This is a genomic window from Billgrantia pellis (assembly GCF_008297955.1).
Taxonomy (GTDB): Bacteria; Pseudomonadota; Gammaproteobacteria; order Pseudomonadales; family Halomonadaceae; genus Halomonas; species Halomonas pellis.
This window is the reverse complement of sequence record NZ_VTPY01000003.1, coordinates 567,704-791,258: the sequence shown is the minus strand read 5'-3', so window position 1 is coordinate 791,258 and position 223,555 is coordinate 567,704. Positions and strand designations below refer to the sequence as shown.

Sequence of the window (223,555 nt, the reverse complement as noted above, 5' to 3'; positions counted from 1 at the left end):
CGTCGTCCTGCCACTGCTTGAGGTTGTCCCAGTGGCGGGCGACATGTTCGTTGTCGAACACGAACTCGGTTTCGGGGCCACCGAAGCCGTTCTCCAGGGTGCCCAGCGGCAGGTCATGCATGGCGGAGAAGTTCTCCAGCATCACCCAGCTTGGCCAAGAGGTGGTGAAACCGCAATCGGCGGCACCGCTATCGACGATCCGCTGCGAAGCTTCGACCATCTCGCCCCAGGTGCGCGGGACTTCCTCTACGCCCGCCGCGTCGAAGATCTCGCGGTTGTAGTACATGATCGGCGTGGAGGAGTTGAACGGGAACGACAGCATGTTGCCGTTGGTGTCGGTGTAGTAACCCACCACCGCCGGCAGGAAGGCTTCGCGATCGAAGGCGCGGCCATGGTCTTCCATCAGTTGGTAGATCGGGTAGATGGCGCCTTCGGCGGCCATCATGGTGCCGGTGCCGACCTCGAACACCTGCAGGATGTGCGGCTGCTCCCCGGCACGGAAGGCCGCGATGGCGCCGGTCATGGTCTCGGTGTAGTTGCCTCGGTAGCTGGGCACCACGCGATAGTCATCCTGGGATGCGTTGAAGCCGCTCGTGATGCCTTCGAGAATCTCACTCAGCTCACCGGACATGGCGTGCCACCACTGCACCTCGGTAGCGGCGTGGGCGGAAAGCGACAAGGTGGCGGTGAGCGTGCCTGTTATGAGCGCGGTAGTGCGAGGCGACATGAGACTCTCCTTGAATAGATGTCGCCGATAACGCTAAGCGTTTCATGTTTCAATTCGATATAGCTGATATGACAGGGGGCATGTCAGGTGGTGTCATGTCGCTGTCACAGCGATGACGCACTGTGACTCATCTCGGGGGGAACAGAGGGCACGACATGGCCGGCGGGGAGGAGCAAGAGCTTAGGGCGATCATCGAGGGCGAGCGGCTGATGCCCTGCTTTCAACCGATCGTCGACGTGGAGCGGCAGCGGGTGCACGGTTATGAGGCGTTGATTCGCGGGCCGGAGGGCTCGAGGCTGTATTCGCCGCTGGTGCTGTTCGATGCGGCGATGCGACAGGGCCTGCTGGTAGAACTGGACCTGATGTGTCGGCGCCTGGCGATCGCAGCCTTCGTTCGGCTCGGCCTGCCCGGAAGCCTCTTTCTCAACGTCATGCCCTCGACGATCGTCGAGCGCGATTTTCGCGAGGGGCTTACCCTAGGCTACCTGCGTGAGCATGGGCTGGCGCCCAACCGGGTGGTAATCGAGCTGACCGAACACGTGCCGATTCACGACTATGCCCTGATGCGGCAGGCCGTCTCCCATTACCGGGACATGGGCTTCCAGGTGGCACTGGATGACCTGGGGGCGGGGCATTCAAGCCTGCGTCACTGGGCCGAGCTACGCCCCGATTTCGTCAAGTTGGATCGTCACTTCATCGCGGGCATCGACCGCGAGCCCGGCAAGCAGGAATTCCTGCGTTCGATTCTCGATGTGTCTCGCAGCCTGGGCTGCCTGCTGATCGCCGAGGGGGTTGAGACCGCCGAAGAGTACCGCTGTCTGTGGGAGCTCGACCGCAGCCTCTCGCTGCTGCAGGGGTATTATTTCGCCCGGCCTAGCCTGGCGCCACCGCAAGAGATCGAACGTTTTCTTCCCGGCGGTGCACCGCTGCGTCAGGATACGATGCGCAGTGCCCGCGCTGTGCTCAGACCTCTGGAGCCCATCACGCCATGCTGGCCGGTACTCAACTTGGCGGAGCGCTTTCGTGCCGACCCTCACCTACGCTGCGTGGCGGTTGTCGACGAGGGGCGCCCAGTGGGCGTGATTCGGCGAAACGAGTTCCTGACGCTGTTCACCAACCCCTATAGTCATGCCCTGTTCACCAAGCGGCAGGTGAAGGAGCTGATCGATCCGCGTGTACCGATCGCTATCGACGAGACGCCATTGACCTTGCTCAGCCAACAGATCACCGGCAGCAAGGATGTCCCTCAGGAGGATTTCGTGATCGTCGATGCCCAGGGGGGGTACCTGGGCATGGGAAACATCGTCGACCTGTTGCGCGAGATCACCGCGATCCAAATACGCCAGGCGCGTCATGCCAATCCCCTGACGGGGCTGCCGGGCAATCTGCTGATCAACGAGACGCTCGGCGAATGGTTGGAGAGCGGTGCGGCCTTCACCGCCGTCTATTGCGACCTGGACAATTTCAAGGCGTTTAACGATGCCTATGGCTACGCCCGAGGCGACCGCATGATCGTGGTCTTGGCGCAACTGCTCGGGGAAGAGGCGGGACGGGAGGATTTCGTCGGCCACATTGGCGGCGACGACTTCATGCTACTGCTTGCCGGGAACGGCTGGGAGCGGCGTTGCCACGCGATACTCGAGGCGTTTGGTGGCTTGGTGCCGGGGTTCTACGATGCCGAGGATCGGCGGGCCGGTGGCGTGCGGGTCAAGAGCCGGCAAGGGCAGATGGCTTTCTACCCATTCGTCAGTCTGTCACTTGCCGCTCGCCCGGTCCGGGATGGACGCGGTTGCGACCCACTCGCCATTGCCACGGAACTCGCCGAACTCAAGCAACAGGCCAAGCGTCGCCCCGGCAACAGCCTATTCATCGATCGCCGGCAGCGACGCGATTGAATCCGTTCCCGCGACACCATGCGGGAACGGGCGCTTTCCCGCCTGGTGTCGGAGACCTATGCGCTGCTCAGGCTCAGCGTGTAGGCACCGCCGTCGCCACCGCCGTAGGAGCGCGCGGTGGCCCGGTAGGCGCCGGGTTCCAAGTGGGTGCTGATGCGTGCATTCAGATCGCCGGCGCCGTCGTCATCACTGAGGAAGACCCCCTCACCCTCGAGCTCCAGATAGGCATCGAAGTCATTCGAGCGCATTTCCAGGTGATATTCACCCGCCCGGTCGATCTGAAATTCGTAGACTGACCTGCCGCCCGGCAGCAGACTGGCGCTGATGGGATGGTTCACCTCCAGTCGATCATTTCCCGGCATCTCGTCGATCTCGACGGCACTGGCCCTCAGCTCGAACAGGCCACTGCCGCCGGTGCCGTGACGGCGCGCCGTCACGGTATAGCTACCGGGCTCCAAGGGGTAGTAAAGCCGCGCGTTGAGCCCTTCACCGCCGTCGTCGTCGCTGGCGAAAACGTGATTGCCTTGCAGTTCGAGTACGGAATCGAAATCGTCGGAGAGCATCTCCAAAGTGACCGCCGAACGGGTCTCGAGTTCGAGCTGATACACCAGCGCGTCACCGCTCAGCCAGCCCTGCAGCGGCTCGTCGAGGCGCAGCTCGCCGCTGTTGCGTAGCGCGTTGGCATCGGCGAATGCATGCGGCGCGAGTTCGAGGGTATACAGGCCGTTGCCTTCACCGTAGGCGGTGCGCGCCGTCAGTCGGTATTCGCCGGGCTCGAGGAAGTCGGCAATGCGCGCATCCAGGTTGCCTGCGCTGTCATCGTCCTCGCGCCGGTAGCCATTGGGCCCGTCCAGCACCAGGAAGGCGTCCACATCGCTCGAGCGCATCTCGACCTGGTAGAGACCGCTTTCCTCGATGGTGAACGTGTAATGGTCTGCGCCCCCTTGCAGCCAGCCGTCGGCCTGCATGGGCATGGCCAAGGTATCGCTTTCGATCAGCTCCATTTCACGGCTGGTCAGTGTGAAGGGACCATAGCTATGCAGGTCATGGCCGCTGACGACCAGCGTATAGTCGCCGCTTTCATCGATGCGCCGGCGCAGCGCCGAAGCACTGGACGCGTCGTAATAGGCCGGATCGCTGCTGGTTGCCAACATCTGTGCATGGTCGTCGTACAGGGTCAGCGTACCTTTCAGCGGGCCATCGAGTTCGATCTCGATCAGGGTGCCCTCTTCGAGCGGCAGACTGAAGCGCTCGAAGCGACTCCCGTCCTTGCCGTTCAGCTCACTGTCGGAGGTGATCTCGCCGCGCAGGCGCTCGCCCAGGCTCAGTGTGGGCAGCGCCGGGGCGTCGGCAGCGGCGCTTTCGGTCGGCGCGGCGTCGGCGGTCATGGCGGCGGGCAGCTGCCAGCCGATAACGAAGCCGACGATAACGCCGCCCAGGGTGACGAGAGCGAAGGTAGGGGCGCGATTGGCCATTACAGCATCCTTTTCGATGGCAGGCATCGGTGGGAAGAGCCCGGCGAGGCGGGCGTTTACATTGAGTAACCATTATAAGCCGAACGCTGCGTTGATGAATATGTGCCGAATCAGTACTTGAACTCGCTCCGACGAGCGCCAAACTGGTCGTAATCTTAGCGACAACACGACCAACGGAGAGGAGCCAGCCATGTCTTCCAGCGTACTGATCACGGGCGCCAATCGTGGGATCGGCCAGGCCTTGGCCCGTCACTATCGCGACGCGGGCTGGCGGGTGATCGGCGTTTGTCGCGAGGCCTCCCCCGAACTCGCCGAAGTTGCCGAGCGGGTGATCGAAGGTATCGACGTGACGCGGCCCGAGGATATCGCCCGGCTCGTCGCGCAACTCGAGGGGCAGCGTCTCGACCTGTTGATCAACAATGCCGGCCTGCTGCGCGACGAATCGTTGGGCTCCCTGGACTTCGATTCGATTCGCGAGCAGATGGAGATTAACGCCTACGGCCCGCTGCGGGTGACCGAGGCGCTGCTGGACAACCTCGGGGCGGGCAGCAAGGTCGCCAACGTCACCAGTCGCATGGGATCCATCGCCGACAACGATTCCGGCGGGCGCTACGGCTACCGGGCATCGAAGGCGGCGCTGAACGCCTTCGGCAGATCGCTGGCCATGGACCTCAAACCCAAGGGCGTTGCCGTGGCTCAGTTGCACCCGGGATACGTGCAGACCCGCATGGTCAATTTCGGTGGGCTGATCCCGCCCGAAGAAGCCGCTGCCGGCATCGCTGCGCGTATCGCGGCGCTGACGCTGGAGAACAGCGGCGGCTTCTGGCATAGCAATGGAGAGCCGCTGCCCTGGTAGCGCTTTCCCTGATACCGTCCGGCATGACGCAGGCGGCCTTCGCCAATGGCGCTGGTGACGCCGGAAAATTTATGTGTAGGCTAACGGTTTCGTCACCGTGACCGGAGTCTGCCATGACGGCCTCGTCCCCTACGCCTTCGTCTTCATCAACCAGTGCGGAAGGCTGGTGGGTCCTGGCAGCGACCACTTGGGTGCAGGTCCTGTGCAGTGGCGCCATGCTGCTGGTGCCGACTCTCGCGCCTCAGGTGGCGGCGGCCTTCGGTATGCCCACCGGTTGGGTGGGGCTGCAGGTCAGCCTGCTCTACGGCGTGGCGATGCTCTCCTCGCTGCAGTCGGCAGTGGTGGCGCGACGCCTGGGCGGTTGCCGGGCTAGCCAACTGGCCATGGCCTTGGTGCTGGCCGGCTGCATGCTGGCCTTGCTCGGCACACCCTTGGCGCTGCTTGGCACCACCGTAATGCTGGGTCTGGCCTATGGCTTGACCAGTCCGGCAGCAGCGGAGTTACTGACCCGCTACACGCCCGCCGGGCGGCGCAACCTGATGTTTTCCATCAAGCAGACCGGTGTGCCCCTGGGCGGGGTCCTGGCCGGTCTGCTGGCGCCGACCCTGACGGCCTATTGGAGCTGGCACGCGGCGTTCCTGGCGGTGGGGTTGGCCTGCCTGGGTATGCTGCTGTTATTGCAAGGCCGGCGCCTGCTCTGGGACCAGACCCGCCAGCCCACCGCCCCCATGCGCGGCAGCGGCAGCCTGGCCGTGTTGCGCGAGCAACCCTCGATGCGCTGGCTGGGGGCCGTCGGTTTCTGCCTCTCGGCAGCCCAGCTTTCGCTACTCAGCTTTGCGGTGGCTTTCATGGTCGAGGAGCGACTCCTCGCCCTGGTCACCGCCGGGGTCGTCGTCTCGGTGGTGCATGTGGCGGGGGTGACGGGGCGCATCGGCTGGGGAGTGCTGGCCGACTACCTGGGCCGCAGCCTGCCGGTTCTGATCGGCCTGGCTGTCGCCATCACGCTCGTGTTTCTGGTCCTGGCCCTTCTCGGGGCGTTGCTACCCACCTGGACGGTAGTGGCGCTGCTCGTACTGGCGGGTGCTACCTCGGTCGGTTGGAACGGGGTCTATCTAGCGGAAGTGACCCGGCGCTGCCGGCCCGGCGAAGTGGGCGAAGCCACCGCCGCCGTACTGGTGCTCACTTACATGGGGGTGCTGGTGGGACCCGCGTTATTCAGCTTGATCGTCTGGGTTACCGCAAGCTATGCCATAGGCTTCTTGCTGCCCGCCGCCACCGGCGGGCTGGCGATCTTCTGTCTGCAGCGATACCGCGGGGCCGGTCACGGAGCCATCAGATGATGGCATGACGCACCCGGGCCGAGATCCACTCCGAGACCAGCACCGTGGCGAAGATCATCAGAAAGATCACGCTGACCTGGCTCCAGGCCAGGCTGTTGATCGCCGCGTTGAGCTGCAACCCGATGCCGCCGGCCCCCACCAGCCCCAGTACCGTGGATTCGCGGATGTTGATATCCCAGCGGTAGACGCTGATCCCCGCGAAGGCGGGCAGCACCTGGGGCAGCACGCCGTAGTTCAACACCTGCATGCGGCTGGCGCCGGTGGCGCTGATCGCTTCCACCGGCGTGGGGTGGATCTCCTCGATGGCCTCGTAGAGCAGCTTGCCGACGAAACCGATCGAGCGTAGGGCGATGGCGATGATGCCGGCCAGTACGCCAGGGCCAAGAATCGTGACCAGCAGCATGGCCCAGATCAGCGAATTGATGGAGCGAGAGGAGACGATGATGACCAATGCGGCGCTGCGCACCAGCGGATGAGGCGAGGTATTGCGTGCCGCGAGGAAGGCCACCGGAAAGGCCATGGCGATGCCCAGCAGGGTGCCGAGCGTGGCGATATTGAGGGTATCCCACATCGGCTTCCACAGCCGCTGGGCGTAGCTCCACTGCGGCGGCAGCATGCGGCTGACCAAGTCGCTGCCCTGGCGGCCGGCGTCTTCGACGAACACCCACATGGTATTGTCCGAGATCACTTTCCAGCACAGCAGGAACAGCGAGATGCCCCCCAGCCAGGCGAGATAGCCGAGCCACTGGGCGCGGGTGGTGCGCAGGCGCCAGATCGGCGTACCCTGCGGAGTGGTCGTAACGGGCATGGATCATTCCTTTCAGGCAAAGGCAATGAGCGAGCGTAATGAAGCGCAAGGCGCTCGAAGCGCAAGAACCGGAGCATATGAGGGATATGTGAGGATTCTGAGCCTTCGAGCAACACAGCGATTCTGACGCGCAGCCATTGCATTACTGGGTCCAGCGGCGGACATGACTCGAGCTGTACTCGCACAGCAGCACGATGGCGATGATGATCAGCAGGATCGCTGCCGAGGTGTCGTACTCGTAGCGGCCGATCGAGGTGTTCAGGGTGGCGCCGATGCCGCCGGCGCCGACGATGCCGATCACCGCCGACTCACGGAAGTTGATGTCCAGGCGGTACATGGAGAGCCCGATCAGGCGCGGCATCACCTGGGGCTGCACGGCGTGGTTCATGACCTGCCACCAGTTGGCCCCGGTAGCGCGAACCGCCTCGACCTGGCGCCAGTCGAGATCCTCGATGTCCTCTGCCAGCAGCTTGGCCATGAAGCCGATGGTGGCAAAGGCCAGGGTGATCATGCCGGCCAACGGGCCGAAGCCGAACATCACCACGAACAGGATGGCGATGATCACCTCCTGAAAGGTGCGCGAAACGGTAATGATGCCGCGACAGACCAAGTAGACCGACAACGGTGCGATGTTGCGTGCCGCTCCGAGCCCCACTGGGATGGCCAGTGCCACGCCGATCACGGTGGAGGTCAGCGTCATGGTCAAGCTCTCGAGAAGACCGTCGAGAATGTCACCGCGGCGGCTGACGAAGTCGGGCTGGGCGAAGGCAGCAAGAAAGTTGAGTCCTCGCCCCATGCCCTCGGCGACCCTGGCCCAGTTGACTTGAACGCTGGCCAGCGCCAGCACCAGGTAGATCACGGCGCCGCCGATCAGCAGCCAGCGCAGCCTGGCATCGGCAATACGCGGCAAGCGCTGCCAGCGGCCCACTCGGGCGAGCTGTTCGCGGGTCATCGCACCCCTCCCGCGGCGACAGCGGTCAGCGGCTGATGAAGTGGGCGAGCCGGGGATTCCGGCTCCTGGCTCGACGCGGCCTCGCTCTGGGTGTCCCACTCTTCCTCACCGTAGATGGTGGTCAGGATATCGGCGTCGAGCTCCTCGGGGCGGCCGTCGAAAACGATTCGACCCGCGCGCAGGCCGACGATACGGTCGGCAAACTGGCGGGCGAGGAGCACGTCATGAATGTTGATGATGGCGGCCAATTCGTGTTCGGCGCACAGCTCGCGAATCAGGCGCATGATCTGGCGCGAGGTCTTCGGGTCGAGGCTCGCCGTGGGCTCGTCCACCAGTAGCAGCTCGGGGCGCTGCAGGAGGGCGCGGGCAATACCGACGCGCTGGCGCTGCCCCCCGGAGAGGGCGTCGGCACGCTTGTCGATGGCATGCGGCAGACCGACGCGCTCGAGCAGGTGAAACGCCTCTGCCACCACTTCCTGCGGATATCGGCGCAGGAAGCTGCGCCAGAAGCCGACGTAGCCCAGGCGCCCCGAGAGCACGTTCTCCATCACAGTGAGGCGATCGACCAGGGCATATTCCTGAAAGATCATTGCCATGGCACGCCGGGCCTCGCGCAGGCGCCGGCCCGAGAGGCGCGTCAGCTCCACGCCGCCGAGGGTAACGCTGCCCGAGGTGGGCTCTACCAAGCGATTGACGCAGCGGATCAGCGTGCTCTTGCCGGCACCCGAGGGGCCGATCAATGCCAGTACCTGCCCGCGGGGCAGGGTCAGATCGATATCGGTCAGCGCAAGATCCCCGGTGGGGTAGCGCTTGCAGAGGTTGGAAAGGGTCAGCATGGAAAATTTCCCTCTTCATGCATGTCGCAGCCGGGGCGGAGCCCCGGCTGCGCTAGCTGCCTGGCCGCACCAAGCGTCGCCGGTCCGCGACATCAGTCGCAGTCGTAGGTGACGCCGTTGGCTTCGTCGATGGTGCGGATCACTTCCCAATGCTCCTGGTAGGTGATCGGGATGAACTGCGCCTCGCCGGAATTGGCGAACTCAGCCTGGAGGGCGCTGCCTTCCCAGTCGAAGCTGAAGAAGGCTTCCTTCACTTGCTCGGCCAGCTCGGGATGCAAGTTGTAGACGTGCCCATAGCCGGTGGTGGGGAAGGTCTGCGAGGTGTAGAGAACCTCGTAGTCGCCTTCATTCACGACGCCACGGGAGACCATACGATGTGCCACCGAATTGGCGATGGCAGCGGCATCGTAATCGCGGTTGACCACCCCGAGGATGGAATTATCGTGAGAACCGGAGAAATCAGTCGCGAAATCCTCGTCCGGCACCAGGCCGAATTCGCTAGTCAGCAGTGCCGAGGGCGCCTTGAAGCCCGAGTTGGAGGTGGGGGAGGTGAACGCCATGCTGCGACCGGCCAGGTCCTCCATGGTCTCGATACCGCTGCCCGGGTAGGTGATGATTTCCATCTCGTAGCCGAAGCTGCCGTCCTCGGCGGCCATCATGGCGAAGGGCACGAAGCCCGAGCAGTTCACCGCCATGGGGTTGGAGCCGGTATTGAAGCCGGCCACATGCAGACGGCCGGCACGCATCGCCTCGAGCTGGGCGGCGTTGGACTGTACCGGGAAGAACTGGACGCGCTTGCCGGTGGTCTCCTCCATATGTTCGAGAAAACCGGCCCAGACCTCGGCATAGACGGCCGGATCCTCCACCGGGGTATAGGCGAACACCAGGGTATCGGGGTCGACCCACTGGGACTCGTCGGTGGGGGCGTCGGCCACCAGATCGCCGTTGACATCGGTGAAGCGCGGCGCGAGATGGGCACTGGCCTGCAGAGCGGTGGCGGCGAGTACGCCAGCGATCGTGGCGCGAAGCAGAAGAGGAGTGGAACGCTTGGGTTGCATGTCGGTCACCTGTGTTGCGGACTGTAGCGAACGGTTACGGATGCCATCCTGCTGTTCGGACATGACGACTTCCGGTCGATCGCGTGACCGTTGCATGACGGCACCATGAAGGCGCCGTCAGCCCGCCAGGTAAAGGCTGGTCAGGCCGAAGGCGTAACCGATGGCGGCACCGGCGGCGACGTCACTGACATAGTGCAGCCCGAGGCCGACCCGCGAGAGCGCGATAAGCGCGGCCAACGGTACCAGCAGCGGCAGCAGCCAGGGCGCATGAGCCGCCGTCAGCACGCAAAACATCACGGCGTGCATGGTGTGGCCGCTGGGAAAGCTATAACGGTCGCGGGCCGGCTCGCCGCACTGGATGAGGTTGCCGAAGGTAATGAAAGGGCGCTCTCGACACAGTCGGGTCTTGATCAAGCGATAGAAGCCGATGGCGACCAACCCCGTCACGGCATACTGCACCAGGTAGGCAAGGCCGGCGCCGGGCTGCAGCAGCGGCTGGGCGGCGATCAGCAGTACCCACACCGGCCAGTCGCCCAGGCGGCTGGCCAGGCGAAGGGTTGCCAGCCATGGCGAGTAGAGGCTGAGATTGGCGAAGCGTTGACACAATCGCCTCTCCAGCAGATCCAATCGATCAAATACCACAAGTGCGCGTGGACGCATGATCCACCTCCCGGGCCTGTTCGAGTACGGAAAGGAACGTATCGGCGATGGCCGGCCAACGGCAGGCCTGGGCACGCTGACGCGCGGCCCGGCCCATCTGGGCGTAGCGGGCGGGCTGCTGGCATAGCGCGACTGCGGCTTCACGAAAGGCGTCGGCATCCCCGGCAGGAACGGTCACGCCGTTGACGCCGCTGTCGATCAATTCGGCGGCGGCGGCATGGCGATAGGCGATCACGGCAAGGCCGCTGGCCATGGCTTCCGGTACCACGTTGCCCCAGGTTTCGGAAAGCGAGGGAAAGACGAACAGGTCGGCGCTGGCATAGTGCTGAGCCAGCGCTTGGGGCGAAATGAAACCGGTGAAGTGCACATCGGGCAGGGCCTTCTCCAAGGTACGACGCGCCGGCCCATCACCGACAATCACCTGGGCCATGTCGGGCCTGGCGTCGCGCATGGCGTGCAGGGTTTCGCGCAGCAGCGAGAGGTTCTTCTCCGCCGCCAGCCGCCCGACATGGAGCGCCACCGGACGATGCTCGTCGACTCCCCAACTGCGGCGCAGCTCGGCACTGCGAAGCCGAGGGTCGAGCCGCTGCTGGTCAATGCCGCGGCCCATCACCTCGAGCCGCTGAAAACCCTGGCGTGAAAGCTCGGCCGCCTGCTGCCGGGTGGGCACCAGCGTGGTCCGGCAGCCGTTGTGGAAGTGTCGCAGACCACGCATCAGGGCTGGCGCCAGCCAAGGAACGCCGTAGTCGCGGCAGTAATGATCGAAGTTGGTATGCCAGCCGGTCACTACCGGGATCGACATACGTTGCGCCGCGCGCCGTGCCGACCAGCCCAGCGGCCCCTGGGTCGCGATGTAGATCACGTCGGGACGCTGCCTGTGCCATAAACGTTGGATGCGACGCGTAGCGGGCATGCCGATACGCACCTCGCGATAGCCGGGCATCGCGAAGCCGGGCACGCGCAGCTCGGCCTGGAGGCTCGGAGTGCGCGCTGCGGTCGGCGCCGTCCTGGCGGGCGTGGGGCGGACGAGCTGCAGCGCCACGCCGCGCGCCGACAGTTCCCGGCTCAATTGGTCGAGCGTATGGGCGACGCCGTTGATATCGGGTGACCAGGTTTCGCTGACCAGACAGACTCGCATGGCATCCTCGTTTCGATGGGTCCTTGCAACGAAGATGCCAGTCTGGCATGACGGCCAGACGACAGCGCGATGATGAAAGCATGACGGCCGATACACCGAGGGATTTCGCGTTTCTGCCTTAGAGGGGCGCTAACAAGGGGGCACACGGGTTACCTAACCGGCAATCGGCAGCCGCTTGCGGCTGAACATCGCCAGGGCCACCAGCAGCGCTGTGGTGGTAAACACCGCTACGGCGCTCATGGCCATGCCGATCCCGGGGGAGCCCTGTTCGAACTGGCCGAACACGAAGGTCGAGACCGTGCGCATGCCGGCCGGTGCCACCATTAGCGAGGCCACCAGTTCCCGGGAGGCGATCGCGAAGACCAGTAGCATGGAGACGAGCAAGCTCGGGGCCAGGGTCGGCAGTAGGATGCGCTGAAAGGTGGTGAAGAAGCCGGCGCCGCAGACCCGCGCCGCGGCTTCCAGGTTCTCGTTCATTTGGCGGAAGGCCGCCGAGGCGTAGCGCACCGGGTAGGGTAGCAGCAGGCAGGCGTAGGCGAGCAGCAGCATGGCGCCAGTGTTGTAAACCTGAATTGGCCACCAGGTCTGGTTCCAGGCCAGGATCAGTCCCACCGCCACCACGATACCGGGCATGGCGTTCGGCAGGAGCGAGAGAAAGTCGAGTAGCCCTTTGCCTCGCAGGTGGGCGCGCACCACCAGATAACCCACCAGGGCCCCCAGCACACCGGTGACCAGCGCGGCGCCGATGGCCAGTCCCAGGCTGGTGGAGAGTGCTTGTAGCGCGCCGCCGCGGTTGGCCAGCAGCGCTTCGAAGTGGCGCAGGGAGAGATTCTCCAGGGTCAATCCGCCAGAAAGGGTACCGGTGAAGGCGGTGGCCAGCACGGCGAGGATTGGCACCGCGACGGAGGCCATCGCCACCAGGCCGAAGAGCCCCAGCACCGGCCAGCGCCAAAGGCCGAGTTCGGTGCGCTCCACCGGCGCCGGCTTGCCGGTCTGGCTGACGAAAGAGCGCCGTGTGACCAGCCAATGCTGCAAGTAGAAGGCTGCCATGGCCAGCATCACCAGCAAGAGCGACAGCACCGCCGCACCGGGAATATCGATTGGCCAGTCGGCGAAGCGCTCGTGGATACCTGTGACCAGTACCTTATATCCCGCCTGCGCACCCAGGGTGGCAGGCGTGCCGAACTCCTCGGTAGTGAGGGCGAAAACCAGCAGCAGGCTAGCGGCGATGCCGGGGGTGGAGAGCGGCAGGGTGATGCGCCAGAAGGTGCGCCAGCCGCCAGCGCCGCTGACCCGGGCGGCGGCGGCATAGCGCCCGCCGACGCTCATCATGGTGCGCGACACCGCGAAGTAGACCACTGGGAAGACGTTGAGCACCATCACGAAGACGATGCCCGGGAAAGAAAAGAGGAAAGCGTTGGCGGAGAGCCCGCTGAGCTGTTCGGCGTAGCCCCGCGGCTGCAGCGTCAGCATCCAGGAGAGCGCGGCGATATAAGGCGGAATCATGAAAGGGATCAGGAAGATCACATCCCAGGCGATGCCGCCGGGTACCCGGGTCAAGGCGCGCAGCGCACCGAGCGGGATGGCCAGCAGGGCACAGACTACCACCACGGCAATGCCCAAGCGCAGGGTATTGCCGAGCAGTCCCAGCAGCGCTGGGTCGGAGAGCAGCGGTACGAACAGTCCGAAGGCGCCGGTCAGTTGGCCCCGTGACCAGCCGGGAAAAATTGCCTGCAGCACCACGTAGAGCAGCGGTAACCCCACCAGCAGAAGTAGGGCAGCCCCCGTCAGCAACATGACGATGCCCGCCCCGTTTGCCTGGGGCAGGTCTCGGATTAGGCGCGTTAGCATCAGCGATCCGTAGCCTCGCGGAAGCGGCCGAGGATGACCTCGCGCTGGGCGTTCATGGCCTCGCTATCCACCTCGATCAGGGTCAACTCCTCGAGGGTCGGGCGCAGCGCTTCGATATCGGTGCGTGACGGCATCAAGTAGCGCTCGGCGACCCGCGCCTGGCCCTGCTCGGAAAGCACGAAGTCGATGAACTGTTCGGCCTCGCTGGGCATGTTGGTGGAGGCGAGGATCATCATCGGCCGCGGCGCGATCACGGTACCGCTCTCGGGGAAAATGACCTCGATGGCCTCGCCCTCGGCCTGTTGGCCCAGGGAGATATAGTCCACCGCACCGAAGACTACCGATTTGGCACCTTGCAGCACTGGGTTCAGCGCGCGGGCGTTGGGGCCGGGCACGATCATGTCGTTCTCTATCAGGGCATCGATCAGTGACCAGGTGGCGTCCTCGCCCTTGGCGGTGAGCAGGCCTGTCAGCAGTTCGAAGGCAGCGCCGGACTGGGCCGGGTCGGGCATGGTGACCTGGTTGCGGTAGGCCGCATCGGTGAGGTCGCTCCAGTCGGCCGGCTGGGAGACGTCGCTGTCGCGATTCCACACCAAGGCCAGGGCCGAGACGCCTTGGGCCACATAGTGATCGCTCTTGAGGAAATCGGGCACCGTCGCGGCGTTGGGTGAGCGGTACTCGTGCAACAGGCCCTGATCATGCAGCGACACGGCGCTCTCCCAAGAGGCGGAGATCACCACGTCGGCCAGCGGGTTGGCCCGCTCGGACTCCAGGCGGGCCATTACCTGGCCGGTCGTGCTCTGGAAGACGTTGACCTCGATGCCGGTTACCTGGGTGAAATCGGCGGCGAGGTTTTCGATCAGTGCGCCTGGGCCGGCGGAGTAGACGGTGAGCGCGCTCGCGGTGGCCAGGCCTGGCAGAGCGAACAGGCTGACGCCGAGGGCAAGGGGTTTCAAGACTTGCATGGCAAACTCCCGGTCATGGGTATGGAAGGGCTAGGGTGGGTCAGCCGCTGGTGGCGGCGGACACGTCAGCGCGGGGTATCATATCGAGCAGCCGCGCCTCGGCGTTCCAAGCGCGCAGCGCACCGATGTCGATGTCGATACCCACCAGGCAGCCGCGCTCCGGCGCATGAGGAGCGTGTAGCTTGAGAAGGCGGCCATCGGCCAAGCTGAGCTGGAGCGACAGGTGCTCCCCCTGGAACAGGCGGCCGGTGATGCGTGCTCGCAGCAGGCCGTCGTCGGGAGCGCAGAGTCGCAGGGCCCGGCGCGGCAGCAGCAGGCGAACCTCGCCGCTGTGACCGCAGGCGGCAACCAGCGGCAGGCAAGCATCGGCGATCGCCAGACCCCGGTCGTCGAGGCGGCCGTCGAGCAGGGTGCCGGCGTCCATGAAGTCGGCGATGCCCGGTGTGGCCGGGGTGTGAAAGAGCGCCTCCGGAGAGTCGATCTGCTGTAGCCGACCCTGCTGCAGCACGGCGATCCGGTCGGCCAGGGCGAAGGCCTCGTGCTGGTCATGGGTGACGAACACCGCGGTCAAGTTAAGCTTCTCGACCAGGCCACGGATCTCTAGGGCCAGAGTCTCGCGTAGGCCCTTGTCGAGGTTGGAGAGGGGCTCATCCATCAGCAGCAGCCGTGGCTTGCCGACGATGGCCCGGGCCAGAGCGACCCGCTGCTGCTGGCCGCCTGAGAGGGCGCCGGGGGCGCGTGCGGCGTAGTCGGCAAGTCCCACTAGCGAGAGCGCCCACTCCACCTGGGGGCGCCGAGCGTTGGGCTTCACGCCCTGCATTTCCAGGGGGAAGGCCACGTTCTGGTAGACGCTCATGTGAGGCCAGAGAGCATAGTCCTGAAAGACCATGCCCAGGCGGCGATCATCGGGACTCAGATGGCGGCCGGGGGCGGCGACGCATTGTCCGTCGAGGTGAATCTCGCCGGCATCGCCCTCGGCCAGGCCGGCAATGCAGCGCAGCAGGGTGGTCTTGCCGCAGCCGGAAGGGCCCAGCAGGGCCAGCACCTGGCCACGGGCCAGGGCGAGATCGATACCGTCGAGGGCCACGGTCTCACCGAAGCGTTTGTACAGGCGATCGATCTTGAGCGCATGAGTGGACATGACGCGGTGCCTTTTTGCATGAGAAACCCGTTCAGATCACCCGCTTGCGAATCCAGGCGCTGACTTGCTCGACGCCGATCACCACCATCAGTATGGCGAGAATCACGGTGAGTGCCTGGTCGTAACGGAACAGATTCATGGCGGCGGAGAGCTCCACGCCGATGCCGCCGGCACCGACCAGGCCCAGCACCACGGCGCTGCGCACGGCCTTTTCCACCGAGAACAGGCTGGTGGCCACGAAGGAGGGCGCGCATTCGGGCAGGATGGCGCCGCATACCACCCCGCTGCGCGAGGCGCCGGTGGCGGCTAGCGCCTGGCCGGGGCCGGGGTCTACCTCCTCGATGCGCTCCGAGAAGAAGCGTGCGCAGAAGCCGATGGTATCCATGATGATGGCGAGGATGCCGGCCAGCGGCCCGAGACCCACCGCGACCACGAAGATCAGTGCCCATACGAGGTCCGGCACGGTTCGCAGGGTGGCGACGATGTGACGAGCGACCCCCCGGACCAGCGGGTGCGGGCTGGTATTGCGCGCGCACAGCAGGGCCATGGGCAGGCTCAGGATCACCCCGAACACCACGCCGACGATAGCCATCTGGAAGGTCTCCAGCATGGCGATGGCGATCACATCCCAGCGATCAAAGTTCGGTGGCATCGCTTCACCGAAGAAAGTGCCGAGGTGAATGACACCGTTCAGTAGCCGGTCGGGGTGAATGTTGGCACGGGTGAAGCCGCTGATGAAGAAGGCGGCAAACACCAGCAGCAGGATGAAGGCGATGGGGGAGGGGCGCTCAAGCCTGGGCGGCGTGCTGTAGCGGTGAGACAACTCGCTCATCTGAGTCAGCTTCCTGGGGCGTGTCGATGTGGTAGAGCGCCGTGATATCGGCATCACTGATGGCATCGGTCGGGCGGTCGAAGGCGAGGGAGCCTGCCTTGAGCCCGATCAGCCGCTCGCCGAATGCCCGGGCCAGCTCGATTTGATGCAGCACGCAGAGCACCGTCATGCCGCGCTCACGCACGACCGACCACAGCAGCTCCATGACCTCCTGTCCGGCTCTGGGATCGAGGCTGGCCACCGGCTCGTCGGCCAGTACGATCTCGGCGTCCTGCATTAGCATGCGGGCGATGGCCACGCGCTGCTGCTGGCCGCCGGAAAGGGTGTCGGTGCGACGCGCCGCCACATGGGCGAGGCCTACCCGGTCGAGAGCGTCCATGGCCGCCAGGCGGGACTCGCGGCTGGCGGTGAGGGCGTGGCTGGCCAGGAGGCCGCGGCGTCCCATCAGACCGAACAGCACGTTTTGCAGCACTGAGACGTTGCCGACCAGATTGAACTTTTGGAAGACGCAGCCGATGCGTTGACGTAGCGGCCGCAGTTCGCGGCGTGTGGCGCGGTTCAGGTCGACGCCATCCATTACCAGGCGCCCCGAGGTGGGGCGCTCCAAGCCTGTGAGGCACTTCATCAGCGTCGACTTGCCGCAGCCGTTGTGGCCGAGAATCACCACTCCCTCGCCCGGGGTCACCGAGAAGGAGAGGCCGCCGAGGGCTTGTGTGCCGTCGGGATAGACCTTCGCCAAGTCCTGGATGGTCAGTTGCATGGCAAACCTTCAGTCGAAAAGGCCGAGCAGGGCGTAGGAGTCGCGTACCACGTCGTACTCGGAATCATTCACTCGCACCATCTCGGCGCCGAGGTACTTGTCACGCTCGCCGGGGGCCAGGATCGCCTGCAGCAGACCGTCCGGATCGGCCAGGAAGGCCTCGCGGATCTCTGCCACGCAGTCGGCGGTGAGATGCGAGCCGGCCACCAGGGGATCGCCGGGCATGTCCTGGCCGCGGGCGATGATGCGATAGTTCTCCTCTCCGTGCTGGGTGACGAAGGGGGCGAAGTCGCGCACACCTGTGCCCACCGCATCCACCTCGCCCGAAGCCAGGGCTTGCATGCGGGCGCCATCGAGCAGCGAGATCTTCAGGTCGCGATCGATGTCCAGGCCCGCCTGGTGGAGCATGTAGCTCGGCATGATGTGGCCGGTGGTGGAGCCGTGGTCCTTCATGGCAACATGCTTGCCACGCAGGTCTTCCAGGCTCTCGATGCCGCTGTCGGTGGAGGCGATGAAAACCGAGTAATACTCGGGTCGCACGATGGCAGTGATGGGCTTCACGCCATCCACCCGCTCGGCCATCAGCACGTACTCGGAGGGACCGGCCAGCACGATATCCACCTGCTCGAAGCGCAGGGCGTTGATGGCGGTGGTGCGGTTGCCCACCGGGAAGAACTCGACTGCCACGCCGAGGCGTGACTCCACCGCGTCGACGAACTCCTGGTAGGCGCGCTGAAGTTCTTCGGTACCTTCGATGCCGGTATCGGCGAAGCGCAGGGTGGTGGGACAGGACTCAGCGGCCTGGGTCTGAGTAGCGCCGGCCATGGCGACGGCGGCGGCCAGGGGGAGCAGGAAACGCAGCATGACGGACCTTATGGAAGTGGTTGAGGCGTATGGCTCTGGATGCGCTATTACCCTGCCAAGCCCATGTGACAGATCGACGGCAACCCTGTGATGGTCTCATGACGACGAAGCGGCCGCCGTCGTGTCGTGCCACTACAGCACGCTCCACCATGGTCGGCTCGCACGGTCGGCGAGAATTGGCGAAGCTGGGAATCTACGCTGCCCGGAGTCCGCCATGAAGCATTCGCCCGCCTATCGCCTCGCCGCTACCATCCTGCATGGCTTCGACGAATACCGTACCCGGTTCAAGGAGATCACCGCCGATGCCAGCCGGCGCTTCCGCGATGCTGCCTGGCGCGAGGCCCAGCAGGCCTCGGCCGAGCGCATCAACCTCTATGAGGAGAAGGTCGGCGAGACCTTGGGGCGGCTGAGGCGAGCCTTGGACGATGACGATCTGACCCACTGCGAGTGCTGGCGAGAGGCACGCAACCACTACGCCGAACTGATCAGTGAGCGGCTCGACTACGAGCTCGCCGAGACCTATTTCAACTCGCTGTTCTGCTCGATCTTTCACCATCGCCACATTCGCAACGACTGGATGTTCGTCTACAGTTCGCGAAACGCTGCGGCCCATCACTCGGGGCTGGAGCCCTGCCGCCGGCGACGCGTCAAGGGCGACTGGAACGAGGCGATTCGCTGGGCGCTGGCCGAAGCGCCGTTCGAGACGCCCTTCGAGGAGCTGGAGAGGGATGTGCGCCTGGGCGGCGACTTCCTGAACGGTCATCTTCCCCAGACGATCCTCGACGCGCCGGATGCCGAGATCGAGTTGCTCAAGAGCGTGTTCTATCGCAACAAGGGGGCCTATCTGGTGGGGCGGGTTCGCGGCGATGGCGCCCAAGTGCCGCTGGTGCTGCCGATCCTGCACGACCAGGGCGAGGGGCTGCATCTCGACACCGTGCTGATCGAGTCGGACGAAGTGTCGATCATCTTTTCCTTCACGCGGGCCTACTTCCAGGTCGAGGTGCAGGTTCCCGGAGAGTTCGTCGATTACCTGCAGCAGCTCATGCCCGACAAGCCGGCGGGTGAGCTCTATTCCGCCATCGGTTTCTTCAAGCACGGCAAGACCGAGTTCTTCCGCGCCCTCAATCGCCAGGTGGCCAAGCGCGAGGATCAATTCATCATCGCTCCCGGCGTGCGCGGCATGGTCATGGCGGTGTTCGTGCTGCCGTCGTTTCGCACCGTGTTCAAGATCATCAAGGACCGCTTCGATCCTTCCAAGGAGATGAGTCACGATACCGTGCGCGAGAAGTACCGGCTGGTGAAGCGCCACGACCGGGTCGGGCGCATGGCCGACACCCAGGAATTCTCCAACTTCATCGCGCGCAAGGATCATTTCGCGCCCGAGTGCCTTGAGCATCTGCTGGAAGTGGCCCCTTCCACGGTGCAACTGCGGGGCGACAAGGTGATTATCAAGCACTGCTACACCGAACGCATGATGACCCCGCTCAATCTCTACCTGGAGCAGTGCGGCGCCGCCGAGACCCGCGCGGTGCTGAAAGATTATGGCAACGCCATCAAGCAGATGGCGGCGGCCAACATCTTTCCCGGCGACATGCTGCTGAAGAACTTCGGCGTCACCCGCCACGGGCGGGTGATCTTCTACGATTATGACGAGGTGTGCTACCTCACCGAATGCCATTTCCGCCATATCCCCGAGCCGATGTATCCTGAGCAGGAACTCTCGAGCGAGCCTTGGTACTCGGTGGGCCCCAATGATATTTTCCCCGAGGAATTCGGGCCCTTTCTGTTCGCCGATACCAAGCGGCGCAAGCTCTTCTACGAGCTGCATCCCGAGCTGTTCGACGCTGATTACTGGAAGGGGCTGCAGCAGGCCATCGTCGACGGACGGGTGATCGACGTCTATCCCTACCGCAACAAGCAGCGCTTCAGTGCCGGCGAGGAGAACGGTCTGGTCTATTAGCGCCGGTCGCAATGCGAGGACGTAAGGAGGCATATGGCAGACGACAGGCGCCCCCATCTGGTGGTCTTTACCGGCTCGGGCATCAGCGCCGAGAGCGGCATCCAGACCTTCCGCGCCAGAGATGGCCTATGGGCCGAACACCCCATCGAGGAGGTGGCAACACCACACGCCTGGCGGCGCGACCCCGAGCGGGTGCTGCAGTTCTACAATCGACGCCGTGAACAGGTACGCCGGGCGCGGCCCAACGCCGCCCATAAGGCGCTGGCGGCCTTGGAGCACCAGGGCTTTCGCATCAGCGTCATCACCCAGAACATCGACGATCTGCACGAGCGCGCCGGCTCGCGCAACGTGCTGCATCTGCATGGTGAAATCCTCCAGGCGCGCTCCACGGTGGACACGCGCTTGCGCTATCCGCTGCCCCGCGGCGGCATCGAACTGGGCGACGTCTGCGACAAGGGGGGCCAGCTGCGTCCCGACGTGGTGTGGTTCGGCGAGAGCGTGCCGCACTTTGCCGAGGCCTGCGATATCGTCGCCGAGGCGGACCTGCTGCTGGTAGTGGGCACCTCGCTCGCCGTCATGCCGGCCGCCTCGCTGCTCGATTACGTGCCGTTGGACGCGCCCAGCATCCTGGTCGATCCCGAGGCGGAGGCGCTGGCGCCGCCGGGCGTGACGCGCATCAGCCAGCCGGCCGGGAAGGGCGTGCCGGACCTGGCGCGGCACTGGCGGCGCGAAGGACGGTTATGGGTGCCGGAGGCATTGCTTGGCTGAGTGGCATGGCGTGCTAGAATGCCGCCCCGCTCACCACAGGCAGCATGGCAAACTATGCCGGAGACGTTCACCGATCGAGACCCCGCCACGGGGCATCCGCGCCCGCCAAGGCGGGAATTCAAGGCGCGCGGCAGTTTCACCGAGCGTTGTGCCGGATGCCGTCTGCCGGTGCTCAACTGCCTCTGTCCCTACCAGGCGCATGCCGAGAGCACGGCCCGTGTTTGGCTGATCACGCATCCTCTCGAACATCACAAGCCCACCAATACCGGACGCTTGATCGGTGACGTGCTGCCCCACACCGAGATATTCACCTGGTATCGCACGGCACCCGATGAGCGATTGTTGGGCCTGCTCGACGACCCGCGCTTCGCGCCCTTCGTGATCTTTCCCGACGACCAGCCCGGCTATGCCGATCGTGTGGTAGGTATCTCGGCGGTCGAGGCCGCAAAGGGAGCAGGCAAAGTGCCGGTCTTCATCGTGCTCGACGGCACCTGGCGACAGGCGCGGCGCATCTTCCGCAAGAGCCCCTATCTCGACGGGTTGCCAGTGCTGCCGCTGGCCACCATGCGGCAGACTCGTTACCGTCTGCGCAAGCCCGCCTCACAGGCGCATCTTTGCACCGCGGAGGTCGCCGCCGAGCTGCTGCGTCAAAGCGGCGATACCCACGCGGCGCAGGTGCTCGACGACTACTTCGACGCCTTCAACGTGAGCTACGCCGCCAGCCGCCGCTACGAGAAGCTCGAGGCGCCGACACCGGCAATGCAGCGGCTATTGGCGCGGAGCGTCGGCTGAACGTCTCAGGCCTCGCCGTCCTGCAGCCGCACGCAGGCACGCCCCGCACGCTTGGCCCGATACATGGCCAGGTCGGCACGCCGCACCAGTTGCCTGCCACTGTCGTCGGGCTGGCAGGCAGCGACACCGAAGCTGGCGGTGACTTGTCCCACGGGATCGATATGGCATTGGGCAAGGGCTCGACACATGCGCCAGGCCAGCCCCTGAGCCTGGGACAGATCGCAGCCGGGCACCACGGCGATGAACTCTTCGCCGCCCCAGCGCCCAAGGTGGTCCGTATCGCGTAGATGCGATTGAACCTGCTGGGCCACCCGATGCAGCACCTTGTCGCCTACGTCATGACCATAGGTATCATTGATCGGCTTGAAGTGATCGACATCGAACAGCAGCACCGCCAGGGGACTGCCATGCCGACTGGCCACCGCCAGCTCGGCTTCGAGTACTTGCTCGATGCGATGACGATTGGCCACTTGTGTCAGGGGGTCGATATAGGCGAGCCGCTGGAGCCTGGTGTTGCGTTCATGCAGCAGGCGGTAACGGTGCAGGGTTTGCTGCTTTTCGTGAAGCAATGCCCGGCGTAGCGCAGCCGTCTGAATGAGCTGAAGCAGCAGGTATCGCAGAGGCGGTGCGAGATGGCGCGGCTGGCGATCCCGACATATTACCAGGCTGCGGCCCGGGGTGGCCTCGTACAAGTCGAGAATGAGCGCTGCGCGAGCCTGCCGGCCGCTCAGCCAATCGCGTAGCTTCGGCGACGGCAGGCATAACGGGCAGCCGGACAGGTCGGGAAGCGGGCCCGGCGATCCGAACAGCTCGGCTGGCTTCGCCTGGCCGTCAACCAGCATGAGCGGTACGCGGGCGCTGCGATTCACGGTGCAGGGAAAGGGGTCGATGGGAAAGCCCTGTTGCTCCAGACGCAGGTCGTGCCCGTCGTAGTCCTGGCCGAGCAGGGTGCAGGATTCGAAGCCGGTCAGGACGTAGAATGCCTGCATGAGCTGGGCGTAGAGCTCGCTTGTGTTGCTGGCACGGGCGATGCGCATGCCCCATGTGTAGCCCATCCCCGGCAGGTCTTGGTCTGGCTCCTCCTGCTGCGGTTCGATTTCGAGAATCACATGACGTCCTGTCGCGTGGAGGGAGAGATAGAGCTGCTGCGTGGTGCCGTCCCTGAGCCCGGAAGGGATCGTGATACCGGGCGCCCCCCTGGCAAACGCTCGTGCCAGGGCCGTCACGGTATCGGCGCCCAGTACCTGTTCGGGGGGATGTCCGAGCGCTTCGGCGGGCGATAGCCCGAAGAAACGGGATAGGTTGCTGCTGGCCAGGCACACGCCCTGCCAGTCGTTGTCGAAAGCAATGAGACAGCCATGCGGCTGCACCGAGGCGCTGGTGGCCGGCACCGTTGGGCAGACGCTCGCATTGAGTTCCCTATCAAGCGAGTCCGGCATGGGATTTCCTGTTGTGCGTACGACAGCCAGGATTGGCTGCCGTCCCTTCTGTTGCGTGCCATGACAGCCGGACGGTCGGCATGGCCCAGAGAGTACCCTGACGTGACAAAAGTAAACCATTTGTTGTCACAGGAAAGCAACCGCGGTTTAACTGCGGGATTGGCTCGCGCGGCACATTGGGTCGATGAATGAAAAAATCGCGTTTGCCGAACGGCTAGCCGCCGCCATGCGCGCTGCCGGCTACGAGCCGCGGCCAGCCGTGCTGGAGCGGGAATTCAACCTGCGCTATTGGGGCAAGCCCGTCACGCTGCAGGGCGTACGGCGTTGGCTTTGCGGCGAGACCCTGCCTCAGCAGGAAAAGTTACAGGTGCTGGCTGAATGGCTGGGAGTCGAGCCGCAGGCGTTGCGCTTCGGTGATGACGGCAAGCGTCGGATAGGCGAGACGCGCGGTGTTTGGGAAATGCCGATCAGCGCTGAAGAGCGCCGTGTGCTGCGGCGCTATCTGGCCCTGCCGGTGGAGGAACGCAAGGTAGTGGCTCAAATCATCGAAGCGTTCTCCCGCGCTGAACGGAGCGACTCGGAAGAGCGCCGGGCCAGCTATGCGGTAGAACGCGGCGAGGAAGGGGGCGGCTAGCCTCCGCTCCCCAGCAGTGCCCCGGCGATGCGGAAGCCGGCGATCCAGGTGCCGGCGGCGGATCCCAGGGTGGCGAAGAGGAATACCAGCAAGGTGCGCGATACCCGGTTGCGCCACCAGCCCTTGAGTTCGGTGACGTCGTGGCGCAGGGTCGAGAAGTCGCGAACTTTCGGCTTGCGCAGCCAGAGTTCGACCCCGGCGGCAATGAAACCGGCCCCGATGGTGGGGTTGAGCGAAGTGAGCGGGGCGGCGAACATCGTGGCCACCACGGTGACCGGGTGCGCCAGGGCCGCCAGGGTGGCCACCCCCGAAAGCACGCCATTGATCAAAAACCACTCCGCGACCAGCTGCCAGCCGAGCTCGCTGTTGCGCGAAAAGCCGATTGCAAAGCCGGTGATCACCAGGGCGGTGATCAGCCAGGGCAGCGCGCGCCACAGCTTGGAGGGTGGCGGCGTATGCTCCAGCGCCTGCCGCTCCTGCTCGGGTTCTGCAGGCAGCGGTGCGCTGAAATGCTCGACCATGCCCTTCATGTGGCCGGCGCCGATCACTACCAGCACGCTGCGATAGCGCCCCGGCGGCGCCTGCTCCGCCAGACGCAGCACCATGTAGCGATCCCGCTCGGTGATGAGCGGCGCGTAGAGCGCCTCGGACTCGGCGGCGAATTCGCTGAAAGTCGACTCCAGCACGTCACCCTCTTTGAGCCGCTCGATCTCCTCGGGCTTGATCTCCTGGCGCGACATGACGCTGCCGAGCAGGCCGGTGAACAGCGACATGCGCTGCCACCACGGCACGTTGCGATAAATGCGCTTGAGCGTGACTCCCACGTCGCGGTCGATCAGCAGCAGCGGCAGTTCGCGACGGCGCGTTTCCTCCAGGGCGGCGCGCATCTCGGCGCCGGGCTCGATGCCCGATTGCTCGGCGACGCGTTGCTGGAACGCCCCCAGCGCCAGGTTGGCGGCCACCATGCCGGCCTTGCCCTGACGGAAGATCTCGAACAGGTCCTGTTGGCCCAGGGCATCCGGATTGCTGAGGTTCTGGTGGCGTGCGTCGCACAGCTCGATGGCCACCGCGTCGAACTCGCCGGAGCGAATCAGGCGGCGAACGTCTGCGGCGCTTTCGGCCGAGACGTGGGCGGTACCCAGCAGGGTGTAGCGGGTCTCGCCCACTTCGACGACTTGCTGGGGGCCGCTGAGGGCGCCGTCCTGGCGCGGCTCGGTCATGGAGTCCTGGGAGTCGGTCATGAACGCTCGGGTCGCAAGGGGATGAAGAGCCGATTATCCACGAAGCCGGGCGGTGCACCAAACCCGGCGACGGTGGCGTGTCACTTTCGCCAGAAGGCGGGGGTAAAGAGCACCAGTACGGTAAAGATCTCCAGGCGGCCCAGCAGCATGGCCACGACCAGGATCCATTTTGCTAGCGCGGGAAGATCGGCGTAGTGGGCGGCCGCCTCGCCCAGCGCCGGGCCGAGATTGTTGAGGCACGAAGCCACGGTGGACCAGGCGGTGATCTGATCGACGCCGGTTGCCATCACGCCCACCAACATCAGGAAGAACAGTAGCAGGTACGCCGAGAAGAACCCCCATACTGCCTGGGCGATACCGTCGGGTACGCTTACCTTGCCCACCTTGACGGCGATGATCGCGTTGGGGTGGATCAAGCGCATCACCTCGCGCATGCCCTGCTTGAGAATCAGGACGATGCGAATCACCTTCATGCCACCGCCGGTGGATCCGGAGCAACCGCCGACGAAGGCGGCCACGAACAGCAGGAAGGGCAGCGCCCCGGGCCAGACCGAGAAATCGGCCACGGTGAAGCCGGCGGTGGTGGCGATCGAGACTGCCTGGAACAGGCCATGGCGCAAGCCATATTCGGTTTCGTAGATACCCGTCAGCCACAGCGACACTACGGCGATCACACTCAATCCCGAAAGGAACAGCAGCAGGAAGCGGGCCTCGGGGTCCTGCAGGTAGTGACGGAGCTGGCGCCCGCGCCAGGCCAGGAAGTGCAGGCTGAAGCTCATCGCCGAGACGATCAGGAAGGCGACGCAGATCAGCTCGATCACGGCGCTGTCGAAATGGCCGATGCTGGTGTCGTAGGTGGAAAAGCCGCCGATGGCTACGGTCGAGAAGCTGTGCCCCAAGGCGTCGAACCAGTTCATGCCGGCTGCCATGTAGGCCAGGAAGCAGGTCAGGGTCAGCGCCGCGTAGATGTACCACAGGGCCTTGGCCGTCTCGGTGATGCGCGGGGTGAGTTTGGAGTCTTTCAGCGGCCCCGGAATCTCGGTGCGATAGAGCGCCATGCCACCCACCCCGAGGGTCGGCAGGATTGCCACCGCCAGCACCACGATCCCCATGCCGCCGAGCCACTGGAGCTGCTGACGATAGTAGAGCACCGACTCGGGCAGAAGCTGGATGCCGGTCACCACGGTGGCGCCGGTCGTGGTCAGGCCCGAGAACGACTCGAAGACCGCGTCGGTGAAGGCCAGGGAGTCTTCGCCGGCCAGCATCAGCGGCAGTGAGCCGAACAGCCCCAGCACGCTCCAGAACAGCGCCGCGATCAGGAAGCCGTCGCGGGTACGCAGCTCCTTGCGAGCCTGTCGGTTGGGCAGGTAGATCACCAGACCGGTGAACACGGTGATGGCGATAGCGATGACGAAGGCGCTCCACTCACCGTCGCCGAACAGCAGCGAGATCAGGATCGGCGGCATCATGGTCAGGCTGAACATCATCAGCAACAGACCCAGGATGCGCAGAATGACACGCAGACTCATCGAGCGGCGCTCCTTGCGTCGCGTAGTGCGCTGATACCGGTCATCAGAAGAACGTCAGGCCGACCTGGAAAAGGCGCTCGACATCGCGGATACGGCGCTTGTCGATCACGAACAGGATCAAGTGGTCGCCTGATTCGACGATGACGTCGTCATGGGCGATCAAGACTTCCTTGCCGCGTACCAGAGCGCCGATAGTGGTGCCCTTGGGCAGATCGATGTCGCCGATGGCGCGTCCTACCACCTTGGAGGATTGGGTATCGCCATGGGCGATCGCCTCGATCGCCTCGGCGGCGCCGCGGCGCAGCGAATGGACGTTGACGATGTCGCCGCGGCGCACGTGGGTCAGCAGGCTGCCGATGGTGGCCTGCTGCGGTGAGATGGCAATGTCGATCTCGCCGCCTTGCACCAGGTCGACGTAGGCGGCGTTGTTGATCAGCGTCAGCACCTTCTTGGCGCCCATGCGCTTGGCCAGCATCGACGACATGATGTTGACCTCGTCGTCGTTGGTCAGCGCACAGAAGATGTCGCAGTCCTCGATGTTCTCCTCTTCCAACAGGCGCTTGTTGGTGGCACTCCCGTGGAGCACCACGGTGCGATCGAGACGCTCGGAGAGCACCGTGCAGCGCTCCAGGTTGTGCTCGACGATCTTGACCTGATGGCTATGCTCGAGGTGCTCGGCGAGGCGTTCGCCGATGTTGCCGCCACCGGCGATCATCACCCGGCGGAAATCGCGATCCACCCGACGCAGTTCGCTCATCACTGCCCGGATGTCGCGCCGCGCGGCGATGAAGAACACCTCGTCATCGGCCTCGATCACGGTGTCGCCGCGGGGAATGATCGGTCGGTTGCGCCGATAGATGGCTGCTACACGGGTATCGACGCTGGGCATATGACGGCGCAGGAAGCCCAGATCCTGGCCTACCAGGGGACCGCCGTAGTAGGCCTTGACCGCCACCAGCTGCACCAGGCCGCCGGCGAACTCGAGCACCTGCAGGGCGCCGGGGTGTTCGATCAGCCGGCGGATATGGTCGGTGACTACCTGTTCGGGGCTGATCAATACGTCGATCGGCACCGCCTCGTGGGCGAACAGCCCCTTGCGGGTCAGGTAGGCGGTGGCTCGCACCCGGGCGATCTTGGTGGGTGTCCGGAACAGCGTGTGGGCGACCTGACAGGCGATCATGTTGACTTCGTCGGCGCTGGTCACCGCGATCAGCATGTCGGCGTCCTCGCAGCCCGCCTGGCGCAGCACGACCGGATAGGAGGCCGGCCCCGCCACGGTGCGGATATCGAGCCGGGTATGCAGCTCGCGCAGGCGCTCACCGTCAGTATCGACGACCGTGATGTCGTTCTCTTCGCGGGCCAGGTGCTCGGCCAGCGTGCCGCCGACCTGTCCGGCGCCCAGAATGATGATCTTCATGCTGTGGGGTCCGTGAAACGACTCTGCGACGCCGATATGGCGCCGCAGCATCAGCAGCTAGCATAAACCAGCCGTAGGGTGGGTAACAGGGGCCGAGTGTCCGTCCACCGCTCAATCCAGCGTGAAGCCGACCTTGAGCGTGACCTGCCAATGGCCGACCCGGCCGTTCTCGATGTGCCCGCGGGTATCCACGACCTCGAACCAGCGCATGCCGTGCAGCGACTGGGAGGCCTTGTCGAGGGCCCGCTGAATGGCGTCCTCGATGCTCTTCTCCGAGGAGCCGGTCAACTCGATATGCTTGTAGACGTGATCGCTCATGGGTGCTCCTTGCTCATGTGATCGTTGGCGGGATCGTTGCCATCCCGCTTTTTCAGTCTGGCATAAAAGAAGCCGTCATGGCCGCCCGGTTCGGGCAGCAGCTGGCGACCCGCGCCTGCCGGGCGGCCCCAACTGACCTCCTGCGGCGTGGTGACCATGGCGTCCGGCGTGCGCGCGAGGAAAGCGCGAATCTGTTCGTCGTTCTCTTCGCGCAGCACCGAGCAAGTGGCGTAGAGCAGCGAGCCGCCCGAACGCAGCAGCGGCCAGAGGTTGTCGAGCAGGCGCGCCTGCAGCTCGGCCAGCTTGGTGACATCGGCGGGACGTCGCAGGCGTTTGATATCGGGATGGCGGCGAATCACGCCGGTGCCCGAGCAGGGCGCGTCGAGCAGGATCGCATCGAACGGCGTCTTGTCCCACCAGTCGCGCTGGGTGGCGTCGGCATGCACCAGGGTGGCGGACAGGCCGAGGCGCTCCAGCGTCTCCTCGACCCGGGCCAGACGCATGGCGTCGCTGTCGAGCGCCAGCAGCTCGATGTCGAACAGTTCGAGCAGGTGAGCGGTCTTGCCCCCAGGGGCACAGCAGGCGTCCAGCACACGCCCGCCGGGGCGTGGCGCCAGCGCCGGCCCGAGCAGCTCGGCGGCGAGCTGGGCGGCTTCGTCCTGCACACTGACATCGCCATCGGCGAAATCGGGCAGGGCCTGAACGTCGCAGGGCTTGTCCAGCACCAGTCCGTCGGGAGAATGGGTGCACAGCCGAGCCTCGATGCCGCAGACCAGCAGCTTGGCCAGATAGGCTTCGCGGTCCCCGCGGCGGCGATTGATGCGCAGCGTCATGGGGCCCGGTTCGTTATTGGCCTCGGCGATGGCGCGCCAGTCGAGGGGCCAGGCCTGTCGCAGGGCCTTGAGAAGCCAGCGCGGGTGCAGCAGCGCCACGGCCGGATCCTGGTCGACTTCGGCCTGCAGGGCCGCGGATTCCCGGGTGAGCCTGCGCAGGCAGCCGTTGAGCACCCGGGTCGCCCACTCCTTGCCCAGATAACGCGCAGCTCCCGCGGTCTCGCCCACGGCGGCGTGAGCCGGGATGCGCAGGTAAAGTAGCTGGTAGATACCCAGCAGCAGCAGCGCCTGAACGTCGGCATCGCGCGTCTTGAATGGCGTCTTGAGCAGCTTGGTGGCCAGCGCTTCGAGGCGTGGCAGGGTGCGGCACACGCCGTAGCACATCGCCTTGAACAGCGCCCGGTCACGTATCACCACTTGATGGTCGTCGAGTTCGTTCAGCGAGCCTTTGGCGGTGATCACCGGTACCAGGGCGCGGGCGGCGCTGGCGCGCACCGCCTGGCCGCCGTCCTGGATCGCGCTGCCGGAACGGGTAGAGGGAGTGGAACGATGCATCAGGCGCTCTCCTCGGTCGCTGGGCCCAGAATGCGGCCGGGGCGCAGGCGTTCGCTGCGGGCGTTGAGCAGGTCGCGTGCGGAGAGCGGTTTGCCGCCGGGCAGCTGGGCGCGAGTCACGCGCAGCACCTCGTCGCCGCGGGAGCCGCAGGCGATGCGCAGGGCGTCGGGATCGGGATCGAGCAGGGTGCCGGGAGCGGCGGATGCCTCGTCGGCGCGGCGAGCGGCGGCCTCGGCCAGCAGCAGGCGCAGGCGCTCCTCGCCGCAGGCGCACCAGGCCACCGGCCAGGGATTGAAGGCACGGACCTTGGCGGCGAGTTCTGTCGCGGAGCGCATGAAGTCGAGCTCGGCTTCGGTCTTCGAGAGTTTGGCGGCGTAGGTCACGCCCTCCTCGGGCTGGGGCGTGGCCGTCAGGCCTTCGCCGGTCAGCGCATCCAGTGCCGCGACGATCGCCTCGCCGCCGAGACTGGCCAGTGTGTCGTGGAGTTCGCCGCCGGTGGTGGTCGGCGTGATCGGTGTGCGGCGCGTGAGCAGCATGGCGCCGGTATCGAGACCGACATCCATTTGCATGATGGTCACGCCGCTTTCGCTGTCGCCCGCCTCGATGGCGCGCTGAATCGGCGCCGCGCCGCGCCAGCGCGGCAACAGCGAGGCGTGGACGTTGAGGCACCCCAGCGGTGGGATGTCGAGCACGGCCTGCGGCAGGATGAGGCCGTAGGCGACCACGACCATGATGTCGGCTTCAAGTGCGGCAAGCTCGGCCTGGGCCTGGGGCGACTTGAGGCTTTCGGGCTGATGGACAGGCAGCGCGTGTTCCAGGGCGAGCGATTTCACCGGGCTGGCGGTCAACTTGCGGCCGCGGCCGGCCGGGCGGTCGGGTTGGGTGTAGACGGCCACGACCCGGTGCCGGCTCTCCAGCAGTGCAGCCAGGCTGAAAGCGGCGAAATCGGGCGTGCCGGCGAAGATGACGCGCAGGGGTCGAGACATGTGTCGGGCCTTGCCAGTAAGCGATGTCACCTCATCATAACGGAGGCGGCCGTAAACGACGAAGGCTGACGTGGATCACGTCAGCCTTCGGTGCGATACGGTGCGCAAATCAGGCAGTCTGCATCAACTTGTGGCGTTTCTGCATTTTCTTCAGTACCCGGTCGCGCTTGAGCGGCGACAGGTAATCGACGAACAGCACGCCTTCGAGGTGATCGCACTCATGCTGAATGCAGTGGGCGAGAAGGCCGTCGGCCTCCAGCTCGTAGGGTTTGCCGTCGCGATCGAGCGCCTTGAGGTGCACCTTCAGCGCCCGGGGTACCTCGGCATAGTACTCGGGAATCGACAGGCAGCCCTCGGAGAGCAGCTCGCGCTCGTCGCCGATCGGCGTGACCTCGGGGTTGATCAGCACCAGCGGGTTGGCTCGGTCGTCGCTGACGTCCATCACGATCACCCGGCGATGCACATCCACTTGGGTGGCGGCCAGCCCGATGCCGGAAGCGTCGTACATGGTGTCGAGCATATCGTCGACCAGCCGGCGCACCTCGTCGTCAACCGTCTCGACCGGCGCTGCCTTGGTGCGCAGCCGCTCGTCGGGAAATTCGAGGATGGTCAATTTGGCCATGGCGTTGGAACCACCGTTATGCTGCAATCTTGGGATTGCCCCTATTCTAGGGGGCGGCGAGCCAGGGGGGAACCGCTGGATCGCAATCGAATCGATAACATCAGACTATCACATGACGCATACGTTCCCGGCGGACGGGGGAGCGGGGTGCATCGAAGGTACGGGAACGACGGGATGGGCGAAGGAGCGAAGCGGCGGGTGCGGTTCGGTGCGCTGATGAGAAGCCTCGTGTGCGGCGCCGGCCTTGCCCTGCTGCTGACGAGCATTCAGGTGCCAGCGCAGGGGCTCGCCTGGGAGCAGGGGCTGCGCAAGGACGCCCCCGACCGCTACACCGTGGTGCGTGGCGACACTCTGTGGGACATCTCGGGGCGCTTCCTGCGCCATCCATGGCAGTGGCCGGCGGTGTGGCAGGTCAATCCGCAGATTCGCAACCCCCACTTGATCTATCCCGGTGACGTGATCTACCTCTACGATTGCGGCGGCCGCGCCTGTCTCGGCTTGGAGCGGGGCCAGGGCGTGGTGCGGTTGTCGCCCGAGGTGCGCCGCATTCCGGTGCGCGAGGCGATCGAGCCGATTCCCCTCGAGACGGTACGCCATTTCTTGCGTGACCATCGCGTGGCCGACGATCCCGAGTCGCTTGGCGAGTTGGCCTATGTGGTGGCCGGTAACGATCGCCGCATCATCAGCGGTGCCGGCGATCGCCTCTATGCCCGCGGTGGTCTGGAACGCGGACCGCGATACGGTATCTATCGCGTCGGCGACTCTTATACCGATGCCGCCAGTGGCGAAACGCTGGGCCTTGAGCTTTTCAGCATCGGCCAGGCTAGGGTCGAGCGCAGCGAGGGCGACATTGCGGTGCTGGGGGTGCTCTCCGCCAGCCAGGAGGTGCGCAATGACGATATCGTCCTGCCGCTGGAGGAGCGCGAGCTGGCCGACGAATTCGTGCCCCGTGCCCCCGACAGCGAGATCGACGGCAGCATCATGGCCGTGCCCGGTGGGGTGCGCTTCATCGGTCGGCTGCAGGTGGTGGCGCTGGATCGTGGGCGGCGCGATGGACTCGAACCGGGCCACGTGCTCCAGGTCGAGCAACAGGGCGAGCGGGTGATCGACCCACGCACCGGCGAGACCCTGCGCCTTCCGGGTACCGATGCCGGCCTGATCCTGGTATTCCGCCCCTATGAAAAGATGAGTTATGGCCTGGTGATGCGCGCCACCCGCACTCTCGAAGTCGGCGACCGCGTGGGCAATCCCCGGCGTGGGGTGGGAGTGGCGCAGCGGTGAATGGCGAGGCAAGGGTGCCAACGACACGCGACTGGCTTGCGCTATACCACCTGCCGGGCATGGGGGCCACGCGACTGGCCGAGCTGGTTGTCGCCGCGCCCGAATGGCCGGAAGGCTGGCTGTCGCGCCTGTCCCGCCAGGCGGCCACGGCGCTGCGTCTGTGGCTCGACCACCCCGCGCGCTCGCCGCTGACGCCGATCGTGGAGGCCGGGATGGCGTGGCGGGATGCCGCACCGGCACGACACCTGCTGCATCCGGGACACTCGGCCTGGCCGGCCCTGCTTGAACAGATCGCCGACCCGCCGCCGCTGCTGTGGGCCCTGGGCGACCTCGCCGCGCTGCAGTCTCCGGCCCTGGCCATCGTCGGCTCGCGCCGGCCGACCCGCGAAGGGCTAGCCAATGCCGCTGCCTTCGGTCGCGAACTGGCCGTTCGCGATTGGTGCGTGGTGAGCGGTCTGGCGCTGGGGGTCGACGGCGCCACCCAACAGGCCGCCATCGACGCCGGCGGTCGCAGCGTGGCGGTACTTGGTTGCGGCGTCGATGTCATTTATCCGCCGCGCCATGCGCGTCTCTACCACCAATTGCTCGACCGGGGCGGACTGATTCTCGCCGAGCATCCGCCCGGCACGCGGGCGAGGCCGGGCTTCTTTCCGCGCCGCAACCGCATCGTCACCGGGCTCTCGCTGGGCGTGCTGGTGGTGGAGGCCGCGGAAAAGAGCGGTTCGCTGGTCAGCGCGCGGTTGGCCATGGAACAGAATCGCGAAGTCTTCGCCCTGCCCGGCTCGATCCACAATCCCCAGGCGCGCGGCTGCCTGCAGTTGATCCGCCAGGGGGCGGTGCTGGTGCGCCATGTCGATGACATCCTCCAGGAACTGACGCACTGGGCTGCCTCGCCCGCGCTGACCACGCCTGCTCCCGCGCCGAGCGCCGGCGACAGGGGCGACCCTCTGTTGCGTTGGCTCAGCGATGCTCCCTCGCCGCTCGATGCGCTGGTCTCGCTGACCGGCCTGGCCGTGCCCGAATGCCAGCGGCGCCTGCTCGAGCTGGAACTCGAGGGGCGCGCCGCCCAGGCGCCCGGCGGCTGGGTGCGCCTGCCGGATGACATCCGGGCGTGATAGCATGAGGCCCACTCTCAGCCCGTTCCGAGGAAAACCATGATCGAGGCTCATTCGCTCGAAGTCGCTGTTGCCGCACTGCGCGGCGGCGGGGTGATCGCCTACCCCACCGAGGCGGTATGGGGGCTGGGCTGCGACCCCGATAACGACGAGGCCGTGGCGCGTCTGCTACGGCTCAAGGCACGCGATCCCGCCAAAGGGTTGATCCTGGTGGCGGCATCCATCGACCAGTTCGCGCCCTGGCTCGAGCGCCTGGCACCGGAGCTGCACGCGCCACTGGTGTCGAGTTGGCCGGGGCCTACCACCTGGTTGGTGCCGGACAATGGCCGTACCCACCCGCTGGTGCGCGGCGCTCACGACAGCGTGGCCCTGCGGGTCAGCGCCCATTCCGGCGTGGCGGCGCTGTGCCGTGCCTTCGGCGGGCCGCTGGTGTCGACCTCGGCCAACAGGGCCAGTGAGCCCCCGGCGATGAACGTCGACGAAGTGCGCGCGATCTTCGGTGGGGAGCTCGATGCCATCGTCCAGGGCGAACTGGGCGGGCTCGGGCGTCCCAGCACCATCCGCAACCTGCGTACCGGCCAGGTGCTGCGCGCCTGACGCCGGCACGGTCATAGCGATTCATCGGGAGGCCCCATGTCGCATGCCAACCTCGATGAGGTGAAATCCTATCTGCTCAACCTGCAGGACCGGCTCTGCCAAGGGCTTGCCGCCGAGGACGGCGGTGCCGACTTTCGCGAGGAGACCTGGCAGCGCGAGGCGGGCGGCGGCGGTCGCTCACGGGTGATCGAGCGGGGCCGGGTGTTCGAGAAGGGCGGCGTCAACTTCTCACACGTCCACGGCGACCGGCTGCCGCCGTCGGCCACCGCCGCCCGGCCCCAGCTCGCCGGGCGTGGCTTTCATGCGGTCGGGGTTTCCTGGGTGTTGCATCCGGAGAACCCGCACGTGCCCACCAGCCATGGCAACGTACGCTTCTTCATCGCCGAGAAGGAGGGCGAGCCTCCGGTGTGGTGGTTCGGCGGCGGCTTCGACCTGACCCCCTACTATCCCGTGCACGAGGACGTGCTGCACTGGCATCGGGTTGCCCGCGATGCCTGCGCACCCTTCGGCTGCGAGGTCTACCCTCGCTTCAAGGGGTGGTGCGACGAGTATTTCTATCTCAGGCATCGCGACGAGACCCGCGGCGTCGGCGGTCTGTTTTTCGACGACTTCAATGAATGGGACTTCGAAGCCAGCTTCGCCTTTCAGCGCGCCGTGGGCGACGCCTTCCTCGAGGCCTACCTGCCCATCGTCCGGCGTCGTCGCGACACGCCCTGGGGCGAACGCGAGCGCGAGTTCCAGCTCTACCGCCGTGGGCGCTATGTGGAGTTCAATCTGGTGTGGGACCGTGGCACCCTGTTCGGCTTGCAGAGTGGTGGGCGCACCGAGTCGATCCTGATGTCGATGCCGCCATTGGCGCGCTGGGAGTATGGCTGGACGCCCGAACCGGGCAGCGCCGAAGAGGTGCTGTATCGGGAGTATCTGCGCCCCCGCGACTGGCTGGGGGACAGCGCTGACTAAGCCCCGGTGCGACCGAATCGCTGCGTTACGCGGTGCCGAAGCGTCGGGCCGTCGCAATCCCACCTATACCCCATGGGCTCCGGTTGCTGCGCTACGGGTGCCTTGCGCTTCATGTCGCTCGATGACGTTTCAGGCGCTTTCCCGTGTAGGAGGAGGAGACCCTATATGACTGACCGTTACTGCGTCTTTGGCAACCCCATCTCGCACTCGAAGTCGCCGGCGATCCACGCCGCCTTCGCTGCGCAGACGGGCGAGGCCATCGAGTATACCGCCATCGCGGCGTCACTTGACGACTTTACCGGCGCCTGGCACCGGTTCATGGCCGAAGGCGGGCAGGGGGCCAACGTTACCGTGCCGTTCAAGGAGGAGGCCTTCCGCCTCTGCGATACCCTGAGCCAGCGCGCCCAGCGGGCCGGCGCGGTGAACACGCTGTTGCTGGGCAAGAACGGTCTCACCTACGGCGATACCACCGACGGTGTCGGTCTGGTGCGCGACCTGGCACGCCACGGAGTGAATCTGGCCGGTGCTCGTATCCTGGTGCTGGGAGCCGGTGGGGCGGTGCGTGGCGTGCTGGAACCGCTGCTGGCGGCGGGGCCGCTGCGCGTGCGGATCGCCAACCGAACCGCGGCCAAGGCCGCGGCGCTGGCGCGGGATTTCACCGACCTGGGCGAAGTCCGGGGCGGTGGCTTTGACGAGGTGTCAGGCCTCTTCGATCTGGTGATCAACGGCACCAGTGCTAGCCTGGCCGGCGATCTGCCGCCGCTGCCCGACGACCTCTTCGCGACCGGCACCACCGCCTACGACATGATGTATGGCGCCGAACCCACCGTTTTTCTGCGTTGGGCCGAGGCTCGCGATGCCCGCACTGTCGACGGCCTGGGCATGCTGGTGGAGCAGGCCGCCGAATCCTTCTTCCAGTGGCGCGGCAAGCGCCCCGATACCGAGCCGGTGTTGGCCGAGCTGCGCCGCTCTCTGTAGGCAAGATGCCCGTTTCGACCTTGTGCTGGCATCTCGCACGGCGCCCGGAGGGGATTCCCGGGCCTTCCGATTTCGTATTGCGTGAGATGCCGCTGCCACCGCTCCCGCGGGGCCAGGTGGAGCTCGAAGTGCACGGGCTCTCCGTGGATCCTTATATGCGCACCCGCATGCAGCCCCAAGGCTACGGCTACCTGGCCAAGTGGGGGCCGGGAACGCCGCTCTCCGCCTGGGGGCTTGCCCGTATCCGGCGTAGCCGGGGGCGCTGGCGGGAGGGCGACTGGGTGGTGGGTCACCTGCCGGTAGCCAACCGGGTGCACGTGAGAGTGCCCGAGCCGGATGCCCTGTTGCCGCTCTGCCTGCCCGCCGCGACGCCGCTCCCCGGGCGTTGGCTTCACGAACACGGCATGACCGGTTTCACTGCCTGGCTGGGCATGCGCCACTATGGCCGACCGCAGCCCGGCGAGACGGTGTTGGTGTCGGCGGCTGCCGGAGCAGTAGGCAGTTTGGCCGTTCAATTGGCCCATCGGGCCGGCGCCCGAGTGATAGCGAGTGCCGGCAGCGCCGCCAAGCGTACCTGGCTGCGCGAGAGGCTGGGCGTGGTGGCGACTCTCGACGATCGCGATCCGGAAGGCTTCGCCGAGGCCTTGGCCGAAGCGGCCCCGGAGGGAATCGACCTGGATTTCGAGAGTCTGGGTGGGGCCGTCTTCGAGGCGGCCATCGAGCGGCTGCGACCCTGCGGGCGGGTGGTACTGTGTGGCTTGATCAGCCAGTATCACGACCCCGAACCGCGCCGGGCGCCGCCCAACCTGGCCCGCCTGCAAGCGATTGGAGGACGGCTGGTGCCCTTCGTGGTGCCGGGCCATGAGCCCGAGCATTGGGCCCGCTTCCAGGCCGAGATGGCTGGGCTCGATCCGGTGGCACCGCTTGATGTACTCCACGGTCTCGAGGCTTGGCCCCGTGCCTTCTGCGGGCTCTTCACCGGCAAGGGCATCGGCAAGCGGGTGGTGCGGCTGGGATGTCAGTCAGCGCTCAGCGCCGCTTGGTGAAAAGTCCTAGCAGGGATATCGCCATGCCGGCCACCGATAACAGCATGCCGCCATTGACGAGCCAGGGCTGGCGCTCCACCCAAGGGACGAAGGGCTGGGGTGTGCCGCGACAGACCCCTTCCAGGTAGTCCCAGTGGCCGCCCTGGATCAGGGCACACTCGCGCACGCTACCGAGCTCCCAGAAGTAGACGCCCATCAGCGTGAGGATGGGCACGAGAAGCAGCAGCAGACCAAGTTTCAGCATGGATTTCCAGTAGCGATTGAAGAAGTTCTGTCAACGTCAGGGGCGTGGGCAACTGGGCCGACGTCCCGCCTGTTGCGCTTGTTCGTAGCGGCCCATGGCTTCGTCCATGCGAGCCTGGAGGCCTTCCATGCGCTGGCCGTGGCTGGGGTGAGTGGACATCCACGCCGGCGGCTGGCCGCCGCTCTGGGCGCTCATGTTCTCCCACAGCGCGATGCTGGCGCGCGGATCGAAGCCGGCGTCGGCCATCAGCTGCAGACCGATCACGTCGGCTTCGCTCTCGTGGCGGCGTGAGAAGGGCAGCAGGATACCGTACTGCGCACCCAGGCCGAGCGCACTCATCAGTTGTTCGCCACCCGGTCCCTGCAGGCCCGAGGCCGACGATAGCACCGACAGGGCGAGCTGGGTCGACGTCTGGGTCGAGACCCGCTCATTGGCGTGGCTGGCCAGCACGTGGCCGATCTCATGGCCGATCACCGAGGCCAACTGATCCTGGTTCTCGGCAATGTCGAGCAGTCCTGTGTTCACTCCCATGTAGCCGCCGGGCAGGGCGAAGGCGTTGGCCTGCTCGGATTCGAACGCGCGAATCTGCCAGTCCTGATGGCGCTCGCGCTCCGGCAGTGCTGCGACGATCGCATCGGCGACGCACTGCACGTAACGCTGCTCCGCCTGGCTTGCCGGGGGCAGCTCCTGCTGATATTGGGAGTAGGCTTCACGGCCCATCTCGTTGAGCTGCGCGTCCGACATCAGCGTGAGCTGTTGACGGCCGGTCGGGGAAGTGGTGCAGGCGGTGACGCTCAGGGCCAGGGTGGCCACGGCAAGATGGCGAGTCCAGCGCATCGTTCGATACCTCATAGGTTCAGATCCCTTGTGACCCTGGACGGGGATGACGGTTCGCCACAAGATACCCCGAACTACCGCAAGGTCAACCGTGAACCATGAAAGTCCCGAGGAGATGCCGATGGATGCCGAACTGACCCGCCGCTTGAGCCGTCTGCTAGATCATGTGGAGCACTGGCTGCCGCCCGCGCCTCAGGAAGTCGACTGGGAGCACGACGTGGCGGCGCTGTGGCAACGCCATGTACTGGGCGGACGGCTGCTGCCGGTGCCTCCGCGGGATGCGCTGACGCTCGACGATCTGCTCGGTATCGAGCGACAAAAGCTGGCCTTGATCGACAACACGCGCGCCTTCCTCCAGGGCCTGCCGGCCAACCATGCTCTGCTGTGGGGCTCGCGCGGTAGCGGCAAGTCGTCGCTGATTCGCGCCTTGCTCAACAGCCTGGCCCCGGAGGGTCTGCGGCTGGTACAGGTCGACCGCCACGACCTGGCCGGTCTGCCGCTGCTGGTCGAGCAGCTGCGTCATCAGGAACGGCGCTTCGTGGTCTACTGCGATGATCTCTCCTTCGAGGGCCACGACGATGCCTACAAGGCCCTCAAAAGCGTTCTGGACGGCGCCTTGACCGGCCCGCCGCCCAACGTGTTGCTTTACGCCACCTCGAATCGGCGTCACCTGCTGCCGGAGTCGCTGGCCGACAATGCCGACACGCAGCTGGTCGGGGAGGAGCTGCACCACGGCGATGCGGTCGAAGAGAAGATCTCGCTATCCGACCGCTTCGGTTTGTGGCTCGGGTTTTACCCCTTCAGCCAGGACACCTACCTGGAGGCGTGCTGTCACTGGGTCACGCAACTGGGCAGCGCCAGCGACTGGAACGCCGCGGCACGCGCCGAGGCGATTCGATTCGCGACGCTGCGCGGCGGGCGCAGCGGGCGCGGTGCTTGGCAATTCGCCTGCCAGTGGGTGGGAAGCCGCCGGTTGCACGAGAGCGGCCAGTAGCATTCGCAATCAGCGTTGTGGCGTCAGTTCGCCGTTCGCGCCGACGGCGAAGCGCAGAGTCGGCGTCCATACCCCGGCCGGCAGGGTCATGCCCAGACCGCGCAGATCGCCCGGAGTGATCACCAGTTCGCTGCCGGTGGGCAATTCGCCCTGGTGAGCGAGCTGACCGGCCAGCTCGATCATCGGGGCCAGGCGGGTGTGGTCGGCGGCCAGCACGTCGAAGGCGACCGGCAGGCGCAGCTTGGTATCGTCCGCCGAGGTCAGAGTCACGTCCTGTCGGTAGTTACCGCTTACCGGTTCGGCGCCGGGAACGTCGAGCGACCAGCGGAAGCCGGACATTTCCACGGCCGGCATGCCCGCCGGCAGCGACAGGCCCATGGCCAGAGTGGCCTGTACGGGCAGGCTGCCCATGCTCAGGCTCGAGGTCAGCAGCGAGGCGATATCGCGTGTGTCGAGACCGGCATGAATCGAATAAGGACCGATGCGCACGTCTTCCACGCCCAGCGACGTCACCGCCAGGCGGAAGGCGAACAGGCCGGTCTGGGGCATGGCCAGACAGCCGGTGAGCAGGGCGGCCAGGCCGAGCGGGGCGAGCCACTGCCAGCGGCGGCGCGGTACGGCGAAGGAAAACCGGCGACTCGGAAACATCATCTTCTCCTGAAGAGCGGATGGATCGGGACGGTGGAGATATCGGTGGTTCAGGACGGAGCGGACTGACCCGGCCGAGGCCGGGTCGGGTACGGAGTCAGCGTCGACTTTTGCGGGCGGTGCGGGTTCGTCCCAGTTCGCGCTGCTTGGCCTTCTCCCGGTCGCTGGCACCGGCCAGCGGGTCGTAGGGATTCTTGCCCGAGCGGAACTCGAAGCGAATCGGCGTACCGCGGACCTTAAGGACCTTGCGGAAGGTGTTGGTCAGGTAACGCTTGTAGGCCTCCGGCAACGCTTCGGTCTGGTTGCCGTGCACCACGATGATCGGCGGATTGCTGCCGCCCTGGTGGGCCATGCGCAGCTTGATCCGCCGCCCGTGGACCAGCGGCGGTGGGTGTTGGCTGACGGCATCCTGCAGCAGGGTGGTGAGCCGGTTGGTCGACCAGTGGCTGTTGGCGGAGGCGAAGGCGCGCTCGATGGAAGGATAGAGATCGCCCACTCCGGTGCCGTGCAGCGCCGAGATGAAGTGCAGCTCGGCGTAGTCGGCGAAGCCCAGGCGACGTTTGATCTCGGCGCGCATCTTTTCCTTGGCGTCCTGCTCCAGGCCATCCCACTTGTTCACCGCCATCACCAGGGCGCGCCCGGTGGTCAATACGTAGTCGAGCAGGTGCAGGTCCTGTTCCACTAGGCCGCTGCGCGCATCGAGCACCATGACCGCCACGTGGCACTCCTTGATCGCTTCGAGGGTCTTGATGATCGAGAACTTCTCGGCGATCTCGCGCACGTTCTTGCGTCGCCGCACGCCGGCGGTGTCGACCAGCACATAGGGCTTGCCGCGCCGCTCGAAAGGGATCTCGATAGCGTCGCGAGTGGTACCGGCCTCGTCGAAGACCACTACCCGCTCCTCGCCGAGCAGGCGATTGACCAGCGTCGACTTGCCCACATTGGGGCGACCGATGACGCCGATGCGGATGCCCTTGGTGCCGGTGTCGGCCGGCACGCTCAGATCACGCTCGGGGAAGGGGGCGAGCACTTCTTCGATCAGCGCGGTCACGTTGCGCCCATGAGCGGCGGCGATGGGCAGCGGGTCGCCGAGTCCCAGCGACCAGAAGTCGGCCATCGCCGAGTGCTCTTCCAGGCCGTCGGTCTTGTTGACCACCAGCCAGGTCTTCTTCTGGTTGACCCGCAGGTGGTTGGCGATGGCCTCGTCGGCCACATGGAGGCCGGCCCGGGCATCGACCAGGAACAGTACGATGTCGGCCTCGTCGATGGCGACCAGCGACTGCTCGGCCATGGCGGCGTCGATGCCCTCTTCGTCGCCGCTGATGCCCCCGGTGTCGATCACTGTGTAGGCCTTGCCGCCGAGTGCGCCGTTACCGTACTTGCGGTCGCGGGTGAGCCCCGGGAAGTCCGCCACGAGAGCGTCCCGGGAGCGGGTCAGGCGATTGAACAGGGTCGACTTGCCCACATTGGGGCGGCCGACCAGGGCGATCACGGGTGTCATCGGTTGATTTCCAAGGCCTCCAGGCGGCCGTCGTTGGCCAGCACATAGATGCGGCGGAAGTCGGTGAGGGGGCGCACGCTGATGCCGGAACCGTCGACTCGGGTACGCGCGGTGAAGCGTCCGTCCTGGATGTCGATCAGGTGCAAGTAGCCCTCGTAGTCCCCTACCACCACATTGCCATCGGCAAAGGCGGGAGCGGTGAGCCAGCGGCCCTCGAGATCGCGGTTGCGCCATACCTCTTCGCCGCTGCGGGCGTCGTAGGCAATGATGTGGCTGGCCTCGTTGACCGTGAACAGGCGGTCGCCCACCAACACAGGCGTCAGATAGCTGGAGTGCTCGCGCTCCCAGAGGACCTCGCCGCTGGGGGCGTCCAGGGCGACCAGTCGCCCGTTGTAGCTGGTCACGAACAGCCGGCCGTCCGGTGCCAGCACCGGTTGGCCTCCCAGGTCGACCAGCCGGTCGATCTCGCTGCGCCCGCGAGGCACGGCGATGCGTCGTTCCCACAATGGCTGGCCGCTGCGGTTGTCCAGGGTGACCAGACGGCCGTTGGCGAAGCCAGCGAAGGTGACCGGGTCGATCACCGTGGGGGTGCCGGTGCCTCGCAGGGTCAGCGCCGGCTCGGTGGTGGTGTGCGCCCAGCGCTCCTGGCCGGTGCGGCGATCAAGGGCAGTGACGGCGCCATCGACGCTTTGCACCACCAGCAGCGCATTGTTGGGCTGCGGCGGAGCGAGTACCTCGCTGGAGACGCGCGCCCGCCAGGCGATCTCGCCATCGTCCTGGTTCAGGGCCAACACCTCACCATTTCGGGTGCCGAGATAGACCTGGCCGGCGACGGCGGTCAGGCCGCTGGAGACGCCCACTTCGAGGTCGGTCTGCCACAGGCGGTCGCCGCTTTCGGTATTCACCGCCATGACACGCCCCCTTTCATCGGCAGCGTAGATCACGTCATTGTCCAGCGCCGGCGAGATGGGGTGTCGGGCCTGGCCGAGGCCCTTGCCGACGCGCGTACGCCACTCGCTGCTCAGTTCGGCGCGCGCCTCGAAGCGCTGCAGCTCCTTGGGCGCATAGCGCGGCTCCGCCTTGTTGGCACAGCCGGCCATCAGGCCGAAGGAGAGGATGGCCACGAGGGCGAAGGAAGACTTGCGAAGCATGGTGCGTTTCATAGCGTGGCCTCTTCTACGCCCAGGTCGTCGAGCTTGAGCTGAATACCGTAAATCGGCTGGTCGCGCTGCTCGGCGGTTGCCAGCGCTTCCTGCCAGGCCTGGCGGGCCTCGTCATCGCGTCCCAAGGCATGCAGGGCGTCGCCCCGCACGTCGGCCTGCTGGGCAGCCAGCGGGGCCGGGATATCGCGGGCCAGGGTATCCAGCGCCGATTCGGCATCGTCGGTGGCGACCTGCAGCCGAGCCAGACGCAGCCGTGCCAGCCCCTGCACGTACTCGCGGCGGCTGGAAGCGATCAAGCCGTCGAGGGTATCGCGGGCCGCGTCCAGATCGCCCTGGCTCACGGCCAGACGCGCCTCGATCAGGCGTGCCAGGTCGGCATAGAGCGACCGTTCATGGTTATCGACGATTTCGGCGACCAGGGCGTGGGCCTCGGCGATGCCGTCCTCGGCGAGCGCATCCCCACCGGCCATGTTGACCAGTTGCTGGTAGCGCATCGAAGCCGCTTCGGCCTGATTATCCTGGTAGTTCTGCCAAGTGTTCCAGCCCACCACGGCCGCGATGGCGATGGCGACGCCGGCGATCAGCGAAAGGCCGTTCTCCTTCCACCAGCGCTTGATGGCTTCCAGCTGCTCTTCTTCGGTTCTCAGCTCCGCCACGGGCGGTCTCCTTTCACAACGAAATGCGGTACGGTCAGGTGCGTTCGCCGTTCACCAGGGTAGCGAGGGTTTCGGCCAGGGCATCCTGGGCCAGGCTCATCTGATCGCGTTCCTCGCGCAGGAATTTCAGCGTCGCGCGGCCTTGGGCCAATTCATCCTCGCCCAACAGCAGTGCCAGTCGGGCGCCGCTCCGGTCGGCTTTCTTGATCCGGCTCTTGAAACTGCCGCCACCGCAGTGCAGTTGCAGACGTAATCCGGGCAGCTCGCCTCGCAGCCGCTCCGCAATCAGCATGGCCTCGGCGGTAGCGCCATCGTCCATGGGCAGCACGTAGAGGTCCCGTTCGTCCAGGGCGGCGTCGGGCACCAGCGCCAGGGTTTCGAGCAGCAGGATCAGGCGCTCGATGCCCATGGCGAAACCCACCGCCGGGGTCGGTTTGCCGCCGAGCTGTTCGACCAGGCCGTCATAGCGCCCGCCGGCACACACCGTGCCCTGGCTGCCCAGGGCGGAAGTGGTCCATTCGAATACGGTACGGCAGTAATAATCGAGGCCGCGTACCAGGCGCGGATTGATCACGTAGTCGATACCGGCAGCCTCGAGCAGGGCGGTCAACCCTTCGAAGTGCTCACGCGAGGCGTCGTCAAGGTGATTCATGAGCTTCGGCGCATCGTTCAGCATCGGCGCCATGTCCGGATTCTTTGAATCGAGGATGCGCAGCGGGTTGCTTGACAGCCGACGCAGCGAATCCTCGTCGAGCTGGTCGCGATGCTGTTCGAAGTAGGCCACGAGCCGGTCGCGATAGGCGATACGCGCCTCGTTGGAGCCCAGCGAGTTGAGTTCCAGGGTGACATGTTCGCTGAGGCCCAACTCGCGCCATAGCCGCGCCGTGAGCAGGATCACCTCGGCGTCGATGTCCGGCCCGTCCAGGCCGAAGGCTTCCAGGCCGACCTGATGGAACTGGCGATAGCGTCCCTTCTGGGGGCGCTCGTGGCGAAACATTGGGCCTTGGTACCACAGCCGCTGGGTCTGGTTATGCAGCAGACCGTGCTCCATGGCGGCGCGCACGCAGCTCGCCGTGCCTTCGGGACGTAGCGTCAGGCTGTCGCCGTTACGGTCCTCGAAGGTATACATCTCCTTCTCGACGATATCGGTGACTTCGCCGATGGAGCGGGCGAACAGCGCTGTCTGCTCGACGATGGGGGTACGGATCTCGGCGTAGCCATAGCGCTTCATCAGCGTCCGCACGGTGCCCTCGAAGTACTGCCACAGCGCCGACTGTTCCGGCAACAGGTCATTCATGCCACGGATGGCCTGGATCTTCTTCTTGCTCAAGATTGGCTCCTTGATGGACGCCGGCGGAGTTTACTCCCCGCGGGCGATCACGTCCTTCTCGGCTTGCTCCTTCGCGCGCACCCGATCGCGAATCATCCGCTCCAGGTCATCGACCAGATGGTCGTTGCGCAGCTTGGTGGCCGGCTTGCCGTCGATATAGACAAGGTTGGCGGGGCTGCCGCCAGTGAGCCCGATCTCGCTCTCCTTGGCTTCGCCGGGGCCATTGACCACGCAGCCGATCACCGAGACGTCGAGCGGCGTCATGATATCCTCGAGGCGTTCTTCAAGGGCATTCATGGTGGCGATCACGTCGAAGTTCTGGCGCGAGCAGCTGGGGCAGGCGACGAAGTTGATGCCCTTGCTGCGCAGGCGCAGGCTCTTGAGCATGTCGTAGCCGACCTTGATCTCTTCGACCGGGTCGGCGGCGAGCGAGACCCGGAGGGTATCGCCGATGCCGTCCATCAGCAGCATGCCGAGCCCAATGGATGACTTGACAGTGCCCGAGCGCAATCCGCCGGCTTCTGTGATGCCGAGATGAAGCGGCTGCTCGATCCGAGTGGCCAGCTGGCGATAGGCGGCCACGGCCATGAACACGTCGCTGGCCTTGACGCTGACCTTGAAGTCGGGGAAATCGAGGCGATCGAGGTGGTCGATATGGCGCATGGCGGATTCTACCAGCGCCTCCGGCGTGGGTTCGCCGTACTTCTTCTGCAAGTCCTTTTCCAGCGAACCGGCGTTGACACCGATGCGGATCGGGATGCCGTTGTCGCGGGCAGCGCTGACCACGGCGCGCACGCGCTCCTCCTTGCCGATATTGCCGGGATTGATACGCAGGCAGTCGACGCCGAGCTCAGCGACGCGCAGGGCAATCTTGTAGTCGAAATGGATATCGGCGACCAGGGGAACGCTCACCTGGCGCTTGATATGGCCAAAGGCGTCGGCGGCGTCCATGGTAGGCACCGAGACGCGTACGATATCGGCACCGGCGGCCTCCAGACGCTGGATCTGCTCGACGGTAGCGGCCACGTCCAGGGTGTCGGTGTTGGTCATGCTCTGCACCGAAATGGGGGCATCGCCTCCCACCGGCACCTTGCCGACATGGATCTGACGCGATTTACGACGGACGATGGGCGATGGGGAATGCATATGCATTACTCTCCCAGAGTGAAACGGGCGACGTTGTTGGCCCCGGCGCGAGCGCCCAGGTCGACGCGCTCTCCGCCCCAGACAAGCTCGACGCCGGTGGCGTTGCCGACGGTCAGACGGAAGGGGGGCTCCCCTTCGACGGTAGCCGTGGTGCCGGGTTCCTGCAGACCGACGAAGACGCGTCGATCGTTGGCGTCGAAGATCTCCGTCCAGGACTGCTCGTTGAAGGTCAGCTCCATGACGCGGGGATCGTCGGCCGGCGGCACCTCGGCCGGTTCCTGCGGCTCATCCTCCGCGACGATGTCCGAAGACTCGGCGGGTTGGGCCGGCTCCCCTGCCGGTTCCGGCGTGACGCTCTCTGCTCCGCTCATGGCGGTGATCAGCTCGGCGCCGGTGGGATCGACCTCGGCAGAAGGCGCCGGGGCCGCCGGCGCCTCGCCGCTGATGGGATCGATACCCTCTTCGGGCAGCGGCGGCATGGCCTCCTCGACCTCCTCGCGCGGCGCTTCCTCGACCAGTGTGGTGTTGCCGTCAATGGTGTCGACCGATACCGGCCCGCTCTCGTCGACGGCCGGCGGCTCGTTGCCGTCGCGGCTTTGCCACCAGACCAGGGTCAGGCCGATCAGGCCGGCGATAACCAGCAGCGTCACCAGCCGGAACAGCCAGGCCCCGATGCGAGACGGGGGGCGGGTCACCTGTACCGGCGTCACACGATGCTCGGCTTCCTGGGTGCCGAAGCGATCGCTGTAAGCCTGCAACACGGGGCGATCGTCCATGCCCAGCAGCCGGGCATAGGCGCGCAGGTAACCACGGCGATAGGTGGCCACCGGTACCTGGTCGTAGCTGTCCTCCTCGAGCCCGGCGACGACGGCGGGGCGCAGATTGAGCGCCGTGGCGACCTCCTCGCGGGACAGGCCCTGCGTCTCGCGCTCGCGGCGCAGTTGCTCGCCTGGGGAGGCCTGGGTCCCGAAATCGACGGCATCGGTAATGTGGCTGTCGCTCATGGCTGAGCATCCTTCGTCATGAATCGTTGATCAGGGAACGTCACTACTGGCCCGGCCGGGCGTGACGGTCATGTCCGGGACGGCGGCGGCGATTTCCTCGGCTAGCGCCTGTGCGCCTGGCGTCATGCCGGCCAGTCGTACGAAGATCTCCAACTGCTGCCGGGCGCGCTGGGGGTTGCCATGGTCGAGTTCCAGCTCGGCCAAGGTGAGGTAACTGCGCGGATTTCGCGGGTCGAGGCTCTTCGCCCGCTCCAGGTGTTGTCGTGCCTGCTCGATCTCACCGAGCTCCCGCTGGCATTGTCCCAGGTTGGCAAATAGCTGAGCTCGGCTGGCGTAGTGGGGATCCTGCGAAGCGAACTCGAGCTGTTCGCAGGCGCGTCGCACCTGGCCGCGGTCATAAAGAAAGGCCGCGTAATTATTGCGTGCACGACTGTTGCCGGGATCGACACTCAGCGCGCGCTGGAACGTCTCGTCGGCGAGGTCGTGTTCGCCTTGGCGTTGATAGACGATGGCCATGGCCTGTAGCGCCTCGGGATCGTCGGGCTCCCGCTCAAGGGCACGATTCAGCGCGGACATGGCGCGCGGAAGATTGTTGCGCTCAAGATAGGCCATGCCCAGTTCGGTGAGCGCCTCGGCGGGCTCCTCGCCGTTACCGCCGCCCCGGCCATTCGGTGTCGCGCAGCCGGCCAGCCACAGCGATCCGACCACGATCGCTAACAGCGGCATGCATCGGCTCGGCAGGGTGGGGAAGCGCGTCATGGCATCCTCTTGGTCGGGGCTCATCGATCGTGGCAGGCCGTCTCGCCACTGTCCGGCGCGTGGCCGAACGGGCTCGGGGCCAAAAAAAGCCTGTCCATCAAAGCGCCGCGACGGGTTGAAGTCAAGGCGGCCCCGGCTCAGTCGGCGTCGATCTGGATCGAGCGGATATAACGCTCGTGGCGCCGCGTGCGATCCTTCACCCGTCCCACCAGCTGACCGCAGGCGGCATCGATGTCGTCGCCACGGGTGGTGCGCACCGGTGCCGTGTAACCCAGTTCATAGAGCCACTGCTGAAAGCGCATCACCTGGTTGCGCGACGGCTTTTCGTAGCCCGAGTGGGGGAAGGGGTTGAAGGGGATCAGGTTGATCTTGCACGGCAGCTCGCGCAGCAGCTCGGCGAGCTGGCGTGCGTGCTCCTGCTGATCGTTGACGTCCTTGATCAGGGTGTACTCGATGGTCACCATGCGTGTGTCGTCGCACTTTGCCAGGTAGCGCTGGCAGGCGTCGAGCAGGGCGCGGATGTTGTACTTGCGATTGAGCGGAACCAGCTCGCTGCGCAATTCGTCGTTGGCCGCGTGCAGCGAGATCGCCAGACTCACGTCGAGTTCGTCGCCAAGACGGTCGAGCATCGGCACCACGCCCGAGGTCGACAGCGTCACGCGGCGCTTGGAGAGCCCGTAGCCGTTGTCGTCGAGCATCAGCTTCATCGCCGGCACCACATTGTCGTAGTTCATCAACGGCTCGCCCATGCCCATCATCACCACGTTGGTCACCGGGCGATTGGCGGTGTCCTTGCGCGGCCCGACGCTACGTTGGGCGACCCACACCTGGCCGATGATCTCGGCGGCGGATAGGTTACGCTGAAAGCCTTGCTTGCCGGTCGAACAGAAGCTGCAGTCGAGGGAGCAGCCCACCTGGGACGACACGCATAGGGTGCGGCGCTTGCCGTTGTCGGCCGGAATCAGCACTGTCTCGACGTAGCTGCCATCCTCCACCTCCAATACCCACTTGCGGGTACCGTCGCTGGAGGTGCCTTCGTAGACCACGCCGGGGCCGCGGATCTCGGCCACTTCGGCCAGTCGGTTACGCAGCGCCTTGGAGAGGTTGGTCATGGCTTCGAAGTCGTCGCAGCCCTCGTGATGAATCCACTTCATCACCTGGGCGGCACGGAACTTCTTCTCGCCGATGGAGAGGAAGAAGGCTTCCATCTCCTCGCGAGTCATGCCGAGCAGGTTGGTGCGTTGGGGAGCGGTGGTGGTCATGGCATCACGTAGGTCGGGGCGGGACGAGAGCGGGGGCTGGAATGCCCCCGCGAAGGGCACGGCTGGCCGAACACGGCTTAGCGCGGGCAGATCTCGTCGGCATGGAAGAAGTAGGCCACTTCGCGCTGGGCGGATTCCGGCGAGTCGGAGCCATGCACAGCGTTGGCGTCGATGGTCTCGGCGAAGTCGGCGCGAATGGTGCCCGGAGCGGCTTCCTTGGGGTTGGTGGCGCCCATCAGTTCGCGGTTCTTGGCGATGGCGTTGTCGCCTTCCAGCACTTGAACCACTACCGGTCCGGAGGTCATGAAACCCACCAGATCCTTGAAGAAGGGGCGCTCCTTGTGCTCGGCGTAGAAGCCTTCGGCCTGCTCTTGGGAGAGATGCTGCATCTTGGCGGCGACGACCTGCAGGCCAGCTTTCTCGAAGCGGGCGATGATCTCGCCGATGGCATTCTTGGCGACGGCGTCGGGCTTGATGATGGACAGGGTGCGTTCGGTAGCCATGGGGTCTCTCCCGTTGATTTGACGGTTAGTACGTATGGGACAGCGCCACGACGCACAGGCTCCCTGGGGAGCCGGCGCGGCGCGGCGCTGCGGATTCATGATGCGTTCGGCGACGCTTGGTCGATAGAGCCGTCAGCGCTGCCTCGGCGAAGAAACAGTGGGCGCAGAGTATACCGCTGCCGGCGGGCGTTGAACAATCATCGGACCCGCGCCGATACGATCAGACGGAGAAGCTTTCGCCGCATCCGCACTGATCCTTGACGTTGGGGTTGTTGAAACGGAAGAAGCGGTTGAGCCCCTCCGAGACGTAGTCGACTTCGCTGCCGTCGAGCATCTCCAGCGCCTCGGGCGCGACAAAGACGGTCACGCCGTGCTCCTCGAAGGTCACGTCGTCGTTGGCCGCCTCGTCGGCGAAATCCAGTACGTAGCTAAAACCCGAGCAACCGCTGGGTTTGACCGAGACCCGCAAGCCCAGTCCGTGGCCGCGTTCCTCGAGCACCCGTTGGATCTGCTCGGCGGCGGCGGTGGTGATCGAAAGTTGCGCCATGGTGGGTTCTCCTGCAGCGAATGTGTCTAGCGGCGTAGGCCCGGCAGAGCATGATGCAAGGCCTCCAGCGCGGCGTCGATATCGGCCTCGGTGGTGAAGCGACCGAAACTGAAGCGAAGCGAGGCCAATGCCAGCGCACGCGGTACGCCGATACTCTTCAATACATAGGATGGCTCGACACTGGCGGAATTGCAGGCCGAACCGGTCGACAGGGCGATGCTGCGCAACGCCATCAGCAGCGATTCGCCGTCGACGCCCTCGAACGCCAGGTTGACGATGTTGGGCACCGCGACGTCGACATGCGTATTGCGGTGGATGCCGTCCAGGTCGGACAGTCCGTCGAGCAGGCGGTTCCGCAGCGTCAGGATGCGTGCCTGGTCGGCCTCGCCTTCGGCCGAGGCCAGGGCGAAGGCTTCGCCCATGCCCACGATCTGGTGGGTGGGCAGGGTGCCGGAGCGCATGCCGCGCTCGTGGCCGCCGCCGTGGATCAGCGCCTCGAGGCGGATGTCGGGGCTGCGCCTGACGTAGAGTGCGCCGATGCCCTTGGGGCCGTAGGCCTTGTGTCCCGAGAGCGACATCATGTCGATGCCCAGGCGGCCCACGTCGAGATCGAGGCGTCCCACTGCCTGGGCGGCGTCGACATGCAGCTTCGCGCCGCCAGCGTGGGCCACCTCGGCCAGGGCGGCCAGGTCGTGAATGCAGCCCAGTTCGTTGTTGACCGCCATCAGCGATACCAGCAACGTGTCGGGGCGCATGGCCTCGCGCAGTTGCGCGGGCGTGACGCGGCCGTCGGCGCCCGGTGTCAGCCAGGTCACCTCGAAGCCCTCGGCCTCGAGCGCTGTTGCCGTGTCCACCACCGCCTTGTGCTCGATGACGGAGGTTACCAAGTGGCGGCCGCGCTCACGGTTGGCGCGCATGAAACCGATCAGCGCCAGATTGTTGGCCTCGGTGGCGCCGCTGGTCCAGACGATCTCGCGAGGGTCGGCCGACATCAGATCGGCGACCTGTCGGCGTGCGCTCTCCACGGCCTGTTCCGCCTGCCAGCCTAGCATGTGGCTGCGCGAGGCGGGATTGGCAAAGTTGCCATCCAGGGTGAGGTGTCGGCTCATCACCTCGGCGACTCGTGGGTCGACCGGGGTGGTGGCGGCATAATCGAGGTAAATGAGGGCGCTCATGGCTCGCGGTGTCTCCGATCTGGCTCGCCGCGGGGCGGCCTAGGGCGAGGAGGTCAAGATAGTGTCGTCGTCGCGGCGACTGCGTTGGCGAGCGGCGATGCGGCGGACCTCTCCGTTCTCGACCAGCTGGGCGAGGGTGACGCCATCGAGGAAGCCGCGTATCTGGTCCGATAGATCGCACCATAGGAAATGGGTCAGGCAGGTATCGCCCTGCTGACAATCCGACAGGCCCTGGCAGCGCGTGGCGTCCACGGATTCATCGACGGCATCGATGACTCGCGAGATGGAGATTTCGCCCATGGGGAGCGCCAGCAGGTAGCCGCCTCCCGGTCCTCGCACGCTCCTGACCAGCTCGGCGCGCCGCAGGCGCGCGAAGAGCTGCTCCAGATAGGGGAGCGAGATCTCCTGGCGGCGCGAGATGTCGGCCAGACAGGTGGGCCCCTTGTCGGCGTTCAGGGCCAGGTCGAGCATGGCGGTGACGGCGTAGCGTCCCTTGGTGGTCAAGCGCATGGCGGGCTCATCAGACGCGATGGAGGCGAACCCCGGCATCGTCAACGCCGGTCTTCGGTTCGCGCGGCGCTCGCCGTCGGCGGCGAACACATCAACAGAGCGCCATTATGGTAAAGCCTGACCGCAGTGGTCAACCATTGCCGGGCGTGGGCGGTCGCCCGGCTTGATCTTCGTCATGTTTCGTTTCGGAGGCGGCCGTGCCGGCTGCGTGAGGCGGGCCGCAGCAGGCGTCGACGTCGGACAGGATGTCGGCGAAATCCTCGTTGCGTAGCGCTGGCAGCTTGCCCTCACGGTAGGTGGCGTCGAGCTTGCGCAGCGTGCCGCACATGCGTTCGATGCGCTCATCGACCGCGTGCATGTGGTCAAGCATGGCCTGGATCGAGCGCGCCACGGGGTCCGGCATGTCCTCGCTCACGCCATAGGCATCGAAGCCGAACTTTTGCCGCATCGCTTCGCGGCGCTCGGGGTCGATCTCAAGCGCCTCGGCAGTGTCCGGCTCGGCACGCTTGACGATCTTGCCGGGGATGCCGACCACCGTGGCCCCGGCGGGTACCTCCTTGGTCACCACGGCATTGGAGCCGACCTTGGCCCCGGCACCGACGGTGAACGGCCCCAGGATCTTGGCTCCGGCGCCAACGATGACGCCGGTCTCGAGGGTGGGGTGACGCTTGCCTTTGTGCCAACTGGTCCCCCCCAGGGTCACGCCCTGGTAAAGCGTAACGTCGTCGCCGACTTCGGCGGTCTCGCCGATCACCACGCCCATGCCGTGGTCGATGAAGAAGCGCCGGCCGATTTGCGCCCCGGGATGAATCTCGATGCCGGTGAGCCAGCGCGAGAAGGTCGACAAGGTGCGTGCCAGCCACTTGAGGCGATGCTGCCACAGCCAGTGGGCGAGGCGATGCAGCAGCAGCGCGTGCAGACCCGGGTAGTTGGTCAACACTTCCAGGAAGTTGCGCGCCGCCGGATCGCGGGCGAATACGCTACTGATGTCCTCGCGCAGTCGTTGAAACATGCAGCGGTCCTTGATGGGGTTGGGCGGCGGAAGGAACGAACACATCATATGGGGGCACGGCAGGATCCGTTCAAGGCGTCTGCCCGTTGCGCCCCGGTCGCGGAGACGCGTCGGTATCATCGGCGGTTGTCGTATCGTTGCCCGTGGTGCCCCGGTGCGCCGCGGCGACATGCTTCTCGGTCGAAGAGAGAATGCCGCGCAGAATATTGAGCTCCATGCGCTCGGGGCGGGCACGCAGGGTGAAGCGACGCAAGCGGGCCATCAGTTGCCGCGGCATGGCGGGATCGTGAAAGCCGATGGCGATCAGCGTGCGTTCGAGATGGGCGAAGTAGTGCTCCAGCTCCTCGTGGCTTGCCAGCGGCTGGGGCGGTTCGCTCTCCTGGGAGGAGGCGACACGTGCGCTTTCCAGCCATGCCAGTCGGCATTCATAGGCCAGCACCTGCACCGCGGCGGCCAGGTTGAGCGAACTGAAGTCCGGATTGGTCGGGATATGCACATGGGCGTGGCAACGCTGCAGCTCGGCATTGGAGAGTCCGCTGTCCTCGCGGCCGAAGACCAGTGCCACCCGCGCCTCGGCATCGGCCAGCTCAAGCGGCAGGCGGTCGCCCAGCTCGCGTGGCGCGATCATCGGCCACGGCAGGGTGCGTGAGCGGGCGCTGGCACCCACCGCCAGGGTGCAGTCGGCGACGGCCTCCTCCAAGGTCTCGACGATGCGGGCGGCGTGCACGATATGATCAGCGCCCGAGGCCCGCGAAATACTGTCGCTGGTCAGCGGCTCGCAGCGCGGCGCGACCAGGGCCAGATCCGCCAGCCCCATGTTGTGCATGGCGCGAGCGGTGGCGCCGATGTTGCCGGGATGGCTGGTGCCGATTAGCACGATGCGAATACGGTCGAGCATGCGGGGCGGCCTCGCGGATGTCCGTCGTGTCCATGGAAAGGGGCCGAGTCTACCACGGCGCTCCGACAATGGCGCAGGGGGCGCGATTCTGCTAGGATGCGCGCCGACACGTTCGCCCCGACTCCTTCGTGCGAACTCGCCTGTTCTTTAACATCACCGACGCTCCAAGGCCCGATCATGCATCCGATGGTCCAATTCGCGTTGCGCGCCACGCGCAGTGCCGCCGAACAGTTCTTGCGCATTCGTGAACGCATCGAGAATGCTCACGAAGAGCACAACCTCGAGCGCCTGCTCGAGGATACCGCCCGTAACGCCGAGACGCTGATCGTGCGTCAGCTCAGCCGTGGCTATCCCCAGCACGGTGTCATCGGCCGCTTCACCCCCCACCGCGCCGGAGAAGGCGAGGGGCAGGACATCGAATGGCGGATCGAACCCTTCCATGGCTACTCCAGCCTGGGAGTGGCCGGCAGCGGTTTCGCCCTCTCCCTGGTCTGTCTGGTGAAGGGTCGCCCGGAGCATGCGGTGGTGATTTGCCCCTTCAGCGACGACGAGTACCTGGCCAGCCGCGGTCGCGGCGCGCAGCACAACGGCAAGCGCATCCGCGTGCCTCGTACGACCGCCATTCTCGGCTCCCGGGTAGCCGTGGGGTTGCCCGAGAGCTGGCAGCGTTCGCGGCATCTTCCCGCCTATCTGACGCTGATCCAGCACCTCGGTCCGCAAGTCGAGACTCAGCTGGCCACCGGCAGCGGCCTGCTCGATCTGGCCGAACTCGCCGCAGGCCGGGTCGATGCCGCTTTCGTGCTGGGCCTGGAGGATCAGGATCGCCTGGTCGGCACTCTGCTGCTCAAGGAAACCGGCGCGCTGCTGGGTACCCCGGATGGCCAGCCTTCGGTGGAAACCGAAGGCCAACTGATGGCCGCGGGTCCACGCCTGTTCAAGGCGCTGGTGCAGCAGCTCAAGCCGCACTTCTGAGCCTAACCAAGGCCCAAACGACATCGCCCCCGCAGCGCTGCTGCGGGGGCGGTTTGCGTTGCGAGCCCAAAAGCTCCACGCAACACGTTCTGACGGCTTTCCTAGGGAAGCTCCTCCTCCTCCTCGTCGGCCTCCTTCTTCGGCGGGATCAGATCCTTGCGCTCCAGCTTCACGACCAACAACAGTGCCGCCGCCACGTAGATGGAGGAAAAAGTGCCGATCACAATGCCGAGAATCAGGGCGATCGAGAAGTAGTGAATCATGTCGCCGCCAAGCACCAGCAGCGCCAGCAGCACCAGCAAGGTGGTGCCGGACGTCGCCAGCGTGCGCGCCAGCGTCAGGTTGATCGCTTCATTGAAGATCGCCGGCATGTCGTCGATGCGCGAGGTGCGGATCGTCTCGCGGATACGGTCATAGACGACGATGGTGTCGTTGAGCGAATAGCCGATCACCGCCAGCAGCGCCGCCAGCACGGTGAGATCGAACTCAAGCTGGAACAACGAAAAGACGCCGACCACGACGATCACGTCGTGCATCAGCGCCAGCAGCGCACCGATGGCGAACTTGTACTGGAAACGGAAGGCGACGTAGAGCATCACGATGCCCAGGGCCACCAGTAGCCCCAGCCCGCTCTGGTCGCGCAGCTGCTCGCCAACCTGGGCGCCGACGAACTCGGCGCGCACCAGCTCGACCGCGTCGCCCTCGGCGCGCAGTAGCTCGACCACACGGTCGCCCACCTCGGCGTCGAAGGCCTGCTGCAGGCGAATCAAGACCTCGTTGGAGGCGCCGAAAGTCTGTACCGAGACGTCACGGAACTCGGCGGCTTCCAGGGTCTGGCGCACCGCGTCCAGCGAGGGCGCGACGCCATAGCGGACTTCGACCAGGGTGCCCCCGGTAAAGTCCAGCCCCAAGTTGAGCTGCTGGAACAGCAGCGAGGCGATCGACAACAGAATCAGCAAGCCGGAGAGCACGAAGGCGATCCGTCGCTTGCCCATGAAATCGATCTGTCGGATGACGAGGGTCTTCATAACCACCTCAAGTTGGTGAGCCTTAGATCCAGAGCTTCTTGACCGGTTTGCCGCCGTAGCTGAGGTTTACCATCGCGCGAGTCACCATCAGCGCAGTGAACAGCGAGGTGAGGATCCCCAGCGACAGGGTCACGGCAAAGCCCTTGACCGGACCGGTGCCGATCGAGAACAGAATGACCGCCACCAGCAGGGTGGTGATATTGGCGTCGACAATGGAGCTGAAGGCGCGCTCGTAGCCGGCATGGATCGCTTGCTGGACCGAGAGGCCGCCGCGCAACTCCTCGCGTATGCGCTCGAAGATCAGCACATTGGCATCCACCGCCATACCCAGCGTCAGCACGATGCCGGCGATGCCGGGCAGCGTCAGGGTGGCGCCGAGCAGCGACATGGCGGCTACCAGCAGGGTCAGGTTAAGTGCCAGGGCGACGTTGGCGAAGATGCCGAACACCTTGTACCGGATCAGCATGAACAGCACCACGAGCAGCAGGCCGATCTGCACCGACAGAATGCCGCGCTTGATGTTCTCGGCACCGAGGCTCGGGCCGATGGTGCGCTCCTGGACGAAATAGATCGGTGCGGCCAGCGAGCCGGAGCGCAACAGCAGGGCAAGGTCGGCCGCCTCGGTGGGCGAGTCGAGCCCGGTGATGCGGAAGCTGTTCCCCAAGGCGCTCTGGATGGTGGCCAAGCTGATGATGCCGCGCTCGGTGTAGGGCTCGCGCACGACGACCGGCTCCCCGTCCTCCATCACCGTACGGTCGCGGGTCTTGTGCTCGATGAACAGCACCGCCATGTTGCGGCCGATGTTGGTGCGCGTGGCGCGGTTCATCAGCGTGCCGCCGGTGCCGTCCAGGTTGATGTTGACCTGGGGGCGGCCGTTCTCGTCGAAGCTGCGGCTGGCGCTGGAAACGCTGTCGCCGGTAATGATCACGTCGCGCATCAGGTCGGCGGTGCGCGAGGGGGTGTTACGGAAGCTGAATGTCTCGGTTTCGGCGTCCGGCGTGTCCGGGCGTGCCTCGAGGCGGAACTCCAGGTTGGCGGTGGCACCCACCACGCGTTTGGCGGCCACGGTGTCCTGCACCCCGGGCAGCTCCACCACGATGCGATCCGGCCCCTGACGCTGTACCAGCGGCTCGGCCACGCCCAGCTCATCCACCCGGTTGCGCAGGGTGGTGAGGTTCTGGTTGATGGCGTAGTCCTGGATCTCGTTCACCGTCTGTTCGGTCAGCGTCATCACCAGCAGCGAGGCGCGCCCCTGCTGTTCGCTGGCGTACTCGAAGCCGGGGAACTCGCGGCTTATCAGGCGGCGGGCGGCATCGCGATCCTCTTCGCTGCCGAAGGCGATGGAAAGCGTGCGATCCTCGATCTCGGTGCCACGGTAGCGGATGCGCTCGCTGCGCAGCTGCTCGCGAATGGCGCTGGCGTTGACCTCGAGGCGCTGGGTTAGCGCCGCCTCCATGTCGACTTCGAGCAGGAAGTGCACGCCGCCGCGCAGGTCCAGGCCCAGGGTCATGGGCGAGGCGGCAAGACCTTGCAGCCAGTCGGGGGTGGATTCGGCGAGATTGAGCGCGACCACGTAATCGTCGCCGAGCTGTTCGGCCGCCAGGTCGCGTGTGCGTAGCTGGTGGTTGGGGTCGTCGAGGCGGATCAGAACGCGAGTCTCGTCGCGCTCGATGGCCTTGATCTCGATACCGGCGTCGCGCAGGGTCTGCTGCAGGCGGTCGAGCTGCGCGTCATCGATGGTGGAATCGCCCTGAGTGCTGCTGATCTGAACTGCCGGGTCCTCGGGGAAGAGGTTGGGCAATGAGTAGACCAGGCCGACGAGCAGCACGATGAGTATCAGCAGATACTTCCACAAGGGGTAACGGTTGAGCATGGGAGCCCTGCCCTAGGTTGCGTAAAGAAGGCTACGGGACGGCAGCGTGGCCGGCGGGGACATCCGGCCGCTGAACGGCCCTCGCCGTCACCCGGCCGGTGGCCGTCGGCAAGGGCGAGGGACGTCGACGTCAGATGGACTTGATGGTGCCCTTGGGCAGCACGTTGGCCACGGCGTTCCTCTGCACGTTGACCTCGGTGTTCTCCGCGATTTCCAGGGTGAGGAACTCGTCGCCCACCTTGGTGATCCGGCCCACCAGGCCGCCGCCGATGACGACCTCGTCGCCCTTGGACAGGCCGCCGACCAGTTCGCGATGCTGCTTGGCCCGCTTGGCCTGGGGACGCCATAGCAGAAAATAGAAGATCAGAACGAAGCCGACCAGCATGACGATCTGGGCGATGCCGCCGCCCGCGGCGCCCGCGTCCTGGGCCATGGCCGGAGAGATAAAGAAATCCAGCATGAGGGGAGTGTCTCCTGAAGGTAAGTTGGGTCGCGAAAGAGAGTCCGTCGATCGGCGCCGCTCCGGGCGACGCCGATCGGTCAAGAATCCGGCGCGTCAGGTACCGGCAGCCCCCGCTGCGCATAGTAGCCTTCCACGAAGTCAGCCAATGTACCCGCTTCGATGGCACCGCGCAAACCGGCCATCAGGCGCTGATAATAACGCAAGTTGTGGATCGTATTGAGCATCGAGCCGAGCATTTCGCCGCAGCGATCCAGGTGGTGCAGGTAGCCCCGCGAGAAGTGCTGGCAGGTGTAGCAATCGCACGCCTCCTCCAGCGGCCGGGTGTCATGGCGGTGCTTGGCGTTGCGGATCTTGATCGTGCCCCCGGCCGTGAATAGATGGCCATTGCGCGCGTTGCGAGTCGGCATCACGCAGTCGAACATGTCGACGCCGCGACGCACGCCCTCGACCAGGTCTTCGGGCTTGCCCACGCCCATCAGGTAGCGGGGATAATGTTCGGGCATCCATTGCGGCAGATAGTCGAGTACGCCGATCATCTCCTCCTTCGGCTCGCCTACCGAGAGCCCGCCGATGGCCAGGCCGTCGAAGCCGATCTCGAGCAGGCCATCCAGCGAGCGCCGACGCAGCTCGGGGTACATGCCGCCCTGAATGATGCCGAACAGCGCCGAGGGCGAGTCGCCGTGGGCGTCGCGCGAGCGGCTTGCCCAGCGCAGCGAGCGCTCCATGGAGAGTTCGGCCTCCTTCTCGCTGGCGGGGTAGGGGGTGCATTCGTCGAAGATCATCACCACGTCCGAGCCCAGCGAGCGCTGCACCGCCATCGACTCCTCGGGGCCCATGAACACTTTGGCGCCATCCACCGGCGAGCGGAAATGCACGCCCTCCTCGGTGATCTTGCGCATTTCACCCAGCGAGAAGACCTGGAAGCCGCCCGAATCGGTGAGAATCGGTTTCTGCCACTGGGAGAAGTCGTGCAGGTCGCCGTGGGCCTCGACCACGTCGGTGCCGGGGCGCAGCCACAGATGGAAGGTATTCCCGAGAATGATCTCGGCGCCGATCTCCTCCACCGAGGCGGGCGTCATGCCCTTGACCGTGCCGTAGGTGCCCACGGGCATGAACGCCGGTGTCTCGACCGTACCGCGGGGGAAGGTGAGGCGACCGCGGCGGGCCCGGCCGTCGCTGGCCAGTCGCTCGAAGGACATGAAGCATTCGTTTCGCATGGAGTTCTCGTCTTTACTGCAAGGCGTCGGAACGGAAGATGCCTTGCGGGTCAGGAAGTCTTGGGGTTCAGGCGCGCTTGCGGGTCAGGAACATCGCGTCGCCATAGCTGAAGAAGGCGTAGCGTTCGGCCACGGCGTCACGATAGGCCGCCATGGTGGTTTCATACCCGGCGAAGGAGGACACCAGCATCAGCAGGGTCGACTCGGGCAGGTGGAAGTTGGTGATCAACGCATCCACGCAGCGCCACGCGTAGCCGGGATAGATGAAGATATCCGTCTCGCCGCTGAACGGGGCGATCTCGCCGTTCGTACGCTTCATGCAGGCGCTCTCCAGGCAGCGCACGCTGGTGGTGCCCACCGCGATCACGCGGCGCCCCGTGGCCCGGGCGGTACGCACCTTGTCGCAAGCCGTCTCGTTCACCTCGATCCATTCGCTATGCATCTGATGCTCGCGGATATCGTCGGCGCGCACCGGCTGGAAGGTGCCGGCGCCCACGTGTAGGGTGACGAAGGCGCTTTCGACGCCTTTCTCGGCCAGGCGTTCCAGCAGCGGCTGGTCGAAGTGAAGTCCCGCGGTGGGGGCGGCTACGGCACCGTCGCGACGGGCGTAGACGGTCTGGTAGCGGTCGCGGTCGGTGAGTTCGTCGGCGCGGTCGATGTAGGGCGGCAACGGCATGTGGCCGTGGCGTTCGAGCAGCTCGATCAGCGGTGTTTCGCCAGGAAAGCGCAGCTCGAACAATGCCTCGCGGCGACCCTCCACGACGGCGCGTACCCCGCCCTCGAAGATCAGCTCGGTACCCGGCTTGGGCGACTTGCTGGAGCGAATGTGGGCCAGCCCCCGGTGAGCGTCCAACGGGCGTTCCAGCAGCATCTCTACCTTGCCGCCACTGGCCTTATAGCCGTGCAGCCGTGCCGGGATCACGCGGGTGTCATTGAATACCAGCAGGTCGCCGGGTTCGAGCAGCTCCACCAGGTCGGTGAAGCGGCGATGGGCGCGCTCGCCGGTCTCGCCGCTCACGCATAGCAGCCGACAATCGCTGCGTCGTTCGGACGGATAGCGGGCGATCAGCTCCTCGGGGAGCTCATAGTGGAAGTCGGCACGCTGCATGCAGGTCGGTCCCCATTGATCATCGAGGGGTTTCGTTCGCGGTGGCTGCAAGGCAGCCGGAAACAGCCGGCAAGGATACCGAAAATCGTCGAGCGCGTCAGGTTCGCCGATTGACCTATCGCACCGGCCACGTATAATGCTCGGCGCTGCCGGCGTGGCGGAATTGGTAGACGCAGCGGATTCAAAATCCGCCGGGTGCAAGCCCTTGTCGGTTCGAGTCCGACCGCCGGTACCACTTGGAAAACAGTCGCTTACGAGCGGCTGTTTGCGTTTCTGCCCTCTCTTTCTAGTGCGTGGTCGCAGAAGGCCCCGCTCAAGCTCGGCAGGCGAGAGCCGATATCGTTCAGACCCGCATCGAACATGTGCGCGTAGCGGCTGGCGACGATCAGGCTGGAATGCTCTAGAAGATCGCGCACCGTGGTCATGCTCTCGCCGGCCTGGGCCAGCATGCTGGCATAGCGGTGGCGCAGGTCGGTGAGTGCTGCCAGGGCGATCACCCGTTTCGCCCAAAAAAACGGTCCAGCTTCCCCCCCACTCCCGATAGGCAAGGTTCAGTGCCCGCTTCACCACCTACAGATGGTGTTGGGGTGTTATTGATTCTAAGCCAGTTGCCCTTTCCTCGTTGTGACTGAATGCGGCCTGACCCTGCTCAGTGGCATGTGGCTTGCCGTGGTGGTTGGCTATGCCTCACTCCAGTGGCGACATACTGACGCTTGCCGGAGGCGCTTCAATGGGTAGAAAACAAATATTTCCCTATTATACCTATGTCTAAGAAAGCGATGTCTTGGCCAGATGTTTATGTTTGTGTTGATTTAAGTAATTGATTTTAAATAAATAAAAAATTAATTTTAATTAGGCTTATATTTTTTTTGAGATGGATTTTCGAAGATAGCTGGATAATTTGTAAAAAGTTGTTTGAACTGTCTCCTGGCGCTTCCTATAGTGATCCCGCCACCCAAGGCCACTAGTTGCCAGCTATAGGCGGAGCCCATGAGCATCATCAACGACTATCCCCCTGAAGAGCTGTCCAACCTGACGCGCGAACGCCTGATGCGGGCGTCGACGGCGTCGCTGCACACCCTGCTGCACAAGCGGGGGTTGAAGAATACCTATATCCAGAACGTCAGCCGCATGAATACCAGCCAGGTCAAGATGGTGGGGCAGGCCTATACCCTACGCTACATCCCGGCCCGAGAAGACCTCGATGTGGTCGCCGCCTTTCGTGACCCCGAGCACCCCCAGCGCCTGGCGGTGGAGAGCGTACCCCCGGGGCGCGTACTGGTCTCTGATTGTCGTCAGGATGCCAGCGCCGCCAGCGCAGGCAGCATTCTGCTGACCCGCCTGCAGGTGCGCGAATGTGCGGGTTTCGTCTCCGACGCCGGCGTACGTGACTCCGAGTACGCCGAGACCATGTCGATGCCGGTGTTCTGCACCAAGCCCAGCGCTCCGACTAACCTGACCAAGCACCATGCGGTAGATATCCAGCAGCCTATCGGTTGTGGCGGCGTGCCGGTCTATCCGGGTGATGTGCTAGTCGGCGATGGCGACGGCGTTATCGTAGTACCGCTGGAACTGGCCGACGAGATTGCCAAGGAGGCCAGCGGTATGGAGGCCTTCGAAGCTTACGTGCTGGAAAAGGTCAACGCTGGCGCGGCGGTCATCGGTCTATATCCACCCAGCGAGCAAGCTCAGGAGGAATACCAGACTTACCTGCGCCAGCAGGAATCCCGCGGCTGAAAGAGCGCCGCCTCGTTACTACCACACAGTCACAACCATAATGTAAGGAGCCGCCATGTTTGCTCTCATCCCTTTCAACGCTGCCCTGCGCCAATGTCTCGTCAAAAGGACGATCGGTGCGACTCTTGCCGGTGCGGTGCTGGCCGTGGTGATGGCCGTGCCCGCTGCCCAAGCCGACTTTCCCCAGCGCGACATCCGCATGATTGTGCCTTGGCCGGCCGGTGGTGGTGCCGATGCCATCTCACGCAAAATCAGCAACTTGGCTGAACAATCGCTGCCCACCTCGATCTACGTCGAGAACATTGGCGGTGCGGTGACTGCCACCGGCCTGATGCAGCTGGCCAAGGCGCGCCCCGACGGACATACCATTGGTGTGCTGACCTACGACAGCGTTGTTACCCTGCCGCGGGGCAACATGGTGCCAGGCTACTCGCTGGACAAGCTTGAGCCCTTTGCTCGCGTCACCCAGGAGGCAGACGCCATCGTGGTATCCAAGCAGTCCGGCTATTCTTCTTTCGAGGAGCTGATCGAGGCGGCCAAGGAGAACCCTGGCACGGTACGCATCGGCGTAGCGCCGCAGGGCTCCGGCCCCTATCTGGCGGTGCGTCGCTTGGAGGCGGCCACCGGGGTGAGCTTCAACGTGATCTCCTACCCGGGCTCCTCCACCGCCGAGGCCGAGGCGCTGCTGTCCGGCGAGATTGATGCCGCCATCTCGAGCCTGGGTGATTTTTCGGGGATTCTGTCTTCCGGTGACGCCCTGGGCGTGGTCGAGTTGTCTGGCTCGCAGAACCCCGCCTATCCCGATGTGCCGCCGATCTCGGATTTCGGAGTGGAACTAGAAACCGGTAGCTTTATCGTACTGGCGGCGCCGGCCAACACGCCGAAAGACGCCATCGAAACCCTGGAGTCGATCTACTACGAGGCCTACCAAAGCGACGAGTTCCAGCAGTGGGTCACCAGCATCGGTATCACTCCGGGCTGGCTAGGCAGCGAGGAAGTCAGCGAATGGATCGACAGCTATCAGGAACGGACCTTCGCCGCGATGGATGAGCTGAACCTGTAAGCCTTAAGGGTTTCAGGGCCATCGGTGACGTCTCTCGCCGATGGCAAGAGATCAACCGGATAGAGCGCTTGGCGCTCGGAAGCGTGTCTGCCCGGGTACGCTGATCTTCTCTAACGATCCACTCCTTCCGATCACTGTGTTGTCGGTCACCCATGTAGGGGCCGAGAGAGGTTTCGCATGTCTCGTTTATCTTCTTCCCTGCTGGTGCGTGCGCTTGGCTCCGGCGCGGCCCGGTTCCATGGCGTACTGGCGCTGCTGGCGCTGGGTTACCTGATCGGTGGCCTGGCGATGGGGCCTCCCCACGAGGCTGGCAAGTTGACCCCGTCCTTTTTTCCGCTGCTGATCGGCGTACTGGCCACGGTGCTGTGCGGCCTGCAGTGGTGGTCCGCGGTGCGCGACACAACTGCCGATGCTCAGGCCCAGGCCGATGCATCCAGCAAGGCTGTTACGAAGGAGGGCTTCGTCCCTGATCGTCGCATCTCGCCGGAATTGACCCTGATGCTGGCGACCCTGGTCTACGTGTTGGTGTTTCAGTGGCTGGGCTATGTGCTGTCTACCCTGGTCTATGTGCTGGGGGTGATGCTGCTGTTCTCGGGGCTCGACAAATGGCTGAGTAAGGGCGCGATCGCGCTTGCCATCACCGCGGTGGGCTTCGTGCTTTTCAACCAGATCTTCAACGTCCGTCTGCCGACGCTGTGGGGGTGAGCCATGACGACTGATGCCGCCCGCTCGGTGATCTCCGCCGTGCGACACTCCGGGGGTGCCCCATGGATTTCATGACACAGGTGGTGGCGAGCTTCGGCCTACTGCTCGATCCCACAATATTATTCTATGTGGTAGCCGGCTTCCTGATCGGCACCGTGTTCTCGGCCATTCCTGGCCTGACCGCGACTCTGGCACTGGCGCTCTTGTTGCCGCTGACCTACAGCCTGGATGTGACTACGGCGCTGATGGCCTGTGCTAGCATCTACATGGCCGGTATGTGCGGTGGCAGCATTACCGCCACCACCATTAATATTCCCGGTGCCCCCTCGTCGATGATGACGGCGCTGGATAGCTACCCGATGCAGCAGCGTGGCGAGGGGCCTTTAGCGCTGGGTCATGCCTCTTTCGCCTCGATGATCGGCGGGGTGTTCGGCGCGGTGCTGCTGGTGCTGCTGGCGCCATTGATCGCCGATCTGTCATTGCTGGTGCAGACCACTGGCAAGTGCGCATTGATCCTGTTCGCGCTGATCGTGATCGTTATTGCCCAACGGGGCAACGTCCGCCGCGCGGCTATCGCCGCCTGTCTCGGCCTGATGCTGGCCACCGTGGGACTTGACGCCATGGTGCCTGTGGCCAGGTTCAGCTTTGGCATAGGTGACCTGGCGGCAGGGATCGACCTGATGCCAGTGATCATCGGCACCTTCGCCATCAGTGAGCTTTTGACTCAACTGGCCGAGAACGACAAGGCCAGGCGTATCCGCGAGCAGCTAAAGGGGGTGGCGAAGATTCGCCGCCGCGATTTCATCCCGTCGCGCTCGGCTATCCGTCGCATCGGCGCGGTCTGCTACCTGAAGTCCTCTATCATCGGCTATCTGGTGGGGACCCTGCCCGGTGCTGGGGGCTCCATGGGCGGCTTTCTGGCCTATGTAGAAGCAGTGCGGACCTCCCGCGAGCCCTATAGCTTCGGTAAGGGCAACCCTCAGGGCATCGCGGCGGCGGAGAGCGCCAACAACGCAGTCTGCGGCGGCGCCCTGGTGCCGATGCTGACCTTCGGCATTCCGGGGGATCCGATCACGGCCATCGTGCTCGGTGTGCTGGTGATCAATGGCATCCAGCCGGGGCCCCAGCTGATGGAATCACAGGCCGGCCTGATCGCGCCTATGCTGGCGGCGCTGATCTTCAGCGCACTGATCCTGATCCCACTGACCATGTACCTGCTCGGTCCTTACTTCATCCGCATCGTGCGCATTCGCCGCGACGTGTTGTTCGGCACTATCGCCATGCTGGCAGTGGTGGGCTGCTATGTGGCGACTTACTCGACCTTCCAGATGATGATGGCGCTGGTCATGGGGGTACTGGCCTTCTACCTGAGAAAGCATGGCTATCCGGTGGTGACCCTGCTGCTCGGCTTTATCCTAGGGCCGGGCCTGGAGGAGTACCTGCGTCGTGCCCTGACGCTATCTAACGGCGACCTGACGGTCTTTGTGGCCCAGCCCGATAGCCTGTTCTTCATCGTGCTGACCGGGATCTTCGTCTATTTCCTGGCGATCCGTAAGCCGGTGCAGCTAAGGGGCCACGAAAGCGCCACCTGAGGCATGTAAACGATCAAATAGCAGAAAGCTTCGGCGCCTGATCACGGCCCCCACCATGATCAGGCGCCATTTTTTGGTGCTCCGTGGAGCGATGGGAAACGGCCAAGCTGAATGGTAGGGCAGGGTCTAACCGGAAGCCGCGATCCATAAAGCTGTCAGCGGCACTTCATTAACCCCCTCGTCGAGCCAGCTGACCCATGTTTCACCGGTGGGGCTGGTGATGCGGGGAGGTGCGCCATCCAACGTAGACCACAAAAAAAGAGCCTCGCCCCAATCCCAGTGAACGGGCCCCTAGGAAGTGAACTGACCCCTACTAATCGATGGCGGTTTAAGGGGGGGGCTGGCATCGCCAGCCGTGGTACCGCTAACGCTTGCCGTTTACTTGGCGGGGCAACCCTAGAGGGTTGTCGGCCTTTAGGCTATCCGGGGCCAGCGCCTCCGGCAGCGCCTGGTAGCATACCGGGCGCAGGAAGCGCTGGATTGAGGCGCTGCCCACCGAAGTGGTGCGCGAGTCTGAGGTCGAGGGCCAGGGGCCGCCGTGGACCATGGAGTGGCATACCTCGACACCGGTGGGCCAGCCGTTGAATAGAATGCGACCGGCGCGACGCTCGAGCAGCGGCAGAAGCTGGTCGGCCATCGCGTAATCTGCCTCCTCAAGGTGCATCGTAGCGGTCAGCTGGCCTTCCATGGCGGTGAGTACCTGCTGTATTTGTGCCACCGAGTCGCACTCGACGACCAGCGCGCAGGCGCCGAACACTTCGTCGTGCAGGGCGTCGTTGCCGATGAAGGTGTTGGCGGTGGTGCGGAACAGGTGCGGCTGGCAGGGACAGGCTAGATGGACGGTAGCTTTGCCCTTGGCGACCAGAGAGACGTCCGGCTGGTCGGTGAGTTGCGCCACGCCCTGCTGATAGGCGGTGTGGATGTCAGGGGTCAGCAACGGCTGGGGCGCGGCCTCGCGCACCGCCGCGCCAGCCTGCTCGACGAAGCGTTCGAGCGCAGTGCCAGACAGCGCCAGGATCAGCCCGGGGTTGGTGCAGAACTGGCCGGCGCCCATGGTCAGCGAGGCGACGAAGGCGTCGCCTAGGGCTTCTGCGTTGGCTTCCAACTGCTGCGGCAGCAGCACCACTGGGTTGATGCTGCTCATTTCGGCGTAGACCGGGATTGGCTGAGGGCGCGCCTGGGCGGTGCGCAGCAGGGCGGCGCCGCCATTGCGTGAGCCGGTGAAGCCCACCGCCTGGATGCGCGGATCCTTGACCAGCGCCTGGCCGAGTTCGCTACCGCTGCCGTAGAGTAGCGAGAACACACCTTCCGGCATGCTGCAGCTCTTGGCCGCTTGTTGTACCGCACGCCCGACCAGCTCGGATGTGCCCGGGTGGGCGGAGTGGGCCTTGACAATCACCGGGCAGCCCGCGGCCAGCGCCGCCGCGGTATCGCCGCCGGCGACCGAAAATGCCAGCGGAAAGTTGCTGGCGCCGAACACCGCCACCGGGCCCAGCGGCACCTGCTGCTGGGCAAGTGACGGACGCGGCATGGGCGTGCGCTCGGGCAGGGCATCCTCGATGCGCACGCCCAGGTAGTCACCGCTACGCAGGACCTCGGCGAACAGTCTGAGCTGACCGCAGGTACGGCCGCGCTCGCCTTCAAGGCGCGCCTTGGGCAGGCCGGTCTCGGCCATGGCGCGCTCGGTCAGGGTGTCGCCGATGGCATCGATATTGTCGGCCGCGGCCTCGAGAAAGGCCGCGCGATCAGCCACCGGCAGGCGACTGTATGGCAGGAAGGCGTCCTCGGCCAGCTGACAGGCGCGTTCGACCTCAGTCTGGCCAGCCATGGGGTACAAGGGGGCGAGGGTCTCGCCGGAGACGGGGTTGATCGCCGAGATGCCGCCACCGTCGGTGGAACCGCCCTGCGACGTGAAGCCGATCAGATGATGACCTTCGAGTGTCATGGTATCTCCTGTTAATAGGGTTGACGACGATAATGGTGTTCGTCAGAGGAATGGCAATAACAAACGTCTGCGAACATGAAGTGCTCCTGACCCAATCGGGCCTGCAGCAGGCCGCATCATAGGTGTTGATAGGTGGGAGGAAAGGCGCAGTGCGACCAGCCTGGGTATGTGCGCTCAACCTTAGCCTAGCGGCTGAATAACTTCAAACAAATAATTACAAATCGGGAAAAGTGCATCGGCTCATGGCGCCGGGACGATTCTGGAAGGCGCTCTTTCCAACTGACCTTATGGTTTGTTTTGTTTCTGTAATTAACTGTTTTTGCTATTGATTAATTTTTGTCTGTCGTCGAGTTAACTCACAAGACGCAGCGTAATGAGCTCGCCTCGAGCGATGTTAGCATAAAGTATAAGTTGTAATAACTTGTATGTTAGATGCTGTGGAGGCATTCTTGCAAGCGCTTTTCCCGGTAGCGGGGTTCGTTGGCCTTGACCGGTTCCTCAAATGCTCGGCAACAAGAGAGATAGCTCATGCGAACCTTTTCACGTCTGCTTCGCGCTTCCCCTGCTGGTGGACACCTCCACGGTTGCTGGCGACTATCCTCCAAGCCCATCACCCTGATCGTCCCTTGGTCCGTCGGTGGCGATACCAATGCCATGGGCCGGTAGTTTGCCGCCGAACTATTCTACGAGGACTTCACCCCGATCATGCTGCTGTACATCGACTATGCGGCCTTGGTGCTGGTGGGGCTGGCGATCCTAACCAGACCCTGATCATCGCCAACGGCATCTAGAAGGGACGCAGGGCCTGCAAGGCACTGAACTTGAGGCCGAGGCATCCTAAGCCAGAGGTGTGTGGCGTCAAGCCCGTAGATGCAGCCAAAAGGGCACAAGACGCCCGGTGTGGCCAAAAGGGCCAAGGCGAGGCATCGTTTGCAGTCGAAAATGGGAGGTACCGCCTCGGTGCGGCCTCCAGGGAACAAAAACCGGAGCAGGGCAAGATGGCACAAGACGAGAAGTTTTCACTGGCTTCGGCGGTCTACGAAAAGATTTTGGAAGCGATCATCGAAGGTCAGTATCCGGTCAACAAGAAACTGCCTACTGAGGCGCAACTATGCCAGCGCTATGAAGTGTCCCGACCGGTGTTACGCGACGCTCTGGCTCGGCTCAAAGAGGACGAACTGGTAGTGTCCCGGCGGGGCTCAGGCAGTTTCGTGATCCGTCAGCCCGATAGTGCCGTGCTTAAGTTTGCGCCGATTTCCAGCATTGCTGATATTCAGCGCTGCTTTGAATTTCGTACCAACGTCGAGGCGCGAGCGGCATATCTGGCGGCTCTGCGTCGCACCCAGGAGCAACTCGATCAGATTCGTCGCTGCTACGACATCATTGACGAAGCTAATGCCCGACAAGATCTGGCAACCGACGAGGACTACCGCTTTCACCTGGCAATCACCGAGGCGGCCAATAACCATTACTACATCACCGTAATGAAATCACTTAACGAGAGCATAAAGGAAGGCATGAATCTGACCCGAGGCCTGTCGTTGATGGCGTCTCAGGAACGTTTACAGATGGTGCAATATGAACACTTGGCCATCGTGGAGGCTATCTGCGACAAAGATGGCGAGCGGGCAGAAGCCGCGATGCGCTCGCATATCGATAACGCCCGCCACCGCATGTTCGAGGGTACTCAATAGACCGATCCTATCTACTACTGCCTGGCTTACTAGAAGATGCGCATGAGCCGGTGGTCTCGGAATAGGCGCAAGGCAGGTTTGCTGAAGTCGCTTGCGAGTGGCTGTTTACGTTTTGCATTGGATGGCTTAGTACGTACCAACCGATGGGAACGGTTCTGGCGGTGCGATCGCTAACCAAACCATCTGGTCAGGGTGGCCTTGGCCTTCTCCCGGTGCTTGTCGTTGATCTTGGCTGCGACGATGACAAGCGCGCCAGCCAGCACGCCCATGTCGTCGGTATAGCCGAGCAGAGGGGTGAGGTCGGGGATGGCATCGATGGGCGAGATAAAATAGCCCAGCGCGCCATAGATGGTGGTTTTCGCCCATAGCGGCGTGTTGGGGTCCTGGGCCGAGTAGTACATCTTCAGGGCGGGCTCCAAGGTCTTCCTTCCCGCCTTTCGAGCGCTATTGCCGATCTTGTCCCAAAAACCCGCTTCGGAATAGTACTCGACATTCTCCTCCAAGATGCTTTCGAGGCTGCTCGGCTTGCCGTCGTCAATGCGAATGTCTCGTAGCTTCATGCCAGACCCTGCGAATTTATCACCTACCTTTTTGACAGCATGGTTTGACGGCACGTTCCCGGGCGCTAAGGTGTTCAGGCATGTCACGGCCCGTGGCGCGTGCCTATGCCACGGGCCGAACGAGCTGCGACATTATGACCCACCCTGGCGGGCTGGAGCCTCAAGGGCCTGAGCCGTTGAGCTTGGCGCACACCTGACGGGCCTCCTCCTCGGTGGCGTAGACACCCTGGGCTTCATTGGTTTCGCTGTCATACACGACGAAGCCTTCGGCGTGGTCGGTCTCCTTGTCCTCTCGAAAGGTGAAATCCCCTTCGCTGGCTTCCAGGTAGCGGTAACGCATGACGAACCTCCCATTGTGGCGAATCCAGTCCTTGGCCCCGTAGGCCAGCCATTCTGAACGTAGGCCATGGCGGCGATACGGAACCAACCGTAGCGAAGCGGTGGCGAAAGGCCGCGTTCGGGCTATCTCACATTCTCTTGATATGACGCCACTCGCGACGGCATGCTGGACGATAAAATCGAGAGAGGTGGCGATATGGGTGTGAAGCGATTCGCCTGGGTGCTCGGCGTGCTGGGGGGGGTATTGGCGCTGTTCGGCTGGCAGGTGCAGAGCCCGGGTGCCTTTGTCGGCATAGTACTGGTCGTGTTGGCCGGCGTGCTGCTGATGACATCGGGGCGGCATCCGAAAGGCTAGGAGGCCTGACATTCCCCTGCGTTGGGCTTATCATTTCCTTTTCAGTCCTTCTCCCCATCGTGGGCGAAGGGCTGTTTTCGTTGCATGGCCGCCCACTTGCCCGGCGGCGTTAGGAGGTCATATGTCGTCCCGTCCCCCCATTCTCATCAACCGTCTGGACGCCGAGCGGCTACAGCGGTTGATCGATCAGGCGAGCGAGAAGGATCGCTTCGTTGCCGATTGCCTGGAAGCGGAACTCGAGCGAGGCGAGGTCGTCGATCCCGACAAGGTCCCTGCGGATGTGGTCAGCATGAACAGCCAGGTGCAGTTCACCGACCTGACGCGCAACCGACAGATGACTCGCACCTTGGTCTATCCTCATTCCCTGGCGACCACCGAGGATGGGCTATCGGTGATGGCGCCGATCGGTGCCGGCCTGATCGGCCTTCGCATCGGCGATGAGATTGACTGGCCGCTGCCCGGTGACGGCAAGGCGCGTCTGCGTATCGACGCCATTCTGTGGCAGCCGGAGCGCGAAGGGCAGTTTCATCGCTAGTGCCCTGGCGTCGCCTGTATGCCTTGTTCGGCAACAAGCCGTGCGTCGCCGATAACAAGAAGGAGCCTGTCGTGCCGCTTTCGCTATGGATGTCGCTGGTGGCAGTCTGCGCCATGGGGGCGATGTCGCCGGGACCGAGCCTGGCCCTGGTGCTGCGCCATACTTTGGGCGGCGGGCGGGTGCCCGGCATCGTGGCGGCGCTGTCTCATGCCCTGGGGGTGGGCTTTTATGCTCTGCTCACAGTGCTGGGGTTGGGGGCACTGATCGTACGCTTCCCCACGCTGTTCCAGATCATTACCTGGGGTGGGGCGGCCTACCTGGCCTGGCTTGGCATCAAGGCGCTGCGTGCCGGCAGGACGGCGGCGCTGGAGGCGGCCGGCATGGCCACCACCCGACGCCAGGCGGCTCGAGAAGGGATGCTGGTGGCGCTGGGCAACCCCAAGTTGATCTTGTTCTTCATTGCCCTGCTCAGCCAGTTCGTCACGCCGGAGATGAGCCTGATGGCCAAGGCGATTATCGTCGCCACCGCCATGATCATCGACGGTGGTTGGTACGTGCTGGTGGCGGTGTCGCTGACACACTCCCGTGTCCTGCCCTGGTTGCAGGTGCGGGCTCATTGGGTTCACCGCATCACCGGTGTGATGTTGCTGGCGATTGCGCTGCGCGTGGTGGTCGGCCCCCTCGGCTGAGCGCCCAACGTTGATTCCCCATCCGATGTCTCGTCAGGGATGATGATAGCCTCGGGATACTTCGAGAGCGTGGCCCTGATGAACAACCTATTTACCGATGACAATGAGCGGGTACTGGCGATGGTGCTCGACGAGGATCCCGATGTCGTGGCGATCCTCTCGCTGCAGCTGCATGTGCTGGGTATGGAGAGTCGCTGCTACCGACGCGCGGACGAACTGCTGAGCGAACTCGATGAATGCGCCCCTCAGTTGGTCATCATGGGGCTGGAGTTCGGCGACCCCGACGGCATCGCACTGCTGCGACTGCTGGCGGAACAGCGCTATGCCGGCTGGGTGTTGCTGTTGGGGGGCGTCGAGCGAAAGATCTCGCGTATCGCCGAGCGGGTCGGCCACACGTTGGGACTCCAGATGCTCGGCTCGCTGGACAAGCCGATGCGCCTGGCCGAGTTGCGTCAGCGGCTGGAGCGGCTGCACCCCGGTCGCAAGCCGGCCCTCGTACCCGAGGACGACCCCTTTTTCTCCGCCGAGGAGCTCGATGCCGCGCTCGAGCGCAATGAGCTTACCGTGCACTACCAGCCCCAGTTCGAGCTGGCAACGGGGCGGCTCAGTGGGGTCGAGGCGCTGGTGCGTTGGGTACATCCCGAAATCGGCCTCATCGGGCCGGCAAGCTTTCTGCCCATGTTGACCGCAGGCCAGAGCCGCCGCTTGACTTGCCACGTGCTGTCATGCGCCTTGGCCGATGCCGAGCGGTGGCGAGAACAGGGTGTGCTGCTGTCGCTGTCGGTCAACGTCACCGCCGACGACTTGATGGAATCCCAGTTGCCGGCGTTGACCCGTCACCGCTTGCCGGGGGAGTCGCCGCTGGTGGTGCTCGAAATCACCGAGACGGCGGCCATGGATGACGAGCTGCTGGGCTCGGAGATTGCCGCCCGACTGCACCTGAGCGGCATGGAGGTGGCGGTGGACGACTTCGGCGTCGGCTTCTCGTCGCTTACGCGCTTGCAGATGCTTCCCATCAGCGAACTCAAGATCGATCGCAGCTTCGTGCGCCATCTGCAGCAGGACACTCAGGACGCGGCGATCGTCGAGGCGATCGCACTGCTCGGCCGACGCCTGGGCATCCGCGTGGTGGCCGAAGGGGTCGAGGAACTCGATTGCTTGCCCACCCTGGCTCGCTTCGGTTGTACCCACGTGCAGGGCTTCGGCCTGTCGCGGCCGGTGCCTGCCGGCGACATCCCGGCGCTGGCCGCGGGTCAGTCGCCGATTCGTGAAAGAATTGCCGCCAGTGGCGCATCGGTCGGTAACACGCCGTAGACCGGACTCGTTTCCACGCCGAGGCGCGAGCGGCAGAAGGTCTCGGCGACTTCGCTCGGCGCATGGCGCAGCAGCAGCGAGGCTTGCAGGCTCTGGGCGAGACGCTGCGCCAGCCAGCGGGCGCGCGGCTCCAGCGCTTCGCCGGGCAGGGTCAGGTCGTGCTCCAGGCCGGCCAGCGCCAGATCCATTTCCTGCTGTTGCCCACGGACGACGGATAGCTCGTCGCGCAGAGCGGCGATCGATTCGGGATGCCGGGCGAGCACCCGCAGCAGATCCAGACAGATCACGTTTCCCGATCCCTCCCAAATCGAATTCACCGGCGCTTCGCGGTAGAGCCGCGCCAGCGGCGTCTCCTCCACGTAACCGATACCGCCCAGACACTCCATGGCTTCGGCCATGAAGCCGGGCCCCCGCTTGTTGTGCCAATATTTGGCCAGCGTCGGCAGTACCCGACCTAGTGCGGCATCATGCGCATCGCCCCGCGCCGCGCCATCGAAGGCACGGGCGGCGCGCAGCGACAGCGCCACGCCGGCTTCCACTTCCAGCGCGAGGTCGGCAATTACCGCCTGCATCAGCGGCTGCTCAGCGAGTAGGCGGCCGAACGCCTGGCGTTGGTTCACGTGACGCCAGGCCTCAGCCAGGGCCTGGCGCATCATGCCCACCGGCGCCGTCGCGGCATCCAGGCGGGTCTGCTGCACCATGTCGATGATGGTGGCTACGCCGCGACCGGGCTCGCCGATCCGGGAGGCCCAGGCGCCGCGATACTCGATCTCGGCCGAGGCATTGGCGCGGTTGCCGCACTTCTCCTTGAGCCGCTGGATCTCGATCGCGTTGCGCTCGCCGTCCGGCCCGAAGCGCGGTGCCAGAAAACACGTGAGCCCCTCATCGGTCTGGGCCAGGGTGAGAAAGGCGTCGGACATGGGCGCGCTGCAGAACCATTTGTGACCGGTGAGCCGCCAGCCGTCGCCGTCACGCTCGGCGTGGGTGGTGTTGCGGCGCACGTCGCTGCCGCCCTGTTTTTCGGTCATCGCCATACCGAAAGTGAGGCCATGCTTTTCGCCCGGAGGCAACGCGCGGGGATCATAGGCGTTGGCCAGCAGACCCGGGGCCCAGGCGGCCTCGACGTCGGGACTTCGGCGCAGCACCGGCATGGCGGCGTGTGTCATGGTCACGGGACAGCAGAAGCCGGGCTCGGCCTGGGTCAGCAGATAGAGCGCGGCGATATGCGCCTGGTGTCCACCGCGCCCTTCCTCCTGCCAAGCCACGGCATGCCAGCCGCCCTTCAGCGCCAGGCGCATCAGCTCATGGTAGGCAGGATGATAGCGAACCTCGTCCAGCCGCCGGCCATGACGGTCGAACAGGCGCAGCTCCGGTGGATGGCGGTTGGCCGCCTCGCCTAGCTCCTGCACGCGCACGCTGCCCATCTCGTGGCCCAACGGCGCCAGCCGTTCGGCCACCCAGGCAGGGGCGTCGCGCGCCAATGCCTCGCGCAGCGGCAGGTCGTCGGCGAGCAGGTTCCGGTCGCGGGGCGGCTCGGGCTGATTGGTCACCTCGTGAGTGGCCAGGCGGTGGCGTGGCTGGGGATCGCGCATGGCACGGTTCCTTTTGTTGGGCGTCCCGCAAAGGGGTTTTCCGAAGCATGGTCAGCCGCGGCTCGGGGGTCAACGCATGCCGGGCGTGACGATTCCCCATCTTCTCGGTAGGCTTGAAGAAAGAGGCGGTGGGCAGGGCCTGACCGGGTCGGCTCGTGCGAGCCCATGGGCGGGATGGGCTGCGTGTGAGGCGTGGCGTGTGACGGACGACAGCGAGGCAGGCAAGAGATGGCCATCCACGAACATGAATGCCGTACCTTTCGCGGCGAGCCCTTCAATCTGCGCGCCCTGCAGGGGCAGGTGCTATTGATCGTGAACGTGGCCAGCCGCTGCGGTTTTACCCCTCAGTTGGGCGAACTGGAGCGTCTCTACCGCCGCTATCGCGACCGCGGTTTTACCGTACTGGCCTTTCCCTGCAATCAGTTCGCGCGCCAGTCGCCGGAAACGGCGTTGGATTTCTGTGCCTTCAGTTCGACCGAATACGGCGTCACTTTCCCCGTGATGGAGAAGGTCAAGGTCAACGGTTCCGGCGCTCATCCGCTGTTCGTCGAACTCAAGCGCAAAGCGCCGGGGGTGCTTGGCACCACGCTAATCAAGTGGAATTTCACCAAGTTCCTGGTGGGGCGCGACGGCAGGGTGATCCAGCGTTTCTCGCCGAACGAGAGCGGTCTGGCGCTGAAGCGAGCCTTGGAGGAGGCGCTCGACGAGAACTTCGAGGTCTAGTGGGCGAAGGTTGGGTTCAAGGGTGGGGCGACTCGCCACGCTCGAGCATGACCCGTGCCATCAACTCGTTCCAACGGTGGCGAGTCATCATCGTGGTCAATCCAGAGAATAGCGCCCATCCCTTGCGCCGCCAGCCGGTCAGTCGCAAGTTATGCGCCACCAGCCGCTGCATCAGACGGTAGTCGTCGAAATAGCGCCACTCGCCCGCTACCGACATCTGGTTGCGCGCCAGCACAGGTGCCAACTCCAGGCGGAAGATCCACTCCAGCTCGTGCAGCGACAGCTCGTGGCGCTGGATCACTTCGACCATATGGGCGTATTCGCTCTCGCCGGGCTCGCGATCCAGCCACAGCGGGGCCAGCGCCAGCCACAGCTCGCCGCGTTCATCCACCAGCGTCTGTGCGTCCATGGTTGCCTCCTGACTGCGCATTGACCCGGGAGTGCATCGTGCCCCAGTCGCCGACCTCGCTCAAGAGCGGACAGACGCCCGGGCGGTCGTTAGAATGTCGCCATCGCTCACTCGAATTCCTCCGGCCCATGGCGCCGGCACATCAACAATGAGGTCTGTCGTGATCATCAAACCCAAGGTTCGCGGTTTCATCTGTACCACCACCCATCCGGTCGGCTGCGAGAAGAACGTACTCGAGCAGATCGAAGCGACCCGCGCCCGCCAGCTCGACAGGGCCGAGGGGCCGAAGAAGGTGCTGGTGATTGGCGCCTCGAGTGGCTATGGTCTCGCCGCGCGCGTCACGGCGGCGTTCGGCTACGGTGCGGATACCCTGGGGGTATTCTTCGAAAAGCCCGGCAGCGAGAAGAAGCCCGGCACGGCCGGTTGGTATAACGCCGCCGCCTTCGACAAGTTCGCCAAGGCCGAAGGGCTCTACAGCAAGTCGATCAATGGCGACGCCTTCTCTCACGAAGCGCGCGAGAAGGCCATCGAACTGATCAAGCAGGACATGGGACAGGTCGACCTGGTGGTCTATTCGCTGGCCTCGCCGGTACGCCGCCTGCCCGACAGCGGCGAAGTGAAGCGCTCCGCGCTCAAGCCGATCGGCGAGACCTATCGCGCCACCGCCATCGATACCAACAAGGACGCCATCATCGAGGCCGAGGTCGAGCCCGCCACCGAGCAGGAGATCGAGGATACCGTCGCGGTGATGGGCGGCGAGGACTGGGAACTCTGGATCGACGCCCTGGACAAGGCCGGCGTGCTCGCTCCCGGTGCCCGCAGCGTGGCGTTCAGCTACATCGGTACCGAGATCACCTGGCCGATCTACTGGCACGGCGCGCTGGGGAGGGCCAAGGAAGATCTCGACCGTGCCGCCGGCGAGATCGATGCCAGGCTCAAGGCCAGCGGCGGTGGCGCCAACGTGGCCGTGCTCAAGTCGGTAGTGACCCAGGCCAGCGCCGCCATCCCGGTCATGCCGCTCTACATCGCCATGGTCTACAAGATCATGAAGGAAAAGGGCCTGCACGAGGGTACCATCGAGCAGCTCAACCGCCTGTTCGGTGAGCGGCTCTACGGTGAAGGGTTCAGCACCGACGAGGCCGGCCGCCTACGCCTGGACGATTGGGAACTGCGCGACGACGTGCAGCAGGCGTGTAAGGACCTGTGGCCCCGGGTGACCACCGAGAACCTGTTCGAGATCACCGACTATGCTGGTTACAAGCACGAGTTCCTGAAGTTGTTCGGGTTCGAGCGGGAGGATGTCGACTATGAGGCCGACGTGAACCCGGACGTAGACTTCGATGTCGTGACGCTATAGACCCGCCTTTGGGGAGCCATCTGGCTACCATGGCGGGCGAACCCAGCGGCAAAGGAGGTCCGCCATGGATACCAGGGAGAGCAAGACACCGGAAGAGAAGAAAGCGCATCTCACGGAAGAACGACTGCCCGAAGACTTCGCCCACCCCGAGCCGGATGCCGAGCAGCCGGAGGCCAAGCGCTCGCCCAAGGGCGTGCATTGGCTGGTGCTGGGCGTTGCCATTCTCGCCGGAATATTCCTGATCACGCTACTGGTCTCGCGCCTCGGAGGCTGAGACACCGCATCCGATGCGCCCCTTGGTCACCCGCCAGGGGGCGCGTCGTTTGAGCCTGGGTAAGGTATTGCCAACGCCGTCGTTCGGGTACCATTTCAGCTTCGTTCCGGCACTGGCGCTGCGAAATGCCCAATACCTCCCTCTTCACGACTCGCGAGATCCCCACGCGCTGGGTCGGCGTGCTGGTGTTGCCGGGCTTTTCGCTACTGGCGCAGGCGTGTGCGCTGGAGCCGCTGATGGTGGTCAATCAACTGGCCGGGAGGCGGCTCTATCGGCTGCAGGCGTTCGCGCCCGAGGGCGGTGAGGTGACGAGCCTGGCGGAGATGAGCCTGGCGGCCTGCCGGCCCTTCGAGCTGGCGCCGGTGGAACTCGACATGCTGATCGTCTGTGCGCCGAGCCCACTGCCCGCCGCGCGCGAGAGCGGTGTGCTGGGGCGCTTGCGCCTGCTGGGGCGCAGCGGTGTGGTATTGGCCGGGGTCGGTGGTGGCACCGAGCTGCTGGCACGTGCCGGGGTGCTGGACGGCTATCGGGCCACCCTGCCATGGCAGCGCTTTGCGGCCTTCACCCGGGACTTCCCGCGCGTTCGCCTTACCCAGCAGCTGTTCGAAATCGACCGCGACCGCCTCACCTGCGGTGGCGGCACCGCCGCCATGGACATGATGATGACGTTGATCGCTTCCCATCACGGAAGCGAGCTGGCCGAGCGGGTTTCCGAGCACTTCGTGCTGGAGCGGGTGCGCATGGCCGACGAGCCACAGCAGGTGCCGCTGCGAGCGCGCCTGGGACATGCTCCGGCGCCGCTGGTCGATGCCGTGATGCTGATGGAGGCGAACATCGAAGAACCGCTGACCACCCACGAGTTGGCCGAACACCTCGGGATTTCGCGGCGCCAGCTCGAGCGGCTGTTCAAGAAGTATCTGCAGGCGGTGCCCGGCCGCTACTACCTCGACCTGCGGCTGAAGGAGGCGCGCCGGTTGCTGCGCGATAGCGACATGCCCGCCGGCGAGATCGCCATCAAGACCGGCTTCTCGTCGCCGGCGCATTTCTCCACCGCTTATCGCAACCACTTTGGCGTGACGCCGCGCGAAGAGCGGCTGCTCTGAACGTTATCGTTCTTGATATGCCCACGTCGTCCTAGCGCGCCTGGCTCAGCGCGGATGTGCCAGCAGCGCGCGGAACAGGGATCCCAGCATCACCGGACGATCGAGTGCGATGGCGAAGCCGGCGCCCTCCAGCAACGGGCGGGCCTGGCGGGTGATGTCGGTGGCCACCGCGCTGGTCGCCACGTTGAGCCATCGCCGCATCACCCCGGCCGGACGGTCGTCACTCTGGAACTTATCCATCACGCAGAGCTGGCCGCCCGGTTGCAGAACCCGCCGGGCTTCGGCGAGACCGAGTTCGGGGTGCGGCATCACCGCCAGGATCAGGTGCATGATGACCACGTCGAAGTGAGCGTCGGGATAGGCCAGCGCCTCGGCATCCATGACGCGGCACTCCGCATCCAGCCCCAGTCGCTCGGCCCGCGCTCGCATGCGTTTGACCATGCGCGGCGACAGGTCGGTGGCATGCAGCTCGATATCGCGAGGCAGCCAGGGCAGGTCCAGCCCCGTCCCGGCACCTACCAGCAGCACCCGCATGCCGGGCTGCCAGTCCACCGCGTCGAGCGCCAACTGGCGGGGGCGACGAAAGACACGTTCAGCCACGAGATCGTAGGCGGGCGCATAGAGCCCGTAGCGGATTCGATTCCAGGTTATGCTGTTGATCACGACCGCTTCCCCATTCACAGCCTTTCGTCTCTTGAACAACCTTTCGACAGCCCTTTTATACAAATCGGGGTCCCATAGCTGAAAGCCGGCATCGACAAGGCTCCTTATACTCGAATGACATCACTGCGTCGCTATCACCCCTTTGCAGGAATGGAGAACGAGATGAGCCATACCCCGACCCGCGCCGACTTCGACCAGTATATGGTGCCGAATTACTCCCCTCAGAAGGTCATTCCGGTGCGCGGCGAGGGCAGCCGTATGTGGGATCAGGAGGGACGCGAGTACATCGACTTCGCCGGCGGCATCGCCGTGAACTCACTGGGCCACTGCCACCCGGTACTGGTCGAGGCGATCACGGAGCAGGCGGGCAAGCTCTGGCATCTTTCCAACGTCTACACTAACGAGCCAGCGCTGAAGCTGGCGAAATCCCTGGTGGAGCGCACCTTCGCCGACAAGGTCTACTTCTGCTCATCGGGCGGTGAGGCCAACGAAGCGGCACTCAAGCTGGCGCGGCGCTGGGCCCACGACAACATCGGCGAACACAAGCATCGCATCGTCTCGTTCTATCAATCCTTCCACGGCCGTACCTTCTTCACCGTCAGCGTCGGTGGCCAGCCCAAGTACTCCCAGGGCTTCGGTCCGGTACCGGGCGGGATCGTTCACGGTGAGTTCAATGATCTCGACAGCGTACGCGACCTGATCGACGACGATACCTGCGCGGTGATGGTCGAGCCGATGCAGGGCGAGGGCGGCATCGTGCCGGCCCGGCAGGACTTCCTGCAGGGGCTGCGCGACCTGTGCGACAGCCACGATGCGCTGCTGATCTTCGACGAGGTGCAGACCGGCGTCGGTCGCACCGGTTCACTGTTCGCCTACATGGACTACGGCATCCAGCCCGACATCCTCACCAGCGCCAAGGCACTGGGCGGCGGCTTCCCCATCGGCGCCATGCTGACTACCGACCGCGTCGCTCCGGCCATGGCCATCGGCACCCACGGCTCCACCTACGGCGGTAACGCGCTGGCCTGCGCCGTCGCCCTGGCCGCGGTGGAGCACATCGATACTCCCGAAGTGCTAGGCGGCGTCAAGCAGCGCCACGATCTGTTCCGCGAGCACCTCGAGGCGATCAACCGCAAGCACGGCGTGTTCAAGGAGGTGCGGGGCATGGGCCTGCTGATCGGCGCCGAGATGGCACCTGCGTATGAGGGCCGTGCCAAGGACATCCTGCCGCTGGCGATCGAGGAAGGTGTGATGGCTCTGATCGCGGGACCCAACGTGCTGCGCATGGCGCCATCGCTGGTGATTCCCGAAACCGATATCGCCGAAGGCATGGCGCGACTCGAGCGTGCCGTGGCGCGGCTGGTGGCGGCGAAGTGACATCGGAACACACCATGCGCGACGCTGCCGTCAACCGACCGGGAGATCCCGCCATGATGGTCGTACGCCCCGTCCGCCAGGCGGACCTGCCGGCCTTGGAGCGGTTGGCGGGATCGGCTACGCCGAGCCTGACCAATTTGCCTGCCCATCGCGATCGCCTCGAGGAGCGCATCGCTCGCTCGCGGCAATCGTTCGGTCGTGAGGTGGATTTCCCCGGTGACGAGCACTACACCTTCGTGCTCGAGGATCTGGAGCGCGACGAGGTGGTGGGCACCGCCACCGTGCGCGCCGAGGCCGGCGCGCAGGAGGCCTACTACACCTACCGCCAGGAAACCCTGATCCATGCCTCGCAGCAGCTCAACGTGCGCCGCGAGGTGCAGACTCTGTCGCTTTCCCACGAGGTTTCCGAGACCAGCCAGCTGTGTGCGCTGTCGCTCGATCCACGCTATCGCGGCACCAGCGCCGAGAGCCTGCTGCGCCGAGCGCGGCTGATGTTCATCGCCCAGTACCCGGAGCGCTTCGCCGAGGTGCTGGCGATGGCCTTTCCCGGCTATCTGGACGAGCGGGGCGAGTCGCCGTTCTGGAACAGTGTGGGGCGTCACTTCTTCGTGCGTGACTATCACGACATCAACTATCTGGCCGGCGTGCGTTCGAAGAGCTTCATCGCCGAGGTGATGCCGCAGTTTCCGCTCTACCTGGCGCTGCTCACGCCCCAGGCACGGGCCGCCATCGGTCGCGAGCATCCCGAGCACGAAGCGGCCATGGCCGAAATGCTGGCCGAGGGCTTCATGCGTTCGCGCCACGTCGACATCTTCGACGCCGGCCCGGTGATCAAGGGCGAACGTGACCGTCTGCAGACGTTCCGTCGCGCCGCCTGGCATCCGGTGCGGGTGCGCCCGGCCCATGCCCTGCCGGATGCCGAGCCGGCGATGATCGCCAACCAGCGATTGGCCGATTTCCGCTGCGTGGTGGCCCGCTACGCGCTGTCGCCCACCGGGCAGCTGATGCTCTCACCCGAGCACGCCGAACTGCTCGGTGTAGAGGAGGGGCGCGCGGTGCTGGCCGCGCCGCTGGCGCTGCCATCGGCGGGGGAGGATGAGCTGGGTTACGACGAGGGAGAGCTGTGATGCGCATTCGACCGATTGCCGAGGGCGACCTGGACGAGTTGCAAGCCGTATCCCGCGAGACCGGCGTGGGCTTCACGTCGCTGCCTGACAACCGTGAATTCCTGGCCGCCAAGATCGACGCGGCGGTGAGTGCGTTCGCCCAGCGTACGCCGCCGGATCGGCGCAACTATTTCTTTGTGCTTGAGGATGAGGAGAGCGGCGAGCTGGCCGGTTGCTGCGCCATCGAGGGTCAGGTGGGACGCGAGGTACCGTTCTATCATTACCGACTGGGTACGCTGGCTCACTCCTCGGTGCAGCTCGACCTGCACCGCACCATCGACACGCTGTTCCTGAGTTCCGATCATACCGGCGACGCCGAGGTGGCCTCGCTGTTCCTGCGCCCGCCGTACCGCGGCGGGGATCGTCGGCACCAACGCAACGGCGCGCTGCTGTCGATGATGCGCTGGCTGTTCATGGCTGAATTCCGCGATCAGTTTCCCGACAAGGTGCTGGCCGAGATGCGTGGGGTATTCGACGAGCGCGGCAAGAGCCCGTTCTGGGAATGCCTGGGCAGCCACTTCTTTCCCATGGATTTTGACGAGGCCGACCGTCTCACGGGGCTGGGCCAGAAGAGCTTCATCGGCGAGCTAATGCCCAAGTTCCCCATCTATACGCCGTTCCTGTCCGAGGACGCCCGGGCCTGTATCGGCCAGGTTCATCGCGACACCCGCCCGGCGCTGGCCATGCTCAAGAAGGAGGGCCTGCGCTGGGAGGGCTATATCGACATCTTCGACGGTGGGCCCACTGTCGAGGCCTATATCGACGACGTGCGCGCGGTGCGCAAGTCGCGCCGTTGCCGGGTTGAGGTGCGCTCGGTGAGCGAAGTGCCGCCGGGGCGTCCGCGCTGGCTGGCGGCCAGCAGCGTGATGGCCGACTTCCGTGCCGCCTGGGTGGCGCGGGCGCCTGACGGCGACGACACCCTCACACTGAGCGAACGGGAGGCGGAACGTCTCGGGGTGGCGTCCGGCGATTCCCTGCGCGTACTGGATACCGAGGAGACGACATGAAAGCGATGCAGCAACTGCTGATCGGCGGCACCTGGCAGCCGGGCGAGGCGATGACCTTCACCAAGCGCGACCCGGTTTCCGGCGAGACCCTGTGGCAGGGCGCCGCGGCCAGTGACACCCAGGTGGCGGCGGCCGTCGAGGCCGCCCGGGGTGCCTTTCCGGGCTGGGCCCGGTTTGCCTTCGCCGACCGCCTGATCGTGGTGGAGCGCTTCCGCGAGGCGCTGGAAGCCCACCGTGAAGATCTGGCGCGCGCCATTGCCTCCGAGACCGGCAAGCCGCTGTGGGAGGCCCGTACCGAGGTGGGGGCGATGATCGGCAAGGTGGCGACCTCGGTGCGCGCCTACCAGGAGCGAACCGGGGAACGCAGCCGCGATCTCGGTGATGCCACGGCGGTGCTGCGTCATCGCCCGCATGGGGTGATGGCGGTGTTCGGTCCCTACAACTTCCCGGGGCATTTGCCCAACGGGCATATCGTACCGGCGCTGCTGGCTGGCAATACGGTGGCCTTCAAGCCCAGCGAGCAGACCCCGCTGACTGCTGATCTTACCCTGCAATGCTGGCAGGAGGCGGGCCTGCCCGCGGGGGTGATCAACCTGGTGCAGGGCGCGGCTCCGGTGGGCCAAGCGTTGTCGTCCCACCCTGGCATCGATGGCCTGCTGTTCACCGGCAGCGCTCGGGTCGGCAAGTTGCTCAACAGGCAGTTCGCCGAGCAACTGGAGAAGATCTTGGCGCTGGAGCTCGGCGGTAACAATCCGCTGGTGGTCAAGGACGTGCACGACCAAGAGGCCGCTGTACTGACCATCCTGCAGTCGGCGTTCCTTTCCGGCGGGCAGCGCTGTACCTGCGCCCGGCGCCTGATCGTGCCGGAGGGGCAGGTCGGTGATCACCTGCTCGATGCCTTGGTCGACGCCATCGCCCGTTTGCGGGTGGCAGGGCCGTTCGAGGAGCCGGCACCGTTCTATGGTGGCCTGGTCAATGCCGAGGCCTCCCAAGGCATGCTGCGGGCCCAGGAAGAACTGGAAGGCATGGGGGGGGTGGTGCTGTCGCGCATGGAGTGCCTGCAGGAAGGCACCAGCCTGGTGTCCCCCGCGCTGATCGACGTCACCGGCCTCGATGTGCCCGATGAGGAGTACTTCGGTCCGCTGCTCAAGGTCTATCGCTATCGCGACTGGGACCATGCCATCCAACTGGCCAACGACACCCGCTACGGTCTCGCCGCGGGGTTGATCGGCGGCGAACGAGCCGACTGGGACGACTTCCTACTGCGCATTCGCGCCGGCATCGTCAACTGGAACCGCCAAACCACCGGCGCCTCGGGCGACGCGCCCTTCGGCGGCGTGGGCATCAGCGGCAACCATCGCCCCAGCGCCTACTACGCCGCCGACTACTGCGCCTATCCGGTCGCCTCGATGGAGGCCGAGTCCCTGGTTCTGCCTGACAACCTGCCGCCTGGGGTGACCCTATGAGCGAGACGACGAGCGGGGCTGACTACCGGGAAGTGAACTTCGACGGGCTGGTGGGGCCGACCCACAACTACTCGGGCCTGGCGCACGGCAATGTCGCCTCGATGAGCCATGGGGGCCTGGTCTCCAACCCGCGCGAGGCGGCGCTGCAGGGCCTGGCCAAGATGAAGGCGCTGATGGACGCGGGCTACGCCCAGGGCGTGCTGCCGCCGCAGCAGCGGCCGGACCTCGGTGCGCTGCGCTCGCTCGGCTTCACCGGCAGCAATCGTGAGGTGCTGGCACGGGCGGCAAGCGAAGCGCCGCAGGTGCTGCGCGCGGTGTGCTCCGCCTCGAGCATGTGGACCGCCAACGCCGGCACGGTGACGCCGAGCCGCGATGCGCCGGATGGCCGGGTACACTTCACGCCTGCGAACCTGCAGTCGAGCTTCCATCGCTTCCTGGAGCCGGAGACCACCGGTAGGGTGCTGGCGGCGATCTTCCACGACGAGTCGCGCTTCGCCCACCATCCGGCGCTACCGGCGACCCCGGCCTTTTCCGACGAGGGCGCGGCCAACCACACCCGCCTGTGCGGAGACCACGGCGATTCCGGCGTGCATCTCTACGTCTATGGCCGCCAGGCTTTCCGCGGCGGCCCTGGCGAGAGTCGAGCGCCCAAGCGCTTCCCGGCGCGCCAGACGCTGGAGGCGAGCCAGGCAGTTGCCCGTCAGCATGGATTGGGCGAGGCGCAGACGGTGTTCGCCCAACAGCATCCCGTTGCCATTGACGCGGGGGTGTTTCACAACGACGTGATCGCGGTGGGCAACGGCCCGGTATTGCTCTATCACGAGATGGCTTTCCTCGACGAACAGGGCACTCTCGACGCGCTACGCGCCAAAATGGCCACGCCACTGATTCCGGTGAGAGTGCCGAGCGAGGCCGTAAGCCTGGACGACGCCGTGACCACCTATCTGTTCAACTCGCAGCTGCTCAGCAACTCTGATGGCAGCATGACCCTGGTCGTGCCCGGCGAATGCCAGGAGCGCGAGACGGTGTGGCGCGCCATTCAGGACCACCTTTTGGCCGGCCACAATCCCATCGGCGAGGTGATCGTCAAGGACGTCAAGCAGAGCATGCGCAATGGCGGCGGGCCCGCCTGCCTGCGCCTGCGGGTGGTACTCTCGCGCGAGGAACGCACCGCGCTGACCGGCCGTGTCCTGCTCACCGACACCCTGCACGGCGAACTCACCACCTGGGTCGAGCGCCACTACCGCGATCGGTTGGCGCCCGACGACCTGGCCGACCCCCAACTCGCCGACGAGACCCTGACCGCGCTGGACGAGCTGACGCGCCTCCTCGATATCGGTTCGGTCTATCCCTTCCAGTTGGGATAGCACGCAACGCTACGAGAGGCGGCGCGTTGGGTGGCTCAGTGGCGCTTTCGCCGCGCTGTGCCGGTGAGCGCTGCAATCCCGAGCAAGGCGCCGGCAATGGCCGTGGCGGTTAGTGCCGGGTGCATTGCCGCCTGGGTGTAAGGGCTCCTGCTGGCGACCGAGTGATCGTATTCGGCCCGCTGCCAGACACCAGGAGCAGGGCGATGCAGCCCGCCGATGTGCTGCGGCGGTCGATCCGTTTGCTGCTGGCGGATCATGCTACGCCGCATGATGCGATCGGCCAGTCTCGGGGCCAGTTGGCCGAGCATGGCGATGCCCATGCTGGCACCGCCGACGCGGATGTCGCGTCGCGGATGCTCGGCGCAGTGCAGGATGGCTTTGGCCACCACGCTCGGTTCGTAGAGGGGTGGGGGCAGAGTGGGTTCGACATCCATGCGATTGCCCGCGTGGTGGGGAAAGGGAGTGGCAATGCTGCCCGGCTTGACCAGCGTGACCGATACCGGTGCTCCCAAGTCTTCGAGTTCCATGCGCAGCGCGTCGGTGAAACCCTTGATCGCATGCTTCGAGGCCGAGTACATGCCTTGCAGCGGAATGGCACGATCCGAGACCACGGAGCCGAGGTTGATGATGGCGCCGCCACGCCGTTCGGCGCGCATGCCCAGGTGGCGGGCTGCCTCAAGCGAGCCGTAGACGACGCCCCAGAAGTCGGTATCGAACAGCCGCCGGTGATCCTCTAGGGACTGGTCGGTCAGGTAGCCGAACAGCGAAACGCCGGCATTGTTGATCCAGGTGTCGAAGCCGCCAAACCGGTGGATGGCGGTTCCCGCAATATCGTGGACCTGGTCGGGGTCACCGACGTCAGCCACCGCGTAGACTGCCTCGGCACCGCGCTGGCGTAACTCCTCCACCAGCATTTGCAGGGCGCTCTCGTCGCGGGCGGCGACGACCAAACGGGCACCGCGGTCGGCGGCCTGCCGCGCGGTCGCCAAGCCGATGCCGCTGGTGGCGCCGGTGATGACGAGAATCTGCTCTTCGAGTTTCTTCAATGACACTGACATATCGCTCTCCTTGCCTGCGCCTCGGTTGACGCATGGGGTTCTGCGGTCCATGTCGTCTCAGGATAGAATCCTTGTGAGTTCTGCCAAAGCGAAGCGGCAACCCTATCGATCGGAACCAAGGAGCGAGCATGTCCAAGCAGGATCCGATCCATATCGTTCGATTGAGCCCCGACTCGGACCATGTCCCCACCGTGGCGAGTTGGACCTACGCCGAGTGGGGCCATCTATCCCCCGGATACACGGCCGAGTCCTGGTGCGAAGCCTTCCGCCGTGAGTGCGGCGATGCCGGCGTGCCGTCGGTCTTCGTGGCGATGGAAGGCGATCAGCCGGTGGGTACGGCGGCGCTGATGGCTCGGGATATGCACTCCCGCCCCGAACTCACGCCCTGGCTGGCGTCGGTCTTCGTGCTGCCTGAATGGCGTGGTCAAGGTATCGCATCGCGGCTGGTGCATCGCGTCGAAGCCGAGGCGGCCGACTGCGGCGTCAGCCTTTTCTACCTGTTCACACCCGACCAGCAGGCGCTCTATCGTCGACTCGGTTGGCAGGACCATGAGGAAGTCCGTTACCGGGGCGAAGCCGTTACCGTGATGACGCGTCAGTTGGGCGCATGACCGCCACGACGCCTCTAGCGGTTTACCGGCATGCCGTGGAACGGCTGGGTTTCGCACCGGATGCTGCCCAGCGCGATGCCGCCGCGCGGCTCGAAGATTGCTTTCAGGCCCTGCATGGCGACGCGCCGCCGGGTGCCGATTCGGTGCCTGGCGTCTATCTCTGGGGGCCCGTCGGGCGCGGCAAGACCTGGCTGATGGACGCTTTTCATCGTCATCTTGACGTGCCGGCCCGGCGCCTGCATTTTCATCGCTTCATGCGCTGGGTCCACCAGCGCCTGTTCCAACTGGCCGGCGTCGCCGATCCGCTGGCGGCGCTCGCCGAAGAGCTCGCCGACGAGGTGCGCGTGTTGTGCCTGGACGAACTCTTCGTCAGCGACATCGCCGATGCCATGCTTCTCGGCCGCCTGCTTCAGCGGCTTCTCGAGCGCGGTGTGGTGTTGGTCTGCACCTCCAACCAGGCGCCGGATCAACTCTACGCCGACGGCTTCAACCGTGAGCGTTTCCTGCCCGCCATCGCCGCCCTGGAGCGCCATATGCACGTGGTGAAGCTCGATGGTGGGCGCGATCATCGGCTGCATCCCGGCCAGGCGCTCCAGCGCTACTGGATAGCCGAGCCCGGCCGGCCGAGCGCGCTGGCGGCGGTGTTCGAACGGCTGAGCGAGGAAGCCGGGCAGCCGGGCGGGAAGCCGCAGGCGAACCGGGAGCCCTTGGAGCTCGGACATCGGCAAATACCCGTGCAGCGACGCGGCGAGCGTGTGGTGTGGTGTCGCTATGACGACCTGTGCGAACAACCGCTGGCGGCGCTGGATTTCATTGCCCTGGTCGATGATTTCGACCACATCCTTCTCGGCGAGGTGCCGAGGCTGAACGCTGTGAGCACTGCCGGAGGAATCGCTCGAGGCACCGAGGACGGCGTCGAGCGGATCGTGGCCGGCGACAGGGAGCTGCCGCCGTTGTCCCGTCGCGATGATGGCGTGCGCCGCTTCATCGCCCTGGTGGATGAGTGCTACGACCGCCGCGTGCCGCTCCATCTCGAAGCCGACGTCGCCATGGAAGCGCTTTACCCCCATGGCTACCTGGCGTTCGCCTTCCGTCGCACCCTGAGCCGGTTGCGCGAGATGCAGTTGGCTCGCTTCGGCGAGGATGGCTAGGCCATCGCTGCGCTGGATAGACTGCCTGCACATGATAATCTCGTGGCGACGATCTGCGTGGGCGCAGGTTCCATCGGCGTTTCATGGTTTCTTGGCACTAGGAGAGCATATGTCGCAATTTCCGGTAGTACGTTCCCGCTCGGCGCTGGCCCTCATCCTGGCCGGCAGTGTCCTGCTGGCGGCACCCGTCTTCGCCTCGGAGGAGAGGACTCAGGCCCAAGAGCAGATCGAGGCGTCCCAGGAAGACGCGCCTTCGACGCAACAGGGCGAGGCATCGGCCGATGAACCGTCTGCAACGGAGTCGCCCCTGCCAAGCGCATCCGAGGAGGGTGAGTCCGAAGAGGGCGAAGCCGGGAGCGAGGCGGCACCGGATACCAGCGAAGCGGCGACTGAAGGCGTCGAGGGCGAGCATGAGGGGCACGGGCCAGGGGCCCAAGCGGAGGACGTACATGCCGACAACCCGGCGGTGCAGGCCTATCGCGACATTGCCGAGCAAATGCACCGCGACATGTTGACCGAATTCAGCGGCGACGCCGACGTCGACTTCGCCCGCGGCATGATCGCCCATCATCAGGGTGCCATCGACATGGCCCGTGTGGCACTGGAGCATGGTGAAGATCCAGCGATTCGCGACCTGGCCCGCGAGGTCATCGAGATCCAGGAGGAAGAGATTGCGTTTTTGCGCGACTGGTTGGCGCAACGCCCTGAGGCCGACAACGAATAGGACGGGTCGTCGACCACCGGACGGCATGCCCTTGGCGGCCGTCCGCGCTTGATTGCCTGAGTGTACTGCTACCGGTCGTGGCCCGGAGGGCCTAAAGACACTTCAACGTATTGCCTGAAACGGGTAAGAAGTTGCCCAGTGGGCCATGTCTTGCCCGTTTCAGCCATCCTCAGGTGACCGCCGATCAGGATGCCGTCGCCGAAACGTTGCGTTCCGGTACGGACGGTGATGTCGACTACAACGCCAGACGCTTCTTCACCCGGCCGAAGGCGGCGAGCGCTGTTTCCAGATCATCACGGGTCAGCGCGGCGGACATCTGGGTGCGGATGCGTGCCTTGCCCTGGGGGACTACCGGATAGGAGAAGGCGATCACATAGACGCCCTCCTTGAGCATCTCCTCGGCGAAGCGACCGGCGAGACCGGCATCGTGCAGCATCACCGGCACGATGGGATGCTCGCCCGGCAGCAGCTCGAAGCCCAGCCGCTCGAGCCCATTGCGGAAGAAGGCGGTGTTTTCACGGAGTCGCTCGCGCAGTTCGTGTGATTCCGCGGCCAGCTCGATCGCCTTCAGTGCCCCGGCCACCACCGGCGGGGCTACGGTATTGGAGAAGAGATAGGGCCGTGAGCGCTGCCGTAGCAGCTCGATCACCTCGCGCTTGCCGCTGGTATAGCCCCCGCTGGCGCCGCCCAATGCCTTGCCCAGGGTGCCGGTGGTGATGTCGATGCGGTCCATGCAGCCGCGGTATTCATGGGTGCCGCGGCCGCCCTCGCCGAGAAAGCCGGTGGCGTGGCAGTCGTCGAAGTGCACTAGGGCATCAAAGCGCTCGGCCAGGTCGCAGATCTCGTCGAGCCGGGCGATGTAGCCGTCCATGGAGAACACGCCGTCGGTGGTGATCAGCTTGAAGCGCGCACCGTCACGCTCGGCGGCCTTGAGTTGCTGCTCCAGGTCGGCCATGTCGTTGTTACGGTATCGGTAGCGGCGGGCCTTGGAAAGGCGCACCCCGTCGATGATGCTGGCGTGGTTGAGTTCATCGGAGATCACCGCATCCTCGGCGCCGAGCAGGGTCTCGAACAGGCCGCCATTGGCGTCGAAGCAGGAGGGGTAGAGGATGGTGTCCTCGGTGCCGAGGAAGTCGGTGAGACGCTGCTCGAGCTGCTTATGCAGGCGCTGGGTGCCGCAGATAAAGCGCACCGAGGCCAGGCCGTAGCCCCACGCCTCGAGCCCGGTTCTGGCCGCGGCGTTGACCTCGGGGTGCTGGGCCAGGCCAAGGTAGTTGTTGGCACATAAGTTGAGTACCTCCTGCCCGGCGTTGATGCCGACGTGAGCGCCCTGGGCGGTGGTCAGCTGGCGCTCGTGCTTGAACAACCCCGCCTGGCGTATGGCGTTGAGCTCGCCCTGGAGGTGCTGCCGAAAGGCTCCGTACATGTCATGACTCCCAGTTGAGGACGACCTTGCTCGCTTCTCCGCTCAGCATGGCATCGAAGCCGTGCTGAAACTCGGTATACGGCAAACGATGGGTGATCACCGGCGAGATATCGAGGCCGGAGTCCACCATCACCGACATCTTGTACCAGGTCTCGTACATTTCACGGCCGTAGATGCCCTTCAACGTCAGCATGTTGAAGATCACTGTGTTCCAGTCGATGGCGATATCCTCGGTGGGAATGCCGAGCATGGCGATCTTGCCGCCGTGGCACATGTTGGCCAGCATATCGCGGAAGGCGGCGGGGCTGCCCGACATCTCCAGGCCCACGTCGAAGCCTTCGCTAAGGCCGAGCTCGCGTTGTACGTCGGCAAGCGTCTCGTGGCGTACGTCCACGGTGCGAGTGGCGCCCAACTGCCTGGCCAGTTCGAGGCGGCCCGGGTTGAGATCGGTGACCACCACGTGGCGCGCACCGGCGTGGCGGCAAACCGCGGCGGCCATGGCGCCGATCGGGCCGGCACCGGTGATCAGCACGTCCTCGCCGAGCAGGTCGTACTGCAGCGCCGTGTGCACGGCGTTGCCCAGCGGGTCGAACAGTGCAGCCACGTCGAGGTCGATGCCGGGCGTGTGCTCCCATACGTTGGACATGGGCAGGGCCACGTACTCGGCGAAGGCTCCGGGGCGGTTGACGCCCACGCCGCTGGTGTGGGCGCACAAGTGGCGACGCCCGGCCAGACAGTTGCGACAGCGGCCGCACACCACGTGGCCCTCGCCGGAGACGACCTGCCCCGGATGGAAGTCGTTGACGTTGGAGCCGACCTCGACGATTTCGCCGACGAATTCATGGCCCACCACCATGGGCACGGGGATGGTCTTCTGTGCCCAGCTGTCCCACTTGTGGATGTGCACGTCAGTGCCGCAGATGGCGGTACGCTTCACCTTGATCAGCACGTCGTTGATGCCGACCGCGGGATCCGGCACCTCGTCCAGCCAAAGGCCGGGGGCGGCCTCCTTCTTGATCAGTGCTTTCATGTCGCTACCTTCTCGCTTGTCATCGGGTTCAGAACAGGGGGGCGGAGTTGAGACAGGGTTAAGGGCGCTGAGGACCATGGCCGAATGTCGACCGGTCGGGTGAGTGGACGACGAACGGAACTGGCAAACCGCATCGAGATGTTTAGGATAAAAGAGTATATTCCAGTATTGCAGAAAAAATCTGTTATACAAGATTAAGTTCTCTTATGCTGGATTGAGCGGCACAATTTCGTCCCGATACCCTGCATGCGGTAGAGAGGAGTCATGGTGGAAGATAGAGCGATGGAAGATAGAGCGGCGGCGACGGAATCTCCCGGCGAGACCGGCAATCAGGCCCTCTCCAGCCGGGTGATTGAACTGCGCAAAAAGCGTGGACTCACCCTGGAGCAACTGGCGGCGGCTTCCGGCGTCAGTCGCTCGATGCTCAGCCAGATCGAGCGGGGCAAGGCCAATCCCACCCTGGCAGTGACGCTACGCATCGCCCAGGCCTTCGGCATGAACATCGGCGATTTGGTGGACCAGCCATGGACGGCATCGCGTATCGAAGTGGTGCGTAGCGACGACACCCGCCAGTTGTTCCGTGACGACCGTGAGTGTCGCATCCGCACGCTTTCACCGCTGCACATGGAGAAGAACGTCGAATTCTACGAGATACGCCTCGCTCCCGGCGCGCGGTTGCATAGCGCACCGCACTTCGAGGGCACCCGCGAGCTGCTCACCGTTACGCAAGGTCATGCCGCCGTGGCGGCAGGCGACAACCGTTGCGAATTGAGCGCCGGCGATTCGGCCCACTACCATGCCGACCTCGAGCACACCATCTTGAATCGCGGCGACGAGGAGCTGATTGCTTTCCTCGTGGTGACCTATCAATAGGTCGGTTCGTCACACATTCACGAGCGATACGAGGAGGCGCTGTGGCAAGCCTGGTCTATTGGTTGGACATGGCGGGCGTGATCGTCTTCGCGCTGTCGGGGGTGATACTCGCCTGCCGCTCGCGTATGGATCCGTTCGGCATGCTGGTACTGGCCGCTGTTACCGGCATTGGCGGCGGAACCCTGCGCGATCTGGTATTAGGTGTACGACCGGTATTCTGGGTTGCCGATCCCACCTATCTCTGGGTGATCTTGGCGACCGTGGGCCTGTCGATCGTCGGTTTTCATTACATTCACCGTCTTTCTCGCGTGTTTCTGCCGGTCGCCGACGCCTTCGGTTTGGCGCTGTTCACCGTGATCGGCGCACACAAGGCGTTGCAACTGGAGGCGCCGGGGGTGGTGGCGGTGCTGATGGGTCTGTTGACAGGCGTGGCGGGGGGAATGGTGCGCGATGTGCTGGCGCGTCGCGTACCCATGGTGTTGCGCCAAGAAGTCTATGCCACGGCTTCCATTGTAGGGGGCATCGCCTACGTCGGGCTGGGGACGCTGGACGTTCCGCCAGGTATCGCTATCGGCCTGGCTCTGGCGACGACGTTGGGGTTGCGCCTGGCGGCCATCTACTGGGGCCTGTCGCTGCCGGTGTTCGCCTGGGTCGTGATACATCCGCTGGCGCCTCCCCTGGACACGACCGAGCCGGTAGCGAACAACGCGAGCGAGCGCAAAGAACGGGCCACGCCTCGAACCAAGGCGCGGGTACGCATGATCACACCCAAGCGGGCCCGGAAGAAGCGAGGGGCGGACGATGCCTAGGTGGATGCAATGCCGCCCTGCGATTCGCGTCTATGCCATGCTGTGGTTGTTGGCCGGTTGCGTCGCTCTGGCGCCGACGCCGACGCCCGGGGAAGCCGGCCGTACCATTCAGGCCATCTACGATGCCGCCCTGCCCGAACTATCCCACGACAAGCAGCGCCACTATGCTCAGCGGCTCTATCGCATCAGTGGAGATCCTGCGTATCTCTCCCCGCTGGAGGCCCACGCTCAGCGGCTGCTGCGCCAGCTTCAGGACGCCATTGCCGGGTTGGCGAAGCCCGGCTACGCGGCGGCCCGCAGTCGGGAGCTCGTGGCCGAACACGCACAGCGTACCGCCAAGCAGCGTGCGCGCAGGGCAATGCTGGCCGAGTGGGGAGAGATCGCCTTCGGCCGGAAGTTGCTCTTTCGCTTGGTCCAGTCCGACTACTACGGTCTGCTGGCAGAGGTGCCCGGGCATGAGCGGGCGCTTGATTATCTGGCGGGCCTGGAGTGGCAATCCTTCCTCACCGACCCCGAGGTCATCCGCATCTACGCGGCACAGGTCGCGAATCAGGCCGAATTCCTGCACCAGCTCGGTGTTGTCGACCTGCGCCACGAAACGCGCCGCGCTTTTCTCGAGGTCTACCCTCCCGACGCGACGGCGACGCTGGACGAGGCGAGCTATCACAACCGGCTCTATGGCATGACCCACATGATTATTGCCGACAGTCGCTATTATCAGCGCTGGGCCGACCCCGAACGCCACGCCTGGGTGCTGGATGCCTTCGCCAGGGAGATCGATCGCATCGTGACCGACGCAACGGCAGACATCCAGGCCGAAGTGGCACTATCGTTCCTGCTGGCCGGCCAACCGCATCATCCCGCCGTGGCGCGTATCCGTCAGGCGCTGGTCGCAGCCATCGACCCGTCTCTGGGCATCATTCCTTCCCCTTCGGGTAATGCCGACCTGATTCACGGTGAGCACCGCAACGTGCTGGCGATCATGGTGCTCACCTGGCCGGGGCAGCTCCATCCCGGGCCCGACCTGTCACGACAGCTACCAGAGCCCGAGCTGCTCCCGGTCGACAACGGCGAGTGGCAGTTGTGAGGCAAGTTGCGAACGGATCGACGCGTAAGGAAAGGTCAGCGCAGGGTTCATCTCGCACTTGGCCACTTCGTTGTCGATATAGAAGGCGTTGCGCTTGCCATGCAGCTCGATGGCATCGCCGATACGCGTAAAGCGGAAACCCGACATTGCCAGCAGGCGGGGCAGACGGGACGCCATCATGGCGAAAATATGGCGGCGCCCGACCAGCTCGACTAAAGCGTGGGTGGCCAGGAAGAGTGAGATGGTAATCAGCGGGAAGACCCGTCTCTCTTCATCGGAAAAGGCGTAGGCAAGTCGGGTATCGTCCAGCGTTTCGTGACAGATGGGACGGTTGCGGAAAGCTCGGGCGGTGGCGAAGCGTGAGATTTCGCAGATTTCGTCGAGAGGGAGGCGACAGGGGTGAAGGGTGGCGTGGGTCAGGCTCGTACCGCCGTACTCCTGCAGTGGGAGTCGCAAGTCGGGGTGTTCGGGATCGGGGTCGGGCAGGACAAGACGGAAGCATCCCGCATCGATGCCCGAGCGGCGATGCACCATCAGGCAATGCAAGGCGCTGTCATCGTAAGGATCGAGCTCCATATCGGAGCTACTGCCAGCGGGCGGTTGATAGCCGATCTCCTGGCAATATACCTCATGCCTCAGACGATAGGCACGCTGCCTGTCGTCGTCGTTGCCGGCCAACTTGAGGGAGAACTCATCGAGCAGCTGTTCGAACTGTTCATTGCGGCTGGCCGTTTCCGGCGCAGGTGTCCTGCGGTTTCCCATCGGTGCACTCCTTGCGCTAGACGCGGTAGAGATAACATCGTTGAACACAACCTCTTTAACTGCCCCAAGTAGGCGATGCGAATCGAACGCCACTTATAAGGTATCTCGCAGTGGTGCCGGTTTTCCGAGGTGATAGCCCTGGCCGTAAGCAATGCCATAGGACTGCAGTATCGGTACCAGCGCCTGCTGATCGACGAACTCGGCAATCGTCTGCTTGCCGAAACCGCTAGCGATATCAGTGATTGCTTTGACGATGACCTGGCTTTCCGGATTGGTGACTAGTGTACGGATGAAAGCCCCGTCGATCTTGATGAAATCCACCGGCAATTCGCCGAGATAATGGAAGCTGCTGAAGCCGACGCCGAAATCGTCCAGCGCGGTGCGACAGCCCAGTTCGCGCAGTGCCTGGAGTACACCGCGGGCGCTGGAGAAGTCGGTCACGGCGGCCGTTTCGGTGATCTCGAGAATCAAGTGGTTGGGGTCGGCGCCGGACACGGCGAGTTCCTCCATCAGGAACTGCTTGAGCCCTGCATCGTGGAGGGACTGGCCTGAGAGGTTGACCGATAGGCTGACGCCCTGCTCCTGCACCTGGCTCAGGACCTTCAGGCTATGACGCAACACCCAGCGATCGAGCTGAACGATCTGTCCGCTGCGTTCCGCCACCGGGATGAAATGCACCGGGGAGATCATGTCCCCCTTGGGGCCGCGCATGCGCAGCAGTACCTCGTAATGGCGAATGTCGCCGTCGCTCAGACGCACGATCGGCTGCGCCAACAACTCGAAGCCATCTTCTTCGATAGCTTGACGAATGCGCTCCACCCAGTAAACCCGCTCCTGTAGCTCGTCCTTGGCGCGTTCCAGCGTCGACAGCAGATGCCAACGCTGTGAACTGCTCTCCTTGGCCTTGTACATGGCCAGATCGGCGCTGGCCATCAGGTCGGCGGGGTTATCGCCATGCACCGGGAACAATGCAATACCGAGGCTGGCGGTGGCCCGATGGCGCTGCCCCCCCGCGTCCAGGCCGGTGCTGTCGAGCAGCGGTGTGATTTGCTTGGCGATACAAATGGCCTGGCGGGCATCGGCCCCCTCCAGCAGCAGGGCGAACTCGTCCCCGCCTAGCCGCGCGGTGACGCCACGGTGACCGAACTCCTGGAACAGCGTATCGCCTACCATACGCAGCAGGCGGTCGCCGGTATGATGGCCGCTGAGTTCGTTGACGTCCTTGAACCGGTCGAGATCCAGCAGCAGCACGGCACCGCTGCGGCCACGCTGCATGACGCGGCCCAAGGCTTCCTGAAAATAACGCCTGTTGTAGAGTTCGGTGAGCGGGTCGCGTTCGGCCAGCCAGGTCAGCCGCGCTTCGGCCAGTTTGCGCTCGGTGATGTCGAGGCCGACCGAGATGCGCGCCGCCCGTTCGTCGCCGCGTGAGGGCAAGGGGGCATGGAACCAGGCGATGGTGTGCTGGCGGCCGTCGGCGGTAATCAGGCTGCGCTCTTCCTGGGCAGTGTCGTCGTTCGGGGCGCTACCTGAACGCGAGGCGAACACATCATCGAACATTCGCCCCAAGAGGCGCTCCTCCGGAGAGGCCATTACCGCCAAGGCATAGGCGTTGACCAGTGTGATACGCCCCTGCGTGTCCTGAGTCACGATGAAGACCCGCGCGGTATCGAGCAGGCTACCGACGAAGTCGCGTTCATGCGCCAGTTCGTCCACGCGCTCGGCGAGCTGCGCGCCACGGGCGCTGACCTCCCGCCCCAGTGTCTCCAATTGGTCGGACAGCGCCAGGGTGGTGTCTTCCAATACGTCGATCTCGTCGAGCAGGCGGCGCTGCGGGACGGAAATGGCGCGGCGAGTTTCGGCGAAGCCACCACGGGCCAGAGCCGGCAGGACCTCGGCGAGTCGACGTAGCCGTGCCATCGGGCGCAGCAGAATGACCAGTAGCAGCAGCTCGGCGGCCAGCCAGCCACCGATCCCCACCAGCATCAGCGTGCGCGTATCTTGCTGGATGGCACGGATCTGGGCGGTGAGATCGGCAGCCATCAGGAAGTAGCCGGTGCGGCGACGGTCCTGATCGGTTTCCATGCGTACCGCGCTAAGTTCATAGTCACGATTGTCGTGGCGCAGTTGCAGCGGCGAATCCAGCAGCTCCGCGAGCGAGGTGGTCCGCGCCGCCTCCTGCAGCAGCGAAAGATAGGCATCCTGGCGCGTCATCGCGATCAGATGGCCGTGCCAGTTCGCCAGATACCGATCGGGCGTGGTTTCCACGCCGTTGGGGCCGGTGATCAGCAAGGCCACGTCGCTGCCCGAAACCTGGTGGGCCTGGCGAGTCACGTCGGCCAGCGAGCGCGATAAAATCACCATGCCGACGCTTTCGCCCGCGACAAGGATGGGGACGGCAGCGTACTGTCGGCAGTCGTCGGCGCAACGCAGCGCGGACAGCGGGAACTCGGTTTCCATCACCTGCCGCACCCAAACCTGCAGGGGACGTTCCCTGTCGGCCTGCGGCGCGCCCCATTCGGCGAGCTGCCGCCCCTCGGCATCGAAGACGAGGATCTCATCCACGCCTGCCTCGAGCTGCAGCGTGGGCCATTGAGACGATAGCGACTCCATCAGCTCCGCGCCGTCGCCCGTCGCCAGCGCCGGCCCCAGGTCCGGCGATGCCGCGGTCAGCGCCGCTATCTGCTGCAGGCTGGCCTCGGAGCGCTGCAGGGCGAGGCGTAGTTCACGCGTCTCGCGCTCGTGATGCTCGCGGCGGCTCTCCTCGAACTGGCGGCTCAGGTTGGCGTGGCCGAGCCAGGTAAAAAGCACCACCAGAGCCAACAACAGCAGGCTGCTCAGCGCAAGGACTCGCCAGGTAAGGCTGAGACGTTGGCGATTGTCAGGAGGTCTCGAGGCGTTCATGCAATCGGCTCCAGGCCGGGTCGCGCAAAGTGGACGGTCAAAAGCGGAACGAGGCCTGGAACAGAAGCATGTTCCAGTAGCGTTTGGTTTCGGCGGGATCAGGTTCATCCTGCAGCGGTAACCAACCGGTGCCATCAATGTGGTGGTACTCCGCTGCCAGCAATACGCGAGGCGTCACGTTCCACTGCAGTCCCAGGGCCAAGTCCTTGGCATATTGGGTATGCGCGGGGCCACCGCCCATGGCCTCGAAGTCGCTACCCGATCGATCGTCGCGATTGTTCACCAGGCTGTCGTAGCGCACTAGCCACTGCCAATCGTCATTGAAGCGACGCGTGTACTGCACGTACCAGCTTTCGCCTGTGATGTCGAAATTGAGGAAAGGATTGGCGAAGCCCTGTAGCGTGGAAGTGCGCAGCGCATACTCCCCGGTGAGGCTCCAGAGTTCGGCGTTGTACTGTAGCGACAATATCCAGGGGCGGAAGTGGAAGTCACCGTCACTCATGCCGGGCATGTCGGACTCGAAGCGCGCCCGTGCGCTGGCGGTACTGAGGGCGGCGACCATTCGCCCACCGTCATACTCGTAGCGCACCTGGCCAATGGCCGAGCGCCGAGGCTCAAGGGAACCAGGAGTGCCTTCCAGTCGCATGGTACGACGCAGGTCGTCGCCGGCCTGAGTGTCGCCCATCCCCACTTGGATGCGAAGCGTGCCGGTGGGCACCCGCTCCTCGTAGTAAGCGGTAATCCCATCGGCCGCGAGCCCGAGCGAGCGCGTTCGGTCGAAATAGATGGATTGCGGCAATAGAATGCTGGGGCGGGTAAAGGCCACGTCCCGCGTCTGGTTGTAAAAACCGAAGGGATTCTTGAAGCGCCCCACCTGAACGCCCAAAGTGCGCTGCTGGTCGGAAAGCGGCTGGTAGTCGATGACCCCGTAATCGAGCACCGGACGGGCGTCGCTGCCTTCGCCCCCGGCACGGCGACTCAGCACCTGGGCAGCGATCAGAAGGTCTTGATGGGGGCGGAGCGAGGCGTTGGCCCCGATTTCAGTGTACTTCAAGCTACCCGCCCCGCTGCTGCTGGGGCCGAAGAAATCGTTGTGGTCGGTCACGACCAAGGCCTGGCTGAGGAAGCCATGGAGCTGTAGCGTATCCAACGGCCCCTCCTGCCCCGCGGCCGGCGATGCCGCCAAGACCAGGGCCAGCAGTAGCGGGCTACTCCATCGCAATGACTTGGACTCGATCATCCAGATACTCCCTTTCCAGATAGCCAAGGGCGCCGGGTGTGGTGGCGATACGTTCCAGCATTTCGGACTGACTGCCGACCCGGTTGGGTGCCTGTCCGGTGCCTGAGAAGACCATGCGATCCCATGCCAGTTGAAGCTGATGGGGATACACGCTGAGTCGCTCCTTGGCGAAGCGGGCATGAACGGGGTGATCGTTGGGCAGGACGTAGACGCGCACCGCCTGACCGTTCGGCCAGGTGCGCTGACGCATGGCAAAGACGGCTCGTGTGGTATCGCGTGTCAGACGATGGGTATCGACATCGGGATGGGCGATCAACAGGATCGACGACTCATTGGCGCCAATGGGTACGGATACCATGGTCGCCAGCGATATCAGCCACAGCAGTCGTATCAGCCTCGCCACGCGCCACCTTCCCGGTCGGACTGGCCGAGAACGGACGTGCAACGCGAGCGGGTGAGTCCCACCGTTTCGCTAGCCCCTGCGCACAAAGCGGCGGTCCCCGTTCCCGGCTGGCCTCCGTACGAGCACGGCCGGGAAGTCATGAGCGTTTCGATAATGAATTCCCCCGATCCCCTATGCCGAGTCGGTGCATCGATTCTCGGCAAGTCATGCTCCTGGTTCTTATGGTTTTGCTTGGGCCGGCAACCCTTCTGACTAATATACGTCATTTCGATGCAATGACGAGGCCGGATCGGCGACCACAGCGCTATAGATTTATTCGCTTCGCTTGCCACACTAGCATAGTTTCAAGAGCTTATAGGAACCGAACCGTCAACGTCGTCGGCTATGACGGGCCGCAGTGGCTTCGGCGACAGGAAAGATGGCATCATCTTACCTCCGAGACATACCAAGGACAGGCCAGAGCACGCATGTTTCTCGATCCCTATCACACACGCACGAGCAGCCGTGTGCGTATCTCCGCGCAGCAGGCCAGCGACTTCGCCAAGCGTGTCGCCGGTGACTTCAATCCCATCCATGATGAAGGAGCCCGGCGTTTTTGTGTACCAGGGGATCTGCTCTTCGCCTTGGTACTGAGTCGCTTCGGGCTTTCCCGCCATATGGAGTTTCGCTTTCGCAACATGGTCGGCGATGGTACCTCGCTGTGCCTGGAGGAGGAGCCCGAAGCGGGACAGCTGCGGGTCTGCGATGACGAAGGCAAGCAGTACCTGGACGTTCGCCGGGAGGGAGAGACGAACCGGAATACGTTCGCCATCGAGGCCTTCACCCGTTGCTACGTGGCCTTCTCCGGCAAGAATTTTCCTCACGTGCTCAAGCCGCTGTTCGAGGCGCAGGGCGTCATGTTCAACCCGCGCCGGCCCTTGGTGATCTACGACAGCATGGGCTTTTCGCTCGATCGGCTCGATCTGACCGAACCCTCGCTGGAATTGGTCGAATCGCGCCTGGACGTAATCGGCAAGCGCGGTGACGTGCGCCTTGAATTCCGTATCAAGGACGGCGGCAAGGCGGTGGGAAGCGGCTCGAAGAAGCTTGTCGTAAGCGGGCTCTGCGCTTACGACGCTGCGGCCATGGAGGAGATCGTCAACGAATTCTACCGGCTGAGGTCGGCCTACGAGGTCACGGGCTAATCCGCGGGCCGGATTTCGGCTCCCAGCGCCCCTCACACCGTGACGGTGACCGGGCAACGTGCCAGGTCGATGACCCGATGGCTGACGCTGCCCAATAGCTTCTCCCGCCAAGCGCCCTGTCCTCGGCGCCCCATCACGATGACCGGATTGTCGCGCTGGCGACCCGCGTAATCGGCGATTGCCCTGCCATAATACGGGTCACCGCGGAGCGTTCGCTCTGCGATTCCTGCCGGGATGTCGCCCAGTTGCCGGTGCGCCTGGCCGAAGATCGCTGTACTCTCGTCCTCGCTCGGTGCGTTCAGCGGCTCTTCCCCGGGGCGGCAGAACAACATCTCGACCGGTGCTCCTGCGCACCGTGCCAGCTCACCGGCGAGACGTGCGGCTCGCTCCCCATGGCGGGAGCCATCGACCGGCAGCAGCACTCGACCGATGCGTTGGACCGCCTCGTGATCCACTTCGGGATGCACCACGGTCACGGGACAGCGCGCCTCGTGAATTACCGCATCGCTGACGCTGCCCGCCATGAACTTGCCCACGTCGCTGAGGTGGCGGGCGCCGATCACCAGCAGGCAGCCGGGTTGGCGGTGGGCATGGTCGATGATGGCGCGCGCCGGGTGCCGCACGAAACCGGCATCCTCCAGGATGATCTCTTCGGGGGGTGGCGCAAGCGTCGGTGCGATGACCTGTCGGGCGCTGACGAAGGCGTCTCGTGCCGCCGTGCGTCGCAGCGAGCGGTCGCGGTCCTCTTCCAAGGTACGATTGGCCGGCACGTCGCTGAGTTCGGCCGGGCGAAGGGGTAACACGTGAACCAATTGCAGGGGGACCCGAAGCAACTGGGCCAGTAGCGCCGCATGGCGTGCGCCGGCCCGTGCCGCGGGTGAATCGTTCACTGGCGCGACCAATAGGGTCGGGAGTGTTGCGGTTGTCATGGGGGAACGTCCTGGAACCTGTCCGTACCGGTTTGCCCGTCGCGCCGGCGGCGGGAGCCTGTCTCGTTAGCCTAGCGCACTGAGCCGGAAGCCGTCTGGCGAAGGCCGGGGACGTAAAGCGTCTTGCCGAACAGCATGCCGCCGCCGGGCACGCGGTTGGCGATCCGGTTCAGGCCGATGGAGCCGGCCATGCCGAGTACGATCAGCAGCAGCGCATAAAGCGGCAGGGAGAATCGCAGGTTCTCCTGAACGGCATCCACCATGGCGAAGAACATCGGATGCGCCAGATAGATGCCGAAGGAGTACTGATTGACGACCTTGACCAGCGGCGTGGCCGGCACATGGCGCAGCCGGGTCATGGCGAATAGCGTGAACAGGATGAACAGGGGCACCACCCAGGTTTCCTTGGACGAATATTCCAACTGGTCGTAGAGGGTGAAGATCACGATGCCCGCCACATAGGTGGCCAGAAACGACGGCCGCGCCAGTCGGGCGATCCACGGCACTTCCCGCAGCCGTTCCGGCGTCAGTTGCGGATAGTGACGCACCAGCAGCATGGCGAGGAAGAACAGGTAGATCCAGCCCAGCGGAGCGATCCACAGGAGATAGCCGGGCGGCTCGATATCGAAGTGGCGGGTCAGGCCCCAGTAGGCGACGCTGGTCAGAGTGCCGATCACAAGCCATGGGCCGGGATGGAGCCAACGCTCCAGGTCGAAGCGTGCATAGAGCCAGTAGAAGGCATAGAACTGCATGGCGATGATCAGGAAGTAGCCATGCCAGCCGGCATAGATCAGGTACTCCACCAGATTGGGGATGAAATCGATCTGTTCGCCTTGTCGGCGCTGGCTCATGTAATGGGTGATCGAGTAAATCAGTCCGTAGACCACGTACGGCACCATCACGTATTGCAAGCGCTTGAGCAGGAATCCGCGCGGCGGTTCGTTGCCGTAGCGTACCGAGAACAGGAAAATCGAGATACAAATGAATGTCGGCGTGCCGAGCACGGTGGGGATGCGCGCCAGGTCGACGTAGACGTTATCCACATGTTGATTCAGCCGGTCGAGAAAATGATAACCGAACACGGCGAGGCAGCCGTAGAAGCGTAGCCAGTAGATTTCTTCGATTCGCTTCATGGCTTCCCGGCCTTCCCTGGAATCGGAACATTAGGCATCAACGTCATGTCGGACCATGACGAAGCGAAGAAATTCCGTTTGGCGACAGAGTCTTTTCCGGCATAGGGAGCCAACTGCATGACGATCAAGCGCGTCTTCGCCGTGCTGCTGGGTGTCAGCCTGCTGTCGGGGCTGGCGGCCCGGGCCGGTGAAGTCACCTACCATCGCTTTCCTTCCGAGGTGCTGGGGCGGGAATATCCCTACACGCTCTACCTGCCCGAAGGCTACCGGGAATCCAACCTGGCCTACCCGGTACTGTACCTGTTGCATGGCTCGTTCGGCAGCGAGCGCGACTGGGTCGAGCGGGGCAACCTTCGTCAAACGGCCGACCGGCTGATCCGCGAGGGCGCTCTTCCGCCGATGGTGATCGTCATGCCCGGCAGCGAGAGTTGGTGGATCGATGGGCACAACGAGCCGGCACGCACGGCTTTTCTCGAAGAGCTGATGCCCCATGTGGAGGCCACCTGGCAGGTCGTGCCGCAGCGTGAGTGGCGCGCCATCGCAGGGCTCTCCGCCGGCGGGTTCGGTACCCTCAACTTTATTCTCGAGCGGCCGGACCTGTTCGCCGCCGCCGCGGCCCTGAGTCCGGCAAGCTATCACCCCTTGCCGCCCAAGAACTCATCGGCATGGCGGCACCCGGCCTTTCTGGATGCCCAGGGCGTCTTCGACGTCGAGCTGTGGCAGCAACGCAACTACACGGCCCATCTCGACGGCTACCTGGCGTCCGAGCAGGTGGTGCCGCTCTACCTTAGCGCCGGTCGGCGCGACACCTACCATGCCGTGCACCATGCCCGGCTGGTACGCCAGGCGTTGCGGCCCTACCAGCCCGAACTGGTGCCGTTGGAAGAGTTCGACGGCGGCCATACCTGGCGCGTCTGGCGGGCCAGCCTGCCTAACGCTCTGGCCTGGATTTCCCGGTTCGTGCAGCAGCCCGTGCCATTGGAGGTATTGGCGGAAGATGCCGCCGTGCAGGAGTGACATTCCGGGGATGTCCAGAAGTGCTGCGCCCAGCCACACACCTGGCCCCCTGCCGATGGACCGTCGAATCGGATCTGATGTGTCTGGCGGAGCGAGCCGCGGGTTGTCATGGTGCCATGAGACTCATTAGGCTCAGTGCACAACACCCTTCAGGCCCCCGACATGCACCCACAACGACAGCAACTGCACAACGAACTGCACGCACGCCCCTCGATCTACTTCTCGGAGCCGGCCCACGTTCACCATTACGCCTTCCTCGCCGATGCCGGCGAGCACGACGACTTGCTGGCGCGGCTGGGTACGGTCACGCGAGTTGGCATCGACACCGAGGCGGCCCAACAGATTCTCGCCCTCGACGATGGCGGCGTGCTGAAGTGGGAGCGGCATACCGAATTCTCCACCCTGACCCTGATGGTGCCCCTGACGCCGCGGACCGATCCCTGGCCCGCGCCGCCCCGTTCGCTGTCCGAGATCGTCGAAGCGCATCGCGACAGCTTGATCAATGCCAGCCTGGTGCGGGTCGAGGCGGAAGAGTGCTGGGGAGGTAGCGTCGAGGCTTTCGGCTTCAGCGATCCTGCCGGTTCCCGGGTGGGGGGCGGTGACGCCACGGTGTGGAGCGATTTCCGTCTCACCGGCGAGGGCGTCAATCGCTTGTTGCTGGTCAACCATGGGCTCAATGCCTTTCGCCTCGGTCGCATGGTGCGTCGCCTGCTCGAGATCGAGACCTACCGCATGATGGCATCGCTGTCGCTGCCGTTGGCCAAGGAGCTGGCGGTCGAATTGCAGGGCTACGAGACCGAGCTGGGCGAGCTCTCCGATCGTAACGCCGAGCAAGAGAACGCCAGTGCCAGGCCGCTGTTGACGGCGCTCTCGCGGCTGTCGGCGCGGCTCGAGCGCAGCGGTTCCCGCTCGCGTCAACGCTTCAGCGCCACCGAGGCGTATGCCCGGCTCGTCTTTGCCCGCATCGAGGAACTGCGCGAGGCGCGAGTCGGCGAATGTCCACGTCTCGGTACTTTCATCCTGCGCCGCTTCCGGCCCACGGTGCATTATTGCGCCGCTATTCATCGCCGACAGGAGAGTCTGGCCGAGAGCGCTGCCAGGCTCAATGACCTGTTGCGCACTCGCGCCCAGGTGGAGATCGAAGAGCAGAATTCGAGCATCCTGAACAGCCTCGACGAGCGGGCCAGCATCCAGCTCAAGATCCAGAAGGCGGTGGAGGGGCTGTCGATCATCGTGATCAGCTACTACATCTTCGGCTTGTTCAAACTGGCCTTGGAAGGCCTCTCGGCGCTCGGCATCGAGATCGAGCCCCGTACGACGGCGGCCATCCTCGTGCCGTTGGGCGTCGCAATCATCGGCCTGCTGGCCTGGCGCATCTGGCGGGTGAAGCGCCATTGAGCGTTTGTCCGTGGCGGCGTCCGCCGGGCCATGGGCGTAGACTCGGATCCACCGACGCGGCGCTTGACGCCGGTCGCCCGCTCATTGCTCCGGAGGATGCATGACCCACATCGCAAACACTCCCGAACCGCCCTACTATGCCGTCATCTTCACCTCGATCCGCACCGACGGTGACACCGGCTACGGCGTGATGGCGGAGCGTATGGTCGAACTCGCTTCACAACAGCCGGGCTTTCTCGGGCTGGAATCGGTGCGCGACGGGATCGGCGTGACCGTCTCCTATTGGGAGAGCCTGGAGGCGATCAAGCGCTGGAAGGCGAACGTCGAACATCGCGAAGCCCAGCGGCTCGGCCGCAGCGACTGGTACACCGCCTACAAGGTGCGCATTGCCAGGGTCGAGCGCGACTACGGCCTCTAGGCCGGCAGCCTGGCATGCAATGCCGGGCCGCCGAGTCCCTAGCCTTCGTCCTCCTCGGTTTCGATTCTCTCGAGCAGGTCGGCAACCGCACGTTCGAGCTGCCGGTCGCGATCGGCCACCTCGTCTTCCGGCCTCTGCTCCACCCGCAGGTGGGGCATGGCTCCGTTGTGCTCCATGTCGGTGCCGTCGGGCAGGTACCAGCCGCGGAAGGGGCGCCGCACGGTGGCGCCGTCGATCAACGTATGGCTATTGGTGGAGATCACTCCGCCATAGGTCTGTTCGCCGACAAGATGGCCACGGCCCAAGGTGCGGAAGGCGTGGGCCAGGATTTCGGCATTGGAATAGCTCTTCTCGTTGGCCAGCATATTGACCGGTAACGTGTAGCGCGGCGCGTCGAGGCGATCCTGCGGGTAATGGCCGGTATTGGCGGGATCGACCCCGGCGGGGACGGTATAGGCGTGTTCACCCGCCATGATCGAGGTCAGGATGCGGTCCGTGGTGTTGCCGCCGCCGTTGTTGCGTACGTCGATGATCAACCCCTCCTTGCCTTCGGCGGCGGCATAGAGGTCGCCCTGAAAGCCTTCCAACGAGGTCTGGTTCATCGCCTGGATATGCAGGTAGCCGAGCCGCCCGTCCGAGAGCTCTTCGACGCGGTGTCGGCTCTTCTCGCGGAAGGCGTCGTACTTCAAACGCGCATACCCGGTCAGGCTCACCGTGGTGAGAATGGTGCGGTACTCGGTATAACCGTCGCGGCCGGGACGGTCGAAAGTGACCACCACCTCTTGGTCCACCTGGCCGCGTAGACGCTGCCGCAGCGTTTCGTCCTCCTCGAAGGGCTGCAGGCCGATCTCGGTGATGATGTCGCCGGGTTCCAGGGGCATGGGGCCGAGGGTGGCCGGTCCCTCCGGCAATATGCCGGTGACGCGATAGCCGATTCGCTCCTCGTTGCGCGAGACGATACGTCGATACTCGATGCCGAGCCGCCCCGAGGGCTCGCGCAGGGACGAGACTGGACCAGGGTTGGAGACGCCCATGTGCGACGCTGCCAGCTCACCCATCAGGCGGTTGGCGATATCGCTGAACTCGCTGGGCGTTCGGGTGCGGCGAATCAGGGAGGCGTACTCCGCGACTACCTTCGGCCAGTCGAGCCCCTTCATGTCCTGACGGTAGAAGTTCTCACCGATCACGCGTGCCGCCTCGTGGAATTTCTGCCATGCCTGCTGGCGGCGGTCGATACGGATGCGATCGCTGATGTCCAGGTAGCGCGTCGAGCCGTTGCCGGAGAGATTCGCCACCCCGACGCGGCCACTCCGGATGAAAACGACCTGCTCACCGGTAAGGTTGAGCTGCTGGACGTTGGCGCTCGGGGCGATGCGGGTACGCTGGCTGCCGTCCCAGTTCATCGCCACGAGCCCTTCGTTCCCGGCGTTGAAGACGTAGCGAGCGCCGCCGGGGGTCATCTCATTGCCGGTATGGTGGGTCGGCGAGGCGGTGATCGGTTCGATGCGGCGCCAGGCGTCCTCCAGCTCCAGCTCCGGAGCCTCCTCCATCGTCCGGGTGTCGTCGTTTCCTTCCACCGGCAGCGGTGCCGTATCGCGTGCCGCCTCGCGAGCGTCGCGATAGTAGGTGGAGAGCCCGCGTGGCGTGAGCGTCTCGAGCTCTCGATCCAGGTAGACACGGTAGAGGTCGTAATTCTCGCCCGAGCGATTGGAGATGAAACTGAGCTTGCGTCCGTCGGCCGACCAGCGCGGGTTGAGATCATTGCGCGGATGGCGCGTGATGTTGACCGGCTCCGACGAGCCGTCCGCCGGGACCACGAAGATATTGGCGCTGAAATCGAGATCGTTCTGCGTATAGGCGATATAGCGGCCATCGGGCGACCAACGCCAGTGCATAAAGCTGTCCCAACCCTCGACCAGCGTACGCGACTCCTTGCTGTGAAGATCGTGGATCACCAGGTCGCCACGCCCGCGGCGGAAGGCGAGCGAGCGGCCATCCGGTGACGGCGAGACGTCGCGGTCGTTGTGTTCGCTGGCCACCACCGGGCGGACCACGAACTGAATCGCATCGTGCCAGCGGGTCGGGTCGCGCTCCGCCGGGACGTCATCGGGCGGCTCCTCTTCCAGCTCCTCCTCGGGGATGCTGTCGGCCTCGAGCTGGGGTGGCGGGGTGGGCTCGGGTATTTCGGTCGGTTCGGTCGGCAGCGGCAACAGGCTGGGATCCAGCATCAGCCCGGGGTCCTGGGGGGCGAAGGGATCCTCGGGCTCCTCACCCCGTACCTGGATGTCAGGATTCCGCTCCGCCTCGGGTTTCTCCTCCTCGTCGAGGGTGGATTCGACGATGGGATCGATCGCGGTGAGCGAGACGGTAGCATCGCCGTCCCAGCGCCGTGACGTGGCTCGCCCGCGCCTGCGCTGACGCTCGTGGGTGCGGCGTACCTCGTCGCGGGTCAGGGCGACGCGTGCTTCGTAGATCGATTCGGTGCCGTCGGCATCGTTGACGAAATAGAGTCGCAGACCATCGGGCGACCAGGCGAGGTCTTCGTGACGGGCGTGGCTGCCGGGCGTTACCGCCAGCGTTGGGCTCTGCTCGTCGACATGGCGCACGTAGACGCGTCCATAGGCAATATACGCCATGGTCTTTCCGTCGGGGCTCAGAGCGGCCTCGCTGACGTCGCGATCGATGCGCCGCAGGGCATGTGTGTCGCGTCCATCGTCGGGGGCACGCAGCGCGATGGCTTCGGGCTCGGCATCGGGGGCCTGCAGGTCCAGGGTCATCAGGCTGTCCCATATCTGCAACACGGCGAGGCTGCCGTCGCGGGCAACATCGAAGTGCTGCAGGTCGCGCTCGTCGAAATCGGTGAGTCGCTCGATGCGGCGCTCGTCGGCGAGCTCCATGCGGTAGAGGTTGACGGTGCGATCCTCGCGGTCGGACATGAACAGCAGGGTGTCGTCGTCGACCCAGCGTGCCTTGCCGTCGTCGCCGTCGCGCTCGGTGAGCGGCTCGAAGGTCTCGCTCTTGCGATCGTAGAGCCACACGTTCATTGCATCCGGTCCGCGATAGTGGCGACGGTTCCAGTCGTGATAGGCCCCGCCCCGCGTGAACACGACGTACCGGCCGTTGGGTGAGAGCTGGGGCTCGGAGCCGAAGGCACCGTGCAGTCGACGATATTCGCCGCCTTCGGGTGAGAGTCGGTAGGGGCGCTGATCGCGGTAAACATCGGCCACGAGCATGCCGGAGAAGGTAATCACCGGCTCGCCCCGTTCATCGAGGCCATAAGCCGGGTTGCGCAAATGCTGGTCGCTGTGGGTGAGCTGGGTGAGCTCGCTGCCATCGCGACGCATGCGCCAGAGGTTGAGATGGCCGTCGCGCATCGAGGCGAATACGATCCACTCGCCATCGGGACTCCAACTGGAATGCAGATCGTCCAGGTCGTGGCGCGTCAGGCGTACGGCCTGACCGCCTGTCGTCGGGGCGCGCCAGAGATCGCCGCGCCAGCTGAAGATGAGCTCCGAACCATCAGGGCTGATCGAAGGGAATCGGGGGAGTCCGACCTGACCGGATTGCGCCAGTACGGCGCTCGGCATGCTGGCCAACAGGCCGGCCACGACCATCAGGAACGAGAGCTTGCTCACTGCATTGCGCGGCGCTCGAACGTGATGGGTGAGAACCTTCCTCATACCAATCCTCTAGCGATGCCATGCTTCCCTTCCATGCTTCTCCAACGTAGCAATAAACCCATCGCGCATCGAACGGAGCGCGGCACGCCTTGGCTGGTCGAGGCGGTATCGTCTCCGGGATGTCGAACCGACGAAGCGTATCACCGCGGTTGCGGGCGACGGCCTGGCGCTGTTCGCCGGGCGCCGCGTGAGTCGGGGCTCGCCGCTTACCCGGCTCGCTGTTCGGGCTCCCGGCCGTGGCTTCGAAAGAGCGGGGCGTCACGTATCCCGGTTCTGTGCGCCATCCGGCGGTTCGATCACCCAAGGTTCCAGCGCCACCTCGTTCTTGCAGCTGTCGTCGACCTCGGCCATCGGGTCATCGAGGAAGGCGCTGACCATCCGCGAACGGCATTCGTTGACGGGGCTATGACCGAGCCCCTGGAACACCACGTACTGCAGGTTGGGCATGGTGCGACCCAGATGCTCGCTCCAGCGCGGCGTGCAGCACGGGTCCATCTGGCCATGCAGCGCCAAGGCGGGTGTCTCGGCGACGGGCGGGTCGTTGTGCTCGGGAGGCACGTCGCCATCCTCGCCCCACCAGGCGCACAACCACGGCGGCTCGAAGCCGAGCACGGCGGGCTCGCGGGCCACGGCAGCGGTGGAGTCGGCCACAGTGGGCCGATTACTGCCCATGTCGTTGCAGACGTGGGCGAGGAAATAGCCGAGCGCATAGTTGGGCGCCTCGGGCTCGGGAACATAATCGTCGATGCGGAAGAAATCGTTCAATCGCGAGTAGTCGCCGGCTTCGACATCGGCGACGAGGCTCGGTAGCTCGGCATAGTCGGAGGCGAGCGTCAGGTAAAGGGTGTCGAGGAAGGCCGCCCCATCGAAGTAGAGGGTCGTCTCGCCGCCAGCCGCCGTTTCCACTTGGGCGGTGAAAGGTTTGCCGTCCAGGGTACGGCGCGTGCGATCGATGGCCTGGAACCAGTTCGGCACCAGTTCCCGGCAGGCTTCGTCGTCGGCAACGCAAAGGGCCAGGGCATCAGTGAACGACTGCTTGGCCGTGTAGAGTTCATCCACCGGCGCGCGGTTGCGCAGGTGGTTGTACCAGGCCCAGCCGAGGATCGCGGCGCGAATGCTGTCGGGGTAATACTGGATGAAGGAGACCACGGTGCCGCTGCCGGTCGAGGAGCCGAAGGCGTCGATCCGGTCATAATCGAGCAGGCGGCGAATTTCGTCGACGTCGCGCGAGACGGCTAGCGCATTGTACTGCGAGACGTCGATGCCTTCATCGACCAGCTTGCGGTAGCAATCGCTCACCACGCCGGTGATGGCCTCCATGCGTTCCATGGGGTCCAGCGAGGCGGTAATCGCCGGCGTATGGATGATGTTGTGATACGGCGAAACCTTGGCGTATTCGGGGCACTCCAACGCCGGTTCGGCATGGATGAAGCCCCGGTTGTCCATGGTCACCAGGGTCCGGTCGCCGATATCCTTGCGCAGCTGCTCCATGTATTCGCGTTCACCCAGCGAGGAGTAGCCGGGACCGCCGGGAAAGAAGAAGACGGGAATTTCTTCCGCCTCGCCCGATTCGGGCTCGAATACCGCTACCGGTATCTTGACGGTATTGCCGCTCGGCGCACTCCAATTCTCCTCACCATGAAAGGTATAGCACTCGGCACCCATCTCGGTGAGTACTTCGGTGGCGCACTCCGACGCCTCGATGCGTGGGATCTCCTGCGCTGCCGGGGGAGCGTCCGACTGGGCCTGTGTCGATCCCGCAAGGCCCATGAGCAGGGCAAGCGGCAAGGCGCTCGGCAGGTGTCGGGCCATGGCATCCGTTCTCTTCATGATCGTCCCCAGCATTTGTCGTTATGGCGTTGAGGTGAGCTCCGTTAGTCAAGCTAGCACTTGGCCGAAGGGCGTCAAATCGGGTAACTCGACTTAACTCCTCGCAATAAACAAAGACAGTGTACGTTTTGATGCCTGCCCGTGAGGTGGCTATTTTTCATAGGCAAGACAATGCAAAGCAGAAGCAGGAAGCGGTGCGGATTTTACGCACATCATGGTCAAAACAGGAGTGTGTGCTATGCAAGTACGTGAAGTGATGACCAAGCGCCCCGACTATTGCAGTGCCGATGCTTCCATCCGCGAAGTCGCGGAGCGCATGCGCAAGGACAATTCCGGCTTCGAGCCCCTGGTACAGGATGACCGGATCATCGGCACCGTCACGGATCGCGACCTTGCGGTTCGCGCGCTTGCCGAAGGCAAGAATCCGGACGACAAGGCAAGCTCGATCGCCACTACGGAAGTGCTGTATGCCTTCGAAGATCAGGACGTGAAGGAGGTACTGCGCAACATGCAGCAGCAGCACGTGCAGCGTCTGGTCGTGCTCAACAACCAGAACGACAAGGATCTCGTCGGTGTGGTGACGCTCAGCGACATCGCCGATCGCTGCGAGGATGACGAGATGGCGCGCGAGATCGCCAACTGCAGCAAGCACTATCACTAAGCATTGAATGTTGAGCAGGCATGTTCGTCGAGAGCGGTCTTCCACGCTCTGGCGGGATATTTTCAGGGCATCGTCGCGGCGATGCCCTTTCTCGTCTCGGCTGCGTGTGGGCCAGACCTTCGCTCATCCTTCCTGTTGGCGGCAGCCATGTCAGCGACGTTCAGTATCTCCGCTCCCATCGGAGTGATTTCCGACACCCATGGCCTGCTGCGTGATGAGGCCTTGTGCCTGCTTGCGGATTGCGCGCTGATCCTCCACCTCGGCGACGTGGGTCACAAGCCGGAACATGCCGCCATTCTCGAACGTCTCTCCGGCCTGGCGCCGCTTCAGGCGGTGCGCGGCAACATCGACAGGGCCACCTGGGCGGAATCGCTGCCCATGACGCGTGACCTCGTGGTCAACGGCTGGCGTCTGCACCTGGTACACGACCTGGCCGATTCCGACCCGGATGTGCCGTGCGATGCCGTGCTGCACGGGCACTCGCACAAGCCGCGTAACGAGTGGCGTCACGAACGGCTGCTGTTCAACCCCGGCGCGGCCGGCAGGCGTCGGTTCCGCCTGCCGATCACCCTGGGCAAGCTGTGGGCCGATGCGGACGGTCTGCGGGGCGCCATTCTGCACTTGCCCAGCACCTAGGCACCCTCATGGCTCTTGGCCCTGGCCCGGACGCACCATGGGGGCATCGTACCCGGGCGCTCGGTCTTCGGCCGGATGCAGCGGGGTCGACTGGGACTCGGCGAGGGGATGACTCACGACCTTGAGCACGCCGCGTCGGGTAAACGCCGAAACGCTGCTCATGCGCCCCAGCGTTTCTCCATCGGCGGTCAAGGTGCGGCTCTGGCGAAGCCGGATATGGCATTGAGGCGTATGGATATGAGTCACAGTGTCGTCGTTGCGTGGCGTATGCCCCAGCAATCGGGTGGCGAAGAAGGCGAACAGCAGACGCAACCAGGAGCGATGGCGCACCGCCACCACATCCAACTGGCCGTCGTCGATCCGGGCTTCGGCGATGTGGTATCCGCCGCCGAAATAGGCGCCTGATGCGATGGCAATGGTCAGCCAGTGACCCTCGACGATCCGGTCGTCGCATTCGATGCGGCCGGAAAAACCGCGCTGCAACTTGGCCCGCTGCGCCAGGGTGATCAAGTAGCTGAAACGCCCCAGACGCTGCTTGCGCTCATGGGTGGCCTCGCGGGCGGGCATGGTGCCGAGCCCGATATGGGCGACATTGAGGTACAGACGACCGTTGATCCAGGCGACATCGACGCTGGCTGTCTGGCCGGACACCGCCAGACGGCACAGTGCCGCTGGATCCTCCGGCAGGGCCAGGTTGCGCGCGAAATCGTTTGCCGTGCCGGAGGGCAATACGGCCAAGGTGGCATCCCGTTCGATACAGACCGTGGCCGCCCGGCCGACCGAGCCGTCACCGCCGGCCACCAGTACCCGATCGCCGGGTTCTACCTCTCGCTCCCAGTCGGTATCGGTGAGTTGGCCTATCCGCAAGTGCTCAAGGCCGGCCGCCTCCAGATGCTCCCGCCAGAAACGCTCCCCCCGGCGGCCATCGCCGGCGGCGTCGTTGACGATCAGCCAATAGTTCATGGTGTCTCCCTCACCCGTGCGGACTTCCTGCGTCCCATTGCTCCTTGCCCTTGGCTGGGCGTCTATGTTCCTAAGAATAGCGACCGATCGAGTGCCATGCCCACGCGAACGACGCGTGTCGCGAAGGCGCCGGTCACCAGCGCAAGCGACCGGCCGAACGAGGGGCTTCCCCTCGCGCGCAGCCGACCCGATCGTGGTCGGTATTCCACGTGAAGAAAGAACCCCCAGTCGTTACCGTCAAAAACAGAAAAAATACCCCATGATCAACGGTATGCAGCCACGTCCCGAGCATGCTTCAATCACTGTCATCGCGACTCGCCGGATCCAACTGCCCCTCCATCTCCTTTCGCTACCCATGTGCAATGACTCCCCGTTGACACGCCCTGCGTGCAGCTCGGGCATGTCGTTGCCTGGAATGGCAGGTCATGGAACGGAAGGGCGATCGATCCGTCGGGGTGCCAACCGATCGACGAGAACCGAGCAAAGGAGGAGCACGTGCCTGCAGCCAACGCCCCCATCGTTCCGGATACCATGGCAGCCATGCTGCTGACCGGACACGGTGACATCGACAAACTGGTGTACCAAGAAGACGTCGCCACGCCGCGCCCTGGACCGGGTGAGGTGCTGGTGCAGGTCACCGCCACGGCAAAGAACAACACCGACCGCAAGGCCCGCGAAGGGCTCTATCCGACCAAGGACAAGGGGGACGTCACGTCCTTCGCCATGGGGGGGGAGCCGACCCTGACCTTTCCCCGTATCCAAGGCGCGGACGTGGCAGGGCGCGTGGTGGCGGTCGGCGAGGGGGTGGATGCCGCGCGTCTCGGCGAGCGTGGCTTACTCGATTTCAATCTTTACCCCGATGCGCGCCGCGATATCAACCTGACGCCCGACTACTACGGCCACGGTGCCGACGGCGGCTTCGCCGAGTACATTGCCGTGCCATCGGATCAGTTCCACCATGTGCCCAACCCGGAACTCGCCGACGCCGAACTGGCCGCGATGGGCATGTGCTCCTACCAGACCGCCTACCACATGATGACTTCGGCCCGGGTTGCGGCCGGCGAAAGAGTGCTGGTCAGCGGCGCCAGCGGTGGCGTGGGAACCGCGTTGATCCAGCTGTGCCGCGTCGTGGGCGCGATTCCCTATGCGGTGAGCCAGCCCGACAAGGCGGAGGCGTTGCTCGAGCTGGGCGCCGAAGCGGTGATCGATCGCGGCGATCTGCCGACCTTCGTCGAGCGTGTGCTCGAAACCACGGGCGGTGCACCGATCGACGCGGTGATGGACTTGGTGGGCGGCGAGATGACCGACCTCTTCATCGACACCATGATCCAGGACATGAAAGCCCGCACCACCTACCCGCGCCTCTCCATCGCCGGGGCCAGCGGTGGCAACGTCAGCGAGATCATGTGGACCCGCATCTATCTCTACCAGGTACAGATTTTCGGCGTTTCCCACGGCACCCGCGAGGAGGCCGAGCAACTGGTGGAGTGGATTCGCGGCGGCCAACTGAAGCCGGTGTTGCATGCCGCCTTCAAACTCTCCGAGCTTCACTTGGCGGAACGCTACTTCGTCAACCGTGGCAGCAACTTCCTGGGCAAGATCGTCGTCGTGCCCGACGCCCAGTGGGCCGAGCATGGGGCCCCTTACGCGCTGAAGGAAAACGCATGAGCCACGAACTCACCCTGCAACTGCTCGATACCCATGCCGGCGGCGACGTCAGCCGTATCGTAACCGGCGGCATCGACCCACTGCCCGGCAGTACCGTGCGGGAACAGATGGAATACCTGGAGAACGATGCCGACGGCCTGCGCCGTCTGCTGCTCAACGAGCCCTACGGCATCCCCGAGATGTCGGTGGACCTGATCGTGCCGGCTTGCGACCCCAAGGCACAGATGGGCTACATCATCATGGAGGTGATGGGCTATCCGGTCTATTCCGGTTCCAATACCATCTGTACCGCCACGGCGCTGCTCGAGACCGGGCTGATTCCCAAGCGGGAAGGCATCCAGCACTTCACCCTCGAGTCGCCCGCCGGATTGGTGCAGATCGAGGCCCGGGTCGAGAATGGGGTGGTAGAGGCGATCACCTGCGGCGGCCTGCCGAGCTACATTGACACCCACCGGGCACGCATCCATGTGCCTGCGGTGGGCGACGTGACCTACAGCATCGCCTATAGCGGCGGTTTCTACGCCCTGGTGGACGCCGCCGAGCTAGGCTTCTCGCTCAAGCGCGAGGAGGAGCGGGCGCTGTCCGAGTGCGCGTTTCGCATCGTCGAGGCGATTCAGGCCCACAGCGGCTTCTCGCACTACACCCTGGGCGATGTGGGACCGCTGCCGTTCCTGCATTTCATGGGGCCAGTGGAGCAGGTGGCAGACGATTTCTACCGCTCGCGTTCGGCAACCTACGTCCACCCGGGTGTGATCTGCCGCAGCACCACCGGCACCGGCACCTCGGCACGGCTGGCGCTGATGCAGTATGAAGGCACCATCAAGCCGGGCGACAAACTGGAAACCATTTCGCTGCGCGAGACGGGCTTCATCGGCGAGTTCATCGAGGTGCGCGAGGCCGGCGGTGGGCACCAGGTGGTGGAGAACACCATCACCGGCAAGAGCTACGTGCTCTCCCGCTCGGAGATCGTGGTCAACTGCGAGGACCCGATGGTCGACTGTGGCGGGGTCCACCATATCCTCAGTTCCAGACACCCGTAATCGGGCAACTCACTCGTAGCGGCGTCGCCATTGCTTCACGGCGACCTGCTCCTTGACCAGCTCGAGCATGTCGACGAGCACCTGTTCGGTTACCCGGTCGGTGTGCTTGTCGATCTGCACCCAAGAATCGAAGCCGCTCTCGGTGAGGCGCGCCAGCAGCGCCTTGAACTCCGGCGAGCGCAGTCCCGCCATCGCTTCGTTGACCAGCCGACAGGCCAGCTCGGCGAGACTCGACTCCATCCCGCGCGAGATCAGATCGCCCATGGGCAGGCGCCTCAGGCGTCGCATCTCCTGACTTTCCGCCACGGTGCGCCCGACCAACGCGCTGACGTAGCGCATCGTATCGTCGCGGTTGCGTGCGTAAGCGCTGCCGGCCATCTCCTCCAGGCGGGTGGTGATCTCCTGGATCAATTGCTGCTTGCGCGGCATGACGACCTGGTCGATGACCCGGGCCGAGAGCGAGTCACCGGAGCGGATCTGCTCCTGCATGTTGCCGAGCAGGCGAATCGCCACGCGATCGGAAAGCTCCTCCATCAGGATGTCGTAGTACTTGGCATAGAACGCGTAGAATTGCCAGCGACGGACATCGATAAGACCCAAGCGCTGAAGCCGGAAGAGCAGGGAGAAGACACGCAGCACGCGCAGCAGGCGAAATCCGCTTAGCGGGATACAGCCCAGCACATCGTACCAATGCACGAAAGGGTAGAAGAACCAGCGATGGTAGCGCCGCTCGGCGATCGCCGCCGCCCACCCCAGCAGCACGTCGAGCACGAAGACCGCGACGAACGCCAGATCGATGGCGATGAAATTGTCATGCACATGGCGGTCGTAGGTAGCGTGCAGTCCCGGCGCCAGGGCGGCGAAGGCATCGTTGAGGGGCGGCAGCAGGAACAGGCTGTCGAACAGCAGCAGCGCCAGGTTGGCCACCACCAGCACGATCACGAGCAGATCCCATGCGAGGTGCAGGCGCTCCAGGCCAAGGGGCAACGTGCGCGTGACTCTCGGCGATGGCATCGACTCTCCCCGGTTCGGCATACGTCTCCTTAGCCTAGCAGCCGCCCGTTAGTTAGGTCTTCACCTTGCCGCGCATGGCCTTGGTCTGCCCCTTCTGTGTCTTGCGGTCCACGCGCTTGCGCTGTGAAGAGCGGGTCGGCTTGGTGGGCTTGCGTGTCTTGCGCGTCTTTGCCGCTTCCTGGATCAGCGCCTTCAGACGCTGCAGGGCGTCCTCGCGGTTGAGTTCCAGGGTACGATGACTCTGCGCCTTGATCACCACGATCCCCTCCTTGCTGATGCGCTGATCGCGCAGCGCCAGCAGCCGCTCCTTGTAAGAGGACGGCAGGCTTGAGTGGGGGATGTCGAAGCGCAGATGCACCGCGGAGGCCACCTTGTTGACGTTCTGGCCGCCCGCCCCCTGGGCGCGGATCTGGCTGATCTCGATTTCGTGGTCGGGCAGTTCCACGTTGTTGGAGATGCGCAGCATATCGGCCTCGGGCAACGTGATGGATTCATTCGGCAACGACAGGCTAGCACAGCCGACACGCGAGGCGCCCATGCTTGGAGGCACGCGCAGGCGTGAGCTAGGCTGTGGAACGATTCTCTCGATTTTCCTTTCCGATTGTCTGACCGCATCGAGGGGGCTCATGACCACACTGGTAATCGGCGCCAATGGCCAAATCGGCCGACAGTTCTGCGAACTGGCCGAAACGGCGGCCCTGCCCATCCGCGCGATGATTCGCGATGCCGGCCAGCGGGCCTGGTTCGACGAGCGCGGCATCGACACGGTGGTCGCCGATCTCGAAGGCGAGCTGCGCCACGCTTTCGATGGCTGCGACCAGGTTATCTTCACTGCCGGTTCGGGGCCGCATACCGGCCCCGACAAGACCCTGATGATCGATCTCTTCGGTGCCATCCGTGCCATCGACCTGGCCTGCGAGCGCGGCCTGTCGCGCTTCCTGATGGTCAGCGCCATGCGCGCCGAAGACCCGCTCGAGGCGCCTGAAAAGCTGCGCCCCTACATGGCTGCCAAGTACGCCGCCGATGCCCATCTGCGTGCCTCGGCGGTCCCCCACGTGATCCTCAAGCCGGGGCGATTGATCGATCAACCCGCCAGCCAGCGGGTGGCCACTTCGCTGACGGAGACCGGCGGCGAGAACAGCGTATCGCGTGCCAATGTTGCCTACGCCCTGCGGCACCTGGTGCAATCGCGCGATCTTATCGGTCGCGAATACGTGCTGCTCGATGGCGAGCGGCCGATCGCCGAGGCGCTCTGCTAGGGGCTCCCTCGCCGCGAGCGACGGTGCGTGGGTCAGCCCTGGACGGTGTCGCCGTAGGCCATGTGTACCTCCACCAGCAGCCAGTCGTGAAAGGCCTGCATGGCCGGCGTCGGCGGGCGCGACTTGAGCCGTGTGAGCCAGTAGCTGCCGAGCGAGGCATAGAGATCGAAGGGCTGCACGACGAGCCCTTCGTCGAGTTGGCGCGCGAACATGCGCGGTGGCGCCAGTGCGACCCCGGCCCCTTGCGTGGCCGCCTCCATCATCGCCAGCGAAGAGTCGAAGACGATGGCGTGCGTCCGCGCCGGTGGGCGTGCCACGCCGGCGGCGGTGAACCATTGCGTCCATTCGTTCTCACGGTAGGAGCGCAGCAGCGTCTGGTGCATGAGATCCGCCGGGGTGCGCAGCCGGTTGGCGATGAACGGCGCGCACAGCGCCGACAGGGGCGCCGGAAACAGACGGGTCGCTTCCAGGCCGTGCCAGGCGCCGTCACCGAAACGAATCGTGTAGTCCAGTCCTTCGGTGGCCTGGTCGACCCGGTTGTTGTGGGTCGACAGGCGAACCTCGATCAACGGGTGCTCGGCCTGGAAGCGCGCCAGGCGCGGCAGCAGCCAGCCCACCGCGAAGGTGCCCACCGCACCCACGTTGAGAATCTCGCGTAGCTTGCCGCCTTCGAGCCGCTCCAACATGTTTGCCATGCGATCGAACGCATCGCGCAACACCGGCAGCAGCGCCTCCCCCTCGCTGGTGATCATCAGCCCGCGAGGCAGGCGCTTGAACAGCACCACATCGAGGCGTCGCTCCAGCAGCTTGACCTGGTGGGAGATCGCCGCCTGGGTCACATTCAGCTCATCGGCGGCGCGCGTGAAACTCAGATGGCGGGCCGAGGCCTCAAAGGCACGCAGGGCATTGAGCGGCAGGTAGGGTCGGGTCATAAGCCCTAACTCAGTTAATGGCTCGGGCAAGATAACATGGTTTGTGAACCCCGGCAGCGTGCCGCTAATCTCCCATCCGACGCGTCGCCTACTCCTATCACGACAACCCAAGACGAACGGATGGAACCATGACCCTAAAAACCTTGAGGCTGAAATCCCTGTGGCAAAAAGCGTTGGCCGGGGCCGCGCTGCTGACCCTCGTTCCGCTGAGCGCTGCGGCGGGGGATTGGCAAGAGCGCGCCGATTGGCGCGAGATCTTCCGCGCCAACGAGGCCAGCGGTACCCTGCTGGTGGTCGACAAGCGCGAAGGCGGCCGGAGCATCCTGGTGCACGACGAAGAGCGTGCCCGTGAACGCTTCGTGCCGGCCTCGACTTTCAAGATTCCTCACACCTTGTTTGTCCTGGATGCCGATGTGGTGGAGGACGAGTTTCAGGTCTTTCCCTGGGATGGCGTCGAGCGAGGCTTTCCCCAATGGAACGGCGACCAGGACCTGCGTTCGGGCATGCGCCTCTCTGTCGTATGGCTCTATCAGCAATTCGCCCGGGAACTCGGCGACGAGAGGGAGCGGCGTTACCTGGAGGCGATCGACTACGGCAATGCCGAGATCGGCGACGACGTCGAGAACTTCTGGCTGGAGGAGGGCATGCTGGCGATCTCTGCCGAGGAGCAGATCGAGTTCCTCGAGCGGCTTTATCGCAACGAACTGCCGTTCGACGAGGCCGACCAGCGATTGGTCAAGGACCTGATGATCGTCGGCGCCGGCAGCGACTGGATCCTGCGTGGCAAGACCGGCTGGAGCGGCAAGCTCGGCTGGTGGGTGGGCTGGGTCGAGCGCCCCAGCGGCCCGGTGTTCTTCGCCCTCAACATGGAAACGCCCAACCGCATGGCCGACCTGCCCAAGCGGCAGGGCATCGTCAACGAGGCGCTGCGTACCCTTGATGCACTGCCGCCAGAGGCATGACGGTGACGCGGCTCGCGGCCGAGCGCTTCGAATTGGCCGGGGGTCGCGCTTCGCTCCTACTCCAGCGTTTCGAGATAGGCCGCCATGTCCATGGCGTCCTGCTGCGTCACGTCCAGGTCCGGCATGGCAGTGAGCGGATTGACTTCGGTGGGATGGCGAAGCCACTGCACCATGTTGTCAAAGGTGTTGGGCAGCACGCCGGCAAGGTAGCGGCGCCCGCCGATGCCGTTGAGTGGCGGGCCGACGTCGGCATGCGGCCCTACCGTGCCCGGAATCCTGTGGCAGGCGATGCAGGCATAGCCGTACAGCGCCAGCTTGCCCCGCTCGGGGTCGGGCACCGCGGCGGCACGTGTCGGAGCGGGAGCGCTCGCGGTCGTCACGTCGCGAGTCGGTTCGCGCTCCTCGCCACCCCCCATCGCCCGGTAGTCGGCCGGAGACATTTCGGGCATCTGCGTGATGAAGGCGACGATGTCCCAGATCTGCTCGTCGGTGAACGTGAATTGCCAGCTCGGCATGCCGGTCATCTTGATGCCGTGCTTGATGGGCCAGAAGAGTTCGGCGGCGCTCTTGGTTTTTGCCGTATGCGCCAGGTTGGGCGGCACCGGCGTCATGCCCTTGCCCACGTCGTCGCGGCCCACCCCGGGCGCGCCATGGCACTGCACGCACTTATGCTGGTAGATCAGCCGGCCCTGCTCGGCCCTTTCCGGCGTCAACGGCGGTGGCTCGATCTCCTCGGCCCGCTGACGTATGGAGCGGTCCAGCGCCAGGTTGAGCAGGGTGAAGACGGGCTCGGTATGCTGTTGCAGCGCCGAGACGTTATAGGCGCCCCAATAGACGAAGCCGGCCGCGCCCACTCCCATGGCGACGACCAGTGCCGCGATGGCAAGGCCGACATGGATTTCGATCCGCTTGCGGATCTGCTGGATTGAATCTTGGCGATCCCGGTTATTCATTTCCGTGTGTACAAGTAGGCGGTGATGTCTCGTGCGTCGCTTTCGCTGACGCCCATGTTCGGCATGGCCGTGCGCGGGTCGACCGTTTCCGGCTCGCGAATCCAGCGCGCCATGTCATCGGGTGTGTTGGGCAATACCCCCGCCAGGTAGACGCGCTTGGCGATGCGCTCGAGCGACGGTCCCGTGCGACCGTCCGCTCCGGGAATGCCGGGAATGACATGGCAACTGCCGCAGCCGTACGCGCGAATGATCGCTCGACCCTTTTCCGGATCGCCCGGGGGCGGGGCGGCTTCATCACTGCCGCAGCCGGTAGCCAGGAGTGGCGCTAGCAGCAGGAAGCACACGGATCTCGCTGTCATAGGCACGGACCCAGGAAAAAGTTGGGAATCCCTTCGGCCACGATAAGCAGCCCGGACAGGGCGCTGATGAGCAGGCCCATGACGGCCATGAAACGTATGCGCCCCGCCTCGCCATCGCCGGAGCCCGGCCAGCGCCGCCCGGCGCGGCCCCACTGTCGCCAGGCCACTGCGGCGCCAGCCAGGCCGAGCAATAAGGTAACCAGTGTCGTGCCGTGCAGCAGCCACATGGAGCCGGTTTCGCAGGCCCTGGATACCAGCAGGTAACTGCCCATCAGGTGCAGCGCCCAGGCGCCGGGACCGATCACCCAGCCGGACCACAGCATCAGGGGGTGCAGCAGCACGTCGCCATTCGACTCACTGGCCATAAACGCGAGGCCCCCAATACAAGAGTAGATAAAAGGGAATCCAGGCGAAGCAGACGAAATACCAGTAATTGGTATCCACCACGACGCCGATCTGTCGTTGCTGGGTGAAATAGCCGCGCCAGGCGAGGATGGCCACCACCGCACTGCCGAAGACGATCGATGTCACGTGAACGTAGTGAAAGCCGGAGATGGTCCAGACGATCGAGCCGTAGGCATGGTCCTTCCAGCTGAACTCGTAGGCCATGAGCTCCAGTGAGCGCAGCACCAGCACCGCTGACGCCAACAGTACGCTTGCGGTGACGCCGATGGCCAAGCCTCGTTGATTGCCCCGGTTGATGGCCTGCCCTGCGAGAAACATGGTGAGGCTACTCAGCATCAACAGCCCCAGGTTGATGCTCGGCCACAGCATGGGCGGGGCCGACTCGCCGCTCGGCGGCCAGGCTTCGGCGTAGGCCGCCAGGTACAGGTAACTGACACAGAAGGTCAGCACCACCGCGGATTCGATTGCGATCAGGCCGAGAATGCCCCACCACAAGGGGGCGCGCTGATCGGGATTGAAACGGGTCATGTCCGAGACATCGATACCCTGCACGACTTTCATCAATCGTTCCTCCAGGGTCGGCGTGGCCAGAACCAGGCCACCAAGGTGAATGCCACCAGGAAGAAGGCGATCGCGAAGAAGATCGGATGGAAGATGATGCCGATGAAACCCAGCGAGGCGGCCACCGCCGAGACGAACGGCCAGATGGTCGGTGCGGGAAGCACCTGCACCCCCACGGGCTTGGCATCCAGAATACTGGTGAGCACCACCTCGCGGCGGTCGTTGCGCAGGCCGGTGACGACCGCGCGTTCGCGATCCCTCTCCCAGTCCCATAGCGGCCAGCGGCTGTGTACCACGGGGATATGGCGGAAATTATAGGAGGCTGGCGGTGAGTCCGCCGCCCACTCCAGGGTAGGCGCACCCCAGGGATTCGGCTCGGCCCGCTGGCCGCGAAACACGCTCCAGATGGCATTGATCAGGGTGACGCCGAAGCCTGTCGCCAGCACCAGGGAGCCGATCGTCGCCAGCAGGTTGAGATCGCCCCAGCCCATCTCCTCGACGTAGGTGTAGATGCGCCGTGGCATGCCTTCGAGCCCCAGCTGGTGCATGGGGAAGAAGGTCACGTTGAAACCGATGAAGGCCAGCCAGAAGCTCCATTTGCCGGCCGCTTCGCTCATCATGCGACCGGTGATCTTGGGCCACCAGTAATAGGTCGCGCCGATCAGCGGGAAGACCGCCCCGCCGATCAGCACGTAGTGGAAGTGCGCGACCAGGAAGAAGGTATCGTGCACCTGGGTATCGAAGGGAATGGAGGCTACCATGACGCCGGTCAGCCCCCCAATGACGAAGATCGCGAAGAACCCCAGCACCCACAGCATCGGCGTAGCGAAGCGGATCTTGGCACCCCACAGCGAGGCGATCCAGCAGAAGATCTGCACCCCGCTGGGGATGGCGATGGTGGCGCTGGCAGCGGTAAAAAAGCTCATGCCGAGCTGGGGCAGGCCGGTGGTGAACATGTGGTGCACCCACAGACCGAAGCTGACGAAACCGATGGCCACCACCGACAGTACCAGGGCCGTGTAGCCGTAGATCGGACGCCGCGTGAAGGTGATGATGATGGTCGAGATCATGCCCAGCGCCGGCACCAGGATGATATACACCTCGGGGTGGCCGAAATACCAGAACAGGTGTTGCCACAGCAGCGGTTCGCCACCGCCCTCGACAATGAAGAATTGAGTCTCGACCAGCCGGTCGAGGATCAGCAGCGTACTGCTGACGATCACCGCCGGCATGGCGAAGACGATCATGAACGACATCACCAGCGCCGCCCAGACGAACAGCGGCATGCGATTCAGCGACATGCCCGGTGCACGCATTCTCAGTGTGGTGACGATCAGCTCCACCGCCGCGGTCAGTGCCGAGACCTCGATGAAAGTGATCATGGTGGTCCAGATGTCGACGCCGTAGCCGGGCGAGTAGAGCTTGCTCGACAGCGGCACGTAGTTGAACCAGCCCGCATTGGGCGCCATGCTCAGCAGCAGCGAGCCGAACAATACGATCCCGCCAATCAGATAGACGTAATAGCCGAAGGCGTTGAGCCGGGGAAAGGCCATGTCGCGCGTGCCGATCATCAGCGGCACGAAGTAGATGGCGAAGCCCTCCATCACCGGAATGGCGAAAAAGAACATCATTACCGTGCCGTGCATGGTGAAGAACTGGTTGTAGAGCTCCGGCCCGAGCAACTGCTGCTCGGGGCCGGCCAGTTGCAGGCGAATCAGGATGCCGAGAATCCCTGCCAGCAGGAAGAAGATGAAGGCGGTGATGATGAAGCGCTTGCCGATCATGCGCTGATTGACGTGGGTGAACCAGCCAAGCAACCCGCCGGGCGAGTGCCAGGTGCGCTCCAGCCACGCGGTTTCCTCCGGCGAATCGGTCACGTCGCGAGGGTTGGCGGGTTTCTCCAGCGTCATTCCAGGCTCTCCAGGTAGCCGAGCAATGTCTTGAGCTCCTCCGGCGTCAATTCGCTCGGCGGCATCCTGCTACCCGGCTTGACGTGCTGCGGGTCGGTGATCCAGCCGCCGAGGTGTCCGATACGGTTGGGCACCGTGGCGCCGGCCAACGTGCGCCGGCTGGCGATATGGGTCAGGTCGGGGCCTAGATCGCCGGAGGCCGATGTGCCGCGGATGGTGTGGCATCCGGCGCATCCGGCCTCGAAGAATTCGTCGTGTCCGCGTGCCTGGGCCTGCGTTTCCGGCATTGTCGCCGGCTGGCGCTGGCCCTCCAGCCAGGCGTCGAATCGTTCCGGCTCCTCGGCCACCAGCAGGAACGCCATCAGCGCATGCTGCGTGCCGCAGTATTCCGCGCACTGGCCGCGATAGACCCCAGGTTCGTCCGCCGTCACCGAGGTGACATTCGTGCGCCCCGGCATCATGTCCGTCTTGCCCTGCAGGTTGGGTACCCAGAAGCTGTGAATGACGTTGTCCGACTTGAGCAAAAAGCGGACCGGCTCGCCAGCGGGGATGTGTATCTCGTTGGCGGTCGTGGCGATGCGGTTCCCCGCCTCGTCCAGGTAGTGAACTTCCCACCACCACTGTTTACCGACGACCTCCACGGTCATGGCATCGTCGGGGAGCGGGGCATTGATCGTGCGTCCGATGGAGAAGCTCGACAGGGCGAAGGGAATCGTTGCCGCCAGCGGCAGAATGATGCCGCCGGCGATCACCAGGTTGCGGCTCTGGCGAGCGTTCAACGGAAGTGCGGCGTGTCGCCTATGGGCACGGAACACAGCCACCGTCAGCAACGCGAGCACCAGCAGCGTGACGAGGATGGCGACGAACAACGTCGGCCACCAGAGCCTGGCGATCAGCGCCGCGGCCGAGCCAGCAGGATCGAGGGCCGATTGGGGCCCTTCGCAGGCAGCCAGAAACGGGGCGGCGGCCCCGAGCGGTCCTGTTGTCCGTATGTGCTTGCTAAGGGACATCGGGATGCCAGTCCATTGCAACGTGCGTGCGCGAAACGGTGGTGGCTGCGCATTCCATTCAGAATTCGATAGGCGCGTCATGCCGCGCATCTGCTTGGCTTCTCGGCGATGCGCTGAGAGTACTTCGCCAGTCCCGGTCCTGGGTCTGAGTCGGCTCGTTGCCTGTTTCGGCTTCAACCTAGTACAGGATGGTGCTTCCTGCTTGTCGCTGCCGAAGATGGTCACCGTTTCTTACGCTTCTCAAGGCAGGGTTACATTTCTTTCGGATCGGTCGCCGTTCGTCTCGCCCGATGTACCGGCCCGGTGTTTCATGGCGGGCCAAGTTCGCTATGCTTGAGGGTCAAGCTATCAGGCGGCGACATGTCGCCTCGGTAAAGGAAGGAAAATGCTCGAGTTCGAGCGAGTCGCCGGTTACCTCTTGCCCTGGGAGTTTTCACCCGCCTGGGCCTTGGTCTGTCTGGCTGCCGCCGGGTGCTACCTGCGTGGCCTGAAGCGACTGCGGAGCCGGGACCAAGCGCCGGGATTCTGGCGCCCGCTTGCCTTCTTGCTCGGTGTCGTGGCGATCTACGCCGTCTCTCAGACCCACTACGATTACCTCTCGCAGTACATGTTCTTCACCCATCGCGCCCAGCACCTGGTGTTGCATCACGCGGCACCGTTTCTCATTGCGCTGGCGGCGCCGCTGCCGGTACTGGCGGCAGGCACGCCGCGACGGGTGAGACATATTTCCGGACGGAACTTGGCTGGCTGGGTCGTTCGCCCAGCGTACCGTTTGCTGCAACATCCTGTGGTCGCCCCGATGCTGTTTGTCGGATTGATCTATTTCTGGCTGATTCCCGACATCCACTTCGATGCGATGCTCAGCCGTCAGCGCTACCAGATCATGAACTGGAGCATGCTGCTTGATGGTCTGTTGTTCTGGTGGCTGGTGCTCGATCCGCATACGCCGGAGCAGGGCGGCCTGGGATATGGCGCGCGCATCATGGCGATGCTGGTGGTGGTTCCGCCACAGATCCTGTTGGGGGCTTACCTCACCTTCAGCGAAAGCGTGCTGTTCGACGTCTATGCCGTCTGCGGCCGCGCCTGGCCCATCGCGCCACTGACCGACCAGCAGCTCGGTGGCTTGATCACCTGGATACCGGCATCGATGATGAGTGTGATCGGCGTACTGATCGTGATTCGTGACATCCTCTCCGGCAAGGGCGATGTGGACCAGGGCGAAGCAGAGCATGAACGGGAGATGCCGCCACCATGAGATCATTCATGACCCTTCCGGGCACGGCGAGACGACGCCATGCTCCTTTCCCGGTGTGTCTTCTGCCGAAAAGGGGACGGGTAATGGGCGTGCTATCGTTCGTCGCGCTGCTGGCCGGCTGCTCCGACCCAGGCTGGCACACCAAGGACATTTCCGGCCTCATGCCGCCGCTGGAATTCCAACTCATGAGCGAGTCGGGGGAAGCCGTCGAGGCACAGGCCTTTCGCGGCCATGCGACGCTGCTCTTCTTCGGTTTCACCCACTGCCACGACATCTGCCCGGCCACGATGGCGCATCTCGATTCGCTCTTGGATGAACTCGGCGAGGAGGCGCGTGACGACCTGCAGGTCCTGTTCGTTTCGGTGGACCCGGCCCGTGATGATGCCGAGACCCTGCGTGAGTACACCGCCAATTTCGGACCCGAGTTCGTCGGCCTCACCGGCAACGAAGAGCAGTTGGATGCGCTAACGCGTCGCTATCGTGTGACCTACGGCTATGGCGAAAAGGATAGCGAGGGGCACTACATGGTCTCTCACCCCAGCGCGGTCTTCGCCTTCGACCGCAACGGGGAAGCGCAACTGCTCATCCGCCAGGACGACCCAAGGGAAGAGGTCCTGAGCGACCTGCGTCGACTCGTGAGCGACGACAACCGCTCATGAGGGAAGAGAGGTTGGCGAGCTAGACAATACCGAGATAGACGAAGAATAACGTGGCGAAGGTCAGGACAAACGCCACTGCCCCCAGCAGACCGTCGTGGGACATGAGGGAAAGGCCGAATAGCGTGAGGGCCAGGCCGGCACCGTTGGCGGTAAAAGGCACCACTTCCATGGGCGGCATGGCCAAGGCAATGGCGATACAGGCAAGCGCAACGGCGATGATGCCCGGACCGTGTGTCAGGAAGGTCAGTCGCGGCTTGAGAAGTTTGTCCAGAAAGCGAGCGGATCGGCGGCTCCAACTGACCGCCTTGTCGAGCTTCCCCTTGGAAACGGATCGATTCAACAGGAACTCAGGTATCCAGAAATGATGCGCCCGAAACAGAAGCTGTACGGCAACCAGTAGGACCAACAGTGCCATCAGGGTAGGAACGCCGGGAATATCCCCGACGACAGGCAACAGGGTGATAATACCGGGAACCAGCAGGAGGGGGGCAAAAGATCGGCGACCGACTTCGTGAAGGATGCCGCCGAGACTGACCTGATCGGTTTTTTCGTCACGCTCCGCCTGCACGAACCGATCCAGCATCTGCTCGAGGTTATGAGGTTCTTGGGACTGGTCGGACGATGTCTGGGCCATCTCACCCCTCTCATCAACTGGTCAAAAGTAAAACGGAATATAGCGTGGCTCCGAAGGCAAAAGGCCAGACGCGGCTCTTGCGCTCCTCCGGCAGCTCTTCCTTCAATACGTTGAGGATGATGCCTCCCGCCAGGAAAGCAAACAGCACGCTCGTCGCCGCTTCGCTGATTTGAAAGTTCAAGCCGACGACCCAGCCCAGGCCAATGAACGCCGAGAGTATCCATCTGCCGAAATGCAGGTAGGCGTTTCGGTGGTGGTAATACAGGCTATGGTCATTGACCAGGAAATGAAACGCCATGGCCACGACGAAAAACACGGTTTCCGTAACCGTGCTGTCCCGGTAGACCAGAAGGTAGCCGATCAGGGCGTTATAGAGCGAGAAGGTGGCAATGTGCAGCCAGAACAGGGACATGCCAGCACGGGTGGCGGGCCTTTCCGCGCTTCCTGCCTCGCCGTCGGTAGGCAGGGGCCCTCTTGCCTTGATCCTGTGCTCCAGGCCATAGAACAGTAGCAGGCCCGCGAGAGCCACCAGGTAGGCGTGGCTCTCGATGAAGGCCAGCGCGGCCTGTTCCGCCAGATGCTGCTGCGCCTGTTCGAGTTCCGGAAAGATATGGAGAAAAACGTACGAGACGGAAATGCCGCCACCCAGCGAGAGCCAGGCACTCCTGGGGATGCGGCTCAAGTTGCGGAGTTTCCCCGCGTAGATATGACTCAACACGAGAATCGTGATACTGAGGCCTTGCAGTAGCATAAGCTTCCTTGGCAGCGGTCAACCTGGGTCCGTTATCGGTTGAAGAAGATATCAGCCGGTACGCCGTTCCAATGCTTCGAAATAGTCGCGGATTCGTTGCGCATTGGCGCCCGCATCGCCGCGCCCCAGGCGCGAGGCCGAGCGCGCATCGACCCGTATACCGTCGGATTCCTGGGTCAAACGAATCACTACGTCGTCCTTGAAGCCGAACCAGGTGGTCGTTGCGGTGGCCTCGATGGTATCGACGGCGTCAACGGTGATGTCGGCGATTTCCCAGCCCATGTCCAGCACGGCGGCTTCGGCGGCGGCACGTACCGTGGCCAGGGGCAGGGGGTAATGACGCGGCTGGATATCGGGGTAGGCCTCGCGTTGACGGCGTGCGAACGACTCGCCGGGATAATCGACGGCGTTGGGAGCGGCTTCGCGGGCAGGAGCCAACGCCATGAATGCCGGTGGGGTCTCCAGGTCGGTGGTGATGTCGTGAATCGGCGGCGCCGACTGAGCGCGCTGCCAGTACGTCCAGGGGACCCACAGCAGAGCGACGGTGGATGCGATCGTGAACGCCGTCCCCCAGATGACGCGCTTGCGACGACACAGCAGCGCCACCAACAGGGCCAGCAGGGCGATTGCGATGGCGCCCAGGCCCAGTAGCCCGCCGTAGCGCAGCAGGCCGAAGGCGGTACTCAGCGGCAGCAGCTCCAGTCGATAGGCGGGCCCAGCGACCAGCAGCAGCAGGGCGGCCAGGACCAGCAGCAGCGCACTCAGCCAGGCGATGCCCGATGGCCAACGGCCGCCGCGCAGCCGGGATTGGGGACTCAGGGGAGACATGAAGATTCCTCGAGTGGCGACCGGACCTGCCCATAGCATATGCAGGAGAAACGACTTGTGCATGACGCAGCGCGTTCCAGTGTCCGATACTGCCGAGAGAGGCGCGGGGTCGTTGTCATTGAGCGCAGCGAGATTCGCCCCTTATGGTGAGGGTAACGGCGTTGGCGAGCCGAAGAGGAGGTGCCCATGCCCATGCAACATCGATACCTGCCGGTCGAACCGAGCCTCGGCGAGATCAAGCGTTTCGAGGGGTTGGCCGTGATCGAGTTTGGTGCCCCTTGGTGCGGATATTGCCTAGCTATGCAACCCCCGCTCGAGGCGGCACTGGCCGGACGTGACGACGTACGCCATCTCAAGATCGAGGATGGACGCGGGCGTCGTCTTGGGCGAGCTTTCCGCGTCAAGCTTTGGCCAACCCTGATCTTTCTCGACGGCGGTGCGGAGGTGGCGCGCTTGGTACGTCCCACCCGTCGTGAGGCCATCGAGGAGATACTGGAGCGAATCGCTGCCTGATCGCCCGCACCTGCGCGTGCTTCTCGCCCGTCCGGTGGTGTTCTTGACGACGTCGAGATGGGATTCCCGAGACAGTGACCTGTGCGCGACAGCATGGCGCAACTGCCCGGCCTCGTTGTGCCTGAACCCATGTCACTCCTTGACGTAAGCCAGAACGCAGGCCAATTTGAAGCATGAAGGAAGCCATTGGAGCGGCGACGCCAAGGAGGCATGCCCATGCGTTCACACGATCGCAGACCGGACGAGATCGAAGCGGATATTCAACGCTCGCGCGCGCACCTGAACGAAACCCTTCATGAAATCGAGAACCGGCTCTCGCCACGGCAGCTCAAGCGTCAGGCGGCCGGTTTCGTCCCCCGCGACAGGGCCCGCGCCTTCTTCGACAACCTCGGCAACTCCGTACGTGAGAACCCCGTTCCCGTGCTGCTGACCAGTGTGGGACTCGGCTGGCTGGTCTATTCGCAGTTCAGGCCCCGCTCCGACTCACGCACACAAGGCGGCTCGCCATACGTAGGAGCGGGAGATGGCACGATCCCTACCCGCAGCGAAGCCCCCGAGCGCATGACCGCCACGCATCTCGGCACGCAGCAAGGGCGGTCGGTGATGTCTCGCCACCGGCCCGATGTGGTCGGCGTGGCGACGCATCTGGGCACCGGCCAAGGCTGGAGCGGGTACGTGCATCCCAGCGTCTGACCCTGGTGGGCCACTCGTCACGCAGTGGCCCTTTCTTGGCGTGGAAGACGCGCCGAGTGAACCACTTGAACGGCTCCGGACAGCCACATGGCGTTGCGTCGACGTAACGCCTCATTTCGTCGTGTTGTTGGCAGGGAGCGATTGGCCTCAGCTATCTTGAGAAAGCCGACAAGGCCCTACCGAGACCTATCAGGATGCTCGATTCCAGGAGGGAGAGCGATGAAAAGGACACTACTGGCGATCGCTATCGGCGCCATTTCGGCCGGCTTGGGGGGCGGCGCGATGGCCCAAGATGGCGAGAGCGCCGAGAGCGATAGCGAACGCAACGACGCTGCCATGGAGGCGCAGACCACCGAGACGGCCGAAACCCAATCCAGCGATCAAGGCGACGAGTCTCAGGATAGCCAGAACGAAGGCTCCGACAGCCAAGCCCAGGATAGCCAAGGCGAGGAAACCGGCGAAGCCCAGGGAACTCCGGCGGGGGATGACGCTGGCGATGCACCGCCGACCGAGGACGAAGAAACCCAGGCAACGGGGGGAGACGAAAGCGTCGAACCGGTCGAGGATACGGAAGCCGCCTTGCCCGAAGAGGGCGACGATGCCAGCGATTATGAGCAGGCAACCGCCAGCGACAGCGAGCTCGATACCGGCCAGGCCGGCTCTGACGAAGGGTTCGACGATCTCGACAATCCCGAGAGCCACCTAGATCCCAGCATCGCGGACATGACGGCCGGCGACCTCAAGGGCATGACCATCGTCAATCTCGAGGGGGAGACGATCGGCGATGTCGAGCAGGTGCTCAAGCACAAGGACAGCGGTGACCTGCAGGCGACCACCACCGTGGGAGGTTTCTGGGTGTTCGGCGGCACGGAAGTTGCCCTGCCGTTGGCGGACATGCAACTGGAGGGTGAGCAATTGGTCTTTCAGCAACCGCTCGGCGAGGATGAGCTCGAGGGGCTGGGCCAGGAGTACGACGAAGAGCGTCACGAGACGGTGGACGACGACATGAACCTGTCGGACGCCGAAGGACTTTAAGCGAGCGTCACGGCTCCGTTCGACGCCTGTCGTCGAACGAAGGCAAGGCCCGAGGGTCTTGCCTTTTTCTTGTCACGTGGTCCGGCGGGAGTCGCGAACATGGGTAGCGGTCCACGTAGGACATCTGCCGAAGCGGCTTCTTGCGCTATGGCTGAGGCTGCTGCTGTTCGGCTGCGCCCCCCCACTTCGCTCCGCTAGGCCAACTTGGCGCAGAATCTGTCAAACTAGGGGCAGTCTGTCCAACGTCAGAAGCCGAAGAGAAAGGAAGCCAAATGAGCGAAATCCGCAAGCCTTGGGCCGAGCCCATGCCGGAAGCGCAATTCACCCTGATGCGTCGCATCCTGGACGCTCCCAGCCCCGTTGGGCTCGAGGGGGCGATGACCTATGGCGTACTCAAGCCCCACTTCGAGCGCTTCGCGCCGAAGGGGTGGCACATGCACCAGTACAAGGGACATGCCGGCGCGGTATGGGATACCCATCCGGGCCGCGATGACATGTTCAAGGTGATGATCATCGGTCACGCCGACAAGATCCGCATGCAAGTGCGCAGCATCGGCGACGACGGCAAGATCTGGATCAACACCGACGCCTTCCTGCCCAACGTGCTGGTCGGCCATGAAGTCAAGCTGTTCAGTGAGGACCCCGAGCATCCTGGCCGGTACCGCATCATCCAGGGCGGTACCGTGGAGGCTCTCGGCGCCATCCACTTTTCCGACGCGGCCCAGCGCGAAGGCAGCAAGGGCATCAAGAAGGAACAGATCTATCTCGACTTGCAAATACATGGCGAGAACAAGAAGCAGCAGGTGCTCAACCTCGGCGTGCGTCCCGGTGATGCGATCATCTTCGACCGCCCCATCCGCCATGGTTTCAGCCCTGATACGTTCTACGGCGCCTACCTGGACAACGGCCTTGGCTGTTTCGTCACCGCCGAAGTCGCCCGCTTGATCGCCGAGGCCGGCGGTACCGAGAAGGTACGGGTGTTGTTCGCCATCGCCAGCTACGAGGAAATCGGTCGCTTCGGCAGCCGCGTGCTTGCCGGCGAGCTGCGGCCGGATGTGGTAATCGGCGTGGACGTGAATCACGACTATGTGGCGGCCCCCGGCATCGGCGACCGGCGCATGCAGCCGTTGCAGATGGGCAAGGGCTTCACCATGTCGGTAGGCGCCATCGCCAGTGAACAGCTCAATCGCATCATCGAAAGCACCGCCCGGGAGCATGACATCCCCATGCAACGCGACATCGTCGGTGCCGACACCGGAACCGACGGCATGGCTGGCGTGCTCGCCGCGGTGGATTGTGCGGCGACCTCCATCGGGTTCCCCATTCGCAACATGCACACCATTTCCGAAACCGGCAATACCCAGGACGTGCTGGCCGCCATTCACGTTCTGGCCCGCACCCTCCAGGCGCTGGACGCGCTGCCCGATCCGCACCGCGAATTCCTCGACCACCACCCGCGCCTCGATCGGGCCGAGCCTCTCGCCCACCAAGGCTCGGCGAAGCCCGAGGAAGAGAAGGGCAATGACGAAGAGAGGACAGAACGGTAAACGCAAAGGCGGCAGGAAGCTGCGTCTCGTGCCCCGCTGGCAGGCTTCAACGCGAGCGCCCTGCTAGCCGTGGGGAGCGCTCGCTGCCGCAGGCCGGCTATCTTGGCGGCGGTTCGCTTACGCAGCCTTTGATCCGGCATTGCTGGATATTGCCGGGGGCGCCCAGGGGGTCGCTGGTGCCTGGCCCCCGTCGACTTGTTGCTGTGAAATGAGGCGAGACACCGATGGGAGGCGCCAGCGACGATGACTTCAGCCAACATGCCTTTGGCACCCCGGGCGCGCCGAATCCTCGAAGCGATGCCTGAAGCGGCATTGCCGATGACTTACCAGCAACTCGCCGAGGCGCTCGGGCTCACGCCACCGCGCACCATTCAACGCACGGCGCACGCGCTTGAGCAGCTCATGCGAGAGGACGCCGAGCAGGGCCGGCCCTTGATCGCCGCGCTGGTGGTCAGCCGCCGGGGCGAGAACCTGCCCAACCGTGGTTTCTTCGATCTGGCCGTGGCGCTCGGTCGCCTGCCGGCCGATCCGACCCGGCACGTCGAGGCTTATCGGAAGGAATATCGGCGGGCATTGAGTCAACGAGGTGACGTCGGCCGAGCGTAGCGAGAGGTGATTGACGATACTGGTGCATGTCCCCCGATGAACAGGTAGACGGAACGTGGCCGGAGCAAGCCTACTCACGCTGATCGACGATATCGCCACTCTCCTCGATGACGTCTCGTTGATGACCAAGGTGGCGGTCAAGAAGACTGCCGGGGTGCTCGGTGACGACCTGGCCTTGAACGCCCAGCAGGTGAGCGGGGTGAAGGCCGATCGTGAACTGCCGGTGGTGTGGGCGGTGGCCAAGGGATCGCTGCGCAACAAGGCCATCCTGGTACCGGCGGCGCTGCTGATCAGTGCCATCGCTCCCTGGGCCGTGACACCGCTGCTGATGCTGGGGGGCGCTTTCCTCTGTTACGAGGGCGCCGAGAAGCTCTTTCACGCCTTCACTCACAGCAAGGCCGACGCCGAGCAGGCCCACGGGCGGCTCGTGAAGACCCTCTCCGATCCGAACGCCGACGTGGTGGCGCTGGAGCGCGGCAAGATCAAGGGAGCCGTGCGCACCGATTTCATTCTGTCGGCAGAAATCATCGCCATTACGCTGGGCAGCGTGGCCGGAGCCCCCTTCATGCAGCAAATCGCGGTGTTGGTGGGCATCGGACTGATCATGACCGTCGGCGTCTACGGCCTGGTGGCCGGCATCGTCAAGCTCGACGACCTCGGTCTCTTGCTCAGCCGCCAGCGCGCTGCGCCGGCCCGGGCAGCGGGGAATGCCATCGTACGCGTGGCCCCCTACCTGATGAAGTCGCTTTCGGTGATCGGTACCGCGGCCATGTTCATGGTCGGCGGCGGCATCCTGGCCCACGGACTGCCTGTCGCGCACCATGGGGTCGAGGCACTGGCCCACGTCGCGGCCGATCTGCCCAGTGTCGGCACGATCCTCGGGCCGCTCAGCGAGACGGTGCTGAATGCCGCCTTGGGCGCTCTGGCGGGGGCCGTGATTCTGGCGGTAGTGGCCGGTGTCGGGGCGCTCAGGCGACGAGCCGCTTCCTGAGGCAACATACGGTTACCTCTCGTGGATTGTAATCCTGCCGGCTCGGGCTAGGGTCTTAGTGAGAAGTCATCGCAACCGCACGACAGGGAGGTGCTGCAATGCCATCCGATCAAGCTTTCGATCCCGCTCGCCGGCAGATCGTCGGTGGCCTGGCCTCGGGAGTGGCCGCTGCGGCGGTGGCCGGGCCGGCACTTGGCCAGCCGTCGTCCACGTCTACCTCGCAAGCCGAAGGGCAGGGTGCCGTAGCCGGCGCCGGGAATGGATCCCTGCTGCAGAAGCAGGACCCCACCGAGCAGTATCCCAAGCCGCCGTTTCCCGAGCAGCCGCAGGAGTGGCCGGGGCTGGCCGGCGAGATGGAGCCGCGCCCCGATCACGGCGAAGAGAGCTACCTGGGCAGTGGCCGGCTGACGGGGCGCAAGGCGTTGATCACCGGCGGCGATTCGGGTATCGGACGGGCCGCGGCGATCGCCTATGCCCGCGAGGGCGCCGATGTGGCGATCAACTACCTGAAGGCGGAGGAGTCGGACGCCCGCGAAGTGATCGAACTGATCGAAGCGGAGGGACGTACGGCCGTGGCCATTCCCGGCGACATCCGCGACGAGGCCTTCTGTCGAGAGCTGGTCGAAACGGCGGTGGAACGGCTCGGGGGGCTCGACATCCTGGTCAACAATGCCGCCCGGCAGCAGTGGAAGGCCTCGATCACGGACATCAGCACCGAGGACTTCGACGCCACCATGAAGACCAACCTCTACGCCATGCTGTGGATTACCCAAGCCGCCATGCCGCACCTCGAGGCGGGTGCCTCGATCATCAATACCGCCTCGGTGGTGGCCTACGATCCGCCCGAGATCCTGCTCGACTATTCGATGACCAAAGCGGCGATCATCAACTTCACCAAGTGCCTGGCCAAGCAGGTCGCCGGCCAGGGCATTCGGGTGAACGCCGTAGCTCCCGGTCCGTTCTGGACTCCCCTCCAGCCAAGCGGCGGCCAGCCGCAGGAGAACGTGACCACCTTCGGTCAAGGGACGCCGATGGGCCGCCCCGGCCAACCGGTGGAACTCTCTGGCGTCTACGTGCTGCTCGCCTCACAGGCGTCCAGCTACGCTACCGGCCACGTCTATAGCGCCACGGGCGGCAGCGGCGGCCCGTAAGCGAGGTGATCCATGACCGCGTCTTCTCGAGATTCGAATCACGACCCGGACGGTCGCATCTCGCTGCACTCGCATGATCGGCGGGTACAGATCCGGGCCGGTGAGGTACTGCTCGCCGACACCCGCAATGCCATCGAACTGCGCGAAACCGGCTATCCTGCCCGGCTGTACTTGCCGCGGGAGGACGTGGCCATGGAGCGTTTCGAGCGCACCGATACCGTCACGCACTGCCCGTTCAAGGGCGACGCCAGCTATTACGCCGTCGTCCTCGGCAGCGAAACCCTCCGCGATGCCGCCTGGAGCTACGAAGCGCCCTTCGAGGCCATGGCGGCGATAGCCGGGAGGCTTGCCTTCGACACGAATGTGGTCGAGCAGCGAGTGCTGGACTGATCTCATACCATGGCGCAGGGCGACGTCATCCTGCCTGTGCCGAGCTCGGGCAAAAGCAAGGATGGGAGGCGCCTGCTACGCTTTTCCATGACGCACTGCCAGGAGGGCTGCGTCATGGGTCAGGACAGGGAGGGATAAGTGAGTGTTACGGACAGGAGCCCGCAGCAGGAGATGAAGCACTCGGCGTCCGTACAGACGCTGCAGGTCATGACGATCAACGTGCATAAGGGATTCAATGTCTTCAACCGTCGCCACATCCTGCCGGAGCTTCGCGATGCCGTCGCCACTTTGTCTGCCGACCTGGTTTTCCTGCAAGAGGTGATCGGCGAGCACAGGAAGCACGCCAACCGCTTTCATGACTGGCCGAGCGTGCCGCAATACGAGTACCTTGCCGACACCATGTGGCCCGACTTCGCCTACGGCCGCAACGCGGTGTACCCCGAAGGCGATCACGGCAATGCCGTTCTCTCCCATTACCCGATACTGCAATACGACAACAGGGACGTGTCGATCCATGGCACCGAGAAACGAGGCCTGCTGCATTGTCAGCTGGATATTCCCGGCCATGCCGGGGTGCGCGCCATCTGCGTTCATCTTGGGCTGCGACAGGGACATCGCCTGGAGCAATTGATGCTGCTGTGCGAACTGCTGGATTCGATCCCGCGCCATGAACCGGTGATTGTCGCGGGCGACTTCAATGACTGGCGGCTGCAGGCCGATGCTGTCCTGACGGGGTGTGGGCTTCGCGAGGTCTTCGTTCATCACCAGGGCCGTCCGGCCAAGACGTTTCCGGCGCGCTGGCCCCTGCTGCGCCTCGATCGAATCTATGTCCGCAATGCCTCGTGTCGAAATCCAAGAGCGCTCTACCGCAAGCCCTGGTCGCACCTCTCCGATCATGTGCCACTCATCGCTGAGATATGCCTGTGAATTTCCAATGGAAGGAAGGCAACGAAGCCGAATTGTTGATCAATGGAAACCAATACTTTCCCAGCGTATTCGCTGCCATACGCGCGGCGCGCCGGGAAATCCTGATCGAGACGTTCATCATCTTCCACGACGAGGTCGGAAAGGAGCTGAAGGACGCTTTACTCCAGGCTGCAGCGAGGCAAGTGCGCATCGAAGTGACGGTGGACGGCTATGGCACAGCGGACCTGGATAGCGACTACATTGCCGAGCTGGAGGCTGCCGGCGTCAACTTGCACATCTACGATCCCCAGCCGCGTCGGCTCGGCATGCGCACCAACCTGTTTCGCCGCCTGCATCGCAAGATCGTCGTGGTGGACGGGGAGGTGGCCTACATCAGTGGGATCAATTTCGGCTGGGACCACTTGCCCGACAAGTACGCCATGGGCAAGCAGGACTACGGCGTGCGCGTGCGCGGCCCGATCGTGGAGGATATTCGGCAGGCGGCCAGGACGCTGCTGATCGAGCACCAGGCGGTAAAGGAGCTGCCGGAATCATTGGCATCGTGCCCTCCCGTTGGCCAGTCGAAGATGCGCCTGACCCTCCGTGACAACGACCAGCATCCCACCGACATCGAAGACCAGTACATCGACGCGATTCGCTCGACCAAGTCTCGCTTGATAATTGCCAATGCCTACTTCTTTCCCGGGTACCGACTGTGGCATGAGCTGCGAAGTGCGGCGCGGCGGGGGGTCGAGGTCATCCTGATCCTGCAGGGGCGCCCTGACATGCCATGGGCCAGGATGTTCTCGAGCTCGCTCTACAGTTACCTGCTTAAGGATGGCATACAGATATTCGAGTACAAGGAGCACCCTCTGCACGCCAAGATCGCCATCGCCGATCATGACTGGTCGACGGTGGGGTCGAGCAATCTCGACCCGCTCAGCCTGTCGCTGAATCTCGAGGCCAACCTGATCATTCGCGATGCCGGGCTCAACCAGCAGATCCACGACCACCTGATGGCGCTCATCGACAGCAGCTGCCGGATGGTGACGCCCGAAGCCGCCGACCGGGGACGCTGGTGGCGGGCGCCCTTGATGCTGGTGAGCTTCCACTTCCTGCGCCATTTTCCCCTCAGTGCGGGTTGGCTGCCGGGTCATACCTCCCGGCTCGAGCCGTTGACGGCGAAGCCGAGAAAAAAACAACGCACGCCGAACTGAACCTGAAGGGAACCCCATGAAAGCCTCCGAGACCGATAGACCCCACCCGCGAAAACCCTGGCTACGCTGGCTGAAGCGTGGCGTCACACTGCTGTTCTTCGTCCTGGTGGGGGGGCTGCTGTTCTCGATGGCCCGCAACGTGGACTGGCCCGAAGTCGCCACGACCCTGCGGGGCTACAGCCCGCTGGTGCTGGTCGCCGGGGTGGGCATTACCGCGGCCAGTTACACCGCCTTCAGCAGCTATGACCTGCTGGGCAAGCGTTACACGGGGCACGGGCTGCCGGCCAGGCAGGTGTTGCAGTTGGCCTTCGTCTGCTACGCCTTCAACCTGAACCTGGGGGCATGGGTCGGCAGTCTGGCCATGCGCTACCGCCTGTATACGCGTCTGGGGCTTGGGGTCGGCACCGTCACCCGCATACTCAGCATCAGCCTGATCGCCAACTGGCTGGGCTATATGATTCTCGCTGGTGTCGTCTTCTCTTTTCGCCTGCTCGAGCTGCCGAAAAACTGGGAGATCGGGGCCACCGGCCTGCAATTCATCGGCTTCGGCCTGCTAACGGTCTCCTTCGCTTACCTGGCTGCCTGTCGCTTCTCCAAGCGACGCGCATGGCACGTGCGAGGCCATGAGATCGTTCTTCCGCCGCTCCGGTTGGCGCTGATGCAGGCCGCGCTGGGTGCGGCGAACTGGACATTGATGGCAACGCTGATCTACCTGCTGCTACCGCCAGGACTGTTCTTCCCCAGCATCCTCGGCATCCTGCTGATCAGTGCCGTCGCCGGGGTGATTACCCACATTCCCGCCGGCCTGGGGGTGCTGGAAGCGGTCTTCCTCGCCCTGCTTCAGCATCAGGTGGCCAAGAGCGAGATACTCGCGGCGCTGATCGGCTACCGCGCCATCTACTTCCTGCTTCCCTTGGCGGTAGCCTGCCTGATGTATCTGATATTGGAACGGCAAGGCCAAGAGCATAAGAGAGAGAATGCCAAGCAAGACGGGTGATTGAGCCAACCTGCCGCACTCAAGCAATGCCGTGGCTTGGCATGGTGGGCTGAACGGGTCGAAGGCTCGCCGGGCAGTGTCGGCTTGGCAGCGCTCTGTTCGCTTCCTGATGAATGGCTTACCCTTGGTTTCCCTGTGCTGCATGAGAGAAGCAATGGCTGGTTCTGCATCGCGTCGCCTTCCCTACCATGTCGCGGACACCATCAAGGGCTGGATCGTGGAACGCCAGTTGGTGCCGGGCGATCGCCTGCCCAGTGAGGCCGAGCTGATGGAGACCCTGGGCGTATCCAAGGGCACCATTCGCGAGAGCACACGAGTGCTGGAAGCACAAGGGTTGGTGGTGACGCGTACCGGCCCGGGGGGCGGCGTTTTCGTCTGTCGGATGAGCGAGGCCAAGGCGACCTCGTTGCTCAGTCACTACTTCTATTTCCAGGACATCTCGATCCGGGACATCTACCAAATCCGCCTGGCGCTGGAGCCCGAGCTCGTCGCTTCGCTGGCCGGCAAGGTCGGTGCCGACGATCTGGCTCGCCTGCGTGAAAGCCTGCACACCTACGCCACGCCGGCGCCCGACATGGAAACCGAGCGCCAGCAGCACATCGACTCACTGCGTTTCCATGAAATGCTGGCCAAGCTGGCGGGGGGCAATCCGCTGCTGTCGTTCATCATCCGCTTCACCGTACAGGTGCTCTCCGACCTGACCGTCTATCGTCGGCTCTACGAGCCAGGGGATCACCAGATCGGTCCCACCGGCTGTCAGTATCACGCGCGGCTCCTGGATGCCATCGAAGCGGGCGATGCCGGCCTGGCCCGTGAACTCATGCGGGAGCACATGCTTTCGGCTCAGGCGGTAATGAACGACAACGAGGCCCAGGTTCGGCGCGGCTTCCTGACCGACTGATGCCGCGCCTTGCCTGAGGTCAGCTCCTGCTGCGCGCTTGCGATCCCAGATGGGTGAGGAAGCGCATCAGCACACGGGTCGCGCGGTCAGCGTCCTCGAGGATGATGGCTTCATCAGGGTGGTGGCTCAGGCCATCCTTGCAGCGTACGAAAAGCATGCCGATATCGGTGAGGTCGTGCATGGCCAGTCCGTCGTGGCCGGCACCGCTGAACATGCGTTCGGCGGGCTCACCACATGCTTCGCAGGCGCTTTCCAAGGCTTCGATCAGCCATTCGGCGCATGCCACCGCCTCGGCCTGGTAGGTGAGCTCGCTCGACAGCTCGAGCCCGCGCGCCTGGGCCAGCCGCTGGCAGGCGTCCAGGATTACCTTGCGGCCCTGTTCGCGCACTGCGGCGTCGGGGGAGCGCAGCTCCAGCGTGAAGTTCACCTCGGCGGGAATCACGTTAACGGCGTTGGGCCTGACCTCCAGCTTACCGACCACGCCAACGAAGTCCTGGGTGGCGTTCAGTATCCTGTCTGCTTCCATCACCATCTCGGCTGCGCCCACCAACGCGTCGCGACGGCCCGGCATGGGCGTGGTGCCGGCGTGGCCGGCCCTGCCGCGCACGCACATGCGATGACGCTCGATCCCGGTCAGCGCGGTGACGACACCCACCGCCTGGTCACGCTGTTCCAGCACCGGCCCCTGTTCGATATGCACCTCGACGAAGCCGATGACCGACTCGGGCCTGCGCGCCAGATGAGGAATCTTCTGCGGGTTGCCGCCGAAAGCCTCGAGGGCCTCGCCGAGTGATACGCCCTCGGCGTCGCGCGCTTCCAGGCTCGCGAGGTCGAAGGTGCCGGCCAGGGCGCGGCTGCCGATCAGGGTCGACTGGAAACGCGTGCCTTCCTCATCGCCGAAGGCCACCACCTCGACCCCGTAGGGCAACTCGATGCCGGTCTCCTTCAGGGCTTGCAGGGCTTGCAGCGGCAGGGCAACGCCCAGCATGCCATCGTACTTGCCCCCCTCGGCGACCGTGTCCTGATGGGATCCCAATATCAGTGTCTTTTCGCCCGCCATGGCTTGCGCATTTCGCCCCACCAGGTTGCCGGATGCATCGAGTTCCGGGGTGAGCCCGGCCTGGCGCATCCAGTCGGCGATCGGCTCCAGTACCGCACGATGCTCGTCGGAGCAGAACAGGCGCGTGACGCCTGGGCCGGGCTGGGAGTGGCGCGCGGCCTCGTCCAGGCGTGCCATCAGTCGGCGGCCCAGTGTCGCCTGCGTCGTGGAATCGGTCATGCTTCTCTCCTGAAATCATTTCGTGGGCAGCGAGGCGAGGAAGGCAGCGAATTCCGGGGCGCGCACACGTCGGGCCAGCGCACGAAGCGCACCGGCGGGGTCGTCGTCCCAGTCCACACGCAGGTCGATGGGAGCGGTATCGAAGGACTCGATGCGCAGGGCGGCCGAGCGGGTGCCGCGGGCATCGCCGCCGACCTGCAAAGCCACGTCCAGCGACTCGACCAAGGTCTCCAGCAGGTGTGCCTCGTAGCCGTCGCGGTAGCAGGGTGTGGCATTCTGCGCCCATACCTCGTCGGGGTTGGCGCTGGTTAGCGCCAGAAAGCTTTGCAGTAGTTTCGCCACGACCTGCTCATCGGCCAGCATGTTGCCGGCCGCCGCCACCGTAGGGCGCAGCTCGGCGCTTACCACCGCGACGTTATCGCTGCCGGAGTGCACCGCGGCCTGACCGCTGGCATCCATCACCAGGCACTGGCGGCGCGACGCACCGCCATCCTGCTGGATCACCTCCTGCAGGGCTTCCTGGGCGGTGCAGTGCCGGCCCAGTGCCTGGCGAATACCCTCGGGGTACCAAGGATTCGTGACCAGCCCCTGGGTGGCACAAGCTCCCAGGCCACGCCAGGCGTGATGCACGTAGCCGCCCACCGCCACGCCGCCGGTGGCCGTCAGCGCGGCGACCGTGCCGGTCGCCGGCTGCACGTGAACGAGTGACAAAGTCATGCGATGACTCAGTAACCGACGTAGTGGCCGATGACCAGGCCGATCCAGGCCAGGATATAAACCAGCGCCATGAAGGGCAGGATGGCTTTTAGCCACTTCACATAGGAGACCCGCCCCAGAGCCAGCATGGCCAAGGTGCCGCCGGAAGTGGGCACGATGAGGTTGGTCAGGCCGTCACCCACCTGGAAGGCGGTGATCATCAACTGGCGGCTCATGCCCACCAAGTCGGCCACGGGAATCAGGATGGGCATGGTGACCAGGGCCTGTCCGGAGCCGGAAGGCACGAAGAGGTTGATCGCTCCCTGCACCACACTGGCCATGATCGCCGACATGGCGCCGGGAATTCCCTGGATCAGACCGCTAAGCCCGTGAACGATGGTGTCGATGATCTGGGCCTGATTGAGGATCACCTGGATGGAGGCGGCTAGGCCGATCACCAGTGCCCCGGCAGTGACCTTGGAGGCACCTTCCATCATCTGGCGGACGATCTCGTTGGCGGAGAGCCCATTAACGATGCCGATCACGATGGCAATCAACAGGAACATGCCGGCGATCTCGTTGATGTACCAACCTTGGGTAAAAACTCCCACCAGCATCGCGGCCAGGCCCAGGATGAACACGCCCAGGGTCATCTTGTTTTGCTTTGTCAGCTGGTATTCATCCAGAGACCTGGTCATGGCCTTGGCATTGTCCGGTTCCTCGAAATCCATCTTGACCACCCACTTGCAGATGTAGAACGAGAGCAGGGCCAGCGAAGAGACCACCAGCAGGGTGCGCAGCCAGGCACCGGAGAAGGTGGGCAGTTCGGCGATGCCCTGGGCCACGCCAACGGTGTAAGGGTTGATCGGTGAGAGAGCAAAGCCGATACCGATGCCGCCGACGGCCATGGTGGTGCCGACCAGGCTGGAGCAGCCGATAGCGCTGGCGATCAGCACTGCGATGGGCACCAGGGCGATATTGTTCTCGAAGCCCACGGCTACGCCGAAGAAGCCATAGATGAAGGTGCCGGCAATAATGATGATGTTGCGTCGTTCGACGCCGACTCGGTTCACCGCCACGCCAATCGCATTCTCCAAGGCGCCGGTACGCTGCAGGATATGGAACAGGCCGCCGGCTATGAACACGATGAATAGATAGAGCGATGCCTCGTTGAGGCCGCGAGGGACCGCCACGAAGATATCGAAAGGAGAGATGGCATCCACATCGGGAAGATAGGTGAAGGATTCCGGCACCACGCGGGTGCGTCCGTCCTCCTCGATCCGCTCGTACTCACCCGCCGGCACCACGAAGGTGAGGGCATAGGTGGCCAGCAGTATCATGAAGATCAAGACCATGGGGTCAGGTACCGTCCGGTACCACTTTTTCCTGCGCTGTATCAGCGCCTGCTCGGTTGTCTGCATGTCGTTGTCCTTGTTCGCCGGGCGCCGGCGAGGGGAGTACCGACGCATACCATGCAATTTATCATGATAAATTGGCGGGTCAAGGAATGGGGCCAGCCCGGATTGACGCTTCTGTGGTTTTCGGAGAGGCTAAGGGCTGCGCCGCAAGGCGTCTCCGTCCGCGGAAAGGGCTGCGCCCATCTTTTACATCACGGATTCCATACGACTCCCGGCCTGCCCGGCGGACACAGGCGCATGGAGGGAATCGTATGTCCACGCTCCCCCGGCGTGACGCCACGTCTCACGGCCGCTTCAATCTCGAACAGCAGCGCAAGCGCGCCAAGGAACTGCTCAAGGCCGCCCGTGCCGATGAACCGGCCGCCCTGGCGAGGATGCTTCAGCACATCCCGCCGCGCGAGACGCCGCTGAAACTGGCCGACGCCCAGTTCGTCATCGCCCGCGAATGCGGTTTTCCCAGTTGGGCGAAGCTCAAGTCGCATATCGAATCGCTCGATGCCTCGCGGCGGCTGTTGAATGAATGCGGCGACCGCGACATGGCCACGCTGCACCTTCGCTGCGGCTCGGACATCGAGCACACCCTGCGCACCGCCGGCTTCGAGGGCGACTTCCTCGAATTCTCCGATCCGTTCTGCATCGGTCCGCTGCAGGATCTTCCGCCCGAGGAGCTGATGCGGCTGCGTGCCGGCTTCCTGGCAGAGGTCTCCGGCATGGCCGAGCGCGACGCCCTGGCCCGGCTGCGCAAGGGATACGAGGCCTTAGACCAACTCGAGCGCTATGAACGGCTGGTGCTGTGGTTCGAGCACGACAGCTACGATCAACTGATTCTCGCCTACCTGCTGCACCGCCTGCGGGCCAACCCGCCCAAGGTGCGGATCGAGCTGGTGGCGGTAGAGTCAGTGCCCGGGGTGGAGCGTTTCATCGGCATCGGCCAGCTTGCGCCGGATCTACTGGCCTGGCTGTGGCGACAGCGTCACCCCGTCGAGGCGCCCCTGCTCGAACTGGGCGCCCAGGCCTGGCGGGCGCTTACCGCGGGCAGCCCCGGACCGCTGCAAGCGCTCGCCGCCACCGGCACGCCGGCTCTGCCGATGATGGGGCGTGCGCTGGCCCGGCACCTGCAGGAGTCTCCATCACCGGATACCGGCCTCGGCCTGACGGAACGGCTGGCGCTCGAAATCGTGCGCGACCACGGCCCGCTCCCGGTGGGCAAGGCATTCTCGTACCTGATGCGCGAGTACGAACCGCTGCCCTACCTGGGCGACCTGATGTTCTGGTGGCTGCTTCAGCCGCTTATCGCCGAACCAGAGCCGCTTCTCAATATCAGCGCTACCCACCGGGAGTGGCCCCACCGCCAGCTCGCCCTGACTGAGCCGGGGCGGAATGTGCTCGCGGGGCGGCTTAAATGGGTCAATCCCTCGCTCATACAGCCAACAGGGCCGCGATGAAGCAGCTGCAAGCGACCGTCGACGCGACCGTGCGTACATGATTCCAAAGTGTCCAATGCTTCAGGTAGCGCGGCCAGACGGCGGTCGCATCGCCAGTCACCGCGGCTCTGGCCAGTTCGTTGTTGAGCGGCACGTTCAAGGCCAACGTGACGCCGAACATGCCGACCATGTAGATCAGCCCGCCTGCTAGCATCAGCGCTGTTCCAGGCTCGCCCCAGCGCATCGGGGCAAGGGCGGCCAGCACAGCGCTGGCGAGAGTCGTGCCGAAAAAGAGAGGCATGAACAGGGAACGGAGGATGGCCTTGTTGATCGCGTTCATGGCACTGATGCCGGCCCCCAGGTCGATGCGGCCGAGGGCTTGCATGATGAACCCCGAGAAGGCGAAGTAGAGCCCGGCGACGAGACCACAACCGATGGCGGAAAACCACAGAATTAACGACAGCATGCGTTCTGCTTCCCCTGTATCATGACGCTGCCTGTCAGCCTGTAGCCCCACCCTGGGGGATGGCCGCCGGATCCATCCAGAATGACTCCCAGACGTGACCGTCGGGGTCCGCTAATGCGCAGCTGTACATGAAGCCATGGTCCTGGCGCGGGTTGATGTCGGCGGTGCCGCCATTGGCGGCGGCCGCCTCGTTCATGGCATCCACCGCTGCGCGGTTCTCGCAGGAGAGAGCCAACATCACCTCGCTGGAGTTGGCCGGCGGGATGGGACGGTTGGTGAAGGTGCGCCACTTGGCATGGGTCAACAGCATCACATGGATTGCCTCACTCCACACCATGCACGCCGCTGTCTCGTCGGTGAAGTGCGGGTTGTTGGTAAAGCCGAGCGAGTCGTAGAACGCCATCGACGTCTCGAGATCGGCAACGGGCAAGTTCACGAAGATCATGCGTGACATACGAAGGTCTCCACCAAGTTGGTTTATCAGAAATAGTGGGCTGTGCTCCCTTTCGCTAGTCGAACGTGATCGGGCGGTTTCGACATGCCGTCGGTACTTTCTGGAAAGACGCCTGTCTGCCTGCGCTGGCATGTCGAATGTGAGCGGCCGACACGACAACGAACCATGACGCCAACCAACGGAAGGGGGGCGTGGGCTATGCCTGCTTCATTGATCATGACGCCAAGGTGCGCTTTGGCGGCACATGCGGTATCGCATTGACGCGCTACAAGCCGTAGCAACGTTCCCTAGGACTGTCAGGTTCGACGATAGGCAGTGAGCCCTTACGGATCTGATGGACTCATGCTGCCTATCATTGCCGGTTGGTCGCCGTCTCACATCGTGGCTTCGTTCATGTAGCCGGGCAGGAAGGTGGCCAGGCCGGGGAAGGCAATCAGCAATAGTGCCATGAGCGCCATGATCAGGAACATCGGCGCCGCTGCCTTGGCGATGAAGCCGAGGCTATGGTTGGTCAAGCCCTTCATGACGAAGAGGTTGAAACCGACCGGAGGCGTTATCTGGGCCATCTCGACCATCACCAGGACGAAAATGCCGAACCAGAGCAGATCGATGCCGGCCTCGTTGAGCATGGGCGTGACGACGGCCATGGTCAGCACCACCGCTGAAATGCCATCCAGAAAGCAGCCCAGCACGATGTAGACGAACATCAGGGCCAGCAGCAGCATGAAAGGCGAGAGATGCAGGGTGCCCACCCACTCGGCCAGGCCTCGCGGCAGTCCCGTAAAGCCCATGGCGAGTGTCAGGAACGAAGCGCCTGCCAGGATCAGGGCGATCATGCAGGAGGTCTTCGCCGCCCCCATCAGGCTTTCCACCAAGGAGGAGAACGTCAGGCTGCGCTGTATGGCGGCAAGCACCAGGGCCCCGACGACCCCGAGCGCGGCGGCTTCGGTTGCCGTCGCCAGGCCGGAATACATCGAACCGATCACGGTGAGGATCAACAGCGCAACGGGAATCAGCAGGCGTGACTCGTAGAGGCGATGTCTCATCGTCATGGCTGGCTCCTTGACGATGTTGGGTTTCTTCAGGACGCCCCAGGCCATGACGTAACCCATGAACAGCGCGGCCAGTATCAACCCGGGGAGTATCCCCGCGATGAAGAGCTTGGGAATGGACTGATTTGTGATCACGCCATAGACGATCATCGTCAGGGAGGGGGGAATCATCAGGCCAAGGGTCGAGGCGCCGGCCAGGGTCCCCACGCTCATGAAATCGGAATAGCCACGCTTGCTGAGCTCCGGCATGGACATCTTGCCCACGGTGGTGAGGGTGGCGGCAGAAGAGCCCGAAACCGCGGCGAACAGCGTGCAGCCGATGACATTGGTATGCATCAGCCGTCCCGGCAGCCAACTGAGCCAAGGGCTCAACCCGCGGAAGAGGCTTTCGGAGAGTCGCGTACGGTAAAGAATCTCACCCATCCAGATGAACAGGGGAAGGGCAGTGAGCGTCCAGCTCGTCGATGAGGTCCAGAGCGTGCTGTACATCGAGGCCCCGATCGGGCGACCGGTGAAAAATGCGATGCCCACGATGGCGACCCCGACCAGGGACAAGGCCACCCAAACGCCGGAGCCCAGCAGCAAGAACAGGATGAGCAATAGCGCAATGGCCAGTTCGGTAAAATCCATCAGAGACTCCTCACGGGATGGGTGCCGTGGCTCTTGATGCGTACGGGACGAATCAGGGCGGCAAGCGTACGAACGAGCTGATCGACGATCGAAATCGTGAAGGCCATGGAGCCGAGCGCGAGCAGTGCCTGAGGTATCCAAAGCGGCATCGCATCCTGCCCTGACGAGACATCGCCGAACCGATAGGACCAGTAGGTGGCATCGAAAGCATGCCAGGTGATGAAGCCGGCAATGCCGCTGGCGACCAGCAGGCACCACAGCTCGCCAATGGGACGAAAGCGCCCGAGACGCTCAACCAAAAGGCCGACGCGGATATGCCCACCTTCGTGAAAGGTGTAGGCCGCCGCAAGGAACGTGCTGGCGCCCATCAAGTAGCCGGCGTAGTTGGTAGCGCCAGGCAGGGTCATGCCGCTCCAGCGCAGCACGACCTGGACGACGATCACGACCAGCATGATGAAGATACAGAGTGCGGCAAGGTAGCCGAAGACGCGGTAGAGCGCTTCCAGCCATCTGGCGGCACGGGAAAAGGGAGTATTCATGGGAGCGACCCCTGGTGACATCCAGCCAAGCGGAGTCCCCACTCCGTGGAGTGGGGACGTGAATCGTGCCGTCACTGCAGCGCACGATATTCCTCGACCAGTCGCTGGCCCTCTTCGCCGGCTTTTTCCAGCCACTCCTTCTGCATCACTTCGCCAATGCGTTCGAATTCGGCCTGCAGTTCCTCGTTGGGCTGGTTGATCGAAACGCCCTTATCGCTCAGCCGGCTCTTGAGCGTGTCGGTGAGATCCCTGGCCTGCTGCTCACCGCGCTGCTCGGCTTCTGCCGCAATGGCGAGGACTTCCTGTTTCGTTTCTTCGTCGAGCGCGTCCCAACGATCCTTGTTGACGAAGACGTGGCTGAGAACGAGCCAAGCCTTGGCGTCGTAAAAGTGGGGAAGGTAGTCCCACAGTTGGTGGTTGTAGACGGGATCGCCTGAGGAGATCAGCGATTGCACCATCCCCGTGGCGGCCGCCTGTGAAAGCTCGGCTTCCTCGATCAGGGTGGGCGTCATGCCCATCAGTTCGGCGAAGCGCGCCGTAGCGGTATTGTACGCCCGGAACTTGAGCCCCTCCGCATCTTCGGGCGAGTCGATCGCACGGTCGAAGAAGATGCCCTGCGGCGGCCATGGAATGTGATAGAGCAGTTGCATGTTCTGCTCCGCCATCAACTCGTCCAGGGCCGGCTTGGTCACTTCCCAGAGCTCTGCGGACTCTTCAAAGGAGTCCGCCAGGAAAGGCACGGAGTCGATACCGTAAAGGATGTTTTCGTTCTGATGGGCGGACAGCACGTGAACGCCGATCTGTGCCTGGTCGCGTTGGACGGCGCGCTTGATCTGATCGCCGGGAAACAGCGATCCGCTGGGATGGACGCGTATGTCCAGCTCTCCATCGGTCGCCTCGCGCACCTGGTCGGCGAACCAGATGACATTCTCGGTGATGTAGTTATCCGATGGCTGCGGAGAGGGAAGATCCCAGACCTCGGCGTGGGCGACGCCGTTGACGGCCAGGGCCAGCGTGGTGATGGCAACGGTCTTGCTGAGTGAATGGGCCATGGAGTGGTTCTCCTCTTTTCTCGTTGTAGGGATGCAGGACGTGGCCTTTCTCTTGTCGTTGTTGTCCATGTTTTCCTCTGGTTCGGTCAGTGAAGCCGTTGACTGTCCCAGGCTTCGTGAGTGGTGGTGGGCAGGCTGTGTTTGACGATGCGATGGCTGGGCGTTCGCTCGAACTCCTCCACGACGGCGAGGTAGCGCGGACACTGGTAGGAGGCCAGACGCTCCTTCAGCCACCGATGCAGCGCCTGTAGTTCAATGGCGCGGCCGGCTTTCGGCTTCAGGAAGAGCTTGATCTCCTGCTCGCCGATATCGGCGGCGACACCGATCATGGCGCACTCTTCGACATCGGGGTGTTGCTGGGTGACCGACTCTACCTCCCAGGCCGAGACGTTTTCTCCCCGACAGCGCACGCTATCGGTGATACGCCCGAGGAAGTAGAGAAAGCCATCCGCATCGAGCCAGCCGCGGTCGCCGGTATGCAGCAAGCCGTTTGCCAGCGTCTTTTCGGTGGCCTCGGCGTTGCGGAAGTAGCCACCGAACAGCACGCCAGGCTGTGTCTCACGGACCACCACCTGGCCTGGCTCTCCTGCCGGGACGGGGCGATCCTGTTCGTCGTGAATGGCAATATCCAGCCAGGGCACGGCTCGGCCCACCGACCCTGGTCTTCCTTCGGCGTTGAAGGTGGTCAGGCTGGAAGCTTCCGTCATGCCGTAGCATTCACGAATCTCGAAGCCGAAACGATCCTGCAGCGTCGACCAGATCTCGCTGGGGCACCCTCCGCCCCAGGCGATGCGCACGTTGTGGGCGCTTTCCAGCTCGCTGGGCGGTTGCTTCAGCAGGATTTGCAGCACGCCTCCTAGGTAGTGAACGTGAGTCGCGCCGCTGGCATTGACCTGCTCCCAGAAGCGGCTGGCGCTGAAGCGCTCGGTCAGGCTGAGGCGTACGTCGAAGAACAGCGGCAGCAGGAGCATCTGGGCGCCGCCGATGTGATAGAAGGGCTCCCATTGGAAGAAGACGTCGCCCGGCTCGATGGAGCACAGTAGTTCGACGCTCTTGAGGGCGTAGGCCATCATCGCGTGCGTGACGCACACCCCCTTGGGCTTGCCCGTGGTACCGGAGGTGTACATCAGAGCGTACAGCTCGGACATGGCCGGCACCGGCGCATCCAGCCTTTCCCCGCCTGCGAGGGGCTGGGAGAGCGAGTCTTCTTCGCCGCCCAGCAACAGCGTCCTGCCGGTGAATGCGGCTCCGCTCTCGACGACGACCGGCCATAGGTCGGCATCGGCGACCAAGGCCGAGGGGGCACAGTGCTCGAGAATGTACTTCAATCCGTTGCCGCGCTGACGGGCATTGACCGGCACCCAGACGATACCGGCCTTGGCCAGAGCGAACACAACGGCGATGGCCTCGGGACCGTTTCGCATCATGACCGCGGCACGTTCGCCCGGCTGAATGCCCAGCTCACGGCGAAGGTGTACGCCGAGAGCTTCCGACTGGCGGTCGAGCTGGCCGAACGTCAGGGGGCGTTGGTCGAAGCTCCCGAACAAGCGTTCCGGCTCGCGCGCTGCGATATGGCGTAGCGCGAGGATGAAGCTGGGATCGTTGAGGTTGAATTTCATAGTGTGTCAGGTCTCGCTTCAGCCGTTTCAGCGCTTGAGGAAGGCTTCCATCATGCGTGCCGGCTCGCCCGAGGCGTAGGCTTCTCTCTGGATGCGAACGCCGGCCTCGAGGCAGTCGCGGAAGCCGGGCTCGGTGATCTCCTTGAAACGCTGACGATCCAGGCGCATCGCAACCGGAGGCTTGTCCGCCAGTTCCTCTCCCAGCGCCAACGCCTCCGGCAGTACCTGGTCGGCTGCGACCACCCGGTTGATCAATCCCAGCGCGTGCGACTCGTCAGCGTTCATCAGGCGACCGCTCAGGGTCAGGTCGATGGTACGGGCGAGTCCCAGGTGTTCCCGCATGATCCATGGGCCGGTGGTACTGGCAATGCCCGAGTTGATTTCGGGTTGGCCCATGCGCACATCGGCGTGAGCGATCCGGAAGTCGCATAGCAGAGCTACCTGAAAAGCCGAGCCGGCCGCCACTCCGTTGAGCGCAGCGATAATGGGCTTGGGGCTGCTGCGCATCTTGCCGTAAAGCGCTTCCCATTCACCCACCCAGCGTTCGGCCCGCTCGGCGTCGAAAGCGCGAGTCTCGTTGAGATCCTGGCCGGCACTGAACGCTCTCTCCCCCGCGCCAGTCAGGACGATGGCGCCAAGGGCGTCGTCATTGCAGAACGTGTCGAGAGCGGCGATAAGCTGCTGACGCATCTCGCTGTGCCAGGCATTGAGGACATCGGGGCGGTTGAGGGTGATGACGCCGACGCGGCCTTGCTTGTTGGTGAGGATGTGTTCGGACATGATGGTCTCTCGGTTATTTACGTCTTTGTGATTGCAATACGATCAATCATGATCTACATTTAATCAATGTAGTCGAATAGTGCTCAGTGTAAAACCCAAAAACAACGCACAAAGCGACTTTTCTTGCGAGAAAGGCAGGCTAGGGAGGGGTAAGGGTTTGAATGAAAAGGGAAAAGTAGACCGCCTGATGGTCAAGAGCGTGGTGAAGGCGTTTCGGATCCTCGAAGTCTTCGATGCCGAGCATCCGGCAATGAGCGTCAAGCAACTGGCGGAGCGCTGCGACATGGACCGGAGTGCGGCGCAACGCTTCGTACACACCCTGACGCAGCTAGGCTACCTGCAGCGCAACGAGGAAACGCAGCTGATCGAACCCAGCGTTCGTACGCTGGATATCGCGGCGCACTACCTGCATGCGCACCCCCTGGTCGACAAGGTCCGGCCCTACCTACTGAATCTGAGCAAGGAAACGGAAGGTTCGGTCAGTTTGACGATCCTGGACGGGCCGGATGTGGTGTATTTATCCCGCCTGCTGAGTCGCAACATGCTGGATACCGACATCACCATCGGCTCGCGCCTTCCCGCTTTCTGTACGGCTCCCGGTCTGGCGATGCTGTCGCAGTTGGAGGAAGGGGAAGCCAGGGCGATTCTCGAGGGAACGCAGCGAAAGGCTTACACGCCGAATACCGTGCATGAGGTGCCCGCCATCATGGAGCGCCTGGATCGATTCAAGCGCCAAGGCTACGCCCTCTCGGTAGAAGAATATTTTCTCTCCGATATCTCGATCGCGGTACCGGTGCTCGACAGGCACAGCCGGCCTCGAGCGGCCGTCAGCATCTCGATGTCACGGGTGCGGAGCATGCCCGAGGAACTGGAACAGAACCTTTCGGATCTGTTGATCGCCACGGCGCGGCAGTTGTCGCGGTTATGACGCTGTCGTCTCCTCATGGCGCGCACGGCAACCGCGCGTCGCGCCTCAGGCGCAGCATGGTGATCACGTTGGTCAGGAAGATCAGGCTTTCGGCGATGGTGCCGCCGATGGAGCCCGCCAGCAGGTTGCTGGCGACCCAGCACAGCGCCGCCGCGGCCAGGGCGAGGCGCATGGGAATGCCGCTCAGCATGAACATGCCGTAGGTGCCGAGCAGGCCAGCGGCCAGGGCGGGGATGTCTCGCGGGCCGCTCCAGGTCACTAGGGCGACCGCCACGGTGGCGAGCAGCATGCCGAGCATGATCGCGCGGTTGCGGCGAAAGCGGCGCACCAGGGCGATGCGCAGCACGATCAGCGCGGAGATTCCCGCCGCCACCCAGCTCTCGAACAGGGCGAACTGTGCCGCGAAGGCCACATTGGCGAACAGCAGCAGGACGAACAGCCGGTCGTCGCGCTTGCTGGCGAAGGCGACCAGGCACAGGGCCAGCGCCACCAGGCTGACGCCCTGGCCCAACAGCCACCGGAGTCCGATCTCGTCCATGCGTCATTCCGTTATCGAGCTAATGAGAACTCGAGCTTAGCATGGCGTTATCGCCAGGGCGCCCCGGGCTTACATCTGCGAGAGCAGGTAGTTCGGTTTGCCCAGCATCTTGATCAGTCGCAGCTGCTGCTCGAGCCAGTAGGCATGGTCCTCTTCGGTATCGGCCAGCAGCTCCAGCAGCACGTTGCGGGTCTGGAAGTCGCGCTCACGCTCGCACAGGGCGATGGCTTCCTTCAGGGCGTCGCCCACCTCGTACTCGAGCTGGAGATCGTTGGCGAGCATTTCCTCCACGTCCTGGCCGACGCGCACCGGGGTGCGGGTGTGCATGTCGGGCTTCCCTTCCAGGAACAGGATTCGCTCGATCAACTGCTTGGCGTGGCCCTTTTCGTCGTCGAACTCGTGGGCGATGCGCTCGTAAAGCTTGGTGAGCCCCCAGTCGGCATACATTTCGGAATGGATGAAGTACTGGTCCATGGCGGCGAGTTCCGCCGCCAGCAGGCCGTTCAAGGCGTCGATGATGTCTTGGTTGCCTTTCATGGGGTTCCCTGTATTAGCCGAGGGTGGTGATCGGCCCATCCTAGGGCGAATCGAAGGGTTGGTCAATTTTTCCTTTAAATTCAGTTGGTTGATATTGCCTTCGCATGCGATTCGCATTCGGTTTTCAAGGCAGCTGCAAGGTGCCGCCTCGGCGTACTTGCCGAGGCGACTCCCGAAGGGGCTCACGACATTGGCTCGAAACCATCGACATCGGCCGAGAAGGCCACGTCGCGCTGTGCCTCGAGCGCGTGGAGCCGCTCTTCCAGCGCTTGCTTGATGCCCGAATAGGCCGTGCTGCCGAGCGCCAGCCGCAAGGGCGGCTTCGCCGCGTCGGCGGCGGCGATCATGGCGTCCACCGTCCTGGCGGCGTCGCCCCTGATCTCGAAGCTGCCCTCTGCTAGGGCACGCCTGACGTCACCGGCCGGCGTCGCGTCATAAACGGCCATCGGCGTTCCACGCATGAGCCCCGCGACGAAGTCGGTCGCGGTGGGGCCCGGCTCGACCAGGATGAAATCGATCCCGAACGGCGCCACGTCCCGTGCCGTCGATTCGACGAAGCCTTCGATGCCCCACTTGGTGGCGTGGTAGAGCGAAAAGTTGGGATAGGCCTTCTGGCCGCCTTCGGAGGAGACCTGCACGATGCGCCCGCCGCCCTGGTCGCGCAGGTGGGGCAGTGCCGCGCGGATCAGTTGAATCGAACCGGTGAGGTTAGTGGCGATCTGGTGTTCGATCTGTGCATCGCTGAATTCTTCGGCAGCACCGAAGAGCCCATAACCGGCATTGGATACCACCACATCGATCCTCCCCATCGTGGCGAAGGCTTGGCGGGTCGCCTCTTGAATCCGAGGTACGTCGGTGAGGTCGAGTGTCAGCACCAGCAGGCGTTCGCCATAGGCCTGCTGCAGCTCGTCGAGCACGCCTTCCCGGCGCAGCGTGGCGACCACACGATCGCCACGCGCCAGCAGGCGTTCCGTCATCCCTCGGCCGAGGCCTGAGGAAGCACCGGTAATCAGCCATGTCTTGCTCATCGTTTCATTCCTTCCTTCGGGTGGGTTGACGAAGCCATGGTGGCGCGCTTCATTGGAAAGAAGAAGTCGGCTAATATGGCATGTTCCGGTGAAAGAAATTCACCAATGAGCAGGCCGAGCATGACCAAGCCGACCCTGGCCGACCTGGAAGCCTTCGCGGTGGTGGCTGCCGAGCGTAGCTTTCGGCGAGCCGCCGACATTATGGGGGTTTCACGCTCGGCGTTGAGCCACCGGATGCGGCATCTGGAAGCGCGGGTCGGCGTGCGGCTGCTTCACCGCACTACCCGCAGCGTTTCCCTCACCGATGCCGGCAGCCGGTTTCTGGCGCGGATCACGCCCACCTTGAGTGATTTGAATGCCACGCTGGATACCCTCGCCGAGGATCGTGGCGAACCCCGCGGCCTGCTGCGTATCAATGCCAGCCAAGGGGCTGCCCGGCTGCTGCTGGCCCATGTCGTCCCTGTCTTCCTGAGCCGGCATCCGGCGGTGGAGCTCGATCTCGTCAGCGAAGGGCGCCTCGTCGATATCGTCGAGCAGGGATTCGATGCCGGGGTCCGGCTGGGTGAGGCGGTACCCCAGGACATGATTGCGGTGAAGCTGGGCGGCGCCATACGATTCCTGGCGGTGGCCTCGCCGGATTACTTGCGCCGATTCGGCACGCCCTGCGTTCCCGACGATCTTCTCCAGCACCGCTGCATACGCCAGCGCTTGCCCAGCGGTAAGCGCTACCGCTGGGAGTTCGAGCGGCGAGGGCAGGAAATCGCCATCGACGTTCCCGGCGCGCTGACGCTCGACGATAACGATCTCATGGTCCAAGCGGCGTCCGATGGCCTCGGCATCGCCTACGTTCCCGAAATCGAGGCCAGCTATCGCCTCGCATCGGGCCAGCTCGTTGCGGTCCTGGAACGCTGGAGCCCGCCATACCCCGGCTTGATGCTCTATTACCCCGGGCATCGCCACGTACCCGCCGCACTGCGCGCCTTCATCGATCTGCTGAAAGCGACAGACATCCGGGCCGGCATGAGAACGAAGCAGGCACCTGGCCAGGTTCCGCAATAATGTCCAAGCCTTCCCTTCAGGCTCGGCTTAAGCTACCCCTGTCAGGCGTTCAGGGAGGCGCGACATGGCCAGGCAATCCAGCCGGTTCGACTATTACAAGAGTCGGCAGATACCCGAACTCACGGTGCTCCAGGCGTCGCTGAACGACTTCAGCTACGACCGCCACGCCCATGAGGAGTACGCCTTCGGTGTCACCCTTTCGGGGCGCCAGGACTTCTTCAGCGGCGGTGAATTTCACCGCAGCCCGCCCGGTAACGTCATCCAGTTCAACCCCGAGCAAGTGCACGACGGCCACCCGGGCGACGGAAGCACGCTGGGCTACGTGATGATCTATGTGCCCTCCGCCCAGCTCGAGGCCTCGTTCGCCGATGCGGCGGGGTGCGAGCGGGCCGCTCGGTTCCACGGCAGCGAAACCCTGCTGGCCGACCCCGAGCTGCGCCGTGCCATCCTCGACCTGGCGCAATGGATAATCCAACGGCAGGGAACTCGCATCGACCAGGAGCACGCCCTGCACCGCATGGCGACCCGCCTGGTGCAGCGCGCCGGAAAGTTCCAGCCCAGCGGCAGGGTGAGCCGCCCCGATACGCTGCTGCTGCGTGCCAAGGAGTACATCCTCGCGCATCTGGAGGCGAATCTCTCGCTGGATGAAATCAGCCAGGCTGCCCACCTCTCCAAGTACCATTTCCTGCGCCTGTTCCGGCAGCAGTTCGGTATCACACCGCACCAGTACGTGCTGAGCTGTCGAATCAATGCCGCGCGCGGCGACCTGGAGACCGGTGTGGCGCCCTCCGTGGTGGCCTTCCGCTACGGCTTCACCGATCTCAGCCACTTCAATCGGCGCTTCAAGCGCATCTACGGCAAGACGCCATACCAGTATCAACGCAGCGTCATCTAGCAGAGCCGTTTCCCGGCCGCCCGGCCACACAACGCTGCCTTCTATCGGAGAGATTCCCATGGAGATCGTCGCCTATGCCCTGGGCGTCATGTACACGCCTGGGCCTGTGAACCTGCTCGGCCTGAATGCCGGCCTCAACGGTCAGGCGAAGACGTCACTCGGCTTCTTCGCCGGCGTGGGGCTGGCCATGCTCACGCTATTCCTGCTGTTCGGCTGGGCCGGGGCGGCCTGGGTGCGCGGCGACATGCTCGCCGTCGTGGGGGCGGTGGGGTGCGGGTACATCCTCTACCTGGCGATCAAGGTCGCCCGCTCCAGCATCGACCTCGGTGCGGTACGGCACACGCCGCGCGTACTGAGCTTTCGCGACGGCCTGATCATGCAGCTTTGCAATCCCAAGGCCATGATCGCGACCCTGCCGATCGCCTCCATCCAGTTCCCCGCCGCCGGCATCCACGGCGTGCCCCTGTTCCTGTGGTCGCTTGGACTGGCCGCGCTGGCTTTCGGTGCTCCCACCAGCTATGCCCTGATGGGCGCCGTGATCGGCCAGCGCCTCGCGAACCCTTGGCTGCTGAAGGGCTTCAGCCTCGCCATGGCGGCCCTGCTGGTATGGGTTGCCATTACCATCGGTTACGAGCACGTGTGGTTGCCGCTGGCGCAGAAATGATGGCCGTTAAGGCCTCCATGTACTAAGACGGAAAACGAACCGCCTCGTTGAGCAGGCCGGTTCTGGAACCGCTTGAGGCAAGGTACGGCTGCACGTTTGGCTCGGGTTCCTTCAGGGAGGCGGCATGACCCCACAGGACATATATCGCGGGATCGCGCGCGGAATGCCGTTCCTGCTTCTGGCAAGCACGATCGCCATGGCATCGACGACTTCAGCCGATACCGAAACATTGGCCCTGGCCCAATTCGATTTCCAGGACACGTCCGGTGAAGTTCACGATCAAAGCGCCGAGCATGAAGCGCGACTGAAGTCGCTCAATGAGACATTGCATGGCGGGCTTGCCAGGAATCGAGAGATCGCCCTCGTTCGCCTGACCTGCGGGGGGGAGCGCTGTACGCACCGGACCCCTGGTCTGGCCGTTCTTACGAGGCAGGCCAGGACCGCCGGTGCGCAATATCTCCTTGTCGGCGAAGTTCACAAAGTGAGTACGCTGATTGGAAGGGTAAGGCTGGCGGTATTGGATCTGGACGACAACAACACGTTTGCCTGCGAGCAACTCTTGTCTTATCGAGGTGATACCGACGAAGCATGGCAACGCATGGCTCAGTACACCTTGCGCCACATTGAGGAAAACTGCCTTCCTCTGCGCTGAAGCCGGGATGGCCGGGGTAGCATCGCCTGAAAACGTAACGAGCCCGACAGCGTGGGGCGGTGACGGGCTGCGGCTAGCGGTAGGTCGAGGCCGAGGGCGCCATTGAACGCGACCGCCTACTCTTCAAACCGTCCCGCGTCGTCACGATCACGATCGTAGCGCTTCATGTGCGTAAACGGGGGCAGCCAGGACTCGCGACGCACGATCCAGCTCTCATAGGTAGGTATCAACTGATCGGGGCTATCGAGGATGCCCAGGTGTACTTCGATTTCGTCCCCGGTGCGTGCAAACACCGACGAGCCGCAGCGGGGGCAGAAAAACCGCCCGTTGTAGTCACGCGTTTCGCCTTCTATCGTCACCGCTTCCTGAGGGAACATCGCGGCAGCGAAAAAAAGGGCGCCGTGGTGCTTGCGGCAATCCAGGCAGTGGCAAAGGCCGACCCGGTAGGGGCGTCCCGATGCCACGATTCGAACGTTGCCGCAGAGGCAACCGCCACTGTACGGGGCCATGCCTTGCCTCCTTCGTATCGACTGGCCGGAACGCCAGGAGAGGGCAGAGTGCCCTTTGACGACGATAACGCTAAGGTAGCGGAAATCGCGTGAACGAACCGACCGAGTTCAGCCCGATGCCTGGCGGAATGCAATGCGTCGCGAAATACCAGACAATAAGCAGGTTAACGAACGACACGCATTCCTTGAGGCAACATGAACCCCACCATCGAACTGCTGAAATCCCATCGCTCCATTCGCAAATTCACCGACCGGAAGATTCCGCATGAATTGCTGGTCGAGCTGATTCGCGCCGGCCAGGCCGCCGCGACCTCCAGCCACGTTCAGGCCTACACCGTCATTCATGTGACGAACCCGGCCAACCGCGAGAAGCTCGCCGAGCTGGCCGGCGGCCAGGCTTACGTGGCCACCGCCTCCGACTTCCTGGTGTTCTGTGCCGACATGAAGCGTCCCACCGAGGCTTCCGAACGCACCGGCGCCAACGTCGTGCGCGGCATGACCGAGCAGCTGCTGGTGGCCAGCGTGGACACCGCGCTGTTGGCCCAGAACGTGGCCATCGCCGCCGAATCCGAGGGGCTCGGCATCTGCTACATCGGTGGCATCCGCAATAACCCCCAGGCCGTCAGCGATCTGCTGCGGTTGCCGGAGCACGTCTACCCGGTGTTCGGCATGTGCCTTGGCTATCCGGCCGTCGACCCGGACGTCAAGCCGCGCCTGCCGGTGGAAGCTATCCTCAAGGAGGACTACTACACCGACGACAGCGAGCTGGTGGCGGCCTACGACGACACCATGCAGAGCTACTACAGCGAGCGGCGCGGCGGCAACAAGGATTCCAACTGGTCCCGGAACCTGACCCCGCTGTTCGACAGCAAGCTGCGCGCCCATATGCGGGAGTTTCTTACTAAGCGTGGCTTCGAGATGAAATGAGGGACTCTCCACCACGATGGGAGGCAGCATGGAAACGCTACTGAATTCGCACTCGGAGGTGACGGAGGCCGCCCTGGCCGCCATCGCGCATATGCCGACCGCCAGCCTGCCAATGCTGATGGATGAGGCGTTCGCCCAGCGGCTGAGCGATGCGGACGTCATGCGCATCGCGGTGCTGCTGGCGCAGAAGAGCCATGGCGAGGGCGGCTGCCCCATCGGCGCGGTGATCGTCGACAACGCCACGCGGCGCATTCTCGGCAAGGGTCACAATACCCTGGTGCAGGAAAATCATCCCTACAACCACGGGGAGACCTCGGCCATTCGCGATGCCGGCCGCCAGGACTTCAGCCGCACCACGCTTTTCACTTCCCTGAGCCCCTGCGAGATCTGCGCGACTCTGCTCCACATGCGCGGCTTCTCCCGCGTGGTAGTGGGCGATGTCACCAATGCCTCGGGTACGGAGCCGCTGCTACGCGACAAGGGCATCCAGGTGGATATTCTGGAAGACGCACGCGGTATCGAGCTTTATGCCCGCTTCCGCGCCGAGCGGCCGGAGCTGGACCGGGAAGACTGGAAAGGGATCAGGGCCCTGCGTGAGGCATGAACGAGAGATAGGGATGTCTCGCGGGCCGCTGAACCGCTCAGGAAGGGCGGGGCCTTCCCGCCACGGCGTGCCATAGCGTCTCCGCCGCCCGGCCGGTGAGCTCGCGTTCGCGGTAGAGCTTGATGGCGACGGGAATGCACCACTCTTCGCCTCCCGCCGCCACCAGCCTACCCGCCTCCAGATCCACCTCCGCCAGCGTGCGCGGCAACCAGGCGACACCCCGGCCGTCGAGTGCCATCGTGTGCAGCACCGAGGCGAGATGTGCGGTGAAGACGGTATGCGCAGCGCATGTCGCCAAACGCTGCGCGAATACCGACCGAATGATGCGGCCAAGGCCCGACTCCTCGCTGTAGCGAAGCAACGGCACACCGGCCCCGGCGCGCAGCGGATAGCGAGGCTCGCCCTTCTTCCCCGGCATGGAAACCGGGATCAAAGTGTCGTCGCCGACCCGGGTGGCAAGATAGGTCTCTGCCTCCAACACGCCAGGCGCCTTCGGATGCGCATGACTCAACACGAACTGGACCTTTCCCTCCTGCATCAGCGCTTCGCAGCGCTGCAGGACATCCGACATCAACTGGACCGACTCGAGCCCCGTTGCCGATTCGAGGTTGCGCAACCAGCGTGGCAGGAAAGTGAAGGAGAGGGCATGAGTGGAGGCCAGGCGCAGCGTCACCGAGCTGGCCTCGACCACCCGCCGGGCATCGCCCGGCACGCGTGAGACCCGGGCGAGAAGATCCTGTGCCACGCCGCGAAACCACTCGCCGACCTCGGTCAGCCTGGCGGGCTGGGTGCTCCTGTCGAACAGCTCGGCCCCGACCCAAGCCTCCAATGCGCGGATGCGGCGGCTGAAGGCAGGCTGGGAACTGTGCCGCTCCTCCGCCGCGCGGGAAAAATTGCCCGTCGCCGCCAGGGCGAGAAAATCTTCGAGCCAGATGAAGTTCATGACCGGTTCGTCCCGTGCATGACATCAGCGAAATTGCGCATTGGCCGAACGCCTCTTGTTCGGTCGATCATGACCTGACTTCGATATCCCCAGGAGGCCAGTATGAAGATCGTCGAGATTCGCGAAAAGACCGTGCCTATCAGCTCGTCCATCCGCAACGCCTACATCGACTTCAGCAAGATGACGCTGAGCCTGGTGGCCGTCATCACCGACGTGATACGCGATGGCAAGCCCGTGGTGGGCTACGGCTTCAATTCCAATGGCCGCTACGGCCAGGGTACCCTCATGCGCGAGCGCTTCATTCCCCGCGTGATGGAGGCTAACCCGGATGAGCTGCTCGATGCCGGCGGCCACAACCTCGATCCTCACAAGATCTGGGACGCCATGTTCGTCAACGAAAAGCCCGGCGGGCACGGCGAGCGCTCGGTCGCCATCGGCACCATCGACATGGCGATCTGGGATGCCGTGGCCAAGATCGAAGGCAAGCCACTGTTCCAGTTGCTGGCCGAGCGCTACGGTAACGGCCGGCCCAACCGCGAAGTGTTCGTCTATGCGGCCGGAGGTTACTACTACCCGGGGCAGGATTACCGCAAGTTGCAGGACGAGATGCGCAGTTATCTCGACCGCGGTTATACCGTGGTCAAGAAGAAGATCGGCGGGGCCTCCCTGGACGAGGACCTGCGCCGGATCGACGCCGTCATGGAGGTGCTGCAGGATGGCCAGAAGCTATGCGTGGATGCCAACGGCCGCTTCGACCTGGAAACCGCCATCGCCTACGCCAAGGCGCTCTCCCAGTACGACCTGTTCTGGTACGAGGAGGCCGGCGACCCGCTCGATTTCGAGTTGCAGGCGACGCTGCGCAGCTTCTACCGCAACCCCATGGCGACCGGTGAGAACCTCTTCTCGATGCAGGACGCACGCAACCTGATCCGCTACGGCGGCATGCGCCCCGATCGCGATTGGCTGCAGTTCGATTGCGCGCTGAGTTATGGCCTGGTCGAGTACCTGCGCACCCTCGACATGCTCGATGAGCATGGCTGGTCGGCCAGCCGCTGCATCCCGCATGGCGGCCACCAGATGTCGCTCAACATCGCCGCCGGCCTGGGCCTGGGCGGCAACGAGTCCTACCCTGACCTGTTCCAACCCTTCGGCGGCTTCCCGGACGGCGTGCGGGTGGAAAACGGCTGCGTCACGCTGCCCGAATTTCCCGGCATCGGCTTCGAGGGTAAGGCCGACCTGTACCGGGAGATGCAGGCGCTGTCGGCTTGAATTCCGCAGGTTGCCTGGCATTCGATGGCGACAAGGCGACCATGACGGAAGACCGCTAGGCGGAAGGCCACGCGGGCCTGGGCTATGCTTCATCCCGTCCTTTCAAGGTTGATGAGGTGAAGCATGGCCAAGCGTTTCAAGGTGGGCGATCACGTCAGCTGGAACTCCGAGGCAGGGCACGTCAGCGGAAAAATCATTCGCGTTCATACCCAGGACACGGAGTACAAGGGGCACAAGCGACATGCCAGCGAAGAAGAACCGCAATACGAGATCAAGAGCGACAAGACCGATCACATTGCCATGCACAAGGACTCGGCGCTGACCAAGATCGGGGACTAAGAATATGGCTTAGGCGAGGGTAGGGCGGCGGCCATCGCCGAACCGGTGGGCTTTTCCTTCCGCCTCACGGCGCAGGCATTTCCGGGCGCGCCTTGGCATGACATTCAGGGAGTGGTGGCGGCGGTGAGCTACGCCAAGAGCGCCCCGGTAAGAGCGCTGTCGGCATCATCTCAGCCACCGAACTTCTCGTTCTCGCCCAAGTTCGGTTTGGCGTCCTTCTGGATGTTGGCCTTGGCGAACTCATAGAGCTGAAACACCTTGCTCTCCTTGGCCTTCCAGTGCTCGCCCATGGTCACCTTGATTTCCAGCAGGGCAAGGTCCGGGTCGTCCTTGCCGTCGGGAAACCAGGCCGCGACGAAGGGGTTCCAGTACTTCTCGATCAGCTCACGGTCATCGGTCAGGTTGGCCTTGCCCGAGAGCGACACGTACACGCCTTCTTCCTGGTCGGAGAAGCTTAAGCAGACGTCGTGGTCGCGGTGGGTCTCGGACACCTTCTCGGCACTGCGATGGGTGAAGAACCACAGGGTACCGTCATACTCCTCCTGCACCAGGTGCATCGGTCGGGCACGTGGCATCTCGCCATCCAGCGTGACCAGCATGCCGACTTTGATGTCCTTGATCATCTTCCATATCTTCTGCTTGTGCTCAGGGCTGGACATGGCTTCGACCTCCTGTCGAATATCGTGGGTCACAGGGAGCAGCCTAGCTACCCACGGCAAGCTCGGCAAATAGGCCTCGCTTGACCCGTGGGCGGAATCCGTCCGCGGCTCATTTACCTTCAACCCTACCGGGGAGAGACCATGATGGAGCGCCTGATCCCGTCGGCGGCCTTGAAGAAACTGCAGGACACTCACGGAGTGCCCTTTGCCGAAGTCTTCCGACACGGTTCGCTCCAGGTCGAGCTCTACAAGCCGGAAGGCGTGGATCATCAAACGCCGCATACCCGAGACGAGGTGTACGTCGTCATCGCCGGCTCGGGCCATTTCGTCAACGGCGACACCCGACAGCCCTTCGAGGCCGGTGAGGTGCTGTTCGTGCCGGCGGGCGTCGATCACCGGTTCGAAGACTTCACCGATGACTTCGCCACCTGGGTGTTTTTTTACGGCCCGGAAGGTGGCGAAGCCGCATCGGAGACTCCTTGACCCGGCCACTCCCGCGCATCAGCGCGCCAGCAGCCCCTCGGCCAGCGCCTCGCCAAGGCGGTCCACGGCGGCGGCCAGCTTCTCGTCGATGACGTGCAGGTACTCCGTCCAGTCGTCGACGTGGTGCAGCTCTGCCTTGCCGTCCGAAATGCCGCGCAGCACGATCAGCGGTACGTCGAAGCGCATGCAGGCACGCAGGCAGGCGTAGCTCTCCATGTCCACCATGTCGGCGGCGATGGCGGCATAGGCCTCGCCCGAGACGATGTTGGCCCCGGTGGAGAGCGTCGCCTCGGGAATGCCGGGAATGCGCAGCGGCAGCGGAACGATTGCCGGCAGGTCGAGAAAGGGCGTGGTGCCTTTTTCGAAACCCAGCGGCGAGGCATCCATGTCGCGATAGGCGATGGAGCTCGCCTGATAGATTTCGGTCTGCTCGAGCGACCGGCTGCCTGCCGAACCCAGCGACACCACCAGGTTGGGCAGGCGCCCCTGTTGGGCGAGGGCGGCCAGAGCCGCGGTGAGTTCCACCGCTGCCTCTACCGGGCCGACGCCGGTCATGAACGGCGCGAAACGCTGCTTGAGATGCGGGCCGTATTCGGCCTCGGCGGCCATCGCGAACAGCACGTTGCAGCCGCCCAGTGGCGTCAGCGGCGGTGTTGCCGTGCTCATGTGTCGCGCCTCATGCGCTCCATGGCCTCAGGCATCGCTATCGTTGCCGACCGTTTGGATGACTTCGAACCCTTCGAAGTTCGGCGGGCCCAGGTAGAGCCCCTCGCGCTTGCTCTGGCCGGCGTTGGCGTGCGCCTTGCGGAATGCCTCGGAGTGCGTCCAGGCCTCGAAGTCCTCGCGCGAACGCCAGAGGGTGTGCGAGGCGTAGAGCACGTGGTCTTCCTTCTCGGGGCCGCGCAGCATATGAAATTCGACGAAGCCGGGCAGGCCCTGCAGGTGGGTTTCCCTCTCCAGCCAGATCTGCTCGAACTCTTCCACTCGCTCGGGGTTGACCCGAAAACGGTTCATGGCGATGAACACGATATTGCTCCTTGTGGTCTGGCAGCCAATGGTGACCGCAAGACGATGACACCGACGCCGACAGGGGGCAAGCCTGGTAGAGGCGGGTTCAGCCCGGCCTTCCACTCCCGCCGGTCGACTCGATAATTGCCTGGCGCAGCGCCTCGGGCGGTTGGGCGCCCGACAGGCCGATTGAGTTATTGATGATGAAGGTGGGTACACCGCTCACGCCCAGGCGCCGCGCCTCGTCGAGGCCTGCTTGTACCTCGCTGCGGCCCTGGTCGCTGGCGAGAAAGGCCGGTATGTCGACATCCGCTAGCCCGCCGTCTCGGGCGGCCTTGGCCAGTACCGCACTGTCTCCGATGTCCTCACTCTCGACGAAGTAGCGCCGGAAGAGTGCATCGACCACGGCCGACTGGACGCCATGCTCCCCGGCGAGCCAGATCAGCCGGTGGGCGTCGAAGGTATTGGGCGTTCGCGTCATGCGCTCGTGGTGAATCCCGAGACCGGCCCGGGCGGCGGCGGCCTCCACCTGGGCGTCGAGAGCCTGGGAGCGCTCCCAGGAGCCGAACTTGGCGGTGCGGTAGTCACGCCGCGACAGGCCCCCGACAGGCATGTCGGGGTTAAGCTCGAAGGGGTGCCAGGCCACCGATACGCGGATGTCTTCGGGAAGTTCGGCCAAGGCGAGGTCGAGGTGGCGTTTGCCGATGAAGCACCAGGGGCAGATGGCATCGGAGATCACGGTGAGGTCGACGTAGGGCATGGTCGCGGAGCCATTGGGTAGGGTTTCCTCGAACCCTAGCACCTTCAGGCCGTGCTTGACGCCGGTTTCAGCCATCGGGTACCGAAAGGAGTATCGTAAGCGAAAGCCACCGGGGAGAGACGCCGATGCACCAGGGAAGCTGCCTGTGCGGGAAAGTGAAGTACGATTACCGCGGCGAGATCGATGAAGTCTCCATGTGCCACTGCCAGCAGTGCCGGAAGGCCCAGGGTTCGGCCTTCGCCGCCGTGGCGCTCATCCGCTCGTCCGACTTTCGCATTACCCAGGGCGCGGAATACCTCAAGGAGTACCGCGCCACGCCGAACAAGGCGCGTGTGTTCTGCAGCGAGTGCGGCAGCCCGCTCTACAGCGCCCGCGATGACCTGCCCGAAGCCAAGCGGCTGCGGCTAGGCACACTCGATACGCCGATATCGCCCTGCAAGCGCTACCACGCCTGGGTCTCGTCCAAGGCCGAGTGGTTCGAGCTTGCCGACGAGCTGCCCAAGTTTCCCGGATTTGCCCGCTAAACCCGGATGGTCTTATGGTAGGTGGCGGCAAGCCAATGTCGCATTACACGGCCCGACATCAATCAACTCATCAGCGAGTGCGAGCACCTGCTCACGGTGGCTGACTACCACAAGCGTATCCACCCGTTCTCTTAGCGCTTTCATGAGCTGAATTTCTCGAGCACTATCCAGCGCCGCCGTAGGCTCATCAAGGATCATGGTGCGAGTGCCGCGTAGAAGAGCCCTGCCAATGGCAATGCGTTGCTGCTCACCCCCCGAGAGATTTCGCCCCTGCACGCCGACATCCCAATCCAGCACGCCTTCGCCAGAGGTTTCACCGCCGATTCGTCCTAGATCCAGGAGGTCGACGAGTGCCAGCAGCTCCTGGTCAGGCACAGGCTGAGGGTGCGCGTACAGCAGGTTCTCGCGAAGGCTGCCGCTGAAGATCAGCGGCGCTTGGGGAACGACACTCACTTCCCCAAGGATTGCCTCCGGTGAAAGGCGGCGAACACTGACACCGTGGAAGAGGATCTCGCCGGCCGCTTGGGGCTCGAGCCCTAGAAGGGTCCTCAACAGCCTGGACTTCCCGCTTCCAGAGGAGCCACGCACCCCGTACATCTTGCCAGCCTGAATCTCCACACTGAGCGGCATGGCGGCCGTGGCGCCATCAGAGCGCAGGGTAACCGCACGCAGCGCGAACACAGGCTGCTGACGATCAAGGGCGATATCGGCTGCGGCCTGTGGCTCGGTCGGCAGGTCAAGGTATCTAAGGCCGTCCCCGAGGGCGACGTAGTTCTTCTTGAGGTCGATCAACGCCGCCGCAATCATGACGAACGGGGAGGTGAGTTGAACCACATAGGTCGTGATCATGATGAAGTCGCCGACTTGATAGCGCTGGCGTAGCGTTTCACTGACGGTATAGAGCGTGAACCCGCCAAGCACGAGACCCACAGCGAGCACTTGCCCACCCATCAAGCCGCTGAGCTTGGCATGGGTCCCGTATACGGTGTGAACGTAGGTGCGCAGTTGCTGGTCGAGGGTGCGCTCTTCATGTCCGGCCGCGAGGTTGATCTTGATGTCGTACAGGGCGCGCAGGCGCTCGGCGAGGAATTCACTCAGCTGGGTATGCGTCTGGTAGAAGTCCTTGTGGATGCGGGTTGTCGTATCGGCAATTCGGTAGGTGAGCACGAAGAGCACCACGATGGCCAGGATGAAGGCGGCCGCGAAGGTAAGATTTATCACCTGCCACAGAATGCCGAAGACGAAGCAGAGCTGGATGACCACCGGGGCGATGGTCCAGAAGATGGCGTGGTTGATCAGGCCAAAGCTGCTCATCGCGCGGTTCACGTCTGCCATAACCACGCCCGTTTCAAGTTGGTTCTGTGCTTGGTAAGGTAGATGAAAGAGTCTTCGTACAATGTTGGAATAAACGGCCGCATCGCATCTGGCCATAACGTACGAGCTCGCGAGGTTTTTACCCCACTCCATCATATTGCTCAATGTCCAGCCAACCGCATAGGCAGTTGCGAAGACGTAGATCATACCAACAACCGTTTCATCTGGCTCTGCAACCAGGAGATTAGTCGTCTGGCGAAGCAAATAGGGAACGGCTGCACCGGCTGCCGCTATGCATATCATGAGTAGCAACACGAGCACGAGGTGAACTAGAAATTTTGGATAGCTTGAGCGGACTAGGTAGAGTCCTCGTCGATAGGTCGTAAAGTAGGATGATTGATACGGATCTTTCATAGCAGACCTCTGTGGTCTAGATGCCAACCATTGGGCATATCCTTACAGGCAAGCTTGGATCGTCGCCTAGCACCTGTCCCCCGACTTCAACCCAAGCATGCGATAAGAAATCGTACCGCTGACACCTATGCGGAATGTGGGGCAGATACCCAGTGAAAGAAGCAGCCGTGACAGCGATATCGAACACTCTAGACACTCCACTCGATAAAGTGCCCAATAGTGCCACCTCTACGATGGCTGCAGTAGTGCTAGCGCAGATTAGGTCGTTTCTGCTTGGTTCATGGGGCAACGCGAACCCCGACAAGAATGGCGGCTCCAGCCCTTGGCGGTTATCTGGACGACTTCCGCAATTTCGAAGGCTTCACCCTGCCCACCCGGGTCGAGGTGGGCAATCACTTCGGTACTGAGGCGTACTTTCCGTTCTTTAGGGTAAGGGTGCGGGAGGTGCGGTTTCCGGTGCCGTAGCGCTCAATGTTGCTAGGCAAGATCAGCGAGATGCTCAAGTGTTTCAGGATACTTCTGTACCAGTCGGATGAGTATCATGGCCTGGGCATTGGGCTTGGCGCGGCCTTGCTCCCAATTCTCCAGCGTCCTGGGGTTGGTGCGGAGATACATGGCGAATACTGGGCGGGACATATGCAGCCGCTCCCGCAGCTCGATGAGCTCGCTGGCTGTGACGTCGGGAACTTCCGCCAGCTCTACGGAGTGGGAGCGCAGCGTGCGCTTGCCTTGGCGCTCATCTGCCAATGCGTCGAAGCCCTCGACGAGTTCGTCAAAAATGTTACGGCCCATGGTCATGTCCTCGCGTTGATTTCCGCATCCAGCAGCTGTCTCAGGGTCTTGCGCTGGGCTGGCGTGAGGTCATCCTGTGAATCCTTGTCGTACAGAGTGAACAGCCAGAACTGGGAGCCTCCCAGCCACCAGTAGTAGATGATGCGGACACCGCCCCGCTTGCCCTTCTGCCGCTTAGGATCACTGAACCGGACCTTGCGCAACCCGCCTGTTCCTTGGATGACGTCACCGGCCCCCGGGTTCTGGAGCAAGAAACTCTGGAAGGCACGAAAGGCGGCGTCATCGAAGTAGATGGATCGGTGCCGCTCGAAGGATGGCAGCTCGACAAATGTTGCTTTCATATAGTGTACGTAGGTTGCGTATAGTTTTGCTGCAGCGCCAGGCTATGTCAAGCGCTCACGATGGTCGACATAGCGATACTACATCAGCAAAGGGCGATGGTTGGACTCCTCTCGAAAACAATCCTCACCCCATCAATCGCAGCTCGAGGACATGGCGAATTCGCTCACCATCCCACTCATAGCCAAGGTGCCGGCCCTGCCGTGTTGCCGACAACACCGGCGGACGAAGTACCGCGGCACACTCACCCTCCGGATCACGCGCGCTTGGGTAAACAATCCCATCGGCATGGGACTCCCAGGCCTTTCGGCCAAACGCCTGGCCAGCGTTCCAGTCATCCGGATCCAGCAGAGGGGCGGCCCCGGGTGGGTCGTTGCGCAAGTCGAATAGTTCGCTATGAAGGTCCGCAAGGTAGACCTGCTGCTGAAGCTGCATGGGGGGCTCGTTGGATTCCTGCATGAAGCGCTCGGCGCGATAGCGGGTTTCCGCGATGGCCGTGGCCTCGGTCAAGGCACAATAGTAGGCGCCAAAGGTGCCTTCGGTGAACCGGAACCGTGCTCGCTGAAGTGACAGAACGCTGCCATCACCGGCGTCCACCCTGGGCCGTATCGTCGGTCTTCATCGCGTACCAGGTGGATCGCCCCGGCCTGCTCTCGCAGGCGCGCCGAGGTCTCTCCCTCGAGTTCCTGTAGCAGGCTCCAGTCGTCAGGTGCCGCAACACGCTAGAACAGGTCGATAGGCGGGAAACGCGAAGGAATGATCCGATAGCAGGGGTGCCAGCAAACAGGGGACAGCGGAAACGTCACGCATGGCCCCCGCCTCGGGCGGTATCGAGGTGCTGGCGGACCACATACAGATCTTGCACCAAGCTGCTGCGCAGCCGATCCAGCGGTGGCTGGCCGGCGAACAGGGGATTGCGGTTAGGCCGGCGCAACCAGGAATCCGCGGCGTCGGCCCGCGGCAGCAGGATCTACAGGGCCTTATAGATCCCCAGAATCAGCGACATGCGTTCAAGCTGATTGACGTCGAGACGCGCCGCCGTGGGCTGCTTGTAATGACCCCCTGGTTTCTGCACACCCTACGCGGCTAATGCCGGGTGTGCTCGGGGTGCCACATAGCCCAGAGACTGATGTGGCCGCTCTTCGTTGTAGTACCGGATCCAGCGGCCGATGACCGCTCTCGCCTGACCCAGTGACTCGAACCGGTGTTGCCAGATGCATTCTTCCTTCAGGGACCGGAAGAAGCGTTCGATCAGCCCGTTTTGCTCCGGGGTGTAGGGCGTCGTGAACTCCTGGGTGAGCCCGTAAGCATTCACCGTCGCCGTATAGTGCCGACTGCTGAAGACGATGCCGTTGTCGGAGCGCAGGGCCAGCGGCTGATGAATGCGGCCCAGCGCGCCAAATCGATGCACCAGTGCCTCTTCCAGCGCCGCTTCCGCCGTCTTGCTACTGCCCTTGTCCGATAATCGCCAGCCGAGGATCTCCCGCGTGCAACAGTCGATGATCACCGCCAGGCTGGCTCTCCGATCCTTGCCGCACCACACATGCGTCAGATCGGTGGCCCACCGCTCATCCGGCCGTGAGGCGACGGACGGCAGACTCCGGGCACGAGGTCGGAACCCCTGGGGTCGCTTGCGCACCTGCCAGCCCTTCAGCTGCAGGATGCGCTGAATCAGCTTGCGGTTCTCACCCAGGACACACGCCAGGCGGCGATAGCCGTAGGTGGGAAACCGCTCCAGGGCCAGCTTCACGCGAGCGGCCAGATTGGCATTGATCACGCGGCGGCGTGGCTTGGGCCGGTAGTAGACCGTCCTACGCGAGAGGCCCAGCCACTGGCACAGCTTGACGAGTGATACCACATGGCCCTCTTGGGCCAGTTCCACCTGCAGCGACCTTACGAGTTCTCGTCCTCGTCGAGCAGGCGACGCCACTTTTTTAGCGCGTAGATCTGCAGATGGGCCTCGCCCAGTGCCTCCTTGGTTTCCCGCAGCTCGGACTCATACTGCTAGCGGATATCCTTGGGGCGGGCCCGGAACCCGTTCTCCATGTTGCGCTGGGCCTCCTCGATCCAGCCTTCGACCTCTGAGACGGTGAGGTCGTACTGGCGAGCCACTTCAGCGACAGTGGTCTTGCCTTTGAAGATGTCCATGACCACGGCGGCTTTGCGCTTCGCGGTCCAGCGTTTGACGGTGGGTTCGTTGCTCATCTCATCCTCCTGATCGCTGCACTATAGCCTGTGCAGCTCTGGAGGGGGTCACTTCATGCTTGCGCCAACGCCGATAGGTCGACTCAGGCACGCCAAGGAGCAAAGCGGCTTCCTGCTCCTTCAGCCCCCAGTCGTTGGCGATGTTGGGGTACGCACGCATCGCCGCCGCGCTCATGTGCTGGCGCTTTTCGACGGGCAGTTGGGGTAGGACCACGATGACCTCCGTCGCCAAATGGCGGATAGAGGTAATTCTCGACCAAGTGGCGGAAACGGCAAGGCACGGGCGGTACTCACCACGGCACCTTGGAGAAAGCGATAGAGGTCGCCGTGGCCGAGGATGGCCAACCGAGGTCGATGGTGGCAATCACTTCGGCATGGAGGCGTGCTTTCCCTCTTCCGGGCGAGGGTGGAGGAGATTATGTTCCATAGGGCGTGTGCTTCACCTTTCGTAGGGCTGCGTTGATTCCCGCCATGTGACAACACCTGCTTCGGTGCTAGTCTGAAACGCAAAGTCACATAACGACACACCCGTACGCACAGGGACGGCCACATGGATAGGGAAGCCACCGAGACTCGTATGAAGCTTCAGCCGCTGACCGGCGAGTGCAGGTTATCCCAGCGAACGCTACCTGCTGTTACCTCCGGCACTATCAAACTTCGCGAGCGCTGCTACCTTCCACGCTGGCCGGTATCGACCCAAAGCGGCCATGCCAGGAAAGGCGGTGAGCACGTTCGTAGGGGATATGCAGAATGTACGATGATCGGGGTTATGCTGCCAAGCTATACTTAATTTACAGGACTTTCAATAAGAAAAGAGTCGATCGAGCGCGCAGCATAACTTTATTGAACGCGCGTGCGCGTTCAAGTGGAATATCAATCATGCTACATAATACAACTGTTAAGCAACTAATGAGGAGAGTGTGTGAAAGTCGCTACAGTAAAGCTACAAAATTTTAAGCGTTTCACTAATCTCACAATAAGGGATATTCCAGCTAGCGCCAAACTAGTAATCATCGTTGGCCCGAACGGCAGTGGAAAGTCCTCATTGTTCGACGCATTCAATACTTGGTATCGCTCAAAATCTGGGTTTGGAGCGCCTGGCGACGAAAATTACTACAGAAAGGATCCAACAAAAGCCTACAGTAGGGGCGGCAACGTAGTAGTTCAGTTTCATGATCATGAAGACGGTAGGCAAGTTTCCAAAAAATCAATGTACTTCAGGACTGCTTACCGTAACGACCCAGATTTCAATATTTCCAGCTTTGGCCGAATGGGGGCTCCCCACGAACAATTGAAGGTAAGTCGATTTATAGATAACGACCAGACGGTTTCAGAAAACTATCAGCGACTAGTCCACGCCACTATGGCCGGAGTCTACTCCGAAGACAATGACGACATGAGCGTCAGAGCACTAAGAGAAGAACTAATAGGAAAGGTTCGGCAGTCCATGTTGAACGTTTTCGATGACTTAGTGCTCAACAACATCGGTGACCCTTTAGGAGACGGTTCATTTCACTTCAAGAAGGGACAGGTTGCTTCGTATCACTACAAGAATCTCTCTGGTGGGGAAAAGTCAGCTTTTGACCTCCTCTTGGATTTAAACCTAAAGCTAGATCATTATGACGATACCGTTTTTTTTATCGATGAACCGGAAACTCATATGCACACCGGTCTGCAGGGGAACCTGATAAAGGAAATGCACAGGATAGTTCCAGAGAACAGCCAAATGTGGATCACAACACACTCACTAGGTGTGATGAGAATGGCAAAGACGCTATCGAAAGAGGAGCCTGGAAGTGTTGTATTCATTGATTTCGGAGAGATCGATTTCGACGATGAAGCCGTTATCGGCCCAGCGTCAATATCAGGGCTGATGTGGGAAAAGTTTCTTTCAGTCGCACTGGATGATTTCTCTAGAGATCTAAATCCAGAAGTGCTTGTGATGTGCGAAGGGAATATTAATGGAAGGAAGAGAAAGAATTTCGATTCATTTTTGTACGGAAAAATCTTCTCGAGTAAGTATCCTAATGTAACCTTTGTTTCAGGGGGCTCTTGTACTGAAATTGAAGATACAGATCATGTAGGGTTTAGGTTGCTTTCCGAAGTCCTGAAAGGAACGAAAATGGCGCGCCTCATCGATCGAGATGACAAGTCCGACGAAGAAGTCGCGGAATTGGAGGCTGAAGGTGTATTTGTAACATCTCGGAGGCACATCGAAGCCTATCTTTTTGACGACGAACTTATAGAAAGGCTGGTCATTGATAAATACCGTCCCGATCTTCTGGAAGAAGAAGGTTTTGACAGTGACGAGGAAAAGCGGCAGGAGCTAGTTCGGAGAGCCTTTGAGGTAAAGAGGAGCGCTATGAATAACAGCGTAGGCCGGGGCAGGCCAACTGACGACGTGAAAGCGGCAAGTGGCGACATATACGTTGGGCTCAAAACACTATTAAACCTTACCCGCTGTGGTAATAATGCCGATATGTTTATGCGGGATGTCATGTCAGAGTACCTTTGCGAAGATACAAACACTTTTAAAGAGCTGGACGAGGATGTGCTAGCAAAGATACTCAATGCTTAACAAAGCGTTGCCCCGGACAAGCCGGTGAACGCGGCGTTAGGGCGCTAGGAGGGTAAGTGGAGTTACCGAAACACACACGGAATGCCTTGTTCGTTAGTGCAAAAATCCAAGAGCTTGGGATACCGATTGAAATACAGCATAAAATCGGCGTGTTCGCAGTTGCTTGGGGGATGTTCGAAACTCATCTCGAGCGCGCTGTGTGGATTCTCGAAAAGGAAGAAGTGGAAGGCAACAGGCCGTCAACTGATAAAACATCCGCCAATAGATGGGTAGGCATTCTTTCCAGTGGAAGCAATGAGCTAAGTGATAAGGCCAATGAGGTCCTTGGCATCGCGGCGTCAGCTGCAGGGGATCTCATGAGTTATCGCCACTCCTTGTTCCATGGCTACCTAGTCCCGCTTGGAGATACGGCAATGTTTATTCGCAATCCTCGATGGAATGGCGAAGTCCGTAATCGAGAGGCGGGTGATGCTCAAATTGATGAGAATATTCTCGATTTAGCTATTGATGCGGCTTGGGTGCTTTTCCGCCTCGTCGTAGCTGTCACTAGACTTGGTGACGAAGACGGTGTTGCAAGGATCGAGGAGTTTGTGTCTGAGGCTCGCCGTATCAAAAGCAATGCAAACGAGGTCAGGCATATAGCATCCCTCGCAACACACGAGAAAAATTAGATGTCTGAAAGCCCTAACAAATCGCGTCACTCGGACGCACTAAAGTGTGCCGGTGCGCTATGGCGTTAGAGCCAAGGGGGAACTGTGGCACTGAGTGAAATCATCGGTGGGTTATTCGGAGTTGTTCCGAACCTGTTAGCGCTTCCCAAAGAGAGACGGGAACTCCGAGACAACGCCCTGCGCGAAATCCTGGTGGCGCTAGACGAGACATATCTATACTACCGCGACATCGAGCGAGGAAAGGGAAGAAGTGACGACAGAGAAGCGCTCCTCGTCCGATACTGGTCCGCTGCTGCGATTCCTATGAGGCATATCGATCGAGACTTGGCACAGCGCTGCGACCAGAAGGCGGAGTACTGTCTAAACCCTGACACATACGACGCAGACGCTGTGAAGGAATTAGGCATCGGCCTGGAGTCAGTTAGGAATGCATACCGAACGCTGCTCAATCCCAGAAGCCTTGTTCATAAGCCGTCCGCTGTTCGTCGTGAACCAAGGCTCTAATACCTGTTAACTCGGATGCAACGCGTCCCTGTATTACGTATTGGGCATCAGCTTAAGAATAACATAAATAGAGAAATTACGGATGCTTAGTTTCCTCACAAGAATGTTCGGAAAAGGAAGGGGTGAAGATCCCCAAGAAACCACCGGGTTGACACATGTTGCGCATGAGTCGAAAAGAAAATCCGGCAGACGAGAACCACCGACGGAACTCGACTGGTCACAAGCTGGGTATGTTCCGCTACCGCCATCACCGCCTACCTGGGAAGTGGATGGTCGCGATGAATTTCACGGGGAGTACAGTGATCCATCGATTGGCCCTGTGTTTCAAGCGGGATTCAAGGGCCAACACACCAAGGTCGTAAAGCTGGGATGAGTTGAGGATCGGCAGACTGACAGTGCAGAAGCCTGATTGGACGGTGCTTCAGCAATGCGTTGCAAACGAAGATATTGTCAGTATTACATGGAAGTATATTCAAGGTAGTCTATGGTTAACTGAGGTATAACTGGTAGTGTTGCTTACGCAAAACGTCGCTTCTTCGAAGATGTAGAATCAGCGTGCGGATTGCTCGCCCTCTCTTTTACTACTGTTCTTGAGCGTGGTGGTGCTGCGGTTCGGCTTATACCCAGCATGGACGGTCGTGTTAGACCAACCTCAACCAGATGGTTCTCCTTCCCCACAGAATCTAAGATGCTATGCACGAGCGCGAGTATGCGGGGATACCAAAAACTCACCCTCAATGAAAAGCTGGTGAAAGAGATGCTGAGTTGCGAGTGGTTCCAAGCGTTAACTCGGATCATCCAAAACGGCAGAGAAAGCGACGCAGAGAAGGCAGTCCACCGTGGTGTTTACTGGTTCTTCGATGCGCAAACAGATATGATGCCTGAGATGCAACTGGTCAAGTCTGGAGCTGCATAGAATGCATCTTCTCCTTTGAGATGGGAAACACGACGGCCAAGATCAAGCGTGGGTTAACTGCGATACTAACCTGTGAGCGTTATAGGTTCTCCCATCTCGATGACTGGGAAAGTCTTGAAAAAGAAATCAATCACCTTTACGACATGCGGTGCAGTACTTGACGCAAAACATAGCCATGTAAAGGCATGCCACGTTACAACGGTCAGAAAATGGGCTGCATGGGTAATGCTAGAAGCCGCGGGTTTAATTTCCGAAGGTTTTGAAAGCAGGGCTGCGAACAAGGAGGAGACAGACTGCATGTATGAGTTGTTTAATAATCGGCGCTCTGCGGGGAAGTCACGGCACCCTCTCCACGCGCTACAGAGAGAAATTGAGAATTAGCCAAGGTCCGCTTCTGGCCGATAGCCGCCTTTCTACTAACGTCCGCATCCTGCCGATAAAAAGGCGTCCGGCGAAATTCATTCCCACCCAAACGGGGCCCTTAAACGATGCTAGGCTCCGTCTGTCGCTAACAATTCTAATAATCGGTCTTCAGCCCTAACCGCAATCAACGAAGCTGAGACCACACTTCTCACACTATTAGGTCTCCGTAGCCCCAAATCGTTGTACCCATAATCGTCAGCAGAAACGCTAAGATAGACATGGCCTTGTAGCGATAATAGTATTTCGCTTTAAAACGTTCGACGTGTACGCTTGGCTCGTCTTCAGAATTCAACCAAACGTATATTGAAAACAACTTGGTATCAATTGAGATACAAAGAATGGTCATGATGGACCCGCTTCTTTGGAACCAAGTGCCCAATGTTTCTGCTTCGGGACGCCAAGGAAAATAGAGCGCAGCCAGCGGAATGACCAGCGTCGTGGCCAGCAGAAAGACGATCAGCCGCATGCTTTTTTTTGCATTAGATTCTTCGCTGTACATACCTGGCTTTCGAATTCCCTGGAACGGTAGCTAAGCTCGCATGTGTGGATGCGAGGACTTTACCCTTGGAAGGGGCGGTGACTTTTCGCCGAGTTGCGAGTTGGTCACGCTCGCTACTCAAGAGTAACACGCTTGCCAAAAACAGGTCGGCAACAAGCCAGGCTACACCACTAGTGAACCTTTGGGCGCTGGCGTCCGGTCTTATCCGTCTAGCCGCCGAAACCCATCCTCTTCCTCAAACCTTCTGCGCGCTTCCGCCGTGCAAAAAGAATTTCTCGAAGACAATGGCGGAGGTTGCGCTCGCTGCACGGCCACAGCGTTCCGCGTCGACAACGCCGTAGAGCATTGCACTGAAAAGCTCGGTGAGCATTTGTGCACTGATGTCTATCCTAAACAACCCCTCGTGCTGGCCCCTCAAGAAAAAAGTATCCAGCGCATCAGTGTAAGACGCCCATCTGGAGCACTCGTTACCAGGGTCATTCGAATCTGGCCGGTATTGAAACATCATAAATAAAAGCAACTCACGCTGAGCTAGGTGACCGACGATCATGCGCCGTAAAGCTTCTAAAGGCTCGGCCTTAGTGAGTTCTGCATCCGCTATGACCTGATTCAGGGCCGACAGTCCCTGAGACTCAAGCATTTTTACGAGTGCTTCACGGGTACCGCAAAGCCTGTGCAGCGTAGCTGTACTGGTCCCTGCAGCGTCGGCTAATTGCTTAAGCGTAGCGCGCGGCTTCTCGACATATGCGGCAGCCAGCGCCTTGAGCATTCGATCATTGGGGGTAGGCGTTGCCATGGGTTTCCTCGCTATGTTCCTGCTAGGCCGCATTGTGTCTAAAACATCCTGTTTTGCAAGCGGCAGCGATCGAAAAAGTGAAATAAAATTCATATGAGATAATATTGACTCAATAGAAATATAGGGCGATCATCCGCGTTCTCCATCAATCGGCTGAGTGATACAGCGGTGGCTATGAAAATCAGATGCATCAACGGGTTGGCGGTGTTCGTGGCAGCAATTTTTCTGGTTGGCTGCGGCGCGGATGTAGCGGGCCAAGACACGGCAGCACATGAGGAACCTCCCCAAGTAGAGGCGTTAGAGGTCAGCGCCGAGCCGTTTACACCAGCCATCGAGCTGCCTGGCCGCGTTGAGCCCGTGCGCATGGCAGAAATACGTGCCCGGGTTGCCGGTATAGTCATCAGCCGAGAGTTTGTTGAAGGGTCCGACGTACGAGCCGGCGATATCCTTTTCCAGATCGATCCCGCGCCGCTCAATGCAGCCGTCTCGCGCGCGCAGGCGCAGCTTGCACGTGCTGACGCCATGTCGGTGGACGCAAAGACTCGGTTAACCCGTTTTGAACCGCTCGTGGAAATCGAGGCTGTCAGCAGGCAGGACTACGATAGTGCTCGCGCCGCTGTACAGAGCGCTGAGGCTGATAAGCGCGCTGCTCAGGCAGAACTGGAGACCGCGTTACTTGATCTTAGCTATGCAACGGTCGAAGCGCCTATCGATGGACGAGTAGGGCGAGCGCTCGTGACCGAGGGAGCAATGGTTGGACAAAACGAAGCGACACCGCTCGCGATGATCCAACAGCTTGATCCAGTCTACGTTGACTTCAAGCTACCTGTTTCAGAGGTCGCTCGTTTACGGGCGGCTCATGCGCGTGCGGAAGAAGATGGTGATCCACGCAGCGGCGTCAGGGTTTCATTGACGAGCGAAGTGGACGGGGAAAAGCGTGAAGGCCAGCTGATGTTTTCAGATGTAACGGTCGACCGAGGCACAGGCCAAGTGACCTTGAGAGGAGCTTTTCCGAATGAGGACGGGTCACTGCTTCCAGGTATGTATGTGCGCGTAAGCCTCATTTACGGCACCGACTCCGAGGCGATTTTGGTCCCTCAGCGGGCGGTTCGGATACAGGACGATGGGGCGACCCATGTTCTGGTAGTTGATGATGAGAATCGTCTGGAAGAGCGGGCCGTCGAGACCGGCGCAATGAAGGACTCTCGGTGGCATGTGACCAGCGGCTTGGTAGCCGGTGACCGAGTGGTGGTCGGGGGGATGAGCAACCCAGCGGTAGCACCAGGTAGCAGCGTCGAGGTGCTCGAACAAAAGCCTACTTCGCCTTAATCCACCTGCAGCTTCATCAGCTACCTCATCAGGATATCCTTATATGTCGCGCTTTTTTCTAGACCGCCCGAATTTCGCATGGGTGTTGGCCATTTTCATCTTATTGGCAGGGCTGCTTGCTATTCCCTCTTTACCGGTGTCGCAGTTTCCCAATGTAGTGCCGCCGCAAATATCTGTATCTGCGTCGTATCCCGGCGCCTCCGCTACGGTAGTAGCAGACTCAGTGACCAACGTGATCGAAGAAGAACTCAATGGTGCCAGGGGAATGTTGTACTTCGAGTCTTCTAGCGAAGCGGGTCGTTCGCAGATTACGGTGACATTCGATACTGACATCAACCCGGACATGGCTCAGGTAGATGTCCAGAACCGCTTGAAGAACGCAGAAGCCCGCCTTCCAGGTTCCGTCGTACAGCAGGGTATCCAGGTAGAGCAGATCTCGGGCAGTGAATTCATGATTTATTCACTATTAGCTGACGAAGGCGCAGGGCTTGGTCCGGTGGATCTCTCTGATTACGCCGCCCGCACCGTTAACAACGAAATACGCCGGGTGAAGGGCGTAGGTAGAGTGCAGTTCTATTCTTCGGAAGCCGCGATGCGCGTGTGGCTAAACCCGCATCAGCTGCTCGGATATGGCTTGTCAGTGGAGGATGTAAATCAGGCTATAGCTTCACAGAACATCCAGGTCCCCGCGGGCAGCTTCGGTGCACGTCCAAGTGCATCTGGGCAGGAGCTGACCGCCACGATCGCTCTGCAAGGCACCATGCAGTCCGTTGAGGAGTTCGGACGGATCGTGCTCAAAGCGAATCAAGACGGCTCCATGGTGCGGCTGTCTGATGTCGCGCGCCTGGAAATAGGTCTCATGGACTACATGTTCGGCTCGCGGGAAGATGGCCGAGAGAGTGTGGCGGCCGGCGTCCAACTGGCTCCTGGCGCGAACGCCATCGAAACTGCCGAGGCGGTACGAGGTCGGCTGGAAGAGCTCTCCAGCAATTTTCCAGAAGGCATTTCCTATTCCGTCCCCTACGATACGTCGGGATTTGTAGAAGCGTCGATCAAGAAGGTACTGGCGACTCTCCTCCAGGCTATGGTGCTGGTCTTCCTGTCGATATATCTGTTTCTTCAAAACCTTCGCTATACCTTGGTGCCCACCATCGTGGTACCGATTTGTCTCGCTGGGACATTGGCGGTGATGTACGCGCTAGGCTTCTCCGTCAACATGATGACAATGTTCGGTATGGTGCTCGTCATCGGCATTCTGGTCGACGACGCCATCGTGATCATCGAGAACGTTGAGCGCATCATGGTGGAGGAGGGGCTGCCCCCCAAAGAAGCCACGATCAAAGCCATGGGACAGGTGCGCAGCGCCATCATCGGGGCCGTGCTTGTTATGGCGGCGGTCTTCTTCCCCATGGCGTTTATGGGCGGCTCGGTTGGCGTCATCTATCAACAGTTTTCGCTAACGATGGCCGTGTCCGTCCTGTTCTCTGGTTTTCTGGCTTTGACTTTCACTCCGGCGTTGTGCGCGACTCTACTTAAGCCGGTTACTAAAGGGGTTCATGCGGAAAAAAAAGGCCTTTTCGGCTGGTTCAACCACTGTTTCGGGCAATTAACAGACCGATTCACCTGGCTGAGCTCGCAACTGGTTCGCCGAACTGCGAGATGCATGCTGCTTTATGCAGCACTAGTCGGGGTCATGGGCTTTCTTTATGTCCAACTGCCTGAGTCGTTCGTACCGGTCGAGGACCAGGGGTACTACTACGTCGACATCCAATTGCCCCCCGGAGCGGCTTATCCCCGTACTGAAGCAACGATTGAAGAGGTCGAAGATTTCATCGTGTCCCAGGAAGCAACCGGATCGTCGCTGTTCGTTTTGGGTTATAGCTTCTCGGGAACAGGCTCAAATGCTGCGCTCGGCTTTCCCATGCTCAAGGACTGGTCTGAACGCGGAGAAGGCGCCACGGCAGCCGACATGGTCACAGCTGTCAACGAACGCTTCTCTGGCCACCAGGATGGTGTGATCACAGCTGTCGAGCCGCCTCCTATCGAAGGCTTAGGAACGGCTGGTGGGTTCTCCTTCCGCCTGCAGGATCGAGGAGGACTCGGTCGCGATGCTTTGGTTCAGGCACGTGACGAGTTGCTGGAGAAGGCCAACGCATCTCCCATCATCGCGTATGCCATGACTGAAGGGCTGGAGGACGCCCCTCAACTGAGGGTGCATGTTGATCGGGAACAAGCCCAGGCGCTGGGCGTAAGTTTCGAGACCATTTCTTCAATCATTTCTACTGCGTATGGGTCAGCCATTGTTAATGAATTTCCCAATGATGGCCGTATGCAGCGCGTGGTCGTGCAGGCAGACGCGCATTACCGAATGACGCCAGAAAGCCTGTTGACGTTAAACGTTCTGAACGCCTCTGGTGACCTCGTTCCGGTGAGTTCGTTTGCTACCACGTCTTGGGAGAACGGGCCGATTCAGATATCACGTTACAATGGATATCCAGCCTTCAAAATCAGCGGTGACGCTAACCCTGGTCACAGCTCTGGAGAAGCCATAGCTGAGTTGGAGCGAATTGCCGATGAGCTCCCGCTCGGGATCGGGTACGAATGGACTGCTCTTTCCTACCAAGAGAAGCTGGCCGGGGCTCAGGCTCCCAAGCTTTTCGCACTAGCCATCCTTGTGGTGTTCCTCGTGCTAGTAGCGCTGTACGAAAGCTGGAAGATTCCGGTAGCGGTGATGCTAATTGTCCCCGTAGGGGTGATGGGCGGGGTGCTGATGATGACCCTCGTCGGCTTGCCCAATGACGTGTACTTCAAGGTCGGGCTGATCACCATCGTCGGCTTGTCTTCGAAGAACGCCATCCTGATTGTCGAGTTTGCCAAAAGCTTGCACGAGCAAGGTATGTCACTCATTGACGCAGCTGTAGAAGCGGTCCGGCTTCGCTTCCGCCCGATCATCATGACGTCGTTGTCGTTCTTGTTGGGCGTCTCTCCGCTGATTATCGCGACGGGTGCTGGCGCTGCCAGTCAGCGCGCAATCGGGTTTGGACTGGTCGGCGGCATGTTGGCGACCATCCTGCTTGGTGTGCTCTTTGTTCCGATTTTCTTCGTCTGGGTGCTCTCGCTGTTCAGCAAGCGAAACGACGCTGCTTCGGAAAACACATTGGAAGAAATCAGATCATGAGCCTCTTGAATAACCCACTGCGCCTGTCCCTCTCAGTGCTTGCGCTGAGCATAACGCTTGCCGGCTGCTCACTTGCGCCAAGCTACCAGACACCAGCAGCTCCCATACCCGCCGATTGGGGGGCGGAGCGTGTCACCAAGCCAAACGTTGCTGAGCGGCTACATGAATTGGACTGGCAAGCCTTCGTCGTCGATGACTCGCTGCGCAACCTGATAGAGCAGGCGCTGGTTAACAACCGTAACCTGCGCCAGGCTATTTTGAACGTGGAAGCATCGCGTGCTGTGTATGGCGTGGAGCGCGCGGCCCGTATACCTGGCGTTGATCTGCAAGGCAGCGGCTCCCGGCAGCGATTGCCCGGCGATCTGGACATGTCCGGCACAAGTAGTGTGCAGGAGGAGTGGCGTGCAGGAGTAGGGATCACAGCCTTCGAGCTCGATTTCTTTGGCCGAGTACGCAATCTTTCAGAAAGCGCGCTGCAGGAGTATCTGGCTACAGAGCAGGCAGCTCGGAGCGTACAGATCAGTCTGATCGGAGAGCTTATCGAAGTCTACCTGGCCAGAAGCGGCGCCCAGCAGAAGTTGGTCCTCACCAGGCAGACCCTTGAAGGACGCGAGGAGTCGCTGCAGCTAATAGAGCGGATGCGGGTGGGTGGGTCAACGTCCGCGCTGGATCTTGAGGACGCCGTCGGGCTGCTGGAGCAGGCCCGGGCTGATTTTGAAAGTGCGGACAGGCAGTTTAGGCAGGCAAGTAATGCATTGCGGTTGTTGGTCGGCGTTTCAGATATCGATCAGCTTCTGCCTCAGAAGCCCAGCCAATCTCCTTACCTGGTGCAGGCGCTGTCGCCTGGGGCGCCTTCTGAATTGATCGCCAATCGTCCGGATATACATGCTTCCGAATACAGGTTGCGCGCACGTAACGCAGACATTGGTGTTGCGCGTGCAGCGTTCTTTCCGAGTGTGTCTTTGACAGGAACTCTCGGCACTGCTAGCGCGGATTTATCCAACCTGTTCGAGTCGGGACAGCGGGCATGGTCCTTCATGCCGCAGATCAGCGTGCCGATCTTTGCGGGCGGCCGAAACCGCGCAAACCTTGATTTGGCGCAGGTGCGAAAAGACATTGCAGTGGCCGAGTACGAGCAAACCATCCAGACCGCATTTCGGGAAGTCGCAGACGCGCTGGCCGCAGTTGATACCTTGCGTCGGGAGGAGAGGGCCCGCCGCGCTCGCGCTGAGTCAAGTGCCAGGTCGCTGCAGCTATCTGAAGCTCGTTGGCGGACCGGGGTAGACGATTATCTGAGGTATCTCGACGCTCAGCGCAACGACTTCGCTTATCAAGTCGACCTTATCGAAGTTTCAACTGACTACCAGATTGCCCTGGCCCGATTGTTCAGGGCCTTGGGTGGAGGCTGGACTAGCAGCTGATTGCCCATCCTCGGAGGGGCCATTCAAAATGAAGGGGGGTAATGTGAACCGTTCGAATAACCGCTGGCTGTTGCTGGCGGCTGTATTGCTGGCTTTCACGCCAGTCATGATCGACTTGACGATCCTGCACATCGCGATCCCATCGCTGACGCTTGATCTTAGAGCGACCGGGACCGAGGTATTGTGGATTCTGGATATCTATCCGCTGATCATGGCGGGGCTGCTGGTGCCCATGGGCGTGTTGACCGACCGGCTCGGTACACGGCGGATGCTGCTGACCGGCATGTCGATCTTCACGGCGGCATCGATCTGGGCGGCGTTTTCCACCTCCGCGCCGATGCTGATTGCGGCGCGTGCAGCCCTGGCGCTGGGGTCAGCAATGATGATGCCCCCGGTCCTGGCGGCTATCCGTCGTGGGTTTGAGGATGAGCGTGAGCGGGGCATCGCTTTGGGTCTCTGGGGAACGGTCGCAGCCGCTGGCGCAGCGGTCGGCCCCCTGATCGGTGGTATTTTGCTTGATTATTTCTGGTGGGGATCGGTTTTTCTGATCAACGTGCCGATCATGCTTCTCGTGGCGCCTCTGGTTTATAAGCTGGTACCAGATGATGCGGCACCATCGCGGGCGCCCTGGCCAATAGGACAGGCACTTCTGCTGATCGCCGGATTGATGACGAGCGTATATGCCCTCAAATCGATCGTCAAACCGGACCAGCCCGTTGTCACCGGCCTGATCTTTATGGCTATCGGCTTGAGCTTGCTCACGGTGTTTGGCCGTCTTCAGCTCCGGCTGAAAACTCCCATGCTGGATCTGTCGCTGTTCAAGCGTCCTCCGGTCCGGGCAGGTCTCATCATGGCGCTGGTCGCTTCAGGTGCCCTGGCAGGGGCCGAGCTGACCCTCGCTCAGGAACTGCAGTTCGTCATTCGCCTCTCGCCGCTTGAAGCAGGCTTGTTCCTCCTGCCCCTGATGGCTGCCGCAGCGGTGGGCGGACCAATTGGGGGCTGGCTTGCAAGCGTGATCGGACTCAAATGGCTAGCCTGTATTTCACTCGGCGCTGCAGCGGCAAGTCTAGGGGGGCTGGCCGTGAGTGATTTTCACGCGCCGGGGGCAGATACGATGGTGTTGCTGGCAATACTGGGGCTGGCCCTATCAGTAGGGCTTACTGCGTCGTCAATCGCGGTGATGTCTGCCATATCCCCTGAAAAGGCGGGATCTGCAGGATCGCTGGAGGCCACTGCCTATGACCTGGGCTCAGGGCTGGGCATCACCGGCTTCGGCGTTATGTTGAGTGCCGTCTATGCCAGGGCGATATCCATGCCTGACGGGCTTGCTCCGACGTTAGCCTCGCAAGCTCGAACCTCCATCGGCGAGACGATGATCGTCGCATCTAGCCTGGCCGATGCCGAGGCCGCATCGCTGATAAATGCAGCGCAGGATGCGTTCTCATTGAGTCATATGGCGGTGCTTGGCGCGGCGGCGACGCTGCTGGGAAGCCTTGCCGTCCTCGTATTCAGGATCCTTCGCAATCAACCCAAGCACATTACGAACGCCGGCCATTGACCCGGATCAATCCGATAATTCCCAAGACATAGAGAAGTCCCATGCTACCTGGATTGCTGGCAACGGCGGGTTTGATCTCGATACACCTGCTCTGCCACAAGTTGCATTTTCTGGAGCGCACGCCGAGGAGTATCTGGCTCTCAGGAGCTGGCGGGATCTCGGTCGCCTATGTATTCCTTCATCTATTGCCTGAGCTTGAAGAGGGCCAGCGCGCAATTGAAGAAAACATTCCTGGGTTGGCCGACTATCTTGCGCACCACTCTTACTTGATCGCGTTTCTTGGTCTGATCCTGTTTTACGGTGTGGAGCACGCGGCAAAGCGGTCAACAAGTTCAGCATCTACCAGCGGCGACTCCACCATGGCGCCGGCCGTTTACGTGGTGCACCTATCTGTATTTGCCATATACAAAGTTCTGATTGGCTATTTGCTAGGAAACGCCGAGCGTGACATTACAGAACTCGTATTGTTTTTCGTCGCCATGGCTCTGCACTTTCTGGTTGCTGATTTCGGGCTGCGTGACCATTACAAAAACCGCTACGCCCAGTCCGGACGGTGGGTGCTCTGCGTGTCGGTTTTCCTTGGATGGCTCGCATCGCAGACACCCGACCTGTCCTCAGCCGTCCCCGCGATACTCACCGCGCTGCTGGGCGGGGGCATCATTTTCAACGTATTCAAGGAAGAGCTCCCAGAGGATCGTAGCAGCCGCTTCAGCGCTTTTTTGATAGTGGGCCTTTGCTGTGCGGCGTTGCTCCTGGCCTTCTAGGCAACGCATGGCAAGCCTATCCCCCAAGATAACCACCGGACTGACATCTAGAGGAAACCACATGAAACAAGTGCAAATGATATGGGCGCATCCCCGTCCCGATTCACTGACAGCCCGAGTAGCCCAAACCGTGAGGACCGAACTGGAGCAGCATGGATGGTCAGTCGCAGACCTTGATCTATACCGCACTGGCTTCAACCCAGTGCTGGGACGGGAAGACGAGCCGGAATGGACCAATCCTGAGCAGAAGTATTCGGACGAAGTGATGAGGCTGGCAGACGACCTGATGGACAAGCAGGCCGCGTTTATCGTCTTCCCCGTCTGGTGGTTTTCGACTCCGGCTATCCTGAAGGGCTACATTGATCGCGTCTGGAACTACGGCCTGTTCTATGGTCGTGGCACCAAACTGCCCTTCGACAGCATCCGCTGGATTGCTCTGGCAGGAACTACTCATGAGGCCTATGCCAAAATCGGGCTTGATGACAGCATGGCAGACCTGCTCAACGTTGGGATTGCGGAGTTCTGTGGGGTTACCGACAGCCAGGTGACATTGCTACACGATACCCTCGGAGAGGAAGTGGAGGACCTAGAGGCTCATCACGAGCAACTGATAGAGCATACTAGACAGGTGGTAGCAGACTGGGCGAAGTTGAGACGATAACGATATTGTTCTACGACCCCAAGAGCTGCGCTGGCGCGCGACTCTTGGGAAGGGTGCGCGAAAAAATCCGAATTTTTCACTCATCCGCGGTTCGGTGTGGGGTTTCAGCTCTAAAGGTAAAGCACCAGTTTGCTGGCCTTCACCACAGACTTTGACCTCTAGCTCTGTCAATCGGTGTGCATCGGCGAGGGTATCGAGGTGGTGCTTTTCAGCGCAATGCTCTCTTCCTCAGTGTATAGAACATCAAACAACCCGGTTACATCGATGCCATCCTCTTTTCGCACAGTGATCGATACGTATATGCCTGAAAAGTACGTGTATGGATGTTGGTGATTTGCAATACCGATAGGGGAATGGTTTGTTCCATAGCGCGCATTTTTCATGCGGCACTAACAGCCTATAAGTGAGGATTTTACCTCCTGCTGCCTAAGGTACGCCTGCGGAGCATTGTGGTTGCCCTTTTAAATATGCCCCATCGTAAGACCTGCTTTCTCAACATGACCAGACTGTCATAGTGATTACCATTGGCTTTAGTAGTGAATACTCGGCTGTGAACCTCCTACCAGGAATAGAATCACCTGCTTCTCATACGGCCGACGGAGGTTTAGGACTGAAAATATTCGGTAAGAGGCCCACCACCGTGTCCGCTTTTGGCCGAAAGGCATCACTCATCTCGGAGCTATCGGCTGTTCACATGCGGTGGTTCTCTAGCAGGAAGTCCACGAACAATCGCACCCGCGCCGGCATCGCCGAGCCACCCACGAACACCGCATGAATGGGTTCCCTATCACCGGGATTGAAGGCTTCCAGCAGCGGCACCAGGTCGCCGCGCTGCAAATCATCGGCCACGCTGAATTCGCCGATGCGCGCAATGCCGGCGCCCACCCGGGCGAATTGCGCCAGCGCCTCACCGCTGCTGCATTCGATATTGCCGCATACCTTGAGGGAGAATGCCTGGTCGTCGCGGATAAACGGCCAGTTGGGTTCAGCACGTCGGAAGTTGAAGCGCAGGCAGTTGTGTTGCAGCAGGTCTTCCGGTTGCTGCGGCGTGCCGTGGCGCTGGAGATAGTCTGGAGAGGCCACCACCACCTGGCCGGTATCGCCTATGCGGCGAGCGGTCAGTGGACTGTCGGGCAGATGGCCAAAGCGCACGGCTACGTCGGCCTGGCCGCCGAGAATATCGACTACTTCGTCGCCCAGAGTGAGGTCGACAGTGATGTTCGGGTAACGCGCGCTGAATGCGGTCACCAACGGCACGATGGCCAGCCGCCCGTGGCCGAGCGCAGCACTTACGCGCAAGCGGCCTTTGGGCACGCCCTGGTCAGCAATGGCCTCTTCGACCTCGGCCATATCGGCAAGGATGCGTCGAGCACCACGCAGATAGGCCTCGCCTTCGGCGGTAAAAGTGATCGCACGGGTGGTGCGCAGCAACAGGCGGGTACCGAGGCGTTGTTCGGTGCGCGCGATGATTCGGCTGACGGCCGAGGGTGTCAGCCCCAACGCTCGCGCAGCGGCCGACAGGCTGCCTTCCTCCGCCACGCTGGCGAACACGACCATTTCACCTGACCTGCCGCTAAAGTCCATTTGTTCCTCTTGAGCAAAGGTGTTTGCCGTAAAGGCTATCTACCGCTTGCAATGTCCGAATTGTAGCATTCGCGGCATAGATGAGGAGCCTTTCCATGCGTATAAATCCCCCCCTTGTTGCGCTAGCCATCGGTGCCTTCGGCATCGGTGTCACCGAGTTCTCCCCCATGGGCTTGTTGCCGGGCATCGCGCTTGATCTCGGCGTTTCCATTCCTGCTGCCGGCCTGCTGGTCAGTGCCTATGCGCTGGGCGTGCTGCTCGGCGCGCCCCTTATGACTCTGACCACGGGCAGGATCCCCCGGCGTTACCTGCTGATCGGACTGATGGCCATCTTCACTCTGGGCAACCTGATGTCGGCGCTGGCGACTGACTACTACAGCCTGCTTGTCGCCCGGCTGGTGACCTCGCTTAATCACGGCGCCTTCTTTGGCGTCGGCTCCATCGTCGCCGCCAGTCTGGTCGCGCCGGACAAACGGGCGGGGGCGGTGGCGGCGATGTTCATGGGCTTAACCCTGGCGACCATCGGTGGCGTGCCGTTGGCAGCCTGGTTTGGCGAGGTGTTCGGCTGGCGCACGGCGTTCTGGGGCATTACCGGCCTTGGTGTGTTGACCATGTTTGCGCTGTGGTTCGCATTGCCCAATGTGCCTCTGCCGAAAGGCGGCGGCGTGCTGGCTGAAATTCGCGTGCTGGGTCGTGGCTCTGTGCTGGCAGCCTTGGCCCTGACCGTGATCGGGTCCAGTGCGATGTTTACCGTATTCACCTATATCGCGCCGATCCTCAGCAGCGAGACCCAGGCGTCCACCACCTTCATCACCGCCATGCTAGTGCTATACGGCATCGGCCTGACGTTGGGCAACATATGGGGCGGAAAGGCGGCGGATCGCTCTGTCGACCACACCCTGATCGTCTCGCTGAGTGCGCTGATCCTGGTATTGCTGGCGTTCACGGTGCTGATGCGCTGGCCGCTACCGGCTGCTGCGGCCATTCTGATCTGGGGTATCGCCAGCTTCGCCATTGTGCCGCCGCTGCAGATGCGGGTGATGGAAGCCGCCAAGGACGCGCCCAACTTAGCCTCGGCTGTGAACATCGGCGCCTTCAACCTGGGCAATGCGATTGGCGCGGCGCTGGGTGGTGCGGTGATCAACGTCGGCCTGGGCTACCCGGCGATTTCCCTGGCCGGTGCGGCGATGGCCATGCTGGGGCTGTTGATGGTGTTGGGGTTTGCCTGGCGTTCCAGGGCGGTGGCGGCTGCAGTGGTGTAAAGGCCGGCCTGTGTCAACTGGGGAAGCCACGGTTTGAATGACTCGTGTATGGCCTGGCGTTTGTCGTGCCCATTGAGCGGCAGCTTCTGGCCGAAAGCCGATAGAACCAGTCAATGGTGCTATCGGCTGTTCTATAACCCCCGCCCACTGGGCAGCACCACTTGATGCTGCCGCTGCCATCGCTTGAGCACCTACTCGGTGCCCGAGCGGCTCTCCTCTGTCTCTACCTGCCCGCGCCGCTGCAACCAGCGCATTACCAGCCAGCACAGCGCGGCCCAGGCCGCTCCGGCGGTCCAGCCGGCAAGCACATCCGTCGGCCAATGCACGCCGAGGTAGACACGGCTCATGCCCACCAGCAGGGTGAGGAGTATCGCCAGTATCAGCAGGTAGGCCTTCAGCCTCAGCGCCGGCTGTACCCGGATGAGCAGGGCGGCCAGGGTAAGGTAGGTGACGGCAGACATCATCGAGTGGCCGCTGGGAAAGCTCGCGGTGTAGACCATGGCTTCATGCGGCACGAGGTCGGGCCGAGGACGATCGAAGCCCATCTTCATCAGCGTGCTGAGCAGCATGCCGCCGGGCACCGCGACCGAGGCAAAGAGCGCCGCACGGTAGTGCCGGGCGAGTAGCAGGTAGCCCAGGGCACCCAGGGTGATCACGACCAGCACGCCGACACCGCCGAGCGCGGTAAAGTCTCGCCCCATTTCCTCGACCCAGCCCGGGCCGAGCGGATCGGTATGATCGGCAGCGTTGCGCAGGGAGAGCAGCAGGGTCTCATCGATGCTCTGGGTTTCTCCCTCGATGACAGCATCGGCCAGCTCGATGAACCCCCAGACCCCGCCGGAAAGGACCGAGACGCACAGCAGCACTGCCAACTCGTAGCGACCGAGCCGAGCCATCAGGGAAAGGCCGTGGCGTCTCACATGTTTGATTTTTCGGTAGTGCTTCATTGGCAGCTCCCTTGCTTTGATACCTATACATGTCGATTTCCAGGACAACCCTTGGGCTTTATTACAACCTCCCCAACCCACTCACCCTGACCACCTCCCTCGTCACTGCTTCATCCAGCATGCCGCGGCCCGTCTCTACCAGCGTGAGCCAGTCCCGTGCGCGGGTGATGCCGGTGTAGACCAGCTCCCGGGTGAGGATGGGGTTGGGGGCGTCGGGGAGCAGCAGGGCGGTGTGGGTGAATTCCGAGCCCTGGGACTTGTGCACTGTCATGGCGAACACGGTTTCCACCGCCTGCAGGCGGCTGGGCAGCACCCACTTGATGTCACCGCTGCCGTCGCTGCAGGCAAGTCAGCGCGACATTTTTCCCTTCAAACCTCCTCTCACCCTTCGTTACTCATCACGACCCGATTCCTTCCGTTGTGCTTGCCGGCGTACAGGGCCTGGTCAGCCTGATTGACCAAGGCTTCCAAGTCGGCCTTCTCGTGAAGAACCCCGGCGATACCGATGGTGACGGTCAATCGCTGATCGGGCAATTCTTCTATTACCAGCAACTCGGCGACCTCCTTCTGTAGCCGTTCCGCCACCACTCGAGCGTCTTTCAGACGAGTGTCCGGCAAGGCCACGATGAACTCCTCTCCCCCGAAACGTCCGATCACATCTTGGGGCCTGAGAGACCGCCTGCAAGTCGTGGCGATCGCGCTTAGCACACGATCCCCCTGGCTGTGCCCCCAGGTATCGTTGATGGCCTTGAAATGATCAACATCAATCATGAAAAGACTGAATGGCGCCTGTTGATGCTGTGAACGTAGTAGCAGTTCCCGGGCTCGCTCCATGAAATGGCTTCGGCTATCCAGACCCGTCAATGCATCACGCTCGGCGACCCTGCGTAGCTGTGCCTCCAGCGATTTTCGATGAGATATTTCATCCATCAGCTGCTGGTTTTGAACGCGCTCTTCCTGCAGTAGCGCAAACTGACCTCGCTGCAGTTTTTCCAGACGCAGCAGGGCGAAGAAACCCACTACGTTAGCCATGATGAGCAGGAGCAATATGCGCAGTGCGACCACGGCAGAAATATCGGCCACCATCGCCGTTGCGGCCAGGAAGCCCATGTTCAAGTAGAAACTGGCGATGGCTACGACGGGCAGCAGGTTGGGGATAAGGAGGTAGAACGCCATGGTGGCTACCACCACGGCGGTGACCTGAGTGGCGAGGCTGTCGGGGCGCAAGGGAACGATCAAGATGATGCCCGTCGCCAGTATCCAGAGTGGTAGGGCATGCAGCCAGACATTGCTAGTGTAGCTACCCCAGCGTCCAAGCACGAAGGCCAGAATCACGCACGAGACAATTACTAGGGTGCGCATAGCGAGCAGCAGATAGAGTTCTGTGCTCACGCCGATGTAGTAGTAGTCTGAAATGACAAACATGCCAAAGACCAGGGCCGCCACGATCAGCGTCAGGCAGGACTCGAGTCTCACTCTGGGCTCGATGTCCCTGCGGTACATCGCTTCCCGGTTTGGCTCATGAAATTGCCCGGTCAGCCGGTGCAGCGAGTACTTTGTTCTTGGTGACGACAAAGGTCGACTCCCCATCCTGTATTGATCGACTACTTCACCGCCGTGGAGTTCGAGGTGAGCGCCCTTCCTGCCAGCCTGAGCAATATAAAGGCTACAATGTGACGGGGAAATAAGCGGATTTAACGATATCTGCTGTTTACAGCCCACTCACCCTCACCACCGCCCTCGTCACCGCTTCATCCAGCATTCCTCGGTCGATGTCGCCGCTGCCGTCGCTGGCTGGGAAGGCGGCTCGCAACATGCGTTTGTTCGAGCCTTGCGGGGGGTAGCATGGGGCGGCTACTAGCACTGTTAGCTCAACGATGTTTTCAGAAGCTCAGGGAGATTGAGCACTGCCCGCATGATGGTTTCTTCGCTTTGAGCTAAGTGTTCGGCCATGAGCTGGGCCGCCACCTCGCCTTTGCCCGCTTCAAGCGCAGCCACGATGTTGGCGTGATCGTCACTCCACTCTTTATCGGACTGACCATAGACCATGCTGACGTAGGCGATGCGCATGTGGTCGTCAGAGAGTTCTTCGATCAAACGCGTCAAACGCTCATTGCCGGCGGCTGTTGCAATCAGGCAGTGGAAGCGATGGTTGGCATAGGAAAGGGAAATCATTGCATTTTCGTTGTGCCGGTCATACGTCTCCTCGCTGCAAGTACGCAGTGCTGTCAATATCTCGGCATCGAGCTTGACGGCAGCCATTCGGCAAAGCTCTGGCTCCACCAGGCGGCGGATCTGGTAGCTCTCGCGAATACTCTTAATAGTGATGGGGGTGACGGTGTAGCCAAGGCGCCCCTGGTTGATCGTGAGGCCCTGCTGCGTCAACCGTGCCAGTGCGTGCCGAATAGCCGCCTTGCCAAAGGCATAGTGCTTGGTGAGCCACGCTTCGGTGATAGTGGTCCCTGGCTTCAGTCGGCAGGAGATAATGTCGCGTCTCAGGGTCTCGAACGCTTGAGAATTGAGATTACCTTTTTGAGTCGTTGCCATGAACGGCTCCATGATGGATCACGTGACAGCACCCGACAAGGGTATCGGGCACTGCCTCATCCTAACATGTTGTGTAGTGTCGATGCCCGAGCCTAGATCATGGACAGCAGCACGAAGGCGGCCATGATCGTAGCCCCGCAAATCAGCGTCCACATCACGCAGTAGCCCATGATATCCCGTGCCGAAAGGCCAGCGACACCCAGCAGTGGAAGCGCCCAAAACGGCTGCATCTGGTTGGTCCACGCATCGCCCCAGGTAAAGGCCATGATGGTTTGCGGAATATCGGCTCCTAGGGTTTTCGCTGCCTCAAGCATGATCGGACCTTGGATGGCCCACTGCCCGCCGCCAGACGGGATAAAAATGTTCACGATACCCGCCGAGATAAAGGTTACGATTGGGAAAGTATGCACAGTAGCAATATCAACGAACCAAGCGGCGAGGCTATCAGCAAGTCCGGATGCTTTGACCATACCCGCTATACCGGCATACAGCGGGAACTGGATGATGATGCCACGGCACGACAAGATACCTTCCTTAATCGCCTTGCCCATGCTAGCTGGGTTCGGCTGCAGAAGCAGTCCTATCGTCAGGAAGATCATGATCACTAGGTTAAGGTTCAGGTTGAAACCGAGCTGATGGAAGTTGATGGCAAGATATCCGATGGGCAGCAGAGCCAGCAAAATGTTGGGCAAGCGGTAGTATTCAAGTTTTTCTGCCCACGGCATGCCGGCTGTATCGACCTTCTCGACAGCGTTTTCCAACGGCTCCCCCTTGAATTGCTGGATCTCTTCGGTCTCCGGCTTGACCCGTGTGAAGACGTAATAAAGCAAAAACAGCAGTACGAGGGAAAGCCCGACGTTCCACCAGGAGTAGAGAGTGGCAGTGATGGGCACGACACCCACCACGTCTTCCATGAAATTCCCTTCGGTCGCCATCAAAAGCGGGATCGATGCTGTTGTGCCGCGAATGATATCGCCAGAATAGGCAGCAGCCACGGCCAGCGGGTAATGCAATCCCTTTACACGGCGTCCCATTTCGCGGGCCAGGAAGGCCCCTACGATCATACCGAAGCCCCAGTTGATGTAGAACGTGACCATCCCGACCACGGCAATCAGGCCGGCAGCTTGGGAGGGTGTTTTGGGTATGGCGGCCAGGCGATCGATCATGCGCGAGACGATGGGTGTCTTGGCGATCAGAAAGCCGGTCAGCAGTATCAGTGACATTTGCATGGCGAACTGATAGAGGTTGGAGAAGCCATTTCCCCATCCATTGAACATAGTAATTGCGCTCTGGCCTTCCACCGTCACGCCAAGAAGAAAGACAATGAGGCTAAGCGCAATCGCAAGTAGCAGGGCATTGGGCAGGCAGTGTTCAACGAACTTTAGGCAGTACCGTGTCAGAGTTTGCATGTAAGGTTCCCTTGGTTTGTCTGGGAGTTGTTGTTGATACCGGAAAATTTGGGTTGATGTTGTTGTGCCCCTAGCAAATTGACATGTAGGGGGTTAGCCGCGGGCTATCAGGGGTAGTTCCAAGACAGAGGGGGTGGACGCACTGCGGCTTATATCGATGGTCGGTAGGACTCCATCGGGTATACGCGAGAAATGATCGCTGTCGGCCAGCGCGATGGCGACTCGCAAGCGATGGCCGGCCTTAAACAGCCAAGAAATCGGCAGCAAGTCGAACGCGACCTCCGTGCATTCGCCAGGAATTAGGTAACGTGCATCGCGTTCGCTGAAGCTATGATTCGGGCCGATGGCGGGAATGTTGGGATGCTCCTCGGCGATACACCGGTGAAGGGCACGGAAGATACCCTCGGTCACATAGTAGGCACGACCGTTCTTATCGATATCTTCGAGATAAACGAACAGTGCGCAGTCCTGCGTGTCGCTCGACAGGTGCAATCGGACCACCGGGTGTCCAGTGAGCTCCATGTCGGTCTCGAAGGCATCGGTCGTGTAGCACAGCATTCGCTCGTCGCGGCCGTGCCAGTCGGCGTAATACTGCTCGACATTTTGTGCGTAAAGGCGGTTGTAGCGGGACTGATTGCCAGTGCCACAACGATAGTCGCCTACGTAGCGGTCAGAGGCACTGGGGGCCGTTGGTGGCTCGCTGCCAAGCCGATGCCCGGCCTGGAAAAAGAGCTTGCGCCAGTTTATATCGGCCGGCGGCCACTCGTTGGCCGATTTCCAGCGTTCTTCCCCTACGGTGTAATAGTGGACCGGCGGTTCATTGCGTAGGCCGGTATTCAAGCCCATCAGGTATTCGTCGAAAAAGCGCAGGGTCTCTGAGAGTGCCTTGACCTGAGGCGTAGGGTCTTCATGAAAGGGACTCGATCCGCTGCGGCCACCGTGATCCCAAGCGCCCAGCATCAACCGCTTGTTCGGATTTTGTTGCCATTGATAGCGAAGGACCGCTCCTCGCGAATAATGGCCATCCACCCAGCCGGAAATGGTATAGACCGCCGTTTGCATGTCGGCTTTCCGGTTGGCGTAGTGGTAGGGACTGATGATTGCCGAGGTGAAGTCTGGATCGGTGTGCAGCGGCCGGTCGCGAAATGCGAACTGATGGACGAAATCTGCCATATCGAAGTTGGCAATATGATCCTCCAGCGCGGCCGCCAGCAGGATTCCATCATGATCATCATCGACCGGCGCCGGGCCATCGTAATATTCGCCTTGGAAGTAAGGGAAGCTGGCACGATCCTCGGCATCATCGTCATCGAGCGCCTCCATCAGCTTGCCATACTCCTTGACCAGACGGCGGCACATCACGCCACCTGGATAGAGCTGGTTCGACCAGGTATCCCACACCGCCGAGTGGGGCACGATTGCCTTGACCGCTGGATGTGCCCAGGAGGCAGTAAAGTCTGCGGCTGCCCCGAGATATGAAATACCGGTAACCCCGATGGCACCGCTGCACCATGACTGCTGGCTGATCCATTCGACGATTTCCAAATAGTCTTCTCGTTCCTTGGGGGAGCGCAATCCTTTACGAATCCCGAATGAAGCTCCGCTACCACGCACATCGACGGCGACCAGCGCATAGCCACGAGGGAGAAGCAGTGAACGGAAGACTGCGATATTGGGGCAATCCTCGGTACCTTCCGGTGCGCCTGGCTTGAGCTTCATACGCCGGTAATAAGGTGTGAAGAAAACGACGACCGGAAAGCACTCAGAGGATGTGGCGTTTACACCGGGCAAATGCACATCGATTGCGATGTCGATTCCATCACTCATGGTGAGATAGCGGGAGCTCAAGCGCTGCCCTGCGAAGTTCGGGGGACGGCTTTCCAGCCAGGATTCGAGGGGAAATAGAGGCGCTTCTGACATACCTGTCTCTCCTAGTTTAGTAATTGTTTGGCTGATGGAATTTTGATGGTATCATTTTGACATGTCAAATATTGATTTTAGGGATTTCCAAAGGGGTTTGAGTGACTTCGATCACGCTCTACCCGCTAGTCGGGCTACTGGCCGGCTTTCTAGCGGGCTTGCTGGGTATCGGTGGTGGGGTAGTGGTTGTCCCGTTGTTGGTGATGGCGCTGGGCTGGCAACAGGTCGATGCCGATCTCGCCCTACGACTGGCGGTAGGAACTTCCCTTGCCACGATTGCGATCACCTCTATTTCATCGGCAAGGGCTCATTACCTTCACGGAAACGTACGAAAGGACTGTGTATGGCTATTGCTGCCTGGCTTGATCTTCGGTGCCATCGGCGGTGTTTTCTTGGGCGATGCGCTTTCAGGCCGTGTCCTGTCGCTTCTACTGGGCGTGTTTTTCTTGCTGCTGGCAACCAAGCTGCTCATAGGTCTCCGCCCAGGTAGAGAGCATTCGCTACCTGGACGCAAGGGAATGATTTTTGCCGGCGGGAGTATTGGTTTGGCGTCGGCGCTGTTCGGGATTGGTGGCGGGACACTAACAGTGCCGTTCCTTGAACGATGCAGCGTTCCGATGCGCCAAGCGGTGGGGACTTCAGCTGCGGCGGGGATTCCGATTGCCGTCGTGGGTGCCATTACGGCTATGTGGGTCGGCAATGCCTCCGAAACCCTGAGCTGGGCGACCGGCTACGTTTATTGGCCGGCCTTCATTGGCATCGTCCTGCTCAGCGTACCCGGTGCCCGGGCGGGGGCGTTAATCGCTTCCTGGCTACCGGACTCCTTACTCAAACGCGTCTTCGCGGTGCTGTTGATCGTTGTTGGACTGAAATTCCTGATGGGATAGCTTTGCTATCCCTTCTTCACAAGCCGGTACCTGTGTTTCCTCTCATCGCGCTCAAACGGAGCTAATGAATAGTCGTTTATGAGAAAATTCTCCCTTAGAAGTTGCCGCGTCTACTGCTCTTTACCCAACCCGCTCACCCTTACTACCTCCCTCGTCACCGCTTCATCCAGCATCCCGCGGCGCGTCTCTACCAGCGTGAGCCAGTCGCGCGCGCGGGTGATGCCGGTGTAGACCAGCTCGCGGGTGAGGATGGGGTTGGGGGCGTCGGGGAGCAGCAGGGCGGTGTGAGTGAATTCCGAGCCCTGGGATTTGTGCACCGTCATGGCGAAGACGGTTTCCACCGCTTGCAGGCGGCTGGGCAGCACCCACTTGATGTCGCCGCTGCCGTCGCTTGCCGGGAGGGCGACGCGCAGCAGGGTACGGCCGGGCGAATCAATGGCGCTGCGCGCCTCGGGCACGGCGAGGGTGATGCCGATATCGCCGTTCATCAGCCCCAGGCCGTAGTCGTTGCGGGTGACGAGTACCGGGCGGCCTTCGAACCAGCCCTGTTCCAGTTCCAGGTCGCTGGCCTTGAGCCAGCCGGCGCGGCGCAGCGCGCGGCCGATGCGCGGGTTCAGTCCTTGTATGCCCCAGGCGCCTTTCCTCAGCGCGCACAGCAACTGGAAGTGGCCGTGGGCGGTGAGCACCTGTCGGGCCCAGTCGTCGTAGGGCTGACGTTCGTCGCCTTCACCGAAGTAGGGCTGGGCGGGCCGTGCTGATTTCATCACTTCCAGATAGTGGCCGTAGCCGACCGGTGGCGTGATGGGCTCGCCGCGGCGGTCGTGGCGGCCTGCGCCGCTATTGGCGAAGCCGGCCGGGTTGCCATTGACCACTAGGCGGTCCAGCGCCGGATCGTCGGCGTCCGCCAGGGCGAGGCGGGCGATATCGGCGTAATCCTGCTGGAAGATCTCGCGTACGGCGCGTTTCTTTTCCTTCTGGCCGTGGTCTGGGCCAAGCGGACGGTTGACCGCCTCGGCGAGCTGGCCGATGCCGCTTTTCGCATCGAAGCGGTGGCTCACCCGCAGCATGGCGATGGCCTGGTCCAGCGGCTGGCCTGCTTCGTCGCGGTATCGTTCGGGAATCGGCGTGCCGATCACCCGTTCCAGCCAGTCGCAGGTGGCCGGGGTGTAGTGGCCGCCTTCGGCGCGCTGGCATAGGTCGCCGAGCACGGCGCCGGCTTCCACCGAGGCGAGCTGGTCCTTGTCGCCGAGCAGGATCAGCCGGGCTTTGGGCGGCAGGGCGGTGAGCACGGCGGCCATCATCTCGATATCCACCATCGAGGCTTCGTCGATCACCAGGGCGTCCAGCGCCAGCGGGTTGCCGGCGTGGTGGCGGAAGTGGCGAGTATCCGGTCGTGAGCCCAGCAGGCGGTGCAGTGTCGTGACCTCGGTAGGGATACTGTCGCGCAGAGTTGAGATATCCACACCCTGTTGGCCCGCGGCGGCGGCCAATTCTACCAGCGAAAGCCCCTGCACCTGCTTGGCGATGGATTCGTTGAGTCGCGCGGCGGCCTTGCCGGTGGGTGCGGCCAGGCGTATGCGCAGCGGACGCGGGGCGCCTGCTGGCCCTGGCTCGCCCAGGGCCAGCGCCTGGAGCAGGGCGAGCAGCTTGACCACGGTGGTGGTCTTGCCGGTACCGGGACCGCCGGTGATCACCGCGAAACGCGAGCGGCTGGCCAGCGCACAGGCGGCCTGCTGCCAGTCGAGCTCATGGCTTTGGGGAAACAGTGCGGCCAGCGCCCGGGGCAGGGTGGCGGTATCGGTTTCTGCCTCGGGGGTAGCTGTGAGCCGGGCGCCGATCAGCCCGCGAATATTCTGCTCATACTGCCAGTAACGGCGCAGGTAGAGCCGCACGTTGCCGTCGCGTTCGCTGCGCACCAGTGGGGTGTTTCCCGGCGGTTCGCTGCCGTCCGCTACCAGAGCGGGGTGGTTCAGGGCAGCGCGCCAGGTGGCGAGTTCCAGCTCGGCCAGCAGCTCGCTGGGCAGCGGCGGCGGGTCGCTCAGATCGTCGCCTTCCGGTGGCAGCGAGAGCGCCAGGTCGGGGGCGGCGAGGGTCTGGGCGAGATCGAGGCACACGTGGCCGCGGCCGAGCTGGTGGCTGGCGAGAGCGGCGGCGAGCAGCAGCAGGGGAGGGGCGTCGCTCACCTCGCGCTCGAAGAAGCTGGCCAGCGCGCGGTCCAGCGCGCGCAGCCAGCCGCGCTCCACCCAGCGGTCGAGCAGGGCGAATAGCGCCTGGGTGTCGTGAAGCGCGGCTTGTACGTTGCCCTGCGCGGCTTGGGGCGGTTCCGGCTCGGCGGGTAAGCCCTTGACGGGTGCCTGGCTGTTGCTTGCTGGTTCCTCACCGAGATCGGCGAATAGGTCCGGGGTGGCGTCGTCGTGATGCTTGCTGCGCTTGCTCATGCCGGCGCCTCCGTTGCCTGGGTGGCGGCATGAGCCGCTGGGGTTTCGCCCTGGAACAGCGCATCCATCGCTTCGATCAGTTGGCGCGGGGGGCGCTCGGCGTGCACGCCGCGGCTCTCGGCATTGGCGCCACGCAGGAAGACGGTAAGCGAGCCGCCGATGTGGCGGTCGTAGTCGTACTCCGGCAGGCGCGCCTTGAGCAGCCGATGCAGGGCCAGCAGGTAGAGCGCGTACTGCAGGTCGTAGCGTTTCTCGGCCACCGCCTGGCGCATCGCCTCGGGGCTGTAGGCGCTGTCGTCCGGCCCCAGGTGGTTCGATTTCCAGTCGGCCACGTAGTAGCGCCCCTCATGCTCGAACACCAGGTCGATGAAGCCCTTGAGCATGCCGTTGAGGGTGTCGGCATCCAGCGCGGGGCGCGGCAGGCTGGCACCTGAGCTGTTCTCCTGGCTTGCCAGTGTGTAAGCACTTACGAGGGCGTCCAGCCGGCGGGTGTCGACCTGGCGCGAGGCGAACCAGAACTCCATCTCCACCTGGTAGCTCGCCAGCGTTTCGAGCGTAAGGCGGCCCGCGCCATCGGGCAGTGGCAGCGGGGCGGCGAGCAGGGTGCCGAACCAGGCATGCAGAGTGTTCAGCCACGCCTGCCAGCCGCGCACCTGGCAGCGCCGGGCCAGGGTCTCCTCGCGGAGAGCCGGGTCGCGGGCCACGCGGGCGAAGCCGTGCTCGCCGGCCCATTCGAGAATGCCGTGTAGGAATGTCCCGGGCCCGGGCCCCCGCGGAAATCGATGTAAGGAACGATCTGCGCTCGGCCATACGGCGTTACTCTCTCGTTCGAGATGCTCATTTACAGACACGTAAACTCGTGTGCGAGCCCAGTCCGTCTCTCGCTCGAGAGTGCCTTGTCTGGCCGTCGCTCGATGGCGTTCCTCAGCGTTGGGCGACCGATCATGCGGCTCTTCGCTCACTTCCAGCGCGGTGGCCTCCATGGCGGTGGCGGGCTCGGGTAGGCTGCCGCTTCGATGCGCTTCGCTGTCATGCGGGATAGGGGGTAAGTCAGCCCTTACTGGGGCGCTCGCCGATTCGACGGTAACGGTCTCGCCCGAGAGGCGCAGCGCCGAGTAGCTGGCGATCCACCAGTGCTCGCGGGCGGGGCGCGTGGGCGTGCGCGCTTCGCCCAAGGCGTTGTCTCGCTCTGTCTGGGTGGCGATCTGGGCGTGGGCCGGCGGCGCCGGGGCGATCTCGATGGCGGCGCAGTCGCCCTTGAGCTGGGTGAGCGCACTGTCAAATCCGGCCGGGCTCAACGGCTCGCCGTTGGCCAGCAGTTGACCGATGGCGCTGCCTTCGCCGCCCTTGAGCGGCGCCATGCCGAGCCAGATGGCGTGGCGCGCGCGGGTCAGCGCCACGTAGAGCTTGCGCAGGTCCTCGCCCAGGCGCTCGCGGTCGACGGTGGCCAGCGTCTCCTCGTCGGCCTCCAGGCTGATGCGCAGCCGGCCCTCGGCGTCGTGCCAGCGCAGCGGCGAGTCGTCCTTCTTCGTCGGCCGGTGGCTGCAGATGAAGGGCAGGAATACCAGCGGGTACTCCAACCCCTTGGACTTGTGGATGGTGATGACCTGCACCAGGTCGGCATCGCTCTCCAGGCGCAGCTTGTGGGTGTCGCCCTGACCTTCGGGGTGGGCGATGGATTCGGCGAGAAAGCGGATCAGCGCGTGTTCGCCGTCGAGTTCCTGGCTGGCGTGTTGCAACAGCTCGCCGAGATGCAGCAGGTCCGTTAGGAAGCGCTCACCTTCGCTGGCGGGCCCACTCGAAAGCAGTCGCATCGCCACATCGAAGTCGTGGATGATCTTGCGCACCAGCGGCAGCACGCCCTGGCGCTGCCACAACCGGTGGTAATCGCGGAACTGCAGCACGCGGCTTTCCCAGGCCAACTCGTCTTCGTTCAGGTGGTCCAACGTGGCGATATCGAGCCCCAGCACCGGGGAGGCCAGGGCGGTGCGCAGCAATCTGTCGTCCTCGGGTTCGGCGCAGGCGCGCAGCCAGGCATCGAGCTGGGGGGCGACCGGCGAGGCGAACACCTTGTCCTTGTCGGAAAGGTAGACGCTCCTCACCCCGCGCCGGGCCAGCGCCTGGCGGATCGCCCGCGCCTCGCCCAGGCCGTTGACCAGCACCGCCATGTCGGAGGGCTTGAGCGGCTGCAATGCGCCCTGCTCGTTCTGGAAACCGGTGCCGCCGCTTTGCCCCTCGTTGAGCAGTTCCACCATATAGGAGGCGCAGCGCTCTGCCATCTCGCCGTGGTAGGCGGTCTTGGAGAGCGGTTCGTCGCTTTCCAGCTGCCACAGGGTCATGGCCGGCAGCGGTTGGCCGTGGCGGGTGAGTGAGTCCTTGCGTCCTTTTGCGCCCACTGCCAGGAATGGCACGGGATTGCTGCCGTCGGCATCCTTGAACAGGAAGGCGCCGGGCGGGTGTGCCTCGGCGAACTCGAAGCAGCGGTTGACCGACTCGACCATTTCACTGCTGGAGCGGAAGTTGGTGCCCAGGGTGACGTGGCGGCCTTGGGTGTCGCGGCGGGCGCGCAGGTAGGTGTAGATGTCGGCGCCGCGGAAGGCGTAGATCGCCTGCTTGGGGTCGCCGATCAAAAACACGCCGCACTCGCGGCGGTTCTCGCGGATGCGGTACACGCAGTCGAAGATGCGGTACTGCACCGGGTCGGTATCCTGGAATTCGTCGACCAGGGCGACCGGGAACTGGCGGCGGATCTGCGCCCCCAGCGCCTCGCAGTTGGGGCCGGCCAGCGCCCGGTCGAGATGGGTGAGCAGCTCGTTGGGGCCCATCTCGGCGCGGCGTTCCTGCTCGCGGTCGAGCCGCGCGCGGCACCAGTGCACGGCGTGGGTGAGCAGGTCGGCGTAGGGGTCGGGCAGGGCGTGGAGTTCGTCCTGCAGTGCTTCCAATGCGGCCAGCGCCGGGTGGTCCGGCGGCTCACCCTTGAGCCAGATGTCGGCCATGCCCTGGGGCGTGAGGCGCTTCCAGGCGGCACCGGTCAGGCCGGGCCAGGTGGCGTCCCCCTGGCACCAGTCGCGCAGGGCGCCGAGCCAGTTGGCGCGGCTCTTGGCGTTGAAGCTCTGACCCTTGAAGGCCTTTTGCTGGGCGGCTTCCTCGAACAGCGCCTCGCACTCGTCCACCCACTTGGGCCAGGGGGCCTTGAGCTGGGCCAGGCGCTCGGCGGTTTCGTGCTGGGCGTTGGCGACCGTCTCGGCCGGGGGCGGGGCGTTCTGGTTCAGCGCATCACATTCGGGCATCAAGCCGCGCACGGCAGCGTGCAATTGCTCGGGCGTGCTCCAGTGGCGCACTACGGTGGCCAGTTCGTCCAGGTTCAGCGGGTAGTAGAAACTGCGCCAGTAGTCGCGCACCACCTCGAGTTCCAGCTCGGTCTGGTCGTTTTCCAGGTCGAGCGAGAACAGGCTGCCGCTGTCGAAGGCGTGCTCGCGCAGCATGCGGTAGCACCAGCTGTGGATGGTGGAGACGGCGGCTTCGTCCATCCATTCGGCGGCGAGCTGCAGGCGCCGGGCGCAGGCGGGCCAGGTGGCGGGATCGTATTGGTTACGGAGTGCGATCAACAGCGGATCGGCTTGGCTGTCGGCGGTCGGGGCTGATCCGGCGACAGGGCCCGGCGCCCCTTGATCAGCCGCGTTGGTTGCTTCGTCAGCAGAACTCCGCGGAGGCGCTGTGAACCCATCCCTGGGCGCTACATTCGGCATCCATGTCGAATGACCTCCGCTATGTTCTGCTCCCGAAGCTTGGGCAATGTCGGATGTAGTTTCGGTCGTTTGCAAAAACACACCAGCGGCTTCCACCAGTCGCGCGCGAATCCGCTCGCGCAGCTCCTGGGTGGCGGCGTTGGTGAAGGTGACGACGAGGATCTCGGGCGGCGTGAGGGGGCGTTCGAAGGCGGCGTCGTCATCGGCCGAGCGGGCGCCGAGTACAAGGCGCACATAGAGCAGGGCGATGGTGAAGGTCTTGCCCGTGCCGGCGCTGGCTTCGATGAGGCGACTGCCGTGCAAGGGAAACTGGAGGGGGTTGAGCTGTATCGCGTCGCTCATTAGCTATCTCCCTTGACAGCGTAAGGGGTTTGCATATTTAGCTACCAGGCCACCCAGACCCTCCGTGCGGTTACTCTGGGCCACCACCAAGCCAAAAAGAGGAAGGGCAGCAGGAAGCGACATGGGCATCCTCAAGAAACTCGGGCAAGCCCACATGGTGCACTAGGTGGCGGTTTTACTCTACTTGGTAGCTACCCATTGGCTTAGACCACATTTCACAACCAGCCGTTGACAGAGGTGCTTTGAGACCGAGTTCTGGCCATAGCGTCATGGCACGCTGTGGCCAAAGCTTCTCTCGAACGCTCCGCGTATTATGCGTGGCGCTGGATGAGGGCTTCGAGGTGTCGGCAACTGCTCTCGAGGACAGCATCCGATAGGTTCGTCACGCCAAGTAGTAGCCCACTTTTCGCCTTACCATTGTCATCGGCATACCAGATAGACAGTGGCGCAGGAGCGAGCCCCAGCGCCTCAGCAGCTTCTGCGATTTTTACATCATCGGCTTCGTCGGGCAGTGTCAGCAGTAGGGATAATCCTGCCATGGTGTTGGATGCCAACGCTTGCCCCAGTTGTTGCAGCAAGGCATCGCGGCGCTGAGCATATAGCCTCTTCATGCGCCGTATATGGCGTAAGTAGTAGCCATCACGCATGAAAGCCGCAACGGTCAGCTGAGTCGCTAACGATGAAGCTGGCGATAGTGCAGCGGCAACGTCTCCGAAAAGGTTCACCAGCGCCGACGGCACGACCATGAAACCGAGCCGCAGCGTGGGGCTGATGGTCTTGCTGAAGGTTCCGATATGGATGACGCGTCCATCGCCGTCCAGCGATGCCAGCGCTGGAGTGGCCTTGCCACCGAGCTTTAGCTCGCTGAGGTAATCGTCTTCGATGACCCAGGCGTCTGCCGCAGCCGCCCATTGGAGCAGGGCGCGCCGCCTGGCCAGCGAGAGCGATACGCCCAGTGGTGCCTGTTGGCTGGCCGTAACAATGGCGAGAGACGCATCTGGAGCACGCCTTAACCCCTCAGCGACATCCAGTCCCTCTGTGTCGACCGAGATAGGGACCGGAATGTAGCCGGCCAGTGATACCGCTCGACTAGCCAGTGGGTAGCCGGGATCCTCTACCCAGACCTGTCGGTTACCAAGCTCAAGCGCGTGCAGGGCAAGGCCAAGTGCGCCGGCATAGCCGTTAGTGATGATGACCTGGTCGGCGGAACACGGTAGACCGCGAGCGACCGATAGATAGGCGGCGATTTCCTTTCGTAGCTCCCTTTCTCCCCGAGGATCGTGGTAGCGAGTGGCTTCCATGGCGGCCAGTCGTGAATAGCGAGTGATGGTGCGGGACCATACCTTGTAAGGAAACATGTCCGACGCCGGAACACCGACCTGAAAGGGTTTCGGCGAGCTGTCGAAATCACGGTAGAGCTCTGGCAGTGGCAGCCGAGTGGGAACCTCGTCAGGGTGGGTCTGGACGGTGGGCAATGGGCTCGCGACGAAGGTTCCCGCGGCACCACGAGCGACTACCAGTTGGTCGTCGGACAGCCGTTCATAGGCGGTTTTTACCGTGCCCCTGGCAACGCCCAACTGGGTGGCTAGATCGTGCCAGGAAGGGAGACGTGCCCCCTCATAGAGATGCCCCTCGCGGATCGCGGTGGCAATGCTGTCGCGTATCTGCTCGGCCAGCGAACGTCGGTGGAGCCGATCAACGGCGATGCGGAGAGAGTTCATGGTTCGAGCCATGGTATATCGATATTGTCAGTTCTTGGTACTTTTTTCTGTACTGTGCGACGCCCAGACTACTCTCCTGTCGAATAACTCTCCACTGCTGCTGAAGCGGTATTCAGCCGCTGTTCAGGCCGACAAGGAACCTCAGGATGCCAACTCGAACACCTACGATCCGCTATGGATTGCTGCTGGCGCTGTTGGTCAGTGGCCTTTGCACCACCTCCGTGTCAAGCGCCACCAGCGACACGCAGAGTGAGGAACAGGCCGTCGAGGCCTATGACCAGGCGGCTGACGGCGAGCGGCGCGCCAGGAGGGCAGGAGAGTCCCTGATCGGCAAGCCAGGACCCGAAGTCACGGTCACCACCCTGGATGGTGAACAGATTGCACTATCCGAACTGTACGGCGAAAAGCCCGTGTATTTGAAATTCTGGGCAACCTGGTGCGTACCTTGCCGTCAGCAGATGCCTGGTTTCCAGGAACTTTACGAAACGTATGGCGATGAGATACAGGTCATCGCGGTCAACACCGGTTTCAGCGATACCGTCGATGCCGCGCGTAAGTATCGCGAAGAGATGGGCCTTGGCATGCCGATCACGGTAGATGATGGCACCCTCGCCGAAGCACTCCATCTACGAGTCACGCCGCAGCATGTCCTCATCGACCGTAGTGGACATATCTCCTATATCGGGCATCGAGATGACCAGCAGTTCGAAGACGCGCTCCAGCGAGTCGTGCGGAGCAACGATGAGGGTGATAGTGCCACGCAAGGTGCCGATACCGCGAAGGTGCAAGCGCTGAACGTTGGCGATAGCGTCGACGGACTCACGCTAAACACTCTCTCTGGCGATGTTGTTGAGTTGTTTGATGATGGCACTGACAAACCTCGTGGCATCGTATTCTTTGCCCCTTGGTGCGAGTGGTATCTGGAGGAAAGCCAGCCGGAAACGTCTCAAGCGTGTCGCCGCGTTCGTGAAACCGTGGATGGCCTGGCCAGGCAAGGTGACATCGACTGGATCGGGGTTTCATCCGGGCTCTGGGCATCACAAGAGGATCTTGAAGATTACCGCGACGCCAACGAAGTCAGTATTCCCCTTGCCCTTGATGCCAGTGGTAACGTCTATCGTGCCTTCGGCGTCCAAGAGATTCCCACCGTCGTGTTGATTGACAGTCGTGGCCATGTGGCCAAGCGCCTGGGTCCCCAGGATACGGCGTTGGCTGAAGCAGTACAGAGCATCGTTGCCAAGTGATACCAGACGATTTCCGATGCTGACCCCCATCCAACGGAGAAGCCCATCCCTGATGGGCCTGTTGTCTATGCCAACCATTATGATGCGCGGTCTCGTCTCGGTTCGTCTGCTGGCGTTGATCTCTGTCGTAAGCGTACTGAGCTTGATACCACCAGGCGCAGCCGTGGCACAAGGCTCCGCCGAGGGCCAAAGCGATGTGATGATTCGGACATCGCTTACGGCAGAGAGTGCTCGTCCGGCAGCGGGAGAGCAGACAACGCTTGCCGTCGTCATGCAACCTCAGGATGGTTGGCACGGCTACTGGAAACAGCCCGGGAGCGTGGGGCTTGCACCACAGTTTGACTGGCAACTGCCCGATGGAGTGACGGTAGGAGAGCCGGCATATCCGGTCCCCGAGACGCTGCTCATCGATGACTTGATGAACCATGTCTACGAACACCCGTACGCCATTCTGGTGCCGCTGAATGTACCGGACCACCTGGGCGAGGGGACGACGATTCCTATCCGGGTCGACCTGCAATATCTGGCCTGTCGAGAAGATGCCTGCATTCCCGAAAGGGCGACGCTATCGACGCAACTGTCCGTCGGTGATGGTGCGGCATCGCCCCGTCATCAATCGGACTTTGATCATTGGCGCCAGGCCCTGCCGCGACCTTTGGGCGCACGAGCCACCTACGAGCATACGGGCGACCGCATTCGCATCGCCATTCCCTTGCCAGCCAGCGTCAAGCTGGAGCAACCGCACCTGTTTGTCGCTAATGATGAAGCCGTCGATCCGGCCGCCCGGCAGAATTTCAGCCGCCAGGGGGATGAGCTTATCGTCGAGACGGCGGCGGGAGAGACGTTGCCACAGCCTCTCGAGGCGGTAGTGACACTGGCTGGGGGCACGGGATTGGCCTTCCAGGCGGATGCGGGTTCTCTACCTGCGCCGGTTGCTAATGGGCACGCCACCAATGACAGCGCTGAAGAAAAGCGTACGAGTGGCACCGTTGGCGTAATGCTGACGGCGCTGTTCGGAGCCATTGCCGGCGGGATACTGCTCAATGTCATGCCGTGCGTATTTCCGATTCTGAGCCTCAAGGTACTGAGCCTGGCAAGATTGTCCGGCGGCCCTCGTGAAGCGAGGCGGGAAGCCCTTGCCTATACGGCAGGCGTCGTCGGGGTATGCATTTTGCTCGGGGCGGGGATACTTGCCTTGCGTGCCGCTGGGGCTCAGGTTGGCTGGGCCTTCCAGCTCCAGGAGCCTCGTGTCATTGTCGGCTTGACGCTTCTGATGACGGCAATTGCTTTCAATCTGGCGGGTTTGTTCGAACTTGGCGGGTTCAATGGCGGGGCTCAGTTGGCCGAGAAGGGCGGTGCCACGGGAGCTTTCTGGACCGGAGTACTGGCAGCCTTCGTGGCAACTCCCTGTTCGGGGCCGTTCATGGCAACGGCACTGGGTGCCGCCATATGGCTGCCACCGCTGGCAGCGCTGACGATTTTCGCGGGGCTGGGATTGGGCATTGCGCTACCTTTTTTGGTCCTCGGCTATTTTCCCGCACTGAGTCGCAAGCTACCGCGTCCTGGGCCATGGATGCAGAGCGTCAGGCACGCCTTGGCCATTCCAATGTTCGTAACCGCGTTGGCGCTGCTCTGGGTGCTGGGACAGCAGCTATCCAGTGATGGGGTGGTCGCCACCCTGGCCGTCGTCATGCTACTGGCGGCAGGGCTCTGGTTGACAGGCCTGCGCCAACGTAGCGGAAAACGCGGGTCTTGGGGACCGTCAGTGTGTACAGCCGTGGTGGCGCTGAGCGCTGGATGGTTCATTCCAGCGGCGTTTCCACAGAGCTCTGATTCACCGCTTCTGGGCGCTGCCGATGAATCTCGTCAGTCATTAAGTTTCGATGAAACTCGTCTCGATGAGCTACGCGAGCAGAACACACCGTTATTCGTGTATTTCACGGCGGACTGGTGCGTGACCTGCCAGGTGAATGAAAAAAGTGCCATTGATCGCCAGACGACACGTGCTGCTTTTCAACAGGCTGGCGTGACCACTATGGTGGGAGACTGGACCAATGGGGATCCCGCTATTACGGCTTTTCTCAATCGCCATGACAGAACCGGCGTGCCTCTTTACCTGTGGTATGCGCCAGGGGCTGAGAAACCCACCATGTTGCCGCAATGGCTCACTCCGACATTGCTCACTGATCTAGTCACCGGATGAAAGTCGGTGAGCGGCTTAGGTTGATTGACGCAGGATGGGTGAGATCGCTTATTTTCCATTTCCTTTCACGGCCAGATGCACCGGGGCGAGCAGCCGCTCGGTGAGTTCGGCGAAGCCGAGCTTGTCCTGGCGCGCTTCATAGAGTGCGGTGAAGCTGGGCCAGCGGTGGGCGAGGTAGGCGTTGCGGCCCGCTTCGCCGGCGTTGAAGTCGTCGCCGTTGTAGGTGCTGGCGGCGGTGCGCCAGGCATCGCTGTCGCGCTCCGTGTCAGGCGTTCCCAACTTGCTTAGCCACACGAAGGCGGTGTCGCAGGCCAGCGGTAGCGGCAGCTGCATGCCGGCCTGCCAGGTGCGGACGATCTCGCGCAAGTGCCCACGGGCGACTTCCGGGTCGAGGGGCGGAAGGGTGACGTGGCCGGCCTTGGAAAGCAGCAGGGTGGTCATGGGCTTGTCGTTCAGGTGCCCGGCCAGGTGCGCGACCCAGTGGCGCAGGAGGTGCGACCAGCGGTACTTGCCTTTCTTGACCAGGCTGCTGCTGGTGAGCACCAGGCGGCAGCGCTCGCCCGATTCGCTCACGCGCAGTTCGTCGAGCCAATCCTCAATAGGCGGGGCGCCAGGCACGCTGAGCTGTACCGGCTCGGGCTCTTCGACGGCGTGGGGCCACGTTTCCAGGGCTTCCTCGTAGGCTTCGAACAGCGCCTCCATCGGTTCGGTGAGCTGTTCGCGCATGCGTTCGCCGAAGGCGCCCATGGCCAGCACGCCTTGGCCCTGCAGGCGGTCGAGGGCGTCGAGCATGGCGGGCATGCGGTCTTGGCCTTCGTCCATGGCGCGGCGCTGCTCGCGAATCAGCAGGTCTTGCAACTGCCAGTTGCCGAGGCCATCCAGGGCGAAGGGCTCGTGGTCGAGGCTGACGATGTCCTCGCGTTCCAGAAACACTTTGAGGCGGGTGGTGAAGAAGGCGCGGGCCGGGTCTCTTAAAAAATTTCCAAGCTGCGTAATGGTCAGCGGTGTGTCCTGCGCGTATGGCGCCAGGTCGGGGAGCGCAGCTTCCGCCATCGCTTCTCCATGCACCTCGCGCCACTCGTGGGCGTAGGTGAACAGCCGCCGGGCGGCCACGTCTCGCTCGGCCTGCTGCGCCTCGGTAGGGAAGTAAGTGCGGCTGAACGGCTGCAGTGGGTGCTCGGTAGTGAGGGCTTCAAGCAGTGCGCTGTCGTCACTTGTGCGCCAGCCGGCCTGGAGATGATCGCGCAGCTGACCGACCAACACCGAAGGGGGCTTTTCGGTGTTGTCGACGATGCTGCGGCCCACCCAGCTTACATAGAGCTGCTCGCGGGCGGAGAGCAGCGCTTCGAGGAACAGGTAGCGGTCGTCCTCGCGGCGCGAGCGGTCGCCGGGGCGGTAGTCGCCGTTCATCAGGTCGAAATCCATCGGCGGCTGGCTGCGCGGGTAGTCGCCGTCGTTCATGCCCAGCAGGCACACCCGCTTGAAGGGGATGGCACGCATCGGCATCAGCGTGGCGAAGTTCACCGCACCGGCCAGGAAGCGCTGCGACAGGCTCGGTTCGTCGATCTGGGCCAGCCAGTGCTCGCGCACCACGGAAAGCGGAAGCTCGCGGGTCAGCCCGGCCTCCTCGGCGCTCTCCTGCCAGGCCTGCAGCGATTGTTCGAGTTGGGCCAGTAACAGGCTGTCCTCGGGGGCGTCGGCGAGAAAGCTCGCTTCAAGTAAGGTACGCAGGCGCTGCACCCAGCCGCTCACGTCGGTGGGCTCGCGCAGGCTGCGCCACTGCGTTTCCAGGGTTTCCAGCAATGCGGCCAATGGCCCGGCCAGTGCCGCCTCCAGCCCGCCGATGTCGTCGAAGGGCTCGATGCCTTGCCACGGGCCGCTGGCGGCCTCGCCCACGGCGTAGCCCAGCAGCAGCCGGCGCAGGCCGAAGGCCCAGGTGTTCTGCTCCATGCCGACGGGCAGGTCGAGGCTGCCGCGCTGGGTGGCGTCGAGCCCCCAGCGGATGCCGGCGCCTTCGATCCAACGGCGCAGGGTCGGTACATCGCCTTCCTGGATACCGAAGCGTGCGCGCAGGGCGGGTACGTCGAGCAGGTCGAGCAGGTCGCTCACCGAGAGGCGCAGCTCCGGCAGGCGCAGCAGTTTCTCCAGCGCGATCAGCAATGGCAGGCGGTGGCGGCTGCCCTGGTCGGAGAGCGTGAAGGGAATGTAGCGTGGGTCGTCTCGCTCGAGTTGGCCAAAGACGGCCTGGATGTGCGGTGCGTAGCGGTCGATCTCCGGCACCATCACGATCACGTCGCGGGGCCTGAGGTTGGGGTCGGCACTGAAGGCGGCGAGCAACTGGTCATGAAGAATTTCCACTTCGCGCTGGGGGCTATGGGCGGCGTGGAAGACGATGGAGTCGTCGCGGCCCGGGTTCAGTGCCGGCCAGTTCTGGCGGGTCTCGTGCAGCGGGCGCAGCTCGCGGATGTCGTCCTGCAGCTGCTGCAATAGACAGCCATCGCCCTCGCGCACGAAGGGCTCGAACAGATCGATGCGTAGCGAGTCGGCGGCGAACAGACGCTCGTATTGCTGGGCGTCGTCGTGTTCGTCGAGCAGGCGCAGATAGTCGCGGCCCTGCTTGCCCCAGGCGGCCAGCAGCGGCTGTGCGTGCAGGTGAAGGCTCTCCTCGCCCTCGCCGTCACCGAGCACGTCGAGCCGGGTGGGCATGCCTTCCTTGCGCCGCTGGCGGTAGCGCTGGGCGCGGAGCAGGTCCTTGTGCTCGATGATGTCGGCCCAGTAATGCTGGCAGGGATTGTGCACGCACAGCACCACCTGACAGCAGCGGGCGATAGCGGCCAGCGCTTCCAGCGCCTGCTGCGGCAACGACGAGATGCCGAACACCATGACCCGCCGTGGCAGACCGGGGGGGCATTCGCTGCCGTGAAGCTCGCGCGCCGAGGCGAGAAAGCGCCGATGCACCATGGCGCGGCTGGAGGCCACGCCGTCGTCGCCCACATCCTCGATCAGCGCCCGCCACAGGGCGGGCTGCCAGCGCTGGGAGTCATCGATGGGGCGGGCTTCGCCACGGGCGGAGATCTGCACGTCCTCGCCGCGGGCCCAGGCCTCGAGCCAGTCGGCGCGGTAGACCTGGTACTGGTCGAACAGGTCGGCCAAGCGTTCGGCGAGCTGGTGGTGCTTGCGCAGGTCGCTGTCGCCTTCGAGGAAGCGGCGCAGCGGGGCGAATTCGTCGCGCGGCATCAGCTCCGGCAGCAGGCGCAACAGCCGCCACAGCAGGCGCGACTTGTCGAAGGGCGAGGTGGCCGGTACGGCGTTGGGGTCGTTCTCCACGTGGTTGAGCACGGCACGGTAGGCCTGCCACAGGAAGCGCGCCGGCAGGGTCACGTCCAGCGCGGCGGCGATACCGCTGCCGCCGTCGGCCTCGTCGGCGGCCAGCGCCAGCTTCATCCACTGGCCAATGCCGTTGCTCTGCACCAGGATCGTCTCGTTCTCGAGCGGCGCGAGCGGGTGGCGCTTCATCCACTCCACCGCCACGCCGCGCAGGTCCTCCAGGCGGTTGCCGTGAACGACCATGAAGCCGGGGGTGAGGGCATTCTCCTGGGGGGCGGCGAACGGCATGGCGGGTCCTTGCTCGGGATGAGGCAAGCCTCATGGTGCCGTAAATCGGGAAGCGGATAAACGCGTCGACAAGGTGGAGTTCGCATGTGGATATAGGCTGGCCTATAATTCGTATGCGAATACTCATTTTAGGTGCCATGCCATGAACGCCGAACCGCTTCTCGAACGTCCCGATACGGCCAGCCCCGAGGCCGGTCGCGTGGCGCTGAAGTTCTTCTTCAACGTCATGGCGCTGTGGGGCTGCACCCCGGCCCAGCAGCGCGTCCTGCTGGGCGGCATCGGCAACACCACCTACCACAAGTACAAGAAGCTGCCGCCGGTGCGCCTGCCTCACGACACCCTGGAGCGCATCTCCTATCTCATGGGCATCCACAAGGCGCTGCGCATCCTGTTCAGCAGTAGCCCCGACAAGGCCTACGAATGGGTGCACAAGGCGAATGCCGCGCCGCCGTTCAACGGGCAGTCGGCCCTCGACTACATGCTGCATGGGCGCGTCGTGGACCTGGCGGATACCCGGCGCTATTTGGATGGCGTGCGGGGGTGAGCGTGCCGGCGACCTGCCTGCCCGAGTGGCGCAACGCCTTTCGTATCGTCAATAGCGCCTACCCGCCCATCGCCGTGTTCGAGGACACACTGGATGCCGAGGATTTGGAGCTGGCCTTCGCCATCGAGGCGATGACCAACGACAGGTTGCTCGAAGAGGCCGGTCAGTTGAACCGTGTGCCACCGCATGATCGTGTCGCGGGGCCCGGCTCCTCTCCCATCATGGCGGCGTTTACCCATATCGGCCGGTCATCGCGTTTCACCGACGGCAGCTACGGGGTCTACTACTGCGCCAACACGCTGGATGCGGCCATCGCAGAAACCCGCTTTCACATGGCCGGGTTCCTGGCGGCGACCCGCGAGGCCAGCGTCGAAGTCACCATGCGGACCTATATCAACACCATTACCCAGCCGCTGCATGACGTGCGCGTGGGTTACCCCGAGCTGCACGACCCGGACCCGGCCACCTATCCCCGCGGGCAGAAGTTCGCTTCGCGTCTCAGGGCGGAGGGAGCCTGGGGCATTCTCTACCACAGCGTCAGGCAGCTAGGGCATGAATGTGCGGCGGTGCTGCGCCCGCCGGCGCTGAGTATTCCCATTCAGGGCCCGCATCTCCGCTATGTGTGGGATGGCAGAGCGCAGGCTGTGAGCCATGTGCTGGAAGTCACCGAACGCCGGGGTTGAACGTTCAGGCCTAAGGTATCTTTATCACCATTCCATAGCCCGGCCAAGTGCCGGGCAGTGACTTGGGTGTAACGGAGTTGCTGATCGGGCGACCTGGGCAATCGAGGTGTCTTGGTTGAGAATGATTATCGAAATTATTGACATCAGGATTGCATTTGCAGATGATTACTCTTTCTTACGTGTTGCCTATCAGAACAAGCGCCCAAGAGGCGCGGCCCAGGGGATCCCAATGAAACTGTCACTGTGTCATGGCCGGAGCATGATTCTGCCGCGGGAGGCCAGTCATACGACAAAAGCCTGGTACATCAGCCAAATCTCGCTCACCGCGCTCATCCCGGTAACGCTACTCACCTCGAGCGGCGCACTGGCACAGTCTTCCTACGACGCGACATCGCTGGAGACAGTGACCGTCACCGGCGAGAATCTTTACGAGAACGTGGGCTATACCCGCCGCAGTACCAGTGCCGGCACTGGCTTGACGCTTAGCCAGAAAGAACTGCCGCAGGCAATTAGCATTGTCACGGAGCAACGCATACAAGATCAGAACCTGGACTCCATTGAAGCGGTGCTGAGCAATGCCACCGGCATTTCGGCGCGCCATCTGGACAGCGACCGCATTGCCTTCTCATCACGTGGCTTCCGCATCAACAGCTACCAGTACGACGGCATCCCCACGCTCAATACCGATGGCCGCTGGTACTTCGGTGAGGGCCGACTCAATACGGCCATTTACGATCGCGTTGAAGTCATTCGTGGTGCCAATGGGCTGGTAAGCGGCTCGGGAAACCCGGGGGCTTCGGTCAACTTCGTACGCAAACACGCCGACAGCCGCGAATTCACCGGTTCCGTTTCTGGCACCCTAGGCAGTTGGGAAAAGCGCGGCAGCACCGTCGACTTGACCACACCCCTCACGTCCTCGGGCGATGTGCGAGCCCGCTTCATCGGCGGTTACGAGGAGGGCGGCGCCCACCTCGATCGCCAGGACAAGCGCCGCACGTTCGGGTACGGCATCATCGACGCCGACGTGACGGAGTCCACAACACTGTCGATAGGCTTCGACTACCAAGATAGCCACACCTCTTCGCCGACGTGGGGCGGCTTACCGCTGTGGTTCAGCGATGGCACGCCGACGAACTACTCACGCTCCTTTAGCGTGGCGCCAGACTGGTCCTACTACGACTTCGAGTCCGAGAAGGTCTTCGCCAACCTGGAGCATCGCTTCGATAACGATTGGCGACTGCACGTGGCAGCGACCCACGAAGAGACCAATATGGATGGCAAGCTCGCCTACCCCTATGTAGAAGGGGGGCTGCCGGACCCGGTCACAGGAAGCGGCGTCTTCTTCTATACCGGCTGGAACCGCGGCGAGCGCACGGTCGATGCCATCGATGTGCTCGCCTCTGGCCCATACGCGCTGTTCGGGCGCGAGCACGAACTGGTCGTGGGGAGTAGCTACAGCGACCAGGAGAACAACTACGAGAATACTTTCATTAATGGCTTCAGCGTCGATGATTTCAACAACTGGGACGGCTCGGCGCCCAATGAAGGTTGGCTGGAATTTTCCCCATCCGAAGCGTCCAGCACGCGCCAAAAAGCCGTCTATACAGCGTCGCGGTTCTCGCTGGCTGATCCGCTAACGCTGATTGTTGGCGCACGCTACACCGAGTGGGATGGGATGACGCTGTTCCGCAGCCTGGATCGCCAGAGCAAGAGCGAAGTCACGCCTTACGGAGGCCTGGTCTACGACTTCAACGACACTTACTCGGCGTTTGCCAGCTACACCGAAATCTTCGAGCCACAGAACTACCGCGATAGCAGTGGTCGCTACCTGGACCCCGTCGTGGGCAGGAACTACGAGACGGGTATCAAGGCGGCATGGTTCGATGGATTGCTGAATGGCTCCTTCTCCGTGTTCCGGATTGAGCAGGACAACGTCGCTCAGGCGGATCCGCTCATCCCTGGGCAAACCGAGACATTCTACTCTGCCGCCAATGGCGTGGTCAGCGAAGGCTTCGAGATCGAGCTGAGCGGCGCGGTCACCGATGAGCTCAACATGACCGTCGGTTACTCCCACTTCACTGCAAAGGCCAATGAGGGGGCTTTCAATACCGATCAGCCGCGCTCGTTGTTCAACCTCTTCGCCAGCTACAACGTGCCCCAACTGCGCGAGCTGACCGTGGGCGGTGGCGTTAACTGGCAGAGCAGCATCTTGGCCAGCCACCTTACCACCCCGGCCGGAATTCCCACCGAGTTCGAGCAAGGTAGCTACACCCTGGCCAATCTTTTTGGTCGCTATCAGTTCACGCCGGAGCTGTCACTTCAGGTCAACGTCAAGAACCTGTTCGACGAGAAATATTACAGCCACATCAATGGCTACGGCGTTTACGGCGAGCCGGCCAGCGTAACCACGACGCTGACCTACTCCTTCTAACCTGGGTGCATCCCGCGACTATCAAAGCGACGACGGCGCTTATTGAGCAACGACCCCCGTCTGGCTGAATCCGGTGGGGACCGATCACGCAGCAGGAGAGCAAAGCATGAGATGGCGTTGGCTTGATGGCGGCAAGACACTCTGCGTCGCGCTACTGGCGTCGACCAGCGTTGGCCTGGCGAGTGCGCAGCAGTATCCCCTTGAGATCGAGCATGCTCTGGGTACCACCGTCATCCCGGAAGAACCCGAGCGGGTGGCCACCATTGCTTGGGCGAACCACGAGGTGCCGCTTGCGCTCGGCATCGTACCCGTGGGCTTTGCCGCCGCAAATTTCGGTGATGAAGACGGCGATGGCCTGCTCCCTTGGGTCGAGGCGCGACTCGAGGCGCTCGGCGCGGAGTCGCCCATTCTGTTCGACGAAGGGGATGGAATCGACTTCGAGGCAGTGGCGGCCAGCGCGCCGGACGTCATTCTTGCGGCCTATTCCGGACTCAGCCGCTCCGATTACGACACGCTGAGCAAGATCGCCCCCGTCGTCGCCTATCCCGAAGCTCCTTGGGCGACTAGCTGGCGTGAGATGATCCGGCTCGACAGCATGGGCCTGGGAATGGCCGAGGAAGGCGAGGCACTTATCGCTCGGATCGAGGCACAGATAGCCAGCACCGCCGCCAGCCACCCTGAACTAGCGGGCAAAACGGCGATGTTCGTCACCCACCTTGACCCCACGAACCTCAGTCGTATCTCGTTCTATACCGACAATGACGCGAGGGTACGGTTCTTTCACGATCTCGGGCTGGCGTCGCCCCGTTTCGTGAAGGAAATCTCGACCGAAGGCAAATTCGCCGGCGAGATCAGTTCCGAACGCATCGACGAACTGATGGATGTGGACATCCTCGTCATCTATGGCGGGCAGCCCCTGATCGATCGATTGTCCGCCCATCCGCTGACTTCCCGATTGCCCGCGGTTGAGCGGGGTTCGCTTGTCATGCTGGACAATAGCCCGCTCGGCACCGCCGCCAATCCTACGCCAATGTCGATCCCTTGGGTGCTTGATGATTATGCCGATCTGCTCTCGAGCGCGGCGCGCAAGTCGGAGTGAACGCGACCGGGCCCATAGCCCCGCTCTTTCCGTCTCACATCCGGGGGCGTGCAAGCGGTTCGGCTGGGGGGTGGCGATGGTGCTTCTGCTCGTCGTGGCCATGGGACTCTCCATGACCTTTGGCGCGCGCGATGTCGGATGGTCGGAGATCGTGGCGGCGTTATACGGTCAGGTCGAGACTATCGGGGAGGCCGCCGTGGCGAGCCGGCTCCCACGCACCTTGCTGGCCATTCTCGCGGGCGCGGCTCTCGGCCTGTCGGGCGGCGTCATGCAGGGTCTCACGCGCAATCCACTCGCCGATCCCGGGCTGCTGGGAGTGAACGCCGGGGCGGCACTTGCCGTTGTCATTGGGCTGGCGTGGTTCGGGATCGAAGACGCCACTCTCTATATCTGGGCCGCGATCCTGGGTGCCGGACTGACGGCTGTCGCGGTCTATGCCATCGCCAGCCTTGGCCGAGGCGGAGCAACACCGCTCAGACTCGCGCTTGCGGGCGCGGTGACGACCGCGGCGCTGAGCTCTTTGACCACGGCGGTCGTATTGCCGCGCGGCGATATCGCTGGACTCGTGCAATCCTGGACGGTCGGCGGGGTCGGAGGTGCTACCAGGGACCAGATCGTACCGGTCCTGCCATTTCTGTTCTTGGGGCTTGTCATTGCGCTGCTCTCGGCCCGCAAGCTCAACCTGCTTGCGCTTGGGGACGATACGGCAACCGGGCTCGGCGAGAAAGTGGCATTGGCGCGAGCCATGGCAGCGGTCGCGGCGGTATTGCTGTGCGGCGCGACGACCGCCGTGTGTGGTCCCATCGGGTTCGTTGGGCTTGTCGTACCGCATGCCTGCCGCCTGCTGGCAGGGAGCGATTACCGCTGGCTCCTGCCGTTTTCCGCGCTTGGGGGAGCGGTGCTGCTGACGTTCGCGGATGTGTTCGGACGGCTAGTAGCGCGACCGGCAGAGCTGGATGTCGGCATCGTCACCGCCTTTATTGGCGCTCCCGTCTTCATCTGGATTGTGCGCCGACGGAAGGTGGGGGCGTTATGAGCGAGCCGTTACGGAGCGATCAGCGATGCCTCGCTGCTGCCGGAATCGCCCGGATTCGCCGGAAACGCGCCAGACGGCGCTGGTGTGTTTGGGCGGTTCTCCTGGCCTGTTTGCTGGCGGGGGTGGCACTGACATTGATGCGGGGGCAGTCGTTCACGCCGCCGATGACGGTGCTCCGCGCGCTCGGCGGCGCGGATGTGCCGGGAGTGGGATTCACCGTACGTGAATTGCGCTTGCCGCGGGCAGTGGTCTCGATCCTCGCGGGAATCTGCTTCGGCCTCGGGGGCGTCGCTTTTCAGACAATGCTGCGCAATCCGCTCGCCAGCCCCGACATCATCGGCATCAGTACGGGAGCAAGCGCTGCTGCGGTTTTCGCTATCGTGGTGTTGTCGATGAGCGGTCCGGCAGTTTCCATCGTCGCGGTCGTCGCGGGGCTAGGCGTCGCGCTTCTGATCTATGCCCTCTCCTGGCGGAGAGGCGTAACCGGCGCGCGGCTCATTCTTGTCGGGATCGGTCTTGCTGCGATGTTGCAGAGCTTTACCGCCTATTTGCTCATGCGTGCGCCGAGTTGGAGCCTTCAGGAGGCGCTACGCTGGATGGCCGGTAGTGTGAACGGTGTCCAACTGAATCAGGCGCTACCGTTATTCATTGCCCTTCTGTTTTTCGGTGGACTGATCTTAAGCTGCAACCGCGATCTCGAAGCCCTGCGCATGGGCGATGACATAGCCGAGGGGCTTGGGGTCCGGCTGACGGCGACGCGTGTAAGCGTCATCGTCGCTGCGGTCGGGCTTGTCGCTTTCGCCACGGCGGTTTCGGGGCCGGTCGCTTTTGTGGCCTTTCTTTCCGGTCCGATTGCGGCACGCCTGACAAGCCGGAACGGATCGCTTCTCATCCCTTCGGCTCTCGTGGGAGCTTTGCTTGTTCTTCTGGGCGATTACGCGGGCCAATTTCTTTTACCCGCGCGCTACCCGGTGGGGATCGTCACCGGCGTGCTCGGTGCGCCCTATCTCGTTTATCTCATCATTCGTGACAATAAGAGCGGAGGCGCCCTGTGAGCAGTCCCTCACTCCTCGTACACGACCTCATGGCGGGCTACGGTGAACGTGCCGTGCTGGACGACATCAACCTGACGATCCCGTCGGGTAGGAATACCGCTATCGTGGGCGCGAACGCCTGCGGGAAATCGACCCTTCTGCGTACGCTCTCGCGGCTTCTCGTACCTGAACGCGGCAAGGTTTTGCTCGATGGCCACTCCATCCACCGGCTTCCCGCACGCCGTCTTGCGCAACAATTGGGCCTTCTGCCGCAATCGCCCATCGCGCCCGAAGGAATCACCGTGCTCGATCTCGTCAGCCGAGGCCGCCATCCTCATCAAGGCCTGTTCGCGCGCTGGAGTAGCGCCGACGAGGCCGCTGTAGCCGAGGCGCTGGAGGCCACACGCACGACGGAACTGGCCGAGCGTGCCGTGGAAGAACTATCAGGCGGGCAGCGTCAGCGGGTCTGGATCGCCATGGCGCTTGCACAGCAGACGGGGGTTCTGCTCCTTGATGAGCCTACGACGTTTCTCGATATCCATCACCAGATTGAGGTGCTCGATCTTCTGGTTGACCTCAATCGGATGCGTGGCACGACCATTGTGATGGTCCTGCACGAGCTCAACCTTGCGGCGCGTTATGCCGATATTCTCGTCGCCATGGCGAAGGGGAGGATCTACGCAATAGGGCCCCCGGAAAAGGTACTGACCGAACAGATGGTGCGGGAAGTCTTCGGCCTCGCGAGTCGAATCATAGAGGATCCGATCACAGGCAAGCCGATGATGATTCCGCTCGGGCGGCACGTAGCGTGCGAGCCAAGTCGCGATAGGGTCGAAGAGCCGACCAAGAATACTCCAGGCGCTGAACTGCGTACCTGGTCTGATCGTCATCCCGCTCGGTGAGCGTCTGGATGAGCGGGAGCGTGTCCGCGGTGCTCTAGCGGACCCGTCAGTCGCGAGAAGACAGCATCCTCTCGCCAGAGGCGATGGGCTAGCGCCAGCAGAACATGGCCGACGATCAGTATCAGCAGCAGCCAGGCCAGCGTCACGGCGAACAGCAGTGTCACCTGACCTGCCGTGAGCCAGTGCAGGATACGGCTGACGCGTCCGTGGCGATCTGGCGTATCCCGCCAAGGGGATGGATGGGGACTGCGCCGATTCATCGTGTTCCGATCCTCGTGGAGGCGTTCAGCGACTGACCTTGCCCTGACGCCAGTAGCCCATGCTGGTGACGTAGCGCTTGGGCAGGCCACACTCGTTGACCAAGTAGCGACGGATGGCCATCGCCACTTTGGATTCCGCGGCGATCCAGGCATAGAAGGGTGCGGTGTCATCGAGTGTCGCCGCCTCCCAGAAGGGGCGCTCGTCGTCGAATTCGTCGGGGGCGTCTGCGGTTTCGGAGGTGCCGCCCAGGGTGCGGATCTCGTCGCTTAGATCGATATCCTGCATGGCCCGTAACAAGCGTTCGCCGTGGCGGCATTCCGGCGCCGCCTCGCGCGGCAACCAGTGCAGCTTGGCAGCGTGCTCCAGCGACTGGATATCGGCATTCAGCGGGACCTCGATTAACGCCTCGACCTTGGGGCGTAGCGGGCTCGAGGCGAGGCCTTCCAGAATGCCGGCTGCGGCCGGGAGAGCCGTCTCGTCGGCGACGATGAGCACCCGCCGTACGTCGCGTGGTGGCTTCCATTCGTAGCCCTGCGCCGGACCTTCGGCATCGGCGGCAGGTGCGGTCATGGCCAGGCGGTCGCCCGGGCGGGCGCGTAGCGCCCAACGCGAGGCAGGGCCGTTGTCACCATGCAGTACGAACTCCACCTCGACCTCGCCCCGCATCGGGCGCAAGGCACGGATGGTGTAGGTGCGCATCGGCGGCCGCTGCTCCTCGGGCAGGGCGCGATAGGCGCCGTACCAGTCGTGCTCTTCCCGCTTGGCGATTTCGAATAACGTTTCGAGGCTGCCGCCGGCGGGAGGAAAAAAGAGCTTTATGCGTTGATCGGGGGCGTAAGTGGCCATCCGGCTCACTTCCGGCCCGGTGAAGGTGAGCCTGACCAATGACGTGCTGACCTGGGTACGCCGTGCCAGGGCGATATCAAATAAGCGATAGCTGCTGCGTCCCGCCATGACGGATGACTCCTATGAGAATCTCTGAATACTATCAATAGTGATAATTGTTCTCAACGTCATGGCGGTTTGAGGAATCGCCCCGCTGAGACGTTATCTGAGGGGCATGGGAAAATCGAATGGGAAAGGGCGATGAGGATGGCGCGTAGCTGCTGGGCGGCATTTGCCGCATTGAGTTTTGCGGTGGGGTTTTGGGGCCTGTTTCTGCCCCTGCTGCCTACCACGGAGTTCATGCTGGCAGCAGTCTACTGTGCGTCGCGAGGTTCGCCACGTTTCGAGGCCTGGATCCGCTCGCGGCGTTATGTGGGACCGCTGCTCGAGAGCTGGGAAGCGGAGCGGGCCATCCCCCGGCGTGCCAAGTTCGTCGCTGTGGGGATGATCGTCGCGCTGAGGGGGCATCAAGCCCCCTCCTAGGTTCAGTACGTTATTTCCGTACGAGTTCTGTGCAGAGTTGCGCCTCATAGCGGAAGCTATCACCGCGGACGGTAATGGAACTCCTGGCGGGAAATCGCTCCGTCATGGTTACGATCCATGAACAGGAAGATTTCCGGAAGCGTACCCGCTTGGGCCTCCTCTCGTGAAATCGAGCCATCGCCATCCAGATCCAGCCGATCGAAGCGATTCTGGTCGGCTGTGTTAGAGGAGGCGAGGTGCGGCAGAACCAGGGGGCCTTCGCCCTGTTCGGCCAGGGCGGCACTTGAGGTCAGCGCGAGTGCAATAACCAGTGCATGTTTCGAGATTTTCATTGCTTGGTTTCCCTTCGATAAACAGGTGGATGATGTCTAGAAGTGGATGACTCGACGCGGCCGGGCTCATGCCGGGCTTGCGGTGGGGCGCACCACGATCTCGCTGGTGTCCACGTCGTCGGGCTGGGCGATGACGTGGGCGATGGCCGCGGCAATGGCGTCGGGCTTGAGCGCGATCTGGCGAAAGCTCGCCATCGCTTCCGCGGCACTGGCATCGGTGATGGTGTCGGCCAGCTCCGATTCCACCACGCCGGGATAGACGCAGGTGACGCGAAGCTTGTCGTTCTCCTGGCGCAGCCCGTCGGAAATGGCCCGCACGGCGTACTTGGTCGCGCAGTAGACCGCGCCGGTCGGCACCACGTAGAGACCGCCGATGGAGGAGATGTTGATGACTTGCCCGCTGCCCTGGGCCTGCATGGTGGGCAGCACGGCGGCGATGCCGTGCAGGACGCCGCGGATGTTGACGTCGATCATACGATCCCACTCGTCGACCTTGAGCGAGGCCAGCGGAGAGAGCGGCATGACGCCGGCGTTGTTGATGATCACGTCGATGCGGTTGTGGAGCTTCAGCGCGGCATCGGCGAAGGCCTGCACGTCTTCCCGCTGGGTGACGTCCAGCGCGCGGTAGTCCACGCTGCCGCCCTCGCTGCGAATGGCTCGTGCCAGCGCTTCCAGCCTGTCGGTGCGGCGTGCGCCGATGACCAGCCGGTGCCCGTGGCTTGCCAGCAGGCGGGTGGTAGCCTCGCCAATGCCGCTGCTGGCGCCGGTGAGAAGAATGACTTTACTCATCAGGGTGACCTCCGTGTGGGGGGCTTGTGACGACCCTCTCGCCGGGCTCGGATTGCACCGTGCGCGAGCTCAGAGCCAGAGCGTCGTTGAGACAAGCCTACGGAGGCGCCGCAAAGGCTGACAGAGCCAATCCTATCGAAGTCTTGCCTAATCCTATTTTCAGAATTGTATATAGATGTAAATTTGCCGTGAGCCTTGCATAAAAGTAAAGTGATGAGGAAACGAGGAATTTCCGTGTGGCGACCCTGTCTTCCCCTTTCCCTCAACAGCGAATGATCGAGTTGCTGTATCGGCTAGCGCCGCATGAGGGCTATACCGAGTCATTGCTGGATGGGGTGCGTTTCCTGCGCTCCAATCGCCCGCTGAAGCTCACCCCGGTGCTGTACGAGCCGAGCATCGTGATCGTGTGCCAGGGGCGCAAGCGAGGCTATCTGGGCGACGAGGTGTATCTCTACGATGCCCTGCACTACCTTGTGCTATCGGTACCGCTGCCTTTCGTATCGGAAACCGAGGCCAGCCCCGAGGAGCCGATGCTGGCCATATCCATTCGCCTGGACATGGCCGTGGTAGCGGAGCTGGTCCTGCAACTGGACAAGGCGACTACGCACTCGGCGCCGCCGCGGGGCATGCTCTCCACTCCACTTGGTAAACCCATGGCGGATGCCACGCTCCGATTGCTCGAGACGCTGGGCTCACCCATGGAGGCACAAGTGCTGGCGCCGGGAATCGTGCGGGAGATCTATTACCGCGCGTTGATGAGTGAGCAGGGCGGAAGCGTGCGTGCAGCGCTGGCGCAGCAGGGCCAGTTCGGCAGGGTCGCCAAGGCGTTGCATCGCATCCACGCCGATTATGCCGAGCCCCTGGAGGTGAGGCGGCTGGCCAGCGAAGTCGGCATGAGCCTTGCGGTCTTCCATGTTCACTTCAAGGCG

General features: G+C 63.2%; 216 protein-coding genes, 1 tRNA gene and 1 pseudogene (2 of these 218 cut by a window edge). 99 read left to right on the top strand and 119 right to left on the bottom strand.

Translation table 11 applies throughout. The annotated features are described in order from the left end of the window. On the bottom strand, positions 1-727 hold the 5' portion of the coding sequence (gene ugpB, locus F0A17_RS09545; protein ID WP_149328089.1) for a sn-glycerol-3-phosphate ABC transporter substrate-binding protein UgpB. 590 nt of this gene lie to the left of the window's left edge; the window shows 727 of its 1,317 coding nt (coding positions 1-727); its start codon is at positions 725-727; the stop codon falls past the left edge of the window. Positions 728-882: 155 nt separating this feature from the next. Here ugpB and F0A17_RS09540 point away from each other — a divergent pair, with 155 nt between their 5' ends. Continuing rightward, positions 883-2,622, top strand: a complete 1,740-nt coding sequence (locus tag F0A17_RS09540; RefSeq protein WP_149328088.1) for a bifunctional diguanylate cyclase/phosphodiesterase — start codon at positions 883-885, stop codon at positions 2,620-2,622. Positions 2,623-2,678: 56 nt separating this feature from the next. On the opposite strand, the gene F0A17_RS09535 is transcribed toward F0A17_RS09540, so the two are convergent. Then, the gene (locus F0A17_RS09535; RefSeq protein WP_149328087.1) at positions 2,679-4,097 is read right to left on the bottom strand and encodes a hypothetical protein; all 1,419 of its coding nucleotides are present in this window, start codon (positions 4,095-4,097) and stop codon (positions 2,679-2,681) included. Positions 4,098-4,287: 190 nt separating this feature from the next. On the opposite strand from F0A17_RS09535, the gene F0A17_RS09530 reads away from it, so the two are divergent. Together F0A17_RS09530 and F0A17_RS09525 are read left to right on the top strand one after the other, a co-directional pair. Continuing rightward, positions 4,288-4,953 carry an SDR family oxidoreductase gene (locus F0A17_RS09530; protein WP_149328086.1) on the top strand — a complete coding sequence of 222 codons (666 nt, stop codon included), beginning with the start codon at positions 4,288-4,290 and terminating at the stop codon, positions 4,951-4,953. A 113-nt stretch (positions 4,954-5,066) separates the two neighbouring features. Then, a complete protein-coding gene (locus F0A17_RS09525; RefSeq protein ID WP_149328085.1) occupies positions 5,067-6,293 on the top strand; it encodes an MFS transporter in 1,227 nt (408 codons plus the stop codon). Here the strand turns inward: F0A17_RS09525 and phnE (F0A17_RS09520) are convergent. From phnE (F0A17_RS09520) to phnD (F0A17_RS09465), 12 genes are all read right to left on the bottom strand, one after another. Then, positions 6,286-7,101, bottom strand: a complete 816-nt coding sequence (gene phnE / locus F0A17_RS09520) for a phosphonate ABC transporter, permease protein PhnE (protein WP_149328084.1) — start codon at positions 7,099-7,101, stop codon at positions 6,286-6,288. The genes F0A17_RS09525 and phnE (F0A17_RS09520) overlap by 8 nt on opposite strands. Before the next feature lie 142 nt (positions 7,102-7,243). Continuing rightward, positions 7,244-8,053, bottom strand: a complete 810-nt coding sequence (gene phnE, locus F0A17_RS09515; protein ID WP_149328083.1) for a phosphonate ABC transporter, permease protein PhnE — start codon at positions 8,051-8,053, stop codon at positions 7,244-7,246. Beyond that, positions 8,050-8,889, bottom strand: coding sequence for a phosphonate ABC transporter ATP-binding protein (phnC, locus tag F0A17_RS09510; RefSeq protein ID WP_149328082.1), 840 nt, complete (start codon positions 8,887-8,889; stop codon positions 8,050-8,052). Before phnC (F0A17_RS09510) ends, phnE (F0A17_RS09515) begins: the two co-directional genes overlap by 4 nt. 92 nt (positions 8,890-8,981) lie before the next feature. Next, positions 8,982-9,947: a phosphate/phosphite/phosphonate ABC transporter substrate-binding protein gene (gene phnD / locus F0A17_RS09505; protein ID WP_149328243.1), complete on the bottom strand. Its 966-nt coding sequence runs from the start codon at positions 9,945-9,947 to the stop codon at positions 8,982-8,984. 117 nt (positions 9,948-10,064) lie between these two features. After that, positions 10,065-10,607, bottom strand: a complete 543-nt coding sequence (locus F0A17_RS09500) for a phosphatase PAP2 family protein (protein ID WP_149328081.1) — start codon at positions 10,605-10,607, stop codon at positions 10,065-10,067. After that, the gene (locus F0A17_RS09495) at positions 10,579-11,745 is read right to left on the bottom strand and encodes a glycosyltransferase family 4 protein (RefSeq protein ID WP_149328080.1); all 1,167 of its coding nucleotides are present in this window, start codon (positions 11,743-11,745) and stop codon (positions 10,579-10,581) included. Before F0A17_RS09495 ends, F0A17_RS09500 begins: the two co-directional genes overlap by 29 nt. 153 nt (positions 11,746-11,898) lie before the next feature. Next, positions 11,899-13,596: an ABC transporter permease gene (locus F0A17_RS09490; RefSeq protein ID WP_149328079.1), complete on the bottom strand. Its 1,698-nt coding sequence runs from the start codon at positions 13,594-13,596 to the stop codon at positions 11,899-11,901. After that, positions 13,596-14,561, bottom strand: a complete 966-nt coding sequence (locus F0A17_RS09485) for an ABC transporter substrate-binding protein (RefSeq protein ID WP_149328078.1) — start codon at positions 14,559-14,561, stop codon at positions 13,596-13,598. The genes F0A17_RS09490 and F0A17_RS09485 overlap by 1 nt, the downstream gene beginning before the upstream one ends. A gap of 40 nt (positions 14,562-14,601) precedes the next feature. Further along, complete coding sequence (locus F0A17_RS09480) at positions 14,602-15,702, bottom strand: ABC transporter ATP-binding protein (protein WP_149328077.1); 1,101 nt, start codon at positions 15,700-15,702, stop codon at positions 14,602-14,604. Positions 15,703-15,733: 31 nt separating this feature from the next. Then, positions 15,734-16,534 (bottom strand): phosphonate ABC transporter, permease protein PhnE, encoded by an 801-nt coding sequence (gene phnE, locus F0A17_RS09475; RefSeq protein WP_149328076.1) that lies wholly within the window; start codon positions 16,532-16,534, stop codon positions 15,734-15,736. Next, complete coding sequence (gene phnC / locus F0A17_RS09470) at positions 16,491-17,294, bottom strand: phosphonate ABC transporter ATP-binding protein (RefSeq protein ID WP_149328075.1); 804 nt, start codon at positions 17,292-17,294, stop codon at positions 16,491-16,493. Before phnC (F0A17_RS09470) ends, phnE (F0A17_RS09475) begins: the two co-directional genes overlap by 44 nt. A 9-nt stretch (positions 17,295-17,303) precedes the next feature. Next, on the bottom strand, positions 17,304-18,158 hold the full coding sequence (gene phnD, locus F0A17_RS09465) for a phosphate/phosphite/phosphonate ABC transporter substrate-binding protein (protein ID WP_149328074.1): 855 nt from the start codon (positions 18,156-18,158) through the stop codon (positions 17,304-17,306). Positions 18,159-18,372: 214 nt separating this feature from the next. Between phnD (F0A17_RS09465) and aceK the strand changes: the two genes are divergently transcribed. Genes aceK through F0A17_RS09450 form a run of 3 tightly spaced genes read left to right on the top strand, consistent with a single transcriptional unit; the run spans position 18,373 to position 21,678 of the window. Then, on the top strand, positions 18,373-20,118 hold the full coding sequence (aceK, locus tag F0A17_RS09460) for a bifunctional isocitrate dehydrogenase kinase/phosphatase (RefSeq protein WP_149328073.1): 1,746 nt from the start codon (positions 18,373-18,375) through the stop codon (positions 20,116-20,118). A 33-nt stretch (positions 20,119-20,151) separates the two neighbouring features. Then, the gene (locus tag F0A17_RS09455) at positions 20,152-20,886 is read left to right on the top strand and encodes an SIR2 family NAD-dependent protein deacylase (protein ID WP_149328072.1); all 735 of its coding nucleotides are present in this window, start codon (positions 20,152-20,154) and stop codon (positions 20,884-20,886) included. A 54-nt stretch (positions 20,887-20,940) separates the two neighbouring features. Beyond that, complete coding sequence (locus F0A17_RS09450; RefSeq protein WP_149328071.1) at positions 20,941-21,678, top strand: tRNA-uridine aminocarboxypropyltransferase; 738 nt, start codon at positions 20,941-20,943, stop codon at positions 21,676-21,678. Positions 21,679-21,683: 5 nt separating this feature from the next. Here the strand turns inward: F0A17_RS09450 and F0A17_RS09445 are convergent, their stop codons facing one another. Further along, positions 21,684-23,117, bottom strand: a complete 1,434-nt coding sequence (locus F0A17_RS09445; RefSeq protein ID WP_187774670.1) for a sensor domain-containing diguanylate cyclase — start codon at positions 23,115-23,117, stop codon at positions 21,684-21,686. A gap of 184 nt (positions 23,118-23,301) precedes the next feature. Here F0A17_RS09445 and F0A17_RS09440 point away from each other — a divergent pair, with 184 nt between their 5' ends. Continuing rightward, on the top strand, positions 23,302-23,751 hold the full coding sequence (locus F0A17_RS09440) for a transcriptional regulator (RefSeq protein WP_149328069.1): 450 nt from the start codon (positions 23,302-23,304) through the stop codon (positions 23,749-23,751). On the opposite strand, the gene F0A17_RS09435 is transcribed toward F0A17_RS09440, so the two are convergent. The 7 genes from F0A17_RS09435 to def form a co-directional block, all read right to left on the bottom strand. Next, on the bottom strand, positions 23,748-24,992 hold the full coding sequence (locus F0A17_RS09435) for a TraB/GumN family protein (RefSeq protein WP_149328068.1): 1,245 nt from the start codon (positions 24,990-24,992) through the stop codon (positions 23,748-23,750). The two genes, F0A17_RS09440 and F0A17_RS09435, sit on opposite strands and share 4 nt — an antisense overlap. An 80-nt stretch (positions 24,993-25,072) precedes the next feature. Then, positions 25,073-26,521: a TrkH family potassium uptake protein gene (locus F0A17_RS09430; RefSeq protein WP_149328067.1), complete on the bottom strand. Its 1,449-nt coding sequence runs from the start codon at positions 26,519-26,521 to the stop codon at positions 25,073-25,075. A 43-nt stretch (positions 26,522-26,564) separates the two neighbouring features. Further along, on the bottom strand, positions 26,565-27,938 hold the full coding sequence (trkA, locus tag F0A17_RS09425) for a Trk system potassium transporter TrkA (RefSeq protein ID WP_149328066.1): 1,374 nt from the start codon (positions 27,936-27,938) through the stop codon (positions 26,565-26,567). 111 nt (positions 27,939-28,049) lie between these two features. Then, on the bottom strand, positions 28,050-28,256 hold the full coding sequence (locus tag F0A17_RS09420; RefSeq protein ID WP_149328065.1) for a dodecin: 207 nt from the start codon (positions 28,254-28,256) through the stop codon (positions 28,050-28,052). Further along, positions 28,253-29,644, bottom strand: coding sequence for a 16S rRNA (cytosine(967)-C(5))-methyltransferase RsmB (rsmB, locus tag F0A17_RS09415; protein WP_149328064.1), 1,392 nt, complete (start codon positions 29,642-29,644; stop codon positions 28,253-28,255). Before rsmB ends, F0A17_RS09420 begins: the two co-directional genes overlap by 4 nt. After that, complete coding sequence (gene fmt, locus F0A17_RS09410; protein ID WP_149328063.1) at positions 29,644-30,630, bottom strand: methionyl-tRNA formyltransferase; 987 nt, start codon at positions 30,628-30,630, stop codon at positions 29,644-29,646. The genes rsmB and fmt overlap by 1 nt, the downstream gene beginning before the upstream one ends. 109 nt (positions 30,631-30,739) lie before the next feature. Continuing rightward, positions 30,740-31,252: a peptide deformylase gene (gene def, locus F0A17_RS09405; protein ID WP_149328062.1), complete on the bottom strand. Its 513-nt coding sequence runs from the start codon at positions 31,250-31,252 to the stop codon at positions 30,740-30,742. Positions 31,253-31,468: 216 nt separating this feature from the next. On the opposite strand from def, the gene F0A17_RS09400 reads away from it, so the two are divergent. From F0A17_RS09400 to F0A17_RS09375, 6 genes are all read left to right on the top strand, one after another. After that, on the top strand, positions 31,469-32,533 hold the full coding sequence (locus tag F0A17_RS09400) for a LysM peptidoglycan-binding domain-containing protein (RefSeq protein ID WP_187774669.1): 1,065 nt from the start codon (positions 31,469-31,471) through the stop codon (positions 32,531-32,533). Positions 32,534-32,547: 14 nt separating this feature from the next. After that, a complete protein-coding gene (gene dprA / locus F0A17_RS09395; RefSeq protein WP_228716861.1) occupies positions 32,548-33,648 on the top strand; it encodes a DNA-processing protein DprA in 1,101 nt (366 codons plus the stop codon). 39 nt (positions 33,649-33,687) lie between these two features. After that, positions 33,688-34,245, top strand: a complete 558-nt coding sequence (locus tag F0A17_RS09390; protein ID WP_149328060.1) for an L-threonylcarbamoyladenylate synthase — start codon at positions 33,688-33,690, stop codon at positions 34,243-34,245. Positions 34,246-34,281: 36 nt separating this feature from the next. After that, a complete protein-coding gene (hemF, locus tag F0A17_RS09385; protein ID WP_149328059.1) occupies positions 34,282-35,205 on the top strand; it encodes an oxygen-dependent coproporphyrinogen oxidase in 924 nt (307 codons plus the stop codon). Between the two features lie 165 nt (positions 35,206-35,370). Continuing rightward, complete coding sequence (gene aroE, locus F0A17_RS09380; protein WP_149328058.1) at positions 35,371-36,183, top strand: shikimate dehydrogenase; 813 nt, start codon at positions 35,371-35,373, stop codon at positions 36,181-36,183. A gap of 5 nt (positions 36,184-36,188) precedes the next feature. Continuing rightward, positions 36,189-37,229, top strand: coding sequence for an MDR family NADP-dependent oxidoreductase (locus F0A17_RS09375; protein ID WP_149328057.1), 1,041 nt, complete (start codon positions 36,189-36,191; stop codon positions 37,227-37,229). Here the strand turns inward: F0A17_RS09375 and F0A17_RS09370 are convergent. Both F0A17_RS09370 and F0A17_RS09365 read right to left on the bottom strand, forming a co-directional pair. Beyond that, complete coding sequence (locus tag F0A17_RS09370; protein ID WP_149328056.1) at positions 37,213-37,473, bottom strand: hypothetical protein; 261 nt, start codon at positions 37,471-37,473, stop codon at positions 37,213-37,215. The genes F0A17_RS09375 and F0A17_RS09370 overlap by 17 nt on opposite strands. Positions 37,474-37,509: 36 nt before the next feature. Continuing rightward, complete coding sequence (locus F0A17_RS09365; protein ID WP_149328055.1) at positions 37,510-38,310, bottom strand: M48 family metallopeptidase; 801 nt, start codon at positions 38,308-38,310, stop codon at positions 37,510-37,512. 121 nt (positions 38,311-38,431) lie between these two features. Between F0A17_RS09365 and F0A17_RS09360 the strand changes: the two genes are divergently transcribed. Further along, a complete protein-coding gene (locus F0A17_RS09360) occupies positions 38,432-39,304 on the top strand; it encodes an ATP-binding protein (protein WP_149328054.1) in 873 nt (290 codons plus the stop codon). 9 nt (positions 39,305-39,313) lie between these two features. On the opposite strand, the gene F0A17_RS09355 is transcribed toward F0A17_RS09360, so the two are convergent. The 15 genes from F0A17_RS09355 to trmJ all read right to left on the bottom strand — a co-directional run bounded on the left by F0A17_RS09355 (position 39,314) and on the right by trmJ (position 53,418). Continuing rightward, the gene (locus F0A17_RS09355; RefSeq protein ID WP_149328053.1) at positions 39,314-39,952 is read right to left on the bottom strand and encodes a hypothetical protein; all 639 of its coding nucleotides are present in this window, start codon (positions 39,950-39,952) and stop codon (positions 39,314-39,316) included. Positions 39,953-40,049: 97 nt separating this feature from the next. Further along, positions 40,050-41,453, bottom strand: coding sequence for a ribosome biogenesis GTPase Der (gene der / locus F0A17_RS09350; protein ID WP_149328052.1), 1,404 nt, complete (start codon positions 41,451-41,453; stop codon positions 40,050-40,052). After that, complete coding sequence (bamB, locus tag F0A17_RS09345) at positions 41,450-42,604, bottom strand: outer membrane protein assembly factor BamB (RefSeq protein WP_228716860.1); 1,155 nt, start codon at positions 42,602-42,604, stop codon at positions 41,450-41,452. The genes der and bamB overlap by 4 nt, the downstream gene beginning before the upstream one ends. Before the next feature lie 8 nt (positions 42,605-42,612). After that, entirely contained in the window at positions 42,613-43,272 is a 660-nt protein-coding gene (locus F0A17_RS09340) for a YfgM family protein (protein ID WP_149328050.1), read from the bottom strand. A gap of 34 nt (positions 43,273-43,306) precedes the next feature. Further along, entirely contained in the window at positions 43,307-44,602 is a 1,296-nt protein-coding gene (gene hisS / locus F0A17_RS09335; protein WP_149328049.1) for a histidine--tRNA ligase, read from the bottom strand. Between the two features lie 30 nt (positions 44,603-44,632). After that, positions 44,633-45,748: a flavodoxin-dependent (E)-4-hydroxy-3-methylbut-2-enyl-diphosphate synthase gene (gene ispG, locus F0A17_RS09330; RefSeq protein ID WP_149328048.1), complete on the bottom strand. Its 1,116-nt coding sequence runs from the start codon at positions 45,746-45,748 to the stop codon at positions 44,633-44,635. Between the two features lie 5 nt (positions 45,749-45,753). Next, positions 45,754-46,752: a RodZ domain-containing protein gene (locus tag F0A17_RS09325; protein ID WP_149328047.1), complete on the bottom strand. Its 999-nt coding sequence runs from the start codon at positions 46,750-46,752 to the stop codon at positions 45,754-45,756. A 30-nt stretch (positions 46,753-46,782) separates the two neighbouring features. Then, positions 46,783-47,511, bottom strand: a complete 729-nt coding sequence (gene pilW, locus F0A17_RS09320; protein ID WP_149328046.1) for a type IV pilus biogenesis/stability protein PilW — start codon at positions 47,509-47,511, stop codon at positions 46,783-46,785. A 137-nt stretch (positions 47,512-47,648) separates the two neighbouring features. After that, complete coding sequence (gene rlmN / locus F0A17_RS09315; protein WP_149328045.1) at positions 47,649-48,773, bottom strand: dual-specificity RNA methyltransferase RlmN; 1,125 nt, start codon at positions 48,771-48,773, stop codon at positions 47,649-47,651. A 77-nt stretch (positions 48,774-48,850) separates the two neighbouring features. Continuing rightward, positions 48,851-49,276: a nucleoside-diphosphate kinase gene (ndk, locus tag F0A17_RS09310; protein WP_149328044.1), complete on the bottom strand. Its 426-nt coding sequence runs from the start codon at positions 49,274-49,276 to the stop codon at positions 48,851-48,853. A 220-nt stretch (positions 49,277-49,496) separates the two neighbouring features. Beyond that, positions 49,497-49,823: a HesB/IscA family protein gene (locus F0A17_RS09305; RefSeq protein WP_149328043.1), complete on the bottom strand. Its 327-nt coding sequence runs from the start codon at positions 49,821-49,823 to the stop codon at positions 49,497-49,499. Positions 49,824-49,849: 26 nt separating this feature from the next. Continuing rightward, positions 49,850-50,998 carry an aminotransferase class V-fold PLP-dependent enzyme gene (locus F0A17_RS09300; protein WP_149328042.1) on the bottom strand — a complete coding sequence of 383 codons (1,149 nt, stop codon included), beginning with the start codon at positions 50,996-50,998 and terminating at the stop codon, positions 49,850-49,852. 39 nt (positions 50,999-51,037) lie between these two features. Beyond that, on the bottom strand, positions 51,038-51,508 hold the full coding sequence (locus tag F0A17_RS09295; protein WP_149328041.1) for a Fe-S cluster assembly transcription factor: 471 nt from the start codon (positions 51,506-51,508) through the stop codon (positions 51,038-51,040). Between the two features lie 130 nt (positions 51,509-51,638). Further along, positions 51,639-52,520, bottom strand: coding sequence for a serine O-acetyltransferase (cysE, locus tag F0A17_RS09290; protein ID WP_149328040.1), 882 nt, complete (start codon positions 52,518-52,520; stop codon positions 51,639-51,641). A 70-nt stretch (positions 52,521-52,590) separates the two neighbouring features. Continuing rightward, entirely contained in the window at positions 52,591-53,418 is an 828-nt protein-coding gene (gene trmJ, locus F0A17_RS09285) for a tRNA (cytosine(32)/uridine(32)-2'-O)-methyltransferase TrmJ (RefSeq protein ID WP_149328039.1), read from the bottom strand. A 177-nt stretch (positions 53,419-53,595) separates the two neighbouring features. On the opposite strand from trmJ, the gene F0A17_RS09280 reads away from it, so the two are divergent. Beyond that, positions 53,596-54,390 carry an inositol monophosphatase family protein gene (locus tag F0A17_RS09280; RefSeq protein WP_149328038.1) on the top strand — a complete coding sequence of 265 codons (795 nt, stop codon included), beginning with the start codon at positions 53,596-53,598 and terminating at the stop codon, positions 54,388-54,390. Between the two features lie 101 nt (positions 54,391-54,491). On the opposite strand, the gene secF is transcribed toward F0A17_RS09280, so the two are convergent. From secF to queA, 5 genes are all read right to left on the bottom strand, one after another. Next, positions 54,492-55,418 (bottom strand): protein translocase subunit SecF, encoded by a 927-nt coding sequence (secF, locus tag F0A17_RS09275; protein WP_149328037.1) that lies wholly within the window; start codon positions 55,416-55,418, stop codon positions 54,492-54,494. A gap of 22 nt (positions 55,419-55,440) precedes the next feature. Then, complete coding sequence (gene secD / locus F0A17_RS09270; protein WP_149328036.1) at positions 55,441-57,291, bottom strand: protein translocase subunit SecD; 1,851 nt, start codon at positions 57,289-57,291, stop codon at positions 55,441-55,443. A gap of 130 nt (positions 57,292-57,421) precedes the next feature. Then, on the bottom strand, positions 57,422-57,751 hold the full coding sequence (yajC, locus tag F0A17_RS09265) for a preprotein translocase subunit YajC (protein ID WP_149328035.1): 330 nt from the start codon (positions 57,749-57,751) through the stop codon (positions 57,422-57,424). A gap of 80 nt (positions 57,752-57,831) precedes the next feature. Further along, positions 57,832-58,953, bottom strand: a complete 1,122-nt coding sequence (tgt, locus tag F0A17_RS09260; RefSeq protein WP_187774677.1) for a tRNA guanosine(34) transglycosylase Tgt — start codon at positions 58,951-58,953, stop codon at positions 57,832-57,834. Between the two features lie 85 nt (positions 58,954-59,038). Next, positions 59,039-60,079 carry a tRNA preQ1(34) S-adenosylmethionine ribosyltransferase-isomerase QueA gene (queA, locus tag F0A17_RS09255; RefSeq protein WP_149328033.1) on the bottom strand — a complete coding sequence of 347 codons (1,041 nt, stop codon included), beginning with the start codon at positions 60,077-60,079 and terminating at the stop codon, positions 59,039-59,041. Positions 60,080-60,227: 148 nt separating this feature from the next. Between queA and F0A17_RS09250 the strand changes: the two genes are divergently transcribed. Continuing rightward, positions 60,228-60,314: transfer RNA gene (locus F0A17_RS09250), tRNA-Leu, on the top strand. 16 nt (positions 60,315-60,330) lie between these two features. On the opposite strand, the gene F0A17_RS09245 is transcribed toward F0A17_RS09250, so the two are convergent. Beyond that, positions 60,331-60,576 (bottom strand): site-specific integrase, encoded by a 246-nt coding sequence (locus F0A17_RS09245; RefSeq protein WP_187774668.1) that lies wholly within the window; start codon positions 60,574-60,576, stop codon positions 60,331-60,333. 493 nt (positions 60,577-61,069) lie between these two features. Between F0A17_RS09245 and F0A17_RS09240 the strand changes: the two genes are divergently transcribed. From F0A17_RS09240 to F0A17_RS09225, 4 genes are all read left to right on the top strand, one after another. After that, positions 61,070-61,816 carry a ribonuclease activity regulator RraA gene (locus tag F0A17_RS09240; protein ID WP_149328032.1) on the top strand — a complete coding sequence of 249 codons (747 nt, stop codon included), beginning with the start codon at positions 61,070-61,072 and terminating at the stop codon, positions 61,814-61,816. A gap of 55 nt (positions 61,817-61,871) precedes the next feature. Further along, positions 61,872-62,879 carry a Bug family tripartite tricarboxylate transporter substrate binding protein gene (locus F0A17_RS09235; protein WP_149328031.1) on the top strand — a complete coding sequence of 336 codons (1,008 nt, stop codon included), beginning with the start codon at positions 61,872-61,874 and terminating at the stop codon, positions 62,877-62,879. A gap of 177 nt (positions 62,880-63,056) precedes the next feature. Continuing rightward, a complete protein-coding gene (locus tag F0A17_RS09230) occupies positions 63,057-63,584 on the top strand; it encodes a tripartite tricarboxylate transporter TctB family protein (protein WP_149328030.1) in 528 nt (175 codons plus the stop codon). 62 nt (positions 63,585-63,646) lie between these two features. After that, complete coding sequence (locus tag F0A17_RS09225; RefSeq protein WP_149328029.1) at positions 63,647-65,176, top strand: tripartite tricarboxylate transporter permease; 1,530 nt, start codon at positions 63,647-63,649, stop codon at positions 65,174-65,176. A 364-nt stretch (positions 65,177-65,540) separates the two neighbouring features. Here F0A17_RS09225 and F0A17_RS09220 read toward each other — a convergent pair whose 3' ends face one another. Beyond that, positions 65,541-67,121, bottom strand: a complete 1,581-nt coding sequence (locus tag F0A17_RS09220) for an aldehyde dehydrogenase (NADP(+)) (RefSeq protein ID WP_149328028.1) — start codon at positions 67,119-67,121, stop codon at positions 65,541-65,543. Between the two features lie 998 nt (positions 67,122-68,119). On the opposite strand from F0A17_RS09220, the gene F0A17_RS09215 reads away from it, so the two are divergent. After that, positions 68,120-68,815 (top strand): FadR/GntR family transcriptional regulator, encoded by a 696-nt coding sequence (locus F0A17_RS09215; protein ID WP_149328027.1) that lies wholly within the window; start codon positions 68,120-68,122, stop codon positions 68,813-68,815. A gap of 170 nt (positions 68,816-68,985) precedes the next feature. Here the strand turns inward: F0A17_RS09215 and F0A17_RS09210 are convergent, their stop codons facing one another. Next, entirely contained in the window at positions 68,986-69,375 is a 390-nt protein-coding gene (locus tag F0A17_RS09210; protein WP_149328026.1) for a YkvA family protein, read from the bottom strand. 160 nt (positions 69,376-69,535) lie between these two features. After that, the gene (locus tag F0A17_RS09205) at positions 69,536-69,715 is read right to left on the bottom strand and encodes a hypothetical protein (RefSeq protein WP_149328025.1); all 180 of its coding nucleotides are present in this window, start codon (positions 69,713-69,715) and stop codon (positions 69,536-69,538) included. A 162-nt stretch (positions 69,716-69,877) separates the two neighbouring features. Here F0A17_RS09205 and F0A17_RS09200 point away from each other — a divergent pair, with 162 nt between their 5' ends. From F0A17_RS09200 to F0A17_RS09185, 4 genes are all read left to right on the top strand, one after another. Next, positions 69,878-70,069 carry a hypothetical protein gene (locus F0A17_RS09200; RefSeq protein ID WP_149328024.1) on the top strand — a complete coding sequence of 64 codons (192 nt, stop codon included), beginning with the start codon at positions 69,878-69,880 and terminating at the stop codon, positions 70,067-70,069. 121 nt (positions 70,070-70,190) lie between these two features. After that, positions 70,191-70,604, top strand: coding sequence for a nucleoside diphosphate kinase regulator (gene rnk / locus F0A17_RS09195; RefSeq protein WP_149328023.1), 414 nt, complete (start codon positions 70,191-70,193; stop codon positions 70,602-70,604). A gap of 71 nt (positions 70,605-70,675) precedes the next feature. Beyond that, positions 70,676-71,293 (top strand): LysE family translocator, encoded by a 618-nt coding sequence (locus tag F0A17_RS09190; RefSeq protein ID WP_149328022.1) that lies wholly within the window; start codon positions 70,676-70,678, stop codon positions 71,291-71,293. A gap of 78 nt (positions 71,294-71,371) precedes the next feature. After that, positions 71,372-72,607 (top strand): EAL domain-containing response regulator, encoded by a 1,236-nt coding sequence (locus tag F0A17_RS09185; RefSeq protein WP_187774667.1) that lies wholly within the window; start codon positions 71,372-71,374, stop codon positions 72,605-72,607. Here the strand turns inward: F0A17_RS09185 and F0A17_RS09180 are convergent. Beyond that, entirely contained in the window at positions 72,547-74,199 is a 1,653-nt protein-coding gene (locus F0A17_RS09180) for an acyl-CoA dehydrogenase family protein (RefSeq protein WP_149328020.1), read from the bottom strand. The genes F0A17_RS09185 and F0A17_RS09180 overlap by 61 nt on opposite strands. A gap of 228 nt (positions 74,200-74,427) precedes the next feature. On the opposite strand from F0A17_RS09180, the gene F0A17_RS09175 reads away from it, so the two are divergent. Further along, complete coding sequence (locus tag F0A17_RS09175) at positions 74,428-74,922, top strand: glutathione peroxidase (RefSeq protein WP_149328019.1); 495 nt, start codon at positions 74,428-74,430, stop codon at positions 74,920-74,922. Between the two features lie 16 nt (positions 74,923-74,938). Here the strand turns inward: F0A17_RS09175 and F0A17_RS09170 are convergent, their stop codons facing one another. Then, positions 74,939-75,331, bottom strand: a complete 393-nt coding sequence (locus tag F0A17_RS09170) for a DUF7079 family protein (protein WP_149328018.1) — start codon at positions 75,329-75,331, stop codon at positions 74,939-74,941. A 160-nt stretch (positions 75,332-75,491) separates the two neighbouring features. Here F0A17_RS09170 and fabV point away from each other — a divergent pair, with 160 nt between their 5' ends. The 3 genes from fabV (at position 75,492) to F0A17_RS09155 (ending at position 78,065) form a co-directional block, all read left to right on the top strand. Further along, positions 75,492-76,688, top strand: a complete 1,197-nt coding sequence (gene fabV / locus F0A17_RS09165; protein ID WP_149328017.1) for an enoyl-ACP reductase FabV — start codon at positions 75,492-75,494, stop codon at positions 76,686-76,688. A 64-nt stretch (positions 76,689-76,752) separates the two neighbouring features. Then, the gene (locus F0A17_RS09160; protein WP_149328016.1) at positions 76,753-76,962 is read left to right on the top strand and encodes a hypothetical protein; all 210 of its coding nucleotides are present in this window, start codon (positions 76,753-76,755) and stop codon (positions 76,960-76,962) included. 125 nt (positions 76,963-77,087) lie between these two features. Next, positions 77,088-78,065, top strand: coding sequence for a GlxA family transcriptional regulator (locus F0A17_RS09155; RefSeq protein ID WP_187774666.1), 978 nt, complete (start codon positions 77,088-77,090; stop codon positions 78,063-78,065). A 45-nt stretch (positions 78,066-78,110) separates the two neighbouring features. Here the strand turns inward: F0A17_RS09155 and F0A17_RS09150 are convergent, their stop codons facing one another. Further along, positions 78,111-78,728: a class I SAM-dependent methyltransferase gene (locus F0A17_RS09150; protein WP_149328015.1), complete on the bottom strand. Its 618-nt coding sequence runs from the start codon at positions 78,726-78,728 to the stop codon at positions 78,111-78,113. 162 nt (positions 78,729-78,890) lie between these two features. On the opposite strand from F0A17_RS09150, the gene F0A17_RS09145 reads away from it, so the two are divergent. The 5 genes from F0A17_RS09145 to astB are packed head-to-tail and all read left to right on the top strand — an operon-like array spanning position 78,891 to position 85,111. After that, positions 78,891-80,105, top strand: coding sequence for an aspartate aminotransferase family protein (locus tag F0A17_RS09145; protein ID WP_149328014.1), 1,215 nt, complete (start codon positions 78,891-78,893; stop codon positions 80,103-80,105). A 53-nt stretch (positions 80,106-80,158) separates the two neighbouring features. After that, complete coding sequence (locus tag F0A17_RS09140) at positions 80,159-81,232, top strand: arginine N-succinyltransferase (RefSeq protein ID WP_149328239.1); 1,074 nt, start codon at positions 80,159-80,161, stop codon at positions 81,230-81,232. Further along, positions 81,232-82,278 (top strand): arginine N-succinyltransferase, encoded by a 1,047-nt coding sequence (gene astA, locus F0A17_RS09135; RefSeq protein ID WP_149328013.1) that lies wholly within the window; start codon positions 81,232-81,234, stop codon positions 82,276-82,278. The genes F0A17_RS09140 and astA overlap by 1 nt, the downstream gene beginning before the upstream one ends. Then, positions 82,275-83,744 carry a succinylglutamate-semialdehyde dehydrogenase gene (gene astD / locus F0A17_RS09130; protein ID WP_149328012.1) on the top strand — a complete coding sequence of 490 codons (1,470 nt, stop codon included), beginning with the start codon at positions 82,275-82,277 and terminating at the stop codon, positions 83,742-83,744. Before astA ends, astD begins: the two co-directional genes overlap by 4 nt. Continuing rightward, positions 83,741-85,111, top strand: a complete 1,371-nt coding sequence (gene astB / locus F0A17_RS09125) for an N-succinylarginine dihydrolase (protein ID WP_149328011.1) — start codon at positions 83,741-83,743, stop codon at positions 85,109-85,111. Before astD ends, astB begins: the two co-directional genes overlap by 4 nt. 35 nt (positions 85,112-85,146) lie before the next feature. Here the strand turns inward: astB and F0A17_RS09120 are convergent, their stop codons facing one another. Beyond that, a complete protein-coding gene (locus F0A17_RS09120; RefSeq protein ID WP_149328010.1) occupies positions 85,147-86,169 on the bottom strand; it encodes an SDR family oxidoreductase in 1,023 nt (340 codons plus the stop codon). 128 nt (positions 86,170-86,297) lie between these two features. Between F0A17_RS09120 and F0A17_RS09115 the strand changes: the two genes are divergently transcribed. The 3 genes from F0A17_RS09115 to copM all read left to right on the top strand — a co-directional run bounded on the left by F0A17_RS09115 (position 86,298) and on the right by copM (position 88,655). Continuing rightward, complete coding sequence (locus F0A17_RS09115; protein WP_149328009.1) at positions 86,298-86,780, top strand: GNAT family N-acetyltransferase; 483 nt, start codon at positions 86,298-86,300, stop codon at positions 86,778-86,780. Continuing rightward, on the top strand, positions 86,777-87,931 hold the full coding sequence (gene zapE, locus F0A17_RS09110; protein ID WP_149328008.1) for a cell division protein ZapE: 1,155 nt from the start codon (positions 86,777-86,779) through the stop codon (positions 87,929-87,931). Before F0A17_RS09115 ends, zapE begins: the two co-directional genes overlap by 4 nt. Before the next feature lie 109 nt (positions 87,932-88,040). Further along, complete coding sequence (gene copM, locus F0A17_RS09105; protein WP_187774665.1) at positions 88,041-88,655, top strand: CopM family metallochaperone; 615 nt, start codon at positions 88,041-88,043, stop codon at positions 88,653-88,655. A 235-nt stretch (positions 88,656-88,890) separates the two neighbouring features. Here the strand turns inward: copM and F0A17_RS09100 are convergent, their stop codons facing one another. Together F0A17_RS09100 and tdh are read right to left on the bottom strand one after the other, a co-directional pair. Next, entirely contained in the window at positions 88,891-90,081 is a 1,191-nt protein-coding gene (locus F0A17_RS09100; protein WP_149328006.1) for a glycine C-acetyltransferase, read from the bottom strand. Between the two features lies 1 nt (position 90,082). Further along, positions 90,083-91,111, bottom strand: coding sequence for an L-threonine 3-dehydrogenase (tdh, locus tag F0A17_RS09095; RefSeq protein WP_149328005.1), 1,029 nt, complete (start codon positions 91,109-91,111; stop codon positions 90,083-90,085). Positions 91,112-91,375: 264 nt separating this feature from the next. Between tdh and F0A17_RS09090 the strand changes: the two genes are divergently transcribed. From F0A17_RS09090 to F0A17_RS09080, 3 genes are read left to right on the top strand one after another with little or no spacing between them, the layout of a single operon-like run. After that, positions 91,376-91,984, top strand: coding sequence for a helix-turn-helix domain-containing protein (locus F0A17_RS09090; RefSeq protein WP_228716859.1), 609 nt, complete (start codon positions 91,376-91,378; stop codon positions 91,982-91,984). 41 nt (positions 91,985-92,025) lie between these two features. After that, positions 92,026-92,793 carry a trimeric intracellular cation channel family protein gene (locus tag F0A17_RS09085; protein ID WP_149328004.1) on the top strand — a complete coding sequence of 256 codons (768 nt, stop codon included), beginning with the start codon at positions 92,026-92,028 and terminating at the stop codon, positions 92,791-92,793. A gap of 4 nt (positions 92,794-92,797) precedes the next feature. After that, complete coding sequence (locus tag F0A17_RS09080) at positions 92,798-93,880, top strand: DUF3541 domain-containing protein (protein WP_149328003.1); 1,083 nt, start codon at positions 92,798-92,800, stop codon at positions 93,878-93,880. Here F0A17_RS09080 and F0A17_RS09075 read toward each other — a convergent pair. The 4 genes from F0A17_RS09075 to F0A17_RS09060 form a co-directional block, all read right to left on the bottom strand. Beyond that, positions 93,830-94,642 (bottom strand): PEP-CTERM/exosortase system-associated acyltransferase, encoded by an 813-nt coding sequence (locus tag F0A17_RS09075; RefSeq protein ID WP_149328002.1) that lies wholly within the window; start codon positions 94,640-94,642, stop codon positions 93,830-93,832. The genes F0A17_RS09080 and F0A17_RS09075 overlap by 51 nt on opposite strands. 93 nt (positions 94,643-94,735) lie before the next feature. Further along, positions 94,736-97,543 carry a bifunctional diguanylate cyclase/phosphodiesterase gene (locus F0A17_RS09070; protein ID WP_149328001.1) on the bottom strand — a complete coding sequence of 936 codons (2,808 nt, stop codon included), beginning with the start codon at positions 97,541-97,543 and terminating at the stop codon, positions 94,736-94,738. 37 nt (positions 97,544-97,580) lie between these two features. Beyond that, positions 97,581-98,783, bottom strand: coding sequence for a hypothetical protein (locus tag F0A17_RS09065; RefSeq protein ID WP_223111522.1), 1,203 nt, complete (start codon positions 98,781-98,783; stop codon positions 97,581-97,583). Further along, positions 98,752-99,186, bottom strand: coding sequence for a hypothetical protein (locus F0A17_RS09060; RefSeq protein WP_223111521.1), 435 nt, complete (start codon positions 99,184-99,186; stop codon positions 98,752-98,754). Before F0A17_RS09060 ends, F0A17_RS09065 begins: the two co-directional genes overlap by 32 nt. Positions 99,187-99,653: 467 nt before the next feature. Here F0A17_RS09060 and F0A17_RS09055 point away from each other — a divergent pair, with 467 nt between their 5' ends. Further along, positions 99,654-100,370 (top strand): DUF3581 domain-containing protein, encoded by a 717-nt coding sequence (locus tag F0A17_RS09055; protein WP_149328000.1) that lies wholly within the window; start codon positions 99,654-99,656, stop codon positions 100,368-100,370. 32 nt (positions 100,371-100,402) lie between these two features. Here F0A17_RS09055 and F0A17_RS09050 read toward each other — a convergent pair whose 3' ends face one another. Further along, positions 100,403-101,299, bottom strand: a complete 897-nt coding sequence (locus F0A17_RS09050; RefSeq protein ID WP_149327999.1) for a universal stress protein — start codon at positions 101,297-101,299, stop codon at positions 100,403-100,405. 71 nt (positions 101,300-101,370) lie between these two features. Next, positions 101,371-102,432 (bottom strand): acyltransferase family protein, encoded by a 1,062-nt coding sequence (locus F0A17_RS09045; protein WP_149327998.1) that lies wholly within the window; start codon positions 102,430-102,432, stop codon positions 101,371-101,373. 117 nt (positions 102,433-102,549) lie between these two features. On the opposite strand from F0A17_RS09045, the gene F0A17_RS09040 reads away from it, so the two are divergent. The 3 genes from F0A17_RS09040 (at position 102,550) to F0A17_RS09030 (ending at position 105,265) form a co-directional block, all read left to right on the top strand. After that, positions 102,550-103,449, top strand: a complete 900-nt coding sequence (locus F0A17_RS09040) for an alpha/beta hydrolase (RefSeq protein ID WP_149327997.1) — start codon at positions 102,550-102,552, stop codon at positions 103,447-103,449. A 162-nt stretch (positions 103,450-103,611) separates the two neighbouring features. Beyond that, entirely contained in the window at positions 103,612-104,847 is a 1,236-nt protein-coding gene (locus F0A17_RS09035; protein ID WP_149327996.1) for a DUF3422 domain-containing protein, read from the top strand. A 100-nt stretch (positions 104,848-104,947) separates the two neighbouring features. Beyond that, the gene (locus F0A17_RS09030; protein ID WP_149327995.1) at positions 104,948-105,265 is read left to right on the top strand and encodes an antibiotic biosynthesis monooxygenase family protein; all 318 of its coding nucleotides are present in this window, start codon (positions 104,948-104,950) and stop codon (positions 105,263-105,265) included. 38 nt (positions 105,266-105,303) lie between these two features. On the opposite strand, the gene F0A17_RS09025 is transcribed toward F0A17_RS09030, so the two are convergent. Together F0A17_RS09025 and F0A17_RS09020 are read right to left on the bottom strand one after the other, a co-directional pair. Then, positions 105,304-108,945: a S41 family peptidase gene (locus tag F0A17_RS09025; RefSeq protein ID WP_149327994.1), complete on the bottom strand. Its 3,642-nt coding sequence runs from the start codon at positions 108,943-108,945 to the stop codon at positions 105,304-105,306. A 258-nt stretch (positions 108,946-109,203) separates the two neighbouring features. Then, a complete protein-coding gene (locus F0A17_RS09020; protein ID WP_228716858.1) occupies positions 109,204-110,775 on the bottom strand; it encodes an alpha/beta fold hydrolase in 1,572 nt (523 codons plus the stop codon). Between the two features lie 238 nt (positions 110,776-111,013). Here F0A17_RS09020 and F0A17_RS09015 point away from each other — a divergent pair, with 238 nt between their 5' ends. Further along, a complete protein-coding gene (locus tag F0A17_RS09015; protein WP_149327993.1) occupies positions 111,014-111,436 on the top strand; it encodes a CBS domain-containing protein in 423 nt (140 codons plus the stop codon). Between the two features lie 147 nt (positions 111,437-111,583). Next, positions 111,584-112,072 (top strand): metallophosphoesterase family protein, encoded by a 489-nt coding sequence (locus F0A17_RS09010; RefSeq protein ID WP_149327992.1) that lies wholly within the window; start codon positions 111,584-111,586, stop codon positions 112,070-112,072. A gap of 6 nt (positions 112,073-112,078) precedes the next feature. On the opposite strand, the gene F0A17_RS09005 is transcribed toward F0A17_RS09010, so the two are convergent. Continuing rightward, entirely contained in the window at positions 112,079-113,035 is a 957-nt protein-coding gene (locus F0A17_RS09005; protein WP_149327991.1) for a diacylglycerol/lipid kinase family protein, read from the bottom strand. Between the two features lie 531 nt (positions 113,036-113,566). Here F0A17_RS09005 and F0A17_RS09000 point away from each other — a divergent pair. Continuing rightward, entirely contained in the window at positions 113,567-114,703 is a 1,137-nt protein-coding gene (locus F0A17_RS09000; RefSeq protein WP_149328234.1) for a zinc-binding dehydrogenase, read from the top strand. Further along, positions 114,700-115,743, top strand: coding sequence for a proline racemase family protein (locus tag F0A17_RS08995; RefSeq protein WP_149327990.1), 1,044 nt, complete (start codon positions 114,700-114,702; stop codon positions 115,741-115,743). The genes F0A17_RS09000 and F0A17_RS08995 overlap by 4 nt, the downstream gene beginning before the upstream one ends. A 9-nt stretch (positions 115,744-115,752) precedes the next feature. On the opposite strand, the gene F0A17_RS08990 is transcribed toward F0A17_RS08995, so the two are convergent. Both F0A17_RS08990 and arfB read right to left on the bottom strand, forming a co-directional pair. Then, a complete protein-coding gene (locus F0A17_RS08990) occupies positions 115,753-116,757 on the bottom strand; it encodes an ion transporter (protein ID WP_149327989.1) in 1,005 nt (334 codons plus the stop codon). 52 nt (positions 116,758-116,809) lie between these two features. After that, complete coding sequence (arfB, locus tag F0A17_RS08985; protein WP_149327988.1) at positions 116,810-117,223, bottom strand: alternative ribosome rescue aminoacyl-tRNA hydrolase ArfB; 414 nt, start codon at positions 117,221-117,223, stop codon at positions 116,810-116,812. Positions 117,224-117,383: 160 nt separating this feature from the next. On the opposite strand from arfB, the gene F0A17_RS08980 reads away from it, so the two are divergent. Next, positions 117,384-118,016: an SDR family oxidoreductase gene (locus F0A17_RS08980; protein WP_149327987.1), complete on the top strand. Its 633-nt coding sequence runs from the start codon at positions 117,384-117,386 to the stop codon at positions 118,014-118,016. A 32-nt stretch (positions 118,017-118,048) separates the two neighbouring features. Here the strand turns inward: F0A17_RS08980 and F0A17_RS08975 are convergent, their stop codons facing one another. Further along, complete coding sequence (locus F0A17_RS08975; protein ID WP_149327986.1) at positions 118,049-118,948, bottom strand: LysR family transcriptional regulator; 900 nt, start codon at positions 118,946-118,948, stop codon at positions 118,049-118,051. Positions 118,949-119,076: 128 nt separating this feature from the next. Between F0A17_RS08975 and blaOXA the strand changes: the two genes are divergently transcribed. After that, positions 119,077-119,910 carry a class D beta-lactamase gene (gene blaOXA, locus F0A17_RS08970; protein ID WP_149327985.1) on the top strand — a complete coding sequence of 278 codons (834 nt, stop codon included), beginning with the start codon at positions 119,077-119,079 and terminating at the stop codon, positions 119,908-119,910. Positions 119,911-119,966: 56 nt separating this feature from the next. Here the strand turns inward: blaOXA and F0A17_RS08965 are convergent, their stop codons facing one another. The 6 genes from F0A17_RS08965 to coxB are packed head-to-tail and all read right to left on the bottom strand — an operon-like array spanning position 119,967 to position 125,108. Continuing rightward, positions 119,967-120,863, bottom strand: a complete 897-nt coding sequence (locus F0A17_RS08965; protein ID WP_149327984.1) for a c-type cytochrome — start codon at positions 120,861-120,863, stop codon at positions 119,967-119,969. Further along, the gene (locus F0A17_RS08960; protein WP_149327983.1) at positions 120,860-121,222 is read right to left on the bottom strand and encodes a c-type cytochrome; all 363 of its coding nucleotides are present in this window, start codon (positions 121,220-121,222) and stop codon (positions 120,860-120,862) included. Before F0A17_RS08960 ends, F0A17_RS08965 begins: the two co-directional genes overlap by 4 nt. Next, positions 121,219-121,587: a hypothetical protein gene (locus F0A17_RS08955; RefSeq protein WP_149327982.1), complete on the bottom strand. Its 369-nt coding sequence runs from the start codon at positions 121,585-121,587 to the stop codon at positions 121,219-121,221. Before F0A17_RS08955 ends, F0A17_RS08960 begins: the two co-directional genes overlap by 4 nt. Then, positions 121,577-122,188, bottom strand: a complete 612-nt coding sequence (locus F0A17_RS08950; protein ID WP_149327981.1) for a cytochrome c oxidase subunit 3 — start codon at positions 122,186-122,188, stop codon at positions 121,577-121,579. Before F0A17_RS08950 ends, F0A17_RS08955 begins: the two co-directional genes overlap by 11 nt. Continuing rightward, positions 122,188-124,098 carry a cytochrome c oxidase subunit I gene (ctaD, locus tag F0A17_RS08945; RefSeq protein ID WP_149327980.1) on the bottom strand — a complete coding sequence of 637 codons (1,911 nt, stop codon included), beginning with the start codon at positions 124,096-124,098 and terminating at the stop codon, positions 122,188-122,190. The genes F0A17_RS08950 and ctaD overlap by 1 nt, the downstream gene beginning before the upstream one ends. Further along, a complete protein-coding gene (gene coxB / locus F0A17_RS08940) occupies positions 124,095-125,108 on the bottom strand; it encodes a cytochrome c oxidase subunit II (protein WP_149327979.1) in 1,014 nt (337 codons plus the stop codon). Before coxB ends, ctaD begins: the two co-directional genes overlap by 4 nt. 385 nt (positions 125,109-125,493) lie before the next feature. On the opposite strand from coxB, the gene F0A17_RS08935 reads away from it, so the two are divergent. Next, positions 125,494-126,363 (top strand): cytochrome c oxidase assembly protein, encoded by an 870-nt coding sequence (locus tag F0A17_RS08935; RefSeq protein WP_149327978.1) that lies wholly within the window; start codon positions 125,494-125,496, stop codon positions 126,361-126,363. A gap of 83 nt (positions 126,364-126,446) precedes the next feature. Next, the gene (locus F0A17_RS08930) at positions 126,447-127,022 is read left to right on the top strand and encodes an SCO family protein (protein ID WP_228716857.1); all 576 of its coding nucleotides are present in this window, start codon (positions 126,447-126,449) and stop codon (positions 127,020-127,022) included. Positions 127,023-127,041: 19 nt separating this feature from the next. On the opposite strand, the gene F0A17_RS08925 is transcribed toward F0A17_RS08930, so the two are convergent. Genes F0A17_RS08925 through F0A17_RS08915 form a run of 3 tightly spaced genes read right to left on the bottom strand, consistent with a single transcriptional unit; the run spans position 127,042 to position 129,235 of the window. Next, positions 127,042-127,656, bottom strand: coding sequence for an exopolysaccharide biosynthesis protein (locus F0A17_RS08925; RefSeq protein WP_149327977.1), 615 nt, complete (start codon positions 127,654-127,656; stop codon positions 127,042-127,044). Positions 127,657-127,669: 13 nt separating this feature from the next. Next, positions 127,670-128,407, bottom strand: a complete 738-nt coding sequence (locus F0A17_RS08920; protein ID WP_149327976.1) for a hypothetical protein — start codon at positions 128,405-128,407, stop codon at positions 127,670-127,672. Positions 128,408-128,458: 51 nt separating this feature from the next. Next, complete coding sequence (locus tag F0A17_RS08915; RefSeq protein WP_149327975.1) at positions 128,459-129,235, bottom strand: DUF1499 domain-containing protein; 777 nt, start codon at positions 129,233-129,235, stop codon at positions 128,459-128,461. A gap of 186 nt (positions 129,236-129,421) precedes the next feature. Here F0A17_RS08915 and F0A17_RS08910 point away from each other — a divergent pair, with 186 nt between their 5' ends. From F0A17_RS08910 to F0A17_RS08855, 12 genes are all read left to right on the top strand, one after another. Next, positions 129,422-129,748, top strand: a complete 327-nt coding sequence (locus tag F0A17_RS08910) for a thioredoxin family protein (RefSeq protein WP_149327974.1) — start codon at positions 129,422-129,424, stop codon at positions 129,746-129,748. 216 nt (positions 129,749-129,964) lie between these two features. Further along, positions 129,965-130,441, top strand: a complete 477-nt coding sequence (locus tag F0A17_RS08905) for a DUF3618 domain-containing protein (RefSeq protein WP_187774664.1) — start codon at positions 129,965-129,967, stop codon at positions 130,439-130,441. Between the two features lie 219 nt (positions 130,442-130,660). Further along, positions 130,661-131,476, top strand: coding sequence for a PRC-barrel domain-containing protein (locus tag F0A17_RS08900; RefSeq protein ID WP_187774663.1), 816 nt, complete (start codon positions 130,661-130,663; stop codon positions 131,474-131,476). Positions 131,477-131,748: 272 nt separating this feature from the next. Further along, positions 131,749-133,023: a M20/M25/M40 family metallo-hydrolase gene (locus F0A17_RS08895; RefSeq protein ID WP_149327971.1), complete on the top strand. Its 1,275-nt coding sequence runs from the start codon at positions 131,749-131,751 to the stop codon at positions 133,021-133,023. A 243-nt stretch (positions 133,024-133,266) separates the two neighbouring features. Beyond that, entirely contained in the window at positions 133,267-133,629 is a 363-nt protein-coding gene (locus F0A17_RS08890) for a hypothetical protein (RefSeq protein ID WP_228716856.1), read from the top strand. Between the two features lie 55 nt (positions 133,630-133,684). Next, positions 133,685-134,620 carry a DUF808 domain-containing protein gene (locus tag F0A17_RS08885; protein WP_149327970.1) on the top strand — a complete coding sequence of 312 codons (936 nt, stop codon included), beginning with the start codon at positions 133,685-133,687 and terminating at the stop codon, positions 134,618-134,620. A 98-nt stretch (positions 134,621-134,718) separates the two neighbouring features. Beyond that, positions 134,719-135,771, top strand: a complete 1,053-nt coding sequence (locus tag F0A17_RS08880; RefSeq protein ID WP_149327969.1) for an SDR family oxidoreductase — start codon at positions 134,719-134,721, stop codon at positions 135,769-135,771. A 12-nt stretch (positions 135,772-135,783) separates the two neighbouring features. Next, on the top strand, positions 135,784-136,161 hold the full coding sequence (locus tag F0A17_RS08875; protein ID WP_149327968.1) for a DUF427 domain-containing protein: 378 nt from the start codon (positions 135,784-135,786) through the stop codon (positions 136,159-136,161). Between the two features lie 138 nt (positions 136,162-136,299). After that, positions 136,300-137,088 carry an endonuclease/exonuclease/phosphatase family protein gene (locus F0A17_RS08870; protein ID WP_228716855.1) on the top strand — a complete coding sequence of 263 codons (789 nt, stop codon included), beginning with the start codon at positions 136,300-136,302 and terminating at the stop codon, positions 137,086-137,088. Beyond that, positions 137,079-138,284 (top strand): cardiolipin synthase ClsB, encoded by a 1,206-nt coding sequence (gene clsB, locus F0A17_RS08865; RefSeq protein WP_149327967.1) that lies wholly within the window; start codon positions 137,079-137,081, stop codon positions 138,282-138,284. Before F0A17_RS08870 ends, clsB begins: the two co-directional genes overlap by 10 nt. A 16-nt stretch (positions 138,285-138,300) precedes the next feature. Beyond that, a complete protein-coding gene (locus F0A17_RS08860) occupies positions 138,301-139,281 on the top strand; it encodes a lysylphosphatidylglycerol synthase domain-containing protein (protein ID WP_149327966.1) in 981 nt (326 codons plus the stop codon). Between the two features lie 154 nt (positions 139,282-139,435). Then, positions 139,436-140,182, top strand: coding sequence for a FadR/GntR family transcriptional regulator (locus tag F0A17_RS08855; protein WP_149327965.1), 747 nt, complete (start codon positions 139,436-139,438; stop codon positions 140,180-140,182). A 19-nt stretch (positions 140,183-140,201) separates the two neighbouring features. Here the strand turns inward: F0A17_RS08855 and F0A17_RS08850 are convergent, their stop codons facing one another. The 3 genes from F0A17_RS08850 to F0A17_RS08840 are packed head-to-tail and all read right to left on the bottom strand — an operon-like array spanning position 140,202 to position 143,578. Then, positions 140,202-141,461 carry an allantoate amidohydrolase gene (locus tag F0A17_RS08850; RefSeq protein ID WP_149327964.1) on the bottom strand — a complete coding sequence of 420 codons (1,260 nt, stop codon included), beginning with the start codon at positions 141,459-141,461 and terminating at the stop codon, positions 140,202-140,204. A gap of 15 nt (positions 141,462-141,476) precedes the next feature. Continuing rightward, entirely contained in the window at positions 141,477-142,178 is a 702-nt protein-coding gene (locus F0A17_RS08845; RefSeq protein ID WP_149327963.1) for a DUF1028 domain-containing protein, read from the bottom strand. Between the two features lie 8 nt (positions 142,179-142,186). Next, on the bottom strand, positions 142,187-143,578 hold the full coding sequence (locus F0A17_RS08840; protein WP_149327962.1) for a YfcC family protein: 1,392 nt from the start codon (positions 143,576-143,578) through the stop codon (positions 142,187-142,189). Between the two features lie 248 nt (positions 143,579-143,826). Between F0A17_RS08840 and F0A17_RS08835 the strand changes: the two genes are divergently transcribed. Further along, positions 143,827-145,020, top strand: coding sequence for a DUF1835 domain-containing protein (locus tag F0A17_RS08835; RefSeq protein WP_187774661.1), 1,194 nt, complete (start codon positions 143,827-143,829; stop codon positions 145,018-145,020). Here the strand turns inward: F0A17_RS08835 and F0A17_RS08830 are convergent. The 7 genes from F0A17_RS08830 to F0A17_RS08800 form a co-directional block, all read right to left on the bottom strand. Next, positions 144,995-145,465, bottom strand: coding sequence for an anthrone oxygenase family protein (locus F0A17_RS08830; protein ID WP_149327960.1), 471 nt, complete (start codon positions 145,463-145,465; stop codon positions 144,995-144,997). The genes F0A17_RS08835 and F0A17_RS08830 overlap by 26 nt on opposite strands. Positions 145,466-145,499: 34 nt before the next feature. Then, the gene (locus F0A17_RS08825) at positions 145,500-145,919 is read right to left on the bottom strand and encodes a VOC family protein (RefSeq protein ID WP_149327959.1); all 420 of its coding nucleotides are present in this window, start codon (positions 145,917-145,919) and stop codon (positions 145,500-145,502) included. A gap of 374 nt (positions 145,920-146,293) precedes the next feature. Next, complete coding sequence (locus tag F0A17_RS08820; protein WP_149327958.1) at positions 146,294-147,601, bottom strand: TRAP transporter large permease; 1,308 nt, start codon at positions 147,599-147,601, stop codon at positions 146,294-146,296. Then, entirely contained in the window at positions 147,601-148,140 is a 540-nt protein-coding gene (locus F0A17_RS08815; RefSeq protein ID WP_187774660.1) for a TRAP transporter small permease subunit, read from the bottom strand. The genes F0A17_RS08820 and F0A17_RS08815 overlap by 1 nt, the downstream gene beginning before the upstream one ends. 71 nt (positions 148,141-148,211) lie before the next feature. Then, on the bottom strand, positions 148,212-149,192 hold the full coding sequence (locus F0A17_RS08810) for a TRAP transporter substrate-binding protein (protein WP_187774659.1): 981 nt from the start codon (positions 149,190-149,192) through the stop codon (positions 148,212-148,214). An 86-nt stretch (positions 149,193-149,278) separates the two neighbouring features. Then, complete coding sequence (locus tag F0A17_RS08805; RefSeq protein ID WP_149327955.1) at positions 149,279-150,811, bottom strand: class I adenylate-forming enzyme family protein; 1,533 nt, start codon at positions 150,809-150,811, stop codon at positions 149,279-149,281. A 27-nt stretch (positions 150,812-150,838) separates the two neighbouring features. Next, on the bottom strand, positions 150,839-151,591 hold the full coding sequence (locus F0A17_RS08800) for an enoyl-CoA hydratase/isomerase family protein (RefSeq protein WP_149327954.1): 753 nt from the start codon (positions 151,589-151,591) through the stop codon (positions 150,839-150,841). A gap of 157 nt (positions 151,592-151,748) precedes the next feature. On the opposite strand from F0A17_RS08800, the gene F0A17_RS08795 reads away from it, so the two are divergent. After that, on the top strand, positions 151,749-152,519 hold the full coding sequence (locus F0A17_RS08795; RefSeq protein ID WP_149327953.1) for an IclR family transcriptional regulator: 771 nt from the start codon (positions 151,749-151,751) through the stop codon (positions 152,517-152,519). Between the two features lie 13 nt (positions 152,520-152,532). Here F0A17_RS08795 and F0A17_RS08790 read toward each other — a convergent pair whose 3' ends face one another. From F0A17_RS08790 to F0A17_RS08780, 3 genes are all read right to left on the bottom strand, one after another. Further along, positions 152,533-153,057, bottom strand: a complete 525-nt coding sequence (locus F0A17_RS08790; protein WP_149327952.1) for a YgjV family protein — start codon at positions 153,055-153,057, stop codon at positions 152,533-152,535. A 69-nt stretch (positions 153,058-153,126) separates the two neighbouring features. Then, on the bottom strand, positions 153,127-153,594 hold the full coding sequence (gene bfr / locus F0A17_RS08785; RefSeq protein WP_149327951.1) for a bacterioferritin: 468 nt from the start codon (positions 153,592-153,594) through the stop codon (positions 153,127-153,129). A gap of 182 nt (positions 153,595-153,776) precedes the next feature. Beyond that, the gene (locus F0A17_RS08780; protein ID WP_149327950.1) at positions 153,777-154,622 is read right to left on the bottom strand and encodes an SDR family oxidoreductase; all 846 of its coding nucleotides are present in this window, start codon (positions 154,620-154,622) and stop codon (positions 153,777-153,779) included. A gap of 120 nt (positions 154,623-154,742) precedes the next feature. On the opposite strand from F0A17_RS08780, the gene F0A17_RS08775 reads away from it, so the two are divergent. From F0A17_RS08775 to F0A17_RS08760, 4 genes are all read left to right on the top strand, one after another. After that, complete coding sequence (locus F0A17_RS08775; RefSeq protein ID WP_149327949.1) at positions 154,743-155,681, top strand: LysR family transcriptional regulator; 939 nt, start codon at positions 154,743-154,745, stop codon at positions 155,679-155,681. Between the two features lie 64 nt (positions 155,682-155,745). Beyond that, a complete protein-coding gene (locus F0A17_RS08770; protein ID WP_149327948.1) occupies positions 155,746-156,576 on the top strand; it encodes an AraC family transcriptional regulator in 831 nt (276 codons plus the stop codon). Positions 156,577-156,634: 58 nt separating this feature from the next. Beyond that, complete coding sequence (locus F0A17_RS08765; RefSeq protein WP_228716854.1) at positions 156,635-157,240, top strand: LysE family translocator; 606 nt, start codon at positions 156,635-156,637, stop codon at positions 157,238-157,240. Positions 157,241-157,364: 124 nt separating this feature from the next. Further along, positions 157,365-157,892: a DUF2380 domain-containing protein gene (locus tag F0A17_RS08760; protein WP_149327947.1), complete on the top strand. Its 528-nt coding sequence runs from the start codon at positions 157,365-157,367 to the stop codon at positions 157,890-157,892. 116 nt (positions 157,893-158,008) lie between these two features. Here the strand turns inward: F0A17_RS08760 and F0A17_RS08755 are convergent, their stop codons facing one another. Continuing rightward, entirely contained in the window at positions 158,009-158,401 is a 393-nt protein-coding gene (locus tag F0A17_RS08755) for a GFA family protein (RefSeq protein WP_149327946.1), read from the bottom strand. A gap of 195 nt (positions 158,402-158,596) precedes the next feature. Between F0A17_RS08755 and nfsA the strand changes: the two genes are divergently transcribed. Next, entirely contained in the window at positions 158,597-159,328 is a 732-nt protein-coding gene (nfsA, locus tag F0A17_RS08750; protein WP_149327945.1) for an oxygen-insensitive NADPH nitroreductase, read from the top strand. Positions 159,329-159,356: 28 nt separating this feature from the next. Further along, a complete protein-coding gene (locus F0A17_RS08745; protein WP_149327944.1) occupies positions 159,357-159,932 on the top strand; it encodes a nucleoside deaminase in 576 nt (191 codons plus the stop codon). 37 nt (positions 159,933-159,969) lie between these two features. On the opposite strand, the gene F0A17_RS08740 is transcribed toward F0A17_RS08745, so the two are convergent. Further along, on the bottom strand, positions 159,970-160,875 hold the full coding sequence (locus F0A17_RS08740) for a LysR substrate-binding domain-containing protein (RefSeq protein ID WP_149327943.1): 906 nt from the start codon (positions 160,873-160,875) through the stop codon (positions 159,970-159,972). Between the two features lie 102 nt (positions 160,876-160,977). Between F0A17_RS08740 and F0A17_RS08735 the strand changes: the two genes are divergently transcribed. Both F0A17_RS08735 and F0A17_RS08730 read left to right on the top strand, forming a co-directional pair. Beyond that, entirely contained in the window at positions 160,978-162,144 is a 1,167-nt protein-coding gene (locus F0A17_RS08735; protein ID WP_149327942.1) for a mandelate racemase/muconate lactonizing enzyme family protein, read from the top strand. 123 nt (positions 162,145-162,267) lie between these two features. After that, positions 162,268-162,483 carry a hypervirulence associated TUDOR domain-containing protein gene (locus F0A17_RS08730; protein ID WP_149327941.1) on the top strand — a complete coding sequence of 72 codons (216 nt, stop codon included), beginning with the start codon at positions 162,268-162,270 and terminating at the stop codon, positions 162,481-162,483. Between the two features lie 170 nt (positions 162,484-162,653). Here F0A17_RS08730 and F0A17_RS08725 read toward each other — a convergent pair whose 3' ends face one another. Further along, a complete protein-coding gene (locus tag F0A17_RS08725) occupies positions 162,654-163,142 on the bottom strand; it encodes a pyridoxamine 5'-phosphate oxidase family protein (protein WP_149327940.1) in 489 nt (162 codons plus the stop codon). 141 nt (positions 163,143-163,283) lie between these two features. On the opposite strand from F0A17_RS08725, the gene F0A17_RS08720 reads away from it, so the two are divergent. Continuing rightward, on the top strand, positions 163,284-163,625 hold the full coding sequence (locus F0A17_RS08720) for a cupin domain-containing protein (protein WP_223111518.1): 342 nt from the start codon (positions 163,284-163,286) through the stop codon (positions 163,623-163,625). Positions 163,626-163,643: 18 nt separating this feature from the next. On the opposite strand, the gene F0A17_RS08715 is transcribed toward F0A17_RS08720, so the two are convergent. The 3 genes from F0A17_RS08715 to F0A17_RS08705 form a co-directional block, all read right to left on the bottom strand. Further along, on the bottom strand, positions 163,644-164,291 hold the full coding sequence (locus tag F0A17_RS08715) for a 5'-methylthioadenosine/S-adenosylhomocysteine nucleosidase (protein ID WP_149327939.1): 648 nt from the start codon (positions 164,289-164,291) through the stop codon (positions 163,644-163,646). Positions 164,292-164,318: 27 nt separating this feature from the next. Next, entirely contained in the window at positions 164,319-164,651 is a 333-nt protein-coding gene (locus tag F0A17_RS08710) for an antibiotic biosynthesis monooxygenase family protein (protein WP_149327938.1), read from the bottom strand. Between the two features lie 88 nt (positions 164,652-164,739). After that, positions 164,740-165,468 (bottom strand): DsbA family oxidoreductase, encoded by a 729-nt coding sequence (locus F0A17_RS08705; protein ID WP_223111517.1) that lies wholly within the window; start codon positions 165,466-165,468, stop codon positions 164,740-164,742. A gap of 50 nt (positions 165,469-165,518) precedes the next feature. Between F0A17_RS08705 and F0A17_RS08700 the strand changes: the two genes are divergently transcribed. Continuing rightward, complete coding sequence (locus tag F0A17_RS08700; protein ID WP_149327937.1) at positions 165,519-165,917, top strand: GFA family protein; 399 nt, start codon at positions 165,519-165,521, stop codon at positions 165,915-165,917. Positions 165,918-165,929: 12 nt separating this feature from the next. On the opposite strand, the gene F0A17_RS08695 is transcribed toward F0A17_RS08700, so the two are convergent. The 8 genes from F0A17_RS08695 to F0A17_RS20950 all read right to left on the bottom strand — a co-directional run bounded on the left by F0A17_RS08695 (position 165,930) and on the right by F0A17_RS20950 (position 171,156). Next, positions 165,930-167,645, bottom strand: coding sequence for an ATP-binding cassette domain-containing protein (locus F0A17_RS08695; RefSeq protein WP_149327936.1), 1,716 nt, complete (start codon positions 167,643-167,645; stop codon positions 165,930-165,932). 477 nt (positions 167,646-168,122) lie between these two features. Further along, on the bottom strand, positions 168,123-168,437 hold the full coding sequence (locus tag F0A17_RS08690; protein WP_149327935.1) for a helix-turn-helix domain-containing protein: 315 nt from the start codon (positions 168,435-168,437) through the stop codon (positions 168,123-168,125). A 2-nt stretch (positions 168,438-168,439) separates the two neighbouring features. Next, positions 168,440-168,778 (bottom strand): toxin, encoded by a 339-nt coding sequence (locus F0A17_RS08685; protein WP_149327934.1) that lies wholly within the window; start codon positions 168,776-168,778, stop codon positions 168,440-168,442. Positions 168,779-168,902: 124 nt separating this feature from the next. Continuing rightward, positions 168,903-169,373: an RES family NAD+ phosphorylase gene (locus F0A17_RS08680; RefSeq protein ID WP_228716853.1), complete on the bottom strand. Its 471-nt coding sequence runs from the start codon at positions 169,371-169,373 to the stop codon at positions 168,903-168,905. Positions 169,374-169,578: 205 nt separating this feature from the next. Continuing rightward, complete coding sequence (locus F0A17_RS20765; protein ID WP_228716870.1) at positions 169,579-169,740, bottom strand: MbcA/ParS/Xre antitoxin family protein; 162 nt, start codon at positions 169,738-169,740, stop codon at positions 169,579-169,581. 114 nt (positions 169,741-169,854) lie between these two features. Continuing rightward, positions 169,855-170,658: an IS3 family transposase gene (locus F0A17_RS08670; RefSeq protein WP_228716852.1), complete on the bottom strand. Its 804-nt coding sequence runs from the start codon at positions 170,656-170,658 to the stop codon at positions 169,855-169,857. A 122-nt stretch (positions 170,659-170,780) separates the two neighbouring features. Next, positions 170,781-170,981, bottom strand: a complete 201-nt coding sequence (locus F0A17_RS20680; RefSeq protein ID WP_223111515.1) for a DUF1153 domain-containing protein — start codon at positions 170,979-170,981, stop codon at positions 170,781-170,783. Position 170,982: 1 nt separating this feature from the next. Next, positions 170,983-171,156: an antitoxin Xre-like helix-turn-helix domain-containing protein gene (locus tag F0A17_RS20950; RefSeq protein ID WP_422670692.1), complete on the bottom strand. Its 174-nt coding sequence runs from the start codon at positions 171,154-171,156 to the stop codon at positions 170,983-170,985. Between the two features lie 747 nt (positions 171,157-171,903). Here F0A17_RS20950 and F0A17_RS08655 point away from each other — a divergent pair. From F0A17_RS08655 to F0A17_RS20580, 4 genes are all read left to right on the top strand, one after another. Further along, on the top strand, positions 171,904-173,559 hold the full coding sequence (locus F0A17_RS08655; RefSeq protein ID WP_149327933.1) for an AAA family ATPase: 1,656 nt from the start codon (positions 171,904-171,906) through the stop codon (positions 173,557-173,559). Positions 173,560-173,615: 56 nt separating this feature from the next. Beyond that, the gene (locus tag F0A17_RS08650; protein WP_149327932.1) at positions 173,616-174,230 is read left to right on the top strand and encodes a hypothetical protein; all 615 of its coding nucleotides are present in this window, start codon (positions 173,616-173,618) and stop codon (positions 174,228-174,230) included. A gap of 84 nt (positions 174,231-174,314) precedes the next feature. Continuing rightward, the gene (locus F0A17_RS20675) at positions 174,315-174,734 is read left to right on the top strand and encodes a hypothetical protein (RefSeq protein ID WP_223111514.1); all 420 of its coding nucleotides are present in this window, start codon (positions 174,315-174,317) and stop codon (positions 174,732-174,734) included. Positions 174,735-175,443: 709 nt separating this feature from the next. Beyond that, on the top strand, positions 175,444-175,650 hold the full coding sequence (locus F0A17_RS20580; RefSeq protein WP_187774658.1) for a hypothetical protein: 207 nt from the start codon (positions 175,444-175,446) through the stop codon (positions 175,648-175,650). A gap of 571 nt (positions 175,651-176,221) precedes the next feature. On the opposite strand, the gene F0A17_RS08635 is transcribed toward F0A17_RS20580, so the two are convergent. Continuing rightward, a complete protein-coding gene (locus F0A17_RS08635) occupies positions 176,222-176,572 on the bottom strand; it encodes a hypothetical protein (protein ID WP_149327931.1) in 351 nt (116 codons plus the stop codon). Positions 176,573-176,807: 235 nt separating this feature from the next. Then, complete coding sequence (locus F0A17_RS08630) at positions 176,808-177,368, bottom strand: TetR/AcrR family transcriptional regulator (RefSeq protein WP_149327930.1); 561 nt, start codon at positions 177,366-177,368, stop codon at positions 176,808-176,810. A 174-nt stretch (positions 177,369-177,542) separates the two neighbouring features. Here F0A17_RS08630 and F0A17_RS08625 point away from each other — a divergent pair, with 174 nt between their 5' ends. The 6 genes from F0A17_RS08625 to F0A17_RS08600 all read left to right on the top strand — a co-directional run bounded on the left by F0A17_RS08625 (position 177,543) and on the right by F0A17_RS08600 (position 186,279). Next, positions 177,543-178,697 (top strand): efflux RND transporter periplasmic adaptor subunit, encoded by a 1,155-nt coding sequence (locus F0A17_RS08625; RefSeq protein ID WP_149328225.1) that lies wholly within the window; start codon positions 177,543-177,545, stop codon positions 178,695-178,697. Between the two features lie 43 nt (positions 178,698-178,740). Continuing rightward, the gene (locus F0A17_RS08620) at positions 178,741-181,875 is read left to right on the top strand and encodes a multidrug efflux RND transporter permease subunit (RefSeq protein ID WP_149327929.1); all 3,135 of its coding nucleotides are present in this window, start codon (positions 178,741-178,743) and stop codon (positions 181,873-181,875) included. Continuing rightward, positions 181,872-183,296 carry an efflux transporter outer membrane subunit gene (locus F0A17_RS08615; RefSeq protein WP_149327928.1) on the top strand — a complete coding sequence of 475 codons (1,425 nt, stop codon included), beginning with the start codon at positions 181,872-181,874 and terminating at the stop codon, positions 183,294-183,296. Before F0A17_RS08620 ends, F0A17_RS08615 begins: the two co-directional genes overlap by 4 nt. A 43-nt stretch (positions 183,297-183,339) precedes the next feature. Further along, positions 183,340-184,854, top strand: coding sequence for an MFS transporter (locus F0A17_RS08610; RefSeq protein WP_228716851.1), 1,515 nt, complete (start codon positions 183,340-183,342; stop codon positions 184,852-184,854). A gap of 41 nt (positions 184,855-184,895) precedes the next feature. Then, positions 184,896-185,618, top strand: a complete 723-nt coding sequence (locus F0A17_RS08605; protein ID WP_149327926.1) for a hypothetical protein — start codon at positions 184,896-184,898, stop codon at positions 185,616-185,618. 61 nt (positions 185,619-185,679) lie between these two features. Further along, positions 185,680-186,279: an NAD(P)H oxidoreductase gene (locus F0A17_RS08600; RefSeq protein ID WP_149327925.1), complete on the top strand. Its 600-nt coding sequence runs from the start codon at positions 185,680-185,682 to the stop codon at positions 186,277-186,279. Positions 186,280-186,969: 690 nt separating this feature from the next. On the opposite strand, the gene F0A17_RS08595 is transcribed toward F0A17_RS08600, so the two are convergent. After that, the gene (locus tag F0A17_RS08595; protein ID WP_149327924.1) at positions 186,970-187,863 is read right to left on the bottom strand and encodes a LysR family transcriptional regulator; all 894 of its coding nucleotides are present in this window, start codon (positions 187,861-187,863) and stop codon (positions 186,970-186,972) included. A 95-nt stretch (positions 187,864-187,958) separates the two neighbouring features. On the opposite strand from F0A17_RS08595, the gene F0A17_RS08590 reads away from it, so the two are divergent. After that, complete coding sequence (locus tag F0A17_RS08590) at positions 187,959-189,125, top strand: MFS transporter (protein WP_149327923.1); 1,167 nt, start codon at positions 187,959-187,961, stop codon at positions 189,123-189,125. 191 nt (positions 189,126-189,316) lie between these two features. Here F0A17_RS08590 and F0A17_RS08585 read toward each other — a convergent pair whose 3' ends face one another. The 6 genes and pseudogenes from F0A17_RS08585 to F0A17_RS08560 all read right to left on the bottom strand — a co-directional run bounded on the left by F0A17_RS08585 (position 189,317) and on the right by F0A17_RS08560 (position 195,948). Next, positions 189,317-190,072 carry a phosphatase PAP2 family protein gene (locus tag F0A17_RS08585; protein WP_149327922.1) on the bottom strand — a complete coding sequence of 252 codons (756 nt, stop codon included), beginning with the start codon at positions 190,070-190,072 and terminating at the stop codon, positions 189,317-189,319. 61 nt (positions 190,073-190,133) lie between these two features. Next, positions 190,134-190,409 (bottom strand): annotated as a pseudogene (locus tag F0A17_RS08580) (ATP-binding domain-containing protein); the annotation flags it as partial. A 44-nt stretch (positions 190,410-190,453) separates the two neighbouring features. Further along, complete coding sequence (locus F0A17_RS08575; RefSeq protein ID WP_228716849.1) at positions 190,454-191,548, bottom strand: GGDEF domain-containing protein; 1,095 nt, start codon at positions 191,546-191,548, stop codon at positions 190,454-190,456. 390 nt (positions 191,549-191,938) lie between these two features. Continuing rightward, on the bottom strand, positions 191,939-192,619 hold the full coding sequence (locus F0A17_RS08570) for a GntR family transcriptional regulator (protein WP_187774657.1): 681 nt from the start codon (positions 192,617-192,619) through the stop codon (positions 191,939-191,941). Between the two features lie 92 nt (positions 192,620-192,711). Beyond that, entirely contained in the window at positions 192,712-194,028 is a 1,317-nt protein-coding gene (locus F0A17_RS08565) for a short-chain fatty acid transporter (RefSeq protein ID WP_149327919.1), read from the bottom strand. A 93-nt stretch (positions 194,029-194,121) separates the two neighbouring features. Next, positions 194,122-195,948, bottom strand: coding sequence for a CocE/NonD family hydrolase (locus F0A17_RS08560; protein ID WP_149327918.1), 1,827 nt, complete (start codon positions 195,946-195,948; stop codon positions 194,122-194,124). Positions 195,949-196,049: 101 nt separating this feature from the next. Here F0A17_RS08560 and F0A17_RS08555 point away from each other — a divergent pair, with 101 nt between their 5' ends. Continuing rightward, positions 196,050-196,835, top strand: coding sequence for a sulfite exporter TauE/SafE family protein (locus tag F0A17_RS08555; protein ID WP_223111513.1), 786 nt, complete (start codon positions 196,050-196,052; stop codon positions 196,833-196,835). A gap of 110 nt (positions 196,836-196,945) precedes the next feature. On the opposite strand, the gene recD is transcribed toward F0A17_RS08555, so the two are convergent. The 3 genes from recD to pdxR all read right to left on the bottom strand — a co-directional run bounded on the left by recD (position 196,946) and on the right by pdxR (position 205,097). Then, a complete protein-coding gene (gene recD / locus F0A17_RS08550) occupies positions 196,946-199,273 on the bottom strand; it encodes an exodeoxyribonuclease V subunit alpha (RefSeq protein ID WP_149327917.1) in 2,328 nt (775 codons plus the stop codon). Continuing rightward, on the bottom strand, positions 199,270-203,364 hold the full coding sequence (recB, locus tag F0A17_RS08545; protein ID WP_149327916.1) for an exodeoxyribonuclease V subunit beta: 4,095 nt from the start codon (positions 203,362-203,364) through the stop codon (positions 199,270-199,272). The genes recD and recB overlap by 4 nt, the downstream gene beginning before the upstream one ends. A 311-nt stretch (positions 203,365-203,675) precedes the next feature. Beyond that, positions 203,676-205,097 carry a MocR-like pyridoxine biosynthesis transcription factor PdxR gene (pdxR, locus tag F0A17_RS08540; protein ID WP_223111512.1) on the bottom strand — a complete coding sequence of 474 codons (1,422 nt, stop codon included), beginning with the start codon at positions 205,095-205,097 and terminating at the stop codon, positions 203,676-203,678. 134 nt (positions 205,098-205,231) lie between these two features. Between pdxR and F0A17_RS08535 the strand changes: the two genes are divergently transcribed. Continuing rightward, complete coding sequence (locus F0A17_RS08535; RefSeq protein ID WP_149327915.1) at positions 205,232-206,329, top strand: TlpA family protein disulfide reductase; 1,098 nt, start codon at positions 205,232-205,234, stop codon at positions 206,327-206,329. Positions 206,330-206,345: 16 nt separating this feature from the next. Beyond that, positions 206,346-208,532 (top strand): protein-disulfide reductase DsbD family protein, encoded by a 2,187-nt coding sequence (locus tag F0A17_RS08530; RefSeq protein WP_223111511.1) that lies wholly within the window; start codon positions 206,346-206,348, stop codon positions 208,530-208,532. 48 nt (positions 208,533-208,580) lie between these two features. Here the strand turns inward: F0A17_RS08530 and recC are convergent, their stop codons facing one another. Then, on the bottom strand, positions 208,581-212,147 hold the full coding sequence (gene recC / locus F0A17_RS08525) for an exodeoxyribonuclease V subunit gamma (protein ID WP_149327914.1): 3,567 nt from the start codon (positions 212,145-212,147) through the stop codon (positions 208,581-208,583). Between the two features lie 142 nt (positions 212,148-212,289). On the opposite strand from recC, the gene F0A17_RS08520 reads away from it, so the two are divergent. The 7 genes from F0A17_RS08520 to F0A17_RS08490 all read left to right on the top strand — a co-directional run bounded on the left by F0A17_RS08520 (position 212,290) and on the right by F0A17_RS08490 (position 219,876). Next, on the top strand, positions 212,290-212,691 hold the full coding sequence (locus F0A17_RS08520; RefSeq protein WP_149327913.1) for an MbcA/ParS/Xre antitoxin family protein: 402 nt from the start codon (positions 212,290-212,292) through the stop codon (positions 212,689-212,691). Positions 212,692-212,693: 2 nt separating this feature from the next. After that, a complete protein-coding gene (locus F0A17_RS08515; RefSeq protein WP_187774678.1) occupies positions 212,694-213,374 on the top strand; it encodes an RES family NAD+ phosphorylase in 681 nt (226 codons plus the stop codon). A 121-nt stretch (positions 213,375-213,495) separates the two neighbouring features. Beyond that, positions 213,496-215,805, top strand: coding sequence for a ferric-rhodotorulic acid/ferric-coprogen receptor FhuE (gene fhuE / locus F0A17_RS08510; protein WP_228716848.1), 2,310 nt, complete (start codon positions 213,496-213,498; stop codon positions 215,803-215,805). A 106-nt stretch (positions 215,806-215,911) separates the two neighbouring features. After that, positions 215,912-216,904 carry an iron-siderophore ABC transporter substrate-binding protein gene (locus F0A17_RS08505; RefSeq protein WP_149327911.1) on the top strand — a complete coding sequence of 331 codons (993 nt, stop codon included), beginning with the start codon at positions 215,912-215,914 and terminating at the stop codon, positions 216,902-216,904. A gap of 76 nt (positions 216,905-216,980) precedes the next feature. Beyond that, positions 216,981-217,940, top strand: coding sequence for a FecCD family ABC transporter permease (locus F0A17_RS08500; RefSeq protein WP_228716847.1), 960 nt, complete (start codon positions 216,981-216,983; stop codon positions 217,938-217,940). Continuing rightward, complete coding sequence (locus F0A17_RS08495; protein WP_149327910.1) at positions 217,937-218,995, top strand: FecCD family ABC transporter permease; 1,059 nt, start codon at positions 217,937-217,939, stop codon at positions 218,993-218,995. The genes F0A17_RS08500 and F0A17_RS08495 overlap by 4 nt, the downstream gene beginning before the upstream one ends. Beyond that, complete coding sequence (locus F0A17_RS08490; protein WP_422670587.1) at positions 218,992-219,876, top strand: ABC transporter ATP-binding protein; 885 nt, start codon at positions 218,992-218,994, stop codon at positions 219,874-219,876. Before F0A17_RS08495 ends, F0A17_RS08490 begins: the two co-directional genes overlap by 4 nt. Here the strand turns inward: F0A17_RS08490 and F0A17_RS08485 are convergent. Next, positions 219,861-220,136 (bottom strand): hypothetical protein, encoded by a 276-nt coding sequence (locus tag F0A17_RS08485; protein ID WP_149327909.1) that lies wholly within the window; start codon positions 220,134-220,136, stop codon positions 219,861-219,863. The two genes, F0A17_RS08490 and F0A17_RS08485, sit on opposite strands and share 16 nt — an antisense overlap. A gap of 25 nt (positions 220,137-220,161) precedes the next feature. Then, the gene (locus F0A17_RS08480; protein WP_149327908.1) at positions 220,162-221,091 is read right to left on the bottom strand and encodes a siderophore-interacting protein; all 930 of its coding nucleotides are present in this window, start codon (positions 221,089-221,091) and stop codon (positions 220,162-220,164) included. Positions 221,092-221,223: 132 nt separating this feature from the next. On the opposite strand from F0A17_RS08480, the gene F0A17_RS08475 reads away from it, so the two are divergent. After that, positions 221,224-221,505: a YbaN family protein gene (locus tag F0A17_RS08475; protein WP_228716846.1), complete on the top strand. Its 282-nt coding sequence runs from the start codon at positions 221,224-221,226 to the stop codon at positions 221,503-221,505. A 59-nt stretch (positions 221,506-221,564) separates the two neighbouring features. Here F0A17_RS08475 and F0A17_RS08470 read toward each other — a convergent pair whose 3' ends face one another. Both F0A17_RS08470 and F0A17_RS08465 read right to left on the bottom strand, forming a co-directional pair. Next, positions 221,565-221,837 carry an EF-hand domain-containing protein gene (locus tag F0A17_RS08470; protein ID WP_149327907.1) on the bottom strand — a complete coding sequence of 91 codons (273 nt, stop codon included), beginning with the start codon at positions 221,835-221,837 and terminating at the stop codon, positions 221,565-221,567. Positions 221,838-221,903: 66 nt separating this feature from the next. Beyond that, positions 221,904-222,626, bottom strand: coding sequence for an SDR family oxidoreductase (locus tag F0A17_RS08465; protein ID WP_149327906.1), 723 nt, complete (start codon positions 222,624-222,626; stop codon positions 221,904-221,906). 236 nt (positions 222,627-222,862) lie between these two features. Between F0A17_RS08465 and F0A17_RS08460 the strand changes: the two genes are divergently transcribed. Next, a protein-coding gene (locus F0A17_RS08460) for an AraC family transcriptional regulator (RefSeq protein ID WP_228716845.1) crosses the window boundary here: on the top strand, positions 222,863-223,555 show its 5' portion. It continues 249 nt past the right edge of the window; the window shows 693 of its 942 coding nt (coding positions 1-693); the start codon lies at positions 222,863-222,865; its stop codon lies off the right edge, out of view.

What these genes read in the sequence shown, in the direction of transcription:
- F0A17_RS08615 (WP_149327928.1), top strand. Translation starts at nt 181,872, where the DNA reads ATGAGCCTCTTGAATAACCCACTGCGCCTGTCCCTCTCAGTGCTTGCG.
- secD (WP_149328036.1), bottom strand. Translation starts at nt 57,291, where the DNA reads ATGCTCAACCGTTACCCCTTGTGGAAGTATCTGCTGATACTCATCGTG.
- F0A17_RS20680 (WP_223111515.1), bottom strand. Translation starts at nt 170,981, where the DNA reads ATGAGCAACGAACCCACCGTCAAACGCTGGACCGCGAAGCGCAAAGCC.
- F0A17_RS09500 (WP_149328081.1), bottom strand. Translation starts at nt 10,607, where the DNA reads ATGCGTCCACGCGCACTTGTGGTATTTGATCGATTGGATCTGCTGGAG.
- tgt (WP_187774677.1), bottom strand. Translation starts at nt 58,953, where the DNA reads ATGTCCTTCGAGCGACTGGCCAGCGACGGCCGGGCCCGCCGCGGTCGC.
- tdh (WP_149328005.1), bottom strand. Translation starts at nt 91,111, where the DNA reads ATGAAAGCACTGATCAAGAAGGAGGCCGCCCCCGGCCTTTGGCTGGAC.
- F0A17_RS08565 (WP_149327919.1), bottom strand. Translation starts at nt 194,028, where the DNA reads ATGCAAACTCTGACACGGTACTGCCTAAAGTTCGTTGAACACTGCCTG.
- F0A17_RS08505 (WP_149327911.1), top strand. Translation starts at nt 215,912, where the DNA reads ATGAGATGGCGTTGGCTTGATGGCGGCAAGACACTCTGCGTCGCGCTA.
- blaOXA (WP_149327985.1), top strand. Translation starts at nt 119,077, where the DNA reads ATGACCCTAAAAACCTTGAGGCTGAAATCCCTGTGGCAAAAAGCGTTG.
- F0A17_RS09400 (WP_187774669.1), top strand. Translation starts at nt 31,469, where the DNA reads ATGAGAAGCCTCGTGTGCGGCGCCGGCCTTGCCCTGCTGCTGACGAGC.
- F0A17_RS09115 (WP_149328009.1), top strand. Translation starts at nt 86,298, where the DNA reads ATGTCCAAGCAGGATCCGATCCATATCGTTCGATTGAGCCCCGACTCG.
- phnE (WP_149328083.1), bottom strand. Translation starts at nt 8,053, where the DNA reads ATGACCCGCGAACAGCTCGCCCGAGTGGGCCGCTGGCAGCGCTTGCCG.
- F0A17_RS08715 (WP_149327939.1), bottom strand. Translation starts at nt 164,291, where the DNA reads ATGAGCACGGCAACACCGCCGCTGACGCCACTGGGCGGCTGCAACGTG.
- F0A17_RS09185 (WP_187774667.1), top strand. Translation starts at nt 71,372, where the DNA reads ATGAACAACCTATTTACCGATGACAATGAGCGGGTACTGGCGATGGTG.
- F0A17_RS09535 (WP_149328087.1), bottom strand. Translation starts at nt 4,097, where the DNA reads ATGGCCAATCGCGCCCCTACCTTCGCTCTCGTCACCCTGGGCGGCGTT.
- F0A17_RS08480 (WP_149327908.1), bottom strand. Translation starts at nt 221,091, where the DNA reads ATGGCGGGACGCAGCAGCTATCGCTTATTTGATATCGCCCTGGCACGG.
- F0A17_RS09225 (WP_149328029.1), top strand. Translation starts at nt 63,647, where the DNA reads ATGGATTTCATGACACAGGTGGTGGCGAGCTTCGGCCTACTGCTCGAT.
- F0A17_RS08835 (WP_187774661.1), top strand. Translation starts at nt 143,827, where the DNA reads ATGTCCACGCTCCCCCGGCGTGACGCCACGTCTCACGGCCGCTTCAAT.
- phnD (WP_149328074.1), bottom strand. Translation starts at nt 18,158, where the DNA reads ATGCTGCGTTTCCTGCTCCCCCTGGCCGCCGCCGTCGCCATGGCCGGC.
- F0A17_RS09205 (WP_149328025.1), bottom strand. Translation starts at nt 69,715, where the DNA reads ATGCGTTACCGCTACCTGGAAGCCAGCGAAGGGGATTTCACCTTTCGA.
- coxB (WP_149327979.1), bottom strand. Translation starts at nt 125,108, where the DNA reads ATGTCCCTTAGCAAGCACATACGGACAACAGGACCGCTCGGGGCCGCC.
- F0A17_RS08830 (WP_149327960.1), bottom strand. Translation starts at nt 145,465, where the DNA reads ATGCTGTCGTTAATTCTGTGGTTTTCCGCCATCGGTTGTGGTCTCGTC.
- F0A17_RS09375 (WP_149328057.1), top strand. Translation starts at nt 36,189, where the DNA reads ATGCCCGTTTCGACCTTGTGCTGGCATCTCGCACGGCGCCCGGAGGGG.
- F0A17_RS09300 (WP_149328042.1), bottom strand. Translation starts at nt 50,998, where the DNA reads ATGAGCGCCCTCATTTACCTCGATTATGCCGCCACCACCCCGGTCGAC.
- der (WP_149328052.1), bottom strand. Translation starts at nt 41,453, where the DNA reads ATGACACCCGTGATCGCCCTGGTCGGCCGCCCCAATGTGGGCAAGTCG.
- F0A17_RS08770 (WP_149327948.1), top strand. Translation starts at nt 155,746, where the DNA reads ATGGCCAGGCAATCCAGCCGGTTCGACTATTACAAGAGTCGGCAGATA.
- F0A17_RS09295 (WP_149328041.1), bottom strand. Translation starts at nt 51,508, where the DNA reads ATGCGCTTGACCACCAAGGGACGCTACGCCGTCACCGCCATGCTCGAC.
- recB (WP_149327916.1), bottom strand. Translation starts at nt 203,364, where the DNA reads ATGAGCGACGCGATACAGCTCAACCCCCTCCAGTTTCCCTTGCACGGC.
- rnk (WP_149328023.1), top strand. Translation starts at nt 70,191, where the DNA reads ATGTCGTCCCGTCCCCCCATTCTCATCAACCGTCTGGACGCCGAGCGG.
- F0A17_RS08620 (WP_149327929.1), top strand. Translation starts at nt 178,741, where the DNA reads ATGTCGCGCTTTTTTCTAGACCGCCCGAATTTCGCATGGGTGTTGGCC.
- F0A17_RS08930 (WP_228716857.1), top strand. Translation starts at nt 126,447, where the DNA reads ATGGGCGTGCTATCGTTCGTCGCGCTGCTGGCCGGCTGCTCCGACCCA.
- trmJ (WP_149328039.1), bottom strand. Translation starts at nt 53,418, where the DNA reads ATGCTCGACCGTATTCGCATCGTGCTAATCGGCACCAGCCATCCCGGC.
- aceK (WP_149328073.1), top strand. Translation starts at nt 18,373, where the DNA reads ATGAAGCATTCGCCCGCCTATCGCCTCGCCGCTACCATCCTGCATGGC.
- phnC (WP_149328082.1), bottom strand. Translation starts at nt 8,889, where the DNA reads ATGCTGACCCTTTCCAACCTCTGCAAGCGCTACCCCACCGGGGATCTT.
- F0A17_RS09210 (WP_149328026.1), bottom strand. Translation starts at nt 69,375, where the DNA reads ATGAAGCTACGAGACATTCGCATTGACGACGGCAAGCCGAGCAGCCTC.
- F0A17_RS09540 (WP_149328088.1), top strand. Translation starts at nt 883, where the DNA reads ATGGCCGGCGGGGAGGAGCAAGAGCTTAGGGCGATCATCGAGGGCGAG.
- F0A17_RS09235 (WP_149328031.1), top strand. Translation starts at nt 61,872, where the DNA reads ATGTTTGCTCTCATCCCTTTCAACGCTGCCCTGCGCCAATGTCTCGTC.
- F0A17_RS08745 (WP_149327944.1), top strand. Translation starts at nt 159,357, where the DNA reads ATGGAAACGCTACTGAATTCGCACTCGGAGGTGACGGAGGCCGCCCTG.
- cysE (WP_149328040.1), bottom strand. Translation starts at nt 52,520, where the DNA reads ATGTTTCAACGACTGCGCGAGGACATCAGTAGCGTATTCGCCCGCGAT.
- F0A17_RS09485 (WP_149328078.1), bottom strand. Translation starts at nt 14,561, where the DNA reads ATGCAAGTCTTGAAACCCCTTGCCCTCGGCGTCAGCCTGTTCGCTCTG.
- F0A17_RS08740 (WP_149327943.1), bottom strand. Translation starts at nt 160,875, where the DNA reads ATGAACTTCATCTGGCTCGAAGATTTTCTCGCCCTGGCGGCGACGGGC.
- F0A17_RS08925 (WP_149327977.1), bottom strand. Translation starts at nt 127,656, where the DNA reads ATGGCCCAGACATCGTCCGACCAGTCCCAAGAACCTCATAACCTCGAG.
- F0A17_RS09305 (WP_149328043.1), bottom strand. Translation starts at nt 49,823, where the DNA reads ATGGCGCAACTTTCGATCACCACCGCCGCCGCCGAGCAGATCCAACGG.
- F0A17_RS08595 (WP_149327924.1), bottom strand. Translation starts at nt 187,863, where the DNA reads ATGGACTTTAGCGGCAGGTCAGGTGAAATGGTCGTGTTCGCCAGCGTG.
- F0A17_RS09075 (WP_149328002.1), bottom strand. Translation starts at nt 94,642, where the DNA reads ATGGGAAACCGCAGGACACCTGCGCCGGAAACGGCCAGCCGCAATGAA.
- F0A17_RS09050 (WP_149327999.1), bottom strand. Translation starts at nt 101,299, where the DNA reads ATGACAACCGCAACACTCCCGACCCTATTGGTCGCGCCAGTGAACGAT.
- F0A17_RS09155 (WP_187774666.1), top strand. Translation starts at nt 77,088, where the DNA reads ATGCCCAATACCTCCCTCTTCACGACTCGCGAGATCCCCACGCGCTGG.
- pdxR (WP_223111512.1), bottom strand. Translation starts at nt 205,097, where the DNA reads ATGGCTCGAACCATGAACTCTCTCCGCATCGCCGTTGATCGGCTCCAC.
- F0A17_RS09220 (WP_149328028.1), bottom strand. Translation starts at nt 67,121, where the DNA reads ATGACACTCGAAGGTCATCATCTGATCGGCTTCACGTCGCAGGGCGGT.
- F0A17_RS08805 (WP_149327955.1), bottom strand. Translation starts at nt 150,811, where the DNA reads ATGAAATTCAACCTCAACGATCCCAGCTTCATCCTCGCGCTACGCCAT.
- rlmN (WP_149328045.1), bottom strand. Translation starts at nt 48,773, where the DNA reads ATGACCACCACCGCTCCCCAACGCACCAACCTGCTCGGCATGACTCGC.
- zapE (WP_149328008.1), top strand. Translation starts at nt 86,777, where the DNA reads ATGACCGCCACGACGCCTCTAGCGGTTTACCGGCATGCCGTGGAACGG.
- F0A17_RS08760 (WP_149327947.1), top strand. Translation starts at nt 157,365, where the DNA reads ATGACCCCACAGGACATATATCGCGGGATCGCGCGCGGAATGCCGTTC.
- F0A17_RS20950 (WP_422670692.1), bottom strand. Translation starts at nt 171,156, where the DNA reads ATGAGCGCGGCGGCGATGCGTGCGTACCCCAACATCGCCAACGACTGG.
- F0A17_RS09120 (WP_149328010.1), bottom strand. Translation starts at nt 86,169, where the DNA reads ATGTCAGTGTCATTGAAGAAACTCGAAGAGCAGATTCTCGTCATCACC.
- F0A17_RS09055 (WP_149328000.1), top strand. Translation starts at nt 99,654, where the DNA reads ATGTTTCTCGATCCCTATCACACACGCACGAGCAGCCGTGTGCGTATC.
- F0A17_RS09045 (WP_149327998.1), bottom strand. Translation starts at nt 102,432, where the DNA reads ATGAAGCGAATCGAAGAAATCTACTGGCTACGCTTCTACGGCTGCCTC.
- F0A17_RS08850 (WP_149327964.1), bottom strand. Translation starts at nt 141,461, where the DNA reads ATGACCGATTCCACGACGCAGGCGACACTGGGCCGCCGACTGATGGCA.
- F0A17_RS08570 (WP_187774657.1), bottom strand. Translation starts at nt 192,619, where the DNA reads ATGGCAACGACTCAAAAAGGTAATCTCAATTCTCAAGCGTTCGAGACC.
- astD (WP_149328012.1), top strand. Translation starts at nt 82,275, where the DNA reads ATGAAAGCGATGCAGCAACTGCTGATCGGCGGCACCTGGCAGCCGGGC.
- F0A17_RS08720 (WP_223111518.1), top strand. Translation starts at nt 163,284, where the DNA reads ATGATGGAGCGCCTGATCCCGTCGGCGGCCTTGAAGAAACTGCAGGAC.
- F0A17_RS09455 (WP_149328072.1), top strand. Translation starts at nt 20,152, where the DNA reads ATGGCAGACGACAGGCGCCCCCATCTGGTGGTCTTTACCGGCTCGGGC.
- F0A17_RS09360 (WP_149328054.1), top strand. Translation starts at nt 38,432, where the DNA reads ATGGATGCCGAACTGACCCGCCGCTTGAGCCGTCTGCTAGATCATGTG.
- F0A17_RS08860 (WP_149327966.1), top strand. Translation starts at nt 138,301, where the DNA reads ATGAAAGCCTCCGAGACCGATAGACCCCACCCGCGAAAACCCTGGCTA.
- F0A17_RS08975 (WP_149327986.1), bottom strand. Translation starts at nt 118,948, where the DNA reads ATGACCCGACCCTACCTGCCGCTCAATGCCCTGCGTGCCTTTGAGGCC.
- F0A17_RS08890 (WP_228716856.1), top strand. Translation starts at nt 133,267, where the DNA reads ATGACTTCAGCCAACATGCCTTTGGCACCCCGGGCGCGCCGAATCCTC.
- F0A17_RS09355 (WP_149328053.1), bottom strand. Translation starts at nt 39,952, where the DNA reads ATGTTTCCGAGTCGCCGGTTTTCCTTCGCCGTACCGCGCCGCCGCTGG.
- F0A17_RS09495 (WP_149328080.1), bottom strand. Translation starts at nt 11,745, where the DNA reads ATGCGAGTCTGTCTGGTCAGCGAAACCTGGTCACCCGATATCAACGGC.
- F0A17_RS09140 (WP_149328239.1), top strand. Translation starts at nt 80,159, where the DNA reads ATGATGGTCGTACGCCCCGTCCGCCAGGCGGACCTGCCGGCCTTGGAG.
- pilW (WP_149328046.1), bottom strand. Translation starts at nt 47,511, where the DNA reads ATGACGCGCTTCCCCACCCTGCCGAGCCGATGCATGCCGCTGTTAGCG.
- queA (WP_149328033.1), bottom strand. Translation starts at nt 60,079, where the DNA reads ATGCAGCGTGCCGACTTCCACTATGAGCTCCCCGAGGAGCTGATCGCC.
- trkA (WP_149328066.1), bottom strand. Translation starts at nt 27,938, where the DNA reads ATGAAGATCATCATTCTGGGCGCCGGACAGGTCGGCGGCACGCTGGCC.
- F0A17_RS09440 (WP_149328069.1), top strand. Translation starts at nt 23,302, where the DNA reads ATGAATGAAAAAATCGCGTTTGCCGAACGGCTAGCCGCCGCCATGCGC.
- F0A17_RS09180 (WP_149328020.1), bottom strand. Translation starts at nt 74,199, where the DNA reads ATGCGCGATCCCCAGCCACGCCACCGCCTGGCCACTCACGAGGTGACC.
- F0A17_RS08605 (WP_149327926.1), top strand. Translation starts at nt 184,896, where the DNA reads ATGCTACCTGGATTGCTGGCAACGGCGGGTTTGATCTCGATACACCTG.
- bamB (WP_228716860.1), bottom strand. Translation starts at nt 42,604, where the DNA reads ATGCTTCGCAAGTCTTCCTTCGCCCTCGTGGCCATCCTCTCCTTCGGC.
- F0A17_RS08960 (WP_149327983.1), bottom strand. Translation starts at nt 121,222, where the DNA reads ATGACAGCGAGATCCGTGTGCTTCCTGCTGCTAGCGCCACTCCTGGCT.
- recC (WP_149327914.1), bottom strand. Translation starts at nt 212,147, where the DNA reads ATGCCGTTCGCCGCCCCCCAGGAGAATGCCCTCACCCCCGGCTTCATG.
- F0A17_RS08695 (WP_149327936.1), bottom strand. Translation starts at nt 167,645, where the DNA reads ATGAAAGATCCGTATCAATCATCCTACTTTACGACCTATCGACGAGGA.
- F0A17_RS08780 (WP_149327950.1), bottom strand. Translation starts at nt 154,622, where the DNA reads ATGAGCAAGACATGGCTGATTACCGGTGCTTCCTCAGGCCTCGGCCGA.
- F0A17_RS08855 (WP_149327965.1), top strand. Translation starts at nt 139,436, where the DNA reads ATGGCTGGTTCTGCATCGCGTCGCCTTCCCTACCATGTCGCGGACACC.
- F0A17_RS08915 (WP_149327975.1), bottom strand. Translation starts at nt 129,235, where the DNA reads ATGTCTCCCCTGAGTCCCCAATCCCGGCTGCGCGGCGGCCGTTGGCCA.
- F0A17_RS09040 (WP_149327997.1), top strand. Translation starts at nt 102,550, where the DNA reads ATGACGATCAAGCGCGTCTTCGCCGTGCTGCTGGGTGTCAGCCTGCTG.
- bfr (WP_149327951.1), bottom strand. Translation starts at nt 153,594, where the DNA reads ATGAAAGGCAACCAAGACATCATCGACGCCTTGAACGGCCTGCTGGCG.
- F0A17_RS08845 (WP_149327963.1), bottom strand. Translation starts at nt 142,178, where the DNA reads ATGACTTTGTCACTCGTTCACGTGCAGCCGGCGACCGGCACGGTCGCC.
- F0A17_RS08950 (WP_149327981.1), bottom strand. Translation starts at nt 122,188, where the DNA reads ATGAAAGTCGTGCAGGGTATCGATGTCTCGGACATGACCCGTTTCAAT.
- F0A17_RS08875 (WP_149327968.1), top strand. Translation starts at nt 135,784, where the DNA reads ATGACCGCGTCTTCTCGAGATTCGAATCACGACCCGGACGGTCGCATC.
- F0A17_RS09430 (WP_149328067.1), bottom strand. Translation starts at nt 26,521, where the DNA reads ATGAGTCTGCGTGTCATTCTGCGCATCCTGGGTCTGTTGCTGATGATG.
- copM (WP_187774665.1), top strand. Translation starts at nt 88,041, where the DNA reads ATGTCGCAATTTCCGGTAGTACGTTCCCGCTCGGCGCTGGCCCTCATC.
- F0A17_RS08910 (WP_149327974.1), top strand. Translation starts at nt 129,422, where the DNA reads ATGCCCATGCAACATCGATACCTGCCGGTCGAACCGAGCCTCGGCGAG.
- F0A17_RS08735 (WP_149327942.1), top strand. Translation starts at nt 160,978, where the DNA reads ATGAAGATCGTCGAGATTCGCGAAAAGACCGTGCCTATCAGCTCGTCC.
- F0A17_RS09370 (WP_149328056.1), bottom strand. Translation starts at nt 37,473, where the DNA reads ATGCTGAAACTTGGTCTGCTGCTGCTTCTCGTGCCCATCCTCACGCTG.
- yajC (WP_149328035.1), bottom strand. Translation starts at nt 57,751, where the DNA reads ATGCTGGATTTCTTTATCTCTCCGGCCATGGCCCAGGACGCGGGCGCC.
- F0A17_RS08920 (WP_149327976.1), bottom strand. Translation starts at nt 128,407, where the DNA reads ATGCTACTGCAAGGCCTCAGTATCACGATTCTCGTGTTGAGTCATATC.
- recD (WP_149327917.1), bottom strand. Translation starts at nt 199,273, where the DNA reads ATGAGCAAGCGCAGCAAGCATCACGACGACGCCACCCCGGACCTATTC.
- astB (WP_149328011.1), top strand. Translation starts at nt 83,741, where the DNA reads ATGAGCGAGACGACGAGCGGGGCTGACTACCGGGAAGTGAACTTCGAC.
- F0A17_RS08755 (WP_149327946.1), bottom strand. Translation starts at nt 158,401, where the DNA reads ATGGCCCCGTACAGTGGCGGTTGCCTCTGCGGCAACGTTCGAATCGTG.
- arfB (WP_149327988.1), bottom strand. Translation starts at nt 117,223, where the DNA reads ATGCTGCGCATCTCCAACAACGTGGAACTGCCCGACCACGAAATCGAG.
- F0A17_RS08800 (WP_149327954.1), bottom strand. Translation starts at nt 151,591, where the DNA reads ATGTCCGAACACATCCTCACCAACAAGCAAGGCCGCGTCGGCGTCATC.
- F0A17_RS09080 (WP_149328003.1), top strand. Translation starts at nt 92,798, where the DNA reads ATGCAATGCCGCCCTGCGATTCGCGTCTATGCCATGCTGTGGTTGTTG.
- F0A17_RS08700 (WP_149327937.1), top strand. Translation starts at nt 165,519, where the DNA reads ATGCACCAGGGAAGCTGCCTGTGCGGGAAAGTGAAGTACGATTACCGC.
- F0A17_RS08775 (WP_149327949.1), top strand. Translation starts at nt 154,743, where the DNA reads ATGACCAAGCCGACCCTGGCCGACCTGGAAGCCTTCGCGGTGGTGGCT.
- F0A17_RS09490 (WP_149328079.1), bottom strand. Translation starts at nt 13,596, where the DNA reads ATGCTAACGCGCCTAATCCGAGACCTGCCCCAGGCAAACGGGGCGGGC.
- F0A17_RS09070 (WP_149328001.1), bottom strand. Translation starts at nt 97,543, where the DNA reads ATGAACGCCTCGAGACCTCCTGACAATCGCCAACGTCTCAGCCTTACC.
- F0A17_RS08825 (WP_149327959.1), bottom strand. Translation starts at nt 145,919, where the DNA reads ATGTCACGCATGATCTTCGTGAACTTGCCCGTTGCCGATCTCGAGACG.
- F0A17_RS09525 (WP_149328085.1), top strand. Translation starts at nt 5,067, where the DNA reads ATGACGGCCTCGTCCCCTACGCCTTCGTCTTCATCAACCAGTGCGGAA.
- fmt (WP_149328063.1), bottom strand. Translation starts at nt 30,630, where the DNA reads ATGTCTCGACCCCTGCGCGTCATCTTCGCCGGCACGCCCGATTTCGCC.
- F0A17_RS09025 (WP_149327994.1), bottom strand. Translation starts at nt 108,945, where the DNA reads ATGAGGAAGGTTCTCACCCATCACGTTCGAGCGCCGCGCAATGCAGTG.
- phnE (WP_149328076.1), bottom strand. Translation starts at nt 16,534, where the DNA reads ATGAGCGAGTTGTCTCACCGCTACAGCACGCCGCCCAGGCTTGAGCGC.
- F0A17_RS08530 (WP_223111511.1), top strand. Translation starts at nt 206,346, where the DNA reads ATGCTGACCCCCATCCAACGGAGAAGCCCATCCCTGATGGGCCTGTTG.
- F0A17_RS08535 (WP_149327915.1), top strand. Translation starts at nt 205,232, where the DNA reads ATGCCAACTCGAACACCTACGATCCGCTATGGATTGCTGCTGGCGCTG.
- F0A17_RS08980 (WP_149327987.1), top strand. Translation starts at nt 117,384, where the DNA reads ATGACCACACTGGTAATCGGCGCCAATGGCCAAATCGGCCGACAGTTC.
- F0A17_RS09390 (WP_149328060.1), top strand. Translation starts at nt 33,688, where the DNA reads ATGATCGAGGCTCATTCGCTCGAAGTCGCTGTTGCCGCACTGCGCGGC.
- F0A17_RS08625 (WP_149328225.1), top strand. Translation starts at nt 177,543, where the DNA reads ATGAAAATCAGATGCATCAACGGGTTGGCGGTGTTCGTGGCAGCAATT.
- F0A17_RS09230 (WP_149328030.1), top strand. Translation starts at nt 63,057, where the DNA reads ATGTCTCGTTTATCTTCTTCCCTGCTGGTGCGTGCGCTTGGCTCCGGC.
- nfsA (WP_149327945.1), top strand. Translation starts at nt 158,597, where the DNA reads ATGAACCCCACCATCGAACTGCTGAAATCCCATCGCTCCATTCGCAAA.
- F0A17_RS09365 (WP_149328055.1), bottom strand. Translation starts at nt 38,310, where the DNA reads ATGCGCTGGACTCGCCATCTTGCCGTGGCCACCCTGGCCCTGAGCGTC.
- F0A17_RS08895 (WP_149327971.1), top strand. Translation starts at nt 131,749, where the DNA reads ATGAGCGAAATCCGCAAGCCTTGGGCCGAGCCCATGCCGGAAGCGCAA.
- ndk (WP_149328044.1), bottom strand. Translation starts at nt 49,276, where the DNA reads ATGGCTACCGAACGCACCCTGTCCATCATCAAGCCCGACGCCGTCGCC.
- F0A17_RS08820 (WP_149327958.1), bottom strand. Translation starts at nt 147,601, where the DNA reads ATGGATTTTACCGAACTGGCCATTGCGCTATTGCTCATCCTGTTCTTG.
- F0A17_RS09005 (WP_149327991.1), bottom strand. Translation starts at nt 113,035, where the DNA reads ATGAACTATTGGCTGATCGTCAACGACGCCGCCGGCGATGGCCGCCGG.
- F0A17_RS08475 (WP_228716846.1), top strand. Translation starts at nt 221,224, where the DNA reads ATGAGGATGGCGCGTAGCTGCTGGGCGGCATTTGCCGCATTGAGTTTT.
- F0A17_RS08900 (WP_187774663.1), top strand. Translation starts at nt 130,661, where the DNA reads ATGAAAAGGACACTACTGGCGATCGCTATCGGCGCCATTTCGGCCGGC.
- F0A17_RS08955 (WP_149327982.1), bottom strand. Translation starts at nt 121,587, where the DNA reads ATGGCCAGTGAGTCGAATGGCGACGTGCTGCTGCACCCCCTGATGCTG.
- F0A17_RS09450 (WP_149328071.1), top strand. Translation starts at nt 20,941, where the DNA reads ATGCCGGAGACGTTCACCGATCGAGACCCCGCCACGGGGCATCCGCGC.
- F0A17_RS09420 (WP_149328065.1), bottom strand. Translation starts at nt 28,256, where the DNA reads ATGAGCGATCACGTCTACAAGCATATCGAGTTGACCGGCTCCTCGGAG.
- hemF (WP_149328059.1), top strand. Translation starts at nt 34,282, where the DNA reads ATGTCGCATGCCAACCTCGATGAGGTGAAATCCTATCTGCTCAACCTG.
- F0A17_RS08765 (WP_228716854.1), top strand. Translation starts at nt 156,635, where the DNA reads ATGGAGATCGTCGCCTATGCCCTGGGCGTCATGTACACGCCTGGGCCT.
- F0A17_RS08995 (WP_149327990.1), top strand. Translation starts at nt 114,700, where the DNA reads ATGAGCCACGAACTCACCCTGCAACTGCTCGATACCCATGCCGGCGGC.
- F0A17_RS08590 (WP_149327923.1), top strand. Translation starts at nt 187,959, where the DNA reads ATGCGTATAAATCCCCCCCTTGTTGCGCTAGCCATCGGTGCCTTCGGC.
- F0A17_RS09065 (WP_223111522.1), bottom strand. Translation starts at nt 98,783, where the DNA reads ATGATCGAGTCCAAGTCATTGCGATGGAGTAGCCCGCTACTGCTGGCC.
- F0A17_RS08880 (WP_149327969.1), top strand. Translation starts at nt 134,719, where the DNA reads ATGCCATCCGATCAAGCTTTCGATCCCGCTCGCCGGCAGATCGTCGGT.
- F0A17_RS09010 (WP_149327992.1), top strand. Translation starts at nt 111,584, where the DNA reads ATGTCAGCGACGTTCAGTATCTCCGCTCCCATCGGAGTGATTTCCGAC.
- F0A17_RS09000 (WP_149328234.1), top strand. Translation starts at nt 113,567, where the DNA reads ATGGCAGCCATGCTGCTGACCGGACACGGTGACATCGACAAACTGGTG.
- F0A17_RS08630 (WP_149327930.1), bottom strand. Translation starts at nt 177,368, where the DNA reads ATGGCAACGCCTACCCCCAATGATCGAATGCTCAAGGCGCTGGCTGCC.
- ispG (WP_149328048.1), bottom strand. Translation starts at nt 45,748, where the DNA reads ATGCATTCCCCATCGCCCATCGTCCGTCGTAAATCGCGTCAGATCCAT.
- F0A17_RS09170 (WP_149328018.1), bottom strand. Translation starts at nt 75,331, where the DNA reads ATGGACGCACAGACGCTGGTGGATGAACGCGGCGAGCTGTGGCTGGCG.
- fhuE (WP_228716848.1), top strand. Translation starts at nt 213,496, where the DNA reads ATGATTATCGAAATTATTGACATCAGGATTGCATTTGCAGATGATTAC.
- F0A17_RS08810 (WP_187774659.1), bottom strand. Translation starts at nt 149,192, where the DNA reads ATGGCCCATTCACTCAGCAAGACCGTTGCCATCACCACGCTGGCCCTG.
- F0A17_RS09035 (WP_149327996.1), top strand. Translation starts at nt 103,612, where the DNA reads ATGCACCCACAACGACAGCAACTGCACAACGAACTGCACGCACGCCCC.
- F0A17_RS09445 (WP_187774670.1), bottom strand. Translation starts at nt 23,117, where the DNA reads ATGCCGGACTCGCTTGATAGGGAACTCAATGCGAGCGTCTGCCCAACG.
- phnC (WP_149328075.1), bottom strand. Translation starts at nt 17,294, where the DNA reads ATGCAACTGACCATCCAGGACTTGGCGAAGGTCTATCCCGACGGCACA.
- F0A17_RS08705 (WP_223111517.1), bottom strand. Translation starts at nt 165,468, where the DNA reads ATGGCTGAAACCGGCGTCAAGCACGGCCTGAAGGTGCTAGGGTTCGAG.
- F0A17_RS09215 (WP_149328027.1), top strand. Translation starts at nt 68,120, where the DNA reads ATGGCACAAGACGAGAAGTTTTCACTGGCTTCGGCGGTCTACGAAAAG.
- F0A17_RS08485 (WP_149327909.1), bottom strand. Translation starts at nt 220,136, where the DNA reads ATGAATCGGCGCAGTCCCCATCCATCCCCTTGGCGGGATACGCCAGAT.
- F0A17_RS20580 (WP_187774658.1), top strand. Translation starts at nt 175,444, where the DNA reads ATGCGGGGATACCAAAAACTCACCCTCAATGAAAAGCTGGTGAAAGAG.
- F0A17_RS08905 (WP_187774664.1), top strand. Translation starts at nt 129,965, where the DNA reads ATGCGTTCACACGATCGCAGACCGGACGAGATCGAAGCGGATATTCAA.
- F0A17_RS09030 (WP_149327995.1), top strand. Translation starts at nt 104,948, where the DNA reads ATGACCCACATCGCAAACACTCCCGAACCGCCCTACTATGCCGTCATC.
- F0A17_RS09145 (WP_149328014.1), top strand. Translation starts at nt 78,891, where the DNA reads ATGAGCCATACCCCGACCCGCGCCGACTTCGACCAGTATATGGTGCCG.
- F0A17_RS09020 (WP_228716858.1), bottom strand. Translation starts at nt 110,775, where the DNA reads ATGAAGAGAACGGATGCCATGGCCCGACACCTGCCGAGCGCCTTGCCG.
- F0A17_RS08635 (WP_149327931.1), bottom strand. Translation starts at nt 176,572, where the DNA reads ATGTACAGCGAAGAATCTAATGCAAAAAAAAGCATGCGGCTGATCGTC.
- F0A17_RS09435 (WP_149328068.1), bottom strand. Translation starts at nt 24,992, where the DNA reads ATGACCGACTCCCAGGACTCCATGACCGAGCCGCGCCAGGACGGCGCC.
- F0A17_RS08840 (WP_149327962.1), bottom strand. Translation starts at nt 143,578, where the DNA reads ATGCAGACAACCGAGCAGGCGCTGATACAGCGCAGGAAAAAGTGGTAC.
- F0A17_RS08495 (WP_149327910.1), top strand. Translation starts at nt 217,937, where the DNA reads ATGAGCGAGCCGTTACGGAGCGATCAGCGATGCCTCGCTGCTGCCGGA.
- F0A17_RS09240 (WP_149328032.1), top strand. Translation starts at nt 61,070, where the DNA reads ATGAGCATCATCAACGACTATCCCCCTGAAGAGCTGTCCAACCTGACG.
- F0A17_RS08990 (WP_149327989.1), bottom strand. Translation starts at nt 116,757, where the DNA reads ATGCCATCGCCGAGAGTCACGCGCACGTTGCCCCTTGGCCTGGAGCGC.
- aroE (WP_149328058.1), top strand. Translation starts at nt 35,371, where the DNA reads ATGACTGACCGTTACTGCGTCTTTGGCAACCCCATCTCGCACTCGAAG.
- def (WP_149328062.1), bottom strand. Translation starts at nt 31,252, where the DNA reads ATGGCCAAATTGACCATCCTCGAATTTCCCGACGAGCGGCTGCGCACC.
- F0A17_RS08730 (WP_149327941.1), top strand. Translation starts at nt 162,268, where the DNA reads ATGGCCAAGCGTTTCAAGGTGGGCGATCACGTCAGCTGGAACTCCGAG.
- phnE (WP_149328084.1), bottom strand. Translation starts at nt 7,101, where the DNA reads ATGCCCGTTACGACCACTCCGCAGGGTACGCCGATCTGGCGCCTGCGC.
- F0A17_RS09480 (WP_149328077.1), bottom strand. Translation starts at nt 15,702, where the DNA reads ATGTCCACTCATGCGCTCAAGATCGATCGCCTGTACAAACGCTTCGGT.
- F0A17_RS08815 (WP_187774660.1), bottom strand. Translation starts at nt 148,140, where the DNA reads ATGAATACTCCCTTTTCCCGTGCCGCCAGATGGCTGGAAGCGCTCTAC.
- F0A17_RS09530 (WP_149328086.1), top strand. Translation starts at nt 4,288, where the DNA reads ATGTCTTCCAGCGTACTGATCACGGGCGCCAATCGTGGGATCGGCCAG.
- F0A17_RS09175 (WP_149328019.1), top strand. Translation starts at nt 74,428, where the DNA reads ATGGCCATCCACGAACATGAATGCCGTACCTTTCGCGGCGAGCCCTTC.
- F0A17_RS09015 (WP_149327993.1), top strand. Translation starts at nt 111,014, where the DNA reads ATGCAAGTACGTGAAGTGATGACCAAGCGCCCCGACTATTGCAGTGCC.
- F0A17_RS08725 (WP_149327940.1), bottom strand. Translation starts at nt 163,142, where the DNA reads ATGTCCAGCCCTGAGCACAAGCAGAAGATATGGAAGATGATCAAGGAC.
- rsmB (WP_149328064.1), bottom strand. Translation starts at nt 29,644, where the DNA reads ATGCATCGTTCCACTCCCTCTACCCGTTCCGGCAGCGCGATCCAGGAC.
- F0A17_RS09160 (WP_149328016.1), top strand. Translation starts at nt 76,753, where the DNA reads ATGGATACCAGGGAGAGCAAGACACCGGAAGAGAAGAAAGCGCATCTC.
- F0A17_RS09200 (WP_149328024.1), top strand. Translation starts at nt 69,878, where the DNA reads ATGCTGGACGATAAAATCGAGAGAGGTGGCGATATGGGTGTGAAGCGA.
- secF (WP_149328037.1), bottom strand. Translation starts at nt 55,418, where the DNA reads ATGAAGACCCTCGTCATCCGACAGATCGATTTCATGGGCAAGCGACGG.
- F0A17_RS09325 (WP_149328047.1), bottom strand. Translation starts at nt 46,752, where the DNA reads ATGAGCGACAGCCACATTACCGATGCCGTCGATTTCGGGACCCAGGCC.
- F0A17_RS09100 (WP_149328006.1), bottom strand. Translation starts at nt 90,081, where the DNA reads ATGTACGGAGCCTTTCGGCAGCACCTCCAGGGCGAGCTCAACGCCATA.
- F0A17_RS08685 (WP_149327934.1), bottom strand. Translation starts at nt 168,778, where the DNA reads ATGAAAGCAACATTTGTCGAGCTGCCATCCTTCGAGCGGCACCGATCC.
- F0A17_RS09090 (WP_228716859.1), top strand. Translation starts at nt 91,376, where the DNA reads ATGGTGGAAGATAGAGCGATGGAAGATAGAGCGGCGGCGACGGAATCT.
- ctaD (WP_149327980.1), bottom strand. Translation starts at nt 124,098, where the DNA reads ATGACGCTGGAGAAACCCGCCAACCCTCGCGACGTGACCGATTCGCCG.
- F0A17_RS08690 (WP_149327935.1), bottom strand. Translation starts at nt 168,437, where the DNA reads ATGGGCCGTAACATTTTTGACGAACTCGTCGAGGGCTTCGACGCATTG.
- F0A17_RS08935 (WP_149327978.1), top strand. Translation starts at nt 125,494, where the DNA reads ATGCTCGAGTTCGAGCGAGTCGCCGGTTACCTCTTGCCCTGGGAGTTT.
- F0A17_RS08965 (WP_149327984.1), bottom strand. Translation starts at nt 120,863, where the DNA reads ATGAATAACCGGGATCGCCAAGATTCAATCCAGCAGATCCGCAAGCGG.
- phnD (WP_149328243.1), bottom strand. Translation starts at nt 9,947, where the DNA reads ATGCAACCCAAGCGTTCCACTCCTCTTCTGCTTCGCGCCACGATCGCT.
- F0A17_RS08470 (WP_149327907.1), bottom strand. Translation starts at nt 221,837, where the DNA reads ATGAAAATCTCGAAACATGCACTGGTTATTGCACTCGCGCTGACCTCA.
- F0A17_RS08600 (WP_149327925.1), top strand. Translation starts at nt 185,680, where the DNA reads ATGAAACAAGTGCAAATGATATGGGCGCATCCCCGTCCCGATTCACTG.
- F0A17_RS08560 (WP_149327918.1), bottom strand. Translation starts at nt 195,948, where the DNA reads ATGTCAGAAGCGCCTCTATTTCCCCTCGAATCCTGGCTGGAAAGCCGT.
- astA (WP_149328013.1), top strand. Translation starts at nt 81,232, where the DNA reads ATGCGCATTCGACCGATTGCCGAGGGCGACCTGGACGAGTTGCAAGCC.
- F0A17_RS09280 (WP_149328038.1), top strand. Translation starts at nt 53,596, where the DNA reads ATGCATCCGATGGTCCAATTCGCGTTGCGCGCCACGCGCAGTGCCGCC.
- F0A17_RS08585 (WP_149327922.1), bottom strand. Translation starts at nt 190,072, where the DNA reads ATGAAGCACTACCGAAAAATCAAACATGTGAGACGCCACGGCCTTTCC.
- clsB (WP_149327967.1), top strand. Translation starts at nt 137,079, where the DNA reads ATGCCTGTGAATTTCCAATGGAAGGAAGGCAACGAAGCCGAATTGTTG.
- F0A17_RS08465 (WP_149327906.1), bottom strand. Translation starts at nt 222,626, where the DNA reads ATGAGTAAAGTCATTCTTCTCACCGGCGCCAGCAGCGGCATTGGCGAG.
- F0A17_RS08500 (WP_228716847.1), top strand. Translation starts at nt 216,981, where the DNA reads ATGGTGCTTCTGCTCGTCGTGGCCATGGGACTCTCCATGACCTTTGGC.
- F0A17_RS08520 (WP_149327913.1), top strand. Translation starts at nt 212,290, where the DNA reads ATGAACGCCGAACCGCTTCTCGAACGTCCCGATACGGCCAGCCCCGAG.
- F0A17_RS08790 (WP_149327952.1), bottom strand. Translation starts at nt 153,057, where the DNA reads ATGGACGAGATCGGACTCCGGTGGCTGTTGGGCCAGGGCGTCAGCCTG.